The 229,054-nt window shown below is 67.7% G+C and carries 200 protein-coding genes, 5 tRNA genes, 3 pseudogenes and 2 riboswitches (2 of these 210 cut by a window edge); of the genes and pseudogenes, 62 read left to right on the top strand and 146 right to left on the bottom strand.

Annotated features, from left to right (window positions below):
• Positions 1–791: the end of a sodium-translocating pyrophosphatase gene (locus INQ40_RS02920; protein WP_194341621.1), read on the top strand. Its footprint begins 1,237 nt before the window's first position; only the last 791 of its 2,028 coding nucleotides appear in the window; the start codon falls outside the window, past its left edge; it ends in the stop codon at positions 789–791.
• 95 nt (positions 792–886) lie between these two features.
• On the opposite strand, the gene INQ40_RS02915 is transcribed toward INQ40_RS02920, so the two are convergent.
• Positions 887–1,438: a hypothetical protein gene (locus INQ40_RS02915; protein ID WP_194341619.1), complete on the bottom strand. Its 552-nt coding sequence runs from the start codon at positions 1,436–1,438 to the stop codon at positions 887–889.
• Positions 1,439–1,597: 159 nt separating this feature from the next.
• On the bottom strand, positions 1,598–3,136 hold the full coding sequence (locus tag INQ40_RS02910; protein ID WP_194341617.1) for a M91 family zinc metallopeptidase: 1,539 nt from the start codon (positions 3,134–3,136) through the stop codon (positions 1,598–1,600).
• 210 nt (positions 3,137–3,346) lie between these two features.
• Between INQ40_RS02910 and ppa the strand changes: the two genes are divergently transcribed.
• A complete protein-coding gene (gene ppa / locus INQ40_RS02905) occupies positions 3,347–3,898 on the top strand; it encodes an inorganic diphosphatase (RefSeq protein WP_194341615.1) in 552 nt (183 codons plus the stop codon).
• A gap of 215 nt (positions 3,899–4,113) precedes the next feature.
• Here the strand turns inward: ppa and INQ40_RS02900 are convergent, their stop codons facing one another.
• From INQ40_RS02900 to INQ40_RS02890, 3 genes are all read right to left on the bottom strand, one after another.
• Entirely contained in the window at positions 4,114–6,939 is a 2,826-nt protein-coding gene (locus tag INQ40_RS02900; RefSeq protein ID WP_228482095.1) for a TonB-dependent receptor, read from the bottom strand.
• Positions 6,940–7,028: 89 nt separating this feature from the next.
• On the bottom strand, positions 7,029–7,937 hold the full coding sequence (locus INQ40_RS02895) for a helix-turn-helix domain-containing protein (RefSeq protein ID WP_194341613.1): 909 nt from the start codon (positions 7,935–7,937) through the stop codon (positions 7,029–7,031).
• A gap of 154 nt (positions 7,938–8,091) precedes the next feature.
• Positions 8,092–10,437: a winged helix-turn-helix domain-containing protein gene (locus INQ40_RS02890; protein ID WP_194341611.1), complete on the bottom strand. Its 2,346-nt coding sequence runs from the start codon at positions 10,435–10,437 to the stop codon at positions 8,092–8,094.
• 578 nt (positions 10,438–11,015) lie between these two features.
• Here INQ40_RS02890 and INQ40_RS02885 point away from each other — a divergent pair.
• From INQ40_RS02885 to INQ40_RS02825, 14 genes and pseudogenes are all read left to right on the top strand, one after another.
• On the top strand, positions 11,016–12,746 hold the full coding sequence (locus INQ40_RS02885) for a dihydroxy-acid dehydratase (protein ID WP_194341609.1): 1,731 nt from the start codon (positions 11,016–11,018) through the stop codon (positions 12,744–12,746).
• Between the two features lie 79 nt (positions 12,747–12,825).
• Positions 12,826–13,872, top strand: coding sequence for a ketol-acid reductoisomerase (ilvC, locus tag INQ40_RS02880; RefSeq protein ID WP_194341607.1), 1,047 nt, complete (start codon positions 12,826–12,828; stop codon positions 13,870–13,872).
• Positions 13,869–15,530 (top strand): annotated as a pseudogene (ilvG, locus tag INQ40_RS02875) (acetolactate synthase 2 catalytic subunit); the annotation flags it as partial. The gene ilvC and the pseudogene ilvG, both read left to right, overlap by 4 nt.
• 142 nt (positions 15,531–15,672) lie before the next feature.
• On the top strand, positions 15,673–15,909 hold the full coding sequence (locus tag INQ40_RS02870; protein WP_194341603.1) for an ACT domain-containing protein: 237 nt from the start codon (positions 15,673–15,675) through the stop codon (positions 15,907–15,909).
• The gene (locus INQ40_RS02865) at positions 15,900–16,805 is read left to right on the top strand and encodes an aminotransferase class IV (RefSeq protein WP_194341601.1); all 906 of its coding nucleotides are present in this window, start codon (positions 15,900–15,902) and stop codon (positions 16,803–16,805) included. Before INQ40_RS02870 ends, INQ40_RS02865 begins: the two co-directional genes overlap by 10 nt.
• A 4-nt stretch (positions 16,806–16,809) precedes the next feature.
• Positions 16,810–17,895 carry a threonine dehydratase gene (locus INQ40_RS02860; protein WP_194341599.1) on the top strand — a complete coding sequence of 362 codons (1,086 nt, stop codon included), beginning with the start codon at positions 16,810–16,812 and terminating at the stop codon, positions 17,893–17,895.
• Between the two features lie 101 nt (positions 17,896–17,996).
• Positions 17,997–19,487 (top strand): annotated as a pseudogene (locus tag INQ40_RS13125) (2-isopropylmalate synthase); the annotation flags it as partial.
• The gene (leuC, locus tag INQ40_RS13120; protein WP_255524305.1) at positions 19,479–20,963 is read left to right on the top strand and encodes a 3-isopropylmalate dehydratase large subunit; all 1,485 of its coding nucleotides are present in this window, start codon (positions 19,479–19,481) and stop codon (positions 20,961–20,963) included. The pseudogene INQ40_RS13125 and the gene leuC, both read left to right, overlap by 9 nt.
• Complete coding sequence (leuD, locus tag INQ40_RS02850; RefSeq protein WP_194341597.1) at positions 20,960–21,541, top strand: 3-isopropylmalate dehydratase small subunit; 582 nt, start codon at positions 20,960–20,962, stop codon at positions 21,539–21,541. The genes leuC and leuD overlap by 4 nt, the downstream gene beginning before the upstream one ends.
• Positions 21,531–22,619, top strand: coding sequence for a 3-isopropylmalate dehydrogenase (gene leuB / locus INQ40_RS02845; protein ID WP_194341595.1), 1,089 nt, complete (start codon positions 21,531–21,533; stop codon positions 22,617–22,619). The genes leuD and leuB overlap by 11 nt, the downstream gene beginning before the upstream one ends.
• A 40-nt stretch (positions 22,620–22,659) precedes the next feature.
• Positions 22,660–25,194, top strand: coding sequence for a bifunctional aspartate kinase/homoserine dehydrogenase I (thrA, locus tag INQ40_RS02840; protein ID WP_194341593.1), 2,535 nt, complete (start codon positions 22,660–22,662; stop codon positions 25,192–25,194).
• A 110-nt stretch (positions 25,195–25,304) separates the two neighbouring features.
• Positions 25,305–26,189: a homoserine kinase gene (locus tag INQ40_RS02835; RefSeq protein ID WP_248285361.1), complete on the top strand. Its 885-nt coding sequence runs from the start codon at positions 25,305–25,307 to the stop codon at positions 26,187–26,189.
• Complete coding sequence (gene thrC, locus INQ40_RS02830; RefSeq protein ID WP_194341591.1) at positions 26,186–27,487, top strand: threonine synthase; 1,302 nt, start codon at positions 26,186–26,188, stop codon at positions 27,485–27,487. The genes INQ40_RS02835 and thrC overlap by 4 nt, the downstream gene beginning before the upstream one ends.
• Before the next feature lie 181 nt (positions 27,488–27,668).
• Positions 27,669–28,367, top strand: coding sequence for a hypothetical protein (locus INQ40_RS02825; protein ID WP_194341589.1), 699 nt, complete (start codon positions 27,669–27,671; stop codon positions 28,365–28,367).
• A gap of 364 nt (positions 28,368–28,731) precedes the next feature.
• Here the strand turns inward: INQ40_RS02825 and sucD are convergent, their stop codons facing one another.
• Both sucD and sucC read right to left on the bottom strand, forming a co-directional pair.
• Positions 28,732–29,607, bottom strand: coding sequence for a succinate--CoA ligase subunit alpha (sucD, locus tag INQ40_RS02820; protein ID WP_194341587.1), 876 nt, complete (start codon positions 29,605–29,607; stop codon positions 28,732–28,734).
• 24 nt (positions 29,608–29,631) lie between these two features.
• Positions 29,632–30,795 carry an ADP-forming succinate--CoA ligase subunit beta gene (sucC, locus tag INQ40_RS02815; RefSeq protein ID WP_194341585.1) on the bottom strand — a complete coding sequence of 388 codons (1,164 nt, stop codon included), beginning with the start codon at positions 30,793–30,795 and terminating at the stop codon, positions 29,632–29,634.
• Positions 30,796–30,971: 176 nt separating this feature from the next.
• Here sucC and INQ40_RS02810 point away from each other — a divergent pair, with 176 nt between their 5' ends.
• The 3 genes from INQ40_RS02810 to INQ40_RS02800 all read left to right on the top strand — a co-directional run bounded on the left by INQ40_RS02810 (position 30,972) and on the right by INQ40_RS02800 (position 35,802).
• Entirely contained in the window at positions 30,972–32,585 is a 1,614-nt protein-coding gene (locus tag INQ40_RS02810; RefSeq protein ID WP_228482094.1) for a HAMP domain-containing sensor histidine kinase, read from the top strand.
• A gap of 21 nt (positions 32,586–32,606) precedes the next feature.
• Entirely contained in the window at positions 32,607–34,064 is a 1,458-nt protein-coding gene (locus INQ40_RS02805) for a sigma-54 dependent transcriptional regulator (protein WP_194341581.1), read from the top strand.
• 136 nt (positions 34,065–34,200) lie between these two features.
• The gene (locus INQ40_RS02800; protein WP_194342383.1) at positions 34,201–35,802 is read left to right on the top strand and encodes an SDR family oxidoreductase; all 1,602 of its coding nucleotides are present in this window, start codon (positions 34,201–34,203) and stop codon (positions 35,800–35,802) included.
• A 354-nt stretch (positions 35,803–36,156) separates the two neighbouring features.
• Here INQ40_RS02800 and INQ40_RS02795 read toward each other — a convergent pair whose 3' ends face one another.
• A complete protein-coding gene (locus INQ40_RS02795; RefSeq protein WP_194341579.1) occupies positions 36,157–38,661 on the bottom strand; it encodes a prolyl oligopeptidase family serine peptidase in 2,505 nt (834 codons plus the stop codon).
• Between the two features lie 178 nt (positions 38,662–38,839).
• A riboswitch (S-adenosyl-L-homocysteine riboswitch) is annotated at positions 38,840–38,942 on the top strand.
• 60 nt (positions 38,943–39,002) lie between these two features.
• Here INQ40_RS02795 and ahcY point away from each other — a divergent pair.
• A complete protein-coding gene (gene ahcY, locus INQ40_RS02790) occupies positions 39,003–40,463 on the top strand; it encodes an adenosylhomocysteinase (RefSeq protein WP_194341577.1) in 1,461 nt (486 codons plus the stop codon).
• 165 nt (positions 40,464–40,628) lie between these two features.
• Here ahcY and INQ40_RS02785 read toward each other — a convergent pair whose 3' ends face one another.
• The 4 genes from INQ40_RS02785 to INQ40_RS02770 all read right to left on the bottom strand — a co-directional run bounded on the left by INQ40_RS02785 (position 40,629) and on the right by INQ40_RS02770 (position 44,096).
• Positions 40,629–41,186 carry a DUF3228 family protein gene (locus tag INQ40_RS02785; RefSeq protein ID WP_194341575.1) on the bottom strand — a complete coding sequence of 186 codons (558 nt, stop codon included), beginning with the start codon at positions 41,184–41,186 and terminating at the stop codon, positions 40,629–40,631.
• A gap of 132 nt (positions 41,187–41,318) precedes the next feature.
• Positions 41,319–42,062: a LytTR family DNA-binding domain-containing protein gene (locus tag INQ40_RS02780; protein ID WP_194341574.1), complete on the bottom strand. Its 744-nt coding sequence runs from the start codon at positions 42,060–42,062 to the stop codon at positions 41,319–41,321.
• Positions 42,059–43,084: a histidine kinase gene (locus INQ40_RS02775; protein ID WP_228482093.1), complete on the bottom strand. Its 1,026-nt coding sequence runs from the start codon at positions 43,082–43,084 to the stop codon at positions 42,059–42,061. Before INQ40_RS02775 ends, INQ40_RS02780 begins: the two co-directional genes overlap by 4 nt.
• A 64-nt stretch (positions 43,085–43,148) precedes the next feature.
• Positions 43,149–44,096 carry an alpha/beta hydrolase gene (locus INQ40_RS02770; protein WP_194341572.1) on the bottom strand — a complete coding sequence of 316 codons (948 nt, stop codon included), beginning with the start codon at positions 44,094–44,096 and terminating at the stop codon, positions 43,149–43,151.
• A 211-nt stretch (positions 44,097–44,307) separates the two neighbouring features.
• Here INQ40_RS02770 and metF point away from each other — a divergent pair, with 211 nt between their 5' ends.
• Entirely contained in the window at positions 44,308–45,138 is an 831-nt protein-coding gene (gene metF, locus INQ40_RS02765) for a methylenetetrahydrofolate reductase [NAD(P)H] (protein ID WP_194341570.1), read from the top strand.
• A 15-nt stretch (positions 45,139–45,153) separates the two neighbouring features.
• Here metF and INQ40_RS02760 read toward each other — a convergent pair whose 3' ends face one another.
• A complete protein-coding gene (locus INQ40_RS02760; protein ID WP_194341568.1) occupies positions 45,154–46,431 on the bottom strand; it encodes a bifunctional O-acetylhomoserine aminocarboxypropyltransferase/cysteine synthase in 1,278 nt (425 codons plus the stop codon).
• Between the two features lie 178 nt (positions 46,432–46,609).
• On the opposite strand from INQ40_RS02760, the gene INQ40_RS02755 reads away from it, so the two are divergent.
• The gene (locus tag INQ40_RS02755; RefSeq protein WP_194341566.1) at positions 46,610–47,203 is read left to right on the top strand and encodes a DUF4124 domain-containing protein; all 594 of its coding nucleotides are present in this window, start codon (positions 46,610–46,612) and stop codon (positions 47,201–47,203) included.
• Between the two features lie 46 nt (positions 47,204–47,249).
• On the top strand, positions 47,250–47,984 hold the full coding sequence (gene lpxH / locus INQ40_RS02750; protein ID WP_194341564.1) for a UDP-2,3-diacylglucosamine diphosphatase: 735 nt from the start codon (positions 47,250–47,252) through the stop codon (positions 47,982–47,984).
• 30 nt (positions 47,985–48,014) lie between these two features.
• On the opposite strand, the gene INQ40_RS02745 is transcribed toward lpxH, so the two are convergent.
• The 10 genes from INQ40_RS02745 to INQ40_RS02700 all read right to left on the bottom strand — a co-directional run bounded on the left by INQ40_RS02745 (position 48,015) and on the right by INQ40_RS02700 (position 61,825).
• Positions 48,015–48,485 (bottom strand): hypothetical protein, encoded by a 471-nt coding sequence (locus tag INQ40_RS02745; RefSeq protein ID WP_194341562.1) that lies wholly within the window; start codon positions 48,483–48,485, stop codon positions 48,015–48,017.
• Positions 48,486–48,533: 48 nt separating this feature from the next.
• Positions 48,534–49,355, bottom strand: coding sequence for a ferritin-like domain-containing protein (locus tag INQ40_RS02740; protein WP_194341560.1), 822 nt, complete (start codon positions 49,353–49,355; stop codon positions 48,534–48,536).
• Between the two features lie 187 nt (positions 49,356–49,542).
• A complete protein-coding gene (purF, locus tag INQ40_RS02735) occupies positions 49,543–51,012 on the bottom strand; it encodes an amidophosphoribosyltransferase (RefSeq protein WP_194341558.1) in 1,470 nt (489 codons plus the stop codon).
• A gap of 69 nt (positions 51,013–51,081) precedes the next feature.
• Positions 51,082–51,780 (bottom strand): CvpA family protein, encoded by a 699-nt coding sequence (locus INQ40_RS02730; protein WP_194341557.1) that lies wholly within the window; start codon positions 51,778–51,780, stop codon positions 51,082–51,084.
• Between the two features lie 49 nt (positions 51,781–51,829).
• Entirely contained in the window at positions 51,830–52,840 is a 1,011-nt protein-coding gene (locus INQ40_RS02725; protein WP_194341555.1) for an SPOR domain-containing protein, read from the bottom strand.
• An 89-nt stretch (positions 52,841–52,929) separates the two neighbouring features.
• Entirely contained in the window at positions 52,930–54,246 is a 1,317-nt protein-coding gene (gene folC, locus INQ40_RS02720) for a bifunctional tetrahydrofolate synthase/dihydrofolate synthase (protein ID WP_194341553.1), read from the bottom strand.
• A 64-nt stretch (positions 54,247–54,310) separates the two neighbouring features.
• Positions 54,311–54,958, bottom strand: coding sequence for a histidine phosphatase family protein (locus INQ40_RS02715; protein WP_194341551.1), 648 nt, complete (start codon positions 54,956–54,958; stop codon positions 54,311–54,313).
• A gap of 49 nt (positions 54,959–55,007) precedes the next feature.
• On the bottom strand, positions 55,008–57,098 hold the full coding sequence (locus INQ40_RS02710; RefSeq protein WP_194342381.1) for a S46 family peptidase: 2,091 nt from the start codon (positions 57,096–57,098) through the stop codon (positions 55,008–55,010).
• 448 nt (positions 57,099–57,546) lie between these two features.
• Positions 57,547–59,631 carry a S46 family peptidase gene (locus INQ40_RS02705; RefSeq protein WP_228482168.1) on the bottom strand — a complete coding sequence of 695 codons (2,085 nt, stop codon included), beginning with the start codon at positions 59,629–59,631 and terminating at the stop codon, positions 57,547–57,549.
• Between the two features lie 88 nt (positions 59,632–59,719).
• Entirely contained in the window at positions 59,720–61,825 is a 2,106-nt protein-coding gene (locus INQ40_RS02700; RefSeq protein WP_228482167.1) for a S46 family peptidase, read from the bottom strand.
• 298 nt (positions 61,826–62,123) lie between these two features.
• Here INQ40_RS02700 and tdh point away from each other — a divergent pair, with 298 nt between their 5' ends.
• Both tdh and kbl read left to right on the top strand, forming a co-directional pair.
• Positions 62,124–63,158, top strand: coding sequence for an L-threonine 3-dehydrogenase (tdh, locus tag INQ40_RS02695; RefSeq protein WP_194342379.1), 1,035 nt, complete (start codon positions 62,124–62,126; stop codon positions 63,156–63,158).
• Between the two features lie 100 nt (positions 63,159–63,258).
• Entirely contained in the window at positions 63,259–64,452 is a 1,194-nt protein-coding gene (gene kbl / locus INQ40_RS02690) for a glycine C-acetyltransferase (RefSeq protein ID WP_194341547.1), read from the top strand.
• A 105-nt stretch (positions 64,453–64,557) separates the two neighbouring features.
• Here the strand turns inward: kbl and INQ40_RS02685 are convergent, their stop codons facing one another.
• From INQ40_RS02685 to INQ40_RS02670, 4 genes are all read right to left on the bottom strand, one after another.
• Positions 64,558–65,148: a hypothetical protein gene (locus tag INQ40_RS02685; RefSeq protein WP_194341545.1), complete on the bottom strand. Its 591-nt coding sequence runs from the start codon at positions 65,146–65,148 to the stop codon at positions 64,558–64,560.
• A 190-nt stretch (positions 65,149–65,338) separates the two neighbouring features.
• Positions 65,339–66,355, bottom strand: coding sequence for an OmpA family protein (locus INQ40_RS02680; RefSeq protein ID WP_193985987.1), 1,017 nt, complete (start codon positions 66,353–66,355; stop codon positions 65,339–65,341).
• A 248-nt stretch (positions 66,356–66,603) separates the two neighbouring features.
• Entirely contained in the window at positions 66,604–67,659 is a 1,056-nt protein-coding gene (locus tag INQ40_RS02675; protein WP_193985985.1) for an OmpA family protein, read from the bottom strand.
• 200 nt (positions 67,660–67,859) lie between these two features.
• Entirely contained in the window at positions 67,860–69,323 is a 1,464-nt protein-coding gene (locus tag INQ40_RS02670; RefSeq protein ID WP_194341542.1) for a bifunctional 2-methylcitrate dehydratase/aconitate hydratase, read from the bottom strand.
• Positions 69,324–69,467: 144 nt separating this feature from the next.
• Between INQ40_RS02670 and INQ40_RS02665 the strand changes: the two genes are divergently transcribed.
• Positions 69,468–71,498 carry an NADPH-dependent 2,4-dienoyl-CoA reductase gene (locus tag INQ40_RS02665; RefSeq protein WP_194341540.1) on the top strand — a complete coding sequence of 677 codons (2,031 nt, stop codon included), beginning with the start codon at positions 69,468–69,470 and terminating at the stop codon, positions 71,496–71,498.
• Between the two features lie 359 nt (positions 71,499–71,857).
• Entirely contained in the window at positions 71,858–72,328 is a 471-nt protein-coding gene (locus tag INQ40_RS02660; RefSeq protein ID WP_193985979.1) for a cell wall hydrolase, read from the top strand.
• Positions 72,329–72,477: 149 nt separating this feature from the next.
• On the opposite strand, the gene prpC is transcribed toward INQ40_RS02660, so the two are convergent.
• The 4 genes from prpC to INQ40_RS02640 form a co-directional block, all read right to left on the bottom strand.
• Positions 72,478–73,629: a 2-methylcitrate synthase gene (gene prpC / locus INQ40_RS02655; RefSeq protein ID WP_194341538.1), complete on the bottom strand. Its 1,152-nt coding sequence runs from the start codon at positions 73,627–73,629 to the stop codon at positions 72,478–72,480.
• Between the two features lie 197 nt (positions 73,630–73,826).
• Complete coding sequence (locus INQ40_RS02650) at positions 73,827–74,813, bottom strand: malate dehydrogenase (RefSeq protein ID WP_194341535.1); 987 nt, start codon at positions 74,811–74,813, stop codon at positions 73,827–73,829.
• A gap of 45 nt (positions 74,814–74,858) precedes the next feature.
• Positions 74,859–76,064, bottom strand: coding sequence for an aminotransferase class I/II-fold pyridoxal phosphate-dependent enzyme (locus INQ40_RS02645; protein ID WP_194341533.1), 1,206 nt, complete (start codon positions 76,062–76,064; stop codon positions 74,859–74,861).
• A 162-nt stretch (positions 76,065–76,226) separates the two neighbouring features.
• A complete protein-coding gene (locus INQ40_RS02640) occupies positions 76,227–76,733 on the bottom strand; it encodes a peptidylprolyl isomerase (RefSeq protein WP_193985971.1) in 507 nt (168 codons plus the stop codon).
• Between the two features lie 148 nt (positions 76,734–76,881).
• Here INQ40_RS02640 and typA point away from each other — a divergent pair, with 148 nt between their 5' ends.
• A complete protein-coding gene (gene typA / locus INQ40_RS02635) occupies positions 76,882–78,708 on the top strand; it encodes a translational GTPase TypA (protein WP_193987170.1) in 1,827 nt (608 codons plus the stop codon).
• Positions 78,709–78,809: 101 nt separating this feature from the next.
• Here typA and INQ40_RS02630 read toward each other — a convergent pair whose 3' ends face one another.
• The 54 genes from INQ40_RS02630 to INQ40_RS02365 all read right to left on the bottom strand — a co-directional run bounded on the left by INQ40_RS02630 (position 78,810) and on the right by INQ40_RS02365 (position 121,049).
• Positions 78,810–80,207 (bottom strand): 3-deoxy-7-phosphoheptulonate synthase class II, encoded by a 1,398-nt coding sequence (locus tag INQ40_RS02630; protein ID WP_194342378.1) that lies wholly within the window; start codon positions 80,205–80,207, stop codon positions 78,810–78,812.
• Positions 80,208–80,309: 102 nt separating this feature from the next.
• Positions 80,310–80,849, bottom strand: coding sequence for a disulfide bond formation protein B (locus INQ40_RS02625; RefSeq protein WP_228482092.1), 540 nt, complete (start codon positions 80,847–80,849; stop codon positions 80,310–80,312).
• 97 nt (positions 80,850–80,946) lie between these two features.
• Positions 80,947–81,321, bottom strand: coding sequence for a 50S ribosomal protein L17 (rplQ, locus tag INQ40_RS02620; protein ID WP_043959562.1), 375 nt, complete (start codon positions 81,319–81,321; stop codon positions 80,947–80,949).
• A 16-nt stretch (positions 81,322–81,337) separates the two neighbouring features.
• Positions 81,338–82,336, bottom strand: a complete 999-nt coding sequence (gene rpoA, locus INQ40_RS02615; RefSeq protein WP_193985967.1) for a DNA-directed RNA polymerase subunit alpha — start codon at positions 82,334–82,336, stop codon at positions 81,338–81,340.
• A gap of 59 nt (positions 82,337–82,395) precedes the next feature.
• Positions 82,396–83,025: a 30S ribosomal protein S4 gene (rpsD, locus tag INQ40_RS02610; RefSeq protein ID WP_043959560.1), complete on the bottom strand. Its 630-nt coding sequence runs from the start codon at positions 83,023–83,025 to the stop codon at positions 82,396–82,398.
• Positions 83,026–83,039: 14 nt separating this feature from the next.
• Positions 83,040–83,432, bottom strand: a complete 393-nt coding sequence (gene rpsK / locus INQ40_RS02605; RefSeq protein WP_043959559.1) for a 30S ribosomal protein S11 — start codon at positions 83,430–83,432, stop codon at positions 83,040–83,042.
• Between the two features lie 10 nt (positions 83,433–83,442).
• Complete coding sequence (gene rpsM, locus INQ40_RS02600; RefSeq protein WP_043959558.1) at positions 83,443–83,799, bottom strand: 30S ribosomal protein S13; 357 nt, start codon at positions 83,797–83,799, stop codon at positions 83,443–83,445.
• Positions 83,800–84,198: 399 nt separating this feature from the next.
• Positions 84,199–85,557 carry a preprotein translocase subunit SecY gene (gene secY / locus INQ40_RS02595; RefSeq protein WP_194341531.1) on the bottom strand — a complete coding sequence of 453 codons (1,359 nt, stop codon included), beginning with the start codon at positions 85,555–85,557 and terminating at the stop codon, positions 84,199–84,201.
• A gap of 7 nt (positions 85,558–85,564) precedes the next feature.
• Positions 85,565–86,002: a 50S ribosomal protein L15 gene (gene rplO, locus INQ40_RS02590; protein ID WP_193985964.1), complete on the bottom strand. Its 438-nt coding sequence runs from the start codon at positions 86,000–86,002 to the stop codon at positions 85,565–85,567.
• A 4-nt stretch (positions 86,003–86,006) separates the two neighbouring features.
• Complete coding sequence (rpmD, locus tag INQ40_RS02585; RefSeq protein WP_193985962.1) at positions 86,007–86,207, bottom strand: 50S ribosomal protein L30; 201 nt, start codon at positions 86,205–86,207, stop codon at positions 86,007–86,009.
• Positions 86,200–86,730 (bottom strand): 30S ribosomal protein S5, encoded by a 531-nt coding sequence (rpsE, locus tag INQ40_RS02580; RefSeq protein WP_043959554.1) that lies wholly within the window; start codon positions 86,728–86,730, stop codon positions 86,200–86,202. The genes rpmD and rpsE overlap by 8 nt, the downstream gene beginning before the upstream one ends.
• Before the next feature lie 153 nt (positions 86,731–86,883).
• Positions 86,884–87,237, bottom strand: a complete 354-nt coding sequence (gene rplR, locus INQ40_RS02575) for a 50S ribosomal protein L18 (protein ID WP_193985960.1) — start codon at positions 87,235–87,237, stop codon at positions 86,884–86,886.
• Between the two features lie 37 nt (positions 87,238–87,274).
• The gene (gene rplF, locus INQ40_RS02570) at positions 87,275–87,802 is read right to left on the bottom strand and encodes a 50S ribosomal protein L6 (protein ID WP_194341529.1); all 528 of its coding nucleotides are present in this window, start codon (positions 87,800–87,802) and stop codon (positions 87,275–87,277) included.
• Positions 87,803–87,815: 13 nt separating this feature from the next.
• Positions 87,816–88,214 (bottom strand): 30S ribosomal protein S8, encoded by a 399-nt coding sequence (gene rpsH, locus INQ40_RS02565; protein WP_193985956.1) that lies wholly within the window; start codon positions 88,212–88,214, stop codon positions 87,816–87,818.
• A 137-nt stretch (positions 88,215–88,351) separates the two neighbouring features.
• On the bottom strand, positions 88,352–88,657 hold the full coding sequence (rpsN, locus tag INQ40_RS02560; protein ID WP_193985954.1) for a 30S ribosomal protein S14: 306 nt from the start codon (positions 88,655–88,657) through the stop codon (positions 88,352–88,354).
• Between the two features lie 15 nt (positions 88,658–88,672).
• Positions 88,673–89,212, bottom strand: a complete 540-nt coding sequence (gene rplE, locus INQ40_RS02555; protein ID WP_194341527.1) for a 50S ribosomal protein L5 — start codon at positions 89,210–89,212, stop codon at positions 88,673–88,675.
• 11 nt (positions 89,213–89,223) lie between these two features.
• A complete protein-coding gene (gene rplX, locus INQ40_RS02550) occupies positions 89,224–89,538 on the bottom strand; it encodes a 50S ribosomal protein L24 (RefSeq protein ID WP_193985943.1) in 315 nt (104 codons plus the stop codon).
• A 14-nt stretch (positions 89,539–89,552) separates the two neighbouring features.
• On the bottom strand, positions 89,553–89,921 hold the full coding sequence (rplN, locus tag INQ40_RS02545; protein WP_193985941.1) for a 50S ribosomal protein L14: 369 nt from the start codon (positions 89,919–89,921) through the stop codon (positions 89,553–89,555).
• Between the two features lie 15 nt (positions 89,922–89,936).
• Positions 89,937–90,206, bottom strand: a complete 270-nt coding sequence (gene rpsQ / locus INQ40_RS02540) for a 30S ribosomal protein S17 (RefSeq protein WP_193985939.1) — start codon at positions 90,204–90,206, stop codon at positions 89,937–89,939.
• Between the two features lie 9 nt (positions 90,207–90,215).
• A complete protein-coding gene (gene rpmC, locus INQ40_RS02535) occupies positions 90,216–90,401 on the bottom strand; it encodes a 50S ribosomal protein L29 (protein WP_043959545.1) in 186 nt (61 codons plus the stop codon).
• Complete coding sequence (gene rplP / locus INQ40_RS02530; protein WP_043959544.1) at positions 90,401–90,814, bottom strand: 50S ribosomal protein L16; 414 nt, start codon at positions 90,812–90,814, stop codon at positions 90,401–90,403. Before rplP ends, rpmC begins: the two co-directional genes overlap by 1 nt.
• Positions 90,815–90,820: 6 nt before the next feature.
• The gene (gene rpsC, locus INQ40_RS02525; protein WP_043959543.1) at positions 90,821–91,537 is read right to left on the bottom strand and encodes a 30S ribosomal protein S3; all 717 of its coding nucleotides are present in this window, start codon (positions 91,535–91,537) and stop codon (positions 90,821–90,823) included.
• Positions 91,538–91,539: 2 nt separating this feature from the next.
• On the bottom strand, positions 91,540–91,887 hold the full coding sequence (gene rplV, locus INQ40_RS02520; RefSeq protein ID WP_043959586.1) for a 50S ribosomal protein L22: 348 nt from the start codon (positions 91,885–91,887) through the stop codon (positions 91,540–91,542).
• A gap of 10 nt (positions 91,888–91,897) precedes the next feature.
• Positions 91,898–92,164 carry a 30S ribosomal protein S19 gene (gene rpsS / locus INQ40_RS02515; protein WP_043959542.1) on the bottom strand — a complete coding sequence of 89 codons (267 nt, stop codon included), beginning with the start codon at positions 92,162–92,164 and terminating at the stop codon, positions 91,898–91,900.
• 6 nt (positions 92,165–92,170) lie between these two features.
• Positions 92,171–92,998, bottom strand: a complete 828-nt coding sequence (rplB, locus tag INQ40_RS02510; RefSeq protein ID WP_043959541.1) for a 50S ribosomal protein L2 — start codon at positions 92,996–92,998, stop codon at positions 92,171–92,173.
• Positions 92,999–93,008: 10 nt separating this feature from the next.
• A complete protein-coding gene (gene rplW / locus INQ40_RS02505) occupies positions 93,009–93,305 on the bottom strand; it encodes a 50S ribosomal protein L23 (protein WP_036196034.1) in 297 nt (98 codons plus the stop codon).
• Positions 93,302–93,928, bottom strand: coding sequence for a 50S ribosomal protein L4 (rplD, locus tag INQ40_RS02500; RefSeq protein WP_193985938.1), 627 nt, complete (start codon positions 93,926–93,928; stop codon positions 93,302–93,304). The genes rplW and rplD overlap by 4 nt, the downstream gene beginning before the upstream one ends.
• Positions 93,925–94,581 carry a 50S ribosomal protein L3 gene (rplC, locus tag INQ40_RS02495; RefSeq protein ID WP_193985936.1) on the bottom strand — a complete coding sequence of 219 codons (657 nt, stop codon included), beginning with the start codon at positions 94,579–94,581 and terminating at the stop codon, positions 93,925–93,927. Before rplC ends, rplD begins: the two co-directional genes overlap by 4 nt.
• A 10-nt stretch (positions 94,582–94,591) precedes the next feature.
• Positions 94,592–94,903, bottom strand: a complete 312-nt coding sequence (gene rpsJ, locus INQ40_RS02490; RefSeq protein ID WP_043959538.1) for a 30S ribosomal protein S10 — start codon at positions 94,901–94,903, stop codon at positions 94,592–94,594.
• 310 nt (positions 94,904–95,213) lie between these two features.
• Positions 95,214–96,404, bottom strand: coding sequence for an elongation factor Tu (gene tuf / locus INQ40_RS02485; protein WP_193985918.1), 1,191 nt, complete (start codon positions 96,402–96,404; stop codon positions 95,214–95,216).
• A gap of 68 nt (positions 96,405–96,472) precedes the next feature.
• A complete protein-coding gene (gene fusA / locus INQ40_RS02480) occupies positions 96,473–98,563 on the bottom strand; it encodes an elongation factor G (RefSeq protein WP_193985934.1) in 2,091 nt (696 codons plus the stop codon).
• A 137-nt stretch (positions 98,564–98,700) separates the two neighbouring features.
• Positions 98,701–99,168, bottom strand: a complete 468-nt coding sequence (gene rpsG / locus INQ40_RS02475; RefSeq protein ID WP_193985932.1) for a 30S ribosomal protein S7 — start codon at positions 99,166–99,168, stop codon at positions 98,701–98,703.
• A gap of 11 nt (positions 99,169–99,179) precedes the next feature.
• On the bottom strand, positions 99,180–99,554 hold the full coding sequence (rpsL, locus tag INQ40_RS02470; protein ID WP_036196058.1) for a 30S ribosomal protein S12: 375 nt from the start codon (positions 99,552–99,554) through the stop codon (positions 99,180–99,182).
• A gap of 281 nt (positions 99,555–99,835) precedes the next feature.
• On the bottom strand, positions 99,836–104,050 hold the full coding sequence (gene rpoC, locus INQ40_RS02465) for a DNA-directed RNA polymerase subunit beta' (protein WP_194341525.1): 4,215 nt from the start codon (positions 104,048–104,050) through the stop codon (positions 99,836–99,838).
• A 100-nt stretch (positions 104,051–104,150) separates the two neighbouring features.
• Positions 104,151–108,320, bottom strand: coding sequence for a DNA-directed RNA polymerase subunit beta (rpoB, locus tag INQ40_RS02460; protein ID WP_193985929.1), 4,170 nt, complete (start codon positions 108,318–108,320; stop codon positions 104,151–104,153).
• A 345-nt stretch (positions 108,321–108,665) separates the two neighbouring features.
• Positions 108,666–109,040 (bottom strand): 50S ribosomal protein L7/L12, encoded by a 375-nt coding sequence (gene rplL, locus INQ40_RS02455; protein WP_193985927.1) that lies wholly within the window; start codon positions 109,038–109,040, stop codon positions 108,666–108,668.
• A gap of 85 nt (positions 109,041–109,125) precedes the next feature.
• A complete protein-coding gene (gene rplJ, locus INQ40_RS02450; RefSeq protein ID WP_193985926.1) occupies positions 109,126–109,650 on the bottom strand; it encodes a 50S ribosomal protein L10 in 525 nt (174 codons plus the stop codon).
• A gap of 384 nt (positions 109,651–110,034) precedes the next feature.
• Positions 110,035–110,733: a 50S ribosomal protein L1 gene (rplA, locus tag INQ40_RS02445; protein ID WP_193985924.1), complete on the bottom strand. Its 699-nt coding sequence runs from the start codon at positions 110,731–110,733 to the stop codon at positions 110,035–110,037.
• Between the two features lie 3 nt (positions 110,734–110,736).
• Positions 110,737–111,165: a 50S ribosomal protein L11 gene (rplK, locus tag INQ40_RS02440; RefSeq protein ID WP_193985922.1), complete on the bottom strand. Its 429-nt coding sequence runs from the start codon at positions 111,163–111,165 to the stop codon at positions 110,737–110,739.
• Positions 111,166–111,265: 100 nt separating this feature from the next.
• Complete coding sequence (gene nusG / locus INQ40_RS02435) at positions 111,266–111,868, bottom strand: transcription termination/antitermination protein NusG (protein ID WP_228076677.1); 603 nt, start codon at positions 111,866–111,868, stop codon at positions 111,266–111,268.
• 13 nt (positions 111,869–111,881) lie between these two features.
• Positions 111,882–112,247, bottom strand: a complete 366-nt coding sequence (gene secE / locus INQ40_RS02430; RefSeq protein ID WP_043959584.1) for a preprotein translocase subunit SecE — start codon at positions 112,245–112,247, stop codon at positions 111,882–111,884.
• 15 nt (positions 112,248–112,262) lie between these two features.
• A tRNA-Trp gene (locus tag INQ40_RS02425) sits at positions 112,263–112,338 on the bottom strand.
• A gap of 103 nt (positions 112,339–112,441) precedes the next feature.
• On the bottom strand, positions 112,442–113,632 hold the full coding sequence (gene tuf, locus INQ40_RS02420; RefSeq protein WP_193985918.1) for an elongation factor Tu: 1,191 nt from the start codon (positions 113,630–113,632) through the stop codon (positions 112,442–112,444).
• A 44-nt stretch (positions 113,633–113,676) separates the two neighbouring features.
• Positions 113,677–113,752: transfer RNA gene (locus INQ40_RS02415), tRNA-Thr, on the bottom strand.
• A 50-nt stretch (positions 113,753–113,802) separates the two neighbouring features.
• Positions 113,803–113,876 (bottom strand) — tRNA-Gly (locus INQ40_RS02410).
• 91 nt (positions 113,877–113,967) lie between these two features.
• Positions 113,968–114,053: transfer RNA gene (locus tag INQ40_RS02405), tRNA-Tyr, on the bottom strand.
• Positions 114,054–114,154: 101 nt separating this feature from the next.
• Positions 114,155–115,246 (bottom strand): redox-regulated ATPase YchF, encoded by a 1,092-nt coding sequence (gene ychF / locus INQ40_RS02400; protein ID WP_194341522.1) that lies wholly within the window; start codon positions 115,244–115,246, stop codon positions 114,155–114,157.
• 62 nt (positions 115,247–115,308) lie between these two features.
• Positions 115,309–115,890, bottom strand: a complete 582-nt coding sequence (gene pth, locus INQ40_RS02395; RefSeq protein WP_194341520.1) for an aminoacyl-tRNA hydrolase — start codon at positions 115,888–115,890, stop codon at positions 115,309–115,311.
• A 63-nt stretch (positions 115,891–115,953) separates the two neighbouring features.
• Positions 115,954–116,625 (bottom strand): 50S ribosomal protein L25/general stress protein Ctc, encoded by a 672-nt coding sequence (locus tag INQ40_RS02390; protein ID WP_193985913.1) that lies wholly within the window; start codon positions 116,623–116,625, stop codon positions 115,954–115,956.
• A gap of 96 nt (positions 116,626–116,721) precedes the next feature.
• Positions 116,722–117,687, bottom strand: coding sequence for a ribose-phosphate diphosphokinase (locus tag INQ40_RS02385; RefSeq protein WP_193985911.1), 966 nt, complete (start codon positions 117,685–117,687; stop codon positions 116,722–116,724).
• Between the two features lie 43 nt (positions 117,688–117,730).
• A tRNA-Gln gene (locus INQ40_RS02380) sits at positions 117,731–117,807 on the bottom strand.
• Complete coding sequence (gene ispE, locus INQ40_RS02375; RefSeq protein WP_194341518.1) at positions 117,785–118,717, bottom strand: 4-(cytidine 5'-diphospho)-2-C-methyl-D-erythritol kinase; 933 nt, start codon at positions 118,715–118,717, stop codon at positions 117,785–117,787. The genes INQ40_RS02380 and ispE overlap by 23 nt, the downstream gene beginning before the upstream one ends.
• A complete protein-coding gene (gene lolB, locus INQ40_RS02370) occupies positions 118,714–119,370 on the bottom strand; it encodes a lipoprotein insertase outer membrane protein LolB (protein ID WP_194341516.1) in 657 nt (218 codons plus the stop codon). Before lolB ends, ispE begins: the two co-directional genes overlap by 4 nt.
• Positions 119,367–121,049, bottom strand: coding sequence for a tetratricopeptide repeat protein (locus INQ40_RS02365; RefSeq protein WP_194341514.1), 1,683 nt, complete (start codon positions 121,047–121,049; stop codon positions 119,367–119,369). The genes lolB and INQ40_RS02365 overlap by 4 nt, the downstream gene beginning before the upstream one ends.
• A 125-nt stretch (positions 121,050–121,174) precedes the next feature.
• Between INQ40_RS02365 and hemA the strand changes: the two genes are divergently transcribed.
• From hemA to INQ40_RS02350, 3 genes are all read left to right on the top strand, one after another.
• Positions 121,175–122,482 carry a glutamyl-tRNA reductase gene (gene hemA / locus INQ40_RS02360; protein ID WP_194342376.1) on the top strand — a complete coding sequence of 436 codons (1,308 nt, stop codon included), beginning with the start codon at positions 121,175–121,177 and terminating at the stop codon, positions 122,480–122,482.
• Positions 122,483–122,614: 132 nt separating this feature from the next.
• The gene (gene prfA, locus INQ40_RS02355) at positions 122,615–123,700 is read left to right on the top strand and encodes a peptide chain release factor 1 (RefSeq protein WP_194341512.1); all 1,086 of its coding nucleotides are present in this window, start codon (positions 122,615–122,617) and stop codon (positions 123,698–123,700) included.
• 5 nt (positions 123,701–123,705) lie between these two features.
• Positions 123,706–125,412: a tetratricopeptide repeat protein gene (locus INQ40_RS02350; protein ID WP_194341510.1), complete on the top strand. Its 1,707-nt coding sequence runs from the start codon at positions 123,706–123,708 to the stop codon at positions 125,410–125,412.
• 9 nt (positions 125,413–125,421) lie between these two features.
• On the opposite strand, the gene INQ40_RS02345 is transcribed toward INQ40_RS02350, so the two are convergent.
• Both INQ40_RS02345 and INQ40_RS02340 read right to left on the bottom strand, forming a co-directional pair.
• Positions 125,422–126,054: a TlpA disulfide reductase family protein gene (locus INQ40_RS02345; protein WP_194341508.1), complete on the bottom strand. Its 633-nt coding sequence runs from the start codon at positions 126,052–126,054 to the stop codon at positions 125,422–125,424.
• The gene (locus INQ40_RS02340; RefSeq protein WP_194341506.1) at positions 126,054–127,322 is read right to left on the bottom strand and encodes a YihY family inner membrane protein; all 1,269 of its coding nucleotides are present in this window, start codon (positions 127,320–127,322) and stop codon (positions 126,054–126,056) included. The genes INQ40_RS02345 and INQ40_RS02340 overlap by 1 nt, the downstream gene beginning before the upstream one ends.
• Positions 127,323–127,424: 102 nt before the next feature.
• Between INQ40_RS02340 and wrbA the strand changes: the two genes are divergently transcribed.
• Positions 127,425–128,015 (top strand): NAD(P)H:quinone oxidoreductase, encoded by a 591-nt coding sequence (gene wrbA / locus INQ40_RS02335; protein WP_194341504.1) that lies wholly within the window; start codon positions 127,425–127,427, stop codon positions 128,013–128,015.
• Complete coding sequence (locus tag INQ40_RS02330; RefSeq protein WP_228482091.1) at positions 128,012–128,380, top strand: DUF2069 domain-containing protein; 369 nt, start codon at positions 128,012–128,014, stop codon at positions 128,378–128,380. The genes wrbA and INQ40_RS02330 overlap by 4 nt, the downstream gene beginning before the upstream one ends.
• Positions 128,381–128,425: 45 nt before the next feature.
• Here INQ40_RS02330 and INQ40_RS02325 read toward each other — a convergent pair whose 3' ends face one another.
• Together INQ40_RS02325 and INQ40_RS02320 are read right to left on the bottom strand one after the other, a co-directional pair.
• Positions 128,426–130,030: a M20/M25/M40 family metallo-hydrolase gene (locus INQ40_RS02325; RefSeq protein ID WP_194341502.1), complete on the bottom strand. Its 1,605-nt coding sequence runs from the start codon at positions 130,028–130,030 to the stop codon at positions 128,426–128,428.
• Between the two features lie 106 nt (positions 130,031–130,136).
• A complete protein-coding gene (locus tag INQ40_RS02320) occupies positions 130,137–131,180 on the bottom strand; it encodes an NADP-dependent oxidoreductase (protein ID WP_194341500.1) in 1,044 nt (347 codons plus the stop codon).
• 306 nt (positions 131,181–131,486) lie between these two features.
• On the opposite strand from INQ40_RS02320, the gene yedA reads away from it, so the two are divergent.
• The 3 genes from yedA to INQ40_RS02305 all read left to right on the top strand — a co-directional run bounded on the left by yedA (position 131,487) and on the right by INQ40_RS02305 (position 134,342).
• Positions 131,487–132,413, top strand: a complete 927-nt coding sequence (yedA, locus tag INQ40_RS02315) for a drug/metabolite exporter YedA (protein ID WP_194341499.1) — start codon at positions 131,487–131,489, stop codon at positions 132,411–132,413.
• A gap of 73 nt (positions 132,414–132,486) precedes the next feature.
• On the top strand, positions 132,487–133,737 hold the full coding sequence (locus tag INQ40_RS02310; protein ID WP_228076673.1) for an MFS transporter: 1,251 nt from the start codon (positions 132,487–132,489) through the stop codon (positions 133,735–133,737).
• A gap of 119 nt (positions 133,738–133,856) precedes the next feature.
• A complete protein-coding gene (locus tag INQ40_RS02305; protein ID WP_193985896.1) occupies positions 133,857–134,342 on the top strand; it encodes an asparaginase domain-containing protein in 486 nt (161 codons plus the stop codon).
• Positions 134,343–134,375: 33 nt separating this feature from the next.
• Here the strand turns inward: INQ40_RS02305 and thiL are convergent, their stop codons facing one another.
• The 6 genes from thiL to INQ40_RS02275 form a co-directional block, all read right to left on the bottom strand.
• Positions 134,376–135,359 carry a thiamine-phosphate kinase gene (thiL, locus tag INQ40_RS02300; protein WP_194341496.1) on the bottom strand — a complete coding sequence of 328 codons (984 nt, stop codon included), beginning with the start codon at positions 135,357–135,359 and terminating at the stop codon, positions 134,376–134,378.
• A 60-nt stretch (positions 135,360–135,419) separates the two neighbouring features.
• Positions 135,420–135,881 (bottom strand): transcription antitermination factor NusB, encoded by a 462-nt coding sequence (gene nusB, locus INQ40_RS02295; RefSeq protein ID WP_193985894.1) that lies wholly within the window; start codon positions 135,879–135,881, stop codon positions 135,420–135,422.
• Positions 135,878–136,345 (bottom strand): 6,7-dimethyl-8-ribityllumazine synthase, encoded by a 468-nt coding sequence (ribH, locus tag INQ40_RS02290; protein WP_194341494.1) that lies wholly within the window; start codon positions 136,343–136,345, stop codon positions 135,878–135,880. The genes nusB and ribH overlap by 4 nt, the downstream gene beginning before the upstream one ends.
• Before the next feature lie 69 nt (positions 136,346–136,414).
• Complete coding sequence (gene ribB / locus INQ40_RS02285) at positions 136,415–137,530, bottom strand: 3,4-dihydroxy-2-butanone-4-phosphate synthase (RefSeq protein WP_194341493.1); 1,116 nt, start codon at positions 137,528–137,530, stop codon at positions 136,415–136,417.
• Positions 137,527–138,141, bottom strand: a complete 615-nt coding sequence (locus INQ40_RS02280) for a riboflavin synthase (protein WP_194341490.1) — start codon at positions 138,139–138,141, stop codon at positions 137,527–137,529. The genes ribB and INQ40_RS02280 overlap by 4 nt, the downstream gene beginning before the upstream one ends.
• A 139-nt stretch (positions 138,142–138,280) precedes the next feature.
• Positions 138,281–138,464: riboswitch (FMN riboswitch) on the bottom strand.
• A 105-nt stretch (positions 138,465–138,569) separates the two neighbouring features.
• Positions 138,570–138,950, bottom strand: coding sequence for a TraR/DksA C4-type zinc finger protein (locus tag INQ40_RS02275; protein ID WP_194341488.1), 381 nt, complete (start codon positions 138,948–138,950; stop codon positions 138,570–138,572).
• A gap of 177 nt (positions 138,951–139,127) precedes the next feature.
• Between INQ40_RS02275 and INQ40_RS02270 the strand changes: the two genes are divergently transcribed.
• Complete coding sequence (locus INQ40_RS02270; RefSeq protein WP_194341486.1) at positions 139,128–140,546, top strand: dihydrolipoyl dehydrogenase; 1,419 nt, start codon at positions 139,128–139,130, stop codon at positions 140,544–140,546.
• On the opposite strand, the gene ribD is transcribed toward INQ40_RS02270, so the two are convergent.
• From ribD to glyA, 3 genes are read right to left on the bottom strand one after another with little or no spacing between them, the layout of a single operon-like run.
• The gene (gene ribD, locus INQ40_RS02265; RefSeq protein WP_194341484.1) at positions 140,543–141,652 is read right to left on the bottom strand and encodes a bifunctional diaminohydroxyphosphoribosylaminopyrimidine deaminase/5-amino-6-(5-phosphoribosylamino)uracil reductase RibD; all 1,110 of its coding nucleotides are present in this window, start codon (positions 141,650–141,652) and stop codon (positions 140,543–140,545) included. The genes INQ40_RS02270 and ribD overlap by 4 nt on opposite strands.
• Positions 141,653–141,695: 43 nt before the next feature.
• The gene (nrdR, locus tag INQ40_RS02260; RefSeq protein ID WP_194034991.1) at positions 141,696–142,220 is read right to left on the bottom strand and encodes a transcriptional regulator NrdR; all 525 of its coding nucleotides are present in this window, start codon (positions 142,218–142,220) and stop codon (positions 141,696–141,698) included.
• A gap of 3 nt (positions 142,221–142,223) precedes the next feature.
• The gene (glyA, locus tag INQ40_RS02255; protein ID WP_194341482.1) at positions 142,224–143,477 is read right to left on the bottom strand and encodes a serine hydroxymethyltransferase; all 1,254 of its coding nucleotides are present in this window, start codon (positions 143,475–143,477) and stop codon (positions 142,224–142,226) included.
• Positions 143,478–143,667: 190 nt separating this feature from the next.
• Here glyA and ettA point away from each other — a divergent pair, with 190 nt between their 5' ends.
• Together ettA and pyrF are read left to right on the top strand one after the other, a co-directional pair.
• Positions 143,668–145,335, top strand: coding sequence for an energy-dependent translational throttle protein EttA (ettA, locus tag INQ40_RS02250; protein ID WP_193985879.1), 1,668 nt, complete (start codon positions 143,668–143,670; stop codon positions 145,333–145,335).
• Positions 145,336–145,433: 98 nt separating this feature from the next.
• Positions 145,434–146,261 (top strand): orotidine-5'-phosphate decarboxylase, encoded by an 828-nt coding sequence (gene pyrF / locus INQ40_RS02245; protein ID WP_194341472.1) that lies wholly within the window; start codon positions 145,434–145,436, stop codon positions 146,259–146,261.
• 3 nt (positions 146,262–146,264) lie between these two features.
• Here the strand turns inward: pyrF and INQ40_RS02240 are convergent, their stop codons facing one another.
• The 12 genes from INQ40_RS02240 to gspE form a co-directional block, all read right to left on the bottom strand.
• Positions 146,265–147,161 (bottom strand): glycosyltransferase family 2 protein, encoded by an 897-nt coding sequence (locus INQ40_RS02240; RefSeq protein WP_194342374.1) that lies wholly within the window; start codon positions 147,159–147,161, stop codon positions 146,265–146,267.
• Positions 147,162–147,248: 87 nt separating this feature from the next.
• A complete protein-coding gene (gene gspD, locus INQ40_RS02235; RefSeq protein WP_228482166.1) occupies positions 147,249–149,405 on the bottom strand; it encodes a type II secretion system secretin GspD in 2,157 nt (718 codons plus the stop codon).
• A 127-nt stretch (positions 149,406–149,532) separates the two neighbouring features.
• Positions 149,533–150,321: a general secretion pathway protein GspN gene (locus tag INQ40_RS02230; RefSeq protein ID WP_194341468.1), complete on the bottom strand. Its 789-nt coding sequence runs from the start codon at positions 150,319–150,321 to the stop codon at positions 149,533–149,535.
• Positions 150,311–150,955, bottom strand: a complete 645-nt coding sequence (gene gspM / locus INQ40_RS02225) for a type II secretion system protein GspM (protein ID WP_194341466.1) — start codon at positions 150,953–150,955, stop codon at positions 150,311–150,313. Before gspM ends, INQ40_RS02230 begins: the two co-directional genes overlap by 11 nt.
• Complete coding sequence (locus INQ40_RS02220; RefSeq protein ID WP_194341456.1) at positions 150,930–152,108, bottom strand: PilN domain-containing protein; 1,179 nt, start codon at positions 152,106–152,108, stop codon at positions 150,930–150,932. Before INQ40_RS02220 ends, gspM begins: the two co-directional genes overlap by 26 nt.
• Positions 152,105–152,947, bottom strand: a complete 843-nt coding sequence (locus INQ40_RS02215) for a type II secretion system protein GspK (RefSeq protein ID WP_194342373.1) — start codon at positions 152,945–152,947, stop codon at positions 152,105–152,107. The genes INQ40_RS02220 and INQ40_RS02215 overlap by 4 nt, the downstream gene beginning before the upstream one ends.
• A 74-nt stretch (positions 152,948–153,021) precedes the next feature.
• On the bottom strand, positions 153,022–153,681 hold the full coding sequence (locus INQ40_RS02210) for a prepilin-type N-terminal cleavage/methylation domain-containing protein (protein WP_345776533.1): 660 nt from the start codon (positions 153,679–153,681) through the stop codon (positions 153,022–153,024).
• Positions 153,682–153,755: 74 nt separating this feature from the next.
• On the bottom strand, positions 153,756–154,184 hold the full coding sequence (locus INQ40_RS02205; protein ID WP_194341454.1) for a prepilin-type N-terminal cleavage/methylation domain-containing protein: 429 nt from the start codon (positions 154,182–154,184) through the stop codon (positions 153,756–153,758).
• The gene (locus tag INQ40_RS02200; protein WP_194341452.1) at positions 154,184–154,669 is read right to left on the bottom strand and encodes a GspH/FimT family pseudopilin; all 486 of its coding nucleotides are present in this window, start codon (positions 154,667–154,669) and stop codon (positions 154,184–154,186) included. Before INQ40_RS02200 ends, INQ40_RS02205 begins: the two co-directional genes overlap by 1 nt.
• A gap of 26 nt (positions 154,670–154,695) precedes the next feature.
• Positions 154,696–155,130, bottom strand: a complete 435-nt coding sequence (locus tag INQ40_RS02195) for a type II secretion system protein GspG (RefSeq protein ID WP_194341450.1) — start codon at positions 155,128–155,130, stop codon at positions 154,696–154,698.
• A gap of 62 nt (positions 155,131–155,192) precedes the next feature.
• Positions 155,193–156,410, bottom strand: coding sequence for a type II secretion system F family protein (locus INQ40_RS02190; protein ID WP_194341448.1), 1,218 nt, complete (start codon positions 156,408–156,410; stop codon positions 155,193–155,195).
• A 4-nt stretch (positions 156,411–156,414) separates the two neighbouring features.
• Positions 156,415–158,127, bottom strand: coding sequence for a type II secretion system ATPase GspE (gene gspE, locus INQ40_RS02185; protein WP_194342371.1), 1,713 nt, complete (start codon positions 158,125–158,127; stop codon positions 156,415–156,417).
• A gap of 184 nt (positions 158,128–158,311) precedes the next feature.
• Between gspE and INQ40_RS02180 the strand changes: the two genes are divergently transcribed.
• Complete coding sequence (locus INQ40_RS02180) at positions 158,312–160,711, top strand: serine/threonine-protein kinase (protein ID WP_194341446.1); 2,400 nt, start codon at positions 158,312–158,314, stop codon at positions 160,709–160,711.
• 45 nt (positions 160,712–160,756) lie between these two features.
• On the opposite strand, the gene INQ40_RS02175 is transcribed toward INQ40_RS02180, so the two are convergent.
• The 4 genes from INQ40_RS02175 to INQ40_RS02160 all read right to left on the bottom strand — a co-directional run bounded on the left by INQ40_RS02175 (position 160,757) and on the right by INQ40_RS02160 (position 166,918).
• Positions 160,757–161,344, bottom strand: a complete 588-nt coding sequence (locus INQ40_RS02175; RefSeq protein WP_194341444.1) for an ECF-type sigma factor — start codon at positions 161,342–161,344, stop codon at positions 160,757–160,759.
• Between the two features lie 198 nt (positions 161,345–161,542).
• Positions 161,543–162,133, bottom strand: coding sequence for a hypothetical protein (locus INQ40_RS02170; protein ID WP_194341442.1), 591 nt, complete (start codon positions 162,131–162,133; stop codon positions 161,543–161,545).
• A gap of 228 nt (positions 162,134–162,361) precedes the next feature.
• Positions 162,362–166,354, bottom strand: a complete 3,993-nt coding sequence (gene purL / locus INQ40_RS02165; protein WP_194341440.1) for a phosphoribosylformylglycinamidine synthase — start codon at positions 166,352–166,354, stop codon at positions 162,362–162,364.
• Positions 166,355–166,450: 96 nt separating this feature from the next.
• The gene (locus INQ40_RS02160) at positions 166,451–166,918 is read right to left on the bottom strand and encodes a DUF4124 domain-containing protein (RefSeq protein ID WP_228482090.1); all 468 of its coding nucleotides are present in this window, start codon (positions 166,916–166,918) and stop codon (positions 166,451–166,453) included.
• Positions 166,919–166,964: 46 nt separating this feature from the next.
• Between INQ40_RS02160 and pssA the strand changes: the two genes are divergently transcribed.
• From pssA to rimI, 3 genes are read left to right on the top strand one after another with little or no spacing between them, the layout of a single operon-like run.
• Positions 166,965–167,750 carry a CDP-diacylglycerol--serine O-phosphatidyltransferase gene (pssA, locus tag INQ40_RS02155; RefSeq protein WP_194341438.1) on the top strand — a complete coding sequence of 262 codons (786 nt, stop codon included), beginning with the start codon at positions 166,965–166,967 and terminating at the stop codon, positions 167,748–167,750.
• A complete protein-coding gene (locus INQ40_RS02150; protein WP_194341436.1) occupies positions 167,747–168,220 on the top strand; it encodes a hypothetical protein in 474 nt (157 codons plus the stop codon). The genes pssA and INQ40_RS02150 overlap by 4 nt, the downstream gene beginning before the upstream one ends.
• 5 nt (positions 168,221–168,225) lie before the next feature.
• Positions 168,226–168,702, top strand: a complete 477-nt coding sequence (gene rimI / locus INQ40_RS02145; protein WP_194341434.1) for a ribosomal protein S18-alanine N-acetyltransferase — start codon at positions 168,226–168,228, stop codon at positions 168,700–168,702.
• Positions 168,703–168,800: 98 nt separating this feature from the next.
• Here the strand turns inward: rimI and INQ40_RS02140 are convergent, their stop codons facing one another.
• The 3 genes from INQ40_RS02140 to INQ40_RS02130 are packed head-to-tail and all read right to left on the bottom strand — an operon-like array spanning position 168,801 to position 173,656.
• Complete coding sequence (locus tag INQ40_RS02140; protein ID WP_194341432.1) at positions 168,801–171,659, bottom strand: valine--tRNA ligase; 2,859 nt, start codon at positions 171,657–171,659, stop codon at positions 168,801–168,803.
• Between the two features lie 53 nt (positions 171,660–171,712).
• The gene (locus INQ40_RS02135) at positions 171,713–172,144 is read right to left on the bottom strand and encodes a DNA polymerase III subunit chi (protein WP_194034970.1); all 432 of its coding nucleotides are present in this window, start codon (positions 172,142–172,144) and stop codon (positions 171,713–171,715) included.
• 9 nt (positions 172,145–172,153) lie between these two features.
• Positions 172,154–173,656: a leucyl aminopeptidase gene (locus tag INQ40_RS02130; protein WP_194341424.1), complete on the bottom strand. Its 1,503-nt coding sequence runs from the start codon at positions 173,654–173,656 to the stop codon at positions 172,154–172,156.
• 183 nt (positions 173,657–173,839) lie between these two features.
• Between INQ40_RS02130 and lptF the strand changes: the two genes are divergently transcribed.
• Together lptF and lptG are read left to right on the top strand one after the other, a co-directional pair.
• A complete protein-coding gene (lptF, locus tag INQ40_RS02125) occupies positions 173,840–174,940 on the top strand; it encodes an LPS export ABC transporter permease LptF (protein WP_194341422.1) in 1,101 nt (366 codons plus the stop codon).
• Positions 174,937–176,049, top strand: coding sequence for an LPS export ABC transporter permease LptG (lptG, locus tag INQ40_RS02120; RefSeq protein ID WP_194341420.1), 1,113 nt, complete (start codon positions 174,937–174,939; stop codon positions 176,047–176,049). Before lptF ends, lptG begins: the two co-directional genes overlap by 4 nt.
• Positions 176,050–176,072: 23 nt before the next feature.
• On the opposite strand, the gene INQ40_RS02115 is transcribed toward lptG, so the two are convergent.
• Positions 176,073–176,546 (bottom strand): RDD family protein, encoded by a 474-nt coding sequence (locus tag INQ40_RS02115; protein ID WP_194341418.1) that lies wholly within the window; start codon positions 176,544–176,546, stop codon positions 176,073–176,075.
• 85 nt (positions 176,547–176,631) lie between these two features.
• Between INQ40_RS02115 and xerD the strand changes: the two genes are divergently transcribed.
• Positions 176,632–177,606 carry a site-specific tyrosine recombinase XerD gene (xerD, locus tag INQ40_RS02110; protein ID WP_194341416.1) on the top strand — a complete coding sequence of 325 codons (975 nt, stop codon included), beginning with the start codon at positions 176,632–176,634 and terminating at the stop codon, positions 177,604–177,606.
• 97 nt (positions 177,607–177,703) lie between these two features.
• Here the strand turns inward: xerD and INQ40_RS02105 are convergent, their stop codons facing one another.
• Entirely contained in the window at positions 177,704–179,596 is a 1,893-nt protein-coding gene (locus INQ40_RS02105; protein ID WP_194341414.1) for an ABC-F family ATP-binding cassette domain-containing protein, read from the bottom strand.
• Between the two features lie 170 nt (positions 179,597–179,766).
• Here INQ40_RS02105 and ybaL point away from each other — a divergent pair, with 170 nt between their 5' ends.
• Together ybaL and INQ40_RS02095 are read left to right on the top strand one after the other, a co-directional pair.
• Entirely contained in the window at positions 179,767–181,470 is a 1,704-nt protein-coding gene (ybaL, locus tag INQ40_RS02100) for a YbaL family putative K(+) efflux transporter (protein WP_194341412.1), read from the top strand.
• A gap of 147 nt (positions 181,471–181,617) precedes the next feature.
• Positions 181,618–184,023 (top strand): TonB-dependent receptor, encoded by a 2,406-nt coding sequence (locus tag INQ40_RS02095; RefSeq protein WP_194341410.1) that lies wholly within the window; start codon positions 181,618–181,620, stop codon positions 184,021–184,023.
• Between the two features lie 128 nt (positions 184,024–184,151).
• Here INQ40_RS02095 and clpB read toward each other — a convergent pair whose 3' ends face one another.
• The 3 genes from clpB to rluD form a co-directional block, all read right to left on the bottom strand.
• Positions 184,152–186,737 (bottom strand): ATP-dependent chaperone ClpB, encoded by a 2,586-nt coding sequence (gene clpB, locus INQ40_RS02090; RefSeq protein WP_194341408.1) that lies wholly within the window; start codon positions 186,735–186,737, stop codon positions 184,152–184,154.
• Positions 186,738–186,825: 88 nt separating this feature from the next.
• On the bottom strand, positions 186,826–187,653 hold the full coding sequence (gene pgeF / locus INQ40_RS02085) for a peptidoglycan editing factor PgeF (protein WP_194341406.1): 828 nt from the start codon (positions 187,651–187,653) through the stop codon (positions 186,826–186,828).
• Positions 187,654–188,628 (bottom strand): 23S rRNA pseudouridine(1911/1915/1917) synthase RluD, encoded by a 975-nt coding sequence (gene rluD / locus INQ40_RS02080; protein WP_194341404.1) that lies wholly within the window; start codon positions 188,626–188,628, stop codon positions 187,654–187,656. It lies immediately after the preceding gene.
• An 80-nt stretch (positions 188,629–188,708) separates the two neighbouring features.
• On the opposite strand from rluD, the gene INQ40_RS02075 reads away from it, so the two are divergent.
• Complete coding sequence (locus INQ40_RS02075) at positions 188,709–189,554, top strand: outer membrane protein assembly factor BamD (protein WP_194341402.1); 846 nt, start codon at positions 188,709–188,711, stop codon at positions 189,552–189,554.
• Positions 189,555–189,750: 196 nt separating this feature from the next.
• Here the strand turns inward: INQ40_RS02075 and INQ40_RS02070 are convergent.
• A pseudogene (locus INQ40_RS02070) lies at positions 189,751–190,500 on the bottom strand (polysaccharide deacetylase family protein); the annotation flags it as partial.
• Between the two features lie 90 nt (positions 190,501–190,590).
• Here INQ40_RS02070 and grxD point away from each other — a divergent pair.
• Positions 190,591–191,520, top strand: a complete 930-nt coding sequence (gene grxD, locus INQ40_RS02065) for a Grx4 family monothiol glutaredoxin (RefSeq protein ID WP_194341400.1) — start codon at positions 190,591–190,593, stop codon at positions 191,518–191,520.
• A 21-nt stretch (positions 191,521–191,541) separates the two neighbouring features.
• Here the strand turns inward: grxD and INQ40_RS02060 are convergent, their stop codons facing one another.
• Positions 191,542–192,084 (bottom strand): DUF924 family protein, encoded by a 543-nt coding sequence (locus tag INQ40_RS02060; protein WP_194341398.1) that lies wholly within the window; start codon positions 192,082–192,084, stop codon positions 191,542–191,544.
• A gap of 248 nt (positions 192,085–192,332) precedes the next feature.
• Here INQ40_RS02060 and INQ40_RS02055 point away from each other — a divergent pair, with 248 nt between their 5' ends.
• Positions 192,333–193,685, top strand: a complete 1,353-nt coding sequence (locus INQ40_RS02055) for an amidohydrolase (protein ID WP_228482165.1) — start codon at positions 192,333–192,335, stop codon at positions 193,683–193,685.
• Positions 193,682–194,983, top strand: coding sequence for an amidohydrolase family protein (locus tag INQ40_RS02050; protein WP_228482089.1), 1,302 nt, complete (start codon positions 193,682–193,684; stop codon positions 194,981–194,983). Before INQ40_RS02055 ends, INQ40_RS02050 begins: the two co-directional genes overlap by 4 nt.
• 267 nt (positions 194,984–195,250) lie before the next feature.
• Here the strand turns inward: INQ40_RS02050 and INQ40_RS02045 are convergent, their stop codons facing one another.
• Entirely contained in the window at positions 195,251–197,125 is a 1,875-nt protein-coding gene (locus INQ40_RS02045) for a DUF885 domain-containing protein (RefSeq protein WP_194341394.1), read from the bottom strand.
• Positions 197,126–197,202: 77 nt separating this feature from the next.
• Complete coding sequence (locus tag INQ40_RS02040; RefSeq protein WP_194341391.1) at positions 197,203–197,856, bottom strand: hypothetical protein; 654 nt, start codon at positions 197,854–197,856, stop codon at positions 197,203–197,205.
• A gap of 237 nt (positions 197,857–198,093) precedes the next feature.
• On the opposite strand from INQ40_RS02040, the gene INQ40_RS02035 reads away from it, so the two are divergent.
• Together INQ40_RS02035 and INQ40_RS02030 are read left to right on the top strand one after the other, a co-directional pair.
• A complete protein-coding gene (locus tag INQ40_RS02035; protein ID WP_194341389.1) occupies positions 198,094–198,438 on the top strand; it encodes a hypothetical protein in 345 nt (114 codons plus the stop codon).
• Positions 198,439–198,445: 7 nt separating this feature from the next.
• Entirely contained in the window at positions 198,446–199,141 is a 696-nt protein-coding gene (locus INQ40_RS02030) for an adenine nucleotide alpha hydrolase (RefSeq protein ID WP_194341387.1), read from the top strand.
• Positions 199,142–199,169: 28 nt separating this feature from the next.
• Here INQ40_RS02030 and fghA read toward each other — a convergent pair whose 3' ends face one another.
• Genes fghA through frmR form a run of 3 tightly spaced genes read right to left on the bottom strand, consistent with a single transcriptional unit; the run spans position 199,170 to position 201,447 of the window.
• Positions 199,170–200,000, bottom strand: coding sequence for an S-formylglutathione hydrolase (fghA, locus tag INQ40_RS02025; RefSeq protein ID WP_194341385.1), 831 nt, complete (start codon positions 199,998–200,000; stop codon positions 199,170–199,172).
• A 48-nt stretch (positions 200,001–200,048) separates the two neighbouring features.
• Positions 200,049–201,158 (bottom strand): S-(hydroxymethyl)glutathione dehydrogenase/class III alcohol dehydrogenase, encoded by a 1,110-nt coding sequence (locus INQ40_RS02020; protein WP_194341383.1) that lies wholly within the window; start codon positions 201,156–201,158, stop codon positions 200,049–200,051.
• 13 nt (positions 201,159–201,171) lie between these two features.
• Positions 201,172–201,447: a formaldehyde-responsive transcriptional repressor FrmR gene (gene frmR / locus INQ40_RS02015; protein ID WP_194341381.1), complete on the bottom strand. Its 276-nt coding sequence runs from the start codon at positions 201,445–201,447 to the stop codon at positions 201,172–201,174.
• A gap of 364 nt (positions 201,448–201,811) precedes the next feature.
• Between frmR and INQ40_RS02010 the strand changes: the two genes are divergently transcribed.
• A complete protein-coding gene (locus tag INQ40_RS02010; protein ID WP_194341379.1) occupies positions 201,812–202,462 on the top strand; it encodes a 3'-5' exonuclease in 651 nt (216 codons plus the stop codon).
• A 114-nt stretch (positions 202,463–202,576) separates the two neighbouring features.
• On the opposite strand, the gene INQ40_RS02005 is transcribed toward INQ40_RS02010, so the two are convergent.
• The 5 genes from INQ40_RS02005 to INQ40_RS01985 all read right to left on the bottom strand — a co-directional run bounded on the left by INQ40_RS02005 (position 202,577) and on the right by INQ40_RS01985 (position 209,724).
• Positions 202,577–204,211 carry an NAD+ synthase gene (locus tag INQ40_RS02005; protein WP_194341377.1) on the bottom strand — a complete coding sequence of 545 codons (1,635 nt, stop codon included), beginning with the start codon at positions 204,209–204,211 and terminating at the stop codon, positions 202,577–202,579.
• Between the two features lie 127 nt (positions 204,212–204,338).
• Positions 204,339–204,995, bottom strand: coding sequence for a cupin-like domain-containing protein (locus INQ40_RS02000; RefSeq protein ID WP_194341375.1), 657 nt, complete (start codon positions 204,993–204,995; stop codon positions 204,339–204,341).
• A 2-nt stretch (positions 204,996–204,997) separates the two neighbouring features.
• On the bottom strand, positions 204,998–205,378 hold the full coding sequence (locus INQ40_RS01995; protein WP_194341373.1) for a hypothetical protein: 381 nt from the start codon (positions 205,376–205,378) through the stop codon (positions 204,998–205,000).
• Positions 205,379–205,405: 27 nt separating this feature from the next.
• A complete protein-coding gene (locus INQ40_RS01990) occupies positions 205,406–208,600 on the bottom strand; it encodes an efflux RND transporter permease subunit (RefSeq protein WP_305059291.1) in 3,195 nt (1,064 codons plus the stop codon).
• A gap of 2 nt (positions 208,601–208,602) precedes the next feature.
• Positions 208,603–209,724, bottom strand: a complete 1,122-nt coding sequence (locus INQ40_RS01985) for an efflux RND transporter periplasmic adaptor subunit (protein ID WP_194341369.1) — start codon at positions 209,722–209,724, stop codon at positions 208,603–208,605.
• Positions 209,725–209,803: 79 nt separating this feature from the next.
• On the opposite strand from INQ40_RS01985, the gene INQ40_RS01980 reads away from it, so the two are divergent.
• The 3 genes from INQ40_RS01980 to INQ40_RS01970 all read left to right on the top strand — a co-directional run bounded on the left by INQ40_RS01980 (position 209,804) and on the right by INQ40_RS01970 (position 212,739).
• Positions 209,804–210,526, top strand: a complete 723-nt coding sequence (locus INQ40_RS01980) for a TetR/AcrR family transcriptional regulator (protein WP_194341367.1) — start codon at positions 209,804–209,806, stop codon at positions 210,524–210,526.
• A gap of 110 nt (positions 210,527–210,636) precedes the next feature.
• The gene (locus INQ40_RS01975; RefSeq protein ID WP_194341365.1) at positions 210,637–211,293 is read left to right on the top strand and encodes a protein-L-isoaspartate O-methyltransferase; all 657 of its coding nucleotides are present in this window, start codon (positions 210,637–210,639) and stop codon (positions 211,291–211,293) included.
• Positions 211,294–211,308: 15 nt separating this feature from the next.
• Complete coding sequence (locus tag INQ40_RS01970; RefSeq protein WP_193985776.1) at positions 211,309–212,739, top strand: TolC family outer membrane protein; 1,431 nt, start codon at positions 211,309–211,311, stop codon at positions 212,737–212,739.
• Here INQ40_RS01970 and waaA read toward each other — a convergent pair.
• On the bottom strand, positions 212,736–214,043 hold the full coding sequence (waaA, locus tag INQ40_RS01965) for a lipid IV(A) 3-deoxy-D-manno-octulosonic acid transferase (RefSeq protein WP_194341363.1): 1,308 nt from the start codon (positions 214,041–214,043) through the stop codon (positions 212,736–212,738). The genes INQ40_RS01970 and waaA overlap by 4 nt on opposite strands.
• Before the next feature lie 95 nt (positions 214,044–214,138).
• Between waaA and lpxL the strand changes: the two genes are divergently transcribed.
• Positions 214,139–215,092: an LpxL/LpxP family Kdo(2)-lipid IV(A) lauroyl/palmitoleoyl acyltransferase gene (lpxL, locus tag INQ40_RS01960; protein ID WP_194341360.1), complete on the top strand. Its 954-nt coding sequence runs from the start codon at positions 214,139–214,141 to the stop codon at positions 215,090–215,092.
• Here lpxL and INQ40_RS01955 read toward each other — a convergent pair whose 3' ends face one another.
• The 6 genes from INQ40_RS01955 to INQ40_RS01930 all read right to left on the bottom strand — a co-directional run bounded on the left by INQ40_RS01955 (position 215,093) and on the right by INQ40_RS01930 (position 219,771).
• Positions 215,093–216,454 carry an O-antigen ligase gene (locus INQ40_RS01955; RefSeq protein WP_194342367.1) on the bottom strand — a complete coding sequence of 454 codons (1,362 nt, stop codon included), beginning with the start codon at positions 216,452–216,454 and terminating at the stop codon, positions 215,093–215,095.
• Positions 216,435–217,559 carry a glycosyltransferase gene (locus INQ40_RS01950; protein ID WP_194341358.1) on the bottom strand — a complete coding sequence of 375 codons (1,125 nt, stop codon included), beginning with the start codon at positions 217,557–217,559 and terminating at the stop codon, positions 216,435–216,437. Before INQ40_RS01950 ends, INQ40_RS01955 begins: the two co-directional genes overlap by 20 nt.
• Positions 217,560–217,568: 9 nt before the next feature.
• The gene (locus INQ40_RS01945) at positions 217,569–217,766 is read right to left on the bottom strand and encodes a zinc-finger domain-containing protein (RefSeq protein WP_193985766.1); all 198 of its coding nucleotides are present in this window, start codon (positions 217,764–217,766) and stop codon (positions 217,569–217,571) included.
• Between the two features lie 45 nt (positions 217,767–217,811).
• On the bottom strand, positions 217,812–218,519 hold the full coding sequence (locus INQ40_RS01940) for a pirin family protein (RefSeq protein ID WP_194341356.1): 708 nt from the start codon (positions 218,517–218,519) through the stop codon (positions 217,812–217,814).
• Between the two features lie 10 nt (positions 218,520–218,529).
• On the bottom strand, positions 218,530–219,105 hold the full coding sequence (locus INQ40_RS01935) for a YceI family protein (protein ID WP_228076752.1): 576 nt from the start codon (positions 219,103–219,105) through the stop codon (positions 218,530–218,532).
• Positions 219,106–219,171: 66 nt separating this feature from the next.
• Entirely contained in the window at positions 219,172–219,771 is a 600-nt protein-coding gene (locus INQ40_RS01930; RefSeq protein WP_194341346.1) for a malonic semialdehyde reductase, read from the bottom strand.
• Between the two features lie 112 nt (positions 219,772–219,883).
• Between INQ40_RS01930 and INQ40_RS01925 the strand changes: the two genes are divergently transcribed.
• Positions 219,884–220,867 carry a mitochondrial fission ELM1 family protein gene (locus INQ40_RS01925; protein ID WP_194341344.1) on the top strand — a complete coding sequence of 328 codons (984 nt, stop codon included), beginning with the start codon at positions 219,884–219,886 and terminating at the stop codon, positions 220,865–220,867.
• Here INQ40_RS01925 and glnE read toward each other — a convergent pair.
• The 5 genes from glnE to INQ40_RS01900 form a co-directional block, all read right to left on the bottom strand.
• A complete protein-coding gene (gene glnE, locus INQ40_RS01920) occupies positions 220,851–223,736 on the bottom strand; it encodes a bifunctional [glutamate--ammonia ligase]-adenylyl-L-tyrosine phosphorylase/[glutamate--ammonia-ligase] adenylyltransferase (RefSeq protein ID WP_194341342.1) in 2,886 nt (961 codons plus the stop codon). The two genes, INQ40_RS01925 and glnE, sit on opposite strands and share 17 nt — an antisense overlap.
• Before the next feature lie 344 nt (positions 223,737–224,080).
• Entirely contained in the window at positions 224,081–225,730 is a 1,650-nt protein-coding gene (groL, locus tag INQ40_RS01915; RefSeq protein ID WP_043959235.1) for a chaperonin GroEL, read from the bottom strand.
• A gap of 67 nt (positions 225,731–225,797) precedes the next feature.
• On the bottom strand, positions 225,798–226,085 hold the full coding sequence (groES, locus tag INQ40_RS01910; RefSeq protein ID WP_193985748.1) for a co-chaperone GroES: 288 nt from the start codon (positions 226,083–226,085) through the stop codon (positions 225,798–225,800).
• Positions 226,086–226,501: 416 nt separating this feature from the next.
• Positions 226,502–227,038: a hypothetical protein gene (locus INQ40_RS01905; protein WP_194341340.1), complete on the bottom strand. Its 537-nt coding sequence runs from the start codon at positions 227,036–227,038 to the stop codon at positions 226,502–226,504.
• Between the two features lie 54 nt (positions 227,039–227,092).
• A complete protein-coding gene (locus tag INQ40_RS01900) occupies positions 227,093–228,031 on the bottom strand; it encodes a hypothetical protein (protein WP_194341338.1) in 939 nt (312 codons plus the stop codon).
• A 157-nt stretch (positions 228,032–228,188) separates the two neighbouring features.
• Here INQ40_RS01900 and cutA point away from each other — a divergent pair, with 157 nt between their 5' ends.
• Together cutA and INQ40_RS01890 are read left to right on the top strand one after the other, a co-directional pair.
• Complete coding sequence (gene cutA / locus INQ40_RS01895) at positions 228,189–228,512, top strand: divalent-cation tolerance protein CutA (protein ID WP_194341336.1); 324 nt, start codon at positions 228,189–228,191, stop codon at positions 228,510–228,512.
• Positions 228,513–228,645: 133 nt separating this feature from the next.
• On the top strand, positions 228,646–229,054 hold the 5' end (the start) of the coding sequence (locus tag INQ40_RS01890) for a protein-disulfide reductase DsbD (protein WP_228482163.1). It continues 1,958 nt past the right edge of the window; the window shows 409 of its 2,367 coding nt (coding positions 1–409); it begins with the start codon at positions 228,646–228,648; the stop codon falls past the right edge of the window.

Genomic DNA, 229,054 nt, shown 5'->3' with positions numbered 1-229,054 from the left:
CGGGCATGATCGTCGCCCTGGATGCCTATGGCCCGATCACCGACAACGCCGGCGGGATCGCCGAGATGGCCGACCTGCCGCCTGAGGTGCGCGACATCACCGACCCGCTGGACGCGGTCGGCAACACCACCAAGGCGGTGACCAAGGGCTACGCGATCGGTTCGGCGGCGCTGGCGGCACTGGTGCTTTTCGCCGACTACACGCACAACCTGCAGACCCACAATCCGGGCGAGATATTCACCTTTGACCTGTCGGACTACCGGGTGATCATCGGCCTCCTGATCGGAGGCCTGATTCCGTATCTGTTCGGGGCGATGGCGATGGAGGCGGTCGGCCGCGCGGCCGGTGCGGTGGTGGAGGAAGTCCGCCGGCAGTTCCGCGAGATTCCCGGGATCATGGCCGGCACCGCCCGGCCGGACTACTCGCGCGCGGTCGACATGCTGACCAGGTCGGCGATCAAGGAGATGATCCTGCCGTCACTGCTTCCTGTCGCGGTGCCGATCGTGGTGGGACTCGTACTGGGGCCTGTGGCACTGGGAGGCGTTCTCATCGGGACCATCGTCACCGGGCTGTTCGTGGCGATCTCGATGACCACCGGCGGCGGCGCCTGGGACAACGCCAAGAAGTACATCGAGGACGGCAACTTCGGCGGCAAGGGCAGCGAAGCCCACATGGCCGCGGTGACCGGCGATACGGTCGGAGATCCGTACAAGGACACCGCCGGCCCGGCGATCAACCCGCTGATCAAGATCATCAACATCGTGGCCCTTCTGATGGTGCCGCTGCTTTGATGGGCGGTCGCGCGTAACTGTGGAAAGCAGTAAAAAAGCCCCGCTTCGGCGGGGCTTTTTCCTGGGCGGCGTTCACTGGATTGCCGCGTGGACCGTCAGCGCGAGGACTCCACAAACGCGCCACGCTCCAGGTCGAACCACGCCGTGCACAGGCGTTGCTGGCTCTCCACCACGGCAAACGACGCGCGCCACAGGTCAACTTCGTCAACCTTTTCGCCCGCGCTGAAATCGGCCTCGGTAAACGGCGCGACGCCGACGCACCAGCGCAGCCGGTCGCCCTCAAGCGACATCGGCAGCGCGAACTGGAAGTTGCCCTCGAGGCTGGCCCCCGCGGCCACCCTGGCCGCCAATGGCGTCGGCGGAGATGTCGGTGCCGGAGCCGGCAAGGGCAAGGCTTCGTGGCTGAGAGTTACGCCCCCCTGCTCGTCCACGGCGAAGTACGGGGTCGGCACCGCGCCCGCCGTGTGCTTTCGGGAGAGCACCGCATGGCGGTCGCCACGATCAAACACCGCCACAGCTTGATTGCCGGTGTTCTCGATCCGGTAAGCAACCTTCAGCAACCGCTGCGATGGCGAATAGTCGAAGCTGGCCTTTACCGAAGCGAGGCTTCCAGTGGCTTCGGTGCTGACAGCGCGGCTTGCAGACATTGAATCAGGCTCCGGAACTCGCGGGGATGGGTTGACCGCTGCGGAGGCACAGCCCGCTGCGAAAACGACCACTGCGGCGAGGGCCGCCGCAGTGGTCGATCGTGGCAGGGGTCGGCCGTTACGTGGATTGGACATGCAGACTCCGCGTTTGGCCCGATCTTACAGGGTGTAGTTCGGCCGGTCCGGCAAGCCCAGCTCCTGACGGAAGCCATTCTCGGTCAGATGATGGGGGTTGGCGGTGGTGGGCGGCGTGGACGGATCACCGTCGAAGTCGAAGGCGGGAGCGCTGGTCTCCAGACCAACGGCTTGGCGCTCGGCGTTGGGCACGCTGCCCGAATCCGGGCCTTCGCCGCGATAGGTACCCGGCTGGAAGGTGCCGGTGACACCGTTATAGGCATGCGACATCTCGTGGTAGAGCACGCCGATCGGAGTCGGGAAGGCGTCCATGTGGAAGCTCGGGTTGTAGCTGATGGTCACGTTGCCGCCAGCACCCGCGCGACCGTTGACGATGTCCGCGTCGCGGCTGAAGGTCTGCGCGTAGCCGTTCTGCTCGCTGGCCAGCTCACGGATGGTGACCACGTTGCCCTTCTTCTCGGCCGCGGCGTCGAACTCCGCCAGCATCTTCTGCCCGACCGGCGAGGCGCGCAGCATGTCCAGCTCCGCACCGATGCGCTGGGTGAACGCCTCCGAGCCCTCGACCTTGATGCTCTGGCCGAGCGAGGAGTCGATTTCCACGTTGACCACCGTGTCATTGGCCGCGGTGGCGGAGTTGATCAGGTTGCCCACCGATTGCGCGTGAATGACATTATTGCCACCGGCGGTGTCGACCCGGTTGTTGCCCGAGCCGGTGTAGATCACGTCGTTGCCGGTCCCGCTGCGGATCACGTCGTCTCCGCGTCCGCCGGAGATGATGTTGTTGCCGTTGCCGCCGTGGATGACGTCGTTGCCCGCTCCGCCTTCGATGAAATTGTCGCCGGCGCCGCCGTGGATGGTGTCATCGCCATCGCCGCCGTGGATCACGTCCACCGCGCCGCCGCCGTGGATGGTGTCATTGCCGCTGTTGCCGAAGATGTCGTTACGGCCACCGGTGGTAATGATCGTGTCGTCACCGGCGCCGCCATCGATGCGGTCATCGCCCGCGCCGGTCTGGATGAAGTCATTGCCCTCGCCACCGTCGACCACGATGTTGACCTTGACGTTGGGCGCGACGCAGATCACGTCGTCACCGGCGCCGGCACGGATGGTCAGCTCCTGGCTTTCGCCCAGACGCATCTCGTACTGCTCGCCGTTGACGGTGACATCCAGAGTTCCATCGTCGCGCTGGCCGACATTGACGCGGTCATCGCCCGCGCCGGTGGTCAGCACCAGCTGGTCGCTACTGACGTAGGTGCGGCCGTAGCCGGCGTCGGCCATGGTCTGCTCGCGGGTGATCTCGACCTGCTCGCCCTTGTGGATCTCGGCGCGCTCGACGGTCTTGCCGTCCGGCGTGCTGTCCGGCGGCAACGGCTTGCCACGCGAGCTGCCCTGGATCTCCACCGCATCGGCCGATTTGCCTTTTCCCTCGCCCACCGGGTCTGCCGTGGAGACGCAGGTCGGCGGCGCGGACTCGCGCGCGGCCGGATTGTTCCAGTAGTCGTTCGACTGCAGGCGCGGATCGGTGTGGGACTGGGTGGCGGACGGGTTGAGCGACAGGGACATGTCAGGTACCGGTTCAGTGGACTTGCCCTATAGATACGCACTGGTACGGAGCGCGCCAAGCTGGGGCATACCCGAGGGCGATCCGGCCGCCAAACCAAAAAATCCCTTGAAGTGCCGGCAGCATTGCCGTTGCTGCATCGCAGCAGCTGGACGGGTAAAATGGCCGGCTTTCCCGGCGTCGCAACCGACGCCCTACCTCCTGGAGCAATCATGGGTCTGGACCACGTCACCACCGGCGACAATCCACCGGAAGAAATCAACGTCATCATCGAAATCCCGAAGGATGCCGAGCCGGTGAAGTACGAGGTCGACAAGGAATCGGGGGCGATTTTCGTCGACCGCATCCTGTCCACGCCGATGCGCTACCCGTGCAACTACGGCTACGTGCCCAACACCCTGTGTGGGGATGGCGATCCCGCGGACGTGATGGTCATCCTGCCGCTGCCGCTGATCCCGGGATCGGTCATCCGCTGCCGCCCGGTGGGCGTGCTGAACATGAGCGATGAGGCCGGCAAGGACGAGAAGATCCTCGCGGTGCCGGTCGCCGCGGTGTTCGCCGGTTACGCCCACATCCACGACATCGACCAGGTGAGCCCGCACTGGTGCGAGCGCATCGGCCACTTCTTCGAGCACTACAAGGATCTGGAGAAGGACAAGTGGGTCAAGCTGGACGGCTGGGGCAACGCCGCCGAGGCGAAGGCCGTGCTGGTGGATGCGATGAAGCGTCATGAGGCGGATGTGGCGGGCAAGCCGGCACGCTGACCCCAGAGCTCTGGAAGTGAAAAAAAGCCGCCCAATGGGCGGCTTTTTGTTGTTGCAGCGCGCGGGATTGCGCTTGGTGGAACCAAGGACCGCATTACCCACTCGATCGCCGCGCAGAACCGGAGCGCGCAAGTCCGCCACCTCCATCTCACCAACGAAAAACGGCCCCGTTACCGGGGCCGTTTTCCTTGTTACTCAACTGGTCAATGAACCGATCAGAAGTTCTGCTGGTACTTCAGGTACATGAAGCGACCGATGTCGTAGCCGCCGTAGTACGCGAAGTTCGAGTTGGGCTGGCTGTGCATGATCGGGCCGTAATGGCCGAACACGTTGTTCGCACCGATCGACACCTTCGCATTCCACGGAGCCTTCCAACCGACCTGGACGTCGTGGAACGTCGAGCCGCCTACGCGGTTGTACTTGACGATCTTGCCGTTGGTGTCCGGAGCCTGGTACTGCGGAATATTGCAGCGATCCAGATAGCAGTTGTCCTTCGTCCCGGAGTAGTAGCGCATGCCCCACGACGCACTGAAGTCACCCTGCGACCAGCTCAGGTTGGCGTTGGACCGCACGCGGAAGTTGCTACCAAATCCGTTGTACTGGGAGGGCACAACGTCAACGTCATCCGTCTGCCGCTGTTCGTACTTGCTGACGTAGGTGGACTGCCAGTTGAGGCCGAACCGACCGTAGTCCGTGTCCATCCGATACCCGACATCAAGGTCAAAACCTTCGGTCTCGGTGTAGCCGGCGTTACGCATGCCGTAGGTGAGGTCGGTGACAATTCCCAGCACCGGATCGCGGCTGAAGTTGTTGCAGCGCGACTCGATCCCGGCAATGTAGCAGTCACGCAGGATCTGGTTGGGGCTATCGGAAACCACCGTATCGGTGATCTTGATGTTCCACCAGTCCAGGCCAACGCTGAGGCCCTGCACGTAGTTCGGGCTGTATACAAATCCGATGGTCTTGGACTTGGCCAGCTCAGGCTGCAGGTTCGGGTTGGAGCCGCTGGTGAACGGCACCGGAGTCTGATCCGCTTCGCTGTCCACCGGGATGAAGCCCTGCTTCAACTGGCGGTAGTTCGCTGCAACGTCCTGCAGGCATCGTGCACTGCCGCGTGCGGCACCGTAGATGCTGTCGCACGGATCGCTGAAGTTCGTGGTGAAGGTCTGCGAACCGCCGCCGTACAGGTCACTGATGGTCGGGGCACGGAAGCCGTCAGCCCAGGTTCCGCGGACGAGCAGGTCGTCGAACGGACGCCACTTGAAGCCGAACTTGTTGTTGGTGGTGTCACCGAAACTGTCGTAGTCCGAATAGCGGCTTGCGACGTTGAGGGTGAGCTCCTTGGCAAACGCGACATCAGCCAGCACCGGAATGCTCAGCTCGCCGTAGAACTCGTCAAGCGTGTAGCGGCCGTAGGTGTTGCCGGACGCAAGGTTGGTCGAGTCACCAGTCTGTGCAATCGCGTCCGGTGAGAATCCGCCCTGTTCCTTGCGGGTCTCGTAGCCGATCGCAAAGCCAAGGTCGCCAGCGGGAAGCGTGAACAGCGAGCCCGCCAGGTTGGCGAAGTAGCTGTTGGTCTGCGTCGAGCCGGTGGCGTGCTCTTCCTTGAACAGGTAGCCGATCACGTTCGGGTCGTCGAGGGAGTTGGCGACCGCACCGGTACCGAAGCCCGCAAACGGGTTCCACGGCACGCAACCCGCGATTTCAGCACCGGGGGTGCCGCAAACGACCTTACCCTGACCGTTGACGAACGACGGACCCACGGCATTGGCGACATTCGGGATGTAGAAGTTGCCGTTGTTCGTGGTGGTGAGATTGGTCTCGTTGTACAGAGTGCCAACATCCCAGTCGAAGTAACGATCGGCCAGCTGGAACGAACCTTCAATGGCTGCGGTGAAACGCCAGGTGGTCAGATCGCTCTGCGTGGTGCGGGGGGTTTCCCAGCCGCGGCGGCGCCAATCGATATCGGTGCCCGGGACCGGGTTGAAGGCGCTGTCGCCAGACATTGGCGTATCGAACGCCGCAGACTGCATCGGGTAGCCCGCAATCTGGCGGAACGAGTCGCGCTGATTGTAGGCAAGGTCGCTGGCGAAGCGAATGTTGTCGGTAATTTCCCAGTTGGCGCTGGCGAACAACGAGCGACGCTCCTGAGGGGTACGCAGATGCATCTGGTCCGATGCGCGGCTGGTGTCGGCCGAAGTCTGCGGATGGAAATCGTCCGCGCCGATGGCATCGCTACCCCGGTTTGGAGCCATCCACTTGCCGGATACTTCGTCGTACCAGTTACCCCACTGACCCACGGTGGTCAGGCTTGCGCTCGGATAGCCCGGACGCGTGTCCTCGGAGAACCAGCGATCCTTCGCCCAAACTGCGTCTTCCTGATGGTACTCGGCACCGATGGTGACCGAGCCGCGATCGCCGGAGAAGCCGGTGACGAAGTCGTAGTTCTGGACGGTACCGTCGCCCTGGCCGTACTGGCCGTAGTAGGCGTTGACTTCCGCGCCATCGAAGTTGCTGCGGGTGATGATGTTGATCACGCCAGCAATCGCGTCGGAGCCGTAGATCGAGGACGCGCCGTCCTTCAGGACCTCAATGCGCTCGACAACCGCCGACGGAATGGTGGAGACGTCCTGGTAGCCGCTGGTGCTGATACCCAGACGCTTGCCGTTGATCAGTACCAGGGTGCGCTGGGCGCCAAGGTTGCGGAGGTCGATGTACGAACCACCGGCTTCCTGGTTGGCGGTCAGCGGCGAGGCGCGGCTGAACGCAGGAGAACCGGCAGCAGAGATGTTCTGCAGGATGTCGGCGACCGAGCTGAAGCCCTGGTTCTCAATGTCTGCACGCGAAATCATCAGGACCGGCTGTGCGGTCTCGACGTCGACCTGGCGGATACGCGAGCCGGTGACTTCAATGCGGTCAAGGGTGGTGGCCTGGGAAGCCGGGGCTTCCTGTGCGCCGGCAATGGCCGGCACAAGTGCCACTGCGACAGCGGCCGGCAGCATGCCGAGACGCAGCGCGGGGCGCAGATTGCGGTAATTCATCGGGGTCTATCTCCAATAACGTTATGGGCGTGTTAAACGCCCCGAACACGCTACGACCCAAACCCCTTTGCTGCTTTGCCCGGGACGGTCTATGACTTTGCCGATCCTGTCCTCCCGGTAAGGGCCGCTGCTTTGCGGTAGTTGGTCGCCGAGGTCTGGTAACGCGCCCGGAACGCCCTGGCGAAGCTGCAGCAGTTGTCAAAGCCGGACGCGGCGGCGACCTCCCCGACCATCATCTGGCTGTCGCGCAACATCTCGGCGGCCTGCTCCAGGCGCATCCGCGCCGATGCCGACTGCGGGCTTTCGCCGTACAGGCCATGGAAGGTCTTGGAGAAATACCAGCTGGAGAAGCTGGTCAGCTCCGCCAGTTCGCTGATGCGAACGACCCGGTCGCGATTGCCGTACAGGTACATGTGCGCGCGCTGCAGGCGGCCGAACACCTGGCGCTTGCGGCGGCGCGACCGGCCCGGGCACAAAGGGATGCTGGCGCTCATCTCGCTCTGCATGGACGCCAGCTTCAGCAGCAAAGGCCGCAGGATGCCGACAGTGGCTGCGGCGTCCAGCGCGGGTGAACCCGAGAGGCGGCGGGTGGCAGAGCGCCACAGTGCGAGGAACATGCGCATCTCGTGCAGGCGCAAATGGCCCCGTCCCGGGTAGAGACCCGGCTCGGCCATGTCCGCGGCGGCGTGCATCATCTCGCTGCCCAGGCCAAGCCCGATGCACACTCCGTGACGGTCCGACTGGATGGCCGGCCGGGAGTCGCGTTCGAAGGCGATCCAGTCGCCGCGGCGCAGGCGGAACCTGCCTTCGCGGGCTTCCACCCATGAGCTGCCGCGCACCTGGACCCACACGGTAAAGACCGTGGCCGGCAATTGCAGGCTGCCCAGGCGCGAGACGCCCATGCGGCGGACCTGCGATTCGTTGTCTGAACTCTCTACCTGCAATTGCTGGCCGCGATCGGCCCACAACAGATTTTCCAATGCGATCTCCTGGGACATGTGCCTGACGAGGCCGGCATCTTTACGCGATCAGCCCGGAGAGTCCCGTCGGTTTGCCAACATTTGCCCGAAATTGTGCCGAATCAGCTGCCGACAAAAGTCCGAAGGCAATTTACCATTGAAATTCAACGGCTTGCTGAACGAACCTGGGCTGTTATTCGGGCGCAGACACTCTGGAAAAACCGATGTCGCCCCGGTCGTACTCCGCCAGCGCAACAAACAGGTCGCCGGTGCGCGGACTAAAAGTGAGCGCGCGCGTCGATGCTCGACGCTCCTGGTCCAGGCAGAGGGAGGTGTCCTTTGGGTCGCGCTCGACCGACGCCGCTTGGGGAGCCTGGACAAGCAGCGCCGGGCAAGCAGGCGTGCGTCGCACCAGGAACACGCCGCCGCGATCGGTTGCCGCCCAGGCGTGCTGCCATCGCGTCACGCCTCGTGGCAGCTGCACCGGGCGGATGCTGCCCGCGCTCAGCTCGGTGTCGACCTGCCACAGGCCGGGATCGCCCCCGCGCGTGAAGATGACCCGCTTGCCCGGCGCATCGACCTGCAGCCGGGTGACGTTGTCGATGGTCGCCAGCGGTGTGGAGGGCCGGGCTGCATCGAACAGGTTCAGGCGCAGTCGACCCTCGCCGTGGTCGGCCAACACCAGCAGCCGCTGGTCCGGGCCGTCGGGCCCGGGTGCGAATGCCGCCTGGACCGGCGCGCCGACCCGCAGCGCCAGGCGGGTCATGCGTCCGCTGTCGGGAAACACTTCGAAGACCCCGGCCTGGGCAGTTTCCCCGGGTCCGGAGTCGGCCGGGGTACCCACCAGCAGCACGCGCTTGCCGTCGCTGGACCACGCGGCCGGCTGGCGGGTATCAGGCTGGATCCCTTCCAGCATGCGCAGCGACGCCGGGTCATCCACATCGGCCCACCACAGGCCGAACGGACCGGCCCGGTCGGACGCAAACACCAGCTGGCGGCCGTCCGGGGCGATCGACGGAACCCGGTCGCGGCCGGAGGACGCAAAAAGCCGCTCGCCGGCGCGCTCGCCATTGACGCTGAAGCGGTAGATGCCGAAGCGGGGATGACGCAGCACGTACGCAAGCGAGCCGGCGTTGCGCGCGGCCGCCGGCTGCTCGCCGTCTTCCACGCCCAGTTCGACATGGTTGCCACTGGCGATGTCGAAGCGATACAGGCGGCTGATCCCGTCGATGCGCCGCGCGTAGACCAGCGTGCTGCTGTCGGCGAGCCAGTCCCAGCCGCGGATCTCGCCGCTCATCCTGGTCAGCCGCTCGGCCTTTCCACCACTGGCCGCGACGCGCCAGAAATCGCCCAGCGGTGAATTGCGCAGGAACACGATCCAGCGGCCGTCGGGCGAGTAGCGCGGGGAACGGTCCAGGCGATCCGGATCGGCGTCGTAGTCAAGCGCGCGCACCTCGCCGCTGGCCAGATCGAGCACCTGCAGGCCCGCGATGGCGTCGCGATCGAGGATGAATCCGCGGCCATCCGGCGTCCAGCCAAAACCCGGCTGGCTGTCGGGATCGCACTGGGCGACGGTGCGCTCGCCGCGACCGGTCGGGCGTATCACCATCAGCCGGCAGTCCTGGCCCGGCGTGACCCGCAGGAAGGCGATCTCGTGGCCTTCGGGCGACCACTGCGGGGAGGAATCCTCGGCCATACCCTGCGGGAAGGTCAGCTGCCGGGGCGCCACCGGAGCAGTGGTCTGCAGCATGATCGCAATGTTGCGCTGCCCTTCCGGAACGGCCATGTATACGACCTGTCCGCCGCCGGGACTGAGCGAGGGCGCCAACTCGAAGCCCGGAGCGGACGTGATCAGGAACGGCTCGATGCGCTCAGCATTTGCGGGCGGGGTGGCAGCCGCCTCGGCCGGCGGCGGGTCCGGGATTTCGGGCGCCTGCCGGGACGTCATCCACCAACGGCCAAGCAGCGCCACGATCAGCACAAGTACCAACAGCGCCGCCACGATCACTGCCGGCCGCCAAAGGCTACGGGGGAGTTCGGACGGGTGGCTGGGTGGCGCAGATGGCACGCCGGTCGGGCCCGTACCGGTGGGGGCCACGGCCTCGCCAGTCGGCGGTGGCCGCGCGCTGGCAGGCTCCGGTGCGATCGCTCGACTGCCTGCGCCAGTGCCGGTCGCCGGCAGCGTCGGCGTGTCTAGGCTTTCGACCGGCGCCAGCAAGCGGTAGCCGCCCTTGGCGATGGTCTCGATGTAGCGCGGATCGCCGCGGACTTCCTGGAACGCCTTGCGGAGCTGCGTCACGGCCTGGGTCAGCACGTCGTCGCTGGGATGCGTGTCGGGCCAGACCTGCTCGAGCAGCATCTCGCGGCTGACCACGCGGTCCGCGCTGGCTGCCAGCACCAGCAGCACGGCCATCGCCTTGGGCGTTACCCGGAACGGCCTGCGTGCGCCCGGCGCATGGATCTCGCGTGACAGGACGTCGACCGTGCATTGACCAATGCGCAGTCGTTCAGGCGGGGAGGACGCGTCAGGCAGCAACATGAATGCGTCGGATTATCCGGATCCGCGCCGGATATTGCATGTGCCCAAAGTCCACTACCGACAGGGTCGGCAAACAGCTGGGCGTGATGCGGCAAACGAAGGCACCCGGTGATACTTGGTCGCTAACGGTTATCCCGAACGGTTCACCTCCCCATTTCGCGCAATTCCGCCGCGGAAGGCTGTCCGGACAAACACCTGGCGCAGCGCTGCTCTCTGCGTGGGCGCAGTCCGCCGGAACTCTCTGTCTTGAAGACTTGACAATCCTGATCGACCCATGCTTAGGTCGATCCATGACGCAGCGCAGCATCCATCGCAGCAAACCCATCACAACCCTGACCACGGCACAGGCCCCTGCGGTCGGCCGCGGCAGTGCCGCGCCGACCACCGGCCTGCTCATTCTCGTAACCCTCCTTATTACCCTCCTTTCAGGCGCGGGGTTCGGGTACGTGTAGACCACACAGACCCAGTAACAGGAACCGGACCCCGCGCCCCAAAAAGGCGCGGGGTTTTTCGTTTCAGGACTCCCGATTCCGTCCACCCACCCAGCCGGACCCGCCGGCAGCGAAAGGAAAGACAACGTGAGAAGCAACGCCATCAAGTCAGGTCCCGCCCATGCCCCGGCCCGCGCGATGCTGCGCGCCACCGGCATGGACGATGCGGCGATCGCCAAGCCGCTGGTCGCCGTGGTGCACACGTGGACGGACGTATCGCCGTGCAACATCAACCTGCGCGACCTGGCACGGCACGCCGCCGACGGCGTCCGCGAAGGCGGCGGTACGCCGGTCGAGTTCAACACCATCGCCGTCACCGACGGCATCGCCATGGGCAGCGACGGCATGCGGGCCTCGCTGGCCTCACGCGAGACGATTGCCGACTCGATCGAGTTGGCGGTGATGGGTCACTGCCTGGACGCGATGGTGCTGCTGGTGGGCTGCGACAAGACCATCCCGGCGGCGGCGATGGCGGCGGCGCGGCTGGATATCCCGACCGTGATCCTCTACGGCGGCACGATCATGCCGGGCAAGTGCCCCACCGGTGAGCGCTCGCTGACGGTGCAGGACGTGTTCGAAGCGGTCGGCGCACATGCCGCCGGGCACATCGATGACACCGAGCTGGCCAATGTCGAGCGCCACGCCTGTCCGGGCGCGGGTGCCTGCGGCGGCCAGTTCACCGCCAACACGATGGCGATGGTGCTGACCTTCCTGGGCCTGTCGCCGCTACAGCTCAACGACATTCCGGCGACCCACGCAGACAAGCCGGACGCGGCGCATGCCTGCGGGCGGATGGTGATGGAGCAGCTGGGCCGCGGTGGTCCGCTGCCGCGCCAGTTGCTGACCCGCACATCGCTGCGCAATGCCGCCCGCGCAGTGTCCGCGACGGCCGGCTCGACCAACTGCGCGATGCATCTGCTGGCGATCGCCCACGAGGCCGGCGTGGCCTTCGACCTGGAGGAGTTCCAGCAGGCATCGGCGGTCCCGGTTATCGCCGACCTCAAACCCGGTGGCCGCTATACCGCGGCAGAGCTGTTCACTTTTGGCGGTGTCGCCCTGGTCGCCGATGAGCTGCGCACCGCCGGCCTGATCGACGACATGCCCACGGTCACCGGCCGCAGCCTGTTCGAGGAGCTGGACGCGCTGCCCGCGGCCGCAGAGCAGGACGCGGTCCGGCGGGTGTCCGATCCGATAAAGCCGACGGGTGGTTTCTCGATCCTGTACGGCGATCTCGCCCCCGAAGGCTGCATCGTCAAGCTGGCGGGCCACGGCCAGGACCATTTCGCGGGGCCGGCGCGGGTGTTCAACTCCGAGGAGAGCTGCTTCGCCGCGGTCCAGGCGCGCAAGGTCAACGCCGGCGACGTGGTCGTGATCCGCTTCGAAGGCCCGGCCGGTGGCCCGGGCATGCGCGAGATGCTGGCGGTCACCGCCGCGCTGGTGGGCCAGGGCTTGAGCGATGACGTGGCCCTGATCACCGACGGCCGATTCAGTGGCGCGACGCGCGGCTTCATGGTCGGTCACGTGTCGCCCGAGGCGGCGCATGGCGGCCCCATCGCCAGGATCCGCGACGGCGACCGGATCAGCATCGACGTCACCACCCGACGCATCGACGTCGATGCGGACCTCGCCTCGCGGACCCCCGCGCGCATCGCCCCGCGCGTCACCACCGGCGTGCTCGCGAAGTACGCGCAGCTGGTCAGCTCGGCCTCCCTGGGCGCGGTCACCGCACCCGGCCCACTGAGCGGCCGCGGCATTCCGGCAACCCTCGTTGGCACCGATACGGCCGCGAAGCCCGAAGCCGAACTGGCGACGACCTGAGTCCCGGCGCGAATCCGATCAACCCCCTCTCCGCTCACCTCTCTTTTCCTCTCCAACCCACTCCACAGGACTCCCTCCCATGAGCAACACCGACCCCACCGCCCACCGCCCCCGCGTTGCCGTCATCGGCTACGGCAGCCAGGGCCGCGCACACGCGCTCAACCTGCGCGACTCCGGCTTTGCCGTCACCGTAGGGCTGCGCCCGGGTGGCCCGACCTCGATCAAGGCCAGGGCCGATGGCTTCCGCGTGAGCACGCCTGCCGGCGCGGTCGCGGGCGCCGAAGTGGTCGCGGTGCTGACCCCCGACATGGTCCAGGCGGAGCTCTATACGAAGGTCATCGAGCCCAACATCACCCAGGGCGCCTGCCTGCTGTTCGCGCACGGCTTCAACGTGCACTACGGCCAGATCACCCCGCGCGCCGATCTGGACGTGGTGCTGGTCGCGCCGAAGGGCCCGGGCGCGCTGGTGCGCCGCGAGTTCGAGATCGGCCGCGGCGTGCCGGCGGTCTACGCCGTCCATCAGGACGTCAGTGGCAACGCGGAAAAGCTCGCCCTGGCGTATTGCGCCGGCATCGGCGGGGCGCGTCAGAACGCGATCAGGACCACCTTCAAGGAAGAGACCGAGACCGACCTGTTCGGCGAGCAGGCCGTGCTCTGCGGCGGCGCGACCAAGCTGGTCCAGGCCGGTTTCGAGACCCTGGTTGAGGCCGGTTATCAGCCCGAGATTGCCTATTACGAGTGTCTGCACGAGCTGAAGCTGATCGTCGACCTGTTCTACGAGGGTGGCGTCACCCGGATGCACGAGTTCATCAGCGAGACCGCGCAGTACGGCGCGCTGACCCGTGGTTCCTACGTGGTTGATGACAACACACGCGCACAGATGCGCAAGGTACTGGCCGAGATCCAGGACGGCACCTTCGCGCGCCAGTGGATCGCCGAGTACAAGTCCGGCAACGCCAACTACCAGGCCCTGAAGCAGGCTGACCTGGACCACCCGATCGAGGTGACCGGGCGCAAGCTGCGCGCGGCGATGCCGTGGCTGGGCGATGCGCCGCAGGCCGATGCGAAAGCGCCCGCGAACGCTCCCAAGGCGGTCGCCGGGCGCGCCGAGCCGGCCTCGGCATGAACGGCGCGCGCTGGCTGGTGGAGGCACTGTCCGCGGAGAAGGTGGACACGCTGTTCGGCTATCCGGGTGGCGCGATCATGCCGTTCTACGATGCGTTGTACGGCTGCGAACTGAAGCATGTGCTGGTGCGGCATGAGCAGGGCGCGGCGTTCGCGGCCAATGGCTATGCCCGCGCCAGCGGCCGGGTCGGGGTGTGCATCGCCACCTCCGGCCCGGGCGCGACCAACCTGGTGACCGGCATCGCCGATGCGATGCTCGATTCGGTGCCGATGGTGGTGATCACCGGACAGGTGGCGACCACGCTGATGGGCACGGACGCGTTCCAGGAAGTGGACGTGTTCGGCATGACCCTGCCGGTGGTGAAGCACAGCTTCCTCCCGCGCAGCGTCGAGCAGCTGCCCGACGTGGTCCGCGAGGCCTTCCGCCTGGCCCGCAGCGGCCGGCCGGGACCGGTGCTGATCGACCTGCCCAAGGATGTGCAGCTGGCGGGGGCGGCGCATTTGCCCGCGCACGTTCCCGCGCCAGTGGACCCGGCGCCGCCGGCGACCAACGTTGACCTGGTCACGGCCTTGGAGCTGCTGTCGAAGGCGCGCCGCCCGGTCGTCTATGGCGGCGGTGGCATCGCCCTGGGGGATGCGGTGGCCGAGTTCCGCACCTTTGTGGAATCCGTCCAGGTGCCTACGGTGCTGACCCTGCGCGGTCTGGGTGCCCTGCCTGACGCGCATCCGCTGAACCTGGGGATGTTGGGCATGCACGGCACCCGCGCGGCCAACATGGCGGTGCAGGAAGCCGATCTGCTGGTGGTGGTCGGCGCTCGCTTCGATGACCGCGCAACGGGACGTCTGGACCAGTTCGCGCCGATCGCCAGGGTCATCCACCTGGATGTGGACCCGGCCGAGTTCAACAAGCTGCGGCGCTGCGATGCGGTGCTGCATGGCGAGCTGCAGCACAGCCTCAACCAGCTGGCCACTGCCATGCCGGAATGTTCGGCCTGGCGGAGCACCTGCCAGTCGCGCAAACGCCAGTATGCGGCGCGCTACGACGCCCCGACCGCCACCGTATACGCCCCGGCACTGCTGCGGCGGTTGTCGGAGTTGGCACCGGCGGTGGTAGTCAGCTGCGATGTCGGCCAGCACCAGATGTGGGTCGCCCAGCACTGGGGTTTCAACGATCCGCGCAAGCACCTGACCAGCGGCGGCCTGGGCGCGATGGGCTTCGGCCTGCCGGCAGCCATCGGTGCGCAGATGGCCGATCCGCAGGCGCAGGTGTTCTGTGTCAGCGGCGACGGGTCGTTCCTGATGAACGTGCAGGAGCTGGCGACCCTCGCGCGCTACCGGCTGCCGGTAAAGATCGTCCTGCTCGACAACCAGCGCCTGGGCATGGTCCGGCAATGGCAGGAACTGTTTTTCGAGCACCGCTATTCGGAAACCGACCTGTCAGACAACCCGGATTTTGTCGCCGTCGCCGCCGCGTTCGGGATCCAGGCCTTCGCGCTGGACCGCGCGGACGACTGCGAGGCGGCACTGCAGCGATTAATCGCTGCGCCAGGGCCGGCGCTGCTGCATGTCTCCATCGATGCCCACGCCAACGTCTGGCCGCTGGTGCCGCCCAACCACAACAACGCGCAGATGCTCCACGAATCAAACGCGCCGCTTGCGGCCGCGGGCGCAACCCCCGCCGCAGCGAACGCCTCCGCAGCAGTCGCCAGCCACGCCTCGCCCGCCCACGCCTCGCCCGCCCACGCCGGCGTGACCCACGTCCACGCAACCCCACCCCATTCGCCCCAACCGGAGAACGCACATGCGCTACCAGATTGACCTCGTCATGCGCCGCGCCGAGGGCGCACTGGCCCGGGTGATCGGCACCGCCGAGCGCCGCGGCTTCCAGACCGTCGGCGTCGACGGCGGACTCCAGCCCGACGGCGAGCACTGGCACCTGCGCATGAACGTGGAAGGCCAGCGCTGCGGCGAGGGTCTGCAGGCCCAGCTGCACAAGCTGCACGACTGCCTCGCCGTGGAGGTCTCGCCATGTCGCTGAAAGACGCCGCAGGAAACCCCGTGCTGCAGCTGTGGTTCGACGGCGAGCTGGTACGCGCCGATGCGCCGCTGGCGCCGCTGACCACGCACGCCCTGCACTACGGCAGCGGCGTGTTCGAGGGCATCCGCAGTTACCAGACCGTAGATGGCGGGTCGGCGGTGTTCCGCCTGCCCGAACACATGGAGCGGATGCGCAATGGTTGCGAGCTGCTGGGCATCGACTTCGACGTCCGGCAGGCGACGGAGGCGACCTTGCGGGTGCTGCGCGCGAACCGCCAGAGCGCGGCCTACATCCGGCCGCTGGCCTGGTGCGGCACCGGTTCGATCGGCCTGGACGTGGCGCCGCTGAGCAAGCACCTGATGGTCGCCACCTTCGGCACCGTGGTGCATCTGTCGGGCAGCGCGGTGAAGCTGGGCGTGTCCTCGTGGCGCCGCAATCCGGCCACCTCGCTGCCGCCGCTGAAGCTGTGCGGTGCCTACGTCAACTCCATCCTGGCCAAGCACGAGGCGAAGACGCGCGGGTTTGACGAGGCGCTGTTCGTCGACGAGGCGGGCATGGTGGTGGAGTGCACCGGGGCCAACGTATTCATGCTCAACGGCGACAATCTGACCGCCGTCGAGCACCCGGATGCCCTGGCCGGCATCACCCGCGATACGGTGATCGCGCTGACCGGCGCGGAGTCGCGCGCGGTGTCGCTTAAGGAGTTGCTGCAGGCCGACGAGGTCTTCGTCTGCGGCACCGCGGCGGAAGTCACCCCGATCAACGTCCTCAACGAACACCGCTTCGCATCGGACAAACGCGGCCGGGAAATCGCCCAGCTTTACCGCGACGTGGTCAGTGGCGCGGACGCCAGCCATCGCGCCTGGCTGACGGATGTAGGCCTGCCCCGTGACTGAGGCGATGGCCCTGGCAGGTGTGAGTGCTTCCGCCGTGCTGGCCGCGCAGGCGCGCTTGCGGCCCTACCTGGCGGCGACGCCGTTGCACTATGCCGAGCGTTTCGGCTGCTGGTTGAAGCTGGAAAACCTGCAGCGGACCGGGTCCTACAAAGTGCGCGGGGCAATGAACGCGTTGCTCGCGATGCGTGAGCGTGGCGACCAGCGGCCGGTGATCGCCGCTTCGGCCGGTAACCACGCGCAGGGGCTGGCCTGGGCCGGATACCGGCTGCGGGTGCCGGTGATCGCGGTGATGCCGGGCAACGCCCCGCAGACCAAGATCGCCGGCGTCGCCCACTGTAGCGCGACCGTCCGGCTGCACGGCGATACCTACGACGAAGCCAGGGCCTTCGCCGCGGAGCTGGCGGAGCAGAACGACTACCGCCTGCTGTCGGCCTTCGACGATCCGGACGTGATCGCCGGCCAGGGCACGGTGGGTCTGGAGATGGCTGCACTGGCACCGGATGTCGTGCTGGTGCCGATCGGCGGGGGCGGGCTGGCCGCCGGCGTCGCCCTGGCGTTGAAGTCGCAGGGTGTACGCATCGTCGGCGCCCAGGTCGAAGACGTCGACTCGATGGCACGCGCGCTGCGCGGCGACTTCGAGCTGCGCGAGAGTGCCGCGACCCTGGCCGACGGCGTGCGGGTGAAGGAGCCCGGCCTGCTGACCCGACAGCTGCTCGCCGGACTGCTGGACGACATCGTGATCGTGCGCGAGGCCGAGCTGCGCGAGACGCTGGTCCGGCTGGCGCTGGAGGAGCACGTCATCGCCGAAGGTGCCGGCGCGCTGGCGCTGGCCGCCGGTCGACGGGTTGCGGGTCGGCGCAAATGCGCGGTCGTCTCCGGCGGCAACATCGATGCCAGCGTGCTGGCCCAGCTGCTCTCCGACGTCCGCCCGCGCGCACCGCGCCGCCCGCGTCGCCGCAGCCGCGACATCGCGCCGCCCGCGCGTGCCGCCTCGGTCCGCCCCCTTTCCCCTGCCAGCACGGCCTCCGCGCCGTCCCGCCCCGTGGAGCAACCCACGCCGGCGCCCACTCCCGAGGTCATCCCAGCATGAGCACCCACGAACCCGACGTAGCTATTACCGACGCCGCACACGACGAACACGCTCCTGCCGGGCATGTACCCGCCGAACACTCGCCTGCCGAACACGTACGCATCTTCGACACCAGCCTGCGCGATGGCGAGCAGTCGCCGGGGTGCAGCATGACCGCGCCGCAGAAGCTGCGGTTCGCCCACGCGCTGGCCGATCTCGGCGTGGACGTGATCGAAGTCGGCTTCCCGGCAAGCTCGGAGGCGGAAGTCGAGGCCACCCGGCGGATCGTCCGGGAAGTGCGCGGCTCGACGCTGGCGGCGTTGGCGCGTTGCCACCCCGGCGACATCCAAGCTGGCGTGCGCGCGCTGGAAGGCGCCGAAGGCGCACGCATGCATGTGTTCCTGTCCACCAGTCCGCTGCACCGCGAGCACAAGCTGGGCCTGACCAGGGAGCAGGTGATCGAGCGCGCGGTGATGGGCGTGGAACTGGCGAAGCGCCATTTCGACGACGTCGAGTTCTCCGCCGAGGATGCGCTGCGCACCGAGCCCGAGTTTCTGGCCGAGGTCTGCAGCGCGGCGATCGCCGCCGGGGCGACCACGCTGAACATTCCCGACACGGTCGGCTACACCACCCCGGCGGAGATCCGCTCGCTGTTCGAATACCTGCGCGCCAACGTGCGCGACGCGGAGCGCGCGGTGTTCAGCGCCCACTGCCACAACGACCTGGGCCTGGCGGTCGCCAACAGCCTGGCCGCGATCGAAGGCGGCGCGCGGCAGGTCGAATGCACCATCAACGGCATCGGCGAGCGGGCCGGCAACTGCGCGCTGGAGGAACTGGTGATGGCGCTCAACGTGCGCCGCAGCTACTTCAATGCGACCACGCGGATCGATACGCGCCGGCTGGTGCCGACCTCGCGCCTGCTGTCGCGGATCACCGGCATGCACGTGCAGCGCAACAAGGCGATCGTCGGCCAGAACGCGTTTGCCCACGAGTCCGGCATCCACCAGCACGGCATGCTCAAGCACCGCGGCACCTACGAAATCATGCATCCGCAGGACGTGGGCTGGGAGCAGTCGCAGATGGTGATGGGTCGCCACAGCGGCCGCGCGGCCCTGAGCGACCGGTTGCAGACGCTGGGCTTGGCGCTGGACGACACCCGCCTGAATGAGGTCTTTGACGCGTTCAAGGTGCTGGCGGAGAAGAAGCGCGAGGTCTTCGACGCCGACCTGGAGACGCTGGTGCTGGGCACCGACGCGCCGCTGCGGCGCGGCTTCCGGCTGCTGCGCGTGCACGCATCCACCGGCGTGGGTGAGGGCATGCTGCCGACCGCGAGCGTGCGCCTGGCCAGGCCGTGCGGCACGGTCGCCGAAGAGGCGGCCGTCGGCGACGGGCCGGTGCACGCCCTGTTCGCGGCGTTGTCGCGGGCGGCGGACATGCCGCTGGAGATCGACAGCTTCCAGATCTCCAGCATCACCGCCGGCGATGACGCCCAGGGCCAGGCCAGCGTGGTCGCGACCCTGGACGGCGTCGAGCACACCGGCTCGGGCACCAGCACCGACATCCTGGAAGCGTCCGCGCTGGCGTGGCTGGACATCGCCAACCGCATCCACCGGGCCGGCAGCGGCGCGCCGCGTACGCTGTTCGACAAGCTGTGGGATGGCCACCTGGTCAGCCCCGAAAGCGAAGCCTCGCCGGCCGTGCTGTACATCGACCTGCACCTGATCCACGAGGTCACCACCCCTCAGGCCTTCACCGAGCTGGACGCGCGCGGCCTGAAGGTGCGCCGCCCGGAGTTGACCAAGGGCACGCTGGACCACTCCACCCCGACCCTGCCGCGCAACGCGGACGGCAGCCTGCCCTACGCGACGCCCGAAGCCGAGAAGCAGGTCGCGACCCTGCGCGACAACGCGGCGCGCCACGGCATCGAACTGTTCGATTTCGACAGCGACCATCGCGGCATCGTCCACGTGATCGGACCCGAACTGGGGCTGACCCAGCCCGGCATGACCGTGGTCTGCGGCGACAGCCACACCGCGACCCACGGCGCGTTCGGCGCGCTGGCCTTCGGCATTGGTACGAGCGAGGTCGGCCACGTGCTGGCCACCCAGTGCCTGCTGCAACGCAAGCCACGCACGCTGGCGATCACCATCGACGGCCAACTGGGAGCGTCGGTGACCGCCAAGGACCTGATCCTGCACGTGATCGGGGTGATCGGCGTCAACGGCGGCACCGGTCACGTCATCGAGTACCGCGGCAGCGCCATACGCGCGTTGTCGATGGATGAGCGGATGACGGTGTGCAACATGTCGATCGAGGCCGGCGCCCGCGCGGGCCTGATCGCCCCCGACGAGACGACTTTCGCGTTCCTGCGCGGCAAGCCACGCGCGCCGCAGGGCGAGGCGTTCGAACAGGCCGTCGCGCGCTGGCGTCAGCTGCGCAGCGACGAGGGCGCACGCTTCGACCGCGAGGTCCGCATCGACGCGGCGGACATCCGCCCCACCGTGACGTGGGGCACCCACCCGGGCCAGGTGACCGCCATCGACCTGCCGTTGCCGCCGCCCGGCAACGATGACGACCGCAAGGCACTGGCGTACATGGGCTTCGCCGGCGGCCAGCCCCTGGCCGGACAACCGGTTGAAGTGGTGTTCATCGGCAGCTGCACCAATTCGCGGCTGGACGACCTGCGCCAGGCGGCAGGGATCCTGCGCGGCCGCAAGGTGCACCCCCGCGTGCGCATGCTGGTGGTACCCGGTTCGGTGCAGATCAAGCGCGACGCCGAAGCCGAGGGGATCCACCGGATCGTGCTGGCCGCCGGGGCGGAATGGCGCGAGCCCGGCTGCTCGATGTGCATCGCGATGAACGGTGACCTGGTCGCGCCGGGGCAACTGGCGGTGTCCACCAGCAACCGCAACTTTGAAGGCCGCCAGGGCCAGGGTGCACGCACCGTGCTCGCCTCACCGCTGACCGCCGCGGTGTGCGCCGTCCGCGGCGAGATCACCGATCCGGAGGCGTTCCTGCGCGGGCAGCACCCTTCGCCGGCAGCGGCCGATGCACCGCCCCGCAACGTCGCCGCGGAGGCCACGCCATGAGCGCCATCACCGAACTGCACTCGCGCACGGTCGTCCTGCGCGAACGCAACATCGATACCGACCAGATCATCCCCGCGCGCTTTCTGACCACCACCGAGCGCAAGGGTCTGGGCCGGTTCGCCTTCCATGACTGGCGGCAGCGCGCCGACGGCGCGCCGGACCCGGCGTTTCCCTTCAACGACCCGGCCAATGTCGGTGCGCAGATCCTGGTCGCCGGTCGCAACTTCGGCTGCGGCTCATCGCGCGAGCACGCGCCCTGGGCCCTGCTCGACCTTGGCCTGCGGGCGGTGATCAGCGCCCAGATCGCCGACATCTTCCGCAGCAACGCGCTCAAGAACGGCCTGCTCGCGATCGTCCTGCCCGACGCGGTGGTCGACGAGCTGCTCGCCCGGCCGGGCGTCGAGCTGCACATCGATGTCGCCAGAGGCACGGTCCGCCTGCCGGATGGGCGCGGGTTCGAATTCCCGCTGGATGAATTCGCCCGCACCTGTCTGCTGGAAGGCGTCGACCAGCTCGGCTACCTGCTCAAGCAGGAACCCGCCATCGCCCGTTACGAGGAGTTGAACCATGCACGCTGAGATCGTTGTCCTGCCCGGTGACGGAATCGGCCCGGAAGTCACCGCCGCTGCCGTGGAAATCTTGCAAGCAGTCGCGTCCGCCTACGGCCATCGCTTCAACTTCCACGAGCACCTGATCGGCGGCGCCGCGATTGACACCACCGGCGAGGCCTTGCCGCAGAGCACGCTGGAGGCCTGCCGCACCGCCGACGCCGTATTGCTGGGCGCCGTAGGCGGACCCAGGTGGTCCGATCCAAAGGCGAGCGTGCGGCCCGAGCAGGGCCTGCTGGCGCTGCGCAAGGGCCTGGGCCTGTACGCCAACCTGCGTCCCGTCAAACCGCACCCGGCGGCTCTGGGCGCCTCGCCGATCAAGCCACACCTGCTCAACGGCGTGGATCTGGTGGTGGTGCGGGAGCTGACCGGCGGGATCTACTTCGGCCGGAAACAGCGCGCCAGCGACAGCGCCAGCGACCTGTGCGAGTACAGCGTGGGTGAGGTCGAGCGTGTCGTCCGCCGCGCCGCGCAGCTCGCCCGCCGTCGCCGCGGCCACCTGACATCGGTGGACAAGGCCAACGTGCTGGAAACCTCGCGCCTGTGGCGGGAAGTCGCCGCCCGGGTAGTGGCCGAGGAGTTTCCCGACATCACCCTGGAACACCAGCTGGTCGACTCGATGGCGATGCACCTGCTGTCGCGTCCGCGCGAGTACGACGTGATCGTGACCGAGAACATGTTCGGCGACATCCTCACCGACGAGGCCTCGATGCTGGCCGGCTCGATGGGCCTGCTGCCGTCGGCCTCGCTGGGCGACGGCAGGGCCGGGCTGTACGAGCCGATCCACGGCTCGGCGCCCGACATCACCGGGCGCGGCATCGCCAACCCGGTTGCGGCGATACTCAGTGCGGCGATGCTGCTGCGCCACTCGCTCGGGCTGGACGACGAGGCGGACTGCGTGGAGCAGGCGGTGTCGCAGGCACTGGACGCGGGTGCCTTCACCGCCGACATCCGCGGCAGTGGCGCAGCGATCGACACCCGCGCCGCCACCGCGGCAGTGCTGGAAAACCTGCAGGTCCGCTGCTACGCCGTTTGCATGCGTGACTGAGCCACATACCCTCCCCAACGCAGATCGACAGGATTCTCCGATGCCCTCCCCCCTTGCCCCGCCGCGCATCGATCCGGGGCAGCCACTTGCGCCGGGCCTCAAGCCCGTCCACCTGCACAAGTTCGGTGGCAGCAGCCTTGCCGACGCCGCCCACTACCAGCGCGTTGCCGCGCTCCTCGACGAAATGGATGCGGCAGCGACCGGCCTTCAGTTCGTTGTCGTCTCGGCGATGCACGGGGTCACTGACACCTTGGTCGGACTGGCTGAGGCCAGCATGTCCGCCACGGACTGGAAGCCCGCCTTCATGGCGCTGCGCCAGCGCCATCTGGACGCGGCCGATGCGCTGGATTCGGGCTCGGCGCATGGCCTGCACGATTGGCTGGAAGCCCGGTTCACCGAGCTCGGCGACACGCTGACGGCGATCGCGTCCGGACAGGCGCGCAGCGAGGCCGACATCGCCGGCGTGCATGGCCTGGGCGACGTCTGTTCCGCGCGCCTGTTGCAGGTCGCGCTGGGCGGCGCGGATGGCGGCTGGGGCTGCCTGGACGCGCGCGACGTGCTCGTCGCCAACCCCGGCGAGCTGGGCGTCACGGTTGACTGGGGGGCCAGCCAGTCGCGCCTGGCACAGTGGTCGGAGCGGGAGCAGCAATGCGCCCGTGGCCGCGTCATCACCGGCTTCATCGCCCGCGATGGCGAGGGCGCGAATACCACGCTGGGACGCAATGGCAGCGACTATTCCGCGGCCGCGTTCGGGCGCCTGCTACATGCCAGCGAGCTCACCATCTGGACCGACGTCGACGGCGTGCTCAGCGCCGACCCGCGACTGGTGCCGGATGCGGTGTGCCTGGATTCCATGTCCTACGCCGAGGCCAATGAGCTCTCCTATTTCGGTGCCAGCGTGCTGCACCCGCGCACCATGGCGCCGGCGCTGCAGGCCGGACTGGCGATCCGCATCCGCAACACCCGCAACCCAGCAGCCCCCGGCACCGTGATCAGCCTGGAGTCCGCCGCAGCCGCGTCGCCGGTGAAAGGCCTCAGCCTGGTGGAACGCATGGCCCTGCTGGAACTCAGTGGCGCCGGCCTGATCGGGGTGCCGGGGACCGCCGAGCGGATGTTCGCGGCCCTGCATGCCGCAAGCGTCTCGGTGACGATGATCTCGCAGGGCTCCAGCGAGCATTCGATCTGCTGCGTGGTGCGCGAGGCGCAGGCGGCGCAGGCCCGCGAGGCGGTCGCCAGCGCCTTCGCCGACGCCATTGAAGAAGGGCTGGTCGCCGGGGTCGAGGTGACGCCGGGCATCGTCATCCTCGCCGCCGTGGGCGACGGCATGGTCGGCTCCCCCGGTGTGGCCGCACGGCTGTTCGATGGTCTGGCAAAGGCGCGGGTCAACATCCGCGCGATCGCCCAGGGCGCCAGCGAACGCAACATCTCCGTCGCGCTGGACGCCGCCGATGCCGTGCGCGGTTTGCGCGCCGTGCATTCCGCGTTCTGGCTTTCGCCGCAGACACTCTCCATTGGCCTCATCGGGCCCGGCAAGGTCGGCCGTGCCCTGCTCGGCCAGCTGTCCGATTCGCTGCAGCGCCTAGCTGGTGAGGGCCAGCGCGGCATCGACCTGCGCCTGCGCGCGATCGCCAACAGCCGCCGCATGAGCCTGGCGCCTCGCAACCTGCCGCCGCAACAGGCTTTGGAGGCACTGGAGGCCGGCGAGGCGCTGGACCTGGATGCGTTCGCCCATCACGTCCGCGCCAGCCATCTGCCGCACGCGCTGATCGTGGATTGCAGCGGCAGCGACGCCATCGCCGACTACTACCCGCACTGGCTGGCCGCCGGCATCCATGTCGTGACGCCGAGCAAGCACGCCGGCAGCGGCGACCTGGCCCGCTACCAGGCGATCCGCGCCGCCACCCGACACGGCGGCCGCTTCGGCTACGAGGCCACCGTCGGCGCCGGCCTGCCGGTGATCGTGACCCTGCGCAACCAGCTCGACACCGGTGACGAACTGACCGCCTTCGAGGGCGTGTTGTCGGGCACGCTGGCGTGGCTGTTCAACCGCTTCGATGGCAGCGTGCCGTTCTCCGCGCTGGTGCGCGAGGCGCGCGAGCTGGGCTATACCGAACCCGACCCGCGCGATGACCTGTCGGGCATCGATGTCGCCCGCAAGCTGGTGATCCTCGCCCGCGAGGCCGGTCGCATGCTGTCACTGGAGGATGTCGAGATCGAAAACCTTGTGCCGCCGCCGCTGCAGGATGTTCCGCTGGAGGAATTCCTTGCCCGCCTGGAGGAGCTGGATACACCGCTGCAGGCGCGACTTGACGACGCGCTGGCCGGCGGCGGCGCCTTGCGCTACCTGGCCCGGATGGACCGCGACGGGCGTGCGAGCGTCGCCCTGGTGGTGCCGCCGGCAGGACACGCCAGCCTGTACACCCGTCTGACCGACAACCTGATCCAGTTCCACACCCGTCGCTACACCGACAACCCACTGGTCGTGCAGGGCCCCGGCGCCGGGCCGGAGGTCACCGCCGCCGGCGTGTTCGGCGACGTGCTGGCCATTGCGCAGGCGCTCGGGGCACGACTGTGAAAACGGATATCGACCGGCCGAGGCACACATCCGGCGCCGCCCGCGCCGGTAGCTCCGGGGCTACGCCGCGCCAGGAAGCCACCGCATTCGCGCCCGCCAGCGTCGGCAACATCGGCGTGGGTTTCGACCTGCTCGGCCACAGCATCGAGGGCCCGGGCGACCGCGCCTTCGTGCGCCGGGTCGACGCGCCCACGGTCACCATAAGCGGCATCGACGGCGACAGCGCGGGCGCAGCGCAACTGCCGCGCGAGGCCGGGCGCAACACCGCCGGACGCGCGCTGATGGAGTTGCGCGAGCAATACGGCATCGCACACGGGTTTGAGCTGCGCCTGCACAAGGGCATCGCGCTGGGTTCGGGTCTTGGCGGCTCGGCGGCGTCGTGCGTGGCGGCGCTGGTGGCGGCCAATGCGCTGCTGGAGCAGCCACTGACCCGCGACCAGCTGTATCCGCTGGCGCTGCTGGGTGAGTCCGTCGCCAGCGGCAGCGTGCACGGCGACAACGTGGCACCGATGCTGTTCGGCGGCGTCGTGCTGGCCACCCCGACCCGTGCGATTCCGCTGTCGGCGCCGCCGCTGGTGTGCGCGGTGGTGCATCCGCACCACGTGCTCGAGACCCGGCTCGCGCGCGAAGCCTTGTCGGCGCCCTACCCGCTGCGTCAGGTCGTCCAGCACAGCGAGCATCTGGCCCTGTTCCTGACCGGCCTGGCGCGCGGTGATCTCACCCTGATCGCCGAAGGTCTACGCGACGTGCTGGTGGAACCCCGCCGCGCCTCGCTCGTACCGGGCTTCGCCGAGGTGAAGGCTGCCGCGCTCGCCCATGGAGCCCTGGGCGCGAGCATCTCGGGCGCCGGCCCCAGCGTGTTCGGCTGGTTCGCCGACATCGAGCAGGCGCAGACCGCCGCTACCGCGATGCAGGCCGCGTTTGCCGCGGTCGGCCTGGACAGCGACGTGCACCTGTCGCCCATCAATGGCCCGCGCGCGGAAGTGGTCGCATGAAGTTCGCCAGCACCCGTGGAGGGTCGCCCGAGGTCGGGATCGATGACGCCCTGGCGGCCGGGCTGGCGCCCGATGGTGGCCTGTATGTACCTCTAGCGATTCCGGAGGCACACCTCGACAAGGCCGGCGCCACGCTCGCCGATACCGCCGCCGCGTTGCTCGGCCCGTACTTCGCCGGCTCGCGTCTGGAGCCGCAACTGGCGGACATGTGCCGCGCGGCCTTCGATTTCCCGGTGCCGCTGCGCCCGTTGCAGGGTGCCGGCGACTACCTGCTCGAGCTTTTCCACGGACCGACGGCCGCGTTCAAGGACATCGGCGCGCGCTTCCTCGCCGAAGCGCTCTCGCGCCTGCGCGAATCGGGCGCGCCACCCACCACCATCCTGGTCGCGACCTCCGGCGATACCGGTGCGGCGGTCGGCGCGGCATTCCACAGGCGTGAGGGGTTCCGCGTGGTGATCCTGTATCCCGATGGGCGTGTCTCGCCGCGCCAGGCGCATGGGCTGGGCTGTTTCGGCGACAACGTGCAGGCGCTGCGCGTCCAGGGCACGTTCGATGATTGCCAGCAGCTGGTGAAGCAGGCGCTCACCGATGCCGGCCTGCGCGAGACGATCACGCTGGGGTCGGCCAACAGCATCAGCCTGGGCCGGCTGCTGCCGCAGATGGCGTACTACGCCCACGCCTCGCTGCAGTTCCGGGCCGACCACGGCACGTCGCTCAACTACGTGATCCCGACCGGGAACCTGGGCAACGCCCTGGCCGCGTGGCTGGCGCGCAGCATGGGCCTGCCGATTGGGGACATCGTGATCGCCAGCAATGCCAACGACGTATTGCCACGCTACTTCGCCGGCGGGGACTACCGCCCGCAAGCCGGCAAGGCGACCCTCGCCAACGCGATGGATGTCGGCGCACCGAGCAACTTCGAGCGCCTGCGCTGGTGGCATGCCGACGACGCCGCGGTGCGTGCATCGATGCGGGCCTGCAGCGTGGACGACGGCCAGATCCGCGCAGCCATTGCCGGTGCTCCCGCCCGCCATGGACTCGTCCCCTGTCCGCATACCGCGGTGGCGCTGCATGCACTCGAGCGCCTGCGCGCCCAGGGCGATAGGCGCCCTTGGGCGGTCGTCGCCACCGCGCACCCGGCCAAATTCGAGAGCGTGGTCGAGCCCCTGATCGGCCACGAGGTGAAGCCACCCCCGGCCCTCGCCGCGGCGCTCGCCCGAGCAGCCACAGCCACACCGCTCAGACTCGACTACCCGGCCTTCCGTGACTGCTTGCTGGAATCCGCGGCAGTCCCGTGATCGCGCGATGCCAGCGTCGCGATGTCAGCGTCGAGACGTCACCGCGCATTCCCGTCCTTGGCGTGCGCTCCTTGGCCACGCCACCTCAACTTCAAGAGTTTCCCTATCGTCATCGACCCGGGTGCACGGCTTCCTGCACCCCCGCATGGCATGCACGGTCGAAACCGGCTAGCGTGGCTGGATGACTATTTCCCGCATCCTTCTGCCGGCGACTTTCGCCGCCGCCCTCGCCGCCTGCAGTCCATCGGCGACCGATACCACCACTACCACCACCGCTGCCGACACCCCGGCCGCGGCGCCCGCCGACCCGCAGCAGGCGTTCTTCGACCGCATCACCGCGCTGTGCGGCAAGGCGTTCGAGGGCAGCGTGCTGACCGACCGCCCAGTCAGCGACGGTCCGGACCCGTTCCGCGACCAGACCCTGACCATGCAGGTGCGCGAGTGCAGCGACCGGGAAATCCGCATCTCCTTCAACGTCGGCGAGAACTACTCGCGCACCTGGGTACTTACACGGACCGATGAAGGCTTGCGCCTGAAACACGATCACCGACTGGAGGACGGCAGCGACGACCCGGTGACCATGTACGGCGGGGAGACAGCAACCTCCGGCAGCGCGACGCGTCAGGAATTTCCGGTCGACACCTTCTCACAGGAAATGTTTACCCGCGAAGGGATGGACGTCTCCAACAGCAACGTGTGGGCCATCGAAATCGATCCCGGGCAGCGCTTTGTCTACGAACTGGCGCGCACCGATCAGGACCGGATGTTCCGGGTCGGCTTCGACCTGACCAAGCCGATTGCCACGCCGCCGGCGCCGTGGGGCGCAGAAGATGCGCTCGATGCGGGTGGCGCGGAAGAAGGCGGCGACACAGCTGATTAGTTGAGGCGCCAGGGGCGGATGCCCTTGCGGCGAATGTCCCCCGGCACCGGTGAAGCCGGTGCCTCCTCCTTTACTTCGCCCCAAGGGCATCCGCCCCCGTCGTTCCAGCCTGGCTGGTGCCGTGGAGACGCAACCGCCCAGCCCAGGCGTGGCGTGTATGTCTTCCGGGCGAAATAAAGGAGGAGGCGCCCGCCGCAGGCGGGAGCCGGGGGACATTCGCCCGGAGGACATGCAGGCCACGCCCCTCGGCCACCACAATCACTCCCAGTAACCGCACGATGCACTAACCCGCGCCAGCGCCCCGAAAAAAAGCCACAAAAAAAGCCACCCGAAGGTGGCCTTTTTCATTACCTAGTGCGAGGCCCTACTTCGCCAGACGCTTGGCGATCGCCGCGCCCAGGTCGCCCGGGGATTTGACCGTGGTCACGCCCGCCTTCTCCATCGCCGCGAACTTGCCCTCAGCGGTGCCCTGACCGCCGGAGGCGATCGCACCGGCGTGGCCCATGCGCTTGCCCGGAGGGGCGCTGGCGCCGGCGATAAAGCCTACCACCGGCTTGGTCACGTACTGCGCGATGAACTCGGCCGCTTCTTCCTCGGCGCTGCCACCGATCTCGCCGACCATGATGATGCCTTCGGTCTGCTCATCGTCCTGGAACAGCTTCAGGCAGTCGATGAAGTCCAGGCCGTGGATCGGGTCGCCGCCGATACCGATGACGGTCGACTGGCCCAGGCCGACGTCGGTGGTCTGCTTGACCGCCTCGTAGGTCAGGGTGCCGGAGCGGCTGACGATGCCGATCTTGCCGACGGTGTGGATGTGGCCGGGCATGATGCCGATCTTGCACTCGCCGGGGGTGATCACGCCGGGGCAGTTCGGGCCGATCAGCACGACGTCTTCGTAGTCGTTGAGCACGTTCTTGACCCGCAGCATGTCCAGCACCGGGATGCCCTCGGTGATGCACACGATGACGGTGATGCCCGCATCGGCGGCTTCAAGGATCGCGTCCGCGGCGAACGCCGGCGGCACGTAGATGACCGAGGCGTCCGCGCCGGTCTGCTCGACCGCGTCGGCGACCGTGTTGAAGACCGGCAGGTCCAGGTGCGTGGTGCCACCCTTGCCCGGAGTGACGCCGCCGACAACCTTCGTGCCGTACTCGAGCATCTGCTCGGCGTGGAAGGTGCCCTGCGAGCCGGTGAAGCCCTGCACGATCACCTTGGTGTTCTTGTTGATCAAAACGCTCATGTATATCGAATCCTGGTGATGTGGTCAGGCGGCAACGGCGGCGACGGCCTTGCGGGCGCCATCGTTGATGTCATCGGCGGAGGTGATCGCCAGGCCGGAGTTCTTCAGCAACTCCTTGCCGGCATCCACGTTGGTGCCTTCCAGACGCACGATCACCGGCACCTTGACGTCCACTTCCTTGACCGCGGCGATGATGCCCTCGGCGATCATGTCGCAGCGCACGATGCCGCCGAAGATGTTGACGAAGATCGCCTTGACCTTGTCGCTCGACAGGATCAGCTTGAACGCTTCGGTCACCCGCTCCTTGGTGGCGCCGCCGCCAACGTCCAGGAAGTTGGCCGGCTCGCCGCCTTCCAGCTTGATCACGTCCATCGTCGCCATCGCCAGGCCTGCGCCGTTGACCATGCAGCCGATGTTGCCGTCCATGGTCACGTAGTTCAGGTCGTGCTGGCTGGCCTTGACCTCGGTCTCGTCTTCCTGGCGGATGTCGCGCATCTGGGCCAGGTCGGGATGACGGTAGGTCGCGTTGTCGTCGGAATCGACCTTGCCGTCGAGCACCGCGAGGTCGCCGTTGGTCAGGATCGCCAGCGGATTCAGCTCGACCAGCGCCAGGTCCTTCTCGTGGAACAGCTTGAACAGGCCGGTCATGATCTTGGTCAGCTGGTTGACCTGCTTGGCCGTCAGGCCCAGATCAAAGCCAAGCGCGCGGCACTGGTAAGGCTGCAGGCCTTCCACGTAGTTCACGTGCAGGCTCTTGATCGCGTCCGGCTTCTCGGCGGCGACCTGCTCGATGTCCATGCCGCCTTCGGCGGAGGCAATGAAGGTCACCGTCTGCGTGCTGCGGTCGACCAGCACCGACAGGTAGAGCTCCTTGTCGATGTCGGTGCCTTCGCAGACCAGGACCGAGTCGATCGGCAGCGCGACACCGGCGGTCTGGTAGGTCTCCATCGAGGTACCGAGCATGGCCTTGGTGTACTGCTTGACCTCGTCAAAGCTCCGGGCCAGCTTGACGCCGCCGGCCTTGCCGCGGCCACCGGCGTGGATCTGTGCCTTCACCACCCACAGGTCGCCCGGGATGGACTTGGCGGCTTCGACCGCTTCTTCAGGAGTGCGGGCGATGCGCCCGGCCGGCACGGCAATGCCGTAGTCGGCAAACAGCTGCTTTGCCTGGTATTCGTGGAAATTCATGCGTCACCGAGGGGAGTGGAAGACATCCCTCGCTGGCGCGGCCGGAAACGGCTCGGGAGCGAGGGGCCCGCTATTGTGGCCGATCACGCCGCCCCCCGCAAAAAATGCACGCCGGCAGGCAGTCGCGCGCGCGGTGCCTATACTCGTACGCCTCCCACTGCCCAAGGATGAACCGCGTGCCGCGAGCCCTCGCCGTCCCGCCCAACGACGACGCCGACAGCGCCCTGCGCCGCGAACTCTACTTCTTCACCCTGTACCGGCTGCTGGAAGGCTCGCTGCTGGTGCTGGTCCTGTTCGGGCCGGCGGCGGACATGCTGGAGGCGCCGCGACACGACCTGCTCGCGCGGGTGGTCGCGCTGTCCTACCTGTTCCTGGGCGCCGTCCTGTTTGCGTTCGGCCGCCGCGGCGAGCTCCGCGGGCAGGCGCTCATGGGCATCTGCTGCGACCTGCTGTTCGGCATCCTGGCCATCCATGCCATTCCCGTCGCCGGCACCGGCATCGCGCTCATGCTGATGTTCAACATCGGCGCCGCGGCGCTGCTGTTGCCGCCGCGGCTGGGGCTGGGCGCGGCGATGGTGGCCGTCGCCGGGATTGTCGGTGAGCACTTCTGGGCGACGTTGCTGGATGAAAGCGAGCGCGCGATCACCGAGCCGCTGATGTTCTCGGTGGGCTACCTCGCCGTCGCCACCATCACCAGCATCCTGGGCCGGCAGATGCGTGACAGCTACGAGCTGGCCGAAACGCGCGGCGTCCAGACCGCCCACCTGACCGAGGTCAACGAGCTGATCATCCGCCGCCTGCGCACCGGTGTGCTGCTGGTGGATGGGCACAACCGCGTGCAGCTGGCCAACGAGGCCGCCCTGCTGCTGCTGGGTGACGCCGGCGACGGCCATCGCGACCTGGCCCTGGCGCTGCCGGAACTCTCGCGGCGCCTGGCCCAGTGGCGCGAGTCGGGGGTGGTGGACGACGCGCCGCTGCAGGTGGCCACCGACCAGAACGACGTGGTTCCCCGCTTCACCCGCCTGCTCGCCGGCAGCGACCAGACCCTGGTGTTCTTGGACGACACCTCGATGCTGTCGCGCCGCGCGGAATCGATGACCCTGGCCACGCTAGGCCGGTTCTCGGCCAGCCTCGCGCACGAGATCCGCAACCCGCTGGCCGCTATCAACTACGCCGTGCAGCTGCTGGAGGAGTCCGACCAGATCGCGGTCTCCGACCGTCGCCTGCTGGAGATCATCCGCCAGCAGGGCCAGCGCATGAACGGCATCGTCGAGAACGTGCTCGGACTGGCCCGGCGCGAGCCCGCCGCGCCGGACTACGTGGACCTGGTGACGCTGGTGAACCGCTTCGTCAACGAGTACCGGGCCGGCCATCCGCTGGAAAACGACACCTTGGTGGCAACCGCGGAACGCCCGGAGGTGCAGGCGCTGGTCGACCCGCGCCACCTCCTGCAGGTTCTCACCGTGCTGGTGCACAACGCGCTGACCTACGGGCGCATGCCCGGCGAACCCGCGCGGGTGACCGTCCACATCCACCACGACGAGCGCCGGCATCCGCTCATCGATGTCATCGACCGCGGGCCGGGAATTCCCGAGCGCGTCGCCCAACAGCTGTTCCAGCCGTTCTTCACCACCTCCGGCCACGGCACCGGGCTGGGCCTGTACATTGCGCGCGAACTCATCCGTGCCAACCAGGCCTCACTGGACTTCATCGCCCTGCCCGCCGGAGGCAGCTGTTTCCGCATCCGCTTGTCGGCCACTGCCTCCCTGCGTCGTGATCGCTTAAGCTAGCCTTCATGATCGGAGGACGGGATGGCTGAGACACGCAGCGCTTTGATAGTCGATGACGAGCGCGATATCCGCGAGTTGCTGGTAATGACCCTGGGCCGCATGGGACTGCGCTGCGATACCGCATCCAGCCTGGGCGATGCCCGCGCGCACCTGGCCCGCAACCGCTACGACCTGTGCCTGACCGACATGCGCCTGCCCGACGGCTCCGGCATTGACCTGATCGCGGAAATTTCCGAGCAGTTCCCCGACACGCCGGTCGCGATGATCACCGCCTTTGGCAATGTGGACGCCGCGGTGGAGGCGCTCAAGGCGGGCGCGTTCGATTTCGTCGCCAAGCCGGTCGAACTGTCGGTGTTGCGCGACCTGGTCCGCCATGCGCTGGACCTCAAGGAGAAGCCGGCGGTACGGGCCAACCCGGAAAACGTGGCCACCCGCCTGTATGGCGAATCGCCCGCAATGCAGCAATTGCGCGAGACCATCACCAAGGTCGCGCGCAGCCAGGCGCCGGTGTACATCGCCGGCGAGTCGGGTGTCGGCAAGGAGCTGGTCGCCCGCACCATCCACGCTGAAGGCAGCCGCGGCGCGGGCCCGTTCGTGCCGGTCAACTGCGGCGCGATCCCCAACGAGCTGATGGAAAGCGAGTTCTTCGGCCACAAGAAGGGCAGCTTCACCGGCGCCCATGCCGACAAGCCCGGCCTGTTCCACAGCGCCGACGGCGGCACCCTGTTCCTGGACGAAGTCGCCGAACTGCCGCTGCCGATGCAGGTCAAGCTGCTGCGCGCGATCCAGGAAAAATCGGTGAAACCGGTGGGAGCCAACGCCGAGGTGATGGTGGATGTACGCATCCTCTCGGCCACGCACAAGGATCTGGCCGGCATGGTCGCCGATGGGCGCTTCCGCCAGGACCTCTACTACCGCATCAATGTGATCGAGCTGCGCGTGCCGCCGCTGCGCGAGCGCCTGGCCGACCTGCCGGGCCTGTGCGCGAAGATCGTCCAGCGCCTGGCTGCCGACCTGGGCCGCGAGCCGCCGGCGCTTTCGGCCGAGGCGATGGACGCACTGGGCCGGTACAGCTTCCCGGGCAATGTGCGCGAGCTGGAGAACATCCTGGAACGCGCGATGGCGATGGCCGACGGGGATCAGCTCGAAGTGCATGACCTACACCTGCCGCAGACGGTCACCGCACACGCCCCGGCGCATCAGGCGCCACGCGAACCCGGCGTTGCGCCGTTGCAGCCGCTGGCGCGCGGCGAGCAGACGCCGCAGGCCGCGGCGGCGGCGGCGGGCATCGACCCGCGCACCATCGACCCGCGGGACACCGCGACCAGCGCGTTGCCCTCCTACATCGAGGAAATCGAACGCGCCGCCATCCAGCACGCCCTGCAGGAAAACCGCTACAACAAGACCCGCACCGCCGCGTCGCTGGGCATCACCTTCCGCGCCTTGCGCTACAAGTTGAAGAAGCTGGGCATCGACTGAGCCGGGTGCCCCCGGCGTCGCTGCGGGGGCTCAACGCGGCAATGGGTGATCCATTGGGGTCGCCCATGTCGGCGGCCGGTAAACTGGTGGTCTTGCCCCGCTCAAAGCCATCATCTTGTCCAGCACCGACTCCACCCTGCCACGCCCGCCGCTTGCCACCGACAGCGCCCAACCGACCGCCCTGCCCGAGCGCCTGCAGGTTGCAGTGGAGTTGCTCGAGGCGGTGGCCGCCGACCGCACCCTGCTGGACGTACTGCCGAAAGCGGCCCGCTCCCGATTGCACCAGGCAGTGGCGCGGGTCTATCACCCCGAGCCCGGGCAGCGCCGGCAGAAGCTCAAGGCGCAGGAGCGCAAGCGCAATGCCGAGAACATCCGCCGGGCCGACGAGGTCCTGAACCAGACCGGCATCCGCGCGCTGCGCCGCAAGCCGGTGTTCACTGCCTTGAACTACTTCCCGCCGCATGGCCCGGACGGCCAGCCACAGACCGATACAGACGCTGCCGGCACGGAATCCCCCGAGTTGCTGCACTGCTACGTGTGCAAGCAGAAATACACGCGCGTGCACCACTTCTACGACCAGCTGTGTCCAGAGTGCGCGGCGTTCAACTTCCACAAACGCACCGAGCTGGCGGACCTGAGCGGCAGGGTCGCCCTGCTGACCGGTGGCCGGGTCAAGATCGGCTACCAGGCCGGCCTGAAACTGCTGCGCGCCGGCGCCGGCTTGATCGTCACGACCCGCTTCCCGCGCGACTCGGCCGCACGCTACGCCCAGGAGCCGGACTTTGGCGAGTGGTCTGACCGGCTGGAGATCTTCGGCCTGGACCTGCGCCATACGCCCAGCGTGGAAGCCTTCTGCGCCGAGCTCGTGGCAACGCGGCCGCGGCTGGATTTCATCATCAACAACGCCTGCCAGACGGTGCGCCGTCCGCCGGAGTTCTACGCCCACATGATGGCCGGCGAGACCGCCGCGCTGCGCGATACGCCCGAGGCGGTGCGCCAGCTGATCGGCGGATACGAGGGCCTGCGCAGCCAGGACCTGCTCGGCGAGGCCACCGCGTCGGTGCAGGCCGCGGCGGCACGCGGGGAAATGGCAAAGACCGGCAGCCAGATGGCCGGGCTCGTGCGTGCCGCCGAGCTTTCCCAGGTGCCGCTGCTGGCCGAGGAACTGCTGGGCCAGAAACACCTGTTCCCGGAAGGCCGGCTGGACCAGGACCTGCAGCAGGTGGATCTGCGCGGACGCAACTCCTGGCGCCTGCAGATGCACGAAGTGCCCTCGGTGGAGCTGCTGGAAGTCCAGCTGGTCAACGCCATCGCCCCGTTCCTGATCAACGCCCGGCTCAAGCCGCTGATGTTGCGCACGGTCGACGGCGAGGAACCGACCCGCGACAGGCACATCGTCAACGTCTCGGCGGTGGAGGGCCAGTTCTACCGTAACTTCAAGACGACCCGGCACCCCCACACCAACATGGCCAAGGCCGCGCTGAACATGATGACCCGCACCTCGGCCGCCGATTACCACGGCGACGGCATCCACATGAACAGCGTCGACACCGGCTGGGTGACCGACGAGGATCCGGCCGAGCTGGCGGCACGCAAAACGCTGGAGGAGCGCTTCCACCCGCCGCTGGACATCATCGACGGCGCGGCACGCATCGTGGATCCGATCATCGACGGGTTCAACACCGGCACCCACGTGTGGGGCCGGTTTTTGAAGGACTACAAACCGACCGATTGGTAGCGCTGCAGGGGGTGGCCGGGCCAGAAAAAGTCGTCGGCCGGGGCGCGACCTGCAGTCCTTCCGGGCGAATGTCCCCCGGCCCCCGCCTGCGGCGGAGGCCTCCTCCTTTACTTCGCCCCGAAGGCCTGCAGGTCACGCATTCGGGTCACAGCGGCGCGCTGTCGGAACACGGCAGTCGGGTTTTCATTTGCAGCACCCACCGCCACGCTGGATGAAGCGGGTGTGGATGCCCTTGGGTGTGAAATAAAGGAGGAGGCACCAGCTACACCGGTGCCGGAGGACATTCACACTCAAGGGCATCCACGCCCGCCTCCGATGTCCTCCACGGCTCCCATTCGCAGGTCGCGGCATAAGCTACCGCGCGTCAGCCACCCCGGAATCCTCGCTGCCGGCGCTTTTCACGTACTTCTCCAACCACGCATCCTCTTCGGCCAGCATGTGCATGATCGACTCACGCGCGCGGTAACCGTGCGACTCGTTGGGCAGCATCACCAGCCGCGCATTGCCGCCCAGGCCCTTCATCGCCGCGAACAGGCGCTCGCTCTGGACCGGGAACGTGCCCGAGTTGTTGTCGTCCACGCCGTGGATGATCAGCAGTGCGTCCTTGATCTGGTGCGCGTAGTTGAACGGAGACATCTGCATGTAGGTGTCCTGCGCCTGCCAGTAGTTGCGCTCCTCGGCTTGGAAACCAAACGGCGTCAGGCTGCGGTTGTAGGCGCCGCTGCGGGCGATGCCGGCCTTGAACAGACGGGTATGCGCGAGCAGGTTGGCGGTCATGAAGGCGCCGTAGGAATGGCCGCCAATGGCCATCCGGTTGCGATCGGCGACGCCGCGGCGGACCACTTCGTCCACGGCCGCCTCGGCGCCGGCCACCAGTTGCTCCAGGTAGGTGTCGTTGGGCTCGCGGTCGCCCTCGCCGACGATCGGCATGGTCGGCCCGTCCATCACCGCGTAGCCGCGGGTCAGGAAAGGCAGCGGTCCCCAGTAGCTGATCGCGTTGAAGCGGTAGGGCGAGCCGGTCACCTGGCTGGCCGCATCGGCGGACTTGAACTCGCGCGGGTAGGCCCACAGCAGGGTTGGCAGCGGGCCGTCTCGCTTGGCGTCGTAGCCCGGCGGCAGGTACAGGTTGGCGGTCAGCTCGACGCCGTCCTTGCGCTCGTAGCGGATCTGCTCCTTCTGCACGTCGCGCAGTTGCGGGGTGGGATGCGGGAAGTCGGTCAGCGCAACCGGCGCAGCATCCGCGTTGCCCAGCTCGCGCAGGTAGATGTTGGCCGGTTGTTTTGGCGACTCGCGCGAGCTGAGGATGCGTTTGCCGTCGTCGTCCAGCATCGCCACCGGGGCCTCGTACCACGGCGCCTGCGAGTGGAACAGGCGCGTGGCCTGCTTGTCCGCGAGGCTGAAGCGGTCAAGGAACGGCCGGTCACCCTCGTCCGAGGCACCGGCGCCCATCAGGAAGATGCTGCCGCCATCGCTGGACACCACCAGGCGCTGGTTCCCCGCGTCGTCGGGACGCGTCACAGGGGTGCCCGGGTCGTTGTAGCGGTCCTCGTAGGAGCGATCGAAGACCAGTTCCGGCGCCTGCGCGGGCTGTCCCGGGGCGATGCGCCACTGCCGGGTCTGGCGGGTCTTCCACCAGAACTCGTCGATCAGCGCGAGGTCGTCGCGACCCCAGGTGGCGCCGGCATAGCGCAGGCCCAGCCGTGCCAGCTCCACCGGCTTGCCGCTGAATGGGGCGGCGTGGGCGAACACGACGTCACGCACGTCCGCGTCGCGCGCCGGGTCACCGCCATCCTGGGCTTCGGCCCAGACCAGGGTGGCGGGCGCATCACTGCGCCAGGAAATGCGGCGCACGCCGGTGGCGACCGCGTCGTTGCCGGTTGGCAGTCCTTCCACCAGCGGCAGGCGGGCGACGGTATGAAGCTGCTTTCCGTCGCGGTCGAGCACTTCGATGCGGCGCGGGAAACGCGAGAACGGCACCAGGTAGGAAAACGGACGCTCCACCGTCTGCACCAGCAGGTGCCTGCCATCCGGCGACGGCGATGCGCCGATGAGCAGGTCGGGCTTGCCGAGCAGGGTGAGCTTGCCGGCGAGGTCCACGCGTGCGAGCTGGCTGGTCAGGTAGTGGGCGAAGATCGCCGCGTCCTGCTCGTTCTTCAACAGGTCCTGGTAGGTGCGGATCGAGCGCACCGCGGCGCCCTGATCGGTTTGCTGGATGCTGGGGCCGGCGGGGACGCCGTCGGCGTTGGGCGCGGCTCCCTGGCCATGCGGGCGCAGGGTCACCAGCAGGCCGCGGCTGTCGGGCAGCCAGTCGAAACCGGTCCCGGCCACCGCGTTCAAAGGCTGTTGCAGCAGGCGGTGCGCCTTGCGCGAGGCGACCTCGACGAGCCACAGCTCGACATGGCCGGACGCGTTGTCGACGTGGGTAAAGGCGATGTGCTTCTGGTCCGGCGCCCATGAGAGGGCCGCCAGCTTCAGGTCCGCGGGCAGGCCGGTGACCGGCAGCTCCTGGCGCTTGGCGATGTCGAGCAACTGCAGGTCCGAACCAAACGAGAACGCGCTGCTGGTGTAGGTGCGCGGGTTGATCCGCGTGCCGGCCAGCTTCAGCTCGGGTTGCGCGACCACGTCGATGCCGGGCAGCGCCGGGGTCTTGAGCAAGGTCGCAAAGTCGCGGTTCGGGCTCAGCCGGACCTGCGGCTGGCGCGGCGCGTCGACCAGCGCCTGCAAGGCGTCCACCGGCAACTGATAGCCGGCCTGGTCCTCAAGCGCGGCGGTCTGGGCCAACGCCGGGGTGAGCAGTGCGAAGGGCAGCAGGGCGGCCAGCAGGCCGATGGCGGAGGAGCGCCGCGTGGGTTTGGTCATGAAAATCCCGGGAGGTGGAGGTGGAATCCGATCGTGGTGCCCCGGCGCGGCGGACGCGGGCCGGGGCTTTGGCGGAGGCGGCCAAGCTCCCACAGTTGCTGAAGACCAGCCAGTGAAGGAAGTCCCGATGCGCCGCCGCCCGGTTCCAGTCGCGGCGCAAGCCGTTACAATGGCGCGGTCCGCCGAGGGGCGCTGCGACCGTCGTATCAGGGCGGCCAGGCTTGGCAGGATCGATCGAGACCATGCACGGTCTCCGTCCGCTACAACGGCGCCCGGTTGCGACCACCCTCCCCGCTTGACGCACCGCACCGGTGCCGCGGGATTCGAACCGGAGCTGGACCATGAAAGACACCACCCGCACCTTCTCCACGGAAGGCGACTACAAGGTTGCCGACATCAACCTGGCCGACTGGGGCCGCAAGGAATTCGACATCGCCGAGCACGAGATGCCCGGCCTGATGTCCATCCGCGCCAAGCACGCCGGCGACAAGCCGCTCAAGGGCGTGCGCGTGACCGGCTCGCTGCACATGACCGTGCAGACCGCCGTGCTGATCGAGACCCTGAGGGACATCGGCGCTGACGTGCGCTGGGCCTCGTGCAACATCTTCTCCACCCAGGACCATGCCGCCGCCGCGATCGCCGCGTCCGGCACCCCGGTGTTCGCCTGGAAGGGCGAGACGCTGGAGGAGTACTGGGACTGCACCCTGGCCGCGTTGAGCTTCCCCGATGGCAAGGGTGCTGACGGTAAAGAGAAATTTCTGGGGCCGCAGTTGGTGGTGGACGACGGCGGCGACGTGACCCTGTTGATCCACAAGGGCTACGAGCTGGAAAACGGCTCCACGTGGGTCGACGAGAAGGCGGCCTCGCACGAGGAGCAGGTGATCAAGAACCTGCTCAAGCGCGTGGCCGTCGAGCGCCCGGGTTTCTGGCACACCGTGGTCAAGGACTGGAGGGGCGTGTCGGAGGAAACCACCACCGGCGTCCTGCGCCTGTACCAGCTGGCCGAAGCCGGCTCGCTGCTGGTGCCCGCGATCAACGTCAATGATTCGGTGACCAAGTCCAAGTTCGACAACCTCTACGGCTGCCGCGAATCGCTGGCCGACGGCCTCAAGCGCGCGATGGACGTGATGCTGGCCGGCAAGGTCGCCGTGGTCTGCGGCTACGGCGACGTCGGCAAGGGTTGCGCGGCGTCGTTGCGGGCCTACGGCTCGCGCGTCATCGTCACCGAGATCGATCCGATCTGCGCGCTGCAGGCGGCGATGGAGGGCTTCGAGGTCACCACGGTGGAAGACACCCTCGGCCGCGGCGACATCTACGTGACCACCACCGGCAACAAGGACGTGCTCACCGTCGAGCACCTGCAGAACATGAAGGACCAGGCCATCGTCTGCAACATCGGCCACTTCGACAACGAGATCCAGGTCGACGCGCTCAAGGGCCTCAAGGACGTCGAGCAGATCAACATCAAGCCGCAGGTTGACAAGTTCGTGTTCGCCGACGGCCGCGCGATCTTCCTGCTCGCCGAAGGCCGCCTGGTCAACCTGGGTTGCGCGACGGGGCATCCGAGCTTCGTGATGTCGAACTCGTTCTCCAACCAGACCCTGGCCCAGATCGACCTGTGGGAAAAGAAGGACAGCTACGAGAAGAAGGTCTACATCCTGCCCAAGCACCTGGACGAGGAAGTGGCCCGCCTGCACCTGGAGAAGATCGGCGTGAAGCTGACCACGCTGAGCCCGGAGCAGTCCGCCTACCTCGGCGTGCCGGTGGAAGGGCCGTACAAGTCCGATCACTACCGCTACTGATCGGGCGGGCGTCCAACGCCGCATGAAGAACGGGCGCCCCGCTGCGCCCGTTTCTTGTTGCGGGCCGGTGTTTACCCGTCTGCGTGCTTTGCGACGCCCGCAACTACCGCAAGCCTGCCGCGCCGACGCTGCACGCCGGTAGATGCGCGCCGGCGCGGGTCCGCATCACGGCCGCCAGTTGGCGTTGTTGTCCCAGAACTCCACCGCCAGCCGGTACGCCTCGCGGTCCAGGGGCACGCCCGAGCCACCCTCCTCCACGCCCAGCGCGTTGCGCAGCATGGTGATCGGCGCCATCGGGATTTCCTCCGGCGTCATCGTGTACAGGCAACCGACCACTCCCCAGTCCGCGTCCACCGCGGTGCCTTCTTTCGCCAGCTGATCGCGGCTGTAGAGGATCACCACCAGGTACTCCGCCACCGGCGGCTGCACGCCCTCGAACCAGCGCACCAGCACCGGCAGTTCCTTGCGCGATCGCGCCTCGTACGCCGACCGCAGCAGATGGCGGTTGTCCTGGGTGATCGGCGCGGTCAGGCAGCGCGTGGACGTCCAGTTGCGGTGGACGTGCAGCTTGCAGAACGGCGCGTAGCCCTCGAGGATCCTGAGCGGCTCGTGCTCGTTGAGGTGGCGTTCGAACTGCGCTGGCGTGCAGTCCTGGATGGTATTGCCGCGCGGCGTGCGCGGGAACAATCGGGTAACGGCAAACGGGGTCAGGACGATGGACATGCGCGAGACGGGTTGACAGGAGATCCGGCAAGGGTAGCGGCTGCACAGGGCGGTTGCAGAGGAACGCCTGCGGTTTCCGGCCGGCTCCAGCGCGGCAACCCGGCGCGCTGACGATCAGCGGGAGCGCGGCGCCTAGAGCGCCAGCCGCTCGCGCAATTCCCGCGCCTGCCGCCGCGACACCTCCACCTGGCTGCCATCGTCCATGCCGAGGTCATAGCCGTCGGCGACCGACGGCTCCACCGTGCGGACCATGCGCAGGTTGACCAGGGTGTTGCGGTTGGCGCGGAAGAACAGGCCGGGCTGCATGCGCGCTTCAAGCCCGGTGAGGCTGCGCGCCAGCAGGGCGTTCTGGTCGCGGAACCAGACCCGGGCGTAGTTGCCGTCGACCACGATCCGGCGGATTTCGCCCAGGGCGACAAACCAGCAGCGCTCACCGTCGCGCAGAAACACCTGGTCGTGGGCCGCCAGCAGGTCCGTGCCCCGGCGCTGCGGCGCGCGCGCCGCGTCCTGCTCCGCCATCTGGGCGCGGGCCTTGTCCAATGCGGTCGCCAGACGGGCCGCGGCGACCGGCTTTAGCAAATAGTCCAACGCATTGGCTTCAAAGGCCTGCACCGCGTACTGGTCGTAGGCGGTAACGAACACCACCGCCGGCAGCGGATCCAGGGCGTCGAGCACGTCAAAGCCACTGCCCGAGGGCAGCTGGATGTCGAGCAGGATCAGATCGGGGTGCAAACGGGCGATCGCCTCGCGGGCGGCGGGAACATCCTCGGCCTCGCCCACGCACTCGACGTCCGCAAACTCGGCCAGCAAGGTGCGCAGCTCGCGCCTTGCCAGCCGCGCGTCCTCCACGATGAGCACCCGCAACGGCCCGCTCATTGCGGGACCACCAGGCTGGCGACCATGGTGTCTCCCTTGTGTTGCAGGTCGACGGTGCCTGCACCGAGTTGCGCCTGCAGGTAGGCCAGCCCGACGCCGTGGCCGGATGCGGCCCGGGTCAGCGGGACCGGATTGGTGACAGTGACGTGCAGCGCCGATCCCGCGCGATGCAGGGCGATGGTGATTTCGCCGCCACCGGGAATGACGGCAATCCCGTGCTTGATCGCATTTTCCACCAGCAGTTGCAGCGCCATCGCCGGCAGTGTGGCCTGCAGGGTGTCGGGTGGCACCTCGCGCACGACGCGCAGCCGGTCCTCATAGTGGACCGCCTCCACCGCCAGATAGTCCTCCACCACTTCGAGCTCGCGCGCGACAGTGACCTCGGTGTCGCCGGAATGCTCCAGCGCATGGCGCAGGGTATTCGACAGCCTGGTGACCAGTTCGCGCGCACGCGCCGGGTCCTCGTTGATCAGCGCGCGCAGGTTGTTGAGCGCGTTGAAGACGAAATGCGGATTGAGCCGAGCTTTGAGCGCATCGCGTTCCAGCAGATGGTGGCGCGCCTCCGCGCGCAGCCGCGCCAGCTCGCTCCGGCGCGCCTGGCGCACCGAATGGGCGCCGGCCCAGATGCCGGTCCACAGGGCCAGCACGACCGCGGTATTGGTCCAGTACATCAGCGTCGCGGCGGGACGATAGGCCGACAGGCCGCCGGCCACCTCGACCCAACCCAGGAGGATCGCGGGAACCAGAATCGCCGCGAGCGCCAGTTGCGCCAGCGTCGTCCCGATCACCACCGACGCCAGCAGCCGCGTTGCCAATACCCATAAGCCGTGCTCCCACCACCCCAAGCGCGCGGCCCGGGCGCGGATCGCGCCGCTGACCAGCCAGAGCAGCACGCCCAGCGATACGCTGATCAGCACCATCGCCGGCGACATCGCCGAGAACGCGACGGCCATGCCCAGGCTCAAGCCGATGTAGGCGCTCCACGCGAGCGCGTTGAGCATCCAGAAGCGGCGGGTTGGCAAGGCATCTTCCACGGCGTTGTCCACGTTCAGGCCGGGCGGCGCGGACCGCCCGCACCTCGGTGCATCAAGGGGTCGAGGGCGAGACAAACCCGCGTATCTGCGCCTGCACCCACTGCGGATCGTCCCACATCAGGAAGTGGTAGCCGCCTTGGCTCATCTCGATGCGTGCGCTCGGCAACCTGGCGTACTGGTCGGCGAAGATCTTGCGCGTCGATTCGATGGTCGCGCCGTAGGGTTTGTAGGCTGCCCAGCTGCCCAGCACCAGGGTCGGCACGCCGATGACACCGAGCTCGCCACGCAGGTCGGTGGTCATGAGCTCATACATGGCCTGGGCGGTGGTCGCACGGTTGCTGTCGCGTCCCCACTTCTTCAGGGTCTCGACCCGCTCCGGCGCCCGGGTCATGCCCAGCAGCGAAGCCTCGGCCTGGGCGAAATACATCGTCTCGTCCAACGCCAGCATGCCGGCGCGCATCTGCTCGGCCATCGGTCTGGTCGTTGCCACGGTCGCGGCCGGATTCTGCGCGGCGGCGAAATACGGCAGGCTGTCGACGATTACCAGCCTGGCCACCGCGTCGGGTTGCTTGATCGCCATCTGCAGGGCCAGCGTTCCGCCCAGGCTGTGGCCGATCACCGTCAGCCCCTGCAGGTCGTGCTCGACGACGTAGTCCAGCAACCCGTCGCGCATGACCGGAAGGAAGTCCTCGCCCTCCACCGGCGCCAGGCCGGCGAAGCCCGGCAACTGGACCAGGTGGCATTGGATCGGCATGGCGCTGGCGCCATCAGCGGCCGGCTGGCGCAATGCATGGCAGGTCTCGCGCCAGGTGTCCGCGCCACTGTTGAGGCCGGGAATCATCAACACCGGCGCGCCTTCGCCGACCACTTCGATACTGATGCCGTGGTGATCCAGCGGCGCTGCGGTGGCGGTGAGCGAGGCCACAGCAATAATCGCCGCGGCCACGGCGGCCGGGGTGCGCTTTGGGAAACGGGTGAGGGGATGGGCTGGCTGATTCATCGCTGCGGTTCCTTGTTGTCGTGATGGAAGCATCGCCGCATCCACCACCGCCGTGTTGCGCAGGGTGACCAGCGGTCGCGATCGGCTGCAGACGGCGATTGGGAGCGCCCGGCGGGAACGGCCCGCGCAACCGGCCCGGGCACCCGCTTGCATTTACATCCATCACGATAGAGCGATATATTGCCCGCCTACCCCATGCCACAGCATTTGCATGACCGCGACCGCGACCAGTTTCGAGTTCTACCCGCCCAAGACCGACGAGCAGCGCAAGCAGCTGGACCGCACCGCGGCCCGGCTGAAGTCGGCCGCCCCCGACTACGTCAGCGTGACCTTCGGCGCCGGCGGCTCGACCCTGAGCCACACGCCGGAGACGATCGAGCGCCTGCAGCGGCACCACGCCCTGGAGGCGGCCCCGCACATCAGCTGCATGGGCGGCACCCGCGAGGAGATCCGCGCGCAACTGCAGCGCTACATGGGCATGGGCGCCAGGCGTCTGGTGACCCTGCGCGGCGACCTGCCCTCGGGCATGGCCAGCCCGGGCGACCTGCGCTACGCCAGCGAGCTGGTCGAGTTCATCCGCGACGAGACCGGCGATCATTTCCGCATCGAAGTCGCGGCCTACCCGGAGATGCACCCGCAGGCCCGCGACGCGCACGCCGACCTGAAGCATTTCATCGGCAAGGCCAAGGCCGGCGCCGACGGCGCGATCACCCAGTACTTCTACAACGCCGACGCGTATTTCCGCTTCGTCGACGACGTGCGCGCGGCGGGAGTGGATATCCCGATCGTGCCGGGCATCATGCCGATCGCCAATTTCAGCCAGCTGCGGCGGTTCTCGGAGATGTGCGGGGCCGAGATCCCGCGCTGGGTCACCCAGCGGATGCTCGCCTACGGCGATGACGTCGCCAGCGTGCGCGCGTTCGGCACCGACGTGGTGGCCCAGCTGTGCCAGCGCCTGATCGACGGCGGCGCGCCGGGCATGCACTTCTACACGCTCAACCTGGCCAAGCCGACACTGGCCGTGCTGGCGCGGCTCGCGTAAGCGGCCAACCGCGTCTCAGCCCCGGCTGGCCTCCAACGCCTGGCTGAGGTCGGCGAGGATGTCGTCGATGTGCTCCAGGCCGATCGACAGCCGCACCATGTCCTCGCTGACGCCGGCCGCGGCGAGTTCTTCGGCATTGAGTTGGCGGTGGGTGGTCGATGCGGGGTGGCAGGCGAGCGACTTCGCATCGCCGATGTTGACCAGGCGCACGATCATCTGCAGCGCGTCGATGAAGCGCGCCCCCGCCGCGGCCCCGCCGTTGATGCCGAAGGTGAGGATGCCTGCCGGACAGCCGCCCATGTAGCTCTGCGCGAGCGCGTGGTCGGGATGCTCAGGCAAGCCGGCGTACTTCACCCAGGCCACGTGGTCGTGCGCCTGCAGGAACTGCGCGACCTTGAGCGCGTTGGCGCAGTGGCGCTCCATGCGCAGCGCCAGCGTCTCGATGCCCTGCAGCACCAGGAACGCGTTGAACGGCGACAGCGCGGCGCCGGTATTGCGCAGCGGCACCACGCGGCAGCGTCCGATGAACGCCGCCGGCCCGAACGCCTCGGTGGAGACCACGTCGTGGTAGGACGGGTCGGGCTCGTTGAGCATCGCGAAGCGCTGCCTGTGCTCGGCCCACGGGAACTTGCCGGAATCCACGATCGCTCCGGCAATCGTTGTCCCGTGGCCGCCCATGTACTTGGTCAGGGCGTGCACCACGATGTCGGCGCCGTGCTCGAACGGGCGGCACAGGGCCGGGGTCGCCACCGTGTTGTCGACGATCAGCGGAATGCCGTGGCGATGCGCCATATCGGCCAACGCCCGGATATCGACGATGTCGCCGCCGGGATTGCCGATGGACTCGCAGAACACCGCCCTGGTGTCCCCATCGATCAGCGCCTCCAGCCCGGCGATGTCGTCGTGCGAGGCGAGCCGCACCGTGATGCCCTGGCGCGGGAAGGTGTGGGCGAACAGGTTGTAGGTGCCGCCGTACAACTTGCTCACCGAGACGATGTTGTCGCCCTGCTGGGCGATGGTCTGGATCGCATACGTGATCGCCGCCATGCCGGACGCCACCGCCAGCGCGCCCACGCCGCCCTCCAGCGCCGCGACGCGCTCCTCGAGCACCGCGTTGGTCGGGTTCATGATGCGGGTGTAGATGTTGCCGGGCGTCTTCAGGTCGAACAGGTCGGCCGCGTGCTGGGTGCTGTCGAAGGCGTAGGACGTGGTCTGGTAGATCGGTACCGCCACCGATTTGGTGGTGGGGTCGATCTCGTATCCCGCGTGGATCGCGAGCGTTTCAAACTTCATTGGCACACCCTCTTCGTGGTCGTCATTCAGTGGCATCCACGTCAATGTAACGACAACAGCCGCCGCAGCATGCCGCCTGCGCCAACGCTGTATTTCATTTGCTCCACCAATGCGCCGGAACCCGCCAAGCGCCCTTCCATCGCCCCGCCGCGACGCCGGGCGGTAGTAACCTGCACGGATGTCCCCGCCCCCCACCAACCTGCTGCGTGCCGCGTTTCTGGCCAGTGTTCTGGTCACGGCCAGCGTGGCACCGCGCGTTGTACAGGCGGCGATCTACCGTTGCCAGGCGCCGGACGGCGGCATGGTCTACACCGATCGCCCCTGCTCCGAACTCGGCGCGACGCCTTCCCCGGCAGGCGATCTCCCTACCGGGCAGGCGGGCCAGCGTCGCCGCGCACCGCCGCGCTTTGGCTGCGCCCGCAATCTTCCCGAACTGGTGCTGCGCGTCGCCAACGCAATCAACCAGCAAGACACCAACCAGCTGGCCGGCGTCTACCACTGGGCCGGCATGTCCGGCGGCCAGAGCGTGGCCATCCTGCGTCGGCTGGATGCGGTGGCCCACCGGCCGCTGGCCGCCATCGTGCAGGTCGGTCCGCAAACGATGCAGTCGGTCGATGGCGTGGTCAGCGACGAGGAGTACTACGCAAAACGCCCGATCAGCCAGACACCCGTGGCCCTGCGCATCGAGCAGTCGACCGGCGACGGGATCAGCCCATCCAATACCGTGTTCGGACTGCAACGCCACTTTGGCTGCTGGTGGATCCGCGGCTGAACGGTGGGTGGTCAGCGCATCCGCGCCCAGCGCCTACAATGCCGCGATGACGACGCTCTTCATCGCCGACCTGCACCTGGACGCGGAACGCCCGCACATCACCGAGCTGTTTGGGCGCTTCCTGGACGCCGAAGCGCGCGGCGCGGACGCGCTCTACATTCTCGGTGACCTGTTCGAGGCGTGGATCGGCGACGACGACCCTTCCGCCACCGCCACTTTTGTCGCCGACCACCTGCGCGTGGTCGCCGATGGCGGAACGCCGGTCTGGTTCATGCACGGCAACCGGGATTTCCTGGTGGGCCAGGATTTCGCCGACCGGGCGGGAATGGCGATCCTGCCCGACCCCACCGTCGTCGATCTGTATGGCAAACCGGTGCTGCTGATGCACGGCGACACGCTGTGCACCGATGACGTCGCTTACCAGCAGTTTCGAGCGCAGACGCGCGATCCCGCGTGGCAGGCGCAGTTCCTGGCCCAGCCACTGGCCGCGCGGATCGCTTTTGCCAAGCAGGCGCGCGAGGCCAGCAAGGCGCACCAGTCGGGCCTGGCCTCGCAAGGCACGATGGAAACGATTACCGACGTCGCGCCCGCGGCGGTCGCCGCCGCCTTCCAGCAGTTCGGCGTCGACACGCTGATCCATGGACATACCCACCGGCCGGCAGTGCACGCGCTGGACGTGGACGGTCGCCCGCGCGAGCGCATCGTGCTGGGCGACTGGTACGAGCAGGGCTCGGTGCTGCGGTTCGACTCCCAGGGCCACCGCCTCGAGGCGCTCGCCTGAGAGGCTGGGCGGCGAAAAAATCCGTGCGCGTCAGTCCTCCGCGCTGGCGCAGCCGGTCAGCTGGCGCTCGCCGTCGCTGAAGGTCGCGGTGTAATCGTAGTCCTGGTCGGACATCGAATCCTCGCAATGGCCCGGCGTGATGATGAGCACGAATTCCTTGCCGTCGTGGACGCCACGGAACTCGACGTCGGTCGCGGTGTCGGTTCGCGTCGCCGCCAGTTCGACGCCCGGCTGGGTATCGGGCGTGTTGTAGAGCAGCTTGTCCCCGGCGACCTCGACCGACCAGAACGGCTCGTTGCCACGCGCATGGAACCCGACCGTCCGGTCGCCATCGAGAGCCGCCTCGCCATCGGCCGGCGCTACGAATACCGGCGGTGCGCTCCCGGCTCCGCTCTCTGTCGTGGACGCCGCCGGCGCGGGCGCGTCGGGATCGCATCCCAGCAAGACAGCGCCTGCGGCAAGACCGCACAGCAACACCGTCAATGAACGCAGATGATTCATGGCAACGCCCTCCCGATTGGATGCGCTGAGCTTAAACGACCGCTTTGGTCACGCCGGCCCCGCCGCCAGTTCTGTGACCGCCGCCTCAAGCATCGCCAGCTCCTCCTCATCGAAACCCGCCCGGGTACGCGCTTCGACGTTGAACGGCCCATGCGGCACCGCGCGCGCGTAGCCGGTCAGCAGCTCGCGGAACGTCGATGCCGGATCCACGCCGCGGCGCTCGCAATACCAGCGGAACCAGCGCGATCCGGCGGCGACGTGGGCGACCTCCTCCTCCAGGATGACTTCCAGGATCGCGACCGTCTGCGTGTCGCCCAATCCCTTCAGGCGCTGGATCATTCCCGGCGTCACGTCCAGCCCGCGCGCTTCCAGCACGCGCGGCACCAGCGCCATCCGCGCCAGCCCGTCGCCGGCCGTCTTCTGCGCCATCTCCCACAAACCGTTGTGCGCGTCGAAGTCCCCGTAGGCCCGCCCCAGCTGCTGCAGGCGCCCACGCAGCATCGTGAAATGCCGCGCCTCATCGGCGGCGACCTGCACCCAGTCGGCGTAGAACCGATCCGGCAGCCCCCGGAACCGGTACACCGCATCCCAGGCCAGGTCGATGGCGTGGAACTCGATGTGCGCGATGGCATGGATGAACGCGGCCCGCCCCTCGTCGCTGCCAAACCCGCGCCGCGGCAGATCGCGCGGATGCACCAGACGCGGTCGCGACGGCCGCCCCGGCATCCCGATCGGCCGCGGCGGTGGGGCATCGGTCGGAATCGACAGTTCCCCCCGGGAAAACGCCGCAGCCGCGCGCATGGTAGCCGCCACCTTCGCGTCCGGCGACTCCGCTTCCAGGCATTCCCAGGCCGCCTCAAAAAGATCCATGAACCTCCCCACCTCTCACGGTCTGCTCAACAGAGACCCGTCGCGCCGAGCAACATCGTCGTTCCGTGTCGACGCCGCCGAATCCCCCAAGGCGACACCGGGACCATGTTCCAACCAAGCGAATATCGTGGAGCGACTTGGAACATGGTCCCGGTGTCGCCAGCGCGAACCCTCCAAGCCAGCCGGCCTAAAGCGCCCGCCGATCCGCCTTGGCCTCATCCGACCGCAACCGTCGCACGCGCTCGAAGTACTCCTCCGCCTCGCCCGTCACGTACTCCCCGTTGAAGCACGACGAATCGAAATGCTCCAGCCGCTGCTTCGGCCCCGACACCGCCTCTTCCAGATCGGTGAGGTCCTGATAGACCAGCCAGTCGCAGCCCAGCAGCTTCTCGATTTCCGACTCGTCGCGCTGGTGGGCGATCAGCTCCTCGCGGCTGGGCATGTCGATGCCATAGATGTTGGGATGGCGCACAGGCGGCGCCGCCGAGGCGAGATACACCTTGCGCGCACCGGCCTCGCGCGCCATCTGCACGATCTGCCGCGACGTCGTCCCGCGCACGATTGAATCGTCCACCAGCAGCACGACCCGGTTACGGAACTCCAACGGAATCGGATTGAGCTTGCGGCGCACCGATTTGGCCCGCATTTCCTGCCCCGGCATGATGAAGGTGCGGCCGACGTAGCGGTTCTTGATGAAGCCCTCGCGGTACTTGATGCCGAGCACGTTGGCCACTTCCAGGGCCGCGTCGCGCGAGGAATCGGGAATCGGGACCACCGTGTCGATGTCGTGGTCCGGGCGCAGGCGCAGGATCTTTTCGCCGAGCTTCTGGCCCATCCGCATGCGCGCCTTGTGCACCGAGATGTCATCGATCATCGAATCCGGCCGGGCGAAGTACACGTACTCGAAGATGCACGGCGTATGCGTGCCCGGCGTGACGCACTGGCGCGCGTGCAGGGTGCCGTCGTTGGTGATCACGATCGCCTCGCCGGGCTGCACGTCGCGCACCCGCTTGAAGCCGGTCAGGTCGAAGGCGACCGATTCGGATGCCACCGCGTATTCGTCACCGCTCGCGCCGCTGCGCTTGCCCAGCACCAGCGGGCGGATGCCGTTGGGGTCACGGAATGCGACCAGCCCCAGACCCAGCACCGTGGCCACCACCGCGTAGCCACCCACGCAGCGCCGGTACACGCCGGTTACAGCGCGGAACGCGGTCTCCGCTGACAGCGGTTCCAGTCCAGCCATTTCGTGCGCGAACACGTTCAGCAGCACTTCCGAGTCCGACTCGGTGTTGACGTTGCGCCGGTCCTGCTGGAACAGCTCCTCGCGCAACGCGTCGGCGTTGATCAGGTTGCCGTTGTGGGCCAGCGCGATGCCGTAGGGCGAGTTGACGTAGAACGGCTGCGCCTCGTCGTCGCCCTCGCTGCCGGCGGTCGGGTAGCGGCAATGGCCGATGCCGACGTGGCCGACCATCCGCCGCATCGCGGCGTCGTCAAACACGTCGCTGACCAGACCGTTGCCCTTGTGCAACAGCAAGCGGTGGCGGTCGGCGGTGGCGATGCCTGCGGCGTCCTGGCCACGGTGCTGGAGGACGAGCAGTCCGTCATAGAGCTGCGCCGCGACGTCCTGGTGGCCGACGATTCCGATGATGCCGCACATGACTGGTATTCCTGGTTGGTTGGAGCGGTGCAAAAAGAACGACCGCGCGGACGCCGCCGTGGAGAGGTCTCAGCCGCGTTCGGCCGGTAGTACCGATTGTTTGTCCGCGTCGCCCGACGGCGCTGACCGCGCCGGCGTCGGCAACGGCGCTTCCTGCTCGACCGGGCCAGACGCGGGCGCATCCGGCGTAACCGCATCAGGGGCTGCAGGCGGCGTCACCGGGCGTGGCAGGCGCGGCAGCGTGTCGGACGACAGCAGCGCCGGACCGTCGCCATCCCCGCGAAGATCCACCTGCGCGGCGACCCACTCGGGCAGCCAGGTGCGCATCTGCTCGGCGCCCGGAACCAGCAGCGGCACCACCGGGGAGGATTTCCACGACGGCTCGCGCGGCAGCTCGGTCAATCCGATCAGCAACAGCAGCGCGCAGGCGATCACCAGGCCGCGTACGACGCCGACGACGAAACCGAGCATCCGGTCCACGCCCGACAATCCCACCGAGTGCACCAGGGTGCGCAGCATCCAGCCCGCGATGCCGACCACGATCATCACCACGATGAAGGCCAGCGCATAGCCCGCGAACAGGTGGCCGGCGCCCGGCTCGCCGCTGCCGGCCAGCAGCAGCGCGACCCGCGCCCCGAACTGGAACGCCGCCAGTCCCGCAAGGATCCAGGCAGCCAGCGACGCCAGCACGCCGATCAGGCCGCGCATCATCCCGAACAGGGCCGAGACGCCGACCAGCCCGATCAGGACCCAGTCGATTGCGATCATCGCGCCAACCGGTCGCGCCGCATGCGGCCGGGCACCATCAAACCTTGCGTCATGGATGTGCGCGGACGAAGCCGGAGATGCCCAGCTTGGCGGCGGCCTGCGCCTTGAGCTGGTCGGCCGCCGCGCGGTCCGCGACCGGACCGACCTGGACCCGGTTGAGCGTGGTGTCACCGCTGCGGACCTGCTCGACGAACGCGCTCAAGCCCTGGCTGCGCGCGCGATCACGCAGCGCCGCGGCCTCGGCCGGGTTGCCAAAGGCACCCAGTTGGACGACGAAGCCCACCCCGGCCGCGGCGGGAGCCGGCTGGCTGCCGGCCGGCGCCGGCTCGGGCTTTGCAGGCGCAGGCGCCGGTGCCGTCGCGACGGGCTTGGCCGGCTCGGGCTTGGCCGGTTCGGCGGGTTTGGGCTTGGGCGGTTCCGGTTTGGGCTCGGGTTTGGCGGCAACCGTCCGCGCCGGCGCTTTCTCTGCGCTCGCACTCGCGGCCGCAGGGTCGGCGCGATCCGCGTCCAGCACCACGACCTTGGCCCCGACGTCCTTGCGTACGCGGCCTGAATCGATACGCGCGGTTTCGGCCGCGGCACTCGTCTGGAAAGGACCGATGCGGACCCGGTGCAAGCTTCGCTCGCCGCTCTTCACCGATTCCTGGAAGGCGGGAAACCCAGCCGCCTGCAGCGCGTCGACCACTTTCTGTGCATCTTCCTGGCTGGCGTAGCTGCCGAAGCTGACGGCGTAGTTGCCGGCCGCCACCGTTGCCGGCGTCATCACCGACGCCTGATCGCCGCTGTCTCGCGCGGCGCGGGTATCCACAGTGGGCAGCGCGCCCTCGCCGGAGGGCTCCGCCCCGGAGGCCGTGACACTGGCGCCACTGCGCGCTGGCGGCGTGACCAGCGGCAGCTCGCGCGTTTCAAAACCCTGCTTGGGCGTGGAAGGCAGGTCGAGTGAAATATCCGACACGCCGCTGTCGGGCGCCGGACCCTTGATCAGCATGGGCAGGAAGATCACCGCAATGGCGACCAGCACGGCGGCGCCGATCAGACGCTGTTTGAGGGCAGGTTCCATCGGATCTCGCAGGCAACGGGGAATGCCGGCGAATTATACCCTTGTGCCAAATGAAGGCCGGACCACGACAGCCGTCGCGACCCGGCGGTTCAGCTGGAAGGCGTCGCTGGCGCGGTCTCCAGCAGGGTGAGCGCCTCGGCGGCGGTGTGGAAGGAGCCGAACACCAGCACCCGGTCGGCCGGGCTGGCCGCAGCCACTGCCGCGTCCAGGGCATCGGCGACCGTGTCATGGCGCCGGCCCGCTTGGGCCGCGGTCCCGGCCAGCCGGGGCGCAAAATCCGCAACGAAGACGCCCCGGGGTGCATGCCTCGCCAGACCGGCCAGATGCCAGTGGTCGACGCTGGTGGCCAGTGCCGAGACCACGCCCGCCACGTCCTTGTCCGCCAGCGCCGCGTACACGGCGTGCGTCCGGCCAGCAACGGGACTGGCCGCCAGCCAATCGGCCAGGGCATGCGCGGCCTGCGGGTTGTGGCCGACATCCACCACCACCTCCACCCCGTCCCGGTCGAAGCACTGCAACCGGCCGCGGATACGGGCATCGGCAATTCCCTGCGCCACCGCCCGGTCGGGCGGTGATTTGTCCAGCGCGCGCAGGGCGGCGATGGCGACGGCGGCATTGCGGAGCTGCATCTGCCCCACCAGCCCGGGCATCGGCAGGTCGATGCGGTGACCGACCTCGCGCCAGTGCCAGCGCCCGGCGCGGATGGCTCCGGGATCGTCAGGATCGCCGCTTGCCGCACCGGGCAGGTCGACGAAAAAGTCGCAGCCAATCCTCAGCGTCTTGGCCGCGATCGAGTAGGCATGGCGCAGCACGCTGGAGGGAGGATCGTCATCGCCCAGCACCAGCGGCTTCCAGGCCCGGGCGATGCCGGCCTTTTCGTGCCCGATGGCTTCGCGCCCTTCGCCCAGATAGTCCTGGTGGTCCACGTCCACGGTGGTGATCGCCGCGACATCGGGGTCGACCACGTTGGTCGCATCCAGGCGGCCGCCGAGCCCAACCTCCAGCACCGCCAGATCAAGGTTGGCGCGCTGGAACAGCCACAAGGCAGCCAACGTGCCGTACTCGAAATAGGTCAGCGGCGTGTCACCGCGCGCGGCTTCGATCGCCTCGAACGCGGCCACGATCATCGCGTCGTCCGCGTCCACACGGTCGATGCGGATGCGCTCGTTGTAGGCCAGCAGATGCGGCGAGGTGTACGCGCCGACACGCCAGCCGGCGGCCCGGCCGATCGCCTCGATGAACGCGACGGTGGACCCCTTGCCATTGGTGCCGCCCACGGTGATCACCCGCCGCGCCGGCCGCGCGACGCCCAGGCGGCCGGCGACCTCGCCGACCCGCTCCAGCCCCATGTCGATCGACTTGGGATGCAGCTGCTCGATCCGGTCGAGCCATTGGGACAGGTTCATGGCGAACACTCGCAGGGCGACAAGCGGGAGGTGGAGCTACGGGGTGCGGGCCGTGCGGCCGCGGCTAGAGCGCGCGGTGCACCGCTTCGCCGAACAACGCGGTGTGATGCGAACAATCGTTCAGGCGCACCACCTCGAGATCGTCCAGCCGAGTGCCTTCCAGCAGGTTGAGCGTGGTCGGCGCCTGGCGGAACGTCCACGGCCGCGAGAACGGGATACCCAGCACATTGCACAGCAACATCCGGTTGACCGCGTCGTGGGCGACCACCAACAGGGTGTCATGGTCGCCCAGGCCGGCCATTGCCCGGCCGAATGCCGGCCACGCGCGGTCGAACACATGCTGCAGCGACTCGCCGCCACCGGGCATCAGCACTTCATGCGGTGCATCGCGCCAGAGCTTCAGCAGTTCCGGATCGGTCGCGTGGATCTCGCTGGCCAGCAGGCCTTCCCAGCTGCCATGCGCGATCTCGCTGAGGTCCGCGTCGGTGCTGAGCAGGCCGGCGCGGTGTTCGCCCAGCGCCAGTTCGGCCGTGCGGCGTGCCCGCGAGAGTGGCGAGGCGACCGCGCGGGTGATCTCCACGTCGTGCAGGCGCGCACCCAGCGCGCGCGCCTGCGCCTCGCCGGTTTCCGACAACGGGATGTCGACCTGGCCCTGGTAACGCCCTTCGGCGTTCCAGGCAGTTTCGCCGTGACGGGCGAGGATGATTTTCATGCGGGTACTCGATGCGAGGGAACAGGATGCGCGACGGACGGCGCGGGGATCACTGGCCGGTAGGCAGGCCGAGCTCCTCCAGCACCTGCGGCGCCGGGAACGCCTCCTGCATGACCCAGCGCAGGTAGCGCCCATCGACCGCGATCACCCGGGTCATGTCGGGGTCAAACACCCAGTTGGAGCTGACGCTTTCCCAGTTCATGTCGAACACCAGCCCGACCAGCTCGCCGCGCGCATCCATCGCCGGCGAACCCGAATTGCCGCCGGTGATGTCCAGGTCGGCCATGAAGTTGACCGGCACCGTGCCCAGCTCCTCGCTCGCGAGCCCGCCGTAGCGCTTGGCGGCGATGGCGTCGAGCTGCGCCTTGGGCGCGTTGAACGGCTCCACGCCGGTGGACTTGTCGGCGATCTGCTCCAGCGTGGTGAACGCCGCCTGCCGGCTGCCGTCCAGCTTGGTGTAGCCCTGCACGTTGCCGAAGGTGATGCGCAGCGAGGAGTTGGCGTCGGGATAGACCGACTCGCCGCGGCTGGCGCGGTAGTCGGCGACCGCCTGCAGGTACACCGGGCGGGCCTGCAGCACGTCGCCGGTGCGGATCTCGTCGAGCTCCTTGTTCTGCAGGATCGTCGGCATCAGAGCAACGGCCAGTTGCAGGGCCGGATCCTTGCTGGCCTCCAGCGTCGCGCGGTCGGCGTGCAGCAACTTCAGGCGCGTATCCAGTTCGCCCAGGCTGGTGCCGGCCAGGCGATCGAGCGCGGCCTGCACGGCGGCCTCGTCATTCCCGCCCAGCCATTCATCGAGCGCGGGAATGTGCTGCGCCTTCGGCAGCTTCACGTACTCGCGCAACCAGTACTGCTGCAACTGGCGGTCCATGCCGGCGTCGTAGCGGCGCTCCATCTGCTTCAGCGAGCCTTCGAAACCCGGCAGGTCGCGCGCCTGGTAGCCGGCATCGCGTTGTGCGTCGGGCTTCTCGCCCTCGATCGCAAACCGGTACAGGCCGGTGGCCGCGCCGATCGCGCCGGTGCGGATCAGCTGGCCGAACACCAGGTCGCGCTCGCGGGTCGCGCGTTCGGCGGCGTCCAGTTCCTGCAGGCGTGCATGCGCCTGCAGCGCGGGCTCGCCCTTGGCACCCTGCCCGCGCAGCCAGGCCAGTACCGCGGCCTCTTCGGCGTGCTTGGTCTTGCTGGCGTTGATGCGCTGGAAGCCTTCCAGCTGGCCGCCGTAGTTCTTCATCGTGTTCTGCCAGCCGCGGATCGTGCTGGCGTACTTGACCTTGATGTCCTCGTCCTTCGCGCCGGCCGCCTCGACGAGATCCACCATCGCCTCGTAATGGCGCTTGATGGTGGGGTAGGTCCACTGCTCGGTCGCGTCGAACTCCTCGGCCAGGGCGTAGCGCGCGGTCCGACCCGGATACCCGGCGACCATCACGAAATCACCGATGTTCAGGGGCTGGCTGGCGAACTTCAGGAAATGCCTGGGCTGGTAGGGCACGTTGTCGGTCGAGTACGGTGCCGGCTTGCCGTCCTTGCCGACGTACGCGCGGTAGAACGCGAAATCACCGGTGTGGCGCGGCCACATCCAGTTGTCGATATCGCCACCGAAGCTGCCGATGCTGTTGGGCGGCGCATAGACCAGCCGCACGTCCTTGATTTCCAGGTTCTTGAACAGGCGGTAGGTGTTGCCGCCGGCGAAGCTGTAGAACTGGCAGCGGTAGCCCGCGTCGCTCTCGCAGTCGGCCACCAGCTGTTTCTGGACGGTCTCCAGCGCGCGGGTGCGGCCCAGCGCATCGGGAGCAGCGTCGATGGCGGCACGGACATCGCGGGTCACGTCGCGGATCGAATCCAGCGCGTAGATGCGCGCGTTCGGTCCGGCCGATACTTCGCGCTCTTTCGCACCCGCGTTGAAGCCATCCTCGATCAGGTTGTTTTCAGGCGTCGAGTTGAGCTGGATCGCGCCATACGCACAGTGGTGGTTGGTGATCACCAGACCCTGCGGCGACACGAAGCTGGCGGTGCAGCCGCCCAGCGATACGACCGCGCCCATCGGGTCACCGGTCAGGTCGGCCAGTTGTTCGGCAGGCAGCTCCAGTCCGGCCTTCTGCAACGCGGCGGAAATCTCCGGCAATTGCTGCGGCACCCACATGCCCTCGCCGGCCACCGCCGACCCCATGACGCCCGTCAATGCGATGGCGGCGGTCAATATCGAATAACGCATGCAAGTGCTCCTTCCGATGTCGAATCGGTGATTTTAGCCTGCCGGGGAGCGGGCGTCCGGCGCGTTGGCCCGCGGGTGACGAGGGACTACGGGGTCGGGCGAGCTGCATGTCTTCGCGGCGAATGTCCCCCGGCCCCCGCCTGCGGCGGCGGCCTCCTCCTTTATATCGCCCCGAAGACATACAGCTCGCCCCATGCTGGCACGTCGCGCCGTGCGGGGCCGCTTGCGGTTGTGCGACCACCGTCATGTTGGATGCAGGGGGTGAATGCCCTTGCGGCGAAGTAAAGGAGGAGGCAACGGCTTCACCGGTGCCGGGGGACATTCGCAGCAAGGGCATTCACCCCCTGCCCGCGACGAGGCGCCCTGTCCGCTCGCCCTACTCCAACGGCAATTCCATTTCCCGCAACAGGTTCGGTGCCGGATACACCTTGCCCATCAACCAGCGCAGGTAGCGAACGTCGACGTGGATGGCCCGCTTGTAGCGCGGGTCGTACATCCAGCTGGCGCTGACCGCCTCCCAGTTGCTGTCGAAGTTGAGGCCGATCAGCTTCCCGTTGGCATCCATTACGGGCGATCCGGAGTTGCCGCCGGTGGTGTCCAGGTTGGTCATCAGGTTGACCGTCTGGGTGCCCAGCACGGGATCGACGGTGCTGCCGAAGTCGCCCTTGGCGATCGCGTCGCGCAGGGTTTGCGGGACGTCGAAGGGATCCTCGCCGGTGTGCTTTTCGACGATGCCCTGCACGGTGGTCAGCGGGGTGTAGTGGACGCCGTCGCGCGGATCCAGCGAGCTGACCTTGCCGTAGCTCACCCGCAAGGTCGAGTTCGCGTCGGGGTAGACCGCCTGCCCCTGCGATTCTCGGAAGCCGATCAGAGCGCGCATGTAGGCCGGGCGCAGGCGCAACAGTTCGCCGTCGCTGGCCTTGTCCGCATCGGCGATTCGCAACTGGGCCGGCAGCAACTTCGCGGCGGCCTGCATCAGGGGATCGGTGGACGCGGCGATCTCCGCGGGATCGGCGGCGAGCAGGCGCAGGCGCTCCGCCTCTTCGTCAAGTCGGGTGCCGCTGTAGAGCGTGTCCAGCGCGGCGGCGGCCTGGGCCTTGTCGGAGCCAAACACGGCGTCCAGCTCGGCAATACGCTGATTGGCGGGCAGTGCGCGGTAGCGGGTCAGCAGCTCGGCCAGCAGGGCCTTTTCCACCTGCGGGGCGTAACGACGCTGGACCTGCTTGAGCGAGGCCTCGATCTGCGCCTCGTCACGCAGCTGATAGCCGGTTTCGCGCTCCGCGTCGGGCTTGGCCCGCTCCACCGCCAGTCGCCGCAGCTGCATGGCGCTTTTGAGCAGCTGGGTCTGGCTGCGCATCAGGCCGAACAACTGGTCGCGCTCGCGCGTGGCCTGCGACTGGGCGATGACCGCGGCCGCCGCATCGATGTCGCGCCGGGCGTTGGCGGCATCGGGCTGTTTGTCGAGCCAGGCCAGCATCGCGGCCTCGTCTCGCTTGCGCACGCCGACCGCATCGCTGCGACGCAGGCCGTCCAGCTCACCCTGCGCGCGCTTGAGGTTGTTCTTCATGCTCGCGACCTGCGAGGCGTAGAGCACGCCGGCATCGGCATCATTGGCGGCGGCGCGCTCGATGGTGTCGATCATCGCGGCATACAGGTCCACGCGCTCGGGCAGCTGGGTGCCCACCTGGTCGGCGAACTCCGCGGCGGTGCGGTGGCGGAACGTGCGGCCCGGGTACCCGGCCAGCATGGCGAAGTCGCCCTCGGCAACCGGGTCCGTCGACACCTCGAGGAACGCCTTGGGCCGGTAGGGCACGTTGTCGGGCGAGAACGCGGCCGGCTTGCCGTCGCGGCCGACATAGGCGCGGTAGAACGCGAAGTCGCCGCTGTGGCGTGGCCACATGAAGTTGTCGATTTCGCCGCCGTACTTGCCGATCGACTCGGGCGGTGCGTAGACCAACCGGATGTCCTTGAGCTCGAGCTGCTTGACCAGGTAGAAATCGGTGCCGTAGTACATGTTGGCGACGCTGCAGCGGTACCCGGCATCCTGCTCGCACTCGGCCACCAGCGCCTTGCTCGCCGCATCGACCGCGTCGTAGTAGTCGCGACCGGACTTGCCGCGCGCATCCGCCAGCACGCGGTCGGTCACCCGGTCAAAGTCCGTGGTCACGAACACACGGGAGGCGGGGCCGGCGGAGACTTCATCTTTGAGCGTGGCGGCATTGAAGCCGTCCGCCATCAGGTTGTTCTGCGGCGTGGAATTGAGCTGGATCGCGCCGTAGGCACAGTGGTGGTTGGTGACCACCAGACCCTGCGGCGACACGAAGCTGGCGGTGCAGCCGCCCAGCGACACCACCGCGCTCATCGGCGGGCGGGTCAGGTCGGCCAGTGCGGCTGGATCGCCCTTGTAGCCGGCGGCGGCCAGCTGGTCGGCGATCTGCGGCAGCTGCGAGGGCATCCACATGCCTTCGTCGGCGTGGGCGCCGAATGCGAGGCCGGCCGCCGTGGCCAGCAGGACGCCGCGCACGGCGGCCTTCAGGTTTGCGTTGGTGTCAGTCATGCGGCAGTCCCATCTCCTCCAGGAGGTGTTCAGCGTGGTCGACCTCGTCCATTACCCAGCGCATGTAGCGGGTATCGACGTGGATCGAGCGGGTCAGTTCGGGGTTGAAGATCCAGCCGGCGCTGAGGCTTTCGTAGTTGCCGTCAAACAGCAGGCCGACCAGCTCGCCCTTGGAGTTCAACGTCGGCGAGCCGGAGTTGCCGCCGGTGGTGTCCACGTCGCTGAGGAAGTTCACCGGCACATCGCCCAGCGAATCCATCCGGTACTGCGCGCCCTTGCCGGCGGCAATCGCGTCGAGTTCCGCCTGCGGGGTGATGAAAGGCTCCTTGCCGGTGGTCTTGGCGACGATGCCGGCCAGCGTGGTGAACGGCGTCATCCGCACGCCGTCGCGCGGCGAGTAGCCCTTCACGGTGCCGAAAGTGATGCGCAGCGAGCTGTTGGCATCCGGATAGACCGGCTTGCCGTGCGACTGGTTGAAATCGATCATCGCCTGCATGTACTTCGGCCGCAGCGCCGAGATCCGGCCGGAGCGGGCTTCGGCCTCGGCTTCGATCTGCAGCACGGTCGGCATCATCGCCACGGCCAGCTGCAGGGCGGCGTCATCGGAGGCCTCGATCGCCGCCTTGTCCGCCTTCAGCAGGGCCAGCCGCGTGTCGGCGTCGCCCAGCTTGGAGCCGGCGTACAGGGCGTCGAGCTTCGCATCCAGTCCGGGGATGGTCTTGTCGATGGCGCTGATGCCGAGCCAGCGGTCGAGGGCCGCCACGCGCTGCGCCGCGGGCACCTGGCTGGCGTAGCGCTGCAGGCGCAGCGACATCAGCGCCTGGTCCACCCTGGCGTCGTAGCGCTTGTCGAACGCGGTCATCGAACCGGCGATGCGCGGCGCATCGCGATCCTGATAGCCCGGCTTGCGCTCCGCATCCGGCTTGGCCTGCTCGATCGCGTTGCGGTACAGGTTGACCGCCACGCCAGGCAGGCCACCGCCCAGAACCGTGTTGAACCACAGGTCGCGCTCACGGGTCGCGCGGTCCTCGGCCAGCTCCTTCTCCAGTGCGCGGATGGCGGCCAGCTGTGCGCGGCCTTCGCTGCCGCGCTTGCCCAGCCACGCCTCCAGCGCGTCCTCGCGCGCCTGCTTCAGGCCCACCGGATCGTCCATCTGGGCGAAGCCGTCCAGGTTGCCCTGATACAGCTTGAGCACGTTGTTGATGCCGGCAACGGTGGACGCGTACTTGAGCGCCGCCGCCTTGTCGCCAGCGGTCGTGCGGTCAATCGTGGCCAGGTAGTCGCCGAAGTAGCCCACCATGGTCGGATAACGCCAGTCGATCGCCTGCTTGACCTCGCCCGGCAGGCGGTAGCGGTCGGTGGAACCCGGGTAGCCCGTCACCATGACGTAGTCGCCCTCCTCCAGCGGCTGCTGGGACACCGTCAGCCAGCTCGCCGGCCGGTAGGGCACGTTGTCCGCGGAGTACGCCGCCGGCTTGCCGTCCTTGCCGACGTAGGCGCGCAGGAAACCGAAGTCGCCGGTGTGCCGCGGCCATTCGAAGTTGTCCTCATCGCCGCCGAACTTGCCGATCGCATCCGACGGCGCATACACCAGGCGCACGTCGCGGATCTCCAGCTGCCGGATCAGCGAGAACTGCAGTCCGCCGTGGAAGTTGTAGACGTTGCAGCGCAGGCCGCCGGGCTCCTCGCACTCGGCCACCAGTGCCTTGCTGCGCGATTCCACGGTGTCGTAGCGCGCCTTGCCATCCAGCCCGTCCAGTCCGCCGGTGATGCGGGCAGTGACGTCCTCGATCTCCTGGGTGACGTAGATGCGCGCATTGGGCTCGGCGGGCAGTTCGTCGGCGAGTGTCCTGGCGACGAAGCCGTCGCTGAGCAGGTCGCGCTCGGGCGTGGAGTTGTACTGCACCGCGCCGTAGACGCAGTGGTGGTTGCTCACCACCAGGCCGGTAGGTGACACGAAGCTTGCCGTGCAGCCGCCCAGGCTGATGACGGCATCCAGCGGCTTGCCGGCCAGGTTCGACAACGCCGCCGGGTCCATCTGCAGGCCGCGCGCCTTGAGCTGCGCTGCCAGCTCGGGCATCTGGCGGGGTTGCCACATGCCTTCATCGGCGTGGGCGGCGGTGGATGCGAGCGCGACGGTCAGGGCCGCCGAGAGGAATCGAAAGGTCACGGGTGCCCCGGTCTGTGTTGTGCAACCGTCGACGATAAGCAATGCCAGCGACGGTCCGCAACCGCCAACGGTCATGCCTGCGGTCGGGGCGCCGGCACCGTCGCGTGCAAGGTCCGTCATCGGGTCCGAAGGCGCGGCCGGTACAATTGGCCCTCAATCCGCCGTTTCCGCCAGGCCATCCATGTCCGACACCATTGCCACCGCGCAGCCCTCCGCAGCGCACTCGATCCCCTCCACGATGAAGGCGCTGGTCAAGCGCGAAGCCGGCAAAGGCATCTGGATGGAGGACGTCCCGGTGCCAAGCGCCGGTGCCAACGAGGTCCTGATCAAGCTGGAGAAGACCGCGATCTGCGGCACCGACCTGCACATCTACCTGTGGGACGAGTGGAGCCAGCGCACCATCCAGCCGGGCCTGGTGATCGGTCATGAGTTCGTGGGACGCATCGTGGACCTCGGCCCCGGCGTCACCGGCTACCGCGTCGGCCAGCGCGTCTCCGCCGAAGGCCACATCGTCTGCGGCCACTGCCGCAATTGCCGCGGCGGCCGCCAGCACCTGTGCCCCAACACCGTCGGCATCGGCGTCAACCGCAACGGCGCGTTCGCCGAGTACATCGTGATGCCGGCGACCAACCTGTGGCCGATCCCCGACCAGATCCCCAGCGAGCTGGCCGCGTTCTTCGATCCCTACGGCAATGCCGCGCACTGCGCGCTGGAGTTCAACGTGGTCGGCGAGGACGTGCTGATCACCGGCGCCGGCCCGATCGGCATCATCGCGGCGGGCATCTGCAAGCACATCGGCGCGCGCAACGTGGTGGTCACCGACGTCAACGACTACCGGCTCAAGCTCGCCGCCGACATGGGCGCCACCCGCGTGGTCAACGTCGCCAACACCTCGTTGAAGGACGTCATGAAGGACCTGCACATGGAGGGCTTTGACGTCGGCCTGGAGATGAGCGGCAACCCGCGTGCCTTCAACGACATGCTCGATTGCATGTACCACGGCGGCAAGATCGCGCTGCTCGGGATCATGCCCCAGGGCGCCGGCGCCGACTGGGACAAGATCATCTTCAAGGGCCTGACCCTGCACGGCATCTACGGGCGGAAGATGTACGAGACCTGGTACAAGATGACCCAACTGGTGCTGGGCGGATTCCCGCTGGGCAAGGTGCTGACCCACCAGCTGCCGGTGGACGAGTTCCAGAAGGGCTTCGACCTCATGGAAGCCGGCCAGTCGGGCAAGATCGTACTCAGCTGGAATTGAGTCCGCGCCGCTCGCCCGCCGTACTCCGCGTTTTAACGACGCCGCGCCACCGCGACCTGCGCGCAGCGACCGACATCGACCACTGCTTTCTGGAGCCGCCATGTCCCTGACCAAGCGTTACGCCACCAGCCTCGAGGAAATCCGCGAGGCGGGCCTGTTCAAGTCCGAGCGTGTGATCAGCAGCCCGCAGTCGGCGCAGATCACCCTGGAAGACGGCAGCACGGTGCTGAACTTCTGCGCCAACAACTACCTCGGCCTGGCCGATCATCCCGACCTCATCCAGGCCGCCAAGGACGCGCTGGATTCCCACGGTTTCGGCATGGCGTCCGTGCGCTTCATCTGCGGTACCCAGGACCTGCACAAGGAGTTGGAGGAGACGATCGCCGACTTCTTCGGCACTGAGGACACCATCCTCTACGCCTCCTGCTTCGACGCGAACGGCGGCCTGTACGATCCGCTGCTGGGGCCCGACGACGCGGTCATTTCCGACAGCCTCAACCACGCATCGATCATCGACGGTGTGCGCCTGTGCAAGGCCCAGCGATTCCGCTACGCCAACTGCGACATGGCCGACCTGGAAAAGCAGTTGCAAGCCGCGGAAGCCGCCGGCTGCGAGACCCGGCTGATCACGACCGACGGCGTGTTCTCGATGGACGGTTTCGTCGCCCCGCTGGACGAGATCTGCGCGCTCGCCGAAAAGTACGGCGCCATGGTGCATATCGACGACTGCCACGCCACCGGCTTCATCGGCGCCACCGGCCGGGGCTCGGCCGAACTCAAGGATGTCATGGACCGCATCGATATCTTCACCGGCACCCTGGGCAAGGCCATGGGCGGCGCGGTGGGCGGCTTCACGACCGGCAAGAAGGAAGTGATCGAACTGCTGCGCCAGCGTTCGCGCCCGTACCTGTTCTCCAACTCGCTGCCGCCGCATGTCGTCGCGGCCGGGACCAGGGCCTTCCAGATGCTGGCCGGCGCCGACGCCATGCGCACCACGCTGGAGGAGAACACGCGTTACTTCCGCGAAAAAATGACCGCCGCCGGCTTCGACCTCAAGCCCGGCAACCATCCCATCGTCCCCGTGATGTTGTACGACGCGCCGATGGCCCAGAAATTCGCCGACCGCTTGCTGGATGAAGGCATCTACGCGATCGGGTTCTTCTTCCCTGTCGTGCCCCAGGGCGAGGCGCGCATCCGCAGCCAGATCAGCGCCGCCCATACCCGTGAGCAGCTCGACCACGCCATTGCGGCATTCGTCCGCATCGGCCGCGAGTTGGGCGTGCTGAAGGACTGAGCGCTCAGCTGATCGAGACAAATAAAAAACGGCCGCATCTGCGGCCGTTTTTACTTTCTGGATTCGACCATGGTCGAAAATCCGGATTTGCTCTATCTAAACCGCCTACTGATCCTGGACCGGCGTCTCTGCGGCCTCGACTGCCTCCGCGGCCGGGACCGCTGCGGCGGCAGGAATCCGCATGAACTTGCCGCCGACCACCTGCAAGCCCTTGGCCTTCATCCACTCGTCGAAGGCATCGGCGGTCATCCGCTGGCCGTTCTCGCTCATGTTGAACCGCCACGGCGTGTTGTCGAACTCGGTACGCGGCTTGTAGGCGGCCGGATCGGTCGCCGTGGGCACGGCGCCGGTGGTGGTCGTCGAAGCCGTGGCTCCCGGCACCGCCGGGGCAACCGTGGCCGCAGGCAAGCTGGCCGGCGATACCGGCGGCGCGATGCTGGCAAGCGTGGCGCAGCTTTCAAGCTGCTTGCGGAACATCACCTGCTCGGCGGAAAGCGACTCGCTCAAGGCTTGCGACAGAACGCCTGCGGGCGCCCCCAGCTGGCGACCCGGGGTACGGAACTCCGAGGCGACCGGGACGATGACGGTGCGCTGGACCGGCACGGCCGGCGCCGACAAGCTGCTGCAGGCAGGGCTTTGCGCGCCCGCCACGCCGGCGGATGACAACAGGACGAGAAAAGCAGCGGCACGCAACATGTCGAACTCCCTGGAAACGGCTTCTGGACACCGCGTCCAGTCATCGGCAGTGTATGCGCCGCCCTGGCGTTGAACAACCGCAAGCGCATCAGCTGCCCGGCCAACAGTCGGAAAACACGAAGCCCGGCACGATGGCCGGGCTTCGGTAGCGCGCAGGACGCCCGCAGGCGCCCTGTTGTCGCAGACGTGCTTAGTTCTGCACGTTCAACTCGGTGCGGCGGTTCTCGGCGCGACCCGCCGGGTTGTCCGAACCGTCCGGATTGGTGTTCGGCGCGATCGGGCGGCTCTCGCCGTAACCGTTCGGGCCCACCAGGCGACCGGCGTCAACGCCGTTGCTGGTCAGGTAGTCGTACACGGCGCTCGCGCGACGCTCCGACAGGGCCTGGTTGTACGCATCCGAACCCTTGGAGTCGGTGTGGCCGGCCACTTCGACGCGCAGCTCGGGGTAGCGCTGCAGGATCTGCGCAGCTTCGTTCAGGACCGAAACCGCATCCGGGCGCAGGTTCGACTTGTCGAACTCGAAGTTCACGCCACGCAGGTCGATGGTCACCGGGATCGGGGCCTCTTCAACCGGAGCAGCCGGCGCCGGAGCGACCGGAGCCGGCGCCACGGCAGCCACAGGCTCCGGGCCCAGCGGGATGATCACGCCAACGGTGGCCAGCAGGTCACCGAACCAGCTCTCGTTCGGGTTGTGGACGCTCTGGTCGTCGAAGTCACCACGGTAAGCCAGCTCGGTACGCACACCGAAGCGACCCATGTTGGCCTGCAGACCGGCACCGACCTTCGCGGCCAGGTTGCCGTCAACGCGCTGACCGGGCGAGTTCGGGTTCGGGAACGCGTCGAACTCTTCCTCGGCACGCTGGTAGCCCAGGCCCATCAGCAGGTACGGGTTCCAGTTGCGGCCTTCGGCCAGGAAGTGGTAGCGCGCGTCCAGCGAGATGCCGTACTGGCTCCAGTTCAGGTCCTGGTTGGCGTCGAAGTTCGGGTTCTGGTAGTTCAGCTCACCGTCGATCGACCAGTTCGGGCTGACAAACTTGCCCAGGCCCAGCGCCAGGAACGGGGCGTCGTTGGTGCCGCGGTCGCTGTCCTGCAGGTTGAAACCGGTGGAACCGGTCAGGTACCAGCGGTCATCGAATTCCTGCGCATTGGCGGCCGAGGCAAATGCCAGGCCGGCGAGCAGCGCGGCGCTCATCAAGCGAATTTTCATGGAAGCTCCTTCAGTGGATCCGGGGGAAATTGTTGGGCGACACATCGGTTGTGCAACACATCGCTGGAACAGGCAGGTCACTTCGGATAGGCGGCACGACGCCGCCACGAGCCGCAGTCACAATCGTGATGATACACCTTTTCAAACGTTTTATTAACAAGCGCCGAAAACGACGAAGCCCGGCATCTCTGCCGGGCTTCGGGTTTACGTCACGGCTGCAGGAGGACCTGCAGCGGTGAATGCCTCACTCAGTTCTGAACGTTCAACTCGGTGCGACGGTTGCGCTCGTTGCGGCAGCCAGGCTGCGTCTGCTCGGTCTGCTCCAGCGGACGGCTCTCGCCGTAGCCGATCGGGCCGGCCAGACGGCTGGAATCGATGCCGTTGGAGGTCATGTAGTCATACACGGCCCGGGCACGACGCTCCGATAGCGACTGGTTGTACGCATCCGAACCGCAGAGGTCGGTGTGACCGGCCACTTCAACGCGGACTTCCGGGTAACGACGCAGGATTTCCAGCGCCTCGTTGAGGATCGCCAGCGAATCGGCGCGCAGGGTCGACTTGTCGAAGTCGAAGTTCACGCCACGCAGATCGATGGTGACCGGAACCGGGGCTTCCTGGACAGGCGGGGCCGGCGGCGGCGGCGGCGCCGGAGCAACCGGAACCATCGGCTCGGGACCAAGCGGAACCACGACACCGACCGAGGCCAGGACGTCACCGAACCAGTCGGCGCCGTCATCGCGCGGCACGTCGTCGCTCAGGAACGCGCCAACGCTGTCGTCGTGCGCATCAATGCGATAGGCCAACTCCGTGCGGATCTTGACGCGACCCACATCGCCCTGGGCACCGAAACCGAGCTTGCCGGCGACGTGGCCGTCTTTCTGCACGCTGGGGGCACCGTTGCGGGTGAAGCGCGCGGGCAGCAGCGGGTTGGACGGATCAAACTCTTCCTCGGCGCGTTGGTAGCCCAGGCCCATCAGCACGTACGGGTTCCAGTTCCGGCCTTCGGCCAGGAAGTGGTAACGCGCGTCGAGCGAGATACCGTACTGGCTCCAGTTCAGATCCTGGTTGCGATCCGCCTTCGGCTTCTGGTAGTTCAGCTCGGCGTCGAGCGACCAGTTCGGGTTGAGGAACTTGCCCACACCCAGAGCCAGGAACGGCGCATCGCGGGAATCGCGCTTGTTGTCCTGGATGTTCATGCCCGCGGAACCGGTCAGGTACCAGCGGTCATCGAACTCTTGAGCGCTTGCGGCGCCGGCGAACGCCAGGCCACCAAGCATGGCTGCGCAGAGGAGTTTCTTGTTCATTCGTATATCTCCGTATGGATCGAAACTGGTATGGAACGGGTCTGTAGAAATCGGGGTGCGTGTTTCGGTAGCGCTTGTGGACGGCTGCCGTTTTGACGCCATCGGGGTGAAGCCTAGGGTCGCGACCGTGAAGGCCGTGTTAACAGGCGACTAACAATTGACTAAGTTCCCACGGCGCGGCCGGACGTATTGCGGTTCGTTCAGTTCGAAAACAGATCCATGAACTCGGTGACGGCAAGCGATTCCAGTTGCGTTGGCCCATTTGCAAGCGTCATCAACCGGTCCGCCCGCTCGGCAGAAAGCCGGCCGCGCATGGCGCGCTCGAACTTGTCCATCAGCACCGGTATTCCCTCCGCCCGGCGCTCCCGATGGCCAATTGGCACGTCTACCGTAATCTTTTGCGTATGGGTGCCGTCCTTGAAAAACACCTGCACCGAGTTCCCGATATAGCGCTTGGCGGGATCGGAATAGTCCCGGGTAAACCGCGGGTCCTCGCTCACCGTCATCTTGTCCCGGAGTGCATCGATGCGCGGGTCGGCGGCAACCGCGTCGCTGTAGTCATCGGCGGTCAGGCGCCCGAACAGCAAGGGCACGGCGACCATGTATTGCAGGCAGTGGTCGCGGTCGGCGTAGTTGGACAGCGGACCGGTCTTGTCGATGATGCGGATGGCCGCCTGCTGGGTTTCCAGTTCGATCCGCTCGATGGCGTCCACGCCGCCGGCGTCCAACTGCTGCTGCACCTGCGCATGCAATTGCATGGCGCACTCGACGGCCGTCTGGGCGTGGAACTCGGCGGGGAAGCTGAGCTTGAACAGGATGTTTTCCATCACGTAGCTGCCAAACGGGCGCTCGAAGGAGAAGGGCCGACCGTCGCAGGCAACGTCATAGAAGCCCCAGGCCGGTGCGGTCAGCGCGCTGGGGCAGCCGACCTCGCCACGCACGGCGTTGAGTGCGTGGGTTACCGCGCGTCGGCAGGCGTCGCCGGCGGCCCAGCTTTTGCGGGGACTGGTATTGGGCGCGTGGCGATAGGTGCGCAGGACGCCGTTGTCCATCCAACTGTGCGACAGCGCCGACCAGATCGCGTCACGGTCACCGCCGAGCATCCGCGTCGCCACCGCGGTCGATGCCAGGCGCACCAGGATCACGTGGTCCAACCCCAGGCGGTTGAACGCGTTCTCCAGCGCATAGCAGCCCTGGATTTCATGGGCCTTGATCGCCCAGCCGAGCACGTCGCGAACGGTCATCGGCGCCCTGCCTTCCTGCTGCGCAATCCGGCCCAGATAATCCGCCACGCCGAGGATCGCGCCCAGGTTGTCGGACGGGTGTCCCCACTCCGCCGCCAGCCAAGTGTCGTTGAAGTCCAGCCAGCGGATCTGCACGCCGATGTTGTAGGCCGCCTGCACCGGGTCCAGCTGGAATCCGGTGAACGGGACGCGCGCGCCGTCTTTCAGGTCCGCACCGGGGACCAGCGGCCCGAGATGGGCAACGCATTCGGCGTGCTCCATCACCAACGCCGCGCATGCCAGCGAATCCAGCAGCATGTAGCGCGCCGTGTCGTAGGCCTCCACCGAATCGATCGTGTAGTCCAGCACGTAGTCGGCCACATCCAGCATCGGCTGGTCTGGCGAGGGGCGGATCGCAGAACGGCTGTCGGGCTGACTCATCGGCGGGGCTCCACGGTGCGGGGTGACCACTGTGCCTGCCCGCTCATAAGCGGGACGTGGACGTACACGGCGGACCGAGCATGCACACTTGCCGGGCCATGCAATTGGCGGCATCGTGGCTGATCCATACGGCCGCGTACTTTCATGACCGACCCGCACCCGCTGTATCCGCATCTGTTTTCCCCGCTGGACCTGGGGTTCTGCCGCCTGCCCAACCGGGTGCTGATGGGCTCGATGCACACGGGCCTGGAAGACCGGGCGGCCGACTTCCCCAAGCTGGCGGCGTATTTCGCCGAGCGTGCGGAGGCAGGCGTGGGGCTGATGGTGACCGGTGGCTTCGCGCCCAACATCAGCGGCTGGCTGAAACCGTTCGGCGGCAAACTGAGCCGGTCGTGGGAGGTGCGCAAGCATCGCCAGGTCACCGATGCCGTCCACAGCCATGATGGCCGCATCTGCCTGCAGATCCTGCACGCCGGGCGCTACGGCTATCACCCGCTGCAGGTCGCGCCCAGCCGGATCAAGTCGCCCATCAATCCGTTCACCCCGCGCGCGTTGTCGACACGCGGCGTGGAGCGCCAGATCGCTGCGTTCGTGCGGACCGCCCAGCTCGCCGGCGATGCCGGCTATGACGGCGTCGAGGTGATGGGCTCGGAGGGCTACCTGCTGAACCAGTTCACCGCGCCGCGGACCAATCGCCGCAAGGACGGGTTTGGGGGTGATGCGGACCGGCGCATGCGCTTTGCGGTGGAGATCGTACGGCGCATCCGCGAGGCGTGCGGGCCGGACTTCATCCTCATCTACCGCCTGTCGATGATCGACCTGGTGGATGACGCGCTCAGCTGGGAGGAGGTCCTGGCCCAGGCACGTGCGGTGGAGACCGCCGGCGCCACGCTGATCAACACCGGTATCGGCTGGCACGAATCACGGGTGCCGACGATCGCCACTTCGGTCCCCCGCGGCGCCTTCAGCGGCATCACCGCGCGTCTGCGGCCGGCCGTCGGCGTGCCGGTGATTGCCACCAACCGGATCAACATGCCCGAGACCGCCGAACGCATCCTTGCCGGCGGCGAGGCCGACATGGTCTCGATGGCGCGTCCGCTGCTGGCCGATCCGCAGTGGGTCGCCAAGGCGCGCACGCGGCGCAGCGACGAGATCAACACCTGCATCGCCTGCAACCAGGCCTGCCTGGACCATGTATTCGCCAACAGGCGCGCCAGTTGCCTGGTCAATCCGCGCGCGTGCGCCGAAACCGAACTGCGCTACACCCCGACCGCCTCGCCGCAGCGCATCGCGGTCGTCGGCGCGGGGCCGGCGGGACTGGCCTGCGCGACCGTTGCCGCCCAACGCGGTCACCGGGTCACGCTGTTCGAAGCCGACGGCCGGATCGGCGGCCAGTTCAACCTGGCCAAGCGGATCCCCGGCAAGGAGGAATTCCACGAGACCCTGCGCTACTTCCAGCGCCAGATCGAGCTGACCGGCGTCGAGCTGCGGCTGGAGTCGCGCGCCACGAAGGCGGATCTGGCCGGCTTCGACCATGTGGTGCTTGCCACAGGCGTGGTCGCGCGCGAGGTGGAATTCCCCGGCGCGGACCATCCCAGCGTGGTCGGTTACGCGGATGTCCTGCAGGGGAATGTCGAAGTCGGCGCCCGCGTGGCCATCATCGGCGCCGGCGGGATCGGATTCGACGTTGCCGAATTTCTCGCGCAGGCCGGCGGATCGCCCACGCTGGAACCCGTGCGCTGGCGCCGGGAATGGGGAGTGGACCTGGACTACACCGAAAATCGTGGCGGCCTGGTGCCAGCTGCGGCCGAAGCCCCGGCGCGCGCGCTGTGGTTGCTCCAGCGTAGCGAAGGCAAGCTGGGCGCCCGCCTGGGCAAGACCACCGGCTGGATCCACCGGGCCACTCTGAAGCACAAGCGGGTAACGATGATCAGCGGCGTGGAGTATCTGCGCGTCGACGATGCGGGCCTGCACGTGCGGATCGGCGGCGCAGTGGAGGTGTTGTCCGTGGATCATGTGGTGATCTGCGCCGGCCAGGTTTCCTTCAAGCCGTTGGCGCACCAGTTGAGCGATCACATCGGGAAGGTCCACGTCATCGGCGGTGCTGAGCTGGCGTCCGAGTTGGACGCAAAACGGGCGATCGATCAGGGCTGTCGAGTGGCCGCTGCACTCTGATGCATCGCCCGGCAAAACCTGAACAGGGGTTTTCCGACCTCAAATTCAGACTTTTGTTCACCTTGTCGTGAAACCGTGACGGAGCAAGGGCTCACAGAATCGGACCGGTACAAACCGTGTCCACACGAACCTGAATGCGGCGCGTTGTTCACGTTGCATTTATATTCCGGTCGCTACCGTGCCGCAACTTTCCCAGTCACCCCCTTCGGTGACATCCACCCTCCCGCCTTCTGCGGGACAAGGTGAAGGGGCCAAGCGCGCCATAGAGCCGCCGCCTCCCCAGTACGCCATGTCGGCAATCGGCCGTGCTCTTCGGAGTGCGATCACCGTTGCCGGCGCAACGGAGCAAGGAGTTCGTCATGAAACTGGCCTGGATCCTGTGGTTGGCCTCGGTTCTATCCCCGCAAAGCGCAGACTCGCTTTGCCTGAGCACCACCTTGTACCTGGAAGCACGCAACCAGTCGGTGCAGGGACAGCAAGCGGTCGCCGAGGTCGCGCTGCGTCGGCGCGACAGCGGCTTGTGGGGCGACAGCGTCTGCGACGTGGTCACCGCGCGCAAGCAGTTCGCACCCACGATCGTCTCGCCCAATACCCGCCTGAGCAACACCGAGGCGTGGGCCGAATCGGTGACGATCGCGCTGGAAGCCCAGCGCAACTGGGAACTGCCGGCCGGTGAGCGCCTCGAAATCGTGCCCGGCGCCAGCCATTTCGCCGCGTTGTCGATTGCCAGCCCGAACTGGCGCAATGCGTATCGGGTCGCGACGATCGGCGACCACACCTTCCTGAAGGTGCAGAACCTCGCTCCCTCCAGTCTTCCGGTCGGCACCTGAGCGCACCGCCAGGGGCCGCACAGGCAATTGGGCACTCATCGGCATGACGATGACCGTCCTCCTGAGCTGACCACGCGTCGCTGCACAAAAAAGGCCACGCAGATGCGTGGCCTTTTGCATGCTGCCGCCTCGCGCGGCCTTGCGATCGCTCAGCGCTTGTCCAGCTCCACGTAATCCTTGTCTTCGGGACCGACGTAGGTCGCGCTCGGGCGGATGATCTTGCCGTCCTCGCGCTGCTCGATCACATGGGCGCTCCAGCCCGTCGTCCGCGCGATCACGAACAGCGGGGTGAACATCGCGGTCGGGATCCCCATCATGTGGTACGCCGACGCGCTGTACCAGTCGAGGTTGGGGAACATCTTCTTGCTGTCCATCATGAGGTTCTCGATGCGCTCGGAGACATCGAACAGCACCTGGTTGCCACCGTCCTCGCACAGGGAGCGGCTGATCTCCTTGATGATCGGATTGCGCGGGTCCCCGACGGTGTACACCGGGTGGCCGAAACCGATGACGATCTCCTTGCGCTCCATGCGCGCGCGGATGTCGGCCTCGGCCTCGTCGGCGCTGCTGTAGCGGCTGATGATGTCCATCGCCACTTCGTTGGCGCCACCGTGCTTGGGTCCGCGCAGCGCGCCAATGGCGCCCGTCAGGCAGGAGTACAGATCCGACCCCGTGCCGGCGATCACGCGGCCGGCGAAAGTGGAGGCATTGAACTCGTGCTCGGCGTACAGCACCAGCGATTTGTCCAGCGCGTCGGCATGCAGCGCGCTGGCCGGCTCACCGTGCAGCAGGTGGAGAAAATGCGCGGCGACGCTGTCGTCTTCGGTTTCGACATCGATCCGGCGGCCGTTGCGGGTGAAGTGCCACCAGTACAGCAGCATCGAGCCGAAGCTGGCGATCAGGCGATCGGCGATGTCGCGCGCCTCCGATGCCGGATGCGTGTCCCGTTCGGGCAACACCGTGCCCAGCATCGAGCAGCCGGTGCGGAGCACGTCCATCGGATGGGCGTTGGCCGGCACCAGCTCAAGCACTTCGGTCACCAGCGCCGGCAAACCCCGCAGGCGACGCAGTTTCGTCTTGTACGCCGCCAGCTGGGCGCGGGTGGGCAGCACGCCGTGCACGAGCAGGTGGGCGACCTCTTCGAAACTCGATTTGGTCGCGAGATCGTGGATATCGTAGCCGCGGTAATGCAGGTCATTGCCGCTGAGGCCCACGGTGCACAGCGCGGTATTCCCGGCCGGGGTGCCGCTGAGGGCAACGGATTTTTTCTGCTTCGGCTTGTTAACGGGGGTGTCGCTCATCTCGGCTCCAATGGTGATGGTCCAGACCGTGTTCCGGCGGCTTGGTGGTCGTCGGACGGCGTACGTGAATGGCGGTGTCACGCGGCGCCGGAGACGGCGCGGCACAGATCACCATTCTAGCCGAGGCGCGGCACTGGCCGGCCCTGAACGCGACGGGGCAGCCGAAGCTGCCCCGTCGGAATCTCTATCCGGCGTGCTCAGCCCAGCAGGTGCGCAACCCCGGCGCGCTCTTCTTCCAGTTCGGCGAGCGTTTTGTCCATCGCGGCGCGACTGAAGTCGTCGACTTCCAGGCCTTCCACGCGCGTGTACTTGCCGTTTTCGGTGATCACCGGCACGCCGTAGATGATGCCCTCGGGGATGCCGTAGCTGCCGTCGGAGGGGACGCCCATGGTCACCCACTTGCCGTTGCTGCCCAGCACCCAGTCACGCATGTGGTCGATCGCGGCATTGGCCGCCGAGGCCGCCGAGGACAGCCCGCGCGCCTCGATGATCGCTGCGCCGCGCTTGCCGACCTGCGGAATGAAGGTGTTGGCGTTCCAGTCGGCGTCGTTGATCCTGTCTTTCAGCGACTCGCCGTTGACGGTGGCGAAGCGGTAGTCGGGGTACATGGTCGGGCTGTGGTTGCCCCACACGACCAGCTTCTCGATGTCGCCGACCGGCACGCCGGCCTTGTTGGCGAGCTGCGACAGCGCGCGGTTGTGGTCAAGGCGCAGCATCGCGGTGAAGTTGGCCGGGTCCAGATCGGGGGCGGACTTCATCGCGATGTAGGCGTTGGTGTTGGCCGGGTTGCCCACCACCAACACCTTGACATCGCGGCTGGCGACCTTGTTCAGCGCGGCGCCCTGGGCGGTGAAGATCTTCGCGTTCTCCAGCAGCAGGTCCTTGCGCTCCATGCCCGGGCCACGCGGGCGCGCGCCAACCAGCAGGGCGAAGTTGGCATCCTTGAAGGCGACTTCGGCGTCATCGGTACCGACCATGCCGGCCAGCAGCGGAAACGCGCAGTCTTCCAGCTCCATCATCACGCCCTTCAGCGCGGCCTGGGCCTTCTCCATCGGCAGCTCAAGCATCTGCAGGATCACCGGCTGGTCCTTGCCGAGCATCTCGCCGGACGCGATGCGGAACAGCAGGGAGTAACCGATCTGGCCGGCAGCGCCGGTAACGGCAACGCGAACGGGATTCTTCATGGGGACTCCTGACACAGGTGGGGATGCGGGACGGGAAGCGTCGACTCAGTTCAATTCGGCGAAAAATTCGGCAAACCGCTGCAGGCCCGGGGCCAGCTGCGGGGTCGGGCAGGTGTAGCTGATGCGCACGGCACGCGACTCACCGAAGGCCGAACCGGGCACGCACGCCACGCCCTTGGTTTCCAGCAGCGCGCTGCAGAATGTCAGGTCGTCAGCGATCGCCAGACCGCTGGGACCGTGCACCCGGCCGAACGCGACGCTGACATCGGGAAACGCGTAGAACGCGCCCTGCGGCCGCGGGCAGACCACGCCGGGGATTGCGTCCATCACGTCCATGACCTGGTCGCGCTTGGCCTGGAACTCGCGGCGCTTGGCGGCCGGCACATCCTGCGGCCCTGCCATTGCGGCCACCGCCGCCGCCTGGACCACCTCGGGGATGCTGGTGATGTGGTTGGAATTGAGCGTGGCAATCGCCTTGGCGACCGACTCCGGACCCGCCATCAGGCCCACGCGCCAACCGGGCATGCCGTAGGTCTTGGACAGCGAGTCGACGAAGATCAGACGATCACGCAGTTCCGGCCGGGCGTGGGCGAAGTTGTGGTAGTCCAGCTCGTCGAACACCATCGCGTGGTAGATGTCGTCGGTGATGATCCAGGTATCGGGATAGCGCACCAGCACGTCGGCCAGCGCGGCGATCTCGTCCCTGCCGTAGACCATGCCGGTAGGATTGGACGGGTTGTTGAACAGGAACACCCGCGGCTTCTTCTCCAGCGCGGCCTCAAGCTGCTGCGATGTCAGCTTGTAGTCCTGGGCGGCGGGACACGGCAGCAGATCGACCTTCGCGTTGACGATGGCCGCGATGTCGCGGTAGCTGGTCCAGTACGGCACCGCGAACGCGATGGTGTCGCCCTCGTCGAGCAGCGCCTCGGCCAGGTTGTAGATCACCTGCTTGGCGCCAATTCCACTGGCCAGATTGGCCACGGTGTAACCGGTCAGGCCGATTTTTTCCAGGTGCGCGAGGAAGGCCTTCAGCAGCGCGTCCGAGCCGCGATTGCTGCCGTACTGGCCGCTGTCGTGGGCCAGGGATTCGCGCGCCGCGGCATAGATATGGTCGCCGGGCAGGAAGTTGGGCACGCCGATCGAGAAGTTGATGATGTCGCGGCCTTCGGCCTTCAGCCGTTTGGCCTTCTCGGCGACCTGCATGATCGCGCTGGGCCGGGCCCGACCGATGCGCTGGGCAAACTGGGGCATCGCAACAATCTCAAAGGATAAGGAATGGTGAGGTGGGCGCCGCAACCAGGCCGGGCATGAGGCGCCGGCGGGGTTGCTTCGAAGCGACCAGGCGTTTCAAGGTCTTGCATCGCAAACGGGTCTCACGGCGCGCGGCGGCGCGCCGGAAATGATCGCACCCGATCAGCTGCCTTGCGCGGCGTCGAGGGTCTTGTTCCACTCGGCAACCCGGTCGGCCTTGGCCGCCAGTGCCGCATCGGCGTCGCCTTCGATCTTGACCGACTTGATCTTGTCGCCCTGCTTGACGCTGTCGACGATCTCCTGGCCTTCGATCACCTTGCCGAACACGGTGTGCTTGCCATCCAGCCATGAGCACGGCACGTGGGTGATGAAGAACTGGCTGCCGTTCGTGCCCGGGCCCGCATTGGCCATCGACAGCACGCCGCGCTCGTGGGCCAGGCCGTTGCCGGTCTCGTCCTCGAAACGGTAGCCGGGGCCGCCGGTGCCGGTGCCCTGCGGGCATCCGCCCTGGACCATGAAATCGGCCAGGACGCGGTGGAAATTCAGGCCGTCGTAGAAGCCGCGCTGGGCCAGGTTGACGAAGTTGGCGACCGTCAGCGGCGCCTTGTCGGCGGCCAGCTCAATGCGGATCGGGCCGCGCTCGGTATCGAAATTGGCGATCAGGCTCATGTCGTGACTCCGGTTTTCTCAAGGGGGCGCTTGGGTGAACGCCAGACCCCCAAGTTTAACCCACCCTGCGCCGGTTACCGCGCAGAACTCGCAGGCATATATACTGGCGGACTTCCTTATGAAAGCTGCCTACGCGCCGCTCTACCCCATGTCCATCGAACGCCTTCGCAATATCGCCATCGTCGCCCACGTTGACCACGGCAAAACCACCATCGTTGATTGCCTGCTCAAGCAGTCCGGCACGTTCTCCGACCGCACTGTGCTGGCCGAGCGGGTGATGGACAGCAACGACCAGGAGAAGGAACGTGGCATCACGATCCTGGCCAAGAATACCGCCATCACCTGGCAGGGCAACCGGATCAACATCGTCGACACCCCGGGACACGCCGACTTCGGCGGCGAGGTCGAGCGCGTGCTCTCGATGGTCGACTCGGTGCTGATCCTGGTGGACGCGATGGACGGGCCGATGCCGCAGACGCGCTTCGTGACCCAGAAGGCATTCGCGATGGGCTTCAAGCCGATCGTGGTGATCAACAAGATCGACCGTCCCGGCGCGCGTCCGGACTGGGTGATCGACCAGGTGTTCGACCTGTTCGACAAGCTCGGCGCGACCAACGAGCAGCTCGACTTCCCGATCGTCTACACCTCCGCGCTGCACGGCTATGCCGGTCTGGAGGACACCGTGCGCGACGGCGACATGACCGCGCTGTACGAGGCGATCATGAAGCACGTGCCGCCGCCGGCGGTGGACCCCGACGGTCCGTTCCAGATGCGCATCAGCCAGCTGGACTACAACAGCTTCGTCGGCCTGATCGGCGTCGGGCGCATCCAGCGCGGCAAGGTGCGCACCAACATGCCGGTCACCGTGATCGACCGCGAAGGCAAGAAGCGCCAGGCCAAGGTGTTGCAGGTGCTGGGCTTCATGGGCCTGGAGCGGGTCGAGGTGGAAGAGGCCGAAGCCGGCGACATCATCGCCATCTCCGGTGTGCAGGACCTGGGCATTTCCGACACGCTGTGCTCGGTGGACAAGCCCGAGGCGCTGCCGCCGTTGACCGTGGACGAGCCGACCATCTCGATGACCTTCCAGGTCAACAACTCGCCGTTCGCCGGCCGCAAGGACTTCAGCGGCGGCAAGTTCATCACCAGCCGCCAGATCCGCGAGCGCCTGGAGCGCGAGACCCTGCACAACGTCGCCCTCAAGGTCGAGGAAGGCTCGGATCCCGACAAGTTCCTGGTGTCCGGCCGCGGCGAATTGCATTTGTCGGTACTCATCGAGACCATGCGCCGCGAAGGCTTCGAGCTGGCCGTGTCGCGCCCGGAAGTGATCATCAAGGAGATCGACGGCCAGTTGATGGAGCCGGTCGAGCAGCTGGTGGTCGATATCGAGGAGCAGCACCAGGGCGGCGTGATGGAGAAGCTGGGGATCCGCAAGGGCCAGCTGAAGAACATGGAGTCCGACGGCAAGGGACGCGTGCGTCTGGATTACATGATCCCCGCACGCGGCCTGATCGGCTTCCAGAACGAGTTCAAGACCCTGACCCAGGGCACCGGCCTGCTGTTCCATGTGTTCGACCATTACGGTCCGCGCGAGGTCGGCGCGATCGCCAAGCGTCCCAACGGCGTGATGATCTCCAACTCGGCCGGCGCCACCCCCGCCTATTCGCTGGGGCCACTGGAAGAGCGCGGCAAGCTGTTTGCCGCCGAGGGCGACAACGTCTACGAAGGCCAGCTCATCGGCATCCACTCCAAGGACAACGACCTCACCGTCAACCCGATCAAGACCAAGCCGCTGACCAACATGCGCGCCTCGGGCAAGGACGATGCGATCAAGCTGACGCCGGCGATCAAGTTCACCCTGGAGCAGGCGCTGGACTTCATCGAGGACGACGAGCTGGTCGAGGTGACGCCGAGGGAAATCCGCCTGCGCAAGAAGCACCTGACCGAGACCGACCGCAAGCGCGCCAGCCGCAGCTGAGCGCCCGCAACCGTCCCGTGCACCATGCGCGGGGCGGACACGAAAAAGCCGCCCATCACGGGCGGCTTTTTTGTTGCTGCGTCCTGTGCCGGCTGTCCGGCCTATGCGCTCTTGTCGGCCGCCGAGAGCTGGGACTGCTTGCGCACGATCAGCATCGCGACCTCCAGCGCCTGCTCGTAGTTCAGCCGCGGGTCGACGGTGGAATGGTACGCACGCTCCAGGTCGACTTCGGTCAGGCCGCGCGCGCCACCGGTGCACTCGGTGACGTCCTCGCCGGTCAGCTCCAGATGCGCCCCACCCAACCGGGTCCCGGCGGCGGCGTGCAGGTCAAAGGCCAGCTCGAGCTCGTCGCCGATGTTGGCGAACTTGCGCGTCTTGTACCCATTCGCGGTGGCTTCGGTGTTGCCGTGCATGGGATCGCACACCCACAGGACGCGGCGACCGTCGCGGCGTACCGCATCCAGCAGCGGCGGCAGTTTCTCGGCGATATGCCCCGCGCCCATCCGATGGATCAGCGTCAGGCGACCCGGCTCGTCCTGGGGGTTGAGCACATCCACCACCCGCATCAGCTGATCCGGCGTGACCGAGGGTCCGACCTTGACGGCGATCGGGTTGCGGATGCCACGGAAGTACTCCACGTGGGCGCCGTCGATCGCGGCAGTGCGCATGCCGATCCACGGGTAATGGGTGCTCAGGTTGAACCAGCCCCAGTGACGCGGCACCTGGCGGGTGAACGACTCCTCGTACGGCAGCAGCAGCGCCTCGTGCGAGGTGTAGAAGTCGACCCGGTCCAGGTTGCGGACCGATCCGCCCGACAGCGTTTCCATGAAACGGACCGCATCGCCGATGGACTCGACCATGTGGCGGTACTCGGCGGCCAGCGGCGAGTGCCCGACCCAGTCTAGGTTCCAGTACTCGGGATGCCGCAGATCGGCAAAACCGCCGTCGATCAGCGCACGCACGAAATTCATCGTCATCGCCGAACGCGCGTGCGCTTTGACCATGCGCCGTGGATCCGGGCGTCGCGCGGCAGCCTCGAACAACGGCGCATTGACCATGTCGCCGCGGTAACTCGGCAGGGTCACGCCATCAATCGTCTCGCTGTCGGCCGAACGCGGCTTGGCGTACTGGCCGGCAAACCGCCCTACCCGCACGACCGGCTTGCGCATGCCGTGCACGAGCACCAGGCTCATCTGCAACAGCACCTTCAGGCGGTTCGATATGACGTCCGACGAGCACGCATCGAAGGTCTCGGCGCAGTCACCGCCCTGCAACACGAAACACTTGCCTTCCTGGGCGTGGGCGATCTGCTGCTTGAGCGCGAGGATTTCCCAGGACGTCACCAGCGGCGGCAGCGCCCGCAGCTCCGCGAGCACCCCCGCAAGCTCCTCGGCGTCGCCGTAGGTCGGCAACTGGAGCGCGGTGCGCTCACGCCAGGAGGTCGGGTTCCAGTTCTCGGGGAGATTCACGGGGTGCAGGCTACGTTCGGCGGTGGGCATGGCGTCAGGGCTTTTGTTGCGAAGCAGCATCACATCATCCATGCGGACCGACCCAGTTGCAACGGCGCGCCGCGGGCGTCCCCATCGGGTATTGCAGTCGTTTCAGTCGCTACGCGCGGCAGCGTACAGGGCCCAGGCGCCGAGCAGAACAAACCAGATCAGGCTCCAGGCCGGCATCGCCAGGCCGAGGAAGCTCCAGTCCACCTCCGCGCACTCGCCCGATCCGGTCATGACCTTGCGGATCACGCCGGTCAAAGGCATCGCTTCGAGCATGTAGTCCAGTCCCGGGCCGCAGGCAGGCACCTGGTCGGGCGGCAGATGCTGCAGACGGACGTGGTTGCCGGCCACTGCCATCCCAACCAGGGCCGCCAGGAAGGCCAGTCCGCCGTATGTTCGTCGCCCCGCCCGCGCGAGCGGTGCGTGCAGTCCGCCGATCAGGAAAACCAGCCCGAGCGCCGCAAACGCGACCCGCTGGAAGATGCACAACGGACACGGCAGCAGACCGCCGTTGAATTGCGTGTGGAGCGCGTAGCCGATCAGGCCGGCGCAGGCCAGAAAGCCCAGCAGGAAACGGCGGCGGAAACGGGAGGCAGGCGTTGCGGGTGTCGTCATGGGGCTACACGATACGGGCTTGTGGCGCATGCGCAAGGCGATGCGCGCTTAACGCAAAAACCCCGGCACACGGCCAGGGTTGATGCGCTCGACAGGGCGTTGCCACCCGGTCGCAGTCGAGGAGCGATTACTCCGCCGCGGATTGCGGACGGTCAACCAGTTCCACGTAGGCCATCGGCGCATTGTCACCGGCACGGAAGCCGCACTTGAGGATGCGCAGGTAACCACCCGGACGCGCGCTGTAACGCGGGCCGAGTTCGACGAACAGCGTACCCACCGCTTCCTTGTCGCGCAGGCGCGAGAAGGCGAGGCGACGGTTGGCAACGCCATCCGTCTTGCCAAGAGTGATCAGCGGCTCCGCCACGCGGCGCAGCTCCTTGGCCTTGGGCAGGGTCGTACGGATTGCTCCGTGCTTGATGAGCGACGCGGCCATATTGGTGAACATCGCATCGCGATGGGCACTGGTACGGTTGAATTTGCGTCCTGATTTCTGGTGGCGCATGAGTGTTGTTTCCTGTTTAGCCCATCATGCCGTGCGAGGCGATGCCTGCAGGCGGCCAGTTTTCGAGCTTCATGCCGAGCGAGAGGCCGCGCTGGGCAAGCACTTCCTTGATCTCGGTGAGCGACTTCTTGCCGAGGTTCGGCGTCTTCAGCAGTTCGACTTCGGTCTTCTGGATCAGATCGCCGACGTAGTAGATGCTTTCCGCCTTGAGGCAGTTCGCCGAGCGCACGGTCAGTTCCAGATCGTCGATCGGACGCAGCAACACCGGATCAATCCCGGTGCTGGCCGGCTTGGCTGCACCGCGCTCGCGCTGGGTGAAGTCGCCGAACACCGACAGCTGGTCACTGAGCACTTCCGCGGCGGTGCGAACCGCCTCTTCCGCGTCGATGGTGCCGTTGGTCTCGATGTCGATGATCAGCTTGTCCAGGTCGGTGCGCTGCTCGACGCGTGCGGCTTCCACCGAGTACGCCACGCGGCGGACCGGGCTGAAGCTCGCATCCAGCATGAGGCGACCGATGGTGCGGGTCTCCTCCTCCGGGTTGCGGCGGCTGGTCGCGGGCTGGTAGCCGTAACCGCGCTCGACCTTGATGCGCATGCTGAGCGCGGTGTCCTTGGTCAAGTGCGCGATCACGTGGTCGCCGTTGACGACTTCGACGTTGTGGTCGGTCTTGATATCGGCCGCGGTCACCACGCCTGGACCCTGCTTGCTCAGCGACAGGGTCGCCGACTCGCCGGAGTGCATGGTGATGGCGACGTCTTTCAGGTTGAGCAGGACCTCGAGCACGTCCTCCTGCAATCCTTCGACCGTGGTGTATTCGTGCAGCACGCCATCGATCTCGACTTCGGTAATCGCAAAGCCCGGGATCGAGGACAGCAGGACCCGGCGCAACGCGTTGCCCAGCGTGTGACCGTAGCCACGCTCGAGCGGCTCGATGACCACCCGTGCGCGGTTGTCAGTGAGGCGTTCGATCTGGGGACCGCGTGGGCGCAGCACCTGATTGGCGGTAACCGTCATTTTGTGGAGTCTCCTGTGAGCCCACGACCCGGCGGGTCGGAGGCTCAAGAACAGATGGATTACTTCGAGTACAGCTCGATGATCAGCGCTTCGTTGATGTCCGCCGACAGATCCGTACGCTCCGGAATCGCCTTGAAGACACCTGCGAACTTCTTGCTGTCCACATCGATCCAGGACGGCGACAGGTCCATCTGCTGCGACACGGTCAGCGACTCCTGCACGCGCAACTGCTTCTGCGCACGCTCGGACAACGCAATGGCGTCACCGGCCTTGACCTGGTAGGAAGGCAGGTTGACCGACTTGCCGTTGACCGTGACGCCGCGGTGCGACACCAGCTGGCGCGCGGCCGGTCGGGTCACCGCAAAGCCCATACGGTAAACGACATTGTCGAGACGGGTTTCGAGCAACTGCAACAGGATTTCACCCGTGTTGCCGCGCTTCGCCGCCGCCTTCTTGTAGTAGTTCCGGAACTGGCGCTCAAGCAAGCCGTAAGTGCGCTTGACCTTCTGCTTCTCGCGGAGCTGGTTGGCGTAATCGGACATCTTGCCGCGACGGAGCGTCGCGCCATGCTGACCGGGCTTCTGCTCGAGCTTGCACTTGGAGTCAAGCGCGCGCGAAGCGGACTTGAGGCCGAGATCGACGCCTTCGCGACGGGCAAGTTTGCAGGTGGGACCAATATAACGAGCCATTCTTCTTCAGCTCCTCAGACGCGACGCTTTTTCGGCGGGCGGCAACCGTTGTGCGGAATCGGCGTCACGTCGATGATGTTGATGATCTTGTACCCGACGTTGTTCAGCGAACGAACGGCGGATTCCCGACCCGGACCCGGGCCCTTGATGCGCACTTCCAACGACTTGACGCCGTAGTCGAGCGCAGCACGGCCGGCCTTTTCGGCCGCCACCTGGGCGGCAAACGGGGTCGACTTGCGCGAACCGCGGAAACCCGCGCCGCCCGACGTCGCCCACGAGAGCGCGTTGCCCTGGCGGTCGGTGATCGTGATGATGGTGTTGTTGAACGAAGCGTGGACGTGCGCAACGCCGTCGGTGACGACGCGCTTGACCTTCTTCTTCGTCTTCGAGCCGCTTGGATTGGCCATGATCTACCCCTTACTTCCGGATGGCCCGACGCGGACCCTTGCGGGTACGTGCGTTGGTCTTGGTGCGCTGGCCACGAAGCGGCAGGCCGCGACGGTGACGCAGGCCGCGGTAGCAACCCAGGTCCATGAGGCGCTTGATCGACATGCCGATTTCGCGACGCAGGTCCCCTTCGACGATGAACTTGCCGATCTCGCCGCGCAGACGCTCGACTTCCGGCTCGGACAGGTCGCGGATCTTGGTCGACAGTTTGACGTCGGCCGACTCGCAGACCTGTTTGGAACGGGTACGGCCAATGCCGTAGATGTTCTGCAGCCCGACCCAGACGTGCTTCTGGGCAGGCAGATTGACGCCCGCAATACGCGCCATAACGCGATCTCCAACTGGTTTGGCAACCGAGCCCTGACAACTCGGTGGAAAGGTTCACTGATTAGTGAATCGAAAAATCATCTAGGTCCCGGGTCGTAGGAAGCAGTGCGCCGACAAAGACGCCGCACCGCAACGGCATGGGGAGTGTGCCCATGCTCCGGCGACGAACCAGGACTGACCGGGAAAGCGCTGTCAAGCCGCCTTCCCGGACACCGCGCGCTACTCTGGCGCGCAGACGGGTCCGGATCCACCTGCGCGCGAGACGTCGCGCAGGTCGCCCTGATGAAAGCCGGTGTGGGAGCCGGGCTTTCGATACATCTGCGGCATCCACGGCCAATGCATGCCGAAGATGACGCGCCAGTTTAGCCGAAGCGACTGGCCTGAATCAACACCTTTCGTTCAGCGCGCGCCGGCGCCGCCGCGGGAACCCTTCAGGTTCGCCTTTTTCAGCAGGCTTTCGTACTGGTGCGACATCAGGTGCGCCTGGATCTGCGCAATGAAGTCCATCACCACGACCACGACAATGAGCAGCGAGGTGCCACCGAAGTAGAACGAAGTGCCCATCTGCGAGCGCATCACTTCCGGCAGCAGGCAGACGATGACCAGGTAGGTCGCGCCCGCTGCGGTCAGCCGGGTCAGCACCCCGTCGACATAGTCGGCGGTCGCCTTGCCCGGACGGATACCCGGAATCAACGCACCCGACTTCTTCAGGTTGTCGGCGGTCTCCTGCGAGTTGAAGACCAGCGCCGTATAGAAGAACGTGAAGCCGGCGATCAGGCCACCGTAAAGCAGCATGTGCAGCGGCTCGCCCGGATTCAGCCATTGGCTGACCTTGAGCATGAACGACGACGAATCCCCCTGGCTGAACCACGTTGCCGCGGTTGCCGGGAACATCACGATGCTGGAAGCGAAGATCGGCGGGATCACGCCCGACATGTTGAGCTTCAGCGGCAGGAACGAGGACTGGTTCATGTACGCGCTGCGGCCGCCCTGGCGTCGCGCGTAATTGACCGTGATCCGCCGCTGGCCACGCTCGACAAACACCACGAAGAAGGTAACGGCCAGTACGATGGCCACGACCGCCATGGCGGTGAGCGTGCCCATCTCGCCGTTGCGGACCTGCTCGAACATGTTCAACGCGGCCGATGGCAGCCCTGCGACGATACCGGCGAAAATGATCAGCGAGACACCGTTGCCGATGCCGCGCTCGGTCACCTGCTCACCCAGCCACATCAGGAACATGGTGCCGGCGGTAAGCGAGATGACTGCGGTGATCACAAAGCCGGCGCCGGGGCTGTAGACCACCTGAATGCCCTGGCTGGCGCCGCCGGCCTGCAGCGCCGTTGCAATGCCCCAGGCCTGGAACACCGCCAGCGGGATCGCTCCAAGGCGCGACCACTGGGTGATCTTGCGCCGGCCCGACTCGCCCTCTTTCTGGATCGCCTTCATGCTGGGCAGGATCTGCACCATCAGCTGCATGATGATGGACGCGGAGATGTAGGGCATCACGTTCAGCGCAAACAGGCTGAAGCGCTCCAGCGCACCACCGGAGAACATGTTGAACATGTCCACGATGGCGCCCTGCTGGCTTTCCATCAAGCGCAACATCGCCTCGGGATTGACGCCCGGCACCGGGATGTAACAGCCCACCCGGTAGACGACCAGTGCTCCCAGCACGAACATGAGGCGCTGGCGGAGCTCGGTGAACCTGCCGAGCCCGCCGCCCATGCCGGTCATGGCGTTGTTGCTACGCGCCATCGGTGACTTACTCCTCGACCTTGCCGCCGGCCGCTTCAATGGCGGCCTTGGCACCGGCCGTGGCCAGCACGCCCTTGAACACGAACTTCTTGCCGACCTCGCCCTTCACCACCAGCTTGGCGCGCTTGGCGCGGCTCGGCACGAGGCCGGCGGCACGCAGGGCGGCGAAATCGATCTCGCCCGCCTCAAGCTTGTCCAACTGGTAGAGCATGACTTCGGCGGTGTCGTTCTTGGTCTTGCTGCGGAAGCCGATCTTGGGCAGACGCATCTGCATCGGCATCTGGCCGCCTTCGAAGCCGGCCTTGATCTTGCCCTTGCCGGACCGCGCGAACGAGCCCTTGTGTCCACGACCGGCGGTCTTGCCCAGGCCGGAACCGATACCGCGACCGACGCGCTTGCGGTCTTCGCGGGCGCCCTCTGCGGGCGAGAGTGTATTGAGACGCATGGTATTACTCCTCGACCCGGACCAGGTAGTGGACCGTATTGATCAGGCCACGAACCTGCGGGCTGTCCTTCAGCTCGCGGACGTCATTGATCTTGCGCAGGCCCAATGCCTTCACCGACAGGCGGTGACGACCCTGGGTGCCACGCAGACCCTTGACCAGACGCACCTTGACGGTGCCACTCTTGTTTTCAGTTGCATCAGCCATGGTTCAATTCCTCGACCTTCTTGCCGCGCTTGGCCGCGATCTTCTCCGGCGAATGCATCTCGGACAGGCCACGCAGGGTTGCCCGGACCAGATTGATCGGGTTGCGTGAACCGGTGGCCTTGGCCAGCACGTCACGCACGCCGACCGCCTCGAGCACCGCGCGCATGGCGCCGCCGGCGATCACGCCAGTACCTTCCGACGCCGGCTGCATGTACACATGCGCCGCACCGTGGCCGGACTTGACCGAATGCCAGAGCGTGCCGTTGTTCAGATCGACGCCCTTCATGTTCTTGCGTGCCTGCTCCATCGACTTCTGGATCGCGGCCGGCACTTCGCGTGCCTTCGCGTAACCCATGCCGACCTTGCCGCCGCCGTCACCGACCACCGTCAGCGCGGTGAAGGTGAACTGGCGACCGCCCTTGACGGTCTTGCTGACACGGTTGACGGTGATCAGCTTCTCGATCATGCCGTCGTCGATTTCGTCGCGGGGACCACGCCCCCGTGAATCGCGTTCGTTAGCCATCATGCAGTTACCTGGTTTGAATAGGGAATTTGCGGCGGTGCCGCTTATGATTGTTGACACGTCCGGGCGCCGTGCGACCACAGGAACCTGGGATCACACCCGACGCAACCCGCGTCGGCAGGTACCGGAACGGGGCGTTCGCCCCACCCCGGATCAGAACTGCAGGCCACCCTCGCGAGCGGCATCGGCCAGCGCCTTGACGCGACCGTGGTAGCGGTAGCCCGAGCGGTCAAACGCGACCTTCTCGATGCCGGCGGCCTTGGCTGCGGCGGCGATGGCCTGGCCAACCTTGGCGGCGGCATCGGCGTTGCGACCGTTCTTCAGGCCTTCCATCACGCTGGACTGGGTGGTCGAGGCGGCGGCAAGGCACTGCGAACCGTCGGCAGTGAAGACCTGCGCGTACAGATGCTGGCCGGTACGCAGCACCGACAGGCGCGGCACGCCGAGGGTGCGGATGTGCGAACGGGTCGACTTGGCGCGACGCAGGCGGGCGATGTTCTTGTTCATTGTCTGGTCCTCGAAAGCTGAAGGCCCCTGATGGTGATCAGGCCTTCTTGGCTTCCTTGCGAATGATGGTCTCGCCGGCGTACTTCACACCCTTGCCCTTGTAGGGCTCGGGCGGACGGAAGCCACGAATCTTGGCAGCCACTTCACCGACACGCTGGTTGTCGGCACCCTGCACCAGCACTTCGGTCTGGGTCGGGGTGGTGATGGTGATGCCTTCCGGAGCGGTGAACACGACCGGGTGCGAGAAGCCGAGCGACAGGCTCAGGTCCTTGCCCTGCATCGCGGCGCGGTAGCCGACGCCGACCAGCTCGAGCTTGCGCTCAAAGCCTTCGGACACGCCGTGCACCATATTGGCGATGATCGAACGCATCGTGCCGGTCACCGGGACGTTCGCCGGCGTGTCGGCGCTCATGAGCGCCTGGCCGTCCTCGATCTTGATCTGGACGCCTTCGGGAACGGCCATCGACAGGGTGCCCTTGGGCCCCTTGACGGTGACATTGCCCGACTGGACGTCCAGCTGGACACCCTTGGCCAGGACGATGGGCTTGTTGGCAATACGGGACATGATCGTTACTCCCTTATGCCACGAAGCACAGGACTTCACCGCCGACGCCGAGCTCGCGCGCCTTCGAATCGGTCATGATGCCCTTGGAGGTGGAAATGATGGACACGCCCAGCCCGTTGAGGACCTTGGGCAGCGCGTCCTTGCCGCGGTACTGGCGCAGGCCCGAGCGCGAGTAGCGCTTCAGCTGCTCGATGACCGGCTTGCCTTCGTAGTACTTCAGATCGACCTGCAGCTCGTGCTTGCCGTTGCCGATGTCGGTCACGGTGGTGCCGAGGATGTAGCCTTCGTCTTCCAGCACCTTGGCGATGGCGACCTTGGTCTTGGACGACGGCATTTTCACCGACGGCTTGCCGACCGCGGCCGCATTGCGGATGCGGACGAACATGTCGGCGATGGGATCAGTCATGCTCATGTGTAGTTACCTGATGAGTGCACCGATATCCGCGCGATTGCGAATTCAGTTGTGGCGCGCCGGGAACGGCAGGCACGCATGGAGCGTTGCGAGCCGGCAAGTCTAGCAGACTAACCGGCCCGAATTACCAGTTTTTTTTACCAGCTGGCCTTGCGCAGGCCCGGCACGTCGCCGCGCATGGTGGCTTCGCGCAGCTTGTTGCGGCCCAGGCCGAACTTGGAGTACACGCCGCGCGAACGCCCGGTCAGGGCGCAACGGTTGCGCTGGCGCGACGGCGAGGAGTCACGCGGCAGCTTCTGCAGCTTGACGACCGCCTCTTCCTTCTCCTCGTAGGAGCTGGACGGGCTGGAAATGGTCTTCTTCAGCTCGGCGCGCTTGGCGGCATACTTCTCCGCCAGCTTGGCCCGCTTCAGATCGCGGTTGACCATGGAGGTCTTTGCCATAACGGGATCCTTGGATTAGGTGCGGAACGGGAAGCGGAAGGCTTCCAGCAGGGCGCGGGCTTCAGCATCGGTGTTCGCGGTCGTGATGATCGCGATGTCCATGCCGCGGACAGCATCCACCTGGTCGTAATCGATTTCCGGGAAGATGATCTGTTCCTTGACGCCCATGTTGTAGTTGCCACGCCCGTCAAAGGACTTGCCAGACACACCACGGAAGTCGCGCACGCGCGGCAGCGAGACGTTGATCAGACGGTCGAGGAACTCGAACATCCTGGAACGGCGCAAGGTGACCTTGCAGCCGATCGGCCAGCCGTCGCGGATCTTGAACGAGGCCACGGAGACGCGGCTGTTGGTCACGATCGGCTTCTGGCCGGCGATCTTGGTCATGTCGGCGACCGCGTTCTCCAGCACCTTCTTGTTGGTGGCCGCCTCGCCCACACCCATGTTCAGGGTGATCTTGGAGATGCGCGGCACCTGCATCGGGTTCGTGTAGCCGAACTTCTCGGTCAGCGACGGAACCACTTCTTCTTTGTAGAATTTTTCAAGCCGGGTCATTTCAGCATTCCTCAGGCGTCTAGCGCCTCGCCGCTGGAGCGGAACACACGCATTTTGCGTCCATCCTCCAGCACTTTGATGCCAACGCGCTCGCCCTTGCCCGATGCCGGGTTGAACACCATCACGTTGGAGATATGGATCGGCGCTTCCCGCTCGATCACGCCGCCGGCCTGGCCGACCTGCGGGTTCGGCTTGGTGTGGCGCTTGATGATGTTGACGTTGGACACGACGACCTTGTCGCCTGCCACGCGCACCACATCACCCTTCTTGCCCTTGTCCTTGCCGGCGGTGACGATCACGTGGTCGCCTTTCTTGATACGGTTCATGTCGGTTCCTCCGCTCAGAGCACTTCTGGGGCGAGCGAGACGATCTTCATGAACTTCTCGGAACGCAGTTCACGGGTCACGGGCCCGAAGATGCGGGTGCCAATCGGCTCCTGCTTGTTGTTCAGCAGCACGGCGGCGTTGCCGTCGAAGCGGATCAACGAGCCGTCCGGGCGACGAACGCCCTTGCGGGTACGCACCACGACGGCGTCATAGACGTCGCCCTTCTTGACCTTGCCCCGCGGAATCGCGTCCTTCACGGTCACTTTGATGACGTCGCCGATCGCGGCGTAACGGCGCTTGGAGCCACCGAGCACCTTGATGCACATCACTTCCTTCGCGCCGGAATTGTCTGCCACCGTGAGGTAGCTTTGCATCTGGATCATGGTTCAGCCTCCTCGTTATTCGACAGCGCGGGTGACAACTTCCACCACACGCCAGTTCTTGGTCTTCGACATCGGCGCGATCTCGGTAATCCGGACCACGTCGCCCTCGTTGCAGGTGTTCTCGGCATCGTGCGCGTGCAGCTTGGTCGAGCGACGGATGTACTTGCCGTACAGCGCGTGCTTGACCTGGCGCTCCACGAGCACGGTGACGGTCTTGTCCATCTTGTTGCTGACCACGCGTCCTTCGACCGTGCGCAGCGCCTTCTCTGTATTGTTGTCGGTCATGGCGGGTCCTTACTTCTTCTCGCCGAGCAGGGTGTTCACGCGAGCAATCTCGCGGCGCACCCGGCGGGCCTCATGGGTCTTGGCGAGCTGGCCGGTGGCCTGCTGCATGCGAAGGGCGAACCCTTCCTTGTGCAGCTCGGTCAGGTGGGCCTTGAGCTCGTCAGCGGACTTCTCTCGCAGTTTGTTGAGTTCCATTACCGCACCGTCCGGGTCACGAAAGTGGTGGTCACCGAGAGCTTCGCGGCGGCCAGGCGGAACGCCTCGCGTGCCACGTCTTCAGCCACGCCCTCGATCTCGTAGATCATCCGGCCGGGCTGGACCTGGGCAACCCAGTACTCCACGTTGCCCTTGCCCTTGCCCATGCGGACTTCGATCGGCTTCTTGGTGACCGGCTTGTCGGGGAACACGCGCAGCCACATCTTGCCGCCGCGCTTGACGTGACGGCTGATGGAGCGACGCGCCGCCTCGATCTGGCGGGCGGTGAGCTGGCCGTGCGCGGTTGCCTTCAGGCCGTACTCGCCGAAGCTGACAGCGTTGCCGCTCCAGGCCAGGCCGTCATTGCGGCCCTTGTGCACCTTGCGGTACTTGGTTCTTTTTGGTTGCAACATGATCCGTTACCTCGAGTCGCGGGGCGGACGGGGCGAGCGGTCACGTCGATCGCTGCGCGGGCTGTCGTCCGGCTTTTCCTGACCAACCTGGGAGAAATCGAAGATCTCGCCCCGGTAGACCCATGCCTTCACGCCGATGATGCCGTAGGTGGTGTTCGCCTCGGCAAAGCCGTAGTCGATGTCCGCGCGCAGGGTGTGCAGCGGCACACGACCTTCGCGGTACCACTCGGAACGGGCGATTTCCGCGCCATTCAGGCGGCCACCGACCTGGACCTTGATGCCCAGGGCGCCCAGGCGCATCGCGTTGCCGACCGCGCGCTTCATCGCACGGCGGAACATGATGCGACGCTCCAGCTGCTGGGCAATCGACTCCGCCACCAGCTGGGCGTCCAGCTCGGGCTTGCGCACTTCGGTCACGTTGATGTGGGCAGGCACGCCCATCATCTCGCTGACTTCCTTGCGCAGCTTGTCGATGTCCTCACCCCGCTTGCCGATCACCACGCCCGGACGGGCGGTGTGGATGGTCACGCGGGCGTTGTTGGCCGGGCGCTCGATGAAGATCTTCGAGATGCCGGCCTGCGAGAGCTTCTTGCGCAGCATCTCGCGGACCTTGAGGTCGGCGATCAGGTACTCGGAGTACTGCTTCTTGCCGGCAAACCACTTGGAGTTCCAGTCCTTGGAAATGCCAAGGCGGATGCCGGTCGGATGAACTTTGTTACCCATAATCAGACTCCGCCCTGCTTGCCGTCGCCCACAACCACAGTGATGTGGCTGGTGCGCTTGAGAATGCGGGTGCCGCGACCCTTCGCACGCGCCATGAAGCGCTTCAGCGTCGGACCTTCGTCAACCATGATCGTCGTGACCTTCAGCTCGTCGATGTCGGCGCCCTGGTTGTTCTCGGCGTTGGCGATGGCCGACTCCAGAACCTTGCGGACGAGATCGGCGGCCTTCTTGTCGGAGAACTTCAGCAGGTTGACTGCTTTCTCGGCGGTCTGACCGCGGACCTGGTCGGCGACCAGGCGTACTTTCTGGGCGGAGATGCGCGCACTGCGCAGGATGGCTTTGGCTTCCATGGTCATCTCCTTATCGGCTCTTCTTGTCGCCGACGTGTCCCTTGAAGGTACGCGTCAGGGCGAACTCGCCGAGTTTGTGGCCGACCATGTTCTCGTTGACCAGCACCGGGATGTGGTTGCGACCGTTATGCACGGCGATGGTGAAACCCACCATCTCCGGCAGCACCATCGAGCGGCGCGACCAGGTCTTGATCGGGCGCTTGTTGTTGGCCGCAGCCTCCACCTTCTTGATCAGATGGTGGTCGACGAACGGACCCTTTTTAAGTGAACGTGCCATTGTCGATTAGCTCCTGCGATCGCGAACGATGAACTGCTGCGTGCGCTTGTTGTGCCGCGTCTTGTAACCCTTGGTCGGCACACCCCACGGGGTGACCGGATGCGGGTTGCCCTGGCCAGCCTTGCCCTCACCACCGCCGTGCGGATGGTCGACCGGGTTCATGGCAGCACCACGCACGGTCGGGCGGATGCCCAACCAGCGCTTGGCACCGGCCTTGCCCAGTTTCTGCAGGCTGTGTTCGTTGTTGCCGACTTCACCGATGGTGGCGCGGCACTCGACCGGCACCTTGCGCATCTCGCCGGAGCGCAGGCGTAGGGTTGCGTAACCCTGCTCGCGCGCCACCAGTTGCACCGAGGCGCCGGCGGCACGGGCGATCTGCGCACCCTTGCCAGGCTTCATCTCGATGCAATGCACGGTGGAGCCGACCGGCACGTTGGCCAGCGGCAGGCTGTTGCCGGTACGGATCGGGGCATCACGGCCGGCGATCACCTGGTCGCCCGCCTTCAGGCCCTTGGGCGCGATGATGTAACGACGCTCACCGTCGACGTAGCACAGCAGGGCGATATGGGCGGTGCGGTTGGGATCGTATTCGATCCGCTCCACGCGCGCCGGAATGCCTTCCTTGTTGCGCTTGAAATCGATGATGCGGTAGTGCTGCTTGTGGCCACCACCGATGTGACGGGTGGTGATGCGGCCGTGGTGGTTACGACCACCCGAGCGGCTCTGCGGCTCCAGCAACGGCGCATACGGCGCGCCCTTGTGGAGTTCGGGCGACACGACGCGGACTGCCGAACGGCGGCCTGGCGAAGTGGGTTTGAATGTCATTAGTGCCATGGGTCGATCCTCAAGCCTTGGCCATCACGTCGATCGACTGGCCATCGGCCAGCGTCACGTATGCCTTGCGCCAGTCGGGGCGACGGCCCATGCGGAACTTGAAGGCTTTGGCTTTGCCCTTCACGTTGAGCACGTTGACCGCCTCGACCTTGACGTCGAACAGCTTTTCCACGGCGACCTTGATGTCCGCCTTGGTTGCCGTCGTCGCCACTTCGAAGACGTATTGGTTGGAAACTTCCTGCAGCCGTGCGGTCTTCTCGGACACACGCGGCGCACGGATCACGTTGTAGAGCTTGGCGTCGTTCATGCCAGCCACTCCTCGATCTTCTTGATCGCGTCGGCGGTGACCACGACCGTGTCGGCGCCTACCAGCGCGACCGGATCCAGGCCCTGCACGTCACGGACTTCGACATACGGCAAGTTGCGCGCCGAGAGGTACAGATTCTCGGTGGCATCCTCGGTGACCAGCAGCGGGCGGCGACCGGCTTCAAGATCCTTGAGCAGGGCAACCATGCCCGTGGTCTTGGGCGAATCCAGCTCCAGGCTCTCCACCACGGTGATGCGACCCTGGCGGTTGAGCTCGGACAGGATCGAAGCCATCGCCGCGCGGTACATCTTGCGGTTGACCTTCTGCGCGAAGCTGCGCGGCTTGGCCGCGAAGGTCACGCCGCCGCCGCGGAAGATCGGAGCGGTCAGGGCACCGTGGCGGGCGCCACCACCCTTCTGCTTCTTCGACTTCTTGGTGGTACCGGCGACTTCCGAGCGCGTCTTCTGCGCCTTGGTTCCGGCACGACCGGCGTTGCGGTAGGCGACCACGACCTGGTGGACGAGGTCCTCGCTGAACTCACGGCCGAAGATCTCCTCGGAGACCGCCAGCGTCTTGCTGCCGGCACTATCGTTAATTGCTTTGATGGCAAGTTCCATCGTCATACTCCCTTGGTCGTCGGGCGGACGATCACGTCGCCGCCCGGCGCGCCCGGCACCGCGCCCTTGATCGCGATCAGGCCGCGCTCGGCGTCGACCTTGACCACTTCCAGGCCCTGCGTGCTCTGCTGCACCTGACCCATGTGGCCGGACATCTTCTTGCCCGGAAACACGCGGCCCGGCGTCTGGCGCTGGCCGATGGAACCCGGCGTGCGGTGCGAGAGCGAGTTACCGTGGGTGGCATCGCCCATGGCGAAGTTCCAGCGCTTCACGGTGCCCTGGAAGCCCTTGCCCTTGGTCACGCCCTGCACGTCGACGATCTGGCCCACTTCAAAGATGTCGGCCTTGATCTCGCCACCGACGTTGAAGTCGGCGAGCTTGTCGTCGGCGACGCGGAACTCCCACAGGCCGCGACCGGCACCCACCTTGGCCTTGGCCAGGTGACCCGCGTCGGGCTTGTTGACCAGTGCCGCGCGGCGCACGCCGACGGTGACCTGGACGGAGCTGTAGCCGTCGGTGTCGACGGACTTGATCTGGGTGATCCGGTTCGGAGTCGCCTCGATCAGCGTCACCGGTACCGACCGGCCATCCTCGGTGAAGAACCGGCTCATGCCGGCCTTGCGACCGACGATGCCCAACGAATATTTCTTCGCGGTCATGATGTCTGCCTCAGGTCAGCTTGATCTGGACGTCGACGCCGGCAGCCAGTTCGAGCTTCATCAGCGCGTCCACGGTCTTGTCGTTGGGGTCGACGATGTCGAGCACGCGCTTGTGCGTGCGGGTCTCGTACTGGTCGCGCGCGTCCTTGTCGACGTGCGGAGAAGTAAGAACGGTGAAGCGCTCGATCTTGGTCGGCAGCGGAATCGGACCACGCACTTGTGCGCCGGTCCGCTTGGCTGTCTCGACGATCTCGCTGGCCGAGCGGTCGATCAGTCGATGATCGTACGCCTTCAGCCGGATTCGGATCTTTTGGTCCGCCATGACGGGTGTTCCCTGGAAGTAAAGAGCGACGGGCCGGTGGCTAGGTGCACCGAACCCCATTGGGCATTTCCACACCGGAGTTGACCCGCCGGCACGGAAATCTGTAGCAAAACAAGGCAGGCCGGTTACCCGGCCTGCCCAGACAGAAAAGTATAAAGCGCGTGTCATCAGCCCGTCAAGCTGTTGCGGACGCATCCGCTACAGCCAGTGGTGGTGCCACGCGACATTTCCCTGTCGGGCGAATACGAGGTGCTTCCTGCTCCTCATTTCGCTGGTTTCGGCGCCCCTTGCGGAGCGCCAGGTACCGGGATTACTTGATGATCTTCGACACCACGCCGGCGCCGACGGTGCGGCCACCTTCGCGGATCGCGAAACGCAGGCCTTCGTCCATCGCGATCGGGTTGATCAGCTCGACCACCATCTTCACGTTGTCGCCCGGCATCACCATCTCCACGCCCTCGGGCAGCTCGCAGGCGCCGGTGACGTCGGTGGTGCGGAAGTAGAACTGCGGACGGTAGCCCTTGAAGAACGGCGTGTGACGGCCGCCCTCGTCCTTGCTCAGGATGTACACCTCACCCTCGAACTGGGTGTGCGGCTTGATCGAGCCGGGCTTGCAAAGCACCTGGCCGCGCTCCACGTCGTCACGCTTGGTGCCGCGCAGCAGCAGGCCGGCGTTATCGCCCGCCTGACCCTGGTCGAGCAGCTTGCGGAACATCTCCACGCCGGTGACGGTGGTCTTGACGGTCGGACGGATGCCGACGATCTCGATTTCCTCGCCCACCTTGATGATGCCGCGCTCGATGCGACCGGTGACCACGGTGCCGCGACCGGAGATCGAGAACACGTCCTCGACCGGCATCAGGAACGCCTTGTCCACGTCGCGCTCGGGCTCCGGGATCCAGCTGTCCAGCGCATCGACCAGCTTGATGATCGAGGGCACGCCGATATCGCTCTGGTCGCCTTCCAGCGCCTTCAGCGCCGAACCGGTGATGATCGGGGTGTCGTCGCCGGGGAAGTCGTACTTGGAGAGCAGCTCGCGCACTTCCATCTCCACCAGCTCCAGCAGCTCGGCGTCGTCCACCATGTCCGCCTTGTTCAGGTAGGACACGATGTACGGCACGCCCACCTGGCGCGCCAGCAGGATGTGCTCGCGGGTCTGCGGCATCGGGCCGTCCGCGGCCGAGCACACCAGGATCGCGCCGTCCATCTGCGCCGCACCGGTGATCATGTTCTTCACGTAGTCGGCGTGCCCGGGGCAGTCGACGTGCGCGTAGTGGCGGTTGGGCGACTCGTACTCGACGTGCGAGGTCGAGATGGTGATGCCGCGCGCCTTCTCTTCGGGTGCACGGTCGATCGCGTCGTACGCGCTGAACTCGCCGCCGAAGCGCTCCGCGCCAACCTTGGTCAGCGCTGCAGTCAACGTGGTCTTGCCGTGGTCAACGTGACCGATCGTGCCGACGTTCACGTGCGGCTTGGTGCGCTCGAATTTACCCTTGGCCATGATTGTTACCTCTGGATTTCATCTGGTTATGGTGTGGAAGCCGCGGCCGGCGGGCGCCGGCCGTTGCATCAGTTCTTTTTGATCACCGCTTCGGCGATGTTGGCCGGCGCCTCGGCGTAGTGATCGAATTCCATCGTGAAGGTTGCACGACCCTGCGACATCGAGCGCAGGCTGGTGGCGTAGCCGAACATCTCGCCCAGCGGCAGCATCGCATCGATGATCTTGCCCGACAGGCTGTCCTCCTGACCCTGCAGGATGCCGCGACGGCGGCTGACGTCGCCCATCACGTCGCCCAGGTAATCCTCGGGGGTGACGATCTCGACCTTCATCATGGGCTCCAGCAGGACCGGGCTGGCCTTGTGGAAGCCTTCCTTGAAGCCCATCGAGCCGGCGATCTTGAACGCCATTTCGGAGGAGTCGACCTCATGGTAGGAACCGTCGATCAGCTTGACCTTGACGTCCACGATCGGGTACCCGGCCAGCAGGCCGTTGGCGACCGCCTCCTGGATACCCTTGTCCACGGCCGGGATGTAGTCCTTGGGGACCACGCCGCCGACAATGGCGTTCTCGAAGACGTAGCCGCTGCCGGTCTCGCCGGGCTCGATCTCAAGCCACACGTGACCGAACTGGCCCTTGCCGCCGGACTGGCGCACGAACTTGCCTTCGGCCTTGACTGCCTTGCGGATGGTCTCGCGATAGGCGACCTGCGGCTTGCCGACGTTGGCCTCGACATGGAACTCGCGACGCATGCGGTCCACCAGGATGTCCAGGTGCAACTCGCCCATGCCCGAGATGATCGTCTGGCCGGACTCTTCGTCGGTGTGCACGCGGAAGGACGGATCCTCCTGCGCCAAGCGGCCCAGCGCGGTGCTCATCTTTTCCTGGTCGGCCTTGGTCTTGGGCTCCACGGCCATCGAGATCACCGGCTCCGGGAACACCATGCGCTCCAGGGTGATGATGTGGTCGATTGCGCACAGGGTGTCACCGGTAGTGACATCCTTCAGGCCGACGGCGGCGGCGATGTCGCCAGCGCGCACTTCCTTGATCTCGATGCGGTCGTTGGAGTGCATCTGCAGGATGCGGCCGATGCGCTCCTTCTTCGACTTGATCGGGTTGTAGACCTGGTCGCCGGAATTGAGCACGCCCGAGTAGCAGCGGAAGAAGGTCAGCGAACCGACGAACGGATCGGTCATCACCTTGAACGCCAGCGCGGAGAACGGCGCCTTGTCGGAGGCTTCGCGGGTCGCTTCCTGCTCGTCGTCGTCGATACCGGTCACGGCGTGGACGTCGGTCGGCGCCGGCAGCAGCTGGATCACGCCGTCGAGCATCGCCTGCACGCCCTTGTTCTTGAACGCGGTGCCACAGAACACGGGAATGACTTCAACCTTGAGGGTGCGCTCGCGCAGGCCGCCGATGATCTCGGCCTCGGTCAGCTCGCCGTCGTTGAGGTACTTGTCCATCAGCTCTTCGCTGGCTTCGGCCGCAGCCTCGACCATGAAGGCGCGGGCGGTCGTGGCCTCTTCCAGCAGGTCGGCCGGGACCTCGCGGTATTCGAACACGGTGCCCTGGGATGCGGTATCCCAGTGGATCGCCTTCATCTTGATCAGGTCGACCACGCCCTCGAAGCCGTCCTCGGCGCCGATCGGCACCTGCATCGGCACCGGATAGGCACCCAGGCGCGCCTTCAGCTGGCCGACGACCTTGTTGAAGTTGGCACCGGTGCGGTCCATCTTGTTGACGAACGCAAGACGGGGGACCTTGTACTTGTTGGCCTGGCGCCAGACAGTCTCCGACTGCGGCTGCACACCACCGACCGCGCACAGCACGAACACCGCGCCGTCGAGCACGCGCAGGGAGCGCTCCACCTCGATGGTGAAGTCGACGTGTCCGGGGGTGTCGATGATGTTCAGGCGGTGCTGGGGCATGGACTTGTCCATGCCGCTCCAGAACGCGGTCGTCGCGGCGGACGTAATGGTGATGCCGCGCTCCTGCTCCTGCTCCATCCAGTCCATCGTGGCGGCACCCTCGTGGGTTTCGCCAAGCTTATGGTTGACACCGGTATAGAACAGGATGCGTTCGGAGGTGGTGGTTTTCCCGGCATCGATGTGGGCCATGATGCCGAAGTTGCGATAGCGTTCGATGGGAGTGGTGCGAGCCACGGTACCCTCTCGTATTTGGATGTTTCAGAAAGGCCGGGTGCCGCCTGGGGGCGGCACACGGTACGCTCGGGCAGCCACGGCCGCCGTCGAAGTGTCTTGTTGCCTGCGAACGCCCCGCCAATGGCAGGGCGCCCGGCTCACCAGCGGTAGTGCGCGAACGCCTTGTTCGCTTCCGCCATGCGGTGGGTTTCTTCGCGCTTCTTGACCGCGCCACCACGACTTTCGGAGGCATCCAGCAGCTCGGCGGCCAGCTTGCGCGGCATGGTGTTCTCGCCACGCTTGCGGGCGGCATCGATCAGCCAGCGCATTGCCAGGGCGACGCGGCGCGACGAACGCACCTCGACCGGCACCTGGTAGGTGGAACCGCCAACGCGGCGGGACTTGACCTCAACCGCCGGCGAGATGTTCGCCAGCGCCTTCTCGACGATTTCCAGCGGATCGGCATTCTTCTCGCCGATCACGTCCATGGCGCCGTACACGATCTTTTCGGCGACGGACTTCTTGCCGCTGTACATGACCATGTTGATGAAACGCGCGATCGTCTCGCTGCCATGCTTGGGATCGGGCAGGATCGAACGCTGCGGTGCTGAACCTTTACGCGACATGGGTCAATTCCTCAGGACTTCGGGCGCTTGGCGCCGTACTTTGAACGGCGCTGGCGGCGCTTGGCGACGCCGGCGGCATCGAGCGCACCGCGCACGGTGTGGTAACGGACGCCCGGCAGGTCCTTGACGCGACCGCCGCGGATCAGCACCACCGAGTGCTCCTGCAGGTTGTGGCCTTCACCGCCGATGTACGAGATGACCTCGTAACCGTTGGTCAGGCGCACCTTGGCCACCTTGCGCATCGCCGAGTTCGGCTTCTTCGGGGTGGTGGTGTAAACACGGGTGCAGACGCCGCGGCGCTGCGGGCAGTTCTCAAGCGCCGGCGAGGCACTGTTGTAGGTCGCTGCCTGCCGCGGCTTGCGGACCAGCTGATTGATCGTCGCCATCAGGAACTCTTTGGTGGGAGGCCGGCCAGGAATGCCGCACCTCTTGTGAATAACGAACGGAAAGCCGGAAACTCCCGACCAACCGAGACCGAAAAGTATAACCCGCCCTTGACGATGTCGTCAAATGCGGATTAGACACGAAATCGCGGGGACCGGCGCAGTGCGCCAGTCCCGCGAAATTTCCTGATCCCGCCCTTCCGTGGGCCCAACACGAGGCGCTCCGTGCGCCTCATTTGGTGATCTGGGACGACCGTTTCCGGTCGTCACTTGGTGTTGCTGTGTTACGAAGCGCTCGACTCTTCGCTGACGTCTTCCGCCACGGCGGCGGATGCGACCGGGGCCGACAGCGCCGCCATCTCCGAATCCGTCAGGCCCGAGGCGTTCTTGCGGCGCTGCGCATGGTACGCCAAACCGGTGCCGGCAGGAATCAGGCGGCCAACGATGACGTTCTCCTTGAGCCCGCGGAGGTTGTCACGGGTACCGCGCACCGCGGCCTCGGTGAGCACCCGGGTGGTCTCCTGGAAGGACGCCGCGGAGATGAACGACTCGGTCGCCAGCGAGGCCTTGGTGATGCCCAGCAGGACGGGGTTGAACTGCGGCACGATGCCGTCGTTCGCCGCGACCCGGGCGTGCTCCTCGACAAACCGCTGCCGCTCGATCTGCTCGCCGTTCATGAACTTGCTGTCGCCGGCGTCGCTGATGTCGACCTTGCGCAGCATCTGGCGAACGATCACCTCGATGTGCTTGTCGTTGATCTTCACGCCCTGCAGGCGGTAGACGTCCTGGATCTCCTTGGTCAGGTACACCGCCAGCGGCTCCACGCCGAGCAGGCGCAGGATGTCCTGCGGGGTCGGCTCGCCGTCCACCACGGTCTCGCCCTTCTCCACGTGCTCGCCTTCGAACACGATGATCTGGCGGTACTTGGGGATCAGCTCTTCGTAATCGGTGCCGTCGGCTTCCTTGATCACCAGGCGCTGCTTGCCCTTGGTTTCCTTGCCGAAGCTGACGATGCCCGAGACCTCGGCCAGGATCGCGGGATCCTTGGGCTTGCGGGCCTCGAACAGGTCGGCCACGCGCGGCAGACCACCGGTGATGTCGCGGGTCTTGGACGCTTCCTGCGGAATCTTGGCAACCACGTCGCCCACGCCCACGGCCGCGCCATCCTGCAGGTTGACCACCGAGCGAGGCGGCAGCTGGTACTGCGCCGGCAGGTCGGTACCCGGGATGCTGAGGTCGTTGCCGTCCTTGTCGACGATGCGCACGATCGGCCGCAGTTCCTTGGCCGCCGAACCGCGACGCTTGGGATCGGTGATCTCGCGCGAGGCCAGGCCGGTCAGCTCATCGGTCTTCTCGATCACGGTCACGCCATCGACGAAGTCGATGAAGCGCACGAAACCGGCGACTTCCGAGACGATCGGGTGGTTATGCGGGTCCCAGTGCGCGACCTGCTGGCCGGCCTTGATGTCCGCGCCATCCTTGACGTCGATGGTCGCGCCGTAGGGCAGCTTGTACCGTTCGCGCTCGCGGCCGTGGACGTCGAGTACGGACAGTTCACCGGAGCGCGACACCGCGACCACGTGGCCGTCGGAGTGCTCGATGTGCTTGAGGTTGTTGAACTTCAGCGTACCGGTGGTCTTCACCGTGACGTTGTCGATGGCCGCCGCACGCGACGCCGCGCCACCGATGTGGAACGTGCGCATGGTCAGCTGGGTGCCCGGCTCACCGATGGACTGGGCAGCCACCACGCCGACCGCCTCACCATGGTTGACCATGTGGCCGCGGCCCAGGTCACGCCCGTAGCAGTTGGCGCACACGCCGAAAGCGGACTGGCAGGTGATGGTCGAGCGGACCTTGATCAACTGCACGCTCGCCTCTTCCAGCTTCTGCACCCAGGCCTCGTCGAGCAGGGTGTTGCGGGTGACGATCGGATCTTCGTCATCGCCGGGCAGGAACACGTCCTCGGCCACGACGCGGCCGAGCACGCGGTCGCGCAGCGGCTCCACGATGTCGCCGCCTTCCACGATCGGGATCATGGTCAGGCCTTCCAGCGTGCCGCAGTCGTCCTCGGTGATGACCACGTCCTGGGCCACGTCGACCAGGCGACGGGTCAGGTAACCGGAGTTGGCGGTCTTCAGCGCCGTATCGGCCAGGCCCTTGCGTGCACCGTGGGTCGAGATGAAGTACTGCAGGACGTTGAGACCCTCGCGGAAGTTCGCGGTGATCGGGGTCTCGATGATCGAGCCGTCCGGCTTGGCCATCAGGCCACGCATGCCGGCCAGCTGGCGGATCTGCGCCTGCGAACCACGCGCACCGGAGTCGGCCATGATGAACACGGAGTTCATCGACTTCTGGTCGATGGTCTCGCCCTTGGCGTTGACCACCTTCTCGGTGCCGATGGTTTCCATCATCGCCTTGGCGACGCGCTCGTTGGTGCGCGACCAGATGTCCACGACCTTGTTGTAGCGCTCACCGCCGGTGACCAGGCCGGACTGGTACTGCTCCTGGATCTCGGTGACCTCGGTCTCGGCCTCGTCCAGGATGCCCTTCTTGACCTCCGGGATGATCATGTCGTCGATGCCGATGGAGACGCCGGCGCGGGTCGCGTAGGCGAAACCGGTGTACATCAGCTGGTCGGCGAACACGACCGTGTCCTTCAGGCCCAGCATGCGGTAGCACGAGTTGATCAGGCGGCTGATGTTCTTCTTGGTCAGCTCGACGTTGGCCAGCGCAAACGGCAGGCCCGACGGCAGGATGTCGTCCAGCAGCGCGCGACCGATCGTGGTGTCGACGATCGAGGACTGCTGCACGCGGGTGCCGTCCTCCTGGATCACCGACTCCTCGATGCGGACCTTGACCTTGGCGTGCAGTTCCACCACGCGGTTGTCGTAGGCGCGCTTGACCTCGGCGACGTTGGCGAACGCCATGCCCTCGCCCTTCTTGTTCTCCAGCGCGCGGGTCATGTAGTACAGGCCCAGCACGACGTCCTGCGACGGCACGATGATCGGCTCGCCGTTGGCCGGCGACAGGATGTTGTTGGAGGCCATCATCAGCGCACGCGCTTCCAGCTGGGCTTCCAGCGAGAGCGGCACGTGCACGGCCATCTGGTCACCGTCGAAGTCGGCGTTGAACGCGGTGCAGACCAGCGGGTGCAGCTGGATCGCCTTGCCCTCGATCAGGACCGGCTCGAACGCCTGGATGCCCAGGCGATGCAGGGTCGGTGCGCGGTTGAGCAGCACCGGATGCTCGCGGATGACTTCTTCCAGGATGTCCCAGACTTCCGCCTCTTCGCGCTCGACCAGCTTCTTGGCCGCCTTGATGGTGGTGGCCAGGCCCTGGCGCTGCAGCTTGGCGAAGATGAACGGCTTGAACAGCTCCAGCGCCATCTTCTTGGGCAGGCCGCACTGGTGCAGCTTCAGGTACGGACCGACCACGATGACCGAGCGGCCCGAGTAGTCCACGCGCTTGCCGAGCAGGTTCTGGCGGAACCGGCCCTGCTTGCCCTTGATCATGTCGGCCAGCGACTTCAGCGGGCGCTTGTTGGTGCCGGTGATGGCGCGGCCGCGGCGGCCGTTGTCCATCAGCGCGTCCACCGACTCCTGCAGCATGCGCTTTTCGTTGCGCACGATGATTTCCGGCGCGCTGAGTTCCAGCAAGCGCCGCAGGCGGTTGTTGCGGTTGATGACGCGGCGGTACAGGTCGTTCAGGTCGGAGGTGGCGAAACGGCCACCGTCCAGCGGCACCAGCGGACGCAGGTCCGGCGGCAGCACCGGCAGGACGGTCATCACCATCCACTCGGGCTTGTTGCCCGACTCCAGGAACGCCTCGACCAGCTTGACCCGCTTGGTCAGGCGCTTGAGCTTGGTCTCCGAACCGGTCGCGTTGATGTCTTCCTTCAGCTGCACCAGCTCGCTCTGCAGGTCCAGGGTGCGCAGCAGGTCGAACACCGCCTCGGCACCCATCGCGGCGTCGAAGTCGTCGTTGTGCTCCTGGCGGGCCTGCATGTACTCCTCTTCATTGAGCAGCTGGCCGCGCTCGAACGGGGTCAGGCCCGGCTCGGTGACGACGAACGCCTCGAAGTAGAGGATGCGCTCGATATCGCGCAGGGTCATGTCCAGCATCAGGCCGATGCGGCTGGGCAGCGACTTGAGGAACCAGATGTGGGCGACCGGCGAGGCCAGGTCGATGTGGCCCATGCGCTCGCGGCGGACCTTGGCCAGGGTGACCTCGGTGCCGCACTTCTCGCACACCACGCCACGGTGCTTCATGCGCTTGTACTTGCCGCACAGGCACTCGTAGTCCTTCACCGGGCCGAAGATCGCGGCGCAGAACAGGCCGTCGCGCTCGGGCTTGAAGGTGCGGTAGTTGATCGTCTCGGGCTTCTTCACCTCGCCAAACGACCACGAACGGATCAGGTCGGGCGACGCCAACGCGATCTTGATCGCGTCGAAGTTCAGCGCCGGACGCTGCTGGTTGAACAGGTTGAGCAGGTCTTTCATTTTTCTTTCTCCGTGGAGGAGTAAATCGTCAAAGGGCTGGCACTTACCGGTGGTCGGAGCCGGGCAACGCGCGATCCGCGGCGTTGCCCGCTCAGGGGCCTCAGTTCTCTTCCAGCTCCATGTTGATCGCCAGTGAGCGGATCTCCTTGACCAGCACGTTGAACGACTCGGGCATGCCGGCAACCGTCTCGTACTCGCCATCGACGATGTTCTTGTACATCTGGTTGCGTCCCTGCACGTCGTCGGACTTGACCGTCAGCATTTCCTGCAGCGTGTACGCCGCGCCGTAGGCTTCCAGCGCCCAGACTTCCATCTCACCGAAGCGCTGGCCGCCGAACTGCGCCTTGCCGCCCAGCGGCTGCTGGGTGACGAGCGAGTACGGGCCGGTGGAGCGGGCGTGCATCTTGTCGTCGACCAGGTGGTTCAGCTTCAGCATGTGCATGTAGCCGACCGTGATCTCGCGATCGAAGGCCTCGCCGGTGCGACCGTCATACAGCGTGGTCTGGCCACTCTCGGGCAGGTCCGCCAGCTTCAGCATCGACTTGATCTCCGACTCGGCGGCACCGTCGAACACCGGCGTTGCCATCGGCACGCCGTCGGTCAGGTTGCCCGCCAGGGCCAGCAGCTCATCGTCGCTGAACTGCTTGAGGTCCACGCGCTGGCCGTGGAGCTTGGTGTCGTGGTTGTAGATCTCGTCGAGGAACTTGCGCAGCTCGGCGACCTTGGCGCGCGCGTCCAGCATGCGCTGGATCTTCTCGCCCAGGCCCTTTGCCGCCCAGCCCAGGTGGACTTCCAGCACCTGGCCGATGTTCATGCGGCTTGGCACGCCCAGCGGGTTGAGCACGATGTCCACGGTCTGGCCGTCGGCCAGGTAGGGCATGTCCTGCACCGGCACGAGGGTCGATACGACGCCCTTGTTGCCGTGGCGGCCGGCCATCTTGTCGCCCGGCTGGATGCGGCGCTTGACCGCCAGGAACACCTTGACCATCTTCAGCACGCCCGGAGCAAGGTCGTCGCCCTGGGTGATCTTGGCGCGCTTGTCGGCAAACCGGCGCTCGAACTCCTTCTCGTGCACGTCCAGCTGCTTCTGCGCCCGCTCGATCGCCTCGACGGCCGAGTCGTCCTTCATCCGCAGGCTGAACCAGTCCTTCCGCGACAGCCCGTCCAGCACCAGGCTGGTGACGGTCTCGCCCTTCTTCACGCCGGCACCGCCATTGGCGACCTTGCCGATCAGCTGGCTGCGCAGGCGGCTGTAGATCGCCGCCTCCAGGATGCGGAACTGGTCGTCGAAGTCCTTCTTGACGCGGCGGACTTCGGATTCCTCGATCTGCTTGGCACGCGCATCCTTCTCGATGCCGTCGCGGGTGAAGACCTGCACGTCGATGACGTTGCCGTCCATGCCCGGGGGCACGCGCAGCGAGCTGTCCTTCACGTCGGACGCCTTCTCGCCGAAGATCGCCCGCAGCAGCTTCTCTTCCGGGGTCAGCTGGCTCTCGCCCTTGGGCGTGACCTTGCCGACCAGGATGTCGCCGGCGCGCACTTCGGCGCCGATGTAGACCACGCCGGACTCGTCCAGGCGGTTCAGCGCCTGCTCGGAGACGTTGGGGATGTCGGCGGAGATCTCCTCCGGCCCCAGCTTGGTGTCACGCGCGACGCAGGTCAGCTCCTCGATGTGGATCGTGGTGTAACGATCCTCCTGGACCACCCGCTCGGAGAGCAGGATGGAATCCTCGAAGTTGTAGCCGTGCCACGGCATGAACGCGATCAGCATGTTCTGGCCCAGCGCCAGCTCGCCGATGTCGGTGGACGGACCGTCGGCCAGCACGTCGCCGCGCGAGATCACGTCGCCCACGTTGACCAGCGGGGTCTGGTTGATGCACGTGTTCTGGTTGGATCGGGTGTACTTGATCAGGTTGTAGATATCGACGCCGGCGTCGGTCTCGTTGCTGATCTCGTCCTCGTTGACCTTGACCACGATGCGGGCCGCGTCGATCTGCTCGACGGTACCGCCGCGCAGCGCGTTCACGGTCACGCCCGAGTCGCGCGCCACGGCGCGCTCGATGCCGGTGCCGACCAGCGGCTTCTGCGCACGCAGCGTCGGTACCGCCTGGCGCTGCATGTTGGCGCCCATCAACGCACGGTTGGCGTCGTCGTGCTCCAGGAACGGCACCAGCGCCGCGGCCACCGATACGGTCTGCATCGGCGAGACGTCCATGAAGTCCACCTCCAGCGGCGGCTTCAGCATGGACTCGCCCTGGTAACGGCAGTCCACGAACAGCTCGCTGAGCACGCCCTTGGCGTCCTGCGGCGCGTTGGCCTGGGCGATGACGTACTCGTTCTCCTCGATCGCCGACAGGTACTCGACCTCATCGGTGACCTTGCCGTCCACGACCTTGCGGTACGGCGTCTCCAGGAAGCCGTACTCGTTGGTGCGGGCGAACACCGCCAGCGAGTTGATCAGGCCGATGTTCGGGCCTTCCGGGGTTTCGATGGTGCACACGCGGCCGTAGTGGGTCGGGTGCACGTCGCGCACTTCAAAGCCGGCACGCTCGCGGGTCAGGCCGCCCGGCCCAAGCGCGGACACGCGGCGCTTGTGGGTGACCTCCGAAAGCGGGTTGTTCTGATCCATGAACTGCGATAGCTGCGAGGAGCCGAAGAATTCCTTTACCGCCGCCGCGACCGGCTTGGCGTTGATCAGGTCCTGCGGGGTCAGGCCATCGGCCTCGGCCATCGACAGGCGCTCCTTGACCGCACGCTCCACCCGGACCAGGCCGACGCGGAAGGTGTTCTCGGCCATCTCGCCCACCGAACGCACGCGGCGGTTGCCCAGGTGGTCGATGTCATCGACGATGCCGCGACCGTTGCGGATCTCGGTCAGCACCTTGAGCACATCGAGGATGTCGGAACCCTCGCCCACGTCGGCGGCGATCTTCTTGGACTCCTCGTCCTTGCGCTGGGAGAAGTAGCGCTCGTCGTAGAGCACCGAGGCGCCGGTGACTTCCTTGTGGCCGATGCGGCGGTTGAACTTCATCCGGCCCACAGCCGACAGGTCGTAGCGGTCGAAGGTGAAGAACAGGTTGTGGAAGAGATTTTGCGCGGCATCCTTGGTCGGCGGCTCGCCGGGACGCATCATGCGGTAGATCTCGACCAGCGCTTCCAGCTGGGTCTTGCTCGGATCGATGCGCAGGGTGTTGGAGATGAACGCGCCGCGGTCCAGATCATTCACCCACAGGGTGCCCAGGGCATCGATGCCAGCCTTGCGGAACAGCGCCAGATGCTCGTCGGTGATCTCGTCGTTGGCAGCGGCGATCAGCTCGCCGGTGCTGGCGTCGATCACGTCGTGCGACAGGATGCGGCCGATCAGGTACTCGTCGGGCACGGCCAGCGCGTCGATGCCGGCGGCCTCGAGCTGCTTGACGTGACGCGCGGTGATGCGGCGACCGGCTTCCACGATGACCTTGTCACCGTCGGCCAGGTCGAAGTCCAGGGTCTCGCCACGCAGGCGCTCGGGCACCAGCTCCAGCTGGACGCCTTCCTTGGGGTCGACGTGGAAAGTGTTGACCTCAAAGAACTCGGCCAGCATCTCCTCGTTGGTGTAGCCCAGCGCACGCAGCAGGATCGTGACCGGCAGCTTGCGGCGGCGGTCGATACGGGTGAACAGCGCGTCCTTGGGGTCGAACTCGAAGTCCAGCCACGAGCCGCGGTAGGGAATGATGCGCGCGCTGTAGAGCAGCTTGCCGGAGCTGTGGGTCTTGCCACGGTCGTGGTCGAAGAACACGCCCGGGCTGCGGTGCAGCTGGGACACGATCACGCGCTCGGTGCCGTTGACGATGAAGGTGCCGTTGCCGGTCATGAGCGGAATCTCGCCCATGTAGACCTCCTGCTCCTTCACGTACTTGATGGCCTTGGTCGAGGACTCGCGGTCGTAGATCACCAGGCGCACGGTGACGCGCAGCGGGGCGCCGTAGCTCATGCCGCGCTGGCGGCACTCGCGCTCGTCGAACGCCGGCTCGCCCAGCTTGTAGTCAACGTATTCCAGCGCCGCGTTGCCGCTGTAGCTGGAAATCGGGAACACGGACTTCAGCGCCGCGTGCAGGCCGCGCTCCTCGCGCTTGGCCGGTGCGACGTCCTCCTGCAGGAAACGGCGATAGGAATCGACCTGGATGGCAAGCAGGAACGGCACCTCGAGGATGGATCGGCTCTTGCCGAAGTCCTTGCGGATGCGCTTCTTTTCGGTGAACGAATAATTCGTCGTGGAAGCTGTGGTCATGGTGAGCTACCGCCTCGGTGTTCATCGGGTCGCGCGTCCGCGGCCCGGGGGAAAACGTGATGGGGGAGATGCAGATCGGGGGATGCATCAAGGTCGTGCAAAATCGGGTCGTGCAAAATCGGGTCGCGCAAGATCGGGGTCGTGCAAAATTGCCAGTGGGAAGTCGCTGGTATTGCCGGCACCAGCACGCCATCTCCCGCTACTTCCTGCTGTCAACTCGGTACTGCGCGGTCGCAACCGCGGTGCTGCGTGGAACGGATGTCGCTACAACGGCCAAAGGCCGGGAGCTTTCGCCCCCAGCCCCGGCTGGTCGCCTCCAGTATAAACCGGCGACTCAATCAAGGATTACTTGACTTCGACGGACGCACCGGCGGTCTCAAGATCCTTCTTCAGCTTCTCGGCCTCGTCCTTGGACACGCCTTCCTTCACGTCCTTCGGCGCGCCTTCGACCAGGTCCTTGGCTTCCTTCAGGCCCAAGCCGGTGATCGCACGCACGACCTTGATGACCTCGACCTTCTTCTCACCGGCGGCCTTCAGGGTCACGGTGAACTCGGTCTGCTCTTCAGCCGGGGCAGCAGCAGCTGCGGCCGGGCCGGCGGCGGCGACGGGAGCGGCGGCGGAGACGCCGAACTTCTCTTCCATCGACTTCACCAGCTCCATCACTTCCATGAGGGACTTTTCGGCGATCGCTTCGATGATCTGCTCGTTGGACAGGGACATTGTAAAAACCTCGTTTTATCTGGATTGGAAACGACTTGATTGTCGTAAAGCGTTATGCGGAAAACCGTAAACCGAACTGTCTGCCTCAGGCAGCCTTGGTCTGGCCAGCCGCGTTGACAACGCGGGTAACCTGCGACGCGGGCTCGCTGAGCAGGCGCACCAGCATGGTGGCCGGCTGGGACATGACGCTGAGCAGCATCGACAACGCCTCATCACGGGTCGGCAGCGACGCCAGGACATCCACATGGGTGCCCGGGTACAACTGTCCGCCCAATGACACCAGGCGTGGCTTCAGCTTGTCGTTCGCCTTGGCGAACTCCTTCATCAGACGTCCCGCAGCGCCGGGATCTTCCTGCGAGAAGGCGTACAGCAAAGGACCGGTCAGCTCATCGGCGACGATGGCGTAATCGGTGTTCTCCACTGCGCGCGAGACCAGGGTGTTCTTGGCTACCTTCAAGTACACACCGGCTTCGCGGGCCTTCTTGCGCATGTCCGTCAGTTGCCCGACGGTAAGACCGACGTATTCCGCGGCGACCAGCGAGTGCGCCGTGCTGGCGACCTCGGCCAGTTCGGCAACGACTTCCTGTTTCTGGGTCAGATTAAGAGCCATTGCACTCCTCCGTACATCAACTCCGCCCCGCGCAACATGCGCGGGAGCGGTACTCGGTCGGCATCGTTTGGCCCGATGCCGGGAACATCGCAAGCGATGCTCCGGGTGGTGGCCGTTTCCAGGATTCTGGAGGGTCGGCAACCATCTACGCAGGCCTGGCGCCGGCAACGATTCCCGAAGGAGCGATGCTGGAACCTGGATTAAGCATCCGGTGTCCATGGCGGCGACGGTATCCGTGCCAGTGCGAGCCTCCCTGCCCGCCGCAACCATGCGCTGGACGCGCCTGCGGTCTTTGACAGCGATCGCGTCGGCGCGAGCCTCGGCGATGCCCTCAAACGTTCCGCCTGGGCCGGTGCGGATCCGCATCGGCCCATGCGTGGTTCATTACTTCAGGACCAGCGTGCCCTGATCCACGGCAACGCCGGGACCCATGGTCGAGCTGACCGAAATCTTCTGCAGGTAGTGGCCCTTGGCGCTGGCCGGCTTGGCCTTGATCAGGTCGATCAGCAGCGCTTCCAGGTTGCCCTTCAACGAGGCATCGTCGAAGTCGGCCTTGCCGATCGTGCAGTGGATGATGCCGGCCTTGTCGGTGCGGTAACGCACCTGGCCGCCCTTGGCGTTCTTCACCGCTTCGCCCGGATTCGGGGATACGGTGCCGACCTTCGGGTTCGGCATCAGGCCGCGCGGGCCGAGCAGCTGGCCCAGCTTGCCCACCACGCGCATTGCGTCGGGGGTGGCGATCACGACGTCATAGTTCAGGTCGCCGGCCTGCATCTTCTCGGCCAGATCGTCCATGCCGACCGCTTCCGCGCCGGCCGCCAGGGCCTCGTCGGCCTTGGCGCCAGCCGGGGCGAACACCGCCACGCGAACGCTCTTGCCGGTGCCGGCGGGCAGCACGGTCGAGCCGCGCACCTGCTGGTCGGACTTGCGCGCGTCCACGCCGAGGCGCACGGCCACGTCAACGGACTCGACAAACTTCGCCTTGGTGGCGGTCTTGACGATCTTGATGGCGTCGTCGAAGGCGTAGGACTTGCCCGGCTCGACGGCAGCCTTGATTGCTTTCTTGCGCTTGGTCATCGCCATGTCTTAACCCTCCACCGCCAAACCCATGCTGCGGGCCGAACCCGCAATCGTACGCACCGCCGCTTCCAGGTCCGCCGCCGTGAGGTCGGCTTGCTTGGCCTTGACGATCTCTTCCAGCTGGGCGCGCGTCACCTTGCCGACCTTGTCGGTGTTGGGACGGTTGGAGCCCAGGCTGACGCCGGCGGCCTTCTTCAGCAGCACCGCGGCAGGCGTGCTCTTGGTGACGAAGGTGAAGGTACGGTCCGAGTAGGCGGTGATGATCACCGGAGTGGGCAGGCCCGGCTCCAGCTTGGAGGTCGCGGCGTTGAATGCCTTGCAGAACTCCATGATGTTCAGGCCACGCTGGCCGAGCGCAGGACCGACCGGCGGCGATGGATTCGCCTGGCCGGCCTTGACCTGCAGTTTGATGTAGCCAACTACTTTCTTTGCCATGTCACAGCTCCTGCGAGTGCAAGCGCCTGCGCGTCTTGCAACGGCAGGCTCCTCGCGATTGATGCCGGACGAACCACTCGTCCGGCGGATGGGTTATCCGTCAGGCCTTCTCGACCTGACCGAATTCGAGCTCGACCGGGGTCGAGCGACCGAAGATCAGCACCGCCACGCGCAGGCGGCTCTTCTCGTAGTTGATTTCCTCGACCACGCCGTTGAAGTCGTTGAACGGGCCATCGACCACGCGGACCATCTGGCCGGCCTCGAACAGCACCTTCGGACGCGGCTTCTCGACGCCTTCCTGGACGCGGTCCAGGATCGCCGCGGCCTCGTGGTCGGCGATCGGCAACGGGCGTGCGGCGGTACCGCCGATGAACCCCATCACCTTCGGGGTTTCCTTGATGAGGTGCCAGCACTCGCTGTCGATGCGCGGAATCCCGCCCTCATCGGTGGTGGCGATCTGCACCAGCACGTAGCCGGGGAAGAACTTGCGCTCGGAGCGGCGCTTCTGGCCGGCGCGCATTTCCACGATCTCTTCCGTGGGCACCAGCACCTCGCCGAAGCGGTCTTCCATCTCCTCGCGGGCGATGCGGTCACGCAGCGCCTGGGCAACCGTCTTCTCATAGCCCGAATAGGCGTGGACGACGTACCAGCGCTTGTTGCTTGCACTGCTTTCGGCGGTCGGACTGTTATCTGAGCTCTGCACTTGTGTCATCTCCTCAACGTCCAAGCAGCCACTTCACGGCCGCCTGGATGACGACATCGAATCCGGCCAGGATCAGGCTCAGGATCACGACTGCCAAAACCACCACCCAGGTGGTGCGCATTGCTTCCTGGCGCGTGGGCCAGACCACCTTGCGCAACTCGAAGTGGGATTCGGAGAGGAACTCGCGGGTCTGCACGCCCTTGTGGCTGACCATGAAGACCGCCGCGCCAAGGACCAGACCGCCCACCACCAGCAGGGCACGGATGCCGCCCGGCCACTGGTCAAACCAATAGAAGCCGAATACGCCTGCGGCCACCAACAGCACCGCGGCCACGTATTTCAGGATATCGCCCGTGCTTTGTTCAGCCTTGGTGTTCAATCGACCTTCCGCTTGTGGCACGCCAGGAGGGACTCGAACCCCCAACCTGCGGTTTTGGAGACCGCTGCTCTGCCAATTGAGCTACTGGCGTATTGACTGGTTCCGGAAAAGGCAACGGCGGCTGAAGCCGCCTTGCCTATCCTTCCTGTTGCGCCGACAGGCCACCCCTTGCAGGATGGCCCGGGCACTTGTACTTACTTGATGATCTTCGACACCACGCCGGCGCCGACGGTGCGGCCGCCTTCGCGGATCGCGAAACGCAGGCCTTCGTCCATCGCGATCGGGTTGATCAGCTCGACCACCATCTTCACGTTGTCACCCGGCATCACCATCTCCACGCCCTCGGGCAGCTCGCAGGCGCCGGTCACGTCGGTGGTGCGGAAGTAGAACTGCGGACGGTAGCCCTTGAAGAACGGCGTATGACGGCCGCCCTCGTCCTTGCTCAGGATATACACCTCACCCTCGAACTGGGTGTGCGGCTTGATCGAGCCGGGCTTGCACAGCACCTGGCCGCGCTCCACGTCGTCACGCTTGGTGCCGCGCAGCAGCAGGCCGGCGTTATCACCCGCCTGACCCTGGTCGAGCAGCTTGCGGAACATCTCCACACCGGTGACGGTGGTCTTGACGGTCGGACGGATGCCGACGATCTCGATTTCCTCGCCCACCTTGATGATGCCGCGCTCGATGCGGCCGGTGACCACGGTGCCGCGACCGGAGATCGAGAACACGTCCTCGACCGGCATCAGGAACGCCTTGTCCACGTCGCGCTCGGGCTCCGGGATCCAGCTGTCCAGTGCATCGACCAGCTTGATGATCGAGGGCACGCCGATATCGCTCTGGTCGCCTTCCAGCGCCTTCAGCGCCGAACCGGTGATGATCGGGGTGTCGTCGCCGGGGAAGTCGTACTTGGAGAGCAGCTCGCGCACTTCCATCTCCACCAGCTCCAGCAGCTCGGCGTCGTCCACCATGTCCGCCTTGTTCAGGTAGGACACGATGTACGGCACGCCCACCTGGCGGGCCAGCAGAATGTGCTCGCGGGTCTGCGGCATCGGGCCGTCCGCGGCCGAGCACACCAGGATCGCGCCGTCCATCTGCGCCGCACCGGTGATCATGTTCTTCACGTAGTCGGCGTGCCCGGGGCAGTCGACGTGCGCGTAGTGGCGGTTGGGCGACTCGTACTCGACGTGCGAGGTCGAGATGGTGATGCCGCGCGCCTTCTCTTCGGGTGCACGGTCGATCGCGTCGTACGCGCTGAACTCGCCGCCGAAGCGCTCCGCGCCAACCTTGGTCAGCGCTGCAGTCAACGTGGTCTTGCCGTGGTCAACGTGACCGATCGTGCCGACGTTCACGTGCGGCTTGGTGCGCTCGAATTTACCCTTGGCCATGATTGTCGCTTCTCGCTGTGGGACGGTGTTCTGGATGGTAGGTGTGGTGCTCACGACTGGAATCGAACCAGTGACCTCCTCCTTACCAAGGAGGTGCTCTACCGACTGAGCTACGTGAGCGAATTTTTTGAACAGACCTTTTCAGCAGGTGCACAACGTCGCGGCATCAATGGAGCGGGAGACGGGGATCGAACCCGCACCATCAGCTTGGAAGGCTGAGGTTCTACCATTGAACTACTCCCGCGCCGGACAAACCTGCTTGGGTACTGCACCGACGGACGCCTAGTCTATCGGTTTGCTGCCTTGCGTCTACCAGCACGCGACGGACGCGAAGCTGGTGGAGGGAGGTGGATTCGAACCACCGAAGGCGTAAGCCAGCAGATTTACAGTCTGCCCCCGTTGGCCGCTTGGGTATCCCTCCAAAGAGCCCGCAATTCTGGAGGGCTTTTACCCGCTTGTCAACGCTGCGTGGAAGATATTTGCCCCGGGGGCTGAAAATGCGGTTCCGCGCCGGGTTTGAGCCTAGACGTTGAAGCGGAAATGCAGCACGTCGCCTTCCTGGACCCGGTACTCCTTGCCCTCCAGGCGCATGCGCCCGGCTTCGCGGGCACCGGCCTCGCCCTGGTACTTGATGAAGTCGTCGTAGCCGATGGTCTCGGCGCGGATGAAGCCCTTCTCGAAATCGGTATGGATGACCGCGGCGGCCTGCGGCGCCGTCGCCCCGCCCTTCACGGTCCAGGCGCGCACTTCCTTGACCCCGGCAGTGAAGTACGTCTGCAGGCCGAGGAGCCGGTAGGCGGCGCGGATGACGCGGTTCAGGCCCGGCTCGTCCAGGCCCATGTCTGCCAGGAACGCATCGCGGTCCTCGTCGTCGAGCTGGCTGAGCTCCTCCTCGATCGCCGCCGAGACCGGCACCACCTCGGCGCCTTCGGCGTCGGCGCGGGCCCGCACCGCGTCCAGGTGCGGATTGCCCTCGAAGCCGTCCTCGAGCACGTTGGCGATGTACAGCACCGGCTTGAGGGTCAGCAGGAACAGGTCGCGCAGCGCCAGGCGGTCGTCCTCGGACAGGTCCAGCGCGCGGGCCGGCTTGCCCGCGTCCAGGCCGTCGCGCACGCGGGTGAGCACGTCGACGCGGATCTTCGCGTCCTTGTCGCCGGTCTTGGCCGAGCGCTCGGCGCGCTGCAGCGCCTTCTCGACCGAATCCAGGTCGGCCAGGGCCAGCTCGGTGTCGATGGTGTCGATGTCCGACAGCGGATCGATGCGGTTGTTGACGTGGATGATGTTGTCGTTCTCGAAGCAGCGCACCACGTGGGTGATCGCGTCGACTTCGCGGATGTGGGCGAGGAACTTGTTGCCCAGCCCCTCGCCGCTGGCCGCGCCGGCGACCAGGCCGGCGATGTCGACGAACTCGACCGCGGTGGGCAGGCACTTCTGCGGCTTGACGATCGCCGCCAGCGCGTTCAGGCGCGGATCGGGGACCGGCACGACGCCGACGTTGGGCTCGATCGTGCAGAAGGGGAAATTGGCGGCGGCGATGCCGGCCTTGGTCAGGGCATTGAAAAGGGTCGACTTGCCTACGTTGGGAAGGCCGACGATGCCGCACTTGATGCCCATGACGCTGTACTCGCTTTCGATATGAGGGGTGGAACCGGTGGTGTGGCAGTGCTGGAAACGAATCAGTCCCGCGGCGTGTGCAGGCGCTTCATCGCCTCGTTGAAATCGCCGGCAACCGCCAGCGGCAGCACGTCGATCGCATCGCCGATGGCGCGCAGGATCATGGCCTCGTCGTCCGCGCCGGGACAGCCCAGCACCCACGGGGTGACCTGGTCCTTGTGGCCGGGGTGGCCGATGCCGACCCGCAGGCGGTGAAACCGGCCGTGGGCGAGCAGGCGCATGGTGTCGCGCAGTCCGTTCTGGCCCCCGTGGCCGCCGTCGAACTTCAGGCGGGCGGTACCGGGCGGGAGGTCGAGCTCATCGTGCGCCAGCAATGCCTGCCCGGGCTCGATCTTCCAGTAGTTCAGCGCGGCGGTGACCGATTTGCCGGACAGGTTCATGAAAGTGGCTGGCTTGAGCAGCCAGACCGGCTGGCCGGCGATCTCGACCCTGGCGGCCTGGCCGAACAGTTTCGATTCCAGGCTGAAACGGGCGCCCAGGCTTTCCGCCAGGGCGTCCACAAACCAGAACCCGGCATTGTGCCGGGTCCGGAGGTATTCAGGACCGGGATTCCCCAGCCCGACGATCAGGCGCAAACCGGCCATGGCAGGCGAGCAAGCCGCAAGCCGGGGCGACCGCGATTGCGATCGACCCGGCCGATTGCAGGCTTACTCGGCGTCCTTCTCGCCCGAGTCGACCTTGCTGGCCGGCACGTCGGCGGCGTCGGTGTCGCCTTCGACTTCCGGCTCCGGCTCCACTTCCACGCGGCCCTTGCGCGCCACGACCACCGCGGAGTCGTACTCATCGCCGAGCGCCAGGCTCGGGATCTCGACGCCTTCGGGCAGCGGGATCTGCGAGAGGTGGATGGTGTCGCCCAGATCCAGCGTCGACAGGTCGACCTCGATGTTCTCCGGCAAATCCTTCGGCAGGCAGCTGACGTCGACGTGGTTCAGCTCCTTCATGATGATCACGTCGGGATTCTTGCCGGCCGGCGAGATGTCCTCGTTGATGAAGTGCAACTGCACCTGGGCGCGCAGCACTTCCTTCTGGTTCACCCGCATGAAGTCCAGGTGCATGATGATCTGCTTGTACGGATGGCGCTGCATGTCACGCAGCAGCACGCTTTCGACCTTGCCGTCGACGTCCAGGTCCAGGATGGTCGAGTAGAACCACTCGTTCTGGCTGGCGACCCAGATCTTTTCCTGGTCGAGCACGACGGGCTGCGGAGCGGCGTCGCCGCCGTAGATGATGGCCGGGATCTTGCCCGCGTGACGCAGGCGGCGGCTCGCACCCTTCCCCTCGACACTGCGGCCAGAGGCCTTGATGGTTTGATCGGACATTGCTTGTTTACTCGCTTGTGTTGCAGGTGTGGCCACCTCGCGGCGACCGGGAAAGACTCACCCGCGACCAGGTGAGCCGTAAAAAATCGGGGTCGCTCAGTCGACGTAGAGCGAGCTGACCGACTCGCCGAAGGCGATCCGGCGGATCGTCTCGGCCAGCAGCTCGGCGACGCTGAGCTGGCGCACCCGCCCGCACTCGCGCGCGGCCTCGGTCAGTGGAATGGTGTCGGTGACCACCAGCTCATCGAGCTCGGAACTGCGGATGTTGCTGATCGCCGCGCCTGAGAGCACGGCGTGGGTGCAGTAGGCGACAACTTTGGTCGCGCCACGTGCCTTCAAGGCGGCCGCGGCGGCGCACAGGGTGCCGGCGGTATCGACGATGTCGTCCACCAGCACGCAGGTCTTGCCGTCCACGTCACCGATGATGTTCATCACGGTGGACACGTTGGCCTTGGGCCGGCGCTTGTCGATGATCGCCAGGTCCGCGTCATCCAGCCGCTTGGCGATCGCCCGGGCGCGCACCACGCCGCCGACGTCGGGGCTGACCACGACCATGTTGTCGGTGCCGTGCGCGCGCCAGATGTCGGCCAGCAGCAGCGGCGAGGCGTAGACGTTGTCGACCGGCATGTCGAAGAAGCCCTGGATCTGGTCGGCATGCAGGTCGATGGTGAGCACGCGGTCGCAATCCACCGCGGAAAACATCTTGGCGGCGACCTTGGCGGTGATCGGCACGCGCGAGGAGCGCGGGCGTCGATCCTGGCGGGCGTAGCCGAAGTACGGCACCACGGCGGTGACGCTGCTGACGGAGGCGCGCTTGAGCGCGTCGATCAGGACCAGCAGCTCGACCAGGTTCTCCGCGCTCGGCGCGCAGGTAGGCTGGATCACGAACACGTCCTGCTGGCGCACGTTCTCCTCGATCTCGACCTGCACCTCGCCGTCGGAGAAGCGGCTGACCAGCGCCTTGCCGGGGCGCACGCCCAGCTCCCTGCACACCGCCGAGGCCAGGGCCGGGTTGGCGTTGCCGGAGAAGATCAGCAGACTGCGGTCACCTTGGACTTTCATTGTTCGACATCGCTCAGGGCGCGCAGCCCACAGGCTTCGGAATTGGCAGGGGCGGTAGGATTCGAACCTACGAATGCCAGGATCAAAACCTGGTGCCTTAGGCCTCTTGGCGACGCCCCTGTGTAACTTGTTCCGCCCTGCCGGCAACGGCATGCAAGGGCGAGTGCTCCACACCTGCCGCCAGCCAGGCGTCCAGGCCCGATGGCAGCACCGACAGCGCGGATTCGGCGGCTTCGCGGCTGGCGAACTCGACGAAACACCCGCTGCCGGACCCGGTCAGGTGCGGCGTGCCGACCTGCGACAGGGCCGCAAACACGGCGTCAACGGCCGGTTCGCGGCCGCGCAGTACCGGCTCGAACGCGTTCCCGAGCGGTTGGCCCGAAACGAAGTCGGCTATTGTCGCGGGCTGCGCATCGCGCGTCAATTCAGGCGACTGGAAGAGTCCGGCGGTGGCGACGTGCACGCCGGGGTTGACCAGCAGGTACCAGGCCGGCGGCAGGTCGATGGGGGTCAGCTGCTCGCCGACACCCTCGGCCCAGGCGTTGCGCCCGCGCACGAACACCGGCACGTCCGCGCCGAGCTGCAGCGCCAGCGCCGCCAGCCGCTCCTCGCCCAGGCGGGTGCCCCACAGCGCGTCCAGCGCAACCAGCACCGTGGCCGCATCCGACGAGCCACCGCCAAAGCCCCCACCCACGGGGATGCGTTTGTCGATCGCGATGTCGGCGCCGAGCGGCGATCCCGATACGGCTGCCGATTCCGACTGCAACAGCGTGGCCGCGCGCACGGTCAGGTCGTCGGCCTCGGCGACACCGGCCAGCGCGCTGCCGTGACGCGCGATGCGGCCGTCGCCGCGCACGCGCAGGTGCACCGTGTCGCCCCAGTCGAGCAGGCGGAACACGGTCTGCAGCAGGTGGTAACCGTCCGCGCGCCGGCCCGGGATGCGCAGGAACAGGTTCAGCTTGGCCGGTGCCGGCCATGCGCTCCAGCCGTCGGCGCGGCTGTGGGAGCTTGGGAGCACCTCGGCAATCATGGCAATCGGGCCGTACCGGGGACGGAGCCGGACTGCCACTCGTCGACGATCAACTTGACCTTGGCCTCGCCGCGGAATGCGTCGACGCGGCTGGGGAGCGCTGTCTGGCCGCCCGCGGCCGCGTCGGGCGCCCAGCGGTATTCGATCGTCCAGCCGTCCTGATCGATCCGGCGTGGCAGGCCGTCCGTGCCGTATTCGATGCGTGCCGGCGCCAGTGCCGGGGCTCGTGCGCCGCGGACCCAGTCGCCCAGTGCCACCACCGGGATGTCCCAGCCGGTCGCAGCCAGCAGCAGCAGGCGCGCATCGGGCCCGGAACGCGGGCCACCCTCGAGCCCTTCCAGACGGGCCGCGTCGGCGTCGCCGGCGAGCTGCCAGCCCTGGCGGGTGACCGGCGCGCTGAGGGTGATCAGGTACTGCGAGCCGTCCTGGCGCCATTCGATGCGGCCGCTGCCGCCCTTGCCGACATTGGAGACCGCAACCCGGCCGGCCAGGGACCAATCGGGCGTGTGGGCCAGCACGCTTTCACGCTGCAGCTGGGCTGCTTCGGCGGCGACCACGTCGGTTGCCGGAATAGCCGGGCGCAGCGGCGCGCCTGCGCAGCCAGTCAGCAGCAGGCCCACCGCGCTCATTGCTACGGCGACGGATATCCTCATGGCGCGGTCATTTCCAGGACCCGCTTCAGGGCGCGGTTGTCGGGGTCGATGCGCTTGGCCTCTTCCACGTACTTGCGCGCCTCGTCGCGGCGGCCGAGCTTCCACAGCACTTCGGCCAGATGGGCGGCGATCTCGGCGTCCTTCTGCAAGGCGAAGGCCTGGCGCAGCGCGACCAGGGCCTCATCGGTGCGGCCCAGCCGGTACAGCACCCAGCCGTAACTGTCGGTAATGGCGGCGTTGTCGGGCTCGGCGGCGCGCGCGCGATTGATCAGCTCCAGGGCCTCTTGGTAGCGGTCGGTGCGGTCGGCAAGCGTGTAGCCCAGCGCGTTCAGCGCTGCGACGGATTCGGGATCGATGACCAGGATCCGGCGCAGGTCGGCCTCGGCGCGGGGGACGTCGTCGCCGCGCTCCCAGCTCAGGGCACGGGCGTAGAGGATCTCCAGGTCGTCCGGGAATGCGGCCAGACCGCGCGAGAAGGCATCCTTTTCCGCGGCGGCATTCTTGTCGCGCTCGTGCAGCGAGGCTTCCAGCAGATAGGCGTCGCGGCGCGCGGTATCGGCGGCGGAGGCGTCCGCCTGCATCTCGTGCAACTGGGCGAAGGCCTCGTCGGCACGCCCCAGCTCGTGCAGCACGTTGGTGCTGCGCAACAGGGCCGGCAGGCGCTGCTCGCCGCCGGGGACGCCCTGGTACCAGCCCAGTGCCTCGTCGTAGCGTCTCAGGAATTCGGCCACCTGACCCAGCAGCAGCCGCCGACGCGGATCGGGCACCTGCCCGCGCGCGCGCAGCTCCTCGTACAGGGCCAGCAGCGACTCGTTGTCCTTGGCCCGGGCCAGCAGCGAGGCTCGCAGGCCGTAGGTCTGGTCGTCCTGTTCGCCGCGCGCGAGGGTGGCCTCGGCGGCGGCCAGATCGCCCAGCGTGTCGTACTCGTAGGCGATGGCCAGACGCAGTTCCTTGTCGTCGCCGGCGCGCTCGGCGATGGAGCCCAGGACCTCGCGTGCCTCCTCCACGCGACCGGCTTCACGCAGCTGGCTGACGCGCAGCAGGGCGACGCGCGGCTCGCCGGGGAAGCGCTTGACCACCTCGGCGACGATGCGTTCGGCCAGTTCGGGCTGCTCAAGGCGCTGGGCCAGTCCGCCGAACGCCAGCCACGCCTGCAGCTTTGGCGGGATGTTGCCGCGGCGTACCAGCGTGTCCAGCACGCCGGCCGCCTGGCTCGGGTCGCGGGCGCCGGCGATCATCACCCCGAGCACCTGCCGCCAGCCCTCGTCGCCGGGCATGCCGAGCAACTGGATCAGATAACGCTGCGCCTTGCGCTCGTCGCCGCGACGCAGGGCCAGGCTGGCCTCCGCGCCGAGGAAGTTGACGCTTTGGCCGCCCTGGCGACGCCACAGATCGAGCAGGCGCGCGGCGCTCTCATCGTCGCGCGCCAGCAAGGCAATCCGCGTCGCCCGCTCGGTCAACGCCTCATCGTCGGCGGCGAGCGCCGCCTGCAGGTACCAGCGCGAGGCTTCCTCCAGTCGTCCGGCCTGGAGGGCGAACTCGGCGGCCATCAACGGCTCGAGCGTGTCGGTGGCCGCATCGGCCACCGGCCCTTTCGGCGCGGGGGCGGCAATCACCAATCCGGCGCTGGCCAGGACGAGGACGAGGGCGGAAATGAACAGGCGTGACGCTGCTTGCATTGGGGAGAATCCCTGAGATCCGGGAGGCCGGTAGAATATGGGCCTTCAGCAGCCCGCAGCTTATCGCAAGCGCCTGAACCAGCAGTCCAATCCGCAAGAGTCCGGTGACCAGTCCAACCTCCAACCTGTTCGTGCTCGGGATCAACCATCAGACCGCGCCGGTGAGCCTGCGCGAGCGCGTGGCGTTCTCCAGCGAGACGATTCCGGCCGCCCTGGATTCGCTGCGCGGGCTGGGCGGGGTGCGCGAGGCCGCGCTGCTGTCCACCTGCAACCGCACCGAGATCTACACCGTCGTGGACGATGGCGGGCACGCGGTGGCGAACTGGCTGGCACGTCATCCGGCCGGGATGGACGATCTGCAGGCCTACCTCTACCGGCACGCCGACGCCGGTGCGGTCCGCCACCTGTTCCGGGTCGCGACCGGGCTGGATTCGCTGGTGCTGGGCGAGCCGCAGATCCTTGGCCAGGTCAAGGACGCCTGGGCCACCGCGCGCGCGGCCGGCAGCCTGGGCAGCCAGCTCGACAGCCTGTTCCAGCACACGTTCACCACCGCCAAGCGCGCCCGCACCCACACCCGCATCGGTGCCAATCCGGTCTCGGTCGCCTCGGCGGCGGTGCGGCTGGCGCAGGAGTCCTTCGCCCGGATCGAGGACTCCACCGTGCTGCTGATCGGCGCCGGCGACACGGTCGAGCTGGCGGCGCGGCATCTGGTCCAGGCGCGGGTCAAGCGCCTGCTGGTGGCCAATCGCACCCTCGCCCACGCGCAGGAACTGGCCAGCCGGCATGGCGGGGTCGCGGTGCCGCTGGACGAGATCGACCGCCACCTGGGTGACGCTGACATCGTGTTGTCGGCCACCGCCGCCCGGGGCGCCGTACTGCATCGCGACCAGGTGGCCACCGCGCTGTCCCAGCGGCGCCATCGGCCGATGCTGTTGCTGGACCTGGCCGTGCCGCGCGACATCGACCCGGAGGTCGCCACCCTGCGCGACGTGTACCTGTACACGGTGGACGATCTGGAACGCTCGATCGAGGACAACCGCCGCAGCCGCCAGCAAGCCGCGGCAGAGGCCGAGGCGATCGTGGAGGTCCAGGTGGCGCGCTTCATGGAAACCCTGTTGGCCCGCAGCCGTACCGCGCCGCTGAAGCAGCTGCGCGCGCATGGCGATGCGGCCAAACTGGATGCGCTGGCCAAGGCCCGCCAGCAACTGGCCAATGGCGAGGATCCCGACGCCGTGCTCGAATTCCTTGCCCACACCCTGACCAACCGCCTGCTGCACGCGCCCACCATCGCGCTGCGCGAGGCGGCGATCACCGGCAATGCCGAACTGGCGCGGGCGGCCGACAAGCTCTTTCCCGCCGCCGGCCCGATCCTGATGCCGGCCGCGGAGCCTGAAGCGGCCGAGCGGAACGCGATACGCGAGCGCCGCAAGTAGCTGACGGCACGCTTGCATGGACCGCCGGTTGCCCACCGTACGGACCCATCGGCGCAGGCCTCGTTGCCGCCCGCTTCTCCTCCCCGCTTCGCCCCTTTTCCCAACCCACCCGCCTGGACCCGAGAACGACCGATGACCCCCAGCCTGCGCCGCAAGCTCGAAGCCCTCGCCGAACGCCGGGAAGAACTGGAGCGCCTGCTCGCCGATCCGGACGTCATCGGCGACAACCAGCGCTTCCGCCAGCTCTCGCGCGAGTTCTCCCAGCTGGGGCCGGTGGCGACCGCGCTGGCCGACGAGGCCGCTGCCCAGGCCGACCTGGAGACGGCGCTGGCGATGCGCGGCGACCCGGAGCTGTCGGAACTGGCCGAGGAGGAAATCACCGCGGCCAGCGAGCGCCTGCGCCAGCTGGACATCGAACTGCTCGCGCACCTGGTCCCGCGTGATCCACGCGACGAGGGCGACCTGTACCTGGAGGTCCGCGCCGGCACCGGCGGCGACGAGGCGGCGATTTTCGCCGGCGACCTGTTCCGCATGTATTCGCGCTACGCCGAACGGCAGGGCTGGCGGGTCGAGGTCGAATCGGCCAACGAAGGCGAGCACGGCGGCTACAAGGAGCTGATCGCGCGCGTCGAGGGGCGCGGCGCGTACTCCAAACTGAAGTTCGAGTCGGGCACCCACCGCGTGCAGCGCGTGCCGGAGACCGAATCCCAGGGCCGCGTGCACACGTCGGCGGCTACCGTCGCCATCATCGCGGTGGAGCCGGAAGGCGAGCCGATCGAGATCAACCCGGCCGACCTGCGGGTGGACACCTTCCGCTCCTCCGGCGCCGGCGGCCAGCACGTCAACAAGACCGATTCGGCGATCCGCATCACCCACCTGCCCAGCGGCATCGTGGTCGAGAGCCAGACCGAGCGCAGCCAGCACGCCAACCGCGACACGGCGATGAAGCGCCTGCGCGCGACCCTGGCCGAGGAGCAGGCCAACAAGGCCGCGGCGGCCATCGCCGAGGACCGCAAGCTGCAGGTCGGCAGCGGCGATCGCAGCCAGCGCATCCGCACCTACAACTACTCGCAGGGGCGCATCACCGACCACCGGGTCGAAGGCCTGACCCTGTACGACCTGCCCAACGTGCTCACCGGCGACCTGGACGCGCTCGTCGAGCGGCTGCAACAGGAACACCAGGCCGACGAGCTCGCGCGCCTGACCAAGGGCACCTGACGGCCGTGCGGCCGGTCGACCCGCGCAGTGAAGCCCGTCTGGCGGTGACGCGTGAGCCGGGCAGCCCGCTGGCCTGGATCCTGCTCGCCGAGGCCGAACTGGACGCGGGCGATGCGGCTGCCGGCGAGACCGCCAGCCGGCGCGCGCTGGCGCTGCTGCCCGGGCATCCCGAGGCGCTCGCCCGGCTCGGCCGGGCGCAGTGGATGCAGGGGCGTCACCAGGAAGCCGCCGAAAGCCTGGGCACCGCCGCCGACCGTGCGCCCAGCCATCCGGGCATCGCCGTGTGGCTGGCCCATGTGCTGGAAGACATCGGCCAGCCCGAGCAGGCGGCCGACCAGTACGCGCGCGCGCACCGGCTCGCGCCGGACGAGCCGCAACTGGCCGCCTACCTGCTGGCCTGGCGGCGCAAGCTGTGCGACTGGCGCGAGCTGGATGCCCTGGCATCGCAGGTGCGCGCGGCGGTCCGTCGCGGCCAGGCCGCCGTGGAGCCATTCGCCTTCCTCAGCGAGGACAGCACGGCGGCCGAGCAGCTTGCCTGCGCCCGGCTGCGCGCCGCGGGCATTGCGCGCGCCGCACGACCGCTGCCGCTACCGGCGCCGCGCGCTGAAGATGGCGAACCGCCGCTGCTGGTGGGCTTCCTGTCCAACGGGTTCGGCGCCCATCCGACCGGCCTGCTGACCGTGGCGCTGTTCGAGGCGCTGGCTTCGCAGCAGGCCATCGACGTGCACCTGTTTGCGTTGAACGCGGACGACGGCAGCCCGATCCGCCGGCGCCTGCAGGCGGCGACCCGGCTGCACGACGTCGCCGGCCGCAGCCACGCGGTGGTGGCCGCGGCAATCCGCGCTGCGGGCATCGATGTGCTGTTCGACCTGCGCGGCTGGGGCGGCGGTGGGCGGCCGGAAGTGCTGGCGATGCGCCCGGCGCCGCTGCAGGTCAACTGGCTCGCCTACCCGGGAACCTCGGGTGCACCGTGGATCGACGTCGTCCTCGCCGATCGCTTTGTCCTGCCGCCCTCGTTGGCGCAAGGGTTCAGCGAACGGGTGCACTACCTGCCGCGCTGTTTCCAGCCGTCCGACACCAGCCGGGTGCTGGCGGCGCCGCCGGAACGTGCGGAATGCGGGCTGCCGGATTCGGGCAAAGCCGTGGTGTTCTGCTGCTTCAACAACAGCTACAAGCTGAATCCGGCGAGCATGCAGCGTGCGGTGGCGGTGCTGGCCGGCGTGCCCGGCAGCGTGCTGTGGCTGCTGTCCGGCCCGGGTCGCGCGGACGACCGCCTGCGCGATGCCGCAGCGGCGGCGGGCATTGAGCCGTCACGCCTGGTGTTCATGCCCAAGCAGCCGCACGAGCGCTACCTGGCGCGGCTCCAGCATGCCGACCTGTTCCTGGACACCAATCCCTACAACGCCCACACCACCGCCTCGGACGCGCTGTGGGCCGGCTGCCCGGTGCTGACCCGGCCCGGGGACACCTTCGCCGCCCGCGTCGCCGGCAGCCTGAATCACCATCTGGGAATGCCGCAGATGAATGTCGCCAGCGATGAGGAATTCATCCAGCGCGCGATCGAGCTGGGCCGCGATCCGGCTTTGCTGCAGGCGGTGCGCGGCGAGCTGGCGCAGCGACGCGGGACGGCCGGCCTGTTCGATATGGACGGGTTCGCAGACGACTTCGTTGCTGCCGTGCTGGCGATGGCCAAGCAGCACGGCACGGGTTAGCGCGCCCGCTCAGCCAGCGCCGGCGCGCCCATTGGGCGCGACATTCGTCGAACCGCCCGTTGCCGCGGCAATCATCTCCTCGATCTCCGCGGCGGTGACCGGGCCCATCATCTTGCGCTCGACCCGCCCGTCGGGCGCGATCAGCCAGGTCATCGGCAGCCCGCGCGGTTCGTCGAAATCCGCCGGCGGATTGGCGGTGTCGAGGATCGCGATCGGGTAGGTCACCGGGTGCTTGAGCAGGAAGGCTTTCATCTCGGCCGGCTCGATGTCCTCGTAGGCCAGCCCGACCACCTCGATGTCCTCGCGCATCGCCGCCAGCGCCGACAGCTCCGGCATCTCCTTCAGGCACGGGGTGCACCAGGTCGCCCAGAAGTTCACCAGGACCCATTTGCCGCGGTGTGCGGAGAGGTCGTATTGGCTGCCGTCCAGAGTGCTGACCACCAGCGTTGGACGCAGGTCTTTCTCGCTCCCGCCCGGAGCGATTTTCTCCGCTTCGCCCGCGGCCGGGGCGAGCGACGCATCGGCTTGTCCGTCGCCTGCGGCCGGCGTCCCGACGGACCGGTCCGCCGCGGCGTCATGATCGGCAGGCTGGCAGCCCAGCAAAAGTACGGCCAGCACGGTGGCAGCAGCAGCGATACGCATCAGGAAGTCTCCTCGGCATGGATGGTCGACACGCGACGCTTGAGCATCTCGCGCAGGGGCAGACGCAGCTCGTCCAGCGCGGCCACGGCGGAGCGGCCCAGCGGATCGTCGCTGCACGGTATGCGTGCCTCGGCGATGGGAATGCGCAGCTGGCAGGCCTCGTAGAGCTCTCCCAGCGAAAGCGCGTCCAGATCCCGCGACAGCAGCCACTGGCCGTCCTCGGCGCGATGGACGACGTGGATCTCGCGCAATTGCTCCAGCGTTTCCTGGGCCAATGCGTCGGTCATGATCGGCTCCATCGTGAGGATGTCGTCGATGTGCAGGCCGCGGCCGTGCTCGCGCGCCTCGTTGAACCGGCCCAGCAAACGCAGCAGCCCGTACATCTCGTAGCCCTCGGGCAGGCGCATCGCCACCGGCTGGTAGCGGAAGGCGGCCATCGAGGACGCCAGCGAGGCGCCCATCAGCACCGCCACCCAGCTGAGGAAAATCCACATCATGAAGATCGGCACGAAAGCCAGCGTCCCGTAGATGCGCGAGTAACTGGTGAAGGTGCCCAGGTAGACGCCCAGCCCCCAGCGCACCAGCTCGAACGCGCAGGTCGCCAGCAGGCCGCCAGCCAACGCGTGGCGCCACTGCACCGTACGGTGCGGCACCACGCGGTAGATCGCCGCGAAGGCGAGCAACTCCAGCGACATCGGCGCAAAGCGCAGCATCATGTTCTGCAGGATGTGCCCGGCGCTGGTCTCGAACACCGCCAGGGCGAAGATCCGCGCCGACATCGCCAAGCTGGCAGCGGCCAGGATCGCGCCCAGGGTCAGCACGGTCCAATAGACCAGGAACCGGCTGAACTGCGGTCGCGCCGCCTTGACCCGCCAGATGCGGTTGAACGCGGTTTCCACCCCATTGAGCGTGATCAGCAGTGACACCACCAGCACCACGATGCCGGCGCTGGTCAACTGCCCGGAATTGCCGGAAAACTGCAGCAGGTATTCCTCCACCGAGCGCGCCGCGGAGGGGACGAAGTTGGAGAAGATGTAGTCGCTCAGGCGCTCGGTCCAGACCGCGAATACCGGGAAGGCGGACAGCACGCCGAACACCACCATCGACAGCGGCACCAGGGCGAACACGGTGGTGTAGGACAGCGCGCCGGCGGCCTGGAAAAGGTCGTCGTCGAGCACCCGCCGGCCAAGGAAACGCAGGAACGCGCGTACCCGCGCGCGGTCACGCATGCGCTCGCCCCAGTGGTTGATCGAGTCCAGTGGCTCCATCGTGTGGAGGTTAACCCACGCGGGACGGATCACGCCGGCAGCCGACGGGTCGGCCGCATCCTCTATCCTTGGCGGCTTCCACTTCGGGGATCCGACAACACGATGGCCGACATCCTGGTGCTGTACTACAGCCGCAACGGCGCAGTGGCGCAGCTCGCCCGGCAGATCGCCCGCGGCATCGGCGAGGTGGAGGGCATGACCGCGCGCCTGCGCTGCGTGCCGCCGGTGGCGGCGGTGACCACCACGGCCGCGCCTCCCGTGCCGGAGGACGGTGCGCCGTACGTGGAGGCGCGCGACCTGGAAGAGTGCGTCGGCCTCGTCGTCGGCAGCCCGACCCGGTTCGGCAACATGGCCGCGCCGATGAAGCACTGGTTCGACGGCCTGGGCGCGCAGTGGGCCAGCGGCTTGCTGGTGGACAAGCCGGCGGCGGTTTTCACCTCCTCATCGACCATGCACGGCGGCCAGGAGTCGACCCTGCTGACGATGATGGTGCCGCTGCTCCACCACGGCTGCGTGATCGTCGGCATCCCGTTCACCGAGCCGCGCCTGAGCACGACGCGCACCGGCGGCACGCCGTACGGCGCCAGCCACGTCGCCGGCGCGGCGGACGATCCGCGACCGAGCGAGGACGAGGCGCATCTGGCCCGCGCGCTGGGCCGCCGGATGGCGACGATCGCCGGGAAGCTGGCGTGAGCCGGCAGGCAATGCGGACGGCCACGGACTGGACGCTCGCTGCCGCCCTGCTCGCGCTGGGAGTTCTGTTCTGCGCCTGGTTCTGGCCGGCGCGGGATTGGCCGACCCGCGACATCGTGGCGCTGCTGGTGTTCGCCGCCCCGCCGCTGCTGCTGGGCGTGGCCAGGCTGGCCGGCGCGCGCACGGCCGGCTACTGGGGCTCGGTGCTGGCGCTGGCGTGGTTCAGCCACGGGATCATGGTCGCCTGGACCCGGCCACCGGAACTGGCCTTCGCGCTGCTGGAAACCGCGCTGGCGCTGGTGATCATCTTTGCCGCCAACCTGCCAGGGCTGAGGGGCCGCTTCGGCGGCCGCAAGCGCGGCTGAGCGCCGGGACCCGCGATGGATGCGGGCCCCGGGCAGATGGTTGGTTCAATCGTTTTCCAGCAACGGCTTGCGCGGCAGCGGTTCGTCGCGCGTCGCCGCGTGCCAGGCAAAGGACGCCACGATCGCCGCAGCCTGCTTCAGGTCCTCGGGCTGAATGTGGTCCCAGGTGTCCAGGTGGCTGTGGTGGACGTTGCTGAAGTAGTCCAGCCGGTCCTGGATGAACTGGAAGCCGGGCAGCCCCACCGCGTCGAACGCGATGTGGTCGGTGCTGCCGGTATTGCGCGTGGACACGGTGGTCGCGCCAACATCATGGAAAGGGACCAGCCAGGCCTCGAAGATCGGCACCGCGGCGAGGTTCTCCTGCGCGTAGATACCGCGGAAGCGGCCCGAGCCGTTGTCCATGTTGAAGTAGGCGGAGAAGCGCCCGTAGTCGCGCTTCTTCTGCAGCGGACCGGTCGGGTCACGCAGCGAGCCGGGCAGGGCCTTCTGCGCCGGGTCGGTCGGCTCCGGATAGGACGCCAGATGACGCTCGACGTAGGCGCGTGAGCCGATCAGCCCCTGCTCCTCGCCGCTCCACAGGCCGACGCGGATGGTGCGGTCCGGTTGGGCGCCCACGGCCTTGAGGATGCGCATCGCCTCCATCATCACCGCCACGCCGGCGGCGTTGTCGGCCGCGCCGGTACCGGTGTGCCAGGAGTCCATGTGCGCGCCGAGCATGACGATCTCGCCCGCCTTGCGGCCACGGCCCGGAATCTCGGCGATGGTGTTGTGGCCGGGCTGGTCGGTCTCGTCGGTAAAGCGTGCGGCGACGTTGATCCGCAACTTGACCGGGCGGTCTGCCTCGACCGCGCGCACCAGCGGGTTGTAATGCTCGGCCACCATCGCCAGCTCGGGCACGCCGACCGACTCGTCCGCCTTGCGCGAGCCACCGCCGCCGACGCGGATGATGCCGTTGTCCCAGCCGCTGATGCTCAGCGTGGCCAGGACACCTTCAGCGACGAAAAACTCGTTGGTCGCCTTGGTCAGCGCTACCCGCTCGGTGTATTTCCTGACCCGCTCGACGCGGCTGTCGTCCTTGTCCCGGCCCTTGTCCTTGGGGATCTCGAACGCCTGCAACTCGCCCAGGCCCGCATCGTCGTGGCGGTGGAACGTGGGCTTCTCGCCGGGCTTGTACTCGCGCGCCTCGCTCAGCAGCAGAATCTTGCCTTTCAGCTTGCCCTTGTACTTCTCCAGGTCTTCGGTCTTCTTGATGGTGACCAGCATCACCTCGCCTTCCACCGGTCCGTTGGTGCCCGGCGTCCACGCCTTGGGCAGTGCGTGCAGGGGCGCGACGCGCGGGCTGAGCATCTGCACGCTGGCGTCGCTGAACTCCCAGCCGCGGCCGAAGTCGTCGAATGCCTCGTCGTGGACGTTGGCCAGGCCCCAGTCGGTCATCTGGCGGCGGGTCCAGGCATTCGCCTCCGCCATCTGCGGGGAGTTGGTCAGGCGCGGCCCGATCGACTCGGTCAGGTGGCTGAAGGTCGCCATCACCTGCGAGCGATGGAACGCCTCCTGACGGATCTTGCCGACCATGTCCAGGTCGACCGGCTCCTGGGCAATGGCGACACCGCTCATCCCCAGGCACAGCACCAACAAGCAACGCTTGATCACTTCATCCCCTTGTGCGGATCGATATCGAGGACCCGAGTCTAGGGAGTGGCCGGCGGGTCTTCGCCGGCCGATAGTCATGCAGGTGCGGCGGCGATCCGCGAAGGGCTCAAGCCGGCGCCTGGTCCGGCGCGATGCGCACGACCAGCTTGCCGAAGTTGTCGCCTTCCAGCATGCCGATGAAAGCCTTGGGGGCATTCCCGAGACCGTCGACGATGTCCTCGCGGAACTTGATCTTGCCCTCGCGGACCCACTCGCCCATCTCGGCGAGGAACTCGCCGTAGCGGTCGCCGTAGTCATCAAAGATGATGAAGCCCTGCATCCTGATGCGCTTGCTGAGCAGGGTGCGGGTCAGCAGGCCGAGGCGGTCCGGCCCGGGCGGCAACTCGGTGTCGTTGTAGTGCGCGATCAGTCCGCACAGCGGGATGCGCGCCTTGGCGTTGAGCAGCGGCAGTACCGCATCGAACACCGCTCCGCCGACGTTTTCGAAATAGACATCGATGCCGTCGCCGCAGGCAGCCTTCAGCAGCTTCGGAAACTCGTCCGCGCGGTGGTCGATGCAGTCGTCAAAGCCCAGCTCGTCGATCACGTAGCGGCACTTTTCCGGCCCACCGGCGATGCCGACGACACGGCAGCCCTTGAGCTTGGCGATCTGGCCGACGACCGAACCGACCGCGCCGCTGGCGGCAGCGACCACCACGGTCTCGCCGGCCTTTGGCTGGCCGATGTCGAGCAGGCCCATGTAGGCGGTGAAGCCGGGCATGCCCAGCACCCCCAGTGCGAGGGAGGGTTGCTGCATGTCCGGATCGAGCCGGTTGACCGCCTTGGCATCGACCGCTGCGTAGTCCTGCCAGCCGCCCTGTGCCAGCACCAGGTCGCCCAGGGCGTATTCGGGATGGTTGGACTGCTGCACCCGCGCCACGGTGCCGGCACCCATGACCTCGCCGATCCCGACCGGGGCGGCATAGGACGGGGCGTCGCTCATGCGGCCGCGCATGTACGGATCCAGCGACAGGTAGATGTTGCGCAGCAGGACTTGACCCTCGCCCGGTTCGGGGACTGGAGTCTCGATCGTCTTGAAGTTGGCGGCGACCGGCGCGCCGACGGGGCGGGACGCCAGGGTGATCTGGCGGTTGCTGGTGGGGGTGCTCATGGGATGCTCCTCTTGAGACTCGCGCGGCAGGCGCGGGTCCGCCGCTGCGGCAGTTGGCTGTGACGGTTTTGGCCCGACGATACCGCCCGGCGACCGCGCCGGCCGTGATGGGCGGTTGCGTGCCGACGGTGATTGCCGTTGCGGGCCGACCGGGGCGCGTGCCCAGCGGGGCGTGTCCAGCGGCGCGTCCAAGCGGCGTTTACAGCGGCGTTTACAGCCGGTGCGGCCAAGCCGGCGTGCCCTGCGGCACTCGTGAAGCCTGCGCTCCGGGCGCATAATCCCGCCCCCACTGACGGCCCGCCTTCCATGCCCGAGCGTCCCGCCCTGCACGCTACTACGCCGGTGCCCGCCCCGACCGGCCCCGGAGATCCCCGGGTACTGATTCCACTCGCCCTGCTGACCCTGTACGTGGTCTGGGGATCCACCTATCTGGGCATCCGCTACGCGCTGGAGAGCTATCCGCCGTTCCTGCTGGCCGGACTGCGCTTCACCGCCGCGGGGGTACTCCTGTTCGGATTCCTGCGCTGGCGTGGCCATGCCCTGCCCACCCGCCTGCAGTGGCGGAACGCGGCGATTACCGGCGTGTTGCTGCTGGGCTTCGGCAACGGCCTGGTCTGCTTTGCCGAAGAGCGGGTGAGCTCGGGAATCGCGGCGGTCGCGGTGTCCAGCATGCCGCTGTTTGCGGCAGCGTTCGGGACTATCTACGGGCAGTGGCCGACGCGCCGGGAAGCGGTCGGTCTGCTGGTCGGCTTCACCGGCGTGGTCGTGCTCAACACCGGCAGTGGCCTGTCGGGCGAAGCCATTGGCGCCCTCGCCCTGCTGACCGCCGCGGCGTGCTGGGCATTCGGCTCGGTGTGGAGCCGGCGCCAGGACATGCCGGCCGGGCCGATGAACACCGCGGCGCAGATGCTGTGCGCCAGCGTCGCCCTGCTGGCGGTCGGCTTCGCCAGCGGCGAGACCCTGCCGGCCAACCCGAGCCTGAAGGCCACGCTGGCCCTGGCCTACCTGGCGGTGTTCGGCTCGATCCTCGCCTTCAGCGCCTATCTGTATGTCCTCAAGCATGCGCGGCCGGCGGTGGCGACCAGTTACGCCTACGTCAATCCGCCGGTGGCCGTCCTGCTGGGCGTGCTGCTGGTGGGCGAGACAGTGGGCCCGTTCGATCTGGCCGGCATGGCGATCATCCTCGTTGGCGTGGCGGTGATCACCCTCTCCCGCCAGCGCAGGCCCGCCTGAGGTGCCGCAGGCGCCCCGAGCGGACCGGACGGCCGGGGGCTTGTGCTAGCGTGAGCGGCCATCCGAGTCCGGGTTGCGCCAGTCCGTGATTGCCGCCGTACGCCCCCTGCTGTCGCTGTTGATCGGCGTTGCCCTGCTGCTGGCCGGAAGCGGCCTGCTCAGTACGCTGGTCGCCGTGCGCGGCGGACTGGAGGGCTGGGACGACCAGGTCATCGGCCTGATCATGTCGGCCTATTTCGGCGGTTTCTTCCTGGGCACGTTCGCTGCGCCCAAGCTGATCCGCCGCATCGGCCACGTCCGCTCGTTCGCGTTCTACGCCTGTCTGTGCGCCACCGTGGTGCTGCTGCATCCGATCTTCGTCGAACCCTGGACCTGGGCCGCGCTGCGGCTCCTCAGCGGGGTGGCGCTGGTCGGCCTGTACACGGTCATCGAGAGCTGGCTCAACGCGTCGGCCGCGGCCGAACAGCGCAGCCGGATATTCGCCCTTTACATGGCCATCAACCTGTTCGCGCTGGCGGCCGGGCAATGGCTGCTCGGGGTGTTTTCGCCGCTGCTGTTCATTCCCTTCAGCCTGGTCGCGATCCTGATCTGCCTGGCGGCGCTGCCGGTGACGTCCAGCCGCATGGTCCAGCCCGACACCCCCGCCAGCGTGCACCTGCGGTTGCCGCAGTTGTACCGCCTGGCGCCGGCGGCAAGCACCGGCGCGTTGCTGGGTGGGCTGGCGCTCGGCGCGTTCTGGGGCATGTCGGCGGTGTACGCCACCGGCATCGGCTTGGACCTGGCCGGCGTGTCGGCGCTGGTCAGCGTGACGATCCTGGGCGGCGCCCTGTTGCAGCTGCCCATCGGCCGGCTCTCCGACCGCGGCGATCGCCGTACGGCGCTGGTCTTCATCTGCGCGCTCGCCGCCGTCCTCGCCGGCCTGATCATGATCAGCGCGGGGGCGAACACCTGGGTATTGCTGAGCCTGTTCTTCGTGTTTGGCGGCTTGTTGTTTGCGGTCTATCCGGTCTGCGTGGCGCACCTGCTGGACCACCTCCCCAACGAGCATGTGCTGGCCGGCTGCAGCAGCCTGCTGCTGCTCAACGGCATCGGCTCGGCGATCGGGCCGGCGATTGCCGGCACCCTGATGGCTCGTCTGGGACCGCAGGCACTGCCGGCGTTCTTCGTTGTCACCCTGCTGTTGCTGGCGGTGGTGGTGGGCGGACGCCGCCTGCTGCGCCAGCGCGACCGCGGCGAACCGGCCCAGTTCCACGCGATGCTGCGCACCACCCCATCGGCGCTGGAACTGCTGCCGGAAACCGACAGCGACGAGGTCGAAGCCTGACGTCCTGACCGGCGCGGCGCGTGGATCCGGTTTAATGCCGGCCGCCGGCCGAAAGCGGCCGGTCGGGAGTGCGGCTGGACGCGCCTATAATTGGCGGTCCCCTCCAGCCCGGACGCTCCATGGACCAGCTCTGCATCGTCACCACCGGCGGCACCATCGACAAGATCTACTTCGATGACAAGTCGGACTACCAGATCGGCGAGCCGCAGATCGGCCGCATCCTGGAGGAGCTGGGCGTGGCTTTCCGCTACCGGGTCATTCCGATCCTGCGCAAGGATTCCCTGCACCTGGACGACGGCGACCGCGAGCTGATCCGCGCGACCATCGCCGCGCAGGACCTCCGCCACGTGCTGGTGACCCACGGCACCGATTCGATGGTGGAAACGGCCAAGGTCCTGGCCGGCATCGAGGGCAAGACGATTGTGTTGACCGGCGCCCTCAACCCGGCGCGCTTCCACGGCTCCGATGCGGTGTTCAACATCGGCACTGCCGTGGGCGCGGTGCAGTCGCTGCCGGGGGGCGTGCACATCGCCATGAACGGCCGCATCTGGGATCCCGCGCACGTGCGCAAGAACGTCGACGCCAACCGGTTCGAGCCGCTCTGAGCGTTTGAGCGAGGCCGCATCGGCCGCGGCGCCTCAGTCGGAGAAATGCACCCAACCCGTGCGTTCGGGCTCCCAGGGAGCATCGTCGGCGTCGACGCCGGCCACCTGGGTGCCTGCGACCATGCGGCCGATGCGGGTCAGCGCAGTACCGCTCTGCAGCTTCAGCGCCTCCACCTGCGCGCGCGCACTCGGGGGGGCAGTGAAACACAGCTCGTAGTCGTCTCCGCCAGACGCCTGCAGCGTGCGCCGGTCGTCGGCGGCAAATCCCTGTGAAAGGCTGGCCGAAGCAGGCAGCGCGTCCACCTCGACCAGTGCGCCCAGCCCGCTTGCACTGCACACGTGGCCCAGATCGGACCACAGCCCATCGGAGAGATCGATCGCTGCGTGGGCGACCGCGACGAGGGCCAGGCCGACGGCCACGCGCGGCTGCGGCCGGTCGAGACGCTCGCGCAGCTCGGCCAGGGGACTGGCGTTCGTGTCCCCGCCTGCAATCGCACCGGCATCGGCTTTGCCCATCAGCACAAGCGCGGCCGCAGCATCGCCGAGGGTGCCGCTGACCCAGATGTCGTCCCCCATCTGCGCGCCCCCACGCTGCAGGGCGCGGCCCGGCTCCACCAACCCATGCGCCGTCACGCCGATCGACAACGGTCCGCGGGTCGTGTCGCCGCCAATCAGCGCGATGCCGTGTTGCCCGGCAAGCGCCAGGAAACCGTCCAGGAAGCTGTCCAGCCAGGCTGGATCATCGCCGGGCATCGACAGTGACAGCGTGCACCAGGCGGGTTGCGCGCCCATGGCGGCGAGATCGGAGAGGTTCACCGCCAGCGCCTTCCAGCCGATATCGAAGGGCGCGGTGTCCAGCGGAAAATGCACGCCGGCATTCAGGGTGTCGGTACAGATGACCAGCTCGCGGTCCGCCGGCACCCGCACCACCGCCGCGTCGTCACCGATGCCCAGCACCACGTCCGCGCGGGAGCCCACGCGCGAGCGGATCCGCTCAATCAGGTCGAATTCGGCCATGCGCCCTCCTCGTTCCGATGCGGACGGCCTGACCGGCCTGGGTGCGCGGCGATGCCCGGCTCAGCGCCGGGACGCGCCGACTTCCACCGCACGCCACTGCGCGGCGGCATGGTCGAGCACGCCATTGACGTAGGTGTGGCCGTGCTCGGCGCCGAAGCGCTTGACCGACTCGATCGCCTCGTTGATGACCACGCGGTAGGGCACGTCGGGGCGATGCTGCAGCTCGTAGGCCGCGATCCGGAGCACGGCCAGTTCAATGGCGTCGACCAGGCCGATCTCCCGGTCCAGGAAAGGCGCCAGGCTGTCGTCGAGTTCCGCGCGGTGCTTGGCCACGCCGTGCACGAGGTCCTCGAAGTACGCCAGGTCGGCGACCTCGCGCGCCTGTTCATGGGCGAACTGGCTGACGATCTCGTTGGCGCGGGAGCCCGACATCTGCCACGCGTAAAGCGCCTGCAGCGCACGCCGGCGCGCGCGTGAACGGCCGATCGGATCGATGCCACCGGGACGACGACGCTGGTTCATGCCAGGCGCTCCATCAGGTTGCTCATTTCCAGCGCTGCCATTGCCACTTCCTTGCCCTTGTTGCCGTGGTTGCCGCCGGCGCGTGCCTGCGCATCCTCATGCCGTTCGACCGCCAGCACGCCGTTGCAGACCGGCACCCCGGTATCCAGCGCGACGCGCATCAGGCCATCCGAGCAGCCATCGGCGACCTGCTCGTAGTGGCGTGTGTCGCCGCGCACCACGCAGCCCAGAGCCACGATCGCCACATGTTTGCCGGCGGTGGCGAGCTGCCGCGCAGTCACCGGGATCTCCCACGCGCCGGGCACCCGCACCACGTCGACGGCGTCCTCGGTGACGCCGTGCTCGGCAAACGCCTTGCGCGCCGCCTCGACCAGGCTGTCGGTGATGCGGGGATTCCAGCGGCTGGCGATGATCGCGAAACGCGCGCCGTCGGGGCTGCGCAGGTCGCCTTCGATATGGGACATGGGAACAAACGCCTTGTAGGGGAGCGGCATCGCGCTGTTGCGCGACCGGACAGTTTAGCGCGCGCCGGGTTAGCGCGGCCCGGCGTCGACGTACTCGACCACCTCCAGGCCGAAGCCGGCCAGGCCGACCTGCTTGCGCGGCGTGCCCATCACCCGCAGCCGGCCCAGCCCCAGGTCGGCGAGGATCTGGCTGCCGGCGCCGTTGCGACGCCACTCGTGCAGCGTCTCGCCCTCGCTGGCCGGCGGCGGCGCCTGGTCGGCGGCATGGCGGATGCGCGCGAGCAACGCGTCGGTGTCGGCACGGTCCTCCAGCAACACCAGCGCACCGCGACCCTCCGCGGCGATCGCGGCAAGCACGTCGCCGACGGCAGGACCGAAGTCCGCACGCCGCCAGCGCAGCCCGTCTGCGAGCGGATTCTGCACCTGCACGCGCACCAGCGTGGGCACCGACGGATCCGCCTCGCCCAGGAACAGGGCGAAATGCAGGCCATGGCTCAGCCGGTCGCGGTAGCTCATCAGCTGGAACGGACCGTGCTCGGTCTCGATCGTGCGCGAATCGACGCGCCCCACGGTGTGCTCGGTTTCCAGCCGGTAGCGGATCAGGTCCTCGATGGAGCCGATCTTCAGGCCGTGCTCGGCGGCGAACACCTCCAGCTCCGGGCGCCGGGCCATGGTGCCGTCGGCGTTGAGGATCTCCACCAGCACCCCGGCCGGCTCCATGCCCGCCATCATCGCCAGATCGGCGGCCGCCTCGGTGTGGCCGGCGCGGCTGAGCACGCCGCCGGGCTGGGCCTGCAAGGGGAAGATGTGGCCGGGCTGGTTGAGGTCGCTGGCCGAGGCGTCCGGCCGCACCGCGGTACGCACCGTGTGTGCGCGGTCGTAGGCGGAGATGCCGGTGGTGACGCCTTCGGCGGCCTCGATGCTGACGGTGAAGTTGGTGTGGTGCTGGGAGGTGTTGTCGCGGACCATCGGCGGCAGCCCGAGCTGGCGGCAGCGCTCCCGGGTGAGCGACAGGCAGACCAGGCCGCGTGCGTGGGTGACCATGAAGTTGATGTCGGTCGGCTTGACCAGCTCGGCGGCCATGATCAGGTCGCCCTCGTTCTCGCGGCCCTCGTCATCGACGATCACGACCATGCGGCCGGCGCGGATCTCTTCCAGCAGTTCGGGGATGGGGGCGAAACTCATGACGTGGCTCCGTTGGCGTCGGCATGGCCCAGCAGGCGCTCGACATAGCGCGCCACCAGATCGATTTCCAGGTTGACCGCATCACCCACGTGGGTGGCGGCAAAGGCGGTGTGGGAGACCGTGTGCGGCACCAGCGCGACGGCGAAACCGCTCGCATCGACCTCGTTCACCGTCAGGCTGACCCCGTCCACGCAGATCGAGCCCTTGCGGGCGATGTAGCGCAGCAGATCCATCGGCGCGGTGAACCGCCAGCGCTGGGCGCGGCCATCGTCGGTAATCGCCGCGACCGCGCCGACGCCGTCGACGTGGCCGCTGACCATATGGCCGCCGAGCCGGTCGGTCGGACGCATCGCACGCTCCAGGTTGACTGGCGCGCCCACGGCTAGCCGGCCCAGTGTGGTCAGGGCGAGCGTTTCGGTGGATGCGTCGGCCTGGAAGGAGCCGGTGTCAAATTCGACCACGGTCAGGCAGGTGCCGTTGACGGCGATGCTCTCGCCCAGCGCCACCGCGTCGAACGGCAGCGAGCCGACCTCGATGGTGAGTCGGGCGTCGCCGCCGACGGCCTCTCGCGCCGCGATGCGGCCGACGCCTTCAATGATGCCGGTGAACATCAGCACGCCTCCCGCTGCGCAAAGCAGGAACTAGGAAGGCGATGGGAATAAGCAACTCTAGACATGGATCGTTTCCCGCGTAGAAGGTCTGCGAAAAACGCCACAAGGCATGGCATGCGCACGGCACAGTGCCATGCGCAGCCGTCTTCTTTCATCCGGACTGTGACCGTCGGCTCCGGAATCGGACCGGATCTGCTGACCCCCGGCGCCGGCGTATGCCGGCAGTGGAGCGCTCGCGGGCTTGTCGTGGCTTCCCGTCCCGATGGACCGGCTGCCGGCGACCTACCGCCGGTGGGGAATCGCACCCCGCCCTGAAGACGTTACGTGTGCCCTCGCGGATGCGAGGACGGTTGGATTCTAGCAGTGGGCGAGCGCCGGGACGCCGCGCGGGGTGGAACGGTGCAACCCGCGGGGCGGCGCTCAGCTTGTCAGCGCTGCGCCCGCTTGGCTTCGTGGACCTGCTGGCACGCAAGGCAGCGCTTGGCCGTCGGATAGGCCTCGAGGCGCTCGTACGGAATCGCCACGTCGCAGTCGATGCAGATCCCGTAGGTGCCGTCAGCCATGCGCGCGCGGGCCGCGAAAATGTCCTGCAGCTCGACCGCGTCGCGCTTGGTGTCGGCGTTGTTGATGTCGGTCACCAGCGAGGCCAGCGACTCATCACCGGCGTCGGAGGTGCCGGATAGCAACTCGTCGTAGCCCTCCACGCGCATGCGCCTGAGTCCGGCGCGGATTTCCTCGCGCAGCACCGGCTCACGCTCGTCCATCATTTTTGCGAGGTGCTCGCGCTGGCTACTGGTCAGACTCGTCATGGGTTCGGCTCCTTGGCCCTGCACGTCCGGAAACGCGACTTGCTGGATGGCGATTTCAATCGCTGCGGGCGATCGAATTCAGTGAGGGTAGCCAGCGCCGTGTTCCCGTGACGTCAATCTGTGGCGCGGTCCGCTCACGGTCATACTGGCCGGCCAACCGTTCAAGGGAGCCCCAACATGACACGACGCGTCCGCATCGCGATCCTCGGCGCCGGGACTGCCGGCCTGACAGCGCTCAAGGAGGCCCAGCGCTACACCGATGACGTGCTGCTGATCAATCACGGCCCCTACGGCACCACCTGCGCGCGGGTCGGCTGCATGCCGTCCAAGGCGCTGATCGAGGTCGCCCACACCTACGCGCGCAAGGACTGGCTGGGCACGGCCGGCATCGACGGCACCAAAGGCCTGAAGCCGGATCTGCAAGTCGTCATGGCGCACGTGCGTACGTTGCGCGACCGCTTCACTGCCGGCTCGATCCAGATCGCCCAGGACCTGGGCGATCGCAGCATCCGCGGCAAGGCGCGCTTCATCGATGCGAATACTCTGGAGGTCGACGGCGAGACGATCCACGCCGACGCCGTGATCATCGCCACCGGCACCCGCCCGATCGTGCCCGAGGCATGGCGCGCCATCGGCGACAGGCTGGTCACCTCCGACGAGGTGTTTGAACTGGTATCGCCCGGTCAGCGCCTGGGCGTGGTCGGGCTAGGCCCGATCGGCGTGGAGCTGGCGCAGGCATTCGCGCAGCTGGGGTGCGAGGTCAACGGGTTCAGCAAGGGCAGCCAGATCGCCGGGCTGAAGGATCCCGAGGTCAACGCCAGCCTGCTGGCCGCGCTCGGCCAACAGATGTCGATCAGCACCGACGTGGAGGTGTCGGTGCGCGCTGACGGGGATGGGGCGGTGATCGACGATGGCAAACGTAGCGTTGCCGTGGACTGGGTGCTCGCGGCAATCGGCCGGCAACCCAACATCGAGGGTCTCGGCCTGGACACCCTCGGCGTCGAACTCGACGAACGCGGCATGCCGGCCTTCAATCCCAAAACGTTGCAGGTGGGCGACCTGCCGATCTACATCGCCGGCGATGTGAACGGACAGCGCCCGCTGCTGCACGAGGCTGCCGATGAGGGACGAATCGCCGCTTACCACGCGCTGCATCCCGAAGCCGATTGCCTGATGCGTCGCGCACCGCTGGGTATCGTTTTTACCGAACCGGGTGCCGGCCAGGCCGGGCTGTCCTACAGCGACCTGCGGGAGTCCGGCGTCGTGGTCGGCAAGATCGACTACAGCCGCCAGGGCCGCGCGGTGATGGCCGGGCGCAACGCCGGAGTGCTGCACATCTACGTCGACGCCGGCAACGCCCGGATCCTGGGAGCGGAGGCGGTCGCCCCCGATGCCGAGCACCTGCTGCACCTGCTCGCCTGGGCGATCCAGCAGGAGATGACCGTCGATACGATGCTGCACCTGCCCTTCTACCACCCGACGGTGGAGGAAGGGCTGCGCACCGCGCTGCAGTCGGCCCGCCGCGCCTTGAGCAAGCGCCGCGAGCAACCCGACCTGCCGCTGTGCCGCCCGGCGATCGACTGGGCGCTGGGCTAGCCTGGACGCGCCCCTGACGGGCGCGGACGCAGCAGCACCCGGATGTCCTCACCCAGCAGCCGGGTCTCGACCGTCTCCATGCGCATCACCTGGTCCATGTGGTCGACGTTGAGGCCGTCGAACAGCGGTCGCGCGTTCGAGCCCAGCAGGACCGGCGCGACGTACAGCAGGACCTCATCGGCCAGTCCGGCCTCCAGGAAGGCGGCCGCGAGCGTGGCGCCCGCTTCGACCATCACCTCGTTGATGCCCCGATCGGCCAGCAGCTTGAGCACCGCCGCCAGATCGAAGCGGCCCGCTTTCACCGGCACCACGGCCAGTTGCGCGCTGATGCCGCGGGCGAGCTTGGTGTCGGGAGCGTGGATGTACAGCGTCGGTGCATCGCCCTCGCGCACCTTGCCGCGCGCGATGGTCGCCAGGCCGGGATCCAGCACCACGCGCAGGGGCGGCACGAACGCAATGTCCCCGTCCAGCCGCACCGTCAGCGACGGGTCATCGGCCAGCACCGTGCCGGCGCCGGTGAGGATGGCCCCGGCGCGCGCACGCCAGTGCTGCACGTCGTTGCGCGAGGCCGGTCCGCTGATCCATTTCGACTCGCCGTTGGCCAGCGCGGTGCGTCCGTCCATGCTCGCCGCCAGCTTGACCCGGACCCACGGCCGGCCCCGGCCCAGCCGCGACAGGTAGCCGCGGTTGAGCGCGCGCGCCTGGTCTTCCATCAGGCCTTCCGCGACCTCGATGCCGGCCTCGCGCAGGCGCTCGAAGCCCGCACCATCGACCTGCGGGAACGGATCCCGCATCGCCGCGACCACGCGCGACACACCGGCGGCGATCAGCGCGTCCGCGCAGGGGCCGGTACTGCCGGTATGCGCGCACGGCTCCAGCGTCACGTACACGGTTGCGCCCTTGGCCCGCTTGCCGGCCTCCTGCAGGGCGAGCACCTCGGCATGGCCTTCGCCGGCGCGCTGGTGCCAGCCCTCGCCGACCACCTCGTCGCCCTTGACGATGACGCAGCCGACCATCGGGTTGGGCCGGGTGGTGTAGGCGCCGCGCTCGGCCAGGCGCAGCGCGCGCGTCATCATCAGGTGGTCGGTGGCGGTGAACTCGGGCATCAACACAGGTTCCTGCAGTTAAGGGGTGTGACCGAGGTCCGGCTCAACGTTTGCGCGTGGCCGACGGCAGCGGCTCGTCAGCGCCGCCCAGCAGCGGCAATTGCTCGTCGCCGGAGTTGTCGCTCTCCAGCCGGTCGAGCTCGTCGCGGAAATCGGCCACGTCCTGGAACGCCCGGTACACCGAGGCGAAGCGTACGTAGCCGACGTGGTCGAGCTTGCGCAGCTCGCCCATGACGAACTCGCCGACGCGGATCGAGGACAGCTCACGCTCGGTGGTGCGGCGCAGCTGGTGCACCACCGCGCGTACCGCCGCCTCGATCTGCTCCTCCGCCACCGGCCGCTTCTGCAGGGCGCGGTCAAAACCGGCGCGCAGCTTGCGGGCATCGAACGCCTCGCGCCGGCCATCGGACTTGATGATCACCGGCAGCTTCAGCTCGATCGTCTCAAGGGTCGAGAACCGCTCACCGCAGGCCTCGCAGACGCGGCGGCGACGGATCGTCGCGCCATCGTCGGACACCCGCGAGTCGATGACGCGGGTGTCGACGTGCTGGCAGAAAAGGCAGTGCAAGGCTCAGCCGTAGACCGGGAACTGGGCGCACTGCCGCGTGACGTTTTCACGCACCGCGGCGATGACCTGCTCGTCGTTGGGGTTGTCGAGCACGTCGCAGATCCAGTTGGCCAGGGCGACGCAGTCCGGCTCGCGGTAGCCACGGGTGGTCACCGCCGGGGTGCCGATGCGCAGGCCCGAGGTCACGAACGGCTTGGCCGGGTCGTTGGGCACCGCATTCTTGTTGACGGTGATGTGGGCCTCGCCCAGCGCCGCCTCCGCGTCCTTGCCGGTGATGCCCTTGCCGATCATGTCGATCAACATCAGGTGGTTCTTCGTGCCGCCGGAGACGATCTTGTAGCCGCGGTGGAGGATGGTTTCCGCCATCGCCTGGGCGTTCTTGACCACCTGCTGCTGGTATGTCTTGAACTCGGGCTCCAGCGCTTCCTTGAAGGCCACCGCCTTGGCCGCGATGACGTGCATCAGCGGGCCGCCCTGCAGGCCGGGGAAGACGATGCTCTGCAGCTTCTTGACCAGGTCCTCGCTCGGGTTCTTGGCCAGGATGATGCCGCCGCGCGGGCCGCGCAGGGTCTTGTGGGTCGTGGAGGTGACCACGTGCGCGTGCGGCAGCGGGTTGGGGTACACGCCGGCGGCGATCAGGCCGGCCACGTGGGCCATGTCGACGAAGAAGATCGCGCCCACCTTGTCGGCGATCTCGCGCATCCGCGCCCAGTCCACCACCTGCGAGTAGGCACTGAAACCGCCGATCAGCATCTTCGGTTTGTGCTCGAGCGCCTGCCGCTCCATCTCGTCGTAGTCGATCATTCCCGCGTCATCGACGCCGTACTGGACGATGTTGAACAGCTTGCCGCTGATGTTGACCTTGGCCCCGTGGGTGAGGTGGCCGCCGTGGGCCAGGCTCATGCCCAACACGGTATCGCCGGGCTGCAGCAGGGAGAAATACACCGCCTGGTTGGCCTGCGAACCCGAGTGCGGCTGCACGTTGGCGTAGTCGGCGCCGAACAGCTCCTTCAGCCGGTCGATCGCCAGTTGCTCGGCGATGTCGACGAACTCGCAGCCGCCGTAATAGCGCTTGCCGGGGTAGCCCTCGGCGTACTTGTTGGTCAGCTGGCTGCCCTGCGCCTCCATCACCCGCGGACTGGCGTAGTTCTCGCTGGCGATCAGCTCGACGTGGTCTTCCTGGCGGCGGTTCTCGTCGGCGATGGCCTGGGCGAGTTCGGGGTCAAAACCTTCGATGCTTGCGTCGCGCGGGAACATGGTCACTCCAGGAGCGGATGAGGGCGGTAGTCGCCCAGTTTAGCCTCCGCTGCGGCGCGTCGCCCACGCCGGGCTGCATGGGGATTGCCGGCCCTGCAAAAAGCCTGTAGATGCGCGATAATGATCGGCTAATTCTTTTCGATCGCCCTGCCGCGTGCCGGGCATGGTCGCCTGTCTGCGGAGCACCCCCATGTCAGCGCAATACATCTACACCATGAACGGTGTCAGCAAGACCGTTCCGCCCAAGCGCGAAATCATCAAGGACATTTCCCTGTCCTTCTTCCCCGGCGCCAAGATCGGCCTGCTCGGACTGAACGGCTCGGGCAAGTCGACCGTGCTCAAGATCATGGCCGGCGTGGACCAGGACTTCAGCGGCGAGGCGCGCGCGGCCAAGGGCATCAAGGTCGGCTACCTCGCCCAGGAGCCGCAGCTCAACCCCGAACACACCGTGCGCCAGGCGGTCGAGGAAGGCCTGGGCGAGGTGATCAATGCGCAGGCCGCGCTGGACCGGGTGTACGAGGCCTACGCCGAGGAAGACGCCGACTTCGACAAGCTCGCCGCCGAGCAGCAGCGCCTGGAGGCGATCCTCGCCGCCGGCGATGCGCACACGCTGGAGCACCAGCTGGAAGTGGCCGCCGACGCGCTGCGCCTGCCGCCGTGGGAGGCGATCGTGGGCAAGCTGTCGGGTGGCGAGAAGCGCCGCGTGGCGCTGTGCCAGCTGCTGCTGCAGAAGCCCGACATGCTGCTGCTGGACGAGCCGACCAACCACCTGGACGCCGAGTCGGTGGAATGGCTGGAGCAGTTCCTGGCCCGCTACAGCGGCACCGTCGTGGCCGTCACCCATGACCGCTACTTCCTCGAGAACGCGGCCGAGTGGATCCTCGAGCTGGACCGCGGCCGCGGCATCCCGTGGAAGGGCAACTACACCGCGTGGCTGGAGCAGAAGGGCGAGCGCCTGAAGCAGGAAGAATCCGGCGAAAAGGCGCGCCAGAAGGCGCTGGCCAAGGAGCTGGAATGGGTGCGCAGCAACGCCAAGGGCGGCCGCACCAAGGGCAAGGCGCGACTGGCGCGCTTCGAGGAGCTCAACTCGGTCGAGTACCAGAAGCGCAACGAGACCAACGAGATCTTCATCCCGCCCGGCGAGCGCCTGGGCAACTCGGTGATCGAGTTCAAGAACGTCTCCAAGTCCTTCGGCGACCGCCTGCTGATCGACGACCTGAGCTTCATCATCCCGCCCGGCGCGATCGTCGGCATCATCGGCCCCAACGGCGCCGGCAAGTCGACCCTGTTCAAGATGATCACCGGCCAGGAAACCCCTGACAGCGGCGAGATCATCAAGGGCCCGTCGACCAACATCGCCTATGTCGACCAGAGCCGCGACAAGCTGGAAGGCAACCACAACGTGTTCCAGGAAATCTCCGGCGGCGCCGACATCCTCAACATCAACGGCACCGAGATCCAGTCGCGCGCCTACCTGGGCCGTTTCAACTTCAAGGGCCAGGACCAGCAGAAGCTGGTGGGAACGCTGTCGGGCGGTGAGCGCGGCCGCCTGCACCTGGCCAAGACCCTGCTGCAGGGCGGCAACGTGCTGCTGCTGGACGAGCCGTCCAACGACCTGGACGTGGAGACCCTGCGTGCGCTGGAAGACGCGCTGCTGGAGTTCCCCGGCTGCGCGGTGGTGATCAGCCATGACCGCTGGTTCCTGGACCGCATCGCGACCCACATCCTCGCCTTCGAGGGCAACTCGCACGTGGAGTATTTCCAGGGCAACTACCGCGAATACGAGGAAGACAAGAAGCGTCGCCTCGGCGAGGAAGGCGCGCAGCCCAAGCGCCTGCGTTTCAAGGCGCTGAAGTAAGCGCGGGGAAGTAAGCGCGCTGAAGTCAGCGCACGCGAAAGCACGCACCCGCATACCCGCCGCGTTGGGCATGCGCAGACCGATACCGGGAGAAGACGATGGGCTTCATGCAGGCACTGCGGCAGCGCTGGACGGCGGCCGATTCGCTGGTCTGTGTCGGGCTTGATCCGGAGCCGTCCAGGTTCCCGGCGCGCTTCGCCGATGACCCCGATGCGGTGTTCCATTTCTGCCGCGACATCGTCGACGCGACCGCCGAGCACGTCTGCGCGTTCAAGCCGCAGATCGCCCACTTTGCCGCGCTGGGTGCCGAAGATGCCCTGCAACGGCTGATCGCGCATATCCACGAGCGTCACGCAGGAATCCCGGTGATCCTGGACGCCAAGCGCGGCGACATCGGCAGCACCGCGCAGCACTACGCGAGCGAGGCGTTCGACCGCTACCGCGCCGATGCCGTAACCGCCAACCCCTATCTGGGCCGCGACTCGATGCAGCCGTTCCTGGACCGCGCCGACCGTGGCGTGGTGATCCTGTGCCGCACCTCCAATCCCGGCGCGAGCGACCTGCAGGACCTGCCGGTCGCCGACGACGATGGCGGCACCCGGCCGCTGTACCAGCGCGTCGCCGAGATGATCGCGCGCGACTGGAACGGGCACGGCAACTGCATGCTGGTGGTGGGCGCTACCTGGCCGGGCCAGCTGCGCGAGGTGCGCGCGATCGTCGGCGACATGCCCTTCCTGGTGCCCGGGGTCGGCGCGCAGGGCGGCGACGTGGAGGCGGTGGTCAGCAACGCGCGAACCGACGACGGCACCGGGCTGGTGGTCAGTTCCTCGCGCGCCGTGCTGTACGCCTCGAGCGGGGATGACTTCGCCGATGCCGCGGCCGCCGCGGCGCGCACGCTGCGCGAGCAGATCAACCGCTACCGCTGAGGCTCAGGTCCGGCTGCGCAGCATCGCCCGGACCACTGCGAACGGAAACCGGGCCCAGATGAGGGCAAACACCAGCGCTCGCACGCCGACGCCACGCTGGGCGGCCTCGAACTTGCGGAAGTAGCGCCACAGCCCGCGGTGCTTGTGCCACTCCACGAAGCAGGGATTGGAGCGGCTGGAAACGCCGCGCACGTGCACGACCCGGACCCGGTTCGCGACCGCGAGCTCGACGCCATCGGCGGCCAGCCGGCGGCACAGATCCAGATCCTCCGCATGCAGGCGGTAGGCCTCGTCGAAACCGCCGACACGCTCGAAACGCGCCCGGGCGAGGAACATCAGCGCGCCGGAAATCGCCTCCACGGCCTGCAGTTCCAGATCGTCGTCGGGCTCGATCGCCAGCGCCTGGGCGTCTCCGGCTGTGCGTCCGCGCAGCCGCGCCGCGACGCCCGCGAGCATCGCCAGAAAATCCGGGGCGCGGCGGCGCGCGGCAGCATCACGTACTCCGGCCTCATCCACCAGATCGACGCCCAGCAGGACGTCGGCACCGGCGGCACGGCGTTGCCGCGCAAGGTGACGCAGGCGCGACAGGGTGTCGACTTCCACCAACGCATCGGGATTGACGAAGGCCAGCCAGCGGCACGACGGCGCCTGCGCGGCGATCGCCGCGGCGCCCTGGTTGCAGGCCACCCCGAAGCCGGCGTTGTCGGGGTTGGCGATGAACTGGACGCGCGGATCGGCCACGGCGTGGCGCTGGATCACTGCCACCGTGCCGTCGGTGGAGTCGTTGTCGACCACACGGATCGCCGCCACGCCGGCAGCGTCGCGCAGCCGCGCCAGGCAGTCATCGATGGTGGCCAGGCTCTGGTAGCTGACCACCACCACGCCGATGTCGGCGTCCATCGGCGCTGCGCCCTCAGCCATGCGCGGCGACGCGCGTGGCGCGCGGCACCGACACCCGCGCCCGCACCGGGCCAGCCGGCACAGGCATCACGGCCGCGCGGGGGGCCGCAGGGGCTGCAGTGCGCGGAAGCGGCGGCCGTATTCGTCGGTCAGCTCGCGGGCCTCGTTGGGGTCGCGGATGATCTTGGGCGTCAGCAGGACGATGGTCTCCTCGCGGCGGGTGGTCGAGGTCTGGGTGCCGAACAGTCCGCCCAGCACCGGGATCCGGTTCAGGCCCGGGAAGCCGCGCGACCCGCGCGCCGCGCTGTCGCGGATCAGGCCTGCCAGCATCACCGTGTCGCCGCTCTGGATCGCCGCCTCGGTCTTCAGCTTTCGGGTGTCGATGCGCACGTTGCCGAACCGGTCCGGCTCGCCGCCGGGCGCACTGACTTCCTGGACGATGTCGAGAAACACCATGCCGTCCTTGGTGATGCGCGGGCGGACGGTCAGGATCACGCCGGTGTCCAGGTACTGGACCTGGCTGTAGCTGGTGTCGTTGCCGATGCCCGGGTTGACCGTCACCGAGGACACCGGGATGCGGCTGCCCACGTTGAAGGTCGCCTCGGCGTTGTTGCGCACCACCACCGAAGGGGTCTGCAGCATGTTGACGTCGGTCACGGCGTCCAGCGCCTTGATCACCGCCGCCGCATTGCGGCCAAGGAAGGTCCACGCCAGGCCGCCGGTCATGCCCTTGGCGTCGCCGACGCTGCCCGCCAGCGTGCTCCAGGTGGTGCGACCGAGCGCGCTGGGCAGGTCGTTGTCGGTCACCGCGTTCTCGAAGAACCAGTTGACGCCGTATTCCAGCTCGCCCGACAGCTGCACCTCGACCACCTGGGCCTCGATGTGGACCTGCATCGGCATCACGTCCAGCTGGCCGATCACGTCGCGGATCGACTGCCAGGCCTGCGGCGTGGAACGCACTAGCAGGGCGTTGGTCTCCTCCACCGCCGAGACGCCGACCTTGTCGCCACCGATCTCCAGCGACACGCTGGCGTTGCCGCTGCGGCTGCTGCCGAGCGACAGGCTCGCGCCACCGCCACTGCCACCGCCGCTGGACTTGTCGCCGAACCCCATGCTCGAGCCGCTCTCGCCGGAGGTGATTTCCGCCGAATCCAGGCCGGGCATCAGGCTAGGACCGCGGTCGCTGGCGCCGCTGTCGCCGCCGGCTGACGAGCCGCCGAAGACTTCCGCCAGGCGGTCGGCGAGGTCACGCGCCTTGATGTACTTGAGCTGGTAGGAATACAGCTGCACCGCGCCGCCGGCCCCGTCGATGCGCTCCAGCCATTGCTGGATGTTGTCCAGGTATTCGGGCTGGGAGGTGATCACCATCACCGCATTGGTGCCTTCCAGCGGCATGAACCGGAACATCCCGGCCACGGGTGATTTGCTGTCCTGGCCGAAGACCTTCTCCAGGTCCTCCACCACGCGCACCGCCTTGCCCGACTGCAGCGGGTAGACGCCCACCGACATGCCCGCCAGCCAGTCGACATCGAAGATCTCGATCGTGCGCAGGTAGTTCTGCAGTTCCGCGCGCGTGCCGCCGATGCTGATCACGTTGCGCGAGGCGTCGGTGTCGACGATCGCGTTGGGCCGTGCGTAGGGCTCGAGGATCTTCTTCATCTCCTCGGCCGACACGTAGCGCAGCGGCACCGTGCGGACCTCGAAGCCGCGTGCGCTGGCCGCGCCACCGGCGCGCGGTGCAACCGTGCCGGCGAGCGGCTGGTCGGCTGCGACGATGTTGTAGCGGCCGCCGCTGTAGATCATGCGCGCGTTGTTCCAGCCCAGCACCTGGTCCAGCAGGTTGATCGCCTCCGCCGCGCTGACGGGCTTGGGCGTGGCCAGGGTCACCGTGCCCTGCACGCCCGGCGCGATGACGTAGTTCTGCCCCAGCATGTCGCCCAGGATGGCCTTGACCACCGCGTGCAGCGATTCGCCCTCGAAGTTGAAGGTCGCCTCGCCGGTGGTCGCCGGCAGGCCCGGTGGCGGCGAGTTGGCCACCGCGGTGTCGATGAAGCGACCCGTGCCGCGCCGGATCTGCGGGCGCGGCCCGCCCTGGTGGGTTTCGGCGGGGGTGACACTGCCCAGCGCGTGCGTCTGGACGCCGTCCGCCGCCGGCTGGGCCATCTGCTCGGCGGTGCGCGGCACGGCCTCGCGGCGGATGCTGGGAACCGGCGCGCTGGCACACGCGGCCAGCAACGCCAGCATCACCAGGGCGGCGACAAGCGTGCGCAGCCGCCTGCTGGCCGGCCATGGGCGACGCGGGGGTGACGTCGCGATGGGGATATCGATGGCGTGTTGCTTCATTGCGTGCACTCTATTGGAACGTCAGTGGCTACATTTCGTCTTTGCGCAGGGCGGCGCGGCGGGCTTCAATCCGTTTCCGGATCGAATCCATCTGCGCCTGCGCCGGCTCGCTTGTTTGGGACGGATCGGCCGGTTCGCTTTCGGATTCCGTGGGCTGCGGCTCCCGGTTGGGGGAGGCAGTCTCGGGTTGCGGCATCGCCGGTGGCGGCGCAGCGGATTGTGCAGAGGGCGCACGGCCTGGCTGCGGGCCGCGGTCGGCGCGATTGTCCGGCGCCGGTGCAGCGCCACCGGACGGCAGCGCAGCGCTGGTCGCGACCGGGCCATTGCCGTCGAACAGTGCCAGCTCAAGGCTGCGGCGGCCCTGCGGACCTTCGAAAACCGCGCCGCGCGGGCTCACCTCGACCAGGCGCCAGCCCGAGTCCGCCAGTGGTGCGTCCAGCTTCACCCGGATCGGCTCGCCGTTCTCGCGCTTGCGCACGATGGCCATCGTGGTGCCCGGCGCAATCAGGACGCTGGTGAGGACGTAGTCGAACTCCTCGGATGGACGCTCGTCCCCGCCGCCTTCCATGAAAAACGGATGCGGACGACGGTCCTTGGCAAACAACGGACGATCGGCAATGCCCTGGTACTGGTCGAACGGACCAAGCGCCGGCTGCGTGGGCACTATTTGCGGCAGGGGGTTCAGCAGGGTCGGGTCGTCGGCCAGCAGCGCCACCCGCCCGCCCATGCCGGCAACGGCCAGCACCCAGGCCAGCAGCGCCCAGCCAGCGACACCGGCGAGCAACCGGGTGCGCGGCCCCAAGGCATCAAGGCGCATCGCTCACCCCGGCCGTCGTCGGCGCATCCAGGGGCAGCAGATAACCCGCCAGATCGAAGGACACATCCAGGCCGCCCATATCCACCGACTGGTTCCGGCTCAGGTACAGGGTCTCCGTCAGGATGTTCAGGTTGTCCACAAACAGCCGCGGACTGCCACTTTCCAGCAGGTACAGCACGCGGCTCAGCTCGGGCGTGCCACAACGCAGGCGGACCTGGGCGACAACGCGCCGATACGACTGGCGGTTGTCGGAATCGAGCGGCGAGCGGTTGGTGATTGCACAGCTGCGATTGCCGGGGCTGGCCTCCGCCACCACCGTTTCCAGGCGCTGGATCAGGCTGGCGGTGGCCAGTTCCGCGTTCGTTTCGGGCAGGAAGCCGGGGGTGTCGGCGTACTGCTCCCTCACCTGCTGCAGGCGTGCGGCCACCTGGGGCGCCTGCTGCAGCTGCATCCGCAGGCGCAACTCGCGTTGCTGCAGGGACTCGATCCGTGCGTCCGCCTCGCGCATCGGCACGGTCCACCACGGATGCACCAGCACACCGTAGGCGATCGCCAGCACGGCCAGCAGCAGACCGGCAGCCAGCCAGCGGTCGCGACGCGACGGCACCTCAGCGGTCGCGTGGTGCAGGCGCATCGGCGGTCTTCGGCGGGACGGGATTCGCTGCAGGTGCGGCAAGGTTGGCGGTCAACGTGAAACGGTCGCGACCGCTTTGCGGATCCGGCTGCAGCGCGCCGGCGAGCGCGGGCGACCGCCACTGCTCGGCCCCCTGCAGTTCGCCGATCAGCGCGGCCGCTTTGGTGCTCAGTCCGATCAGCATCAGCTGGTCGCCATTGATCGAGAGTTTTTCCAGGTAGGTGGTATCGGGCAGGCGCCTGGTGAGTTCATCGAGGATTTCGGTCGTCGGCGCGCGCTCCGCACGCAAGCGATCGAGGAACACCTGTCCTTCCAGCACCGCCGTCAATTGCTGGCGCTGCATGGCCGACCGACGGCCGGCGTCGGTTTGGCTGGCAATGACCTGCTCCAGCGCCGCTGCGGCACTGCGCCGGTTCTCGAGCAGCTGCCACAGCAGGGCGACGGTGGCCAGCAGCGCGACGCCGGCAAGCACGGCATTCCACACAGCCGCCGGATCGCGCCGGCGCCGGCGCTGTTCTGGCGGCAACAGGTTGACGCCCAACGGCGCCCCATCCGTCCCGGCCACGTCGACCCCGGCCAGTTCCGATGCCAACGGCCCCATCGCGGTGCGCTGCTGATCCAGCAGATGCCGCGGCACCACCACCAGTTCGACGTCCAGTTGGCCATCGCTTTCGCGGCGTCCCAGCACGCGCGCATCGAAGGCGACGGCATCGGCGGTGAACGGGGTTTGCCGGTCGATCTCGAAACCGACCACGTCGCGCAGACGTTCCAGCGCACTTGCCGGCAGGTTGATCCGTCGCGTCAGGCTGCTGGCCGCCGGCAGCAGCAACCAGCGCGGCAGCTCGGCCAGGCGTGGCCCCAGCAAGGACCCCAGCGCATCGCCATCGGCATGGGAGCGGGCGACCAGCGGCGGCAACGGGACCCGCGCCATGTCGATCAGCGCGTCATCGCGTTGCCGGCGCAGCTGCATTTCGTCCGCGACGACCTGGAGCAGGACGCGACCGCGGCCGAATCCCAGGGCCTGGCGCAACGCCGGCGGCAGCCAGGCCGCCAGCGAGCGGCCCCACCATGACAGGTAGCCACCCACGCCCGGCACCAGGTGCGTGCCCACGCGCCCCAGGCGGACGCCGATGGTGGAACCTGGCTGGCTCATCGTGGCGAAGCTCCCTCTTCCCAGTACAACGTGGTGTAGGCCGGGCCAGGGCCAACGGGGGGGTTGGTCAGCACGACGGCGCGCAACAGTGAGCGACGGCCGTCGGCCAACTGCGCGCGGCTGTCGATACTATACGTTCCGCCGGCTGCCGAACCGCCGCCCAGACCGGGCGACGCGCCGCCCCCGGCCATGGGCAGTCCGGTGGCGGGATCGACGACGCCGCGTCCGGCGACGATCCGCTCGCCGTCCATGCCCATGGCGTCGAGGACCGGAGCAGCGGCGAAGGCGGGGTCGGGGCGCAGCGAGCGGCTGTAGACCGTCACGTGCGGGGCGATCTTCGCATACAGCGCCGGGGTGAAGCCCAACACCTGTTCCAGTTCGGCGATGCTTTCAAACTCGGCGTCCTTGGCGCCGTAGGCGCGCCCGGCCGCGGCGTAGTCGGCGTCCTCGGCGCCGCCCGCGGGCTGGCTCAGCGAATCCGGGTCGCGCCAGTCGATGATCGCCCCGGCCAGGCGCGTGGCCTCGCCCGGATCGCTGCCCAGCGCCCGCAGCAGGCCGGCCATGAGCGTCGCGTCGGCGTGGTTGAGGTCGACCTTGCCACCTTCGGCCACGATCCGCACCTGCACCTGCGCGCCGGCGTACTCCCACTCATACGGGCGCCCATCGGGATGCCACTGCACCCGCGGATCGGACTGGGCCAGACGATGCAGCGCGTACTCCAGCCCGGCGCGCGCGGCGCCCTGGGCGTTGATACCTCGGGCCAGAACCTGGCCCTGCATGTGCTCGACCCGGGCGGTCATCGCGAACGCCCCCACCAGCGCGGTGAGCAGGACGATCATCCACAGCACCAGCAGCAAGGCGGCGCCACTACTGCCGGGTCGCGAGGATGGGTGCGGATGGTGGGCCACCGGCTTCACCAGCTGCGGCCTGCAGAGCCGGAGACGGCGCCCATGGCCTGCGGAATCGCCACCACCAGCGTCGGCCACTTGCCGCCATCGGCATCGGTGAGGCTGGCCTCGACCAGCACCGGCAAGCGGTCGACTGCGGCCCAGCGGTCGGTCCACGCGCCCAGCTCGCCGCTTTCCGGGTCGATGCCGCGGTAGCGGAAGCGCGCCGAGGCCAGCCCGTCCAGCAGGATGTCAGGGGCGCGGCCGCGCGGGTCCTCCACGGTCTCCCCCGCCGACACGATGTCCAGTGCCAGGACGATCCGATGCGCGCCATCGCTGCGCTCGACCTGGAAATCGTGCGAATACGGACCGCCGCGGCCCAGGTAATCGGGCAGGTCGGCGACGAAGCGCATCCGCTCCGGCTCGCCGAGGAAACGCTGCGGACGCTCATTCGCCTGGCCGGTATGGAACGCCACCGGCCGCGCCGCGCTGATGCGCCTGCGCAGGAAGCCCTCCACCGCGCGCATGCGCTCGCTGCGCTCGGCCAACGCCTCGCCGCGGGTCGCGGTCTGGCTGGCCGCGGTCAAGGTCGCAAACGCCAGCGCCAGCCCGGCGGCAAGCAGCACCGTCGCCAGCATCACCTCGACCAGGGTGAAGCCGCGCGCTCCTGCCCTGTCCGGTCCCACGCGAATGATGCCGTCGCAACGGCCTGCGATACCCAATCGCCCGCGCCCCCCGCCTCCTGTTTCCACAGAGCACCTCACGGGACACTGCCCACAGAGGTATCGGGCGGCGCCAGCCGCAAACTGCGCACCTGCAACTGCTCGCCCGGGCCAGCTGCGCCCCACTGCACGGCCATATCCACCTCGAGCAAGCGCTGGTCTGCCGGGGACTGCGGCAGGTTAGCCAATGCCGGGTCCTGCCAGGGCTTGATCGACAGGGTCCAGCGGTAGCGCCCGTCCTCGAAATCGCCATCTCGTCGCCCGGGCTGCAGCGGTTCGGTGATGCCGACCGTGTCCAGCAGCGACTGCGCGTGCAGCGCCGCGCGTCCCGCATCCGCGGACCAGCGCACCTGACGGGTGGCGCCGGACAGGGTCCCCAGCAGCAGGGTCAGGCCCAGCGCCAACAACGCGAAGGCGACGATCACCTCGATCAGGGTGTATCCATGCTGGGTCGTGGGCCTCTGCATCAGTTGCCACTCCCGGCGCGCTTGACGCTGACCTGCCCGGTCAGCCAGGCCACGTCGATGTCCCACACCGCGCCGTCCCGGCTGAGCTGGACCCGACCGCCGGTGGCGGCGCCGTCGGCGAAAAACATCACCGCGCCCTGCCCCTCGGCGGGCTGGATCTGGCGGGCACCGATGAAGCGCACATCGATCGCGGTCGGGATGGTGCCGGCGCGGCCCTTGGGCGCCTGCCAGGTTCGCGCAGCGGGATCGATCACGAAGCGCTGCGGCTCACCGGTCGCGATCGCGTGGGTACGGGTGAAGCGCAACTGCGCCGCGACCTCCTTCACCGCCGCGCGCAGCTGGGTGCCCTTCATGCCGCCGCTGAAGGCCGCAGCCGCGAGCAGGCTGGTGCCGGCGATCAGGCCGATCACCAGCAGCATCTCCAGCAGCGAAATGCCCCGCTGGCGACGGCTCGACGATGGTCCCGCGCTCCCCCCGATGCGCATGTCCGCTGGCAGGAGCGCGCGCAAGGTCAGTCGTAGTGGATGTCGCTGTCGACGCTGGTGCCGCCGACCTTGCCGTCCTTGCCCAGCACGACCAGATCGAACGGGCCGCTTTCACCGGGTGTGCGGTACTCCACCCGATGCCCCCACGGGTCGTTCAGCTCGGCCGGTTTGGCGTACGGCCCCAGCCAGCCGGCGGCATTGCCGGGCGCGGTCACCAGCTCATCCAGCGTGGTTGGCAGCCGGCCGGTGTCCATCTGGAATGCCTCGACCTTCTGGCCCAGCGTCATCACCTGGGATTTGGCCAGGTTCGCCTTGGCGCGGTCGGCACCCCCCAGCACGCGCGAGCCGACGAAGGTGAGCACCGCGCCGATCAGCACGATCACGATGATGATCTCGATCAGGCTCATGCCGGCCTGCGACGCGGCGGCGGGGGAACGGGTCAGGGAACGTTTGTTGCGCATTGTGGAAGGTCCTTTGGGGGGAAGAGTGCTTGCCGGTGAGCCGGCCATCGGAGGCGCGCGGGTCATCCGATCGAACTGGTGAGGTCGTACAGCGGCGTCAGCACCGCCATCACCACCACGCCGACCAGTCCGGCCAGGACGACGGTAACAATCGGCACCAGCGCCGCGAGCATGCGGTCCAGGGCGATCGATGTCTGGTGCTCGAAGGTCTCGGCGGTCTTGACCAGCATGGTATCCAGCGCGCCGGACTCCTCGCCGACCTGGATCATCTGCAGCGCCAGGCGCGGGAAGCGCTTGCCACGCGCGAGCGCAGTGGACAGGGCAACGCCGTTCTTGACCTCGTCGCTGGCAGTCGCGACATCCGCGGCCAGCACGCGATTGCCCAACACCTTCTGGCCGATCCCCAGCGCGGCCATCAAGGGCACCCCGTTGCGCACCAGCGTGCCCAGCGTGCGCGCCAGCCGCGCGGTCTCGACCTTGGCGACCAGGTCGCCGAAGAAACGCCGGCGCAGCAGCCAGCCGTCCAGCTTCGCGCGGAATGCCGGATCCCGGCGCTTGCGATCAAACACCAGCAACGCCACGGCCGGAATCACCACCAGCAGGATCCACCAGTCGCGCACGAACAGGCCGACCCCCAGCACGATCTTGGTGAACCCCGGCAACGGCGCGTCCAGGCTCTCGTACATCTGGGCGAACTGGGGCACGACATAGCCCAGCAGGAACAGCAGGCTGAGTCCGACCATCACCAGCAGGATCGCCGGATAGATCAGCGCGTTGATGACCCGCGACTGCATCGCCCGCGAGCGCTCCAGGTAGTCGGCCAGGCGCGACAGCGTCTCGTGCATGCTGCCGCCCGCCTCGCCGGCGCGCACCATATTGATGTACAGCCGCGAAAACGTGCCGTGCTGGCGTTCCAGTGCGCTCGACAGCGACGCGCCCCCGCGCACCGCGTCGCGCACGTCGCTGACCACCCGCCGCGCGGCCTCGTCCTCGGGCAGCTCCAGCAGGATCGTCAGCGCGCGGTCCAGCGGCTGGCCGGCGCCCAGCAGGGTCGCCAGTTGCTGGGTGAACTGGACCAGGCGCTCGCCGGCAAACGGACGCGGCTTGAACAGCGCGCGCCACACCGGCACGCCGCTGCCTTCGCTGGCCAGGCGCGCCTCCACCGGCAGATGGCCCTGCTCCTGCAGGCGCGCGGCGACCTCCGCATCGCTGGCGGCCTCCATCTGGCCGTCGAGCATCTCGCCGCGGGCGTTGATCGCCTTGTAGGTGTAGAGGGCCATCGGCTCAGGCGTCCTCGGTGACCCGCAGGACTTCCTCGATCGTGGTCAGCCCCGCCAAGGCCTTGAGCATGCCGTCCTCGTACATCGTGCGCATGCCGCCGTCGCGGGCGATGCGCTCGATCTCGCCCATGCCGGCGTGGCGCATCACCGCGCTGCGCAGGGCATCGTTGATGACCATGAACTCCATGATCGTGGTGCGTCCCTGGTAGCCGGTCGGCGCCAGCGCGGACGGCCTGGGGCGGTACAGCAGGATCTCGCCCTCGGGCTGGTAGCGGCGCAGCTCGAAGCGCTCGATCTCCTCGGCCGTGGCCGGCACGCGCTCGGCGTGGGTCGGCTCCAGCCGCCGCACCAGTCGCTGGGCGAGGATGCCGTTGATGGTGGAGGTCAGCAGGTAGTCCTCCACCCCCATGTCCAGCAGGCGGGTGATGCCGCCGGCGGCGTTGTTGGTGTGCAGCGTGCTCAGCACCAGATGTCCGGTGAGGGCGGACTGGATCGCGATGCGCGCCGTCTCCAGGTCGCGCATCTCGCCGATCATGATGATGTCCGGATCCTGGCGCACGATCGAGCGCAGCGCGTGCGAGAAATCCAGCCCGATCTGCGGCTTGGCCTGGATCTGGTTGATGCCTTCGATCTGGTACTCGACCGGGTCCTCGACGGTGATGATCTTCACCCCCGGCGTGTTGAGTTTGCTCAGCGCGGTGTACAGCGTGGTGGTCTTGCCCGAGCCGGTCGGCCCGGTCACCAGCAGGATCCCGTGCGGCTGCTGCAACACGTGCTCGAACTGCGGCAGGAATTCATCGGTGAAACCCAGCCGGTGGAAATCCAGCACCACCGATTCGCGGTCCAGCAGGCGCATCACCACCGATTCGCCGTGCGCGGTCGGCACCGTGCTCACGCGCAGGTCCAGCTCGCGACCCTGCACCCGAAGCATGATCCGCCCGTCCTGCGGCAGACGCCGCTCGGCGATGTTGAGCTTGGCCATGATCTTGATCCGGCTGATCACCGCCGCGGTCAGGTTGACCGGCGGGCTCTCGCCATCGATCAACACCCCATCGACGCGGTAGCGCACCTTGAGCCGGTTCTCGAACGGCTCGATGTGGATGTCGGAGGCCCGCAACTCGACCGCGCGCTGGATCACCAGGTTGACCAGCCGGATCACCGGCGCCTCGGAGGCGAGGTCGCGCAGGTGCTCCACGTCGTCCAGGTCACCGCCGCTCTCGCCCTCGGCGGTCTCGATGATGGTGCCCATCGCGCTGCGGCCCTGGCCATGCCAGCGCTCGATCAGCTCATCGATCTCCGAGCGCAGGGCGACGCTGGCGCGCACCTCGCGGCCGGTCGCCAGGCGCACCGCGTCCAGGGTGTAGGGATCCTGCGGGTCCGCCGCAAGCACCTCGACCGCGTCCGCGGTTTCCGCCACCGGGCAGATCGCGAACTGCTTCATGAACTTGGTGGTCAGCGCGACGCCCTCGGGCGGCAACTCGGGCAGGTCCTTGGCGCTGACCAGCGGCAACTGCAGTACCTCGGCCACGGTCTCGGCGTGGGCGCGCTCGGAGACCAGGCCCAGCCGGGCCAGCAGCGCCAGCAGGCTGCCGCCGGTCTCCTCGTGCAGCCGCCGCGCGCGGGCCAGGTCGACGTCCTTCAGCCGCCCCTTGGCGCGCAGCGCATCGACCAGCGAGGCATCGACCCCGCCGTCCGTGTCGTCAACCCGGGCAATGATTCCAGCTTCCACGTGGCGTCCTTTTGCCTGCCACCCTCGACTTTATCAGCTGCGCGTGGCGGCGGATCGCTGCCCGACACCGGCTTTGGCTATCATCGCGAGACTCGGGGGAGAAGCGGGACGCGGGTCGCAGGACGCGGCACGGCCGTGCATTGCCCCCACCAGCGAAACGGGGAGCGGTTCGATGCAGGATGCGAAGCGGTTGCAACGGGTGTGGGAGCTGTTCGACCTGCTCGCCGAGCGCGCCCCGGAGGTGCGGAGCGCCGAGCTGGAGACGCTGGAGGCCGACCCGGCGATCCGCGCGGAGGTCCAGGCGCTGCTTCGCGACGCCGACACGCACACCGTCGATACCGACGCGCTGCGCTCGCCGCCGCCCCCGCTGCTGGCACCCGGCACCCGGATCGGTCACTGGGAAATCGAGCACCTGATCGGCCGTGGCGGCATGGGCGAGGTCTACATGGCGCACCGCTTCGGCGGCGATTTTGAACAGCGCGCCGCGCTCAAGTTGTTGATGCGGATGGATTCGGCGCAGGACCGCGCCGGCTTCGTCGCCGAGCGGCAGATCCTCGCCCGCCTGGAGCATCCCGGCATTGCGCACCTGCTGGACGGCGGCGAGGTCAACGGTGTTCCGTACGCGGTGATGGAATACGTGGAAGGCGTGCCGTTGACCCGCGCCCCCGACCTCGGCCTGGAGCGGAAGCTGGCGCTGGTCCTGCAGGCGTGCGACGCGGTCAGCCACGCCCACCAGCATCTGGTGATCCACCGGGACCTGAAGCCGGGCAACATGCTGGTCACCCCGGAGGGACGGCTGAAGCTGCTGGATTTCGGCATTGCCAAACACCTGGCGCCGGCAGCCGAGCGCGACAGCGAACCCGCCGCCAGCGGGCACGCGTCGCCGGACTACTGCGCGCCCGAGCAGCTGACGGGCGCGCCGGTCTCCACTGCGACGGACGTCTATTCGCTTGGCGTGATCCTGTACGAATTGCTGACGCAGCACCGGCCCTGGCAGCTGACCGGCGCGGCCCAGATCCGTGCCCTCGAGCGTCTGTCACAGCCGGCCCCGCAACCGCCCAGCACGCGCGTCGAGGGGCGGATGCGCAAGGCCTTGCGCGGCGACCTGGACGCCATCGTGCTCAAGGCGCTGCAGACCGACCCGGCGCAACGCTATCGCACGGTGGCCGAGCTGGCGTCGGATCTGCGCGCGCATCTGGGTCGACATCCGGTCGCCGCACGCAGGCAGACGCTTGGCTATCGGCTGGGCTGCCGAATCCGCCGCCACCGCGTCGCCTACGCCCTGGCTGCCGCGGTGTTTGCCAGCCTCGCGCTGGGCCTGGTGGGTGTGGCATGGCAGGGCCGGCAGGCCACCATCGAACGCGACCACGCGCGCCGGCAGGCGGTACGCAACGATGCCGTGCGCCAATACCTGACGCTGATGTTCCGCACCGCCAGCGGTACCCAGGAGCACGACGAAGTCACCGCCAAATCGGTGTTGGACGGCGCCGCCAAGCGGGTCCATGACGAGTTCGCCGGTGACCCGGAAAGTTACGCCGACGTGGCCCTGGCGCTGGCCGAGCTGTATTTCCAGATCAACGACTACACCGGCGCACGGCCCCTGCTGGTGCGCCTGTTGCGCGACGACGCCGGCGTCGCCGAGCACGTCCGCGCAATGGCGATGCACGACCTGGCCCAGGTCAGCTTCCGCGAGAGCCAGACCGACCAGGCGCGCGACCTGCTCGACCAGGCGCAGAAGTTCTGGAACGCGGAGCCGGCCACGTACCGCGCAGAGCTGCTGGACAGCCGCCTGTTGCAGTCGCAGATCCAGCGCGCGCTGGGTGATCCGGGGCTTGCCCTGCGCACGCTGGAGGAAGCGCTGCCGCAGCGCGTCGAACTGTCCGGCCTGCAACACCGCGACACCGCGGTGCTGATCAACAACCTCGGCCTGGCCTACTACCAGATCGGCCAGTTGGACGACGCGATCGTCCAGTTGAAGCGCGCACACGCCATCTGGCAGACGCTCGGCCAGGAAAACAGCTCCGATGCGCTCAATACGCTGAACAACTGGGCCAGCGCCGCGGTCCAGTCCGGCCGACGCGAAGAGGCGGCGGAAATCTACTCTCGGACACTGGAGCTGCGGCGCAAGCTGTACGGCCCCTCCGGTGCGCTGGCGGCACTGATGAACAACCTGGGCAAGACCCTCAGCCAGCTGGACCGCCACGAGGAGGCCGTCCCGTTGCTGCGCGAGGCGATTGCGATGGGGCACGAGCACGCCGGTGGCGAGACCGGAACCATAGCGCTCGCCGCCGGCCTCGGCCTGGTGGACGCGCTGGCCGGGATCGGCGAAGTCGCACCGGCGCGCGAAAAGCTCGACAGCCTGGCCCCGGCGATCATGGCGACTTTCGGCAGCGAGCATCCGTTCGCGGCCATGCTCGAGATCTCACGGGCCCGGGTGGAGCGTGCCGAAGGCAATGCCGACGCCGCCAGCGCCGCGCTGGGTCTGGCCAGGCAACGGCTGCAGGCGATGGGGCCGGCCGGCGCCGCCTATCTGGCGCAGCTTGAGACCCTGCAGGAGCAATGGCGCGAGTAAGCGCATGCGTTCGGTCGCATCGCCCAGCGCAGGTTGCGGGGCAGCTCAGCCGCCTTCGCGCTCCTCGTCCTCGCCGACTTCGTCCCCGTCGAGGGAAGCGTGTCCGCGGTACTCACCCAGCGCCTTTTGCAGCCACGCACGCGCCTTGATCCAGTCCCGCCGCACGGTGCGCTCGGTCACGCCGAGGATGTCGGCGGTTTCCACTTCCGTGTAGCCGGCGAAATACCGGCACTCGACCACCCGCGCCATCCGCGGTTCGATGGCGGCCAGCTGCTCGACCGCCTCGCCCACCACCACACGGGTTTCGCACTCGGTGACCATCAGCGCCGCCTGGGCCTGGGTGTGGTTGTCCGGATCGTCCAGCGAGATCGGCACGCGACCCTCGCCGCGGCGCAGGCGCAACCGCGAGCGCGCCTCATCGACCATCACATGGCGCATCGCGACCGCGGCGGACGCGAGGAAGTGCCGATGCGATTTCCACGGCCCCACGTTGGCCATCTTCAGGTAGGCCTCGTGGATCAGCGCCGTGGTCTGTAGCGCGCTGCCGGACGAGCGCGCACGGATGCCCCGCGCGGCGCGGCGCAGGTCGGGGTACAGCAGCGGTGCAAGATCGGCAGCGCCCGCCCCGGCCATGTCCGGCTCCAAACCCCCGTCCGGTTCGACCCGAACGGCTTTCATTCCCTTCCCCATCGCGGAGTCCCTCTCCTGATGCGCGACCGATGCCGGCGTCGCCTCCCTTGGCCGGGAGGATACACCGCAGGCGCCATGGCCATCAGCGCAGGTCCGGCGGCCGAGTGCGGGTGAGTGGGCTGCAGCGCGGACCGGCCGGCCTCAAGGTTCCTGGCGCGATCCGCTCCACACGCGGCCCAACGCCTGCGTGTGCTGGCGCCGCTGCGGCAGCGTGTCCTGCCACCAGCGGGTGCGTGTATCCACTGCGCCCGCCGTCCCCGCGCCGTCCGCGGCGGTCCGCCGGCCTGCTCCGGAGTACGCGTTGAGGGTGAAGTAGAGACCGTCGCCGAGGACGTGCAGGTCACTGGTTCCGGTATCAAGCCGTGCTTTTGCACCAATCCCGGCGACCTCCTCAAACGGGCCCGAGGGGTTCGCGGGCGGAAGCCGTGGCGACGCGCCGGCGGTGGCGTCCTGGAACAGCTCGCGTGCCTGCGCGCCGCTTGCGCCGACCGCGCGGACATGCACGGTCACCTCCAGCAGGTCGCGCTCGTCCTCCCAGCGGTAGGCGCACAGCGACGACATCGAGGACTGCTCGATCAGTGCTGCATCGATGGAGAAGGCGGATGCCACCATCTGGCGGGTCACTACCGCGCAGGGCGCGTTGCGGGGGTCGCCCGCGGTGTCGGGCGGTCCGGCCAGCGCCGGCGGCGTGGCGGGCCCGGCAGTACAGCCCGCCAGCAGTGCGAGCGCCACAACCGTCGCCCCAGCGAGGCGCAATGAGCGCGACACCGATGGGACCCGACCGTCAACCCGCCAATGCCTGTCGTCCACCCCGTGCATCGCGACCCCCATCGAAATGCCTGCAACCACGGCCCTTGAGTGGTCACTTCCTGCCCGGATGTACGTCGGCGCGCAGCCGGTCCGGACACGCGTTCAAGTCGGCGGGGCGACGCGCAGTGTGCGCCGCCCCGGGGCGGGACCTCAGCCGGTGAACGCGCGCGCGTTGCGGAACATCCGCAGCCACGGCGAGTCCTCGCCCCACTCCGAGGGGGCCCAACTCAGGTTGGCGGTACGCAGCGTGCGCTCCGGATGCGGCATCAGGATCGTCGCCCGGCCGTCGGCGCTGGTCACTGCGGCGATCGCATCGGCCGAGCCGTTCGGGTTGGCCGGATAATCCACCGCCGGCTGCCCGCCCGCGGCGACATAGCGCGCCACCGGGTGTGCCGCCGCCTGGTCGGCCGGGTTCGCGAACGCCGCGCGGCCCTCGCCGTGCGAGACCACCACCGGAATGCGCGAGCCGGCCATGCCGGCCATGAAGATCGACGGCGATTCGGCGATCTCCAGCAGGCTGAGGCGCGCCTCGAACTGCTCGCTGCGGTTGCGCAGGAACCGCGGCCAATGGCCCGCTCCCGGGATGATCGAGCCCAGCTGGCTGAGCATCTGGCAGCCGTTGCAGATTCCCAGGGTGAACGTGTCCTCGCGCTGGAAGAACGCGGAGAAACCGTCGTGCAAGGCCGGGTGCTCCAGAATCGAGGTGGCCCATCCGCGGCCCGCGCCGAGCACGTCGCCGTAGCTGAAACCGCCGCCGGCGGCGAGGCCCTTGAATCCGTCCAGCGCGAGCCGGCCGCTGATCAGGTCGCTCATGTGCACGTCGACGGCCTCGAAACCGGCGCGGTCGAACGCCGCGGCCATCTCAATCTGGCCGTTGACGCCCTGCTCGCGCAGGATTGCCACCCGCGGCCTGCGCTGAACGTGCACGAAGGCGCTGGCCACGTCCTCGGCCGGATCGAAGGACAGCTTCGGTGACAGGCCGGGCGCATTGAACTCGCGCATTGCCGCGCGTTCCTGGTCGGCGCACTCGGGGTTGTCGCGCAGCTTCTGCATCGCGTGGGTGGGCGACCACCAGGCATCGAACAGTTCGTCCCACGCCCACTGCGCCAGCAACTCGCCGCCGCCGTGCACGCGGATGGCCGCCGCGGTGCTTGGCCGCGCGATGCGCTGGGCGCAATCGACCAGTCCGTGGCGGGCCAGCAGGTCGGCGAACTCGACGCGGTCGTCCGCGTTGACCTGCACGACCGCGCCCAGTTCCTCGTTGAACAGGGTCCGGAACGCGTCCTCGCCCCAGCCGTCCAGGTTGATGTCCAGCCCGGTATGTGAGCAGAACGCCATCTCGCAAAGGGTGGCGAACGCACCGCCGTCGGAACGGTCGTGGTAGGCCTGCAGCAGGCCGGCGGCGCGAGCGTCGCGGATCAGTTCGAAGAAGGCGCGCAGACGCTCCGGATCGTCCAGGTCCGGCACGCCCGAGGTCCGGCGGCCGTCCTCGGAGGACTGCCCGGCAAACGCCGGCAGCCCGCCTACATCGCCGCGGGTAGCGTGGGGATGGACCTGCGCCAGCACCGATCCGCCCATGCGCTGCTTGCCTGCGCCCAGCCCGATGAGCCACAGCTCGGAATCCTGGCCCGAGCTCAGCAGCGGGGTCAGTTGGCGGCGCACGTCGGTGACCGGCGCAAACGCGCTGACCACCAGCGATACCGGCGATACGGACTTGTGCGACGTACCGTCCACGTCCCATTGCGCCTGCATCGACAGCGAGTCCTTGCCGACCGGAATGCTCAACTCGATCTGCGGGCACAGCTCCATGCCCACCGCCTTGACCGCATCGAACAGCAGGGCGTCTTCGCCGTCGTGACCGGCGGCGGCCATCCAGTTGGCGGACAGCTTGATCCGGTCCAGCGATTCCACCGGCGCCGCGCACAGGTTGGTGATCGCCTCCCCAACGGCCATGCGTGCGGACGCGGCAGCGTCCAGCAGCGCCAGCGGGGTGCGCTCGCCGATCGCCATGGCCTCACCGGCAAAGCCGCTGAAACCGGCAAACGTGATCGCGCAATCGGCCACCGGCACCTGCCACGGGCCGACCATCTGGTCGCGCGCGGTCAGGCCGCCGACGCTGCGGTCGCCAATGGTGATCAGGAACTGCTTGGCCGCCACCGCCGGGTGGGCGAGCACGCGCAGGGCGGCGTCGCGCAGGTCCAGGCCGTCCCAGGCGAGCGACGGCCAGGCCGGTGCGGCGGGGCGGCGGGTGTCGCGGTGCATCTTGGGCGCCTTGCCGAAAAGCACGTCCATCGGCAAATCGATCGGGTGGCCGGCAGCGTCCGCCGCAACCCGGGCATCCGCAGCGGCCGTGGCGCCGTCCGCGCCGTAGATGGTGTCGACCGTCACCCCGTAGCCCACCACCAGCCGCTCGTTGGCGGTCGCATGGCCGACCACGGCGAACGGGCAGCGCTCGCGCTCGCAGATCGCCGCAAACTCGGCTACGCGTTCGGCGGCGATGCCGAGCACGTAGCGCTCCTGGGATTCGTTGCACCACAGCTGCATCGGCGACAGGGACGGGTCGTCGCTGGGCACCTTGGCCAGGTCGATGACTCCGCCCAGGCGGGAGTCGTGCAGCAGCTCGGGGATCGCGTTCGACAGGCCACCTGCGCCGACATCGTGGGCCGTGTCGATCGGGTTGTCCGCGCCGAGCGCCACGCAGCTGTCAATGACTTCCTGGCAGCGCCGCTCCATCTCCGGGTTGTCGCGCTGGACGCTGGCAAAGTCCACTGCCTCGTCGCTGTCGCCGGAGGCCACCGAACTGGCGGCACCGCCGCCCAGGCCGATCAGCATCGACGGACCGCCCAAGACAACCACTGCGTGCCCGGGCTTGAGGCCGAGCTTCTCGACCTGGATGCGGTCCATCACGCCCAGGCCGCCGGCGAGCATGATGGGCTTGTCGTAGGCGCGCGTCAGCGTCGTCGCGTCGCTAGCGGCATCGGACAGCTCGAAGCTGCGGAAGTAGCCGGTCAGGTTCGCGCGGCCGAATTCGTTGTTGAACGCCGCCGCGCCCAGCGGGCCGTCGAGCATGATCTCCAGTGCGCTGGCCATGCGCGGGTTGAGCACGCGCTCGCCCTCCCAGGGCTGCGGCAGGGTCGGGATGCGCAGGTGCGAGACGGTGAAGCCGCACAGGCCGGCCTTGGGCTTGCCGCCACGGCCGGTGGCGCCCTCGTCGCGGATCTCGCCCCCTGCGCCGGTCGCGGCGCCGGCAAAGGGCGAGATCGCCGTGGGGTGGTTGTGGGTCTCGACCTTGATGCAGAACGCGGAATCCACCACCGGCTCGAGGCGATAGGCAGCGCTGATCGGATCGGGCCGGAAGCGCTGGCTGGGGTAGCCCGCCACCACGGCCGCGTTGTCGCTGTATGCCGACAGGGTGTGCTGCGGCGTGGTCGCGTGGGTGTGCTTGATCATCCCGAACAGCGACGTCGGCTGGTCGATGCCGTCGATCGTCCAGCTGGCGTTGAAGATCTTGTGCCGGCAATGCTCCGAGTTCGCCTGGGCGAACATCATCAGCTCGACGTCGGATGGCGCGCGCCCAAGCTCCGCATAGCGCTCGCGCAGGTAGGCGATCTCGTCATCGGCCAGGGCCAGGCCGAGACGGCTGTTGGCCGCCTCCAGCCCATCCAGGTCGATCCGTTCCAGCGCGACCTGCTGCGGAACCTCGAACAGCGCCAGCGCCGCCTCACGCGAGGACAGCAGCGACTGGGTCATGGGGTCGTGCAGCTCGGCGGCGAGCCGCTCACAGAGATCAGGATCCTCCGGCCATCCGGCCAGGTCGAAACGGGTGCCGTGCTCGACGCGGTAAACGGGCAGCCCGGCGTCGCGGACCAGCTCGGTGGCCTTGCTCGCCCAAGGCGACAGGGTGCCCAGCCGCGGCGTGACGAAACGCGAGACCGCGCCGTCCTGGCGGGATGCAAACTCCGGCCCGGCCTGCAGTATCCGGCCCAGCACCGGGCCATCCACCCGTGCGCCCCGGTCGGGCTTGACCCAGTACACCGGCCAGGCGCCCAGCAGGCGCACGTCGGGGTGGTGGCTCTGCAGCCGGGCTTGGAGACGTTCGCGTCGGAACGCAGACAGGGCGGAGGCGCCCTCGAGCACGATCATGTGCGGAAAACCACAGGTCGACGGGCCGACCATTGTAAGTCAGCCCGTGCAGGCGCGCGCGGCCCTGAGGTGCCGGCGCGGCGCCCGTAGCAGGCGCTACTGGTTGGCCGCGCCGCTGCAGTAGGCGTTGATGGCCGCCTGGGCGAGCTGCTTCTGCGCTTCGCGCTGCTCGGCGTTCATCGCGGTGCCCTCGCCATTGCCGTCACTGCCCTGCATCTGGATAGGGCCCTCGCCCTCGAGCAGCGCCAGGTTGGCACGCGCGGTGGTGCACTGGCTGTTCTCGACCGGCGCCTGCGCGGTCGTCTCACTGGCGGTGCCGGCGCCCGCGGTGGTGATGCGACGGTTCTGGTATTTGCCGCTGGGCGGCGGGGCGTCGGAATAGTGGGTGACTCCGCTGGCATCCTTCCACTGGAACAGCTCACCGGCCGAGAGCGGCAAGGCCACCATCAGGCCGGCCACCATCGAGGTGGCAAGGGCCAGGCGGGCCGCGAGGCGACGTACAGGCAGAGCAGGCAGACCGGTCATGAGCGCTTCCATTGCAGTGTCGGGGGATGACATCGCCATGATTGCAGCATTCCGCCGCAACGCAAGCAAGCGCTAGACTGCTGAAATGGAACCTACACAACCCCTTACCCCGCCGGTACGCCAGCGACCGCGCGGCATCTACCTGTTGCCCAACCTGTTCACCACGGGCGGCCTGTTTGCCGGCTTCTACGCGATCATTTCCGCGACCCAGGGCCATTTCGACAATGCCTGCATCGCGATTTTCGTCGCCGCCATCCTCGATGGGCTGGACGGCCGGGTCGCCCGGCTGACCAATACCCAGAGCGAATTCGGCGTGCAATACGATTCGCTGGCGGACCTGATCAGCTTCGGGCTGGCGCCGGCGCTGGTGATGTACCACTGGTCGCTGGCCTCGATGTCGCTGGACGGCATCACCGCGCGCAAGATCGGCTGGGTGGCGGCGTTCCTGTATGCCGCCTGCGCCGCGCTGCGGCTGGCGCGGTTCAACTCGCAGGTCGGCCAGGTGGACAAGCGCTGGTTCATCGGCCTGGCCAGCCCGGCTGCCGCCGGCCTGCTCGCAAGCTTCGTCTGGACCTGTTTCACGATGGGCTACTCGGGGGTCGAACTGCGCTATCTGGCCGTGTTCGCCACCGTAGTCGCGGCGCTGCTCATGGTCAGTCCGATCCGCTACTTCAGCTTCAAGGGCGGCGGGCCCAAGCACGACCGCCTGCCGTTTCTGTCCGTGCTGGTGGTGGTCGCGGTGGTAGCGGCCATCGCCATTGATCCGCCGCGGGTGCTGCTCGCCATCATTGCCCTCTACGCGATGTCCGGTCCCGTGCATGCCATCTACCGGCGCGTGCGCCGAACGCCGGTGGAAGCGACGACGCCATGAGCCTGTGGACGGTCCAGCAACACGAGTGGTTGCAGGCCCTCGGCCTCCCGGTCCTGTTGCTCGCCGGGAATCCGACCCTGCAGGCGCCGGCCGCACCTGCACATCCCCGGAGCGCCGACACGGGTCACCCGCAGCAAGCGGCGCGACCGTCTCCGGTCATCGAGCCGCCCAGCGCGCCCGACGCGCCCGCACGCGAACCGGTGGCTCGAGCGGCGCGCACCGATGCCGCGGCGAAAAGGGCTGCCCTGGACGCGGCGCGCGGTGCGCGACGGGCGATACGCCGGCCGCTGTTGCCCAGCGAGGATCCGCTCCTGCTGGCAATCCTGCGGGTCAGCGGGATGGAGGCACCGGTGTTCGAGGTCGCGGCGCAGGCCTGGCGGATCGACCTGGTCCGCCTGCGCAGCGATCCTGCGGCCAAGCGCAGCCTGTGGCAGCAGATGCGCAAGGCGCGCCAAAACCGGGACGGGTGAGCGCCATGGCCGCCGAACCGTCCTTCCAGCCGCTGCCCCACCGGCCGATGCGCCCGGAGGACCTGGCCGCGGTACACGCGCTGGAAGTGCGCGCCTACGAATTTCCGTGGACCCAAGGCATCTTCCGTGACTGCCTGGCCTCGGACTACCCGGCCCGGGTGGTCGAACGCGACGGCGCCATCGTCGGCTACTTCCTGCTCAGCATCGCCGCCGGTGAGGCGCACATCCTCAACATCTGCATCGCCCCCGAGCTGCAGGGCCAAGGCCACGGCCGCGCACTGCTGCACGTGCTGCTGCAGATCGCGCGGGCGCGTCGCGTGCAACGCATCTTCCTGGAAGTGCGGCCGAGCAATCCACACGCGATCGCGCTGTACCACGACGAGGGTTTCAACGAGATTGGGCGCCGGCCGCGCTATTACCCGGCGCGCAAGGGCCGCGAGGACGCCCTGGTGATGGCGCTGGAACTGTTCAACGACGCCTGACCGGCGTCTTCTGCACGGCCAGCCGCGCCCGTGCGAAGGCGGAAACCGAAAAGCAAAAACCCGCGAAACGGGGACCCTGCCAGCGCTCGCCGCGGAGCTTATCCCAGCCGGGTCCGCTGCGCCGCCAAGGCCTCGAGCTGCGAGTTCCAGTCGCCCAGGCGCTTGCGCTCCTGCTCGACCACCGCTGGCGGCGCGTTGTTGACGAAGGTCTCGCTGGCCAGCTTGCCCTTGCACTTGCCGATCTCGACCTCGACCTTTTTCAGTTCCTTGTCGAGCCGCGTACGCTCCGCGTCCAGGTCGACCAGTCCTTCCAGCGGGACCAGCAGCTTCAGTTCGCCGACCACCGCGGTTGCCGCGGCCGGCGCGTTGGCGACGTCATCGATGAATTCGATGCCCTCCAGCCGGGTCAGGAACGACAGCGAGCCATGGAAGCGGGCGGTACGCTCACGCTCGCGGTCGGAGGCGCCGGCCAGCAACAGGGTGACCTGCTTGGAAGGCGCCACGTTGAGCTCGCTGCGCACCCGCCGGACCGCGGACACCATCGCCTTGAGCCACTCCACGTCGGCGGTTGCGCGCTCGGCGTCCTCGATACTGATGTCGCCGGCCTGCGGATACGGCTGCAGCATGATCGTGGCGCCATCGATGCCCAGGCGCGGCGCCACCGACTGCCACAGCTCCTCGCTGACGAACGGGATCAGCGGGTGCAGCAGGCACAGCAGGCGCTCCAGCACGTACAGCAGGACGTGACGCATGTTGTGGGCGGCCTCGCTGTCCCCGCCGTGCAGGGCCGGCTTGGCCAGTTCGACGAACCAGTCGCAGAAATCGTTCCAGGCAAACTCGTACAGGGTCTGTGCCAGCAGGTCGAAGCGGTAGGCGGCGAAATGCTTTTCGGCCTGCGCGGCCGCCTGGTCCAGCCGCGACAGGATCCAGCGCCCGGCATCGGTCTGCGGCTGCGGTACGCCGGTGAAACTTGCGCCGTCGGTGTTCATCAGCACGAAGCGCGTGGCGTTCCAGAGCTTGTTGCAGAAGTTCTTGTAGCCCTCGGCGCGGCCCATGTCGAAGCGGATGTCGCGGCCGTGGGTGGCCAGCGCGGCGATGGTGAAGCGCAGCGCGTCGGCGCCGAACGCCGGGATGCCTTCGGGGAACTCGCGGCGGGTCGCCTTCTCGATCCTGGGTGCGTCGGTGGGCCGCATCAGGCCGGTGGTGCGCTTGGCGACCAGGTCATCGGCGGAGATGCCGTCGATCAGGTCCAGCGGATCGATGATGTTGCCCTTGGACTTGGACATCTTCTGGCCATGCGCATCACGGATCAGGCCGGTGATGTAGACGTCCTTGAACGGCACCTGGCCGGTGAAGTGGTCGGTCATCATGATCATCCGGGCGACCCAGAAGAAGATGATGTCGAAGCCGGTCACCAGTGCGGAGGACGGCACGAAGCGCTCGAAGCCGCGCTCGTCCATCCGCTGCGGGTTCGGCCAGCCCATGGTGCTGAACGGCCACAACGACGAGGAGAACCAGGTCTCCAGCACGTCGTTGTCCTGGCGCAGCGCGCCGGTGTAGCCGACGGCTTCGGCCCTGGCGCGTGCCTCGGACTCGTCGCGACCGACGAAGATGCGCCCGTCATCACCGTACCAGGCGGGAATCCGATGGCCCCACCACAGCTGGCGGCTGATGCACCAGTCCTGGATGTTTTCCATCCAGTGACGATAGGTGTTGATCCAGTTGGGCGGCACGAACTTGACCGCGCCGGGCTTCCCGTCCACGCCCTGCACCAGCTCCAGGCCACGCTGGGCCAGGGTGTCCATCTTCACGAACCACTGGTCGGTCAGGTACGGCTCGATGACCTGGCCGGTACGGTCGCCGCGCGGCACCTGCAGCTTGTGCGGCTTCGTCTCCACCAGCAGGCCCTGGGCCTCCAGATCGGCGAGTACGACCTTGCGCGCCTCGTAACGGTCCAGACCGCGGTACGGCTCGGGCACGTCGTCGTTGGTCGCCGCGTCGGGGGTGAAGATGTTGATCAGCGGCAGGCCGTGGCGCTGGCCGACCGCGTAGTCGTTGAAGTCGTGCGCAGGGGTGACCTTGACCACGCCGGTGCCGAACTCGCGGTCGACATAGTCATCGGCGATCACCGGGATACGGCGGCCGGTCAGCGGCAGGGCCACGTCCTTGCCGACCAGGCCGGCATAGCGGGCGTCGTCCGGGTGCACCATCGCCGCGGTGTCGCCCAGCATGGTCTCGGGGCGCGTGGTGGCAACGACCAGGTAGTCGCGCGTCTCGCGCAGGGTCTCGTTGCCGTCGGCGTCTTGCTCGACGTGTTCGTAGCTGGCGCCGTCGGCCAGCGGGTAGCGGATCGACCACAGGAAGCCGTCTTCCTCCTCGCTGAGGACCTCCAGGTCGGAGATCGCGGTCTTCAGCACCGGATCCCAGTTGACCAGTCTTTGACCCCGATAGACCAGGCCTTCCTCGTGCAGCTTCACGAACGCCTCGATGACCGCCTCGGCCGCCATCGGATCCATGGTGAACACGCTGCGCGACCAGTCGCCGGAGGCACCGATGCGGCGCATCTGCCGCTCGATGGTGTCGCCGGACTGCTGCTTCCACTCCCAGACTTTGTCGATGAAGCCGTCACGGCCAAGCGAGTCGCGGGTCTCGCCCTTGCCTTCCACGCCCAGGTTGCGCGCCACCACCATCTCGGTGGCGATGCCGGCGTGGTCGCTGCCGACCTGCCACAAGGTGTCGAAGCCGCGCATGCGGTGGTAGCGCACCAGCGCGTCCTGCAGGGTGTGCTGGAAGGCGTGACCCATGTGCAGGGTGCCGGTGACGTTGGGCGGTGGCAGCAGGATGCTGTACGGCTCGCCCTGCCCGCTCGGCTTGAACACGCCGCTGGCCTCCCACTGCTCGTACAGCCGGGTTTCGAACTGGGTCGGGTCGTAGCTGGAGGCGAGGGTGTCGGTCATCGGGATCGTCGCGGAAAAAGGAACACAAGCACCCGTGGACCGGGCGCCATCGGCTACATGTCGTGCTTGTTGAGGGTGAAACCGCGGTCCTTGTACTGGACCCAGCGCTGGCGCAGCGGGCCGCGCGCGGAATCGTCGGCCGGCACCACCTCCAGCACGCGCTCGAACGCGCCATCCACCGCCGCGTCGCGCAGGTTGATCACCAGCGGACGCAGGGCCACGTCGTGCTCGGGCGCGGCGATCAGGACCTCGATTTCCTCATCGTCGCCCTCCTCCATGTCCGGATCGACGATCTGGTGCGGGATGAAGGCGTCCGGATCGAAGGACCACAGCAGGTCGTCGAGCTTCTCGGCCTGGGCGGCATCGCGCGCGAGCACGATGCACGCCTGCCCCGCCTGCTGGGCCTTGCGGGCCAGCTCGCAGACCAGCAGCAGCGGCTCCTCGCGGAACCGCGGCTTCTGGATCAGGTAGAAATCGGCACGCACGGTCGGCGCTTACTGCGCGGCGCGGTCGATCAGCCACTGGCTGAGCAGGCCGACCGGGCGACCGGTGGACATGCCGCGCTTGCCTTCCTCGCTGCCGCTGCCGGCGATGTCCAGGTGCGCCCAGCGCTGGTCCTCGGTGAACCGCGACAGGAAGCAGCCGGCAGTGATCGCGCCGCCCCAGCGGCCGCCGATGTTGTAGACGTCGGCGAAGCTAGACTCCAGCATGGTCTGGTACTCGTCCCACAGCGGCAGGCGCCAGGCGCGGTCGTAGGTCTTCTCGCCGGCTGCCAGCAGCTCTTCGGCGAGGTCGTCGGTCTTGGTCATCAGCCCGCTGGCATATTTGCCAAGCGCGACCATGCACGCCCCGGTCAGGGTGGCGACGTCGACCAGCGCGGCCGGCTCGAACTTCTTCGACCAGGTCAGCGCATCGCACAACACCAGGCGACCCTCGGCGTCGGTGTTGCCGACCTCGATGGTCGAGCCCGACATGCTGGTCAGCACATCCGAAGGACGGTAGGCGTCGGCGTCGGGCATGTTCTCCACGGCGGCCACGATCACCACCAGGTTGATCTTCAGCTTCATGCCGACCACGGCGACGAAGGTGCCCATCACGCTGGCGCCGCCGCACATGTCGAACTTCATCTCCTCGATGCCGCCCTGGACCTTGAGGTTGATGCCGCCGGTGTCGAAGGTCAGGCCCTTGCCGACCAGCACGTAGGGCTTGCTGTCGTCGCCGGCGCCGTTGTACTTCATCGCGATCAGGCGCGGGCGGTTGGCCGAGCCGCGGGCCACGGCGAGCAGCGAGCCCATGCCGAGCTTCTCCATGTCCGTGTCTTCGAGCACCTCGCAGGAGGTGTCGCCGGAGCGGCCGGCGAACTCGACCGCCTGGTCGGCCAGGTACGCCGGGTTGCACACGTTGGGCGGCAGGTTGCCCAGCTCGCGCGCAAACGCGACGCCGGCGGCGATCGAGGCGCCGTGCTCCAGCGCCTGGGAGGCATCGGCCATGCCCGAGGGCACGCTGACCGAGACCCGGCGCAGGCCCGGCTCGCCGGCCTTGGCCTTGTTCTTCTCGCCCAGGGTGGCGGTGTAGGTGTAGCAGGCGTGGTCGGCGGCAATCACCGCGTGGCGCACGGCCCAGGCGCCATCGCGGCCCTTGATCCGGGCATCGGCAAAGGCGAACACGGCATGCTCGACCGGCCCGGTCTTCAGCGCCCGCGCGGCGGCGTCGACCGCCTTGAGGTACTGCGCCGCGTCGAGCTTGTCGGCATCGCCCAGGCCGACGATCAGCACGCGCGGTGCGGTCACGCCGTCCAGGTCGTGCACGATGGCGGTCTTGCCGATCTTGCCGCTGGCGTCGCCGCGCTCCACGAGCGCCTTCAGGCGGCCGTTGGTCGCGCTGTCGAGCGCGGAGCCGGCGGCGTTCAGGGTTTTGTCGGCGTAAGCGCCAACGACGATACAGTCCGCCTTTACAGTGGCGAGCTCACCATGGTTCAGGTCGAATTCGAGGGCCATACAGCAACTTCCGGGAAGTGGGAGGGAGCGTTCGCGCTGTCGCGGCGGCGGAAAGCGCCGATCCGGGCGACAATACCGGCCGGTTCGACCAGGCTGGAAGCGCGCGAACGAACCTGCAAGTCTAAAGCAAGCCCTGTCCTATTAAAAAAAAGCGCCGCGTGGCGCGCACGTCCAAGGCCTCCGATGCTCAAGCTCGACCGATACCTGCTGAGCGAACTCGCCCAATCCACCTTTGCCACGCTGGTGGTGTTGCTCGTCGTCAGCGTCGGCGGCGTGATCACCGACGTGCTCAAGGACATCGCCTCCGGGCGGTTGCCGGCGGGGCTGATGCTCAGCCAGCTGGGCCTGGTCCTGCTGAGCTGGCTGCCGCTGATCCTTCCCCTGGCGCTGATGCTGGGGATGATGCTCGGCATCGGCCGGCTCTACCGCGACTCGGAAATGCCGGTAATCCACGCGATGGGCGTCGGCCCGGTCCGCCTGTTGCGTCCGGTCATGGCGCTGGTGCTGCCGGTCGTGGTGATCGTGGCGCTGTGCTCGCTGTGGCTGGGGCCGACGGCGGAGCGGATATCGCGGCAGATGATCAACGAAGCCAACCGCAACCTGGTCATCTCCGGCCTGTCGCCGGGCAGCTTCACCGAGATTCCCGGCGGCGGCGGTGTGGTCTATGTCGGCTCGATGTCCGGTGATGGCACCCGCTTCCAGCGCATCTTCATCTACCGCCAGAACGAGGGCCGGCTGGACGTCACCACCGCCAACACCGGCTCGCTGAGCGTGGAGGACGACGGGGAGCGCTACCTCACCCTGGACAACGGCTTCCAGGTCGAGGGACCGGTGGATGGCGGCAAGGACTACCGTCTGATGCGCTACGCCAGCAACGACGTGCGCCTGCCGGCCGGCAAGGAGCGCTACGACCCCAATGACCCGCGGACGATGCCCACGCTGGAGTTGCTGGGCGATCCGCGCCGGGCCTCCATCGCCCAGTTGCACGGTCGCCTGGCACCGCCGCTGCTGACACTGGCGTTCGCGTTGCTGGCGGTGCCGCTGGCGCGCAGCACCCCGCGCCAGGCCCGCTTTGGCGGCGCGATGATGGGCTTCTTCGCCTACCTGATCGGCATGAACCTGATGCAGGTCGGCCAGGGCTGGCTGGCGAGCGGGCGCATTCCGCCGGCGCTCGGACTGTGGTGGCTGGTATTGCCGCTGCTGGCTGCGGGCGTGTGGATGTACGTCAAGGACGGGGCGATCGCCATTCCCCGCCTGCGCCTGCGCAAGACGGCAGCGCCATGAGGGGCCGCGCGATGAGCTTTCCGAAGATCCACGACCTGTACCTGGCACGCACCGTGTTGACCACTGTGATGCTGACCTGGGCGGTGCTGCTGGGCTTGGACATGATGCTGTCGATGGTCAGCGAGTTCGGCAACGTCGGCGAAGGCAGCTACGGCGTCGTCCAGGCGCTGACCTACGTGCTCTATACCGTCCCGCGCCACGCCTACACGCTGTTTCCGACCGCGGCCGTGATCGGTGCCCTGATGGCGCTGGGGCAACTGGCGGCCACCTCGGAGCTCACCGCGCTGCGCGCCATCGGGCTTTCGCGCCGGCGCATGACCCTGGCGGTGATGATTGCGCTCTCCCTGCTGACCGTGTTGATGGTGATCAATGGCGAAACGCTGGCACCGATGGGCCAGCGCAGCGCCGATGTCCTCAAGGCCTCGTCGCGTTCCAACAACCTGATCGTTGCGCGCTATTCGGGCGTGTGGGCCCGCGAGGGCGCCATCATCCTCAATGCCGAGGGCGGCGAGGAGCGCAGCGACGGCGACGACCGCTGGCTGGAGCTCAGCGACGTGCGCCTGTACGAATTCGAAGACGACGGCCGGCTGCAGTCGCTGGCGGTGGCCAAGATCGCCGAGCATCGCCCCGGCGGCTGGCTGCTGCGCGAGGTCACCCGCACCACCTTTGACGCCGACTCGGTGACGCGCACCCAGGTCGCCGAGGAGCGCTGGGACTCGCAGCTGGACGCGACCGCGCTGAGCGCCGACATCGACCGTCCGCGCTATCTCACCGCCCGCGAACTGCACGAATCGGTCGCCTACCGCCAGCGCAACGGTCTGGACGCCAGCGACTACGAAGAGCATTACTGGGGCCGCTGGTTCTATCCGCTCAACGTGCTGGCGCTGTGCCTGGCGGCGATCCCGTTCGCCTTTGGCAGCCTGCGCAGCGGCGGCCTGGGCAAGCGGCTGTTCATCGGCATCGTGTTCGCGCTGGGCTTCTGGCTGCTGCAGACTCAGTTCGTGAAGATGGCCAGCGCGTTCAAGTTCGACTTCCGCGTCGCGTACGCCTTGCCCACCGTGATCATGGTCGGCGTGTCGATGTTGCTGTTCCGCAAGCGCTCGGGCTGAGCGCCGGTTCAGTCGGCCTTTGCTCAGTCGGCCTTTGCCAGGCGCCGCATCCGGGTGCCGCTGGCGCGGTCGTGCCAGGTCAGGCCATCGCGGTCCCACCACGCCCACCAGAATCCGAGCCCGCCCAGCAACAGCGACAGATTGCCGACCGCGTAGCGGACCAGCAGCGTGCGCCACGACGGCACGCCTCCGTCCGCCCCGACCACCTGCAGGCGCCAGGGCCGCATCCCCAGCGTCTGGCCGCCGAAGCGCCAACTGGCCATGCTGTAACCCGCGGTGACCAGCCACAGCGCAATGAACTCCAGCGAGCCGAGCAAGCCACCGGTGATCGCATCGTGGTGGGCGGCGACAAACATCGCCGCGACCAGCAGCCACAGGCCCAGCGCCGGGAAGAAGTCGTACACCAGCGCGAGCAGTCGCCAGCCCAGCAACGGCGAGGCGGAGTGCGTCGCTGGATGCCGCGGGGCGCGGGAGGACGGGGCGGGCGCTGGATTCATCGGCACGGCATCGGGGGTATCGCTTGTCGGCAAGCCCGCGAATTCTAGGCCACGCCGCCGCGGACCGCTCCGCTAAGCTGCCCGCATGAGCGACCCGTCACTTCCCGCCACGCCGACCACGCCTGCCGAGCGCCGGCAGGTGGCCATGGCGCAGCCGCCGCTGGCAGACGCCGATGCGCTGCTGATCGAATCGTTCCTGGAGGCGATCTGGGCCGAAAACGGCCTCGCCAAACCGACCTTGGCCAGCTACCGACGGGACCTGCAGGGGTTCGCCCGCTGGCACAACGGCCGCGCCGGGGGGCTGGCCGGCACCGACCCCGCCGCGCTCTACGACTACCTGCAATGGCGCAGCCGCCAGCGCTACTCGCCGCGCAGCACCGCGCGCCTGCTGTCGAGCCTGCGCGCCTTCCATGCCTGGCAGGTCCGCCGCGGCGCGCGCCGCGACGACCCCACCGCGCTGCTGGAACCACCGCGCCTGCCACGCCTGCTGCCCAAGGCGCTCAGCGAGAGCCAGGTCGAGGCCCTGCTGGCCGCGCCCGATGACAGCACCGACCTCGGCCTGCGCGACCGGGCGGTGCTGGAACTCATGTACGCCTGCGGGCTGCGGGCGAGCGAACTGACGGGCCTGTCGATGGGCGCAGTCAACCTTCGCCAGGGCGTGTTGCGGGTCACTGGCAAGGGCAATCGCGACCGCCTGGTGCCGCTGGGCGATGAGGCCCGGCACTGGGTGGAGCGATATCTCGCCGAGGCGCGCCCACGCCTGGTCGGCGGCGCGGTCCGCGATGCGGTCTTCATCGACGGCTCCGCCGAGACGCTGTCGCGGCAGCAGCTGTGGCAGCTGGTCAAGCGCTACGCCGCCCGTGCCGGCATCGATCCGCAAAAGATCAGCCCGCACGGCCTGCGCCACAGCTTCGCCACCCACCTGCTCAACCACGGCGCGGACCTGCGCACCCTGCAGATGCTGCTGGGCCACAGTTCGCTGTCGACGACCCAGATCTACACTCTGGTGGCGCGCGAGAAACTCAAGCAACTGCACGCCAACCACCATCCGCGAGGTTGAGCGCAGGGCCTTGTGCCGACTGTGCGGCGGCACAAGGCCCGGAAGAGCCCCGCCCGCGATACGGTTACGTCAGCAAGACTCGCACGAGCGCCGGGACTCAGGCCGCGTCTTCCTCGTAGAGCTCCAGCAGCTCGGCTTCCGCGGCATCCAGTTCGCCCTGCAGCTGCGCCTGCTCACGCCCCAGTTCGACCACCTGCGCGCCGCCGTCGGCGTACACCGACGGGTCGGCGAGACGGGCCTCCAGTTTCGCCAGACGCGCTTCGAGCTCGCCGACCCGCTCCTCCGCCCGCGCCAGCTTGTGGGCGTTGGCTTTGCCGCGACGCGGCTTTGCCGGGGCGGCAGCAGGCGCGGACGTCACCTCAGGTGCGACACCAACCTTCTTTTCGCGCGCCTTGCCATCATTGGAACTGTCGCGCGAGCGCAGCCAGACCGCGTACGCGTCCAGGTCGCCATCGAATTCCTGCGCGGTGCCGTCGGCCACGCGCCAGAACGTGTCGCAGACCAGGCCGATCAGGTGGCGATCGTGGCTGACCAGCACGATCGCGCCTTCAAATACCGCCAGCGCTTCCGCCAGCGCCTCGCGCATGTCGAGGTCCAGATGGTTGGTGGGCTCGTCGAGCAGCAGCACGTTCGGCTGCCGCCACGCGATCAGGGCCAGCGCGAGCCGCGCGCGCTCGCCGCCGGAGAAGGTGTCCACCGACTCGAACGCCCGGTCGCCGGGGAAATTCCACTTGCCGAGGAAATCGCGCAGCTGCTGGGTGGACACGCCTGGCGCGATGTCGGCCAGGTGATCGATGGCGCTGGTACCCGCGCGCAGGGATTCGACGGTGTGCTGGGCGAAGTAGCCGATGCGCAGGTCGGGATGGCCGCTGCGCTCGCCGGCCAGCAGGGGCAGCTCGCCGACCAGGGTCTTGACCAGGGTCGACTTGCCGGCGCCGTTGGGGCCCAGCAGCGCGATCCGGTCGCCCGCCTCCAGGATGAAGCCGATGTCGTGCAGGATCGTCGCCGGACCCGACGCCGTGCTGTAGCCGCAATCGGCATGGGTGATGCGCAGCAGCGCGTAGGGCAATTTGGCCGGCGCCGGGAACTCGATGCGGAACGCGCGCTCGACGCGCACCGCTTCGGTGTCGGCCATCTTGGCCAGGCGCTTGACCCGCGACTGCGCCTGCTTGGCCTTCGCGGCGCTGGCGCTGAAGCGGTCGACGAAGCTCTGCAGGTGGGCGCGCTCGGCCTGGGTCTTCTCGTGGGTGATCTGCTGCAGCCGCAAATGCTCGGCGCGCTGGCGCTCGAAGGCCGTGTAGTTGCCGGTGTACAGGCGCGCGCTGCCGTCGTGCAGGTGCAGCGTGTGGCTGGTGACCTCGTCGAGGAACTCGCGGTCATGGCTGATCAGCAGCAGCGTGCCGGGGTAGTGCAGCAGCCACTGCTCCAGCCACAGCACCGCGTCCAGGTCCAGATGGTTGGTCGGCTCGTCCAGCAACAACAGGTCGCTGGGGGTCATCAGCGCGCGGGCCAGGTTGAGCCGCACGCGCCAACCGCCGGAGAAGGTGCTCACCGCCCGCGAGTGCGCTTCCGCGGCAAAGCCCAGCCCGTGCAGCAGCTTGCCGGCGCGCGCGCTGGCGTCGTAGCCATTGAGTTCCTCCAGGCGCTGATGTGCCTCGGCGACGGCTTCCCAGTCCTCGCTGGCGAAGGCATTGGCCTCGGCCTGGATCGCCGCATGCACCGGCGCGTCGCCGGAGAGGACGAAGTCGATCGCGGCATCGGGCAGCGACGGCGTCTCCTGGGCGACGCTCGCGACGCGCACCCGCCCGGGAATGTCCAGATCGCCGCGATCGGCCTCCAGCTCGCCCTGCATCGCGGCGAACAGCGAGGACTTGCCGGTGCCGTTGCGGCCGATCACGCCCACCCGCCACCCGGCCTGCAGGACCAGGTCGACTTTGGACAACAGCAGGCGCTCGCCGCGGCGAAGGGCGAAATCTTTGAAGGCAATCATGGCGGCATTGTACGTGGGCGCCGCCCGCGGCAACGGGCGGCCGGGTCCGGATCAGCGCGCGCCGGCCGATGCATTCAGCCGCGGGGCACGCACCGTCGCACGCGACCATCGCGCTTGTGGATGCACAGTGGCACCGACATGATCGACTCCCGAACGCGCACGGACCGGCGATGCCCCACGAAACCGACCTGATCAACATCATTGCCGTGGGCTTGCTGCTGGCGTTCGTGTTCGGCGCGCTGGCCAACCGCTTGCGGCTTTCGCCGCTGGTCGGCTACCTCGCCGCCGGGATCGTGGCCGGTCCGTTCACTCCAGGCTTCGTCGGCGACCAGGACCTGGCCGCGCAGCTGGCCGAGATCGGCGTGATGCTGCTGATGTTCGGGGTCGGCCTGCACTTCTCCATCAAGGACCTGATGGCGGTGAAGTGGATCGCCATCCCGGGCGCGCTGGCGCAGACCACGGTCGCCACGCTGCTCGGTTGGGGACTGGCCTCGTGGATGGGCTGGTCGACCGTGCACGGGCTGGTGTTCGGCTTCTCGCTGGCCACCGCCAGTACCGTCGTGCTGCTGCGGGCGATGGAGGACCGCCGCCTGCTGGACACCAACCGCGGCCGCATCGCGGTGGGCTGGCTGATCGTCGAGGATCTCCTTTGCGTGGTCGCGCTGGTGCTGATGCCGGTGCTGGGCGAGATCACCAACCCCAGCCCGGGCGGCGAGGTCCACACCTTCGGGTCGATCGTGGTGTCGATGGTGCTGACGGTGATGCAGGTGTCGGCCTTCGTCGCGGTGATGCTGGTGGTCGGGCGCCGGGTGATTCCGTGGGTGCTGGAGCGTACGGCGGGCACCGGGTCGCGTGAGCTGTTTACGCTGGCGGTGCTGTCCATCGCGTTGGGCGTGGCCTACGGCTCGGCGGAACTGTTCGGGGTGTCGTTTGCGCTGGGCGCGTTCTTCGCCGGCCTGCTGCTCAACGAGTCGGAGTTCAGCCACAAGGCGGCCAGCGACTCGCTGCCGCTGCGCGATGCCTTCGCCGTGCTGTTCTTCGTCTCGGTGGGCATGCTGTTCGACCCGCGGATCCTGGTCGAGCAGCCGCTGCACGTGCTGGCGACGGTGCTGATCATCCTGTTCGGCAAATCCGCGGCGGCGTACGTGATCGTGCGCGCGTTCGGCTATCCCAACATCACTGCGCTGACCATTTCCGCCAGCCTGGCGCAGATCGGCGAGTTCGCCTTCATCATCGCCGGCCTGGGCGTGGCGCTGGGGATCATGAATGACGAGGCGCAGGACCTGGTACTGGCGGGTGCGCTGATCACGATCATGCTCAACCCGCTGATTTTCGTGCTGGTGGATCGCTGGCAGGCGCGCAACGAACAGCGCGGGGCCGAGCAGGGAGCGCCGGTACCCACGGCCGGTCCCGCGCTGGAGCTGGACAACCACGCGATCGTGATCGGCTTCGGTCGGGTCGGCCGCGAGCTGGTCAAGCTGCTGCGAGAAAACGACGTGCCGGTGCTGGTGATCGACGACAGCGGCCATCACGTCGACCGCGCGCACGCGATGGGCATCCCGGCGATCCGCGGCAACGCCGCCGCCGACCTGGTACTGGCCGAGGCGCATCCGGAAAAGGCGACCATCGCGATCCTCGCCATTCCGCAACCGCTGGAGGCCGGCGAGACCATGGCCAAGCTGCGCGCGATCAACCCCTCGCTGACCCTGTTGGCACGCGCGCACAGCGACGGCGAAGTGCAACACCTGCTTGCGCACGGCGCGGACGGGGTGGTGTTGGCCGAGCGCGAACTGGCCCACAGCCTGGCGGAGATGGTGATGGCCACGCCTCCCTACCGCGGCGCAAACCACCTGCCGCGGGTGGCAACCGACTGAGATCGCCCGCCAAAGCGCGGTCGCCGGGGCAATCCGGCGTTGCAAATCCAAGCTCCCGGCGTCCCATGCGGATGGTTTGACCGGAGCGCTAAAATTGCGTTAATAGGGAGGACGCCGTGCATACGGCCAAATCCGGAAAAGTCCCCCATGACGCCCCGACGCCTTCCCCTCGCCATTGCACTGGCCATCGCTGCGCCCGTCGCCTTCGCGCAGACCACCCCGGCTCCAAACCCCACCACACTCGACCAGATCATCGTCACCGGCACCCGGGTCACCGACCGCACGGTCGCCGAGTCGCAGTCGCCGATCGACATCATCACCCCCGAGATCCTGAAGGCCACCGGTACCACCGAGCTGGCGACGGCGCTCGCGCGCGCCCTGCCCTCGCTGAACTTCCCGCGTCCGGCGGTCACCGACGGCACCAGCGCGATCCGTCCAGCGCAGTTGCGCGGCCTCTCGCCCGACCAGGTGCTGGTGCTGGTCAACGGCAAGCGCCGCCACGTATCCGCCCTGCTCAACGTCAACGGCAGCATCGGCCGCGGGTCGTCGGCGGTGGACCTCAACGCAATCCCGGTCGCGGCGATCGCGCGCGTGGAAGTGCTGCGTGACGGCGCATCCGCCCAGTACGGGTCGGATGCGATCGCCGGCGTGGTCAACATCGTTCTCAAGGGCAGCGAAGGCGGTGGCGGACTGGCGGTGGACTTCGGCCGCTATTCGGCCGGCGATGGCTCGCAGTTCCAGATCTCCGGTGACACCGGCGCGCGCTTTGCCGAGGACCGCGGTTTCGTCCACGTCGCAGGGCAGCTGGGCCAGCAGGACGCCACCAACCGTGCCGGCCCGTTCCAGCCCTACTCGCCGACGGCGCTGCCCAACCAGGGCAACAACCCCGGGCTGGGCGAGGTGGCCTACATGTACGGCGATCCGCAGGTCGACTCGCGCGTGGTCTCGGCCAACGCCGGCTTCGATTTCAGCGACAACGTCAGCGCCTACGCCACCGCCGCGGCCAGCAATCGGGACATCACCTCGTACGCGTTCCACCGCTCGCGCAACCACAGCGGCCAGGGCGCGCTGATCTCGCAGTTCTTCGACGCCGGTTACGTGCCGGAAATCGCGATGCTCTCGCAGGACCGGTCGCTGGTCGCCGGCCTCAAAGGCGGCACCGCCAGCGGCTGGACGTGGGACGTCAGCTACAACTACGGCTACAACCACATCGATTTCCAGACCCGCAACACGCTCAACTACAGCCTGGGCAGCGCCAGCCCGACCCGGTTCTACGACGGCGCGCTGGAGTACACCCAGAACGTCGCCAACGCCGATGTCACCAGGACCCTGGACTGGGGAATGCAGTACCCGGCGACGCTGTCGTTTGGCGCCGAGTACCGGCGCGAGAAGTGGAACCAGTCACCCGGCGAGCCCAACTCCTATGCCAACGGCGGCGCACAGGGCTTCCAGGGTTTCACGCCGCAGAACTCCGGCCATTTCGATCGCGACAGCTACGCGGCCTACATCGGCCTGGAGGCGGATTTCACCGACAAGTTCTCCGCCGGCATCGCCGGGCGCTACGAGGACTACAGCGATTTCGGCAGCGAGACGTCCGGCAAACTCTCGGCGCGCTATGCCTTCACCGACGCGGTGGCGCTGCGCGGCACGGTCGCGAGCGGATTCCGCGCGCCGTCTTTGTCGCAGCAGCACTACCAGGTGGTGACCTCCAACTACAACGGGGCGCTGGACCGATTCTTTGATTCCGGGACCTTTCCCGCCAGCAGCGCCGCGGCGCGTGCCCTCGGCGCGGAGCCGCTGCAGGCCGAGACTTCGCTGTCCTACAGCCTGGGGCTGGTCCTGCAGCCGATCGATCAGCTGTACCTCACCGTCGACGCCTACCAGATTGAAATCGACGACCGCATCGTGCTCTCGTCCAACCTGCCGCTGGGCTCCAACGCGGCCGCGCAGGCACTGCTGGCGAGCCTGGGGATCAACGGCGTGACCGCCGCGCGGTACTTCAACAACGCGATCGACACGCGTACCCGCGGCGTGGACGTGATCGGCAGCTATGGCATTCCGCTGCAGAACGGCAAGCTCACCCTCACCGCCGGCTACAACTACAACAAGACCGAGATCACGCGGGTGGCGCCCAACCCGGCCGTGCTCACCGCCCTGGACGCGGATTTCTATCGCGTCGGCCGAGACGAGCAGGGCCGGATCGAGGAAGGGTTCCCGCGCGACAAGACCACCCTCAGCGGCGCGTGGAACCTCGACCGCTGGGACTTCGTGCTGGGTGCCACGCGCTACGGCGAGTTCACCACCCGCGTCGGCGAGACCGGCAACCCGGACTTCGACCAGACCTACGGCGCCATCTGGACGGTGGATGCTTCGGCCAGCTTCAAGCCCAGCCAGGGCTGGGCGCTGACGGTCGGTGCGGACAACCTGCTCAACGAGTACCCCGACCGCACCATCGCGCCCAACGCCAACCACAACCAGTTCCCCTACAGCAGCCAGTCGCCGAGCGGCTTCAACGGCGCATTCGTCTACGGCCGCATCGCCTACAAGTGGTAAGCATCATCGCTGTGTAGCCGGCGCCGGGCTGGGCCGGAGCGATAACAAAGAGCCCCGCGCATGCGGGGCTCTTTCCATTTCGGCCAAGCGACTTGCAGTCGGCGGACGCGGTTCAGTCCGGCTGTGCGTCAGGACTTCTTGAACACCAGATGCCCGCGCTCGGCATCGACGTGGATCGTCTCGCCGCTGAGGAACTCGCCCGACAGGATCTTGCTCGCCAGCGGGTTCTCCAGTTGCTGCTGGATTGCGCGCTTCAGCGGCCGCGCCCCGTACACCGGGTCAAAGCCGACATCGGCCAGCAGGGCCAACGCACTGTCGGACAACTCCAGGGCCAGGCCACGCTCGGCCAGGCGCTTGTCCAGGCCGTGCAGCTGGACCTTGGCGATCTCGCGGATCTGCTGCTTGTCCAGCGAATGGAAAACGACGATGTCGTCCAGGCGGTTGATGAACTCCGGCCGGAAGTGGCTCTGCACCACGCCCATCACCGCGGCCTTCATCTGGGTGTAGCTCTCGGGTGAGTCATCACCATCCATCTCTTGGATCATCTGGCTGCCCAGGTTGGAGGTCATCACGATCACCGTGTTGCGGAAGTCGACCGTGCGGCCCTGGCCATCGGTCAGGCGGCCGTCGTCAAGCACCTGCAGCAGGATGTTGAACACGTCCGGATGCGCCTTCTCCACCTCGTCCAGCAGGATCACGCTGTAGGGCCGGCGGCGCACCGCCTCGGTCAGGTAACCGCCCTCCTCGTAACCGACGTAGCCCGGGGGTGCGCCGACCAGCCGGCTGACCGCGTGCTTCTCCATGAATTCGCTCATGTCGATGCGGATCATCGCTTCGGAGCTGTCGAACAGGAACTCGGCCAGCGCCTTGCACAGCTCGGTCTTGCCGACGCCGGTCGGGCCGAGGAACAGGAATGAACCGGACGGACGGTTGGGGTCCGAAAGGCCGGCGCGCGCGCGTCGCACCGAATCCGACACGACCTTGATCGCCTCCTCCTGGCCGATCACCCGCGTGTGCAGGTGCTGCTCCATCTGCAGCAGTTTCTCGCGCTCGCCTTCGAGCATTTTGGACACCGGGATACCGGTCCAGCGGCTGACCACCTCGGCGATTTCCTCCTCGGTGACCTTGTCCTGCAACAGGGTGAACCCCTTGGCCTCGGCTTCGTGCGCGGCGTGCGCCTGCTTCTCCAGCTCCGGCAGCAGGCCGTACTGGATCTCGCTCATGCGCGCGTAGTCCTGTCTGCGCTGCGCACCCTCCAGTTCAAGCTTGGCCGTCTCGATCTGCTCCTTGATCTTCGTCGCGCCCTGCAGCATCGCCTTTTCGGCTTTCCAGACCTCTTCCAGGTCGTTGAACTCGCGCTCCAGCACGTCGATCTCGGCTTGCAGGTCCGCCAGGCGCTGCTTGCTGGCGTCGTCCTTCTCCTTCTTCAACGCCTCGCGCTGGATCTTGAGCTGGATCAGCCGGCGCTCCTTGCGGTCCAGTTCCTCGGGCTTGGAGTCGATCTCCATGCGGATGCGGCTGGCGGCCTCGTCCATCAGGTCGATCGCCTTGTCGGGCAATTGGCGGTCGGCGATGTAGCGGTGCGACAGCGTGGCGGCGGCGACGATCGCCGGGTCGGTGATCTCCACGCCGTGGTGGACGGCGTACTTTTCCTTCAGCCCGCGCAGGATCGCGATGGTGTCCTCCACGCTCGGCTCACCGACCAGCACCTTCTGGAAGCGGCGCTCCAGCGCGGCGTCCTTCTCGATGTACTGGCGGTACTCGTCCAGCGTGGTCGCGCCGATGCAGTGCAGCTCGCCCCGCGCCAGTGCCGGCTTGAGCATGTTGCCGGCGTCCATCGCACCCTCGGCCTTGCCGGCACCGACCACGGTGTGCAGCTCGTCGATGAACAGGATCACCTGGCCCTCGCTCTTGGCCAAGTCGTTGAGCACGCCCTTCAGGCGCTCCTCGAATTCGCCGCGGAACTTCGCCCCGGCGATCAGCGCGCCCATGTCCAGGCTCAGCACACGCTTGCCGCGCAGGCCCTCGGGCACCTCGTTGTTGATGATGCGCTGGGCGAGGCCTTCCACAATCGCGGTCTTGCCCACGCCCGGCTCGCCGATCAGCACCGGGTTGTTCTTGGTCCGCCGTTGCAGCACCTGGATCACCCGGCGGATCTCCTCGTCGCGGCCGATCACCGGATCCAGCTTGCCGGCCTCGACGCGCGCGTTGAGATCGATGGTGTATTTCTCCAGCGCCTGGCGCTGGTCCTCGGCATTCTCGGATTGCACGGCCTCACCTCCACGAACCTGGTCGATCGCCGCCTCGATGCGGGCCTTGTCGGCGCCGGCGGCTTTCAATGCGCGACCGGTCTCGCCACCATCCTCCAGCGCCGCCAGCACGAACAACTCGGTGGCGATGAACGCATCCCCGCGTTGCTGGGCGTATTTGTCGGTCAGGTTGAGCAGCCGCGACAGGTCGTTGCCGACGCTGACATTGCCGGCCTGCCCGGACACCGTGGGCAGTTTTTGCAGCGCCTCGCCGAGGCGCTCGCGCAGCAGCGGCATGTTGACGCCCGCCTGCGACAGCAACGGGCGCGTGCTGCCGTCCTTCTGGTCGACCAGCGCCGTCAGCAGGTGCACCGGTTCGATAACGCTGTGGTCGCGCCCGACCGCCATCGATTGCGCGTCCGCAAGCGCGTGCTGGAAGCGCGATGTGAGCTTGTCCATCCGCATGTCGTGTCCTCGAAGTTCAGGGCGACCGGGCCGGGTCGCGATACCCAGGACATGTGGTTTATGGCCGCCAGTTCAAGATCCCCCGCGCTCAGCGGTGCGGCTCGACCCACACCACCGACGCCATCCGCCCGGTGCGCTGGTCGCGGCGGTGCGAGTAGAAGCGCGCCGGGTCGGCGATCGTGCACAGCCCGCCGCCGTAGATGCGTTTGGCCGACAGTCCCGCCTGCACCAGCCGGCGCCGTGCCAACGCGTACAGGTCGACATTCCAGTGCCCGGGACGGGTGGCGATGAAGGCGTTGTCCGCCCAGCGGTCCCGCGAGACAAACGCATCGCGGACCTCGGCGCCGACCTCGTAGTGCTGCGGACCGGCGGCCGGTCCCAGCCAGGCGATCAGGCGCTCCGGCGACGTCGCCATCGCGTTCACGGTGGCTTCCAGCACGCCGCCGGCCAGGCCCCGCCAACCGGCGTGGGCGGCGCCCACCTCGCTGCCGTCATCGGCGCAGAACAGCACGGGCAGGCAATCGGCGGTAAGGATGGCCAGCACCGTGCCGGGCACGGACGTCACCGCCGCGTCGGCTTCCGGCTCGTTGGATGCGTCACCCTGAGCGCCACCGCTCGACCGTCGGCTGCCCGTCGACGCCGTTGGAACGGCATCGCTCCCTCCTGCCCGAAACACTCCCGTCCCATGCACCTGCCGCAACCACACCGAAGCCGAGGGCAGCTCCGCGACGGCGATCAGCGCCGCCCGGTTGGCGTCCACCGCTGCGGGATCGTCGCCATCGGCGGCATGGCGGTTGCCCAGGTTGAACCGCTCGAACGGCGCCACCGACACACCCGCGCCGTAACGCAGCGTGGTGAGCCCGTGCACCCCACGCGGCGCGGGCCAGTCAGCGGGCAGGAGCGGTGAGGCGCCCACTCAGCGCGCTCGCTCGATCGCCTCGGCGGTGTCGTTGCGCAGTGCCGCCACCAGGGCCCGCATGTCCGCCGGCATCGGCGCGCTGCAGCGCACCGCTTCGCCGGTCACCGGATGCACGAACTCGAGCGTCTCGGCGTGCAGGGCCTGACGCCTGAACCCCTTCAGCGCGGTCACCAGCGCCTCGTTCGCGCCACGCGGCAGTTTCAAGGACCCGCCGTACAGCGGATCGCCGATGATCGGGTGCTTGAGGTGCGCCATGTGCACGCGGATCTGATGGGTGCGACCGGTTTCAAGCCGGCACTCCAAAAGCGTGTGTGCCCGAAACCGTTCACGCAGGCGGAAGTGGGTGATCGCGTCGCGGCCGTCCTCGCGCACCGCCATGCGGATGCGGTCACGCGGGTGGCGATCGATCGGCGCCTTGGCGGTGCCGCCCGACACCAGCGCGCCCGACACCACGGCCAGGTACTGGCGATGGACCTCGCGCGATGACAGCTGCTCGACCAGCGCGGTGTGGGCCACCAGCGTGCGCGCGACCACCATCACCCCGGAGGTGTCCTTGTCGAGGCGATGGACGATGCCGGCGCGCGGCAGCGCGTTCAGGTCGGGCTGGCGGTACAGCAGCGCGTTGACCAGGGTTCCGTCCGGATTGCCGGCGCCGGGATGCACCACCAGGCCGGCGGGCTTGTCGATCACGATCACGTGCTCGTCCTCGAACAGCACGTCCAGCGGAATGTCCTCCGGCTCCGAGCGTGTCTGCACGTCCGGGGTCACGTTCAGGCTGACCAGCTCGCCGCCGTGCACCGGGTCGCGCGGACGCACGGAATTGCCGTCCAGAAGCACCTCCCCGGACTTGATCCAGGTGGAGAGACGCGAGCGCGAATAGGACGGGAACAGTTCCGCCACCACGGCATCGAAGCGGCGTCCCGCGGCGGCGGCGGGCACGGTGGCCTGGAGGGCGATGTCGGGTTGGCTCATTGGCAGGACACGGTTAAGGGCACACGGCGCGGGACTGCTATTATCGGCGCTTCGTGCCCCCGGCGCCCGTGATATCGACCATGACCCATCGTTATGCCCCCCTCCGCGTGCTGCCGCTGCTGCTGATCGTCGCTTTCATCGGCCCCGGCTGCTCCATGTTCAAGAAGAAAGACACCACTCCGGAGGCCGCGCCGGTGGAGGAGCTGTACGAGAAGGGCCACGCCGCCATGAAGCGCGGCAACTGGTCGGCCGGTGCCGACAACTTCAAGGGCCTGGTCGCCCAGTACCCGTACGGTCCCTACACCGAGCAGGCGCTGATCGAGACCGCCTACGCGCAGTACAAGGCCGGCAACCACGAGGAAGCGATCAGCAGCATCGACCGCTTCATCCGCACCTACCCGACCCACCGCAACATCGCCTACCTGTACTACCTGCGCGGGCTGGTGAACTCCAGCCGCGATACGGTGTTCCTGCAGAAGGTCTGGAAACTCGATCCCAGCCGCCGCGACTTGGCCACGCCGCACCAGGCCTACAACGACTTCTCCATCGTCGTGGAGCGCTATCCCAACAGCCGCTACGCCGCCGACGCGCGCGAGCGCATGGCCGAGCTGCAGAACACCTTCGCCCGGCATGAGCTGGAAGTCTCGCTCTACAACCTGCGCCGCACGGCCTACGTCGCGGCGGTGGAACGTGCGACCTACCTGCTGGAGACCTACCCCGACAGCAAGTACCAGAACGACGCGATCGCAGCCCTCGCCGCTGCGTACACCGGCCTGGGCAATGAGACCCTGGCCGCGGACACCCGCGCACGCCTGCAGAAGGCCGATCCGGGGCACCCGTACCTGGCCGGCAACTGGCCGAAGTACCCCGGCGACTGGCGCAAGCTCAACCCGTTTGCGCGCGAGAAGTCGGCGCTGGATTACTGAGCGGCACCCCCGCGTTCGCGAAACATCCGCTACATCAGGAAACGCCTCCTCCGGGCGGCGTTTTGCCGTGGACGGGATTCGCCTCGCGCGGATGCGGCGAAGGTCGCCAATCAAGTCGTGCCGCGTCCGGATCGGTGGAGTTTCTGGATCCAGCCGGGCCGTCCCGCGCGTCCGCTACCGGCAGCACTGCTCGGAACCCTTGCTTCTCCAGCAGCTGCAGGAGCAGTTGCAGCGTTTCCACGTTGCGCCCATGCCGGGCGCCCTCGTGCATCAATACGATCGCGCCCGGCGCCAGATCGCGCTCGATACGCGCGACCACCGCTTGCGGATCCGCGGCCACCGCATCGAAGCCGCGCGCGCTCCAGGCGACGCGGGCCAGGCCGTGCTCGCGCAGGGCGCTCGCCACGAACGGGTTGGCCATGCCGACCACGGCACGGAACCAGCGCGGCGCGATGCCGGCGATCGCCGTCAGCTCGGCCTGCGCGCGGTCGATCTGCTCGCGCATCCGCGCCGGACCCAGTGCCCAGAACACCGACTGCGGGTGGCTGTGGCTGTGGTTGCCGATTCCGTGCCCGCGCCTCACTATCTCGCGCACCAGCTCGGGTCGTTCACGCGCACGCTCGCCCACCAGGAAGAACGTCGCCTTGGCGGCATGCGCATCCAGCAGGTCCAGCACCGCCACGGTGTCATCCGATGGACCGTCGTCGATGGTGAGCCACACCACGCGCTCGTGGGTCGGCAGCCGCGACAGGACCGGGCTGAACAGCCGCGAATCGGGTTTCAGCGTGCCCCACAGGAACGGCAGGTGGCTGGCCAGCATCGCCGGCAGGCCGACCGGCCAGCCCCAGCGCCACCACAGGGCCGCGACCAGTAGCTGGGACGCGAGCAGGATCATCCACCACGCGTGCGGACGGCGGGGAACGCGGTGCGGGTCGGGGGTCGCCATGACCTGGATCATGCCAGCGTCAGCCACGCCTCGTTACACTGGCCGGCCTACCCGGGACGTAATCCGTCCGCATCTTACGGAAGCCTTGTCATGTCACTTGATCCCGCACTGCGCTCGCGCATCGAAGAACTGCTCACCACCAACCGCGTCGTCCTGTTCATGAAAGGTGAGCCGGCGGCGCCCCAGTGCGGGTTCTCGGCCAAGGCGGTCGGGCTGCTGGGCGCGACCGGGGTGAAGTACCAGCACGTGGACGTGCTCTCGGATCCGGAGATCCGCGAAGGCATCAAGGTCTACGGCGAGTGGCCGACGATCCCGCAGCTCTACATCGACAAGGAGCTGGTCGGCGGCAGCGACATCATCGAGCAGATTGCCCGCTCCGGCGAGCTCTACACGGCGCTTGGCGTGCCGGCCCCGGACCGCACGCCGCCGGCGATCACCATCACCCCCACAGCGGCGAAAATGCTTGGGGAGGCCGTGGGCAACGCCGGCAAGGGATACGCGTTGCAGGTCGAGATCGACCCGCGCTTCAACGCCCGCCTGCAGCTGGCGCCGGTCGATGACAACGCCATCACCAGCGACGCCGAAGGCCTGCGCGTGCAGTTCGACGTCGCCAGTGCCCAGCGCGCACGCGGCCTGTCGATCGACTGGGTCGAGGACGAGCGCGGCCGCGGTCTTGTGATCGACAACCCCAACGCACCGCCGAAGGTCAGCGTGCTGGACGTGACGGAGACCGCCGCCAGGGTGGCCGACGGCAGCGTCGTGCTGGTGGACGTGCGCCCGGCCGAAGAACGCGCGGTGGCCTCGGTCAAGGTTCCCTTCAAGACGCTCGACGGCAACGGTCGCGCGGAGCTGGAGGACCTGCCCCGGGACACCGGCCTGGCATTCATCTGCCACACCGGTGCGCGCAGCGCCCAGGTCGCCGAGGACTTCCGCGCGCTCGGCTTCAAGCGCCTGTACAACGTCGCCGGCGGTATCGCCGAGTGGAGCGCGAAGGTCGATCCGAGCGTGCCGACCTACTGAGCCGGCGCGCTCGCGGCGGCTTCAGCCACTGAAGCCGCCCTCGTCCAGCCACGCCTGTTCGGTAGGCGTGGTGGCACGTCCAAACAGCGCGTTGCGGTGCGGGAACCGCCCGAAACGCTCGATGATCGCCTGATGGTGCACGGCCCACTTGTCAGGCTCCTCGCCGGGCATGGTCCGGTGCAGTTCGACGGACCGCTGCTGCTGCATCGGATCCTCGCTGTGAGTGAAGGGCAGATAGAAGAAGCGCCGCAGCTCGGGATCGATCTGGGTGTCGAAGCCGTGCCCGACCGCCCGCGTGGCGACCTCGCAGGCCAGGGGGTCGGTGGCGTAGGCATGCGCGCTGCCGCGGAAGATGTGGCGCGGGACCTGGTCCAGCAGCAGGACCAGCGCCATCGCGCTTTCCGCCGACTCCATCCACACCTGCAACTCGCCGCGCGAGGCGGCCATGTGCGCTTCCCCCAGCTGCTCGCGCACCCGTCGGTCGAAGGCTTCGCCGCCCCCGAACCACATGTCGGGGCCGGCCTCACGCCAGAATTCAAGAACCGCTGCGGGCGTCGTGTCCATCGGGCACCTCGTCAATCGGAAGAGGTGTCGACGGTAGCAGCAGCCGCGTCTACGGCGCGGTGAGCCTACCTCCGGCCGGCTGCCCGAACCCTCGGCATGACCATTGTCACTCTTGGCACGGCTGTGGTCCGCGGCTACGGTGAATCCATCGCCATGCGGCCGCAACGGCCGCTGCAACACATCGGGGAAATCCAATGTCTCGACCAAACACCGCCCTCCTCGCGGCGGCGCTGACGCTGGCGCTGGGGATGGCCTCGCCGTCGGCCCAAGCCGCCAGCGCGCCGCGTCCGGACCCGTATCCGAGCACCTACCAGGTCATCGCCTCGCCGGCCGTGCTGCTGCAGGGTGCGACCGTGCTCACCGGCACCGGCGAGCGGATGGAGGGCGCCGACGTGCTGATGGTGGACGGCCGAATCGCCGGGGTCGGGGTAAACCTGTCTGTGCCTGCCAACACCACGGTCGTGGACGGGCGCGGCAAGTGGGTCACGCCGGGCATCATCGATGTGCACTCGCACCTCGGCGTCTACCCCAGCCCTGGCGTGCGCGCGCACAGCGACGGCAACGAGACGACCGCTCCGGTGACCGCGGCGGTCTGGGCCGAGCACTCGGTGTGGCCGCAGGATCCGGGCTTCAACGCCGCCCGCGCCGGCGGCATCACCTCGCTGCAGATCCTGCCCGGCTCGGCCAACCTGATCGGCGGTCGCGGGGTGACGCTCAAGAACGTTCCTGCGGTCAGCTACCAGGCGATGAAGTTTCCCGGCGCGCCGTGGGGGCTGAAAATGGCCTGTGGCGAGAACCCCAAGCGCGTCTATGGTGACAAGGGCGGCCCGGCGACCCGCATGGGCAACGTCGCCGGCTACCGGGCCGCGTTCATCGAGGCCGCCGAGTACCTGAAAAAGAACGGCAGCGGCAACGATTCGACGAGCAAAAAACGCCGCTGGGGCAAACAGGCCGCCGGCAAGCAGGACCTCAAGCTGGAGACGCTGGCTGGCGCGATCAACGGCGACATCCGCGTGCACATCCACTGCTACCGCGCCGACGAGATGGCGACGATGCTCGATCTGGCCGACGAGTTCGGCTTCCGCATCGCCGCCTTCCACCACGGCGTGGAGGCCTACAAGATCGCCGACAAGCTGGCCCGCTCCGGCACCTGCGCCGCGCTGTGGTCGGACTGGTGGGGGTTCAAGCTGGAGGCTTTCGATGGCATCCAGGAAAACATCGCGCTGGTCGACCGCCAGCCGGGCAGCTGCGCGATCCTGCACAGCGATTCGGCCGACGACATCCAGCGCCTCAACCAGGAGGCGGCAAAGGTCATGGCACACGCGCAACTGGCGGGCATCGAGATCGCACCGGAGCGGGCGATCCTCTGGCTGACCGCCAACCCGGCGAAATCGATGGGCATCGCCGATCAGACCGGCACCCTGGAGGTCGGGAAAATGGCCGACGTGGTGCTCTGGAGCGGCAACCCCTTCAGCGTTTACGCCAAGGCCGAGCAGGTCTACGTCGACGGCGCGCGCGTGCATGACCTGAACGATCCTTCGCGTCGGGCGACCTCGGACTTCATGCTCGGCCAGCCCGCCACCACCGGAGGCGCCCTGTGAAGCGCCTGGCAATAACGTCGCTGGCCGCCGCCGTGCTGGCGCTGTGCGCGCTTCCTGCCACCGCGCAGGAGCTGCTGATCCGCAACGCCACCGTGCACACCGGCGCGAGCCCGGCGACGTTGACCAACACCGACGTGCTGGTCAGCGGTGGCGTCATCCGCCAGATCGGCGCGGCCCTGAGCGCGCCGGCTGGCGTGCGGGTTGTCGACGCCGGCGAGCGCCGCCTGACGCCGGCCCTGTTCGGCGGCATCACCGGGATTGGCATCGAGGAGGTCTCCGGCGAGCGCTCCACCGTGGACAGCCGGCTCGGCCTGGGCGCGGCGGGGATGCCGGTGCGCCCGGAGTTTGACGTGACGCTGGCCTACAACCCCGACTCGCTGCTGGTTCCGGTCGCCCGCATCGAGGGCATCGGCTGGACCCTGCTGGGCGCGGGCAGCGACAGTGAAGGCTCGATGATCGGCGGCCAGGGCGGTGTGTTCCGCCTCGACGGCAGCGCGGACCCGATCGGGCCGAAGGCTCTGTTTGTCGACATCGGCGCGGATGCGGCCGGTCTGAGCGGACAGTCGCGGGCCGCGCAATGGATGATCCTGGACCAGTTGGTGGACGAGGTGCGCGGCCGGATTCCGCTCGACGCCAAGGTCGCGCTGCTGACACCCGCCGGGCGCAAATCCCTGGCGACCTATCTGGACAACGGCGGCCGCGTCGTGGTCGGCGTGGATCGCGCCGCCGATATCCGCCAACTACTGCGCTGGTCGGCCAGGCACAAGGTCAGGATCGCCATCCTGGGCGGCGCCGAGGCGTGGAAGCTCGCGCCCCAGCTCGCCGCTGCCGACGTGGCCGTGTTCGTCAATCCGCTGGACACGCTGCCGGCCGGCTTCGACCAGATCGGCGCGACGCCGGAAAACGCCGCCCGACTGGCCGCGGCCGGGGTGGCGGTGGGCTTCAGCCAGAGCGGCGACGGTTCCCACAACGCGCGCAAGATCCGCCAGGCGGCGGGCAACGCCGTCGCCCACGGCCTGCCCTGGGATCTCGGCGTCGCCGGACTGACGTCGGTACCGGCAAAGGTCTTCGGCGTCACGGACAGCGTCGGCAGCATCGCCGTCGGCAAACGTGCCGACCTGGTGCTGTGGAGCGGCGATCCTCTGGAGGTGAATGCGGTGGCCACCCAGGTCTGGTTCGACGGCAAGCCGATCCAGATGCGCAGCCGGCAGACGGATCTGCGGGACCGGTATCTGCAGCCGGATGTCCGGGCCGAGCGCGGCGGTTTGCCGCCGGCGTATCCAGCGGCGGTGCGTTAGTAGGAGTGCCGAGGACGCATACCCTTGGGTGCGAATGTCCCCCGGCACCGGTCAAGCCGGTGCCTCCTCCTTTACTTCACACCCAAGGGCATGCATCCCCGACGTTAAATAGTCGCGGCGGTTGCGGAAGGTAAATCCGGCGGCTCCGAACCCACAGCGCAGGGGCGGGACTTGCCGGCCTTCGGGGCGAAATAAAGGAGGAGGCCTCCGCCACAGGCGGAGGCCGGGGGACATTCGCCGCGAAGGTCGGCAGGTCCCGCCCCGACCTCACCCCGCCTTTTTCTCGTCCGCGATCCACTGGTCGATGCGCCGCTCCAGCAGGGTCAGCGGCATCGCGCCGCCGCCAAGCACGGCGTCGTGGAAACGGCGGATGTCGAAATCACCGCCCAGTTCGGCTTCGGCCTTCGCGCGCAGCTGCTGGATCTTGATCATGCCGATCTTGTAAGCCGTCGCCTGGCCGGGCCAGGTGATGTAGCGGCGCACCTCGGCCTCGATCGCCTCGGTCGGGATCGAGCTGTTCTCGGCGAAATACGCGACGGCCTGCTTCTGGGTCCAGCCCTTGGCGTGCAGCCCGGTGTCGACCACCAGGCGGATCGCGCGCCACATCTCCGAGGTCAGGCGACCGTACTCGGAGTACGGGTCGGTGTAGGTACCCGGCATCTCGCGCGCGAGCCACTCGGCGTACAGGCCCCAGCCCTCGGCGTAGGCGGTGAACCCGGCCTGCTTGCGGAACTCCGGCACGCCCTCCAGCTCCTGCGCGATGGCGATCTGCATGTGATGGCCCGGCAGGCCCTCGTGGTAGGCGATCACCTCCAGCTCGGTCTTCGGCATCGCATTCATGTCCGACAGGTGCGCGTAGTACACGCCCGGACGGCTGCCGTCCGGGGTGCTGGGGTAGTAGTGCTGCGCGGCGCCGTCCACTTCGCGGAACGCCTCCACCCGCTTGACCACGATGTCGGCCTTGGGCAGCAGGCCGAAGTAGTTGGGCAACTGCTGCTTGATGGTCGCGATTGCCTTGCTGGCATCGTCGATGTAGGCCTGGCGCCCGGCATCGGTGTTGGGATACTTGAACTGAGGGTCTGTGCGCATGAAGTGGAAGAACGCCTGCAGGTCGCCCTTGAAGCCGACGCGCTCTTTCAGGGCCTCCATCTCGCCGCGGATTCGCGCCACTTCGTCCAGTCCGATCTGGTGCACTTCATCGGGCGTGAGGTCGGTCGTGGTCGATGCCTGCAGGCGCTGGGCGTAATAGGCCTTGCCATCGGGATGGGTGGTGCCGACGCCGGAGGGATTGGCCTTGGCGTTGGGCAGATCGGCCTTGAACCAGGCGAGCATTTCCGCATACGCCGGCTGCACCGCTTCCACCAGCGCGGCGCGGGCCTGCGCCTTCAACTCGGCCGCACGTGCCGCATCAATCTTGCCGGCCTTCACCAGCCCATCGGCCTTGGCCTGCGCGTCGGCCCACAGCGCGCTGTCGGCGCCGTCAGCAAACGGGGCGCCGGTGACCACCTTGCCACCCTGCTCGAGCACGCCCTCGTGGGCGAAACGTGGCGGCCGGATGCCCTTCTTCGCCGAAATTTTCACCTGCTCCATCAGCTGCCCGAACGCCCGCGGCACCTCGCGAAGGCGGGCGATATAGGCAAGGTAATCCGATTCGTCCTCCACCTTGTGGAAGTTGATCAGGAAGGTCGGCAGCTGCGATTGCATGCCGCCCATCTGCTCGAACGGATACTGGTGATCGACAAACCGGTGGCCGGCCTTTGACTGCTCGACCTGGTACTTGAACAGGTCCCACGAGAGCTGCGCATCGTCGCCGAGCGCGTCGTAATCGAAGTTCGACTGCATCTCCTGCAGTGCGGCGATCTGCCACGCCAGTTGGCGCTCCCCTGCCGCGCGCGACAGGTCGTCGATCTCGGAATAGCGGTCCTTGCGGCCCAGGAAGGTCATCTGGATCGGACTGAACTGCAGCTGCTCCTCGTATTTGCGCTCGAACCACGCGTTGAGGCGCGCGTCCTCGGAGGCGGCCTGGACCGCGGAGGTCTGGGCGGCCGGGGCGGTGGGAGCCGTGGTTTTTGTCGGCGCGCCGGTTGAGCATGCGACGCACAGGGCAAGGGACAGCGCGGAAACGGCAAGGATGCGACGCATGGGCACTCCAGATGGCGTGGGAGCGACGCCGCTCCCGGGAAACCGATAATGCCACCGCCGCGACGGGCCCGACGCCCTTACTTGCGCTCCAGCGTCCACACAGGCTCAAGCACATTCTCGGCGCGCGGAATCGCGACGCTCACACTGAGGGGCATGACGCTCTTGGTGCCCACGGGCATGTAGGAGCCCTCGAGCACCAGCGAGCCTGCCACCACGTCCCTTTCCAGCTCGTCGAGTGTCAGGCTGCCGCCGCTGACGGTGCCGGTCGCATATGTGCGCGAGTGGTCGCGCTCATCGGTCTTGACCAACTTGAAGACACCCAGAAAGTCGCCATCGCTGGACGCCTCGATGTTTTCCTCCCCGAAGATGACCCCGGAGGCGGGACCCACCGCCTTCTGGCCGATGTGGGCGAGGATCACGCACAACGCCGTCACGTCATCGCTGTGGTCCAGCAAGATGCCCTGCATGCCGACCATGTAGCTTCCCCGCCCATCGTCACCATACGCAGTGCCGCCGGCGAGGTTGCTGCTCATCCCGCCCTCCATCGTGCCTCGGGTCAATGGCAAATCGGGATTGTCGTAAACCATCTGTCGGTATTCAGCCAGATCAAACTCCCGAGGGGGAGGTTCACACGTCATCGCGCCGAGCATCTCAAACATGAAGTCGGCCTGCGACTCCATCGCCGCAGCCGGTGCCGCCGCTGCCAGGGTTGCCGCCAGTACCGCTGGCATCAGTACCCGCAACCCCACGTTGGGCGCCCGGTAAGATCTCACGCGTCGTGCCATAAACACCTGCTCCATAGCTCGAAATTCGGAACGCACGCGCTGAACGTGCTCCTGCGTATACGTCTCCCGGCTGATGTATCCGGACACCGCCGCGCGCCAGCCCGAGCGCTGCGTCCGATCAGCGTTCACCGCGACCCGATGGCGTCGGCCGTAAGCTGGCGTCATTCCATCCAGGGACTACGCATGGCCACCCGCTACTACATCACCCTCCCCGACGGCGCGCGCGCACGCGGCGCCGACCCGGATCTGTCCTTCACCGCGCAGAGTGGGGAGGGCTTCGCCGCCGAACTGCAGGCCGCGTTGCGCGGCGATGGACTGTTCGAGCGCTGGCGTCGCAAGCAGGACGAACCCGACGAGGTGGACCGTTCCCTCGCCGCGACCGATCCGGACGCGACGGTGGAAGGTGCGCAGGACGACCTGCATATCGACCTGGTGGTGACCTCCAGCATCCCCGGCGCGGTGCTGAAGCAGCGCCTGCGGCTGCTGGCCGGCAGCGCGTGGGAACTGCGCGACGTCAAGTCCGCCTGAGCGAGCGATGTCGCGCCGGATCCTGCTCGCGTGGAGCGGCGGCAAGGACGCCGCCTGGACGCTGCACCACCTGTGTGGCCGCGACGACGTCGAGGTGGTCGGCCTGCTGACCACCCTCAACGGCGACTTCCAGCGGGTCGCCATGCACGGCATCCGCCGCGACGTGTTGCGCGCGCAAGCCAACGCCGTCGGCCTGCCGCTGCTGGAGTCGGTGATCCCGCACGGCTCGGACAACGCCACCTACGAGGCCACCTTCGCCGCCAGTCTGCGTCAGGCGCGCGATCGCTGGCGGGGCATCGACACGGTCGCGTTCGGCGACCTGCTGCTGGCAGACGTCCGCGATTGGCGCGAGGCGATGTGCGCCCGCTACGGCTGGAACATCCTGACGCCGCTGTTCGGCAGCAATACCACCGCGCTGGCGCGCGAGATGCTCGACGGTGGCCTGCGCACCCATCTGTGCTGCGTGGATACGCAACAACTGGATGCGCGCTTCGCCGGCCGCCTGTTCGATACGGCGCTGCTGGAGGACCTTCCCGCTGGCGCAGATCCCTGCGGCGAGAACGGCGAGTTCCACACGCTGGTCGAAGACGGCCCGATGTTCCGGCGGCCGCTTCAGCTGCAGCGCGGGGACACCGTGCTTCGCGACGGGCGTTTCGCGTTTACCGACTTTCGGCTCGCGGACCAGACGACCGCGTCGTCCTGAACCAGCCGGACGTCCCTATCCCCGGTGATCAGGCCTTCATCGCCTTGGCGTGGTGGGCGATGTGCTCGCCGATGAAGCTGGCGATGAAGTAGTAGCTGTGGTCATAGCCCGGCTGCATGCGCAGGGTCAGCGGGTGGCCGGCCGCCTCGCAGGCCTGCTGCAGCAGCTGCGGGCGCAACTGCTCGTCGAGGAAGTTGTCGGCATCGCCCTGGTCGACCAGCAGCGGCAGGCGCTCGCTGGCATCGGGGACCAGCGCGGCGGCATCCCACTGCTTCCACTCGTCGCGATCATCACCAAGGTAGGCGCTGAACGCCTTCTCGCCCCACGGCACCTGGCTGGGCGCGACCACCGGCGAGAACGCCGACACGCTGCGGAACATGCCCGGGTTGCGCAGCGCGATCACCAGCGCGCCGTGGCCGCCCATCGAGTGGCCGCTGATGCCGCGCGCGGTGGTGGTCGGGAAATGCGCATCCACCAGCGCCGGCAGCTCCTGGGTGATGTAGTCGTACATCCGGTAGTGCTTCGCCCACGGCTCGCGGGTCGCGTTGAGGTAGAAACCCGCGCCTTGGCCGAGGTCGTAGGCCTCGTCATCGGCGACGCCTTCGCCGCGCGGGCTGCTGTCGGGCGCCACCAGGATCACGCCGTGCTTGGCCGCGTAGCCCTGCGCGCCGGCCTTGGTGATGAAGTTCTGCTCGTTGCAGGTCAGGCCCGACAACCAGTACAGGACCGGGCACGGCCCCTGCTTGGCCTGCGGCGGCAGATAGACCGCGAAGTCCATGTCCACGCCCAGCGTGCTGGACGCGTGCTGCCAGACTTCCTGGCTGCCGCCAAAACTGGCGTGCTGTTCAATCTGTTTCATGAGTCACCTCGTATCGAAGGATGGCGCGGGGGTTGGATCGTCGCGCCATCAGTAATGGATCACGGTGCGGATCGACTCGCCGGCGTGCATCAGTTCGAACGCCTCGTTGATCCGCTCCAGCGGCAGGGTGTGGGTCACGAATGGCGCCAGCTGGATGTCCCCGCGCATCGCGTCCTCGACCATGCCAGGCAACTGGGTCCGGCCCTTGACGCCGCCAAACGCGGTGCCCATCCACTTGCGCCCGGTCACCAGCTGGAACGGCCGCGTGCTGATCTCCTTGCCCGCACCGGCAACGCCGATGATCACCGACTGGCCCCAGCCACGATGCGCGCATTCCAGTGCGGCGCGCATCACGTCGACGTTGCCGATGCACTCGAAGCTGTGGTCCACGCCCCAGCGCGTCATCTCGACGATGACTTCCTGGATCGGCTTGTCGTGGTCCCTGGGGTTCACGCAGTCGGTCGCGCCCATCTGCCGGGCCAGCTCGAACTTCTCGGCATTGGTGTCGATGGCGATGATCCGCCCGGCCTTGGCCTGCACCGCGCCCTGGATGACCGCCAGCCCGATCGCACCCAGGCCGAAGACCGCCACGCTGTCGCCTTCGGCCACCATGGCGGTGTTGTGGACCGCGCCGATGCCGGTGGTGACCCCGCAGCCGAGCAGGCAGACGTGTTCGGGGTTGGCGTCGGGGTTGACCTTGGCCAGCGAGACCTCGGCGACGACGGTGTACTCGCTGAAGGTCGAGCAGCCCATGTAGTGGTAGATCGGCTCGCCGTTGTAGGAGAAGCGGGTGGTGCCGTCGGGCATCACGCCCTTGCCCTGGGTCGCGCGCACGGCGACGCACAGGTTGGTCTTGCCGCTCTTGCAGAACAGGCACTCGCCGCACTCGGCGGTGTACAGCGGAATCACGTGATCGCCCGGCTTGACGCTGGTCACGCCCTCGCCGACCTCGACCACGATGCCCGCGCCCTCATGCCCGAGCACGGCCGGAAACACGCCCTCGGGGTCATCGCCCGACAGGGTGAACGCGTCCGTGTGGCACAGCGCGGTGTGGGTGATCTTGACCAGGACCTCGCCCTTACGCGGCGGCTCGACATCGATCTCGACGATCTGCAGGGGCTTTCCGGCTTCGAAAGCGACGGCGGCACGCGATTTCATGGCGTTCTCCAAATCATTTCAGGTAAGCGCGCACCAGCGCCACGGCATCGTCGATGCCCGCCTGGCGGCGTGAAGGATCCTCAGCAGGGCTTCCCAGCTCCTCGCGCAGATGGCTTTCCAGCACCTGCGACATCAGTCCGTTGACTGCACCGCGGATCGCGGCGATCTGCTGCAGTACCGGCCCACAGTCAGCACCCGCCTCCAGCGCACGCTCCAATGCCTCCAGCTGTCCCCGCGCGCGGCGGACCCTGGTCAGGACACGTTTCTTTTCTTCGGGGGAGTGCGGCATGAGGCGGCGTGGCGTGGCGTGGCGTGTCGGATACTGGGGGAGAGTATACACCTCCGCCCAGCCACTTGCCTTCAGAGCTTGGGCACACGACTGAACCCCACTCAGAGTTATGTAGTCAGCAGCCGTGGAATTTCCGCGGGGTAGACCGGCCGAGTTCCATTCGGGGTACCGTTGCGTTGCGAAAATCGAGAGCATTAGCCCCCTTTAATCCAAGCATTCGTAGCCGGCACGACATTGATCGCGTGATCGCGGTTCAATTCCGGGTTTTCGGGGCGCTGTGAATGGAGGCCGGGGTTCGGTAAATCCAAGGGGCTGCATTTTGGAACCAATGATCGTGTGTTTTTTAGATTGCGAGACCACAGGCTTGAGCGCCGCCGACCAGCCGGTAAGTATCGCAGCGGTCCTGGTGGAGCTCGACGCGAAGGGCTTCGGCGAGCCCATCGCGGAATGGCATGGTCTTGCATGCCCGACGGTTCCAATGAATCCACATGCCCAGCGTGTTCATGGCATGTCGGTGGAAGCGCTTCGCGGACTTGCGTTTGATGTTCCGGCTCTGACCTCAATGCTGGACCGTGCCAGTGTCCTGATCGCGCACAACGCCCGCTTCGACATTCGTATGATTGGGCAGGTAATTTCCGGCATCGAGCGACGGAGGTGGCGCTGCACACAGCGCCAGTGGCCCTGGGCTCCCTTGGCTAACAAGAAACTCGACACAGTGTGTGCACACTTCGCGATTGAGCGATCGGATGTCCACGGGGCACTCGCCGATGCCCATGCTTTGCGCCAGGCGCTCATGCAGCGAACGGGGAAGACGGATCGCAGCCGAACTTACCTCTATAAGCTCCTGCAGCGCGGCGACTTCGCAGTGGAGACGCCGCGCCGCAGTCACTGGTCCGAGCGCGTTGATGGGCACGCAGAGTCTCGTCCGCCGCACCCGCGGGATGCGCCTATGATTCCCCACTGGGTCTATTGGGTAATTGGGTTGCTGCTTGCGGCACATTTTATGAGGCCATGAACAAGCCGATGGCTGCCCGTACCCAATCTCACGTGACGCTATCCCGGGGAGAGCGCTCTCACGAAAGCAAGCCGTCAGTCGCCTTGACCGCTATCTAACTGGAGGGTCCGAAAGCTAATCCCGAAACCCATTACTGATCGGATACCGCCTTTCCCGCCCAAACGCGCGCCGCGACACTTTCGGGCCGGGCGCGGCCTGGTGGCGCTTCCACTCGCTGATGCGGACCAGGTGCAGGATGCGATCCACGGTCGCGGCATCGAAACCGGCGCGGACGATCTCATCGCGGGACTGCTCCTGGTCGATGCAGCGGCGCAGTAGCGCGTCGAGCACGTCGTAGGGCGGCAGCGAATCCTCGTCCTTCTGGTCGGCGCGCAGTTCCGCCGACGGGGCGCGCGCGATCACGCCGACCGGGACCACCGGGTCGCCGACGGTGTTGCGCCAGCGAGCCAGCTCGAAGACCTCGCTCTTGTAGAGGTCCTTGATCGGCGCGTAGCCGCCGGCCATGTCGCCGTAGATGGTCGAATAGCCGACCGCGTATTCGCTCTTGTTGCCGGTGGTCAGCAGCAGGCCGCCGAACTTGTTGCTCAGCGCCATCAGGAGCGCGCCGCGGATCCGCGACTGCAGGTTCTCCTCGGTGGTATCCACGGCCTGGCCCTCGAATACCGTCTCCAGCGCGGCAAGAAAGCCCTGAAACGGTTGCTCGATGGGCAGGTCGAGCAGCCGCACGCCCTGCTCCTGGCATTGCTCGGCGGCCAGGTCGTTGGACAGGCTGACGGTGTAGCGCGAGGGCATGCGCACCGCGGTGACGTTGTCGGCGCCCAGCGCGTCCACCGCAATGGCCAACACGACCGCTGAATCCAGCCCGCCGGACAGGCCCACCCACGCGTTGCGGAAGCCGTTTTTGCGGCAGTAGTCACGCGTGCCGGTCACCACCGCGCGCCACGCCAGCGCATCGCGGCTCTCGTCGCCGTCCTGCTGCCACAGCACCGGGTGGAAGCGCTTGCTGGCCGGTTCGAAATCGACCACCAGCCACTGCTCGGTGAAGGCCGACGCCGCCGGGTGCACGCAGCCATCGCCATCGGCGACCAGGGATGCGCCGTCGAACACCAGCGAGTCCTGGCCGCCCACGCAATTGACATAGGCGATCGGCACGCCGCTGCCGCGCGAGGCGTCCTCCAGCAACTGGTCGCGCCTGCCGTGCTGGTCGTGTTCGAACGGGGAGGCATTGATGGACAGCACCAGCTCCGCGCCGGCCGCCACGGTGGAAGCGATCGGTTCGTGGAACCACAGGTCCTCGCACACCAGCAAACCCAGCCGGGTGCCTTTGACTTCAAACACGCAGTCCCCGCCGTCGGGGTCGACGACGAAATAGCGGCGCTCATCAAACACCGCGTAATTGGGCAGCTTGCGCTTGCGGTAGGTCTTCTCGATCACGCCGTCGCGCAGGACGCTGGCGGCGTTGTAGACCACCGACCCGGCCGACTCCGGCCAGCCCACGACCACCGTGATGCCGATGGCGGCCTTGGCCACCCGCCCGATCGCCGCCTCGCAAGCGCGCAGGAAACCCGGCCGCATCAACAGGTCCTCGGGCGGGTAGCCCGATATCGCCAGCTCGGGGAAGAGCACCAGGTCGGCGCCGTGGTCGTCGCGCGCCTGCTCGATCAGTTCCACGATCAGGTCTGCGTTCTCATCCACCGCGCCGACGGCGAAGTCGAACTGGGCCATTGCGATGCGTAGGGACTGGGTCATGGGATTCGTCCGTCAGAGGGGTCGGTCAGCGTTGCATTGTCCCAGACTCCGGCAACGTGACCCGAAACGCGGGATGGCGTGGCTACACGCGCCGCGACCGCCACAACCTTCAGGCGTCTCCCGTGGTCTACGCCCCCTCCCGTTCCGTCCCCCCGCGCACCGCGTTGCGCATCCCGCGTAAGCCACGCAGGCATGCGGCCTTGGTGGCGTCGACGGCGGGATTGCTCTCAACCGCCCGCGGGTGCAGACCAAGGCGCCGCATGCGGTGATTGAAACGGTGTGCATCGGCCCAGACGTCCGACCGCGCGGTCCGAAACGTCATGGCCAGGGAGATGGACAGCTCTGGTCCGGTGGTCACCAGATGGGGCGCAATGAACGGATGGTGCACACCGAGGCCTGGCTCGAGTTCGAACACTTTTGCCTTGGTGGCAAACGAAGGCAGATACGCTGGCCTCGCCTCCCCTTCCGCGCTGAGCAGCCGGTCTTTCTGGGCTTGCGTCATGATCGTTGCATCGGCAGGGTCCCAGAGCCTGACGGTCTTGTGGCCGCGGATCTGCAGCAGGAAGTTCATCTCGCGATCCATGTGGTACGGCGTCACGGCGTGTCGGGCCGATATGAAGAAGTACGTGGAGTACCAGGTCGGCCTGGGATCGAGCCGCTCGATACCCACGATGATCTCGCCTAGCAGTCCTTCAATCGCCGGGCGGTATTCCGCGTCACGCTCCGGGTTGTAGACAACGATGTAGGCCTCCCGCTCCTCGAAGTGCTCGACCGCATCTTCCAAGGTTAGCCCGTGGTTGTAGCGATGGAGCGAAGAGTCAAATCCGCGTCGCCGGGTATCTTGCCGATACGCACCTTGACCGCTGATGTGGGCATCCGCCGGCAGAGCGCGAACAGCGATGGCAGCATGAACTGCGGCCGTTCTGCCAGGCGGTGTTTCACCAGAAAGGGCGACCTGTTATACGAGCGTTCGATCTGCTCCGGATCGAACTGGATCCATGGGCGCGGCTGCTGGCGCGCGCTGGCCGCAAGGGCGGAAACGCGGGCAGGAGGCAGCCGTTCACCAAGCATCACACGGCCCTTTGGTTCAGAGAGTGTCGAGCGCGCCAGTTGCGTACTCGCGCGGCCATGCTGATTGGAACGGCGTGCATTGCCGACGCAGGCCACGGCGGCCTGCGCGTTGGGCAGCGCCCGCTACGCTCTGCGAGGCGAGCCAGACTCGGGCACCTTGACCCGGAACCAGGCCGCATACAGCGCGGGCAGGAACAGAAGTGTCAGCACGGTGGCCACCAGCAGCCCACCCATGATCGCCACCGCCATCGGGCCGAAGAAGGCACTGCGCGAGAGCGGGATCATCGCCAGGATCGCGGCCAGCGCGGTCAGCACGATCGGCCGGAAACGGCGCACCGTCGCCTCGACAATCGCATCCCAGGTCTCGTGGCCGTCGCGCCGGTCCTGCTCGATCTGGTCCACCAGGATCACCGCGTTACGCATGATCATGCCCGACAGGGCGATGGTGCCTAGCATCGCCACGAAGCCGAATGGCACCCGGAACACCAGCAGGAACAGGGTGACGCCGATCATCCCCAGCGGCGCGGTCAGCAGCACCATGAAACTGCGCGAGAAACTGCGCAGCTGCACCATCAGCAGCGTGAACACGACGAACAGGAACAGCGGCACGCCGGCGGCGATCGAGTCCTGGCCGCGGGTCGAATCCTCCACGCTGCCGCCCACGTCCACCGAGTAGCCGTACGGCAGTTCGTCGCGGATCCCATCCAGGGTCGGCGAGATCTGCCCCATCACCGACGCCGGCTGGGTGCCGTCGTAGATGTCGGCGCGCACGGTCATGGTCGGCTTGCGGTCGCGGTGCCAGATGATGCCTTCCTCGAAGCCGTACTCCAGCGTGGCGACCTGGGCCAGCGGCACGCTCTGGCCGCTGGCGGTCGGCACCATCAACGTGGAGAGTTGATCCAGCGCGATCGGCTCCTCCTCCCCGCCGCGCAGCACCATCCCGATCAACTGGTTGCCCTCGCGGTAGGTGCTGACCTGGATGCCCGACAGCGAGCCGCTGAGCACTTGCGACAGCTGCGCCGAGGTGATGCCCAGCGCGCGCGCCCGTGCTTGGTCGACCTGCAGGCGCACGACCTTGCCCGGCTCGTCCCAGTCCAGGTTGACGTTGGCCACGTGCGGGTTCTTGCGGATCTCCTCGCGCACGGCGTAGGCGATCCGGCGCACTTGGTCGATGTGCTCGCCGGAGACGCGGAACTGCACCGGATAGCCGACCGGTGGGCCGTTCTCCAGCCGGGTCACGCGCAGCTGCAGGTCGGGGAACAGCGGCACGACCTCGTCGATCATCCAGCTGCGCAGCGCCTCGCGCGCCTCCAGGCTCTCGGGCATCAGCACGAACTGGGCGAAGTTGGCCGACGGCAGTTGCTGGTCCAGCGGCAGGTAGAAACGCGGCGAGCCGGTACCGATGTAGGCGGTGTAGTTGGTCAGGTCGTCGCGCTCGGCCAGCAGCGCTTCCAGCCGCTCGGCCTGGGCGCGGGTGGCGCGCAGCGAACTGCCCTCGGCCAGCTCCATGTCAACCATCAGCTCGGGGCGCACCGACTCGGGGAAGAACTGCTGCGGCACGAAGCGGAACATCAGCAGCGATAGCACAAACGCGGCGATGGTGACCAAGATCACCAGCCAGCGATGGCGCACGCACCACACCACCCAGCTGCGGAAGCGCTGGTAGAAGCGCGTCGCATACGGATCGTGCGGTTGCCCGGCGTCCTGCGGCAGCGGCGCGATCACGTCGGCGAATGCCGGATGCCGGTCCGCCCAGGCCTGGCGGCGGGCCTGCCAGCGCGCGGCCAGCGAACCGGGTTTCGGCGGCGCCGGGTGGCGATGCGCGCCGCGCTCGATGTGCGGCAGCAGCTTGTCGCCCAGGAAGGGCACGAACACCACCGCCGCCACCCACGACACCAGCAGCGCGATGGTCACCACCTCGAACAGCGAGCGCGTGTATTCGCCCGTGCTCGACGCCGCCGTCGCGATCGGCAGGAAGCCGGCCGCGGTGATGAAGGTGCCGGTCAACATGGGGAACGCGGTCGACTCCCACGCAAACGCCGCCGCCTTGAGGCGATCGAAGCCCTGCTCCATCTTGATCGCCATCATCTCCACCGCAATGATCGCGTCATCGACCATCAGCCCGAGTGCCAGCACCAGCGCACCCAGCGAGATCTTGTGCAGGCCGACGCCGAAGATCTCCATCACCGTGAAGGTCATCGCCAACACGAGAGGGATCGACAGCGCGACCACCAGCCCGGTGCGGAACCCCAGCGACAGGAAGCTCACCAACAGCACGATGCCGACCGCCTCGGCCAGGACGCGGACGAACTCGCCGACCGATTCCTTCACCGCCGCTGGCTGGTCGGACACCTTGTGCAGCGCCATGCCCACCGGCAGGGTTTTCTGCAGTTGCTCGAACTCGCTTTCCAGGGTCTTGCCGAGCGCGAGGATGTCGCCGCCATCGCGCATCGCCACGCCGATCCCGATCGCGTCCTGGCCCATGAAGCGCATGCCCGGCTGCGCCGGATCGGAGAAGCCGCGCTCCACCGTGGCCACGTCGCCGAGCTGGAAGGTGCGGTCGCCGACCCGGATCGGGAACTGGCGGATCTGCTCGACCGACTCGAACTGGCCGCTGACCCGCACCGGCACGCGGCTGCTGGCGGTCTCGAAGAACCCACCCGGGACGACGGCGTTCTGCTGCTGCAGCGCGTCCTGCACCGCCGCCGCAGACACGCCCAGCGTGGCCAGCTTGGTATTGGAAAGCTCGATCCAGACCTTCTCGTCCTGGACCCCGAACAGCTCGATCTTGCCGACGTCGGGCACCTTCTGCAGGGCCAGCTGGATGCGGTCGGCGTAGTCCTTCATCACCGCGTAATCAAAGCCGGCGCCGGTCAGCGCATAGATGTTGCCGAAGGTGTCGCCAAACTCGTCATTGAAGAACGGACCGACGATGTCGGCCGGCAGTTCCGGGCGCAGGTCGCCGATCTTCTTGCGCACCTGGTAGAACAGCTCGGGCACCTGCGAGGAACGCATGGAGTCGCGCGCGGCGAAGATCACCTGCGACTCGCCCGCTCGCGAGTAGGAGCGGATGAACTCGTACTCGCCGGTCTCCATCAGCTTGCGCTCGATGCGCTCTGTCACCTGCCGGCCGACCTGCTCGGCGGTCGCGCCCGGCCACACGGTGTGGATCACCATGACCTTGAAGGTGAACGCCGGATCTTCGCTGCGGCCCAGCTTGAGGTAGGAGAAGGTGCCGGCGATCGCCACCACCAGCATCATGTAGACGACCAGGCTGCGATGGCGCAGGGCCCACGCGGAAAGATTGAACCGCATCAAGGTCAGTTGCCCAGCGGCCGGTTGTCGCGGTCCACCGGCGCCACCTCCTGACCCTCGCGCAGCAGGTGCCCGCCGGCGGCGACCACCCAGTCATCCTTGGCCAGGCCATCGAGCACGGGCACGCTGTCGTTGCCATACGCACCGATGGACACAGGCTGGAGCTTCAGGGTGGAACTGGCGCGGTCGACCACGAACACCGCCACGCCATCGCCCTGTCGCTGCAACGCGGTGAGCGGGACGCTGAACGTCGCGCCGCCCGCGGCATTGGTGGGGATGATGACCCGCGCGCTCTGGCCCAGTTGCAGGGCACCTTCGGGGGCGTCCACGGTGGCCCTGGCCGCGAACGTCCGCGACGCGGGATCGGCCGAGGGCGACACTTCGCGTACGGTGCCGGGCCAGCGCTTGCCCGGCTGCGACCAGACCTCGACCTGCACCGCCTTGCCGGGCTGGACCTCGTCCTTGGCGTTCTCGGCCACCGCAAAGACGATCTCGCGCGCGCCGTCCGCAGCCAGCGTGAAGACCGGCTGCCCGGCGGCAACCACCTGCCCCGCCTCGGCCTGGCGGCTGGCGATGACACCGTCCGCCGGCGCGACCAGCTTGCTGTAGCCGGCCTGGTTGCTGGCCATGCGCAGCTCGGCGCGGGCGGCATTGACCTGCCCCTGCGCCGCTTCGGCGGCGGCAGTCTGCGCATCCATGTTGGAGCGGCTGATCAACTGGTCCTTGACCAGTTGCGCGTAGCGGGCCTGGTCGGCGCGCGCCCGCTTGAGGTCGGCTTCCAGCGCCGCCAGCTTGGCCCGCGCGGCAGTCGCCTGGGCCTGCTGGTCATCGGGATCCAGCGTCGCCAGCACGTCGCCCTCGCTGACGTGGTCACCGACCTCGACCCGCCGCTCGAGCATGTTGCCGCCGATCCGGAAGGACAGCGGACTCTCCTCGCGCGCGCGGATCTCCCCGGTCAGCGACATTTCCGTCGCCGTGCCGGCGCCGGGCAGCACGACCAGCACGGGAGGCTTTTCCTGCGGCTCGGCATCGCTTCCACTGCAGGCGGCCACCAGCAGCACCAGCAGCGCGGCGGCGAGATTGCCCAGCAAAGAGGCGGAACGACCGGTTCGGCTACGGCTGCACATGTCGGATCGATTCCCGGGTTGAGCGCTTGGAGTGGCAGGCACTGTATAAATATAAAACTCCCCGGTCTAGTATTGGGTGATGAGCGATTCGCACCTCCGCGGCGATCACGGTTCGGGATCCACTCCGGCAGGCCGCTCGGCCTCGTCGGGCCCGGCGGGTCCTGGACGCCCCAAGGATCCGGCCAAGCGCGCGGCGATCCTGGAATCGGCACGGCTACTGTTCCTGCAGCACGGTTTTGACGGCGTGAGCATGGACCAGATCGCGGCGTCCGCCGGCGTCTCCAAGCTCACCGTCTACAGCCACTTCGGCGACAAGGAAAACCTGTTCGCCGCCGCCGTGGGCTCGTACTGCGAGCTGCAACTGCCGCACGCGCTGTTCGACCGCGCGTCCGGCGCGCCCCTGCGTGCGCACCTGCTGGAGATCGCCTGCGCCTTCCACGCCATGGCCAGCAGCGAAGAGGCGATCGGCGCGCTGCGCATGCTGTCGGCGCCGCAGCTGGCCGACTCGCCGGTGGTCCGCACGTTCTGGGAGGCAGGCCCCGCCCGCATCAACCAGGAACTGGCGGCCCTGCTGAAGCGTCGCGCCGAGCTGGGCGAGTTGCGCCTGGATCCGGAAAACGCCGCCGAGCTGGCGCGGGCGGCCGGCCAGTTGCTCGCCCTGCTCAAGGGCGAGCCGCACGCGCGTCGGCTGCTGGGACTGGAAGGGCTGGCAGCCGCGGAGGTTCCCGCCCACCTGGCGTCCGCGGTGGACGTGTTCCTGCGTGCATACGCCAGACCGGACCCGTCCACGCGCCAGCCGTGACCTTGGTCGCGGTGACTTCCGGCACTCCGCCAGCGGCCCCGCTGACGTGATGCTGTGGCACGTCGCCGGTACAATACGCGGTTGACACGCATAGCCCGAGATTCGACCCGATGACCATGATTGACTACGCCGAGGCCAGGGACTTGATGGTCGAGCAGCAGGTACGCCCCTGGAACGTGCTGGATGCGCGGGTCCTGGACGTACTGGCGACCATGCCGCGCGAGCCGTTCGTGCCGGCGCCGCACCGCAACCTGGCCTATACCGACAGCAACCTGCCACTGCCGCAGGGCCAAGTGATGCTCAAGCCCGTCATCCAGGGGCGCATGCTGCAATCGCTGCTGCTGCAGCCCGACGAGGAGGTGCTGGAGGTCGGCACCGGCAGCGGTTACCTCACCGCGTGCATGTCGCGCCTGGCGCGAGACGTGGTCAGCATCGAGAAGCATGCCGAGCTGGCCGAGCTGGGTCGCGCCAACCTGACGGCACGCGCGATCGCCAACGCCGAGGTCATCCACGCGGATGCGTTTTCCTACCGCCCCGCCCGCCAGTTCGATGTGGTCTGCGTGACCGGCGCGGTGGACACGATCCCGATGGCGTTCCTGGAATGGGTCAAGCCCGGCGGACGCATGCTGATCGTGCGCGGGCGCTCGCCGGTCATGGAGACCGTGCTGGTGCACGTGGACGTCAACGGATCGCGCATCGAATCGTTGTTCGAGACCGACATTCCCTATCTCGCCGGTGCGGCACCCGTACCCGCCTTCGAATTCTGAGCGCAAGGACCCCGCATGATCACCCGCCCACTCGTACTCGCCCTCGTCGTTGCGCTCCTGCCCGCCACTGCCGGCGCGGCCGACCTGCTCCAGACCTATGAGCTGGCGCGTGCCGGCGATCCGCAGTTCGCCGCAGCCGAGTCCGGACGGCTGGCGACCCGCGAGGGCGCGGTGCAGGCCCGGGCGGCGATGCTGCCGCAGATCAACGGCAGTGCGTCCTACAACCGCAGCCGCAGCGAAGGGCCGGCCACGCAGAACCAGTTCGACCCGGTGACCGGCCAACCGATCACCTTCACCGGCAACGTCGAGACCGAGACCACGACCCGGCGCCTGGGCGTCAACGTGGACCAGATGATCTTCGACCGCGCCCGCTTCACCATCCTCGACAGCCAGAAGGCGCTGGCGCGCGCCAGCGATTTCCAGCTCGACGCGGCGGGCAAGAGCCTGATCACCCGCACCTCGGCCACCTACTTCAACGTGCTGGTGCAGCTGGAAACCCTGGCCGCCGCCGAAGCCGCCGAGCAGGCGCTACAGAAACAGTTCGACTTCGCCTCCAAGCGGCTGGAGGTCGGCCTGGCGCCGATCACCGATGTGCATGAGGCGCGCGCCCAGTTCGACAGCGCGCGGGCCAACACGATCGTCGCCCGCAATGCCGTGGCCGACGCCTACCAGGCGCTGACCGAAATCACCGGTGTGCCCGTGCGCAACCTGCAAGGGCTGCCGCAGGACTTCCAGCCTGCGCTGCCGGTCGCCGACGGCGCCGATGGCTGGGTACAGACCGCGATGGAGAACAACCCGGCGTTGCGGGCCAAGGAACTGCAGGTGGAATCGGCCGAAGCCGACGTCGGCACCGCGCGCTCGGGCCATTGGCCGACGCTCTATCTGGGCGGTGGTTATTCGGACGGCAAGACCTGGGGTGAAAACACCTTCAGCGCCAGCGGGCTGCCGGGCTCGGTGACCAATCCGATCGAGAGCGAGAGCCGCGGCCCGCAGGTCGGGGTGACGCTGTCGGTGCCGATCTTCTCCGGTGGCGCTACCCAGTCACGCGTGCGCCAGGCCGTGGCCCAGCGTGACGTCGCCAGCGACCAGCTCGAACAACAGCGGCGCGCGCTGGAACGCAATACCCGCAACGCCTACCAGACGCTGGTGGCCGGGGTCAGCGAAGTGGAAGCCCGGCGCCTGGCGCTGGTATCGGCGCAGGCCGCCTACGACGCGTCCCAGGTCGGACTGGAAGTCGGCACCCGCACGGTTCTGGATGTACTGGTAAACCAGCGCAACCTGTTCACCGCCCAGCAGGCCTACGCCCTGGCGCGATACAACCACCTGCAGCAGCGACTGGTGCTGGAAGAAGCGGCGGGCACGCTGGACATCGAAGACGTCGCGGAGATCAACCGCCTGCTGACGGTCAATGCCGAGGCCGAAGTGGCCTCGCCCATCCAGCACTAGGCCGAATCACGCTGCCCGGGCCCCAGCGCGGGCGCCAGCAGCACGAGGGTCTGGGCGAGCGCGCCGCGGCCGGATTCCACCAGCAGCTGCCCTGCCGAGGTCATCTGCCGGCGCAGCGCCGGATCCGCCAGCAGTTCCTCCAGTGCGCCGCCCACGCCCATCGGGTCCTGGCCGATCCGCAACGCGCCGGCCTCATCGAGCTGGCGCGAGATTTCCTCGAAGTTGTGCAGGTGCGGACCGGTGACGATCGCGGTGCCGGCCGCCGCCGGCTCCAGCAGGTTGTGCCCGCCCACCTCCTGCAGGCTGCCGCCGACAAAGGCGACGTCCGCGCAGGCATAGAACGGCAGCAGCTCGCCCATGGTGTCGATGACAAACACCGCGTCTGTCGCCGACGGCCACTGCGCCCGGGAGCGCGTCGACACCTCCCAGCCCGATGCGCGCGCGTGCTCGGCGACCACCCGGAAGCGCTCCGGATGGCGCGGCGCCCACAACAGCAGCAGGTCGGGATAGCGTTCGCGCAGCCGCCGGTGGATGGAGATCACCGCGGCCTCCTCGTCCTCGTGCGTGCTGGCGGCGATCCACACCGGCCGGCGCCCGCAGTGGGCCCGGCATTGGTCGGCAAACGCCTCCAGTCCCTCGGGCACCATGACGTCGTATTTCAGGTTGCCCACGTCGACGACCTGTCCGGAGCGTGCGCCCAGTTGCACGAAGCGCATCGCATCGGCCATCGATTGCGCCGCCACGGTGGTCACCGTGCGCAGCGCCCGGCTCACCAGCGGCGCGAGGACCCGGTAGCCGCGCAGCGAGCGTTCCGACAGGCGTGCGTTGAGGATGTAGGCCGGCACGCCATGGTCGCGGCAACCGAACAGCAGGTTCGGCCACAACTCGGTCTCCATGATCAGCGCTGCGCGCGGCCGGTAATGGCGCAGGAAGCGCGCCACCGCGCCGGGCAGGTCATAGGGCAGGTAGACGTGCTCCACGTCATGCCCCCACAGCGCCCGCACGCGCTCGGACCCGGTCGGGGTGATCGTGGTGACCAGCAGGTGCAGGTCCGGCCGGCCGCGGCGCAGCGCATTCACCAGCGGCACGGCGGCGTTGACCTCGCCCACGGACACCGCGTGCAGCCACAGGGTGCCGGTATGCGGGGAATCGCGGTAACGGGCGTAGCGTTCGTTCCAGCGCTGGAAGTAGCTGGGCTGGCGAAAGCCACGCCAGATCAGGTGGTAAACCGTCAGCGGCACCAGCAGGTACAACACGGTCGAATACAGGCCGCGCAGGAGGCGCTCGATCAGGTCTGTTCGCATCGGCTGAGGATACGGTACGACCCTTGCGCGCCGACTCGGCCGAGCATTGCCGAGGCAGGCGGCTCACCCGGCACGGGCCCGGTAGAATCCACCGCATGGCTCCAGCATCCCCTCCGCGCGACCGCGGCGTCGCAAGCCCGACCTCGCCCGGCCCGGCGCCGCTCAGCCCGCGGCATTGGCCGGCGTGGCTGGGGCTGGGCGTGCTGCTGATCGCCGCACGCTTGCCGTGGGGCTTGCAGCGCGCACTCGGCGCTGGAGTCGGCGCACTCGCGTTGCGCGTCGCCGGTGACCGCCGGCGCGCCGCCCGGACCAACCTCGCCCTGTGTTTTCCCGGCATGTCCGACGCGGAACGGGAGACGCTGCTGCGCGACAACTTCCGTGACCTGGGCATCGGCCTGTTCGAATTCGCACGCGCCTGGTGGGGATCGGTCGAACCGATGCGGCGAACGGTGCGCATCGAAGGCCTGGAGGCGGTCGAGGCGATCCGCGCCAGCGGTCGCGGCGTGCTGCTGGTGTCGGGCCATTTCATGACCCTGGAGATCTGCGGCCGGCTGATGTGCGACCACCTGCCGTTGGCCGGCATGTACCGGCGCCACCGCGGTCCGGTGATGGAGTGGGCGGTCAAGCGCGGCCGCCTGGGCCACGCCAGCGCGATGTTCGCCAATGCCGAGCTGCGGCCGGCCATGCGCCACCTCAAGCAGGGCGGATTGCTCTGGTACGCGCCCGACCAGGACATGCGCGGCAAGGACACGGTGTTCGCGCCGTTTTTTGGCGTGCCAGCGGCGACGATCACCGCCACCCACCAGTTCGCCCGAATGACCGGCTGCGCGGTGGTGCCCTTCTTCCACCGCCGCGAAGGCGCGCATTACGTGCTCCGGCTGGGTGCGCAGCTGGAGGACTTCCCCTCCCGCGATGCGGTGGCCGACAGCACCCGCGTCAATGCAGCGATCGAGGCAATGGTGCGCGAGGCGCCCAGCCAGTACCTGTGGATCCACCGGCGCTTCAAACGCCGGCCGCCGGGCGACAGCTCGCCCTACCAGCCGCGCTAGTCACTCCGAACCGGTGGCCTCAGGCGTGCTGCGCACCGCCAGCAGGCTGCCCGCGTAGAGCGCCGCGAGCAGCAGCGTCAGGCCGCCCCAGAACGTCGAATAGAACGCCAGGTGGGTGTTCAGCGGGAACACGGTCACCACCAGCGCCAGCATCGCCGGGCGTGCGCGCTCGCGCGCCTGGGCATCGGCGAAACGCCACGCGCGCCACGCCAGGGCCGCGCCGGCCAGCCACATCAGCAGGCCGAAGAAGCCCGTTTCACTGAGTATTTCCAGGACGATCTGGTGGGCGTGGAAGGCCGGCCCCTCGCCCCACTCGGCCTGCTGGTCGCTTTGCGGATCGCAGGCCGGAAAAGCCTCGCGGAAGCCGCGCGCGCCGACACCGTTGAAGGGATGCTCGCGGACCATGCACAGCGCGGCGCCCCAGATCCGGGTACGACCGGAGAGCGCGCGGTCGACGCCCTCCTCATTGACCGCGAAGACATGGGTGGTGCGCTCCAGGCGCTGGCGCACATCGCTGGACACCACGCCCAGCACGCCCAGCAGGATCGCCCCGGCGGCAAACACACCCAGCAGCTTCTTCCAGCCCAGCAGACGCCAGCCCGATAACACCAGCACCAGCAGGTAGGTGATCCACGAGGCCCGCGAACCGGCCAGCATCACCACTACGCCGACCGCCGCCGCCGCAAGCAGCCAGCCGACCGCATGCGCGCGCTTGGCCGCCGCGTAGAGCGCGAACGGCGACAGGCTGGCGAGCACGATGCCGAGCTTCAGGTTGCACGGACCAAACACGCCGCTGAGGCGATCCACGACGGCGACCTGGCTCACGCTGCACATCGCGTGTCCGCTGATCGCCTGCTTGATCGAATCGATGCCGAAAAACAGCGGGCTGGTGCCCGTACCCGCCTGGATCAGCGCGTCCACGCTCCACACGGCAATGATGATTGCCAGGCCACCAAACGTCATGCGACGCCCGCGCTCGTTGGCCACCGCCGCGGCCGCCAGCCAGAGGAACGGCAGATAGCGCAGGTCGACCGCGGCCTCGCGCAGCGCCCGCCCCGGATCGATGGAGTCGAACGCCGACACCAGTTGCGGCAACCAGTAGGCAAAAAACAGCACGCTGGTCAGCGCCCAGGCCTCGCCACTGAGCAGGCTTACCCCGCCGCGGAACCGCGAGCTGACCAGTTTGGCGATCGCCACCAACGCACCCAGCACCAGGATCGCCTCGGCATAGCCCGGTGCGGGCCACAGCGCGACGTAGGCCAGGATCCACGCCGGCGCCCAGCGCCAGCCCTGGATCGCCCGCCCGGCCGGGCCGCGCTCGGCGGCGATGCGGGCGGACCGGTCAGTTGATGAGTTCGGCATAGACATCCAGCGTCGCTTGTTGCATCGCATGCAGGGTGAAGTCGGACAGATCGGGCATCGTACCGGCTGTTGTCGACCCGCGGTCCAGCAGCGCGAGCGCCCGCTCGTGCAGCAGCGACGCGTCGAACGGCGGCACCGCGCCCCGCGGCTGCAGTCGTGACAGCAGCTCACCGACGCCGCCGTGGGCCCAGCCAAGCACCGGTCGCCCCACCGACAGCGCCTCGATCACGGTGCGCCCGAACGCCTCGGGCTTGCGCGAGAGCTGGAGCACGAGATCGCTCGCCGCGTAGGCGCGGGCGATCGCATCGGTGGGCTGGGTGAAGGCGATCGCATCGGCGACGCCGCGCGCCGCCGCCATGGCTTCCAGTTCGGCGATGTAGTCCTCGCGCCCGCGCTCGCGCGCGCCCGGCAGCCAGAGCCGCGCGTCGCCACCGTCGGTCCGCAAGCGCGCCAGCAGCTCGACCGCGTCGGCGTGGCCCTTCAGTCGCGTGCCGCGCCCGGGCAGCAGCAGCAACGGGCCATCGCCTGCCAGCGCCGGATGCTGCGCTGCAGCCCACGCGCGCGCGGCGCGATCGGGCAGCGCCGCAGGCGGGAAGGCTGCCGGATCGATTCCACGGGGAATGACCCGCAGGCGCGTGGTGTCGGTCGCCGGGTAATGGGCCGTGACGTAGTCGCGGACGCTCTGCGATACACAGATCACGCGTTCGCCGCCGACCATCACCGCGCTGTAGCGCGAGGGCGAGTTGAGCCCATGCACGGTGGAGACCAGACGCGGCCGGCGCACGGGTTCGATCCCGGCCAGGGCGAAGCGCGCGATCCAGGCCGGCAGGCGCGAGCGCACGTGGACGATATCGATATCACCGCTTTGCAGCAGCCGGCGCAGCGGCAGCACGCGTGAAAGGGTCAGTGGCGACTTGCGGCCGAGATCCAGGGTCACGTGCTCGCCGCCAAGGGCGAGCAGTTGCGGCAGCAGGCGGCCGCCGGCGGATACGACGATGGCGCGATGGCCGGCCGACACGAGGGCTTCGGCGATCTCGAGCGTTGAGCGCTCCACCCCACCCGATTCCAGCGCCGGCAGCAGCTGGACCACCGTCATCGGGCGCATCCCGTTGGATCAGTCCTGCAGGACGAAGTGCGCGCCGCAGTAGAAGCAGGTGCTCTCCAGGTCTTCCTCGATCGACAGGTACACGCGCGGGTGCGAATTCCACAGCGCCATCGACGGCGTCGGGCAGCTCAAGGGCAGGTCGGCGCGCGTGACGGTGTAGCGGCGCTCGGCGTTGGCCTGGGTGGGGTGGTCATGGACTGCGGTCATGGCGGCGATCACGGACGGTACAAGACGGTCAGTTTAGCAGTTGCCTCAAGCCGGCAGCTCGAACCACAGCAGCGCAGCCGGAGCGGCGCCCGCCCCGGCCAATTCAAGCCGGCCGGACTCGACGCTGAAACCCAGGCCGTCGCCGGCGGACAAATCCCGTCCATCGACACGCACCGCGCCGGTGGCGACGTGCAGCCAGTAGCGACGCGCGGGGTCGAGCGTGCGAATCGCCGAGGTTCCCTGTGCCAGCTCCGACCGGTAGACGCGCGCGTCCTGGCGGATCGCCGCGCTGCCATCGCGCCCGTCCGGCGAAGCCAGCAGCTGCCAGCCGTCACCCGGCGTGGGCTCGCGGACGGCTGAGGCGGGGTCGGCGTTGACGCGGTCGGGCTGCAGCCAGGCCTGCAGGAAATGCACCGGTTCGGCGTCGGACGCGTTGCAATGCCGGTAACGCATCCCGTGGCCGGTTCCCAGCCACAGCAGGCCGCCGGCTTGGATCACCCGCTCCGCACCGCTGTCGTCCCGGTGCGCCAGGGCACCGGAAAGCACGCAGGTGAGCACTTCCATGTTCGCGCGCCAGCACGGGACAAACCCTGCACCGGGCGCAAGCCGATCCTCGTTGAGCACCCGCAGCGCGCCAAAGCCCATCCATTGCGGGTCGTAGTGCGCCCCGCCGGAGAAGCTCTGCCAACGCTCAAGCCCGTCCGCCGCGGACGAGCCGTCCGCGCGGGACGCCGCGCGGCGCTCAACGATCACCTCTGGCTTCCTACTTGGCCTTGGCGACCGAGGCCTCGGTGGTGATGCGGATGTCCACCTCGTCGCTGACGCCCGGCGCGTACATGCCGACGCCAAAGTCGCTGCGCTTGATCGTGGTGTGGGCATCAAAACCGATCGTGGGCTGCTTGCCCATGTTCTCGCCCACCTTGTTCAGGGTCACGTCCAGCACCACCGGATGCGTGTTGTCCTTGATCGTCAGCTCGCCGGTGACCTTGAGCTTGCCCTCGCCGGCCGACTCCACCGCGGTGCTGTGGAACGTCGCCACCGGAAACTTGGCAGCGTCGAAGAAATCACTGCCCAGCACGTGTTCGTCGAACTTGGCGGTGAAGGTGTTCAGGCCTGACAGGGGCAGGGTGACCTTCACGCTGGAAGCAGCGACATTCTCGGCGTCGTAGACCAGCACGCCCTCGGCCTGGCCGAAGTGCGCCACGGGGTTGGAGAAGCCGAAGTGGTTCCACTGCGCGATCACGTTGGTGTGGCTGGGATCGAGCTTGTAGGTAACCGGCGCGGCGATGGCAAAAGTCGCGGTCGTGGCCAGCGCGGCGGCGAGGAGCAGGCGTTTGATCATGGGAGGACTCCGGATATCTGGGCGAAGGTGGCAGGGCTCAGCGGTGGCAGGCATCACGGACCGTCAGGCAATCCGCGCAGCTTCCTCGAACGACAGCCGTGGCGAGCGCGGGAAGATCTTCTCGACGTTGCCATACCCGAGGTTGACGAGGAAATTCGACTTTATCGCGGTGCCGGCAAAAAACGCCGCATCCACCTTGGCGTTGTCAAAACCCGACATCGGCCCGGTGTCCAGTCCCAGCGCGCGCGCCGCGAGGATCAGGTATGCGCCCTGCAGGCTGCCGTTGCGAAACGCCGCTGCCGTGCGGCCTTCGCGCGGGCCGGCAAACCAGCTCTTCGCATCGGTATGCGGGAACAGGTACGGCAGCTTTTCGTGGAAATCCTCGTCAAAGCCGACAATCACCGTAACCGGGGCGGCCATGGTCTTGGCGTGATTGCCCTCATCCAGCGCAGGCTCCAGGAGCGCTTTTGCCTGCGCCGACTTCACGAAGACGAAGCGCGCCGGCGACATGTTGGCGCTGGTCGGGCCCCACTTCACCAGATCGTAGAGTTGGCGGAGAGTGTCATCGCTGACCTCGCCACCCAGCTCGTTGTGGGTGCGCGCGGTGCGGAACAGCTGATCCAGCGCTGCCGGTGCAAGTGCTTCGGTCCGGGTCGGGGGCATCTATGATCTCCGTGTGGATACGGCGCCCGCCGTGCGGGCTGCCAAGCCGGTCAGTGTAGGCGTTGGCAGGCGCCAGGCACGGGCGCAACTTTGGAACGTATTGCGGACACAGATGAAACGGCAGGCAAACAACCCGAGCGTCTGGACCATCACCGACGGCAATGCCGGCAACCTGCGCCAGGCGCAGGCGCTGGGGCGGGCGCTGGGCATGCCGATGCGCGACTGGCAGCTCGACACGCGTGCGCCGTGGCGCTGGACCGCGCCGCGCGGTGTCGCCGCCGCGCGCGCCTTCGGCGCCGAGTTCCACGCGGCGCTGGCCCGGCCGCCCGCCCTGGCCATCGGCTGTGGGCGCCAGGCCGCCCTGGCAACCCGGCTGCTCGGGCGCCACGGCAGCGCGACGGTGCAGATCCTCGATCCACGCATCGCCACACGCCACTGGAACCTGGTGATCGCGCCCGAGCACGACCGTCTGGTGGGCAGCAACGTGATCCCCGTGCTCGGCAGCCTGCATCCGGTCGACGCCCATTGGCTGGACGAGGCACGGGTGCGGTTCACGGCCCTGGCGACCCTGCCGCAACCGCGCACCGCCTTGCTGCTGGGCGGTGCCAGCGCGCACGCCAAGCTGGACGCGGACTGGCTGGAGGCGCTGACCCTGGACGTGATGCGCCAGGTCGACGCCGCGGGCGGCTGCATCATGGCGACCACCTCGCGCCGCAGTCCCGCCGGCTTGGGTCAGCGGCTGCAAAAGCATTTCGCCGGTCGCAGCGGGATGCTGTTCACCCCGCCGGGCGACGGCGCCAATCCCTACCCCGGCCTGCTGGCCTGCGCGGACCGGATCGTGTGCACTGCCGAATCGGTGAACATGCTCTCGGAGGCGTGCGCTACCGAGGCACCGGTGTTCATCGCCGGGCTGGACCGGCTGGGCGGGCGTCCGCGCCGGTTCGTGGATCGCCTGCTTGAACTGGGTCGGGTGCGCGCACTCGAGGACGGCCTGGCGGACTTCCCGGTCACGCCGCTGCGCGAAACCGGTCGGGTGGCAGACGAGGTCCGTCAGCGACTGTCACTTCAGCCGGCGCCGCTCACAGCCGGCGACTGAAGTCGAGCCCGTGCTCGCGCGCGGCCAATTCGATCGCGGCGCGGGCACGCGCTACCGGCGCGTCGGGCACCATCCGCCGGGGCCGCCGATCCAGACTGCAGTCCAGGCTGCGTGAGAGCAGGATCTCGTGCGCGGCCTGCAACTGGGTGCGCGTGTCCTCGTCGATGATTCCGGCCTCGTGGACGGCGACGATCAGGCCGTGGGTGTCCTGCCGGCCGAGAACCTCAGGTCGGCTGGCGGCATGCTCCAGCACCAGCGATTGCAACACGAACTCCAGGTCCACCAGCCCGCCCTGACCCTGCTTGAGATCGAACACGCCGTCCTTGCTGCGGTCCAGTTCGGCGCGCATGCGCGCGCGCATGGCCGAGACGTCGTCGCGCAGCTGGTCCGGATCGCGCGGCCGCGACAGCGTGGCGGTGCGTACCCCGGCAAAGTCCTGGGCGAGGGTGGGGTCACCGGCGATCGGGCGGGCGCGCACCAGCGCCTGGTGCTCCCAGTTCCAGGCGCGCTCGCGCTGGTAGGCAGCAAAACTGGCCAGGCTCGATACCAGCACGCCCTTGGCCCCGTCCGGGCGCAGGCGCACGTCCACCTCGTAGAGGCGGCCGGCGCGCGTGGGCGCCTCCAGCAAGGCCACCAGTTTCTGCGCCAGGCGGGCGGACCAGCGCGCCGCGTCCAGCGGTCGCGGGCCGTCCGACACCGCGTCGATACCGCCCGCGCTGGCCGGGGTATCGTAGAGGAACACCAGGTCGAGATCGGAATCGAACCCCAGCTCTTCGCCGCCCAGGCTGCCATAGCCAAACACCGCGAAGCGCGTTGCCGGCAGCTGGCCGTGGGCGCCGAGCATTTCCCGCGTCGCCATCGCCAGCACCCGGTTCACCACGCCCTCGGCCAGCCACGCCACCTGGCGCGCACTGTCCACCGCCGGCTGGCGATGGTCCCGGTGGGCCATGGCAATGCGGAAGCTGGCCGCTTGGCGCACTTCGTTGAGCGCGTTGAGCACGGCCTCCACGTCTTCCTGGCTGCGGACCTCCGGTGTCGCAGGCGGGCGACCGCCGTGGCCCGGCGCCCGGCGCGCGCCCGAGCCGTCGCCCTGCAGGCCGACCTGCGCGCAGGCCTGGATAAGCTCCGCGCGACCCGGCAGTTCGCCGGCGACACTGGCATCGAGCAGTTCGTCCAGCAGCAGCGGATGCACCGCGACGCGTTCTGCAAGCAACGCGCTCTGGCTGGTCACACGGACCAGCCGGGCCAGCGCGGCCGGCTGCTCGTCCAGCAGCGCCAGGTAGGCGGTCCGGCGCAGGATGTTCTGCACCAGCGCGAGCAGGCGCCGCAACGCGAGCGCCGGCCGGCTGGAACGCGCCGCGCCCTCCATGAACGCGGGCAGCACCCGGTCCAGCCGCGCCCGCGTGGCGTCGGTCAGCGCAACCACGCCCGGACTGCGGGCGAAATCGCGCAACAGGCTGTCGGCACTGGAGGCGTCTTCGAAGCCAGCCTCGGCGAGCACCGCCGCGTCGCCGCCGTCGGGAAGCGCCAGCCAATACTCGGCGAGCGTCCCTTCGCTGCGGTTGCCGTGGCGGGGCGCCAGCAACGCCGCGAATTCCTCAGCCACGATCCCGCGATGGCGCTCCAGTTCCACCCGCAGTTCGTCCCAATCGGCAAAACCCATGCCGATGGCGATTCGCTCTCGTGTCGTCGGCTCCACGGGCAAGGCGTGCGTCTGCTGGTCGGCAAACATCTGCAGGCGGTTCTCCAGATGACGCAGGAAACGGTACGCCCCGGTCAGTTGCGCGCCGGTCCGGGCCTCCACCTGCCCGGCCTCGACCAGCGCGGCCAACGCCGGCTGCAGCGAACGTTCACGCAGGCCCGGATCCCGCCCGCCGCGGATCAGCTGCAGCGCCTGGGCGAGGAATTCGATCTCCCGGATCCCGCCGGGCCCGCGCTTGATGTCGTCGGCCAGCTCCTTGCGTGCCACTTCGGCGGCAATGGCCGCCTTCATCGCGCGCAGGCCATCCAGCGCGCCGTAGTCCAGATAACGCCGGTAGACGAACGGGCGCAGCAATTCCAGGAACTCCGCACCGGCCGCCAGGTCGCCGGCCACCGGCCGCGCCTTCTGCCACGCGTACCGCTCCCAGTCCCGCCCTTCGCGCTGGAAATACTGCTCCATGGCGGGGAACGACCAGGCCACGCGCCCGGCATTGCCGTAGGGACGCAAGCGCAGGTCCACGCGGTGGCAGAAGCCATCGACCGTGACGTCGTCCAGCAGGCGCGCGAGTTTCTGGCCGAGGCGGGAAAAGTAGTGTTCCGCCGCCAGCGGCCACGGCCCGTCGGACGCAGCAGACGGGTCGCCGGGCGGTTCGTAGCCGTAGACCAGGTCGACGTCGGAACTGAAGTTCAGCTCGCCTCCGCCGAGCTTGCCCAGTGCCAGCACCACCAGTCGCAACACCGTGCCGGAAGCGTCCCGCAACACGCCGTGGCGCTCGATGAAGCTCGACTCCAGCGCGTCCAACGCCAGTTGCAGGCAACCTTCGGCGAGCATGGTGGTGCCGGCGAGCGTCGTGTCGATGTCGTCCAGCCCGAGCACGTCGCGCCACACCAGCCGGGTGGATTCAGCGGCACGATAGAGCCGCAAGGCGGACGGCCATGTCTCGGGAGCACCGTGGTCGAGGTCCGGCGGCGGGGTCGCAGCGGCGCCATCGTCCTGCAACAGCCGATCCAGCAGGCCGGGCTGGCGGGCCAAGGTGTCGATCGCAAAGTCGCTGGCGATGGCCACGGCCTGCAAGCGGGCGGTGGCGGAGTCGTCCAGCTCGGCGATACCGGCAGGCTCCAGCTGTCGCAGCAGCACGGCGGGTTCGATTGGTTGGGGTGGAGTCATGGGACGGATAGTCGCATGAGCGGATCGTGGCCCATGGCGTCACGCGTGGATCAGCCGAGTCCCGTGACCGTCGCGCCGGAGCGGAAAATAAAAAGCCCGCCCCGGACGAACCGGTTGCGGGCCTGCTCCCTCCCCCACGTCGGGATGCAGGTCGACTGTGAAGGATTCGTTATTGCCTTGCACGCTGCAGTGCAAAATTGAACTGATCAGCTCAGGAATTGACGCCGACCCGCTCCCCGATCCAAGTCCGGGTCGAGGTCCGCGATCAATTCCTGAGGACCGGATACAGAAAAGCCCCGCCGAAGCGGGGCTTTTCCTTGTCGCGGTGTCGCTGGGGAATGGCTTTAGAAGCCCATGCCGCCCATGCCACCCATGCCGCCCATGTCGCCGCCGCCCTGCATGGCAGGCTCGTCCTTCTTCGGCAGCTCGCCCACCATCGCTTCGGTGGTGATCATCAGGCCGGCAATGGAGGCCGCGTTCTGCAGCGCGGTGCGGGTCACCTTGGTCGGGTCCAGGATGCCGAACTCGAGCATGTCGCCGTACTGGCCGTTGGCCGCGTTGTAACCGTAGCTGCCGGTGCCTTCGCGAACCTTGTTCAGGATCACCGAGGCTTCTTCACCGGCGTTGATCACGATCTCGCGCAGCGGGGCCTCCATGGCGCGCAGGGCGATGGTGATGCCGTGGTTCTGGTCTTCGTTGTCGCCCTTCAGGTCGACAATGGCAGCCAGGGCACGGATCAGGGCGACGCCGCCGCCCGGGACCACGCCTTCTTCCACTGCCGCGCGGGTCGCGTGCAGGGCGTCTTCAACGCGGGCCTTCTTTTCCTTCATCTCGATCTCGGTTGAGGCACCGACCTTGATCACCGCAACGCCGCCGGCCAGCTTGGCCACGCGCTCCTGCAGCTTCTCGCGGTCGTAGTCCGAAGAGGTCTCTTCGATCTGCGCCTTGATCTGCTTGATGCGGCCTTCGATGCCACCGGTCTCGCCGGCGCCGTCGATGACGGTGGTGTTTTCCTTGGAGACCTGGACCTTCTTGGCCCGACCGAGGTCTTCGATGGTCGCCTTGTCCAGCGCCAGGCCGACTTCCTCGGAGATCACGGTGCCACCGGTCAGCACGGCCATGTCTTCCAGCATCGCCTTGCGACGGTCGCCGAAGCCCGGGGCCTTGACGGCGCAGACCTTGACGATGCCGCGGATGGTGTTGACCACCAGCGTCGCCAGGGCCTCGCCTTCGACGTCTTCCGCGACGATCAGCAGCGGCTTGCCGGCCTTGGCCACGCCTTCCAGGATCGGCAGCAGGTCGCGGACGTTGGAGATCTTCTTGTCGTACAGCAGGATGAACGGGTCATCCAGCTCGGCCTGCATCGACTGCTGGTTGTTGATGAAGTACGGCGACAGGTAGCCGCGGTCGAACTGCATGCCCTCGACCACGTCCAGCTCGTTGTCCAGGCCCGAACCGTCTTCCACGGTGATCACGCCTTCCTTGCCGACCTTGTCCATCGCCTTGGCGATGAGGTCACCGATGTTGGCATCGGAGTTGGCCGAGATCGTACCGACCTGGGCGATTTCCTTGCTGCTGGACGACGGCTTGGAGATGTTCTTCAGCTCGGCGACAGCGCCGGTGACGGCCTTGTCGATGCCGCGCTTCAGGTCCATCGGGTTCATGCCGGCGGCAACGGCCTTCATGCCCTCGCGGATGAACGCCTGGGCCAGCACGGTCGCGGTGGTGGTGCCGTCGCCGGCGTCATCGGAGGTGCGCGAGGCGACTTCCTTGACCATCTGCGCGCCCATGTTCTCGAACTTGTCGGCCAGCTCGATCTCCTTGGCGACGGACACGCCGTCCTTGGTGATCGTGGGGGCGCCGTAGCTCTTGTCGAGCACAACGTTGCGACCCTTCGGGCCGAGAGTCGCCTTGACAGCATTGGCGAGCGTGTTGACACCGCGCAGCATCTTGGAGCGCGCGTCTTCGCCGAAACGAATTTCCTTGGCAGCCATGATCTAGAACCTCAAAACAGGAATTGTGGGAAAAAGGGTGTGGCCGGTGCGGCCGGAGACGTCTGGATCAGCCCAGGATCGCGAAGATGTCGTCTTCCTTCACCACCAGCAGGTCGGTGCCATCCAGCTTGACCTCGGTGCCGCTGTACTTGCCGAACAGCACCTTGTCGCCCACCTTGACCTGCGGCGCGCGCACGCTGCCGTTGTCCAGTGCCTTGCCGGCGCCGACGGCGACGACTTCGCCCTTGATCGGCTTCTCGGTGGCCGAATCAGGGATGACGATGCCGCCCGCGGACATCTTCTCTTCTTCCATGCGTTTGATGACCACGCGGTCGAACAGCGGCTTGATATTCATTTGCAGCAACCTCGTAGATGGTTGAAAAATCCGGAATACAGTGATTTGGAATGCCTGTGCAGGCGCTCGGCCCATGCAGACATGCCCGGCGCACCGGGACTGCGACAGAAGATGGGGCGCGCGGGCCGGCTTTCAAGGCCTGCCGCGAAGATTTTTCTCCCGCGTGCGGCCGTACCGCGCTCCGCGGACAAAAAAAGAAGGAGCGCGTCCTGACGGACCACGCTCCTTCTGGTTCGGGATTGGCATCCAGCGCGGCACGTCCTGTGCCCATCCCCCCACACCTGACCCCTTGTCGATGGCCAACTCCTGTCAGCCCGGGGCGAGTATTGCCCATTTACGTCATGTTTTCCATCGATTCACGTTGCCGGATCGATAACCGTGTTAGGACCGCAGCCCTGCTGGCTTCGACGCCGCGCCTATCTGCCGCAGTCGATCCGGATCGGGCCGCTGACTTCCAGGCGGCTGTCGCCGTCGGCGTTGAACACCACGCCGCTCAGGACGACGGTATCGCCCTGCACGTTGACCGCCGTGGCCGGCACGTCGAACTGGTGGGATACCGCGCTGTTGGAGATCCACGCCGGATCGCCCTGTTTCAGGTGCGCCTCCACGCCGACATGGATGCGCACGTCCGTATCGGCCATCGGGCCCTGGTCGGCGCCGTCGAAATTGACGTACACCGGTTTGCCGTCGGGCCCCTTGCCCGGCCCGTGCACCGTGAACACCTGCGCCCCATCCTCCTCACTGACTGAGCAAGAGGCGGGCTGGAACCAGAACTCGCCGGCATCGGTGGCAATGGCGACGCGCGCAAAGGTGACCGCCGCGGCCTGTCGCCTGGCCTCCGCCGCGGCCTTGGCGGGCACCGCGATGCCCTGGTCTGCGGCGCCGCAACCGCCGAGGCCGATCACCAGGGACACGGCGATGCCGGTCCTTGCCATGAGACCTGAAACTTTCATCCGTTGTCGCTCCTTGAATGGTCCGGCAGCGGTTGCTGGGCCGGACGGAATGTCTCAGCGTTGCCGCGGCACTTGCAGCTCGCTGATCTCGGCCGGCATGTCGGCGTGCTGCGCGGAGCGCACCCACACCGTACCGATCGCGTCGTCGTGCACGACCGAATTGCGACCCAGCCCGGTGGTCATGACGTCCTGACCGCCGGCGTTGACCGAGACCACCAGGGTGATGCGTGGCGGCTGGTCCGAACCGGCCGGACCGGTTGACTGCGGGCCGTCCTCACCCAGCATCACCGACAACAACTGGTCGACAACGTAAGCCGGATCCGGGCCTTCGACGGTAAGCGCGCGGTAGTCGGCGCCCGCCGCCGGCGCCTCGCGCTCCTCCCAATTGCCAGCGGGGCCTTCGGCCGAGTCCAGCTGCGCACACGGCGCGCCCAGGCAATCCAATGCCGCGACCTGGGCATCGGACAATTCTCTGCGGCCGGCGGCCACGACGTGGGCGGTCATTCCTTGGATCGGCGCCATCTGGAAGCGCCAGCTGACATGCGGACCCACTCCGAACGCCTCCAGTGGCGCCTGATGCTCGACCGGCACGCCCTCCAAGGCCTGCTCGCGAAACGCCGGGCCCAGGTTGATGCGGGTGACCTCCACCTCGCTGACGGTCGCGTCGGGGTCGGTGTCGTCGCTGAGCATGTCGTACGTCACCCGGTAACGCGCGTGCGGAAGCGCGCCTTCCCTGTACTCCATCAGCAGCATCGCGCGTACCGGCGCGACGAGGTCGGCATCGGGCATGAACACCGACCCGCCCTGGCCGGGAAACCGCTCGGCGGTGTAGTAGTCATCCCACGCGGTGGTGTCCACGTCGACGGCGACATAGCCGGGCGCCGAGGTGAAGTCGTCTGCTCCGGCAGCGGCGCAGGCCGGCAGCGTGATCATTGCCAGCGCCCCGCCAAGAACCGCCAGCGCAAACCCGCCTGTGTGCCTTTGTGCGTCCATCGTCACTCTCCTTGTCGTTGAAAAAAGACCCGTGCGCCCGTGGCGCCGACCGTTGGCCTGCGGCAGCAGAACCGGCCGCGTGGACCCCTAATGACGACACCGGGCGGCCGATCCGGACACAAGGCGCACCCCTGGCCGGCCCGGTACAATCACCACCATGTCCGTCCTGATCGCTTATTGCACGTGTCCGGATCGGGCCAGTGCCGACACCGTCGCCGATGCACTGGTGCGCGAGCGTCTGGCTGCGTGCGTCAGCCAGCTGCCCGGCGTCCGATCCACCTACCGCTGGGAGGGCCGGGTCGAGCACGGACAGGAAGTGCTGCTGATGATCAAGACCACCCGGGACCAGCTGGATTCGCTGACCGTCCGGGTCCGCGCGCTGCACCCCTACGAACTTCCCGAACTGATCGCGGTCGAAGCGGTCGGCGGACTCGCGCCCTACCTGGACTGGGTCCTGGAACAGACCCGAGATGATGACTGAACCCCGCCGAGGCCCGGTGCCAAAACCCTTCGCCTCCTCCTTCGCCAATACCTCGGCGCTCCACCGGCTGGCCGGTCGCGCCGGCGCTGGCCTGACCGCTCTTGCATTGCTGGCCGGGCTGGCGCTGCCGGCCATGGCGGCGGTCCATGCCGACGACCTGCTGCCCGTCGACGAGGCCTTCGCCGTGGACGCCCGCGCCAGCGACCAGGGCGCGGTGGCCATCCACTGGAAGATCGCCGACGGGTATTACCTGTATCGCCACCGCACCTCGGTGACCAGCGATGCCGGATTTGCGGCCGGTGAGCTGCAGCTGCCGCCCGGCGAGCCGCACGAGGACGAGTTCTTCGGCAAGGTGGAAACCTACCGCAAGCGCCTGACGGCGCAGCTGCCGGGCGAGGCGCGCGGTGCCAGCACCACCCTGACGGTCAAATACCAGGGCTGCGCCGACGCCGGCATCTGTTACCCGCCGCAGACCCGCAAGCTGACCGTGGCGCTGCCCTCGGTCCCGCCGGCCAGCGCTGCGGCACCCGCCAGCAAGGGCG

Origin of the sequence: Lysobacter sp. H21R4 (assembly GCF_015277535.1) — a bacterium.
Lineage (GTDB): Bacteria > Pseudomonadota > Gammaproteobacteria > Xanthomonadales > Xanthomonadaceae > Novilysobacter > Novilysobacter ciconiae.
The sequence above is the reverse complement of the archived record's forward strand: the minus strand, read 5'-3'. Positions and strand labels throughout refer to the sequence as shown.

What these genes read in the sequence shown, in the direction of transcription:
- INQ40_RS02915 (WP_194341619.1), bottom strand. Translation starts at nt 1,438, where the DNA reads ATGTCTGCAAGCCGCGCTGTCAGCACCGAAGCCACTGGAAGCCTCGCT.
- INQ40_RS02910 (WP_194341617.1), bottom strand. Translation starts at nt 3,136, where the DNA reads ATGTCCCTGTCGCTCAACCCGTCCGCCACCCAGTCCCACACCGATCCG.
- ppa (WP_194341615.1), top strand. Translation starts at nt 3,347, where the DNA reads ATGGGTCTGGACCACGTCACCACCGGCGACAATCCACCGGAAGAAATC.
- INQ40_RS02900 (WP_228482095.1), bottom strand. Translation starts at nt 6,939, where the DNA reads ATGAATTACCGCAATCTGCGCCCCGCGCTGCGTCTCGGCATGCTGCCG.
- INQ40_RS02895 (WP_194341613.1), bottom strand. Translation starts at nt 7,937, where the DNA reads ATGTCCCAGGAGATCGCATTGGAAAATCTGTTGTGGGCCGATCGCGGC.
- INQ40_RS02890 (WP_194341611.1), bottom strand. Translation starts at nt 10,437, where the DNA reads ATGTTGCTGCCTGACGCGTCCTCCCCGCCTGAACGACTGCGCATTGGT.
- ilvC (WP_194341607.1), top strand. Translation starts at nt 12,826, where the DNA reads ATGAGCAACACCGACCCCACCGCCCACCGCCCCCGCGTTGCCGTCATC.
- INQ40_RS02870 (WP_194341603.1), top strand. Translation starts at nt 15,673, where the DNA reads ATGCGCTACCAGATTGACCTCGTCATGCGCCGCGCCGAGGGCGCACTG.
- INQ40_RS02865 (WP_194341601.1), top strand. Translation starts at nt 15,900, where the DNA reads ATGTCGCTGAAAGACGCCGCAGGAAACCCCGTGCTGCAGCTGTGGTTC.
- INQ40_RS02860 (WP_194341599.1), top strand. Translation starts at nt 16,810, where the DNA reads ATGGCCCTGGCAGGTGTGAGTGCTTCCGCCGTGCTGGCCGCGCAGGCG.
- leuD (WP_194341597.1), top strand. Translation starts at nt 20,960, where the DNA reads ATGAGCGCCATCACCGAACTGCACTCGCGCACGGTCGTCCTGCGCGAA.
- leuB (WP_194341595.1), top strand. Translation starts at nt 21,531, where the DNA reads ATGCACGCTGAGATCGTTGTCCTGCCCGGTGACGGAATCGGCCCGGAA.
- thrA (WP_194341593.1), top strand. Translation starts at nt 22,660, where the DNA reads ATGCCCTCCCCCCTTGCCCCGCCGCGCATCGATCCGGGGCAGCCACTT.
- thrC (WP_194341591.1), top strand. Translation starts at nt 26,186, where the DNA reads ATGAAGTTCGCCAGCACCCGTGGAGGGTCGCCCGAGGTCGGGATCGAT.
- INQ40_RS02825 (WP_194341589.1), top strand. Translation starts at nt 27,669, where the DNA reads ATGACTATTTCCCGCATCCTTCTGCCGGCGACTTTCGCCGCCGCCCTC.
- sucD (WP_194341587.1), bottom strand. Translation starts at nt 29,607, where the DNA reads ATGAGCGTTTTGATCAACAAGAACACCAAGGTGATCGTGCAGGGCTTC.
- sucC (WP_194341585.1), bottom strand. Translation starts at nt 30,795, where the DNA reads ATGAATTTCCACGAATACCAGGCAAAGCAGCTGTTTGCCGACTACGGC.
- INQ40_RS02805 (WP_194341581.1), top strand. Translation starts at nt 32,607, where the DNA reads ATGGCTGAGACACGCAGCGCTTTGATAGTCGATGACGAGCGCGATATC.
- INQ40_RS02795 (WP_194341579.1), bottom strand. Translation starts at nt 38,661, where the DNA reads ATGACCAAACCCACGCGGCGCTCCTCCGCCATCGGCCTGCTGGCCGCC.
- ahcY (WP_194341577.1), top strand. Translation starts at nt 39,003, where the DNA reads ATGAAAGACACCACCCGCACCTTCTCCACGGAAGGCGACTACAAGGTT.
- INQ40_RS02785 (WP_194341575.1), bottom strand. Translation starts at nt 41,186, where the DNA reads ATGTCCATCGTCCTGACCCCGTTTGCCGTTACCCGATTGTTCCCGCGC.
- INQ40_RS02780 (WP_194341574.1), bottom strand. Translation starts at nt 42,062, where the DNA reads ATGAGCGGGCCGTTGCGGGTGCTCATCGTGGAGGACGCGCGGCTGGCA.
- INQ40_RS02770 (WP_194341572.1), bottom strand. Translation starts at nt 44,096, where the DNA reads ATGAATCAGCCAGCCCATCCCCTCACCCGTTTCCCAAAGCGCACCCCG.
- metF (WP_194341570.1), top strand. Translation starts at nt 44,308, where the DNA reads ATGACCGCGACCGCGACCAGTTTCGAGTTCTACCCGCCCAAGACCGAC.
- INQ40_RS02760 (WP_194341568.1), bottom strand. Translation starts at nt 46,431, where the DNA reads ATGAAGTTTGAAACGCTCGCGATCCACGCGGGATACGAGATCGACCCC.
- INQ40_RS02755 (WP_194341566.1), top strand. Translation starts at nt 46,610, where the DNA reads ATGTCCCCGCCCCCCACCAACCTGCTGCGTGCCGCGTTTCTGGCCAGT.
- lpxH (WP_194341564.1), top strand. Translation starts at nt 47,250, where the DNA reads ATGACGACGCTCTTCATCGCCGACCTGCACCTGGACGCGGAACGCCCG.
- INQ40_RS02745 (WP_194341562.1), bottom strand. Translation starts at nt 48,485, where the DNA reads ATGAATCATCTGCGTTCATTGACGGTGTTGCTGTGCGGTCTTGCCGCA.
- INQ40_RS02740 (WP_194341560.1), bottom strand. Translation starts at nt 49,355, where the DNA reads ATGGATCTTTTTGAGGCGGCCTGGGAATGCCTGGAAGCGGAGTCGCCG.
- purF (WP_194341558.1), bottom strand. Translation starts at nt 51,012, where the DNA reads ATGTGCGGCATCATCGGAATCGTCGGCCACCAGGACGTCGCGGCGCAG.
- INQ40_RS02730 (WP_194341557.1), bottom strand. Translation starts at nt 51,780, where the DNA reads ATGATCGCAATCGACTGGGTCCTGATCGGGCTGGTCGGCGTCTCGGCC.
- INQ40_RS02725 (WP_194341555.1), bottom strand. Translation starts at nt 52,840, where the DNA reads ATGGAACCTGCCCTCAAACAGCGTCTGATCGGCGCCGCCGTGCTGGTC.
- folC (WP_194341553.1), bottom strand. Translation starts at nt 54,246, where the DNA reads ATGAACCTGTCCCAATGGCTCGACCGGATCGAGCAGCTGCATCCCAAG.
- INQ40_RS02715 (WP_194341551.1), bottom strand. Translation starts at nt 54,958, where the DNA reads ATGAAAATCATCCTCGCCCGTCACGGCGAAACTGCCTGGAACGCCGAA.
- INQ40_RS02710 (WP_194342381.1), bottom strand. Translation starts at nt 57,098, where the DNA reads ATGTGGGTGCCGCAGCAATTGCCGGAGATTTCCGCCGCGTTGCAGAAG.
- INQ40_RS02705 (WP_228482168.1), bottom strand. Translation starts at nt 59,631, where the DNA reads ATGTGGATGCCCTCGCAGCTGCCGCAGATCGCCGACCAGCTGGCCGCC.
- INQ40_RS02700 (WP_228482167.1), bottom strand. Translation starts at nt 61,825, where the DNA reads ATGTGGCAACCCCGCCAGATGCCCGAGCTGGCAGCGCAGCTCAAGGCG.
- kbl (WP_194341547.1), top strand. Translation starts at nt 63,259, where the DNA reads ATGTCCCTGACCAAGCGTTACGCCACCAGCCTCGAGGAAATCCGCGAG.
- INQ40_RS02685 (WP_194341545.1), bottom strand. Translation starts at nt 65,148, where the DNA reads ATGTTGCGTGCCGCTGCTTTTCTCGTCCTGTTGTCATCCGCCGGCGTG.
- INQ40_RS02680 (WP_193985987.1), bottom strand. Translation starts at nt 66,355, where the DNA reads ATGAAAATTCGCTTGATGAGCGCCGCGCTGCTCGCCGGCCTGGCATTT.
- INQ40_RS02675 (WP_193985985.1), bottom strand. Translation starts at nt 67,659, where the DNA reads ATGAACAAGAAACTCCTCTGCGCAGCCATGCTTGGTGGCCTGGCGTTC.
- INQ40_RS02670 (WP_194341542.1), bottom strand. Translation starts at nt 69,323, where the DNA reads ATGAGTCAGCCCGACAGCCGTTCTGCGATCCGCCCCTCGCCAGACCAG.
- INQ40_RS02665 (WP_194341540.1), top strand. Translation starts at nt 69,468, where the DNA reads ATGACCGACCCGCACCCGCTGTATCCGCATCTGTTTTCCCCGCTGGAC.
- INQ40_RS02660 (WP_193985979.1), top strand. Translation starts at nt 71,858, where the DNA reads ATGAAACTGGCCTGGATCCTGTGGTTGGCCTCGGTTCTATCCCCGCAA.
- prpC (WP_194341538.1), bottom strand. Translation starts at nt 73,629, where the DNA reads ATGAGCGACACCCCCGTTAACAAGCCGAAGCAGAAAAAATCCGTTGCC.
- INQ40_RS02650 (WP_194341535.1), bottom strand. Translation starts at nt 74,813, where the DNA reads ATGAAGAATCCCGTTCGCGTTGCCGTTACCGGCGCTGCCGGCCAGATC.
- INQ40_RS02645 (WP_194341533.1), bottom strand. Translation starts at nt 76,064, where the DNA reads ATGCCCCAGTTTGCCCAGCGCATCGGTCGGGCCCGGCCCAGCGCGATC.
- INQ40_RS02640 (WP_193985971.1), bottom strand. Translation starts at nt 76,733, where the DNA reads ATGAGCCTGATCGCCAATTTCGATACCGAGCGCGGCCCGATCCGCATT.
- typA (WP_193987170.1), top strand. Translation starts at nt 76,882, where the DNA reads ATGTCCATCGAACGCCTTCGCAATATCGCCATCGTCGCCCACGTTGAC.
- INQ40_RS02630 (WP_194342378.1), bottom strand. Translation starts at nt 80,207, where the DNA reads ATGCCCACCGCCGAACGTAGCCTGCACCCCGTGAATCTCCCCGAGAAC.
- INQ40_RS02625 (WP_228482092.1), bottom strand. Translation starts at nt 80,849, where the DNA reads ATGCGCCACAAGCCCGTATCGTGTAGCCCCATGACGACACCCGCAACG.
- rplQ (WP_043959562.1), bottom strand. Translation starts at nt 81,321, where the DNA reads ATGCGCCACCAGAAATCAGGACGCAAATTCAACCGTACCAGTGCCCAT.
- rpoA (WP_193985967.1), bottom strand. Translation starts at nt 82,336, where the DNA reads ATGACGGTTACCGCCAATCAGGTGCTGCGCCCACGCGGTCCCCAGATC.
- rpsD (WP_043959560.1), bottom strand. Translation starts at nt 83,025, where the DNA reads ATGGCTCGTTATATTGGTCCCACCTGCAAACTTGCCCGTCGCGAAGGC.
- rpsK (WP_043959559.1), bottom strand. Translation starts at nt 83,432, where the DNA reads ATGGCCAATCCAAGCGGCTCGAAGACGAAGAAGAAGGTCAAGCGCGTC.
- rpsM (WP_043959558.1), bottom strand. Translation starts at nt 83,799, where the DNA reads ATGGCGCGTATTGCGGGCGTCAATCTGCCTGCCCAGAAGCACGTCTGG.
- secY (WP_194341531.1), bottom strand. Translation starts at nt 85,557, where the DNA reads ATGGCGCGTAGCAACAACGCCATGACCGGCATGGGCGGCGGGCTCGGC.
- rplO (WP_193985964.1), bottom strand. Translation starts at nt 86,002, where the DNA reads ATGCGTCTCAATACACTCTCGCCCGCAGAGGGCGCCCGCGAAGACCGC.
- rpmD (WP_193985962.1), bottom strand. Translation starts at nt 86,207, where the DNA reads ATGGCTGATGCAACTGAAAACAAGAGTGGCACCGTCAAGGTGCGTCTG.
- rpsE (WP_043959554.1), bottom strand. Translation starts at nt 86,730, where the DNA reads ATGGCTAACGAACGCGATTCACGGGGGCGTGGTCCCCGCGACGAAATC.
- rplR (WP_193985960.1), bottom strand. Translation starts at nt 87,237, where the DNA reads ATGAACAAGAACATCGCCCGCCTGCGTCGCGCCAAGTCGACCCGTTCG.
- rplF (WP_194341529.1), bottom strand. Translation starts at nt 87,802, where the DNA reads ATGTCCCGTATTGCCAACAAGCCCATCGTCCTGGCCAAGGGTGTCCAG.
- rpsH (WP_193985956.1), bottom strand. Translation starts at nt 88,214, where the DNA reads ATGAGCATGACTGATCCCATCGCCGACATGTTCGTCCGCATCCGCAAT.
- rpsN (WP_193985954.1), bottom strand. Translation starts at nt 88,657, where the DNA reads ATGGCAAAGACCTCCATGGTCAACCGCGATCTGAAGCGGGCCAAGCTG.
- rplE (WP_194341527.1), bottom strand. Translation starts at nt 89,212, where the DNA reads ATGACCCGGCTTGAAAAATTCTACAAAGAAGAAGTGGTTCCGTCGCTG.
- rplX (WP_193985943.1), bottom strand. Translation starts at nt 89,538, where the DNA reads ATGAACCGTATCAAGAAAGGCGACCACGTGATCGTCACCGCCGGCAAG.
- rplN (WP_193985941.1), bottom strand. Translation starts at nt 89,921, where the DNA reads ATGATCCAGATGCAAAGCTACCTCACGGTGGCAGACAATTCCGGCGCG.
- rpsQ (WP_193985939.1), bottom strand. Translation starts at nt 90,206, where the DNA reads ATGACCGACAACAATACAGAGAAGGCGCTGCGCACGGTCGAAGGACGC.
- rpmC (WP_043959545.1), bottom strand. Translation starts at nt 90,401, where the DNA reads ATGGAACTCAACAAACTGCGAGAGAAGTCCGCTGACGAGCTCAAGGCC.
- rplP (WP_043959544.1), bottom strand. Translation starts at nt 90,814, where the DNA reads ATGTTGCAACCAAAAAGAACCAAGTACCGCAAGGTGCACAAGGGCCGC.
- rpsC (WP_043959543.1), bottom strand. Translation starts at nt 91,537, where the DNA reads ATGGGTAACAAAGTTCATCCGACCGGCATCCGCCTTGGCATTTCCAAG.
- rplV (WP_043959586.1), bottom strand. Translation starts at nt 91,887, where the DNA reads ATGGAAGCCAAAGCCATCCTGCGCAGTGCGCGCATCTCCGCCCAGAAA.
- rpsS (WP_043959542.1), bottom strand. Translation starts at nt 92,164, where the DNA reads ATGGCACGTTCACTTAAAAAGGGTCCGTTCGTCGACCACCATCTGATC.
- rplB (WP_043959541.1), bottom strand. Translation starts at nt 92,998, where the DNA reads ATGGCACTAATGACATTCAAACCCACTTCGCCAGGCCGCCGTTCGGCA.
- rplW (WP_036196034.1), bottom strand. Translation starts at nt 93,305, where the DNA reads ATGAACGACGCCAAGCTCTACAACGTGATCCGTGCGCCGCGTGTGTCC.
- rplD (WP_193985938.1), bottom strand. Translation starts at nt 93,928, where the DNA reads ATGACGATGGAACTTGCCATCAAAGCAATTAACGATAGTGCCGGCAGC.
- rplC (WP_193985936.1), bottom strand. Translation starts at nt 94,581, where the DNA reads ATGACCGCGAAGAAATATTCGTTGGGCATCGTCGGTCGCAAGGCCGGC.
- rpsJ (WP_043959538.1), bottom strand. Translation starts at nt 94,903, where the DNA reads ATGGCGGACCAAAAGATCCGAATCCGGCTGAAGGCGTACGATCATCGA.
- tuf (WP_193985918.1), bottom strand. Translation starts at nt 96,404, where the DNA reads ATGGCCAAGGGTAAATTCGAGCGCACCAAGCCGCACGTGAACGTCGGC.
- rpsG (WP_193985932.1), bottom strand. Translation starts at nt 99,168, where the DNA reads ATGTCGCGTAAAGGTTCAGCACCGCAGCGTTCGATCCTGCCCGATCCC.
- rpsL (WP_036196058.1), bottom strand. Translation starts at nt 99,554, where the DNA reads ATGGCGACGATCAATCAGCTGGTCCGCAAGCCGCGGCAGGCAGCGACC.
- rpoC (WP_194341525.1), bottom strand. Translation starts at nt 104,050, where the DNA reads ATGAAAGACCTGCTCAACCTGTTCAACCAGCAGCGTCCGGCGCTGAAC.
- rpoB (WP_193985929.1), bottom strand. Translation starts at nt 108,320, where the DNA reads ATGACCACAGCTTCCACGACGAATTATTCGTTCACCGAAAAGAAGCGC.
- rplL (WP_193985927.1), bottom strand. Translation starts at nt 109,040, where the DNA reads ATGTCCCTGTCCAACGAGCAGATCATCGAAGCGATCGCCGAAAAGTCC.
- rplJ (WP_193985926.1), bottom strand. Translation starts at nt 109,650, where the DNA reads ATGGCTCTTAATCTGACCCAGAAACAGGAAGTCGTTGCCGAACTGGCC.
- rplA (WP_193985924.1), bottom strand. Translation starts at nt 110,733, where the DNA reads ATGGCGATGACCAAGCGCAAGAAAGCAATCAAGGCTGCCGTCGAGCCG.
- rplK (WP_193985922.1), bottom strand. Translation starts at nt 111,165, where the DNA reads ATGGCAAAGAAAGTAGTTGGCTACATCAAACTGCAGGTCAAGGCCGGC.
- tuf (WP_193985918.1), bottom strand. Translation starts at nt 113,632, where the DNA reads ATGGCCAAGGGTAAATTCGAGCGCACCAAGCCGCACGTGAACGTCGGC.
- ychF (WP_194341522.1), bottom strand. Translation starts at nt 115,246, where the DNA reads ATGGGCATCAAGTGCGGCATCGTCGGCCTTCCCAACGTAGGCAAGTCG.
- pth (WP_194341520.1), bottom strand. Translation starts at nt 115,890, where the DNA reads ATGGCCGGTTTGCGCCTGATCGTCGGGCTGGGGAATCCCGGTCCTGAA.
- INQ40_RS02390 (WP_193985913.1), bottom strand. Translation starts at nt 116,625, where the DNA reads ATGTCCGATCAAACCATCAAGGCCTCTGGCCGCAGTGTCGAGGGGAAG.
- INQ40_RS02385 (WP_193985911.1), bottom strand. Translation starts at nt 117,687, where the DNA reads ATGAAAGTCCAAGGTGACCGCAGTCTGCTGATCTTCTCCGGCAACGCC.
- ispE (WP_194341518.1), bottom strand. Translation starts at nt 118,717, where the DNA reads ATGATTGCCGAGGTGCTCCCAAGCTCCCACAGCCGCGCCGACGGCTGG.
- lolB (WP_194341516.1), bottom strand. Translation starts at nt 119,370, where the DNA reads ATGAGGATATCCGTCGCCGTAGCAATGAGCGCGGTGGGCCTGCTGCTG.
- INQ40_RS02365 (WP_194341514.1), bottom strand. Translation starts at nt 121,049, where the DNA reads ATGCAAGCAGCGTCACGCCTGTTCATTTCCGCCCTCGTCCTCGTCCTG.
- prfA (WP_194341512.1), top strand. Translation starts at nt 122,615, where the DNA reads ATGACCCCCAGCCTGCGCCGCAAGCTCGAAGCCCTCGCCGAACGCCGG.
- INQ40_RS02345 (WP_194341508.1), bottom strand. Translation starts at nt 126,054, where the DNA reads ATGCGTATCGCTGCTGCTGCCACCGTGCTGGCCGTACTTTTGCTGGGC.
- INQ40_RS02340 (WP_194341506.1), bottom strand. Translation starts at nt 127,322, where the DNA reads ATGGAGCCACTGGACTCGATCAACCACTGGGGCGAGCGCATGCGTGAC.
- wrbA (WP_194341504.1), top strand. Translation starts at nt 127,425, where the DNA reads ATGGCCGACATCCTGGTGCTGTACTACAGCCGCAACGGCGCAGTGGCG.
- INQ40_RS02320 (WP_194341500.1), bottom strand. Translation starts at nt 131,180, where the DNA reads ATGAGCACCCCCACCAGCAACCGCCAGATCACCCTGGCGTCCCGCCCC.
- yedA (WP_194341499.1), top strand. Translation starts at nt 131,487, where the DNA reads ATGCCCGAGCGTCCCGCCCTGCACGCTACTACGCCGGTGCCCGCCCCG.
- INQ40_RS02305 (WP_193985896.1), top strand. Translation starts at nt 133,857, where the DNA reads ATGGACCAGCTCTGCATCGTCACCACCGGCGGCACCATCGACAAGATC.
- thiL (WP_194341496.1), bottom strand. Translation starts at nt 135,359, where the DNA reads ATGGCCGAATTCGACCTGATTGAGCGGATCCGCTCGCGCGTGGGCTCC.
- nusB (WP_193985894.1), bottom strand. Translation starts at nt 135,881, where the DNA reads ATGAACCAGCGTCGTCGTCCCGGTGGCATCGATCCGATCGGCCGTTCA.
- ribH (WP_194341494.1), bottom strand. Translation starts at nt 136,345, where the DNA reads ATGTCCCATATCGAAGGCGACCTGCGCAGCCCCGACGGCGCGCGTTTC.
- ribB (WP_194341493.1), bottom strand. Translation starts at nt 137,530, where the DNA reads ATGAGTTTCGCCCCCATCCCCGAACTGCTGGAAGAGATCCGCGCCGGC.
- INQ40_RS02280 (WP_194341490.1), bottom strand. Translation starts at nt 138,141, where the DNA reads ATGTTCACCGGCATCATTGAAGGCGTCGGCCGCATCGCGGCGCGAGAG.
- INQ40_RS02275 (WP_194341488.1), bottom strand. Translation starts at nt 138,950, where the DNA reads ATGACGAGTCTGACCAGTAGCCAGCGCGAGCACCTCGCAAAAATGATG.
- INQ40_RS02270 (WP_194341486.1), top strand. Translation starts at nt 139,128, where the DNA reads ATGACACGACGCGTCCGCATCGCGATCCTCGGCGCCGGGACTGCCGGC.
- ribD (WP_194341484.1), bottom strand. Translation starts at nt 141,652, where the DNA reads ATGCCCGAGTTCACCGCCACCGACCACCTGATGATGACGCGCGCGCTG.
- glyA (WP_194341482.1), bottom strand. Translation starts at nt 143,477, where the DNA reads ATGTTCCCGCGCGACGCAAGCATCGAAGGTTTTGACCCCGAACTCGCC.
- ettA (WP_193985879.1), top strand. Translation starts at nt 143,668, where the DNA reads ATGTCAGCGCAATACATCTACACCATGAACGGTGTCAGCAAGACCGTT.
- pyrF (WP_194341472.1), top strand. Translation starts at nt 145,434, where the DNA reads ATGGGCTTCATGCAGGCACTGCGGCAGCGCTGGACGGCGGCCGATTCG.
- INQ40_RS02240 (WP_194342374.1), bottom strand. Translation starts at nt 147,161, where the DNA reads ATGGACGCCGACATCGGCGTGGTGGTGGTCAGCTACCAGAGCCTGGCC.
- gspD (WP_228482166.1), bottom strand. Translation starts at nt 149,405, where the DNA reads ATGCTGGCGTTGCTGGCCGCGTGTGCCAGCGCGCCGGTTCCCAGCATC.
- INQ40_RS02230 (WP_194341468.1), bottom strand. Translation starts at nt 150,321, where the DNA reads ATGCGCCTTGATGCCTTGGGGCCGCGCACCCGGTTGCTCGCCGGTGTC.
- gspM (WP_194341466.1), bottom strand. Translation starts at nt 150,955, where the DNA reads ATGCGCCTGCACCACGCGACCGCTGAGGTGCCGTCGCGTCGCGACCGC.
- INQ40_RS02220 (WP_194341456.1), bottom strand. Translation starts at nt 152,108, where the DNA reads ATGAGCCAGCCAGGTTCCACCATCGGCGTCCGCCTGGGGCGCGTGGGC.
- INQ40_RS02215 (WP_194342373.1), bottom strand. Translation starts at nt 152,947, where the DNA reads ATGATCGTCCTGCTCACCGCGCTGGTGGGGGCGTTCGCGATGACCGCC.
- INQ40_RS02205 (WP_194341454.1), bottom strand. Translation starts at nt 154,184, where the DNA reads ATGCAGAGGCCCACGACCCAGCATGGATACACCCTGATCGAGGTGATC.
- INQ40_RS02200 (WP_194341452.1), bottom strand. Translation starts at nt 154,669, where the DNA reads ATGCGCATCGGGGGGAGCGCGGGACCATCGTCGAGCCGTCGCCAGCGG.
- INQ40_RS02195 (WP_194341450.1), bottom strand. Translation starts at nt 155,130, where the DNA reads ATGCGCAACAAACGTTCCCTGACCCGTTCCCCCGCCGCCGCGTCGCAG.
- INQ40_RS02190 (WP_194341448.1), bottom strand. Translation starts at nt 156,410, where the DNA reads ATGGCCCTCTACACCTACAAGGCGATCAACGCCCGCGGCGAGATGCTC.
- INQ40_RS02180 (WP_194341446.1), top strand. Translation starts at nt 158,312, where the DNA reads ATGCAGGATGCGAAGCGGTTGCAACGGGTGTGGGAGCTGTTCGACCTG.
- INQ40_RS02175 (WP_194341444.1), bottom strand. Translation starts at nt 161,344, where the DNA reads ATGGCCGGGGCGGGCGCTGCCGATCTTGCACCGCTGCTGTACCCCGAC.
- purL (WP_194341440.1), bottom strand. Translation starts at nt 166,354, where the DNA reads ATGATCGTGCTCGAGGGCGCCTCCGCCCTGTCTGCGTTCCGACGCGAA.
- INQ40_RS02160 (WP_228482090.1), bottom strand. Translation starts at nt 166,918, where the DNA reads ATGGCGATGTCATCCCCCGACACTGCAATGGAAGCGCTCATGACCGGT.
- pssA (WP_194341438.1), top strand. Translation starts at nt 166,965, where the DNA reads ATGGAACCTACACAACCCCTTACCCCGCCGGTACGCCAGCGACCGCGC.
- INQ40_RS02150 (WP_194341436.1), top strand. Translation starts at nt 167,747, where the DNA reads ATGAGCCTGTGGACGGTCCAGCAACACGAGTGGTTGCAGGCCCTCGGC.
- rimI (WP_194341434.1), top strand. Translation starts at nt 168,226, where the DNA reads ATGGCCGCCGAACCGTCCTTCCAGCCGCTGCCCCACCGGCCGATGCGC.
- INQ40_RS02140 (WP_194341432.1), bottom strand. Translation starts at nt 171,659, where the DNA reads ATGACCGACACCCTCGCCTCCAGCTACGACCCGACCCAGTTCGAAACC.
- INQ40_RS02130 (WP_194341424.1), bottom strand. Translation starts at nt 173,656, where the DNA reads ATGGCCCTCGAATTCGACCTGAACCATGGTGAGCTCGCCACTGTAAAG.
- lptF (WP_194341422.1), top strand. Translation starts at nt 173,840, where the DNA reads ATGCTCAAGCTCGACCGATACCTGCTGAGCGAACTCGCCCAATCCACC.
- lptG (WP_194341420.1), top strand. Translation starts at nt 174,937, where the DNA reads ATGAGGGGCCGCGCGATGAGCTTTCCGAAGATCCACGACCTGTACCTG.
- INQ40_RS02115 (WP_194341418.1), bottom strand. Translation starts at nt 176,546, where the DNA reads ATGAATCCAGCGCCCGCCCCGTCCTCCCGCGCCCCGCGGCATCCAGCG.
- xerD (WP_194341416.1), top strand. Translation starts at nt 176,632, where the DNA reads ATGAGCGACCCGTCACTTCCCGCCACGCCGACCACGCCTGCCGAGCGC.
- INQ40_RS02105 (WP_194341414.1), bottom strand. Translation starts at nt 179,596, where the DNA reads ATGATTGCCTTCAAAGATTTCGCCCTTCGCCGCGGCGAGCGCCTGCTG.
- ybaL (WP_194341412.1), top strand. Translation starts at nt 179,767, where the DNA reads ATGCCCCACGAAACCGACCTGATCAACATCATTGCCGTGGGCTTGCTG.
- INQ40_RS02095 (WP_194341410.1), top strand. Translation starts at nt 181,618, where the DNA reads ATGACGCCCCGACGCCTTCCCCTCGCCATTGCACTGGCCATCGCTGCG.
- clpB (WP_194341408.1), bottom strand. Translation starts at nt 186,737, where the DNA reads ATGCGGATGGACAAGCTCACATCGCGCTTCCAGCACGCGCTTGCGGAC.
- rluD (WP_194341404.1), bottom strand. Translation starts at nt 188,628, where the DNA reads ATGAGCCAACCCGACATCGCCCTCCAGGCCACCGTGCCCGCCGCCGCC.
- INQ40_RS02075 (WP_194341402.1), top strand. Translation starts at nt 188,709, where the DNA reads ATGACCCATCGTTATGCCCCCCTCCGCGTGCTGCCGCTGCTGCTGATC.
- grxD (WP_194341400.1), top strand. Translation starts at nt 190,591, where the DNA reads ATGTCACTTGATCCCGCACTGCGCTCGCGCATCGAAGAACTGCTCACC.
- INQ40_RS02060 (WP_194341398.1), bottom strand. Translation starts at nt 192,084, where the DNA reads ATGGACACGACGCCCGCAGCGGTTCTTGAATTCTGGCGTGAGGCCGGC.
- INQ40_RS02055 (WP_228482165.1), top strand. Translation starts at nt 192,333, where the DNA reads ATGGCCTCGCCGTCGGCCCAAGCCGCCAGCGCGCCGCGTCCGGACCCG.
- INQ40_RS02045 (WP_194341394.1), bottom strand. Translation starts at nt 197,125, where the DNA reads ATGCGTCGCATCCTTGCCGTTTCCGCGCTGTCCCTTGCCCTGTGCGTC.
- INQ40_RS02040 (WP_194341391.1), bottom strand. Translation starts at nt 197,856, where the DNA reads ATGCCAGCGGTACTGGCGGCAACCCTGGCAGCGGCGGCACCGGCTGCG.
- INQ40_RS02035 (WP_194341389.1), top strand. Translation starts at nt 198,094, where the DNA reads ATGGCCACCCGCTACTACATCACCCTCCCCGACGGCGCGCGCGCACGC.
- INQ40_RS02030 (WP_194341387.1), top strand. Translation starts at nt 198,446, where the DNA reads ATGTCGCGCCGGATCCTGCTCGCGTGGAGCGGCGGCAAGGACGCCGCC.
- fghA (WP_194341385.1), bottom strand. Translation starts at nt 200,000, where the DNA reads ATGAAACAGATTGAACAGCACGCCAGTTTTGGCGGCAGCCAGGAAGTC.
- INQ40_RS02020 (WP_194341383.1), bottom strand. Translation starts at nt 201,158, where the DNA reads ATGAAATCGCGTGCCGCCGTCGCTTTCGAAGCCGGAAAGCCCCTGCAG.
- frmR (WP_194341381.1), bottom strand. Translation starts at nt 201,447, where the DNA reads ATGCCGCACTCCCCCGAAGAAAAGAAACGTGTCCTGACCAGGGTCCGC.
- INQ40_RS02005 (WP_194341377.1), bottom strand. Translation starts at nt 204,211, where the DNA reads ATGACCCAGTCCCTACGCATCGCAATGGCCCAGTTCGACTTCGCCGTC.
- INQ40_RS01985 (WP_194341369.1), bottom strand. Translation starts at nt 209,724, where the DNA reads ATGTGCAGCCGTAGCCGAACCGGTCGTTCCGCCTCTTTGCTGGGCAAT.
- INQ40_RS01980 (WP_194341367.1), top strand. Translation starts at nt 209,804, where the DNA reads ATGAGCGATTCGCACCTCCGCGGCGATCACGGTTCGGGATCCACTCCG.
- INQ40_RS01975 (WP_194341365.1), top strand. Translation starts at nt 210,637, where the DNA reads ATGACCATGATTGACTACGCCGAGGCCAGGGACTTGATGGTCGAGCAG.
- INQ40_RS01970 (WP_193985776.1), top strand. Translation starts at nt 211,309, where the DNA reads ATGATCACCCGCCCACTCGTACTCGCCCTCGTCGTTGCGCTCCTGCCC.
- waaA (WP_194341363.1), bottom strand. Translation starts at nt 214,043, where the DNA reads ATGCGAACAGACCTGATCGAGCGCCTCCTGCGCGGCCTGTATTCGACC.
- lpxL (WP_194341360.1), top strand. Translation starts at nt 214,139, where the DNA reads ATGGCTCCAGCATCCCCTCCGCGCGACCGCGGCGTCGCAAGCCCGACC.
- INQ40_RS01955 (WP_194342367.1), bottom strand. Translation starts at nt 216,454, where the DNA reads ATGCCGAACTCATCAACTGACCGGTCCGCCCGCATCGCCGCCGAGCGC.
- INQ40_RS01950 (WP_194341358.1), bottom strand. Translation starts at nt 217,559, where the DNA reads ATGCGCCCGATGACGGTGGTCCAGCTGCTGCCGGCGCTGGAATCGGGT.
- INQ40_RS01945 (WP_193985766.1), bottom strand. Translation starts at nt 217,766, where the DNA reads ATGACCGCAGTCCATGACCACCCCACCCAGGCCAACGCCGAGCGCCGC.
- INQ40_RS01930 (WP_194341346.1), bottom strand. Translation starts at nt 219,771, where the DNA reads ATGCCCCCGACCCGGACCGAAGCACTTGCACCGGCAGCGCTGGATCAG.
- INQ40_RS01925 (WP_194341344.1), top strand. Translation starts at nt 219,884, where the DNA reads ATGAAACGGCAGGCAAACAACCCGAGCGTCTGGACCATCACCGACGGC.
- glnE (WP_194341342.1), bottom strand. Translation starts at nt 223,736, where the DNA reads ATGACTCCACCCCAACCAATCGAACCCGCCGTGCTGCTGCGACAGCTG.
- groL (WP_043959235.1), bottom strand. Translation starts at nt 225,730, where the DNA reads ATGGCTGCCAAGGAAATTCGTTTCGGCGAAGACGCGCGCTCCAAGATG.
- groES (WP_193985748.1), bottom strand. Translation starts at nt 226,085, where the DNA reads ATGAATATCAAGCCGCTGTTCGACCGCGTGGTCATCAAACGCATGGAA.
- INQ40_RS01905 (WP_194341340.1), bottom strand. Translation starts at nt 227,038, where the DNA reads ATGAAAGTTTCAGGTCTCATGGCAAGGACCGGCATCGCCGTGTCCCTG.
- INQ40_RS01900 (WP_194341338.1), bottom strand. Translation starts at nt 228,031, where the DNA reads ATGGACGCACAAAGGCACACAGGCGGGTTTGCGCTGGCGGTTCTTGGC.
- cutA (WP_194341336.1), top strand. Translation starts at nt 228,189, where the DNA reads ATGTCCGTCCTGATCGCTTATTGCACGTGTCCGGATCGGGCCAGTGCC.